197 protein-coding genes and 4 tRNA genes (2 of these 201 only partly in view) are annotated in these 230686 nt (G+C 57.1%); 71 read left to right on the top strand and 130 right to left on the bottom strand.

Translation table 11 applies throughout. From position 1 onward, the window contains the following. On the top strand, positions 1-600 hold the 3' portion of the coding sequence (locus SELIN_RS09150) for a hypothetical protein (RefSeq protein ID WP_013506382.1). 462 nt of this gene lie to the left of the window's left edge; only the last 600 of its 1062 coding nucleotides appear in the window; its start codon lies off the left edge, out of view; the stop codon is at positions 598-600. Here SELIN_RS09150 and SELIN_RS09155 read toward each other — a convergent pair. The 8 genes from SELIN_RS09155 to SELIN_RS09195 all read right to left on the bottom strand — a co-directional run bounded on the left by SELIN_RS09155 (position 572) and on the right by SELIN_RS09195 (position 7855). After that, positions 572-1648, bottom strand: coding sequence for a permease (locus SELIN_RS09155; RefSeq protein ID WP_013506383.1), 1077 nt, complete (start codon positions 1646-1648; stop codon positions 572-574). The two genes, SELIN_RS09150 and SELIN_RS09155, sit on opposite strands and share 29 nt — an antisense overlap. A gap of 367 nt (positions 1649-2015) precedes the next feature. Beyond that, positions 2016-2960, bottom strand: coding sequence for a Ppx/GppA phosphatase family protein (locus SELIN_RS09160; RefSeq protein ID WP_013506384.1), 945 nt, complete (start codon positions 2958-2960; stop codon positions 2016-2018). Further along, a complete protein-coding gene (locus SELIN_RS09165; protein WP_013506385.1) occupies positions 2950-3474 on the bottom strand; it encodes a gamma carbonic anhydrase family protein in 525 nt (174 codons plus the stop codon). Before SELIN_RS09165 ends, SELIN_RS09160 begins: the two co-directional genes overlap by 11 nt. Beyond that, entirely contained in the window at positions 3471-4328 is an 858-nt protein-coding gene (gene hflC, locus SELIN_RS09170) for a protease modulator HflC (RefSeq protein WP_013506386.1), read from the bottom strand. The genes SELIN_RS09165 and hflC overlap by 4 nt, the downstream gene beginning before the upstream one ends. Before the next feature lie 12 nt (positions 4329-4340). Further along, complete coding sequence (hflK, locus tag SELIN_RS09175; protein ID WP_013506387.1) at positions 4341-5447, bottom strand: FtsH protease activity modulator HflK; 1107 nt, start codon at positions 5445-5447, stop codon at positions 4341-4343. Next, positions 5440-5946 (bottom strand): NUDIX hydrolase, encoded by a 507-nt coding sequence (locus SELIN_RS14090; protein WP_049871124.1) that lies wholly within the window; start codon positions 5944-5946, stop codon positions 5440-5442. The genes hflK and SELIN_RS14090 overlap by 8 nt, the downstream gene beginning before the upstream one ends. A 107-nt stretch (positions 5947-6053) precedes the next feature. Then, positions 6054-7064 carry a DctP family TRAP transporter solute-binding subunit gene (locus SELIN_RS09190; protein WP_198007079.1) on the bottom strand — a complete coding sequence of 337 codons (1011 nt, stop codon included), beginning with the start codon at positions 7062-7064 and terminating at the stop codon, positions 6054-6056. A gap of 38 nt (positions 7065-7102) precedes the next feature. Further along, on the bottom strand, positions 7103-7855 hold the full coding sequence (locus tag SELIN_RS09195) for a LytR/AlgR family response regulator transcription factor (protein WP_013506390.1): 753 nt from the start codon (positions 7853-7855) through the stop codon (positions 7103-7105). 816 nt (positions 7856-8671) lie between these two features. On the opposite strand from SELIN_RS09195, the gene SELIN_RS09200 reads away from it, so the two are divergent. From SELIN_RS09200 to purL, 5 genes are all read left to right on the top strand, one after another. Further along, positions 8672-9616, top strand: coding sequence for a mechanosensitive ion channel family protein (locus SELIN_RS09200; RefSeq protein ID WP_013506391.1), 945 nt, complete (start codon positions 8672-8674; stop codon positions 9614-9616). Between the two features lie 145 nt (positions 9617-9761). Then, on the top strand, positions 9762-10478 hold the full coding sequence (gene purC, locus SELIN_RS09205) for a phosphoribosylaminoimidazolesuccinocarboxamide synthase (RefSeq protein WP_013506392.1): 717 nt from the start codon (positions 9762-9764) through the stop codon (positions 10476-10478). Then, the gene (purS, locus tag SELIN_RS09210; protein ID WP_013506393.1) at positions 10478-10726 is read left to right on the top strand and encodes a phosphoribosylformylglycinamidine synthase subunit PurS; all 249 of its coding nucleotides are present in this window, start codon (positions 10478-10480) and stop codon (positions 10724-10726) included. The genes purC and purS overlap by 1 nt, the downstream gene beginning before the upstream one ends. Then, complete coding sequence (gene purQ / locus SELIN_RS09215; RefSeq protein ID WP_013506394.1) at positions 10723-11388, top strand: phosphoribosylformylglycinamidine synthase subunit PurQ; 666 nt, start codon at positions 10723-10725, stop codon at positions 11386-11388. The genes purS and purQ overlap by 4 nt, the downstream gene beginning before the upstream one ends. Next, positions 11385-13613 carry a phosphoribosylformylglycinamidine synthase subunit PurL gene (gene purL / locus SELIN_RS09220; protein ID WP_013506395.1) on the top strand — a complete coding sequence of 743 codons (2229 nt, stop codon included), beginning with the start codon at positions 11385-11387 and terminating at the stop codon, positions 13611-13613. Before purQ ends, purL begins: the two co-directional genes overlap by 4 nt. On the opposite strand, the gene SELIN_RS15125 is transcribed toward purL, so the two are convergent. Next, positions 13610-13786, bottom strand: coding sequence for a hypothetical protein (locus SELIN_RS15125; protein ID WP_156788054.1), 177 nt, complete (start codon positions 13784-13786; stop codon positions 13610-13612). The genes purL and SELIN_RS15125 overlap by 4 nt on opposite strands. 128 nt (positions 13787-13914) lie before the next feature. On the opposite strand from SELIN_RS15125, the gene SELIN_RS09225 reads away from it, so the two are divergent. From SELIN_RS09225 to SELIN_RS09245, 5 genes are all read left to right on the top strand, one after another. Then, positions 13915-14613, top strand: a complete 699-nt coding sequence (locus SELIN_RS09225) for a cobalamin B12-binding domain-containing protein (protein ID WP_198007080.1) — start codon at positions 13915-13917, stop codon at positions 14611-14613. After that, on the top strand, positions 14610-15746 hold the full coding sequence (locus tag SELIN_RS09230; protein ID WP_013506397.1) for a sensor histidine kinase: 1137 nt from the start codon (positions 14610-14612) through the stop codon (positions 15744-15746). The genes SELIN_RS09225 and SELIN_RS09230 overlap by 4 nt, the downstream gene beginning before the upstream one ends. Positions 15747-15811: 65 nt before the next feature. Further along, positions 15812-16303: a hypothetical protein gene (locus SELIN_RS09235; protein WP_013506398.1), complete on the top strand. Its 492-nt coding sequence runs from the start codon at positions 15812-15814 to the stop codon at positions 16301-16303. 81 nt (positions 16304-16384) lie between these two features. Beyond that, positions 16385-17833 carry a response regulator gene (locus SELIN_RS14095; protein WP_013506399.1) on the top strand — a complete coding sequence of 483 codons (1449 nt, stop codon included), beginning with the start codon at positions 16385-16387 and terminating at the stop codon, positions 17831-17833. A gap of 473 nt (positions 17834-18306) precedes the next feature. Continuing rightward, the gene (locus tag SELIN_RS09245; RefSeq protein WP_013506400.1) at positions 18307-18738 is read left to right on the top strand and encodes a rhodanese-like domain-containing protein; all 432 of its coding nucleotides are present in this window, start codon (positions 18307-18309) and stop codon (positions 18736-18738) included. A 107-nt stretch (positions 18739-18845) separates the two neighbouring features. Here SELIN_RS09245 and SELIN_RS09250 read toward each other — a convergent pair whose 3' ends face one another. Beyond that, complete coding sequence (locus SELIN_RS09250; protein ID WP_013506401.1) at positions 18846-21461, bottom strand: PKD domain-containing protein; 2616 nt, start codon at positions 21459-21461, stop codon at positions 18846-18848. Between the two features lie 237 nt (positions 21462-21698). On the opposite strand from SELIN_RS09250, the gene SELIN_RS09255 reads away from it, so the two are divergent. Further along, positions 21699-22535 (top strand): IS5 family transposase, encoded by an 837-nt coding sequence (locus SELIN_RS09255; RefSeq protein WP_013506402.1) that lies wholly within the window; start codon positions 21699-21701, stop codon positions 22533-22535. Here the strand turns inward: SELIN_RS09255 and SELIN_RS09260 are convergent. Further along, complete coding sequence (locus tag SELIN_RS09260; RefSeq protein ID WP_013506403.1) at positions 22526-25231, bottom strand: TonB-dependent receptor; 2706 nt, start codon at positions 25229-25231, stop codon at positions 22526-22528. The two genes, SELIN_RS09255 and SELIN_RS09260, sit on opposite strands and share 10 nt — an antisense overlap. A gap of 472 nt (positions 25232-25703) precedes the next feature. Here SELIN_RS09260 and SELIN_RS09265 point away from each other — a divergent pair, with 472 nt between their 5' ends. Continuing rightward, a complete protein-coding gene (locus tag SELIN_RS09265; RefSeq protein ID WP_013506404.1) occupies positions 25704-26219 on the top strand; it encodes an RNA polymerase sigma factor in 516 nt (171 codons plus the stop codon). Next, a complete protein-coding gene (locus SELIN_RS09270; protein ID WP_013506405.1) occupies positions 26216-27232 on the top strand; it encodes a FecR family protein in 1017 nt (338 codons plus the stop codon). Before SELIN_RS09265 ends, SELIN_RS09270 begins: the two co-directional genes overlap by 4 nt. 105 nt (positions 27233-27337) lie before the next feature. On the opposite strand, the gene SELIN_RS09275 is transcribed toward SELIN_RS09270, so the two are convergent. After that, the gene (locus tag SELIN_RS09275) at positions 27338-28255 is read right to left on the bottom strand and encodes a YdcF family protein (protein WP_013506406.1); all 918 of its coding nucleotides are present in this window, start codon (positions 28253-28255) and stop codon (positions 27338-27340) included. A gap of 465 nt (positions 28256-28720) precedes the next feature. Here SELIN_RS09275 and SELIN_RS09280 point away from each other — a divergent pair, with 465 nt between their 5' ends. From SELIN_RS09280 to SELIN_RS09290, 3 genes are all read left to right on the top strand, one after another. Continuing rightward, entirely contained in the window at positions 28721-29488 is a 768-nt protein-coding gene (locus SELIN_RS09280; RefSeq protein WP_198007081.1) for an Hpt domain-containing protein, read from the top strand. A 162-nt stretch (positions 29489-29650) separates the two neighbouring features. Beyond that, positions 29651-29968 (top strand): hypothetical protein, encoded by a 318-nt coding sequence (locus SELIN_RS09285; RefSeq protein ID WP_013506409.1) that lies wholly within the window; start codon positions 29651-29653, stop codon positions 29966-29968. A 9-nt stretch (positions 29969-29977) separates the two neighbouring features. After that, positions 29978-30487, top strand: a complete 510-nt coding sequence (locus tag SELIN_RS09290) for an SRPBCC family protein (RefSeq protein WP_013506410.1) — start codon at positions 29978-29980, stop codon at positions 30485-30487. On the opposite strand, the gene SELIN_RS14100 is transcribed toward SELIN_RS09290, so the two are convergent. Next, positions 30484-31689: an EAL domain-containing protein gene (locus tag SELIN_RS14100; protein WP_013506411.1), complete on the bottom strand. Its 1206-nt coding sequence runs from the start codon at positions 31687-31689 to the stop codon at positions 30484-30486. The two genes, SELIN_RS09290 and SELIN_RS14100, sit on opposite strands and share 4 nt — an antisense overlap. A gap of 374 nt (positions 31690-32063) precedes the next feature. On the opposite strand from SELIN_RS14100, the gene SELIN_RS09300 reads away from it, so the two are divergent. Together SELIN_RS09300 and SELIN_RS14105 are read left to right on the top strand one after the other, a co-directional pair. Continuing rightward, complete coding sequence (locus SELIN_RS09300; protein WP_013506412.1) at positions 32064-32441, top strand: response regulator; 378 nt, start codon at positions 32064-32066, stop codon at positions 32439-32441. A 16-nt stretch (positions 32442-32457) separates the two neighbouring features. After that, the gene (locus SELIN_RS14105; protein WP_013506413.1) at positions 32458-33996 is read left to right on the top strand and encodes a c-type heme family protein; all 1539 of its coding nucleotides are present in this window, start codon (positions 32458-32460) and stop codon (positions 33994-33996) included. Between the two features lie 349 nt (positions 33997-34345). On the opposite strand, the gene SELIN_RS09310 is transcribed toward SELIN_RS14105, so the two are convergent. The 7 genes from SELIN_RS09310 to SELIN_RS09340 all read right to left on the bottom strand — a co-directional run bounded on the left by SELIN_RS09310 (position 34346) and on the right by SELIN_RS09340 (position 40816). Then, positions 34346-36160 (bottom strand): putative Na+/H+ antiporter, encoded by a 1815-nt coding sequence (locus SELIN_RS09310; RefSeq protein ID WP_013506414.1) that lies wholly within the window; start codon positions 36158-36160, stop codon positions 34346-34348. A gap of 974 nt (positions 36161-37134) precedes the next feature. Continuing rightward, positions 37135-37209, bottom strand: a tRNA-His gene (locus tag SELIN_RS09315). Between the two features lie 89 nt (positions 37210-37298). Then, a tRNA-Arg gene (locus SELIN_RS09320) sits at positions 37299-37375 on the bottom strand. A gap of 8 nt (positions 37376-37383) precedes the next feature. Further along, a tRNA-Pro gene (locus SELIN_RS09325) sits at positions 37384-37461 on the bottom strand. Between the two features lie 87 nt (positions 37462-37548). Further along, entirely contained in the window at positions 37549-38499 is a 951-nt protein-coding gene (locus tag SELIN_RS09330; RefSeq protein WP_013506415.1) for an alpha-L-glutamate ligase-like protein, read from the bottom strand. Further along, positions 38496-40013, bottom strand: a complete 1518-nt coding sequence (locus SELIN_RS09335) for an inactive transglutaminase family protein (protein WP_013506416.1) — start codon at positions 40011-40013, stop codon at positions 38496-38498. Before SELIN_RS09335 ends, SELIN_RS09330 begins: the two co-directional genes overlap by 4 nt. Continuing rightward, entirely contained in the window at positions 40010-40816 is an 807-nt protein-coding gene (locus SELIN_RS09340; RefSeq protein ID WP_013506417.1) for an ATP-dependent zinc protease family protein, read from the bottom strand. Before SELIN_RS09340 ends, SELIN_RS09335 begins: the two co-directional genes overlap by 4 nt. A 366-nt stretch (positions 40817-41182) precedes the next feature. On the opposite strand from SELIN_RS09340, the gene ppk1 reads away from it, so the two are divergent. From ppk1 to SELIN_RS09365, 5 genes are all read left to right on the top strand, one after another. Beyond that, positions 41183-43252 carry a polyphosphate kinase 1 gene (gene ppk1, locus SELIN_RS09345; protein ID WP_013506418.1) on the top strand — a complete coding sequence of 690 codons (2070 nt, stop codon included), beginning with the start codon at positions 41183-41185 and terminating at the stop codon, positions 43250-43252. Beyond that, positions 43249-44136, top strand: coding sequence for a Ppx/GppA phosphatase family protein (locus SELIN_RS09350; protein WP_013506419.1), 888 nt, complete (start codon positions 43249-43251; stop codon positions 44134-44136). The genes ppk1 and SELIN_RS09350 overlap by 4 nt, the downstream gene beginning before the upstream one ends. A 149-nt stretch (positions 44137-44285) precedes the next feature. Continuing rightward, on the top strand, positions 44286-44948 hold the full coding sequence (locus SELIN_RS09355) for a TetR/AcrR family transcriptional regulator (RefSeq protein WP_013506420.1): 663 nt from the start codon (positions 44286-44288) through the stop codon (positions 44946-44948). A gap of 18 nt (positions 44949-44966) precedes the next feature. Next, entirely contained in the window at positions 44967-46298 is a 1332-nt protein-coding gene (locus SELIN_RS09360; protein ID WP_013506421.1) for an efflux RND transporter periplasmic adaptor subunit, read from the top strand. Further along, positions 46295-49375: an efflux RND transporter permease subunit gene (locus SELIN_RS09365; protein WP_013506422.1), complete on the top strand. Its 3081-nt coding sequence runs from the start codon at positions 46295-46297 to the stop codon at positions 49373-49375. The genes SELIN_RS09360 and SELIN_RS09365 overlap by 4 nt, the downstream gene beginning before the upstream one ends. A 9-nt stretch (positions 49376-49384) precedes the next feature. Here SELIN_RS09365 and SELIN_RS09370 read toward each other — a convergent pair whose 3' ends face one another. The 10 genes from SELIN_RS09370 to SELIN_RS09415 form a co-directional block, all read right to left on the bottom strand. After that, the gene (locus SELIN_RS09370; protein WP_013506423.1) at positions 49385-50170 is read right to left on the bottom strand and encodes a PhzF family phenazine biosynthesis protein; all 786 of its coding nucleotides are present in this window, start codon (positions 50168-50170) and stop codon (positions 49385-49387) included. Positions 50171-50207: 37 nt separating this feature from the next. Beyond that, on the bottom strand, positions 50208-51446 hold the full coding sequence (locus tag SELIN_RS09375; RefSeq protein WP_013506424.1) for a CinA family nicotinamide mononucleotide deamidase-related protein: 1239 nt from the start codon (positions 51444-51446) through the stop codon (positions 50208-50210). A gap of 36 nt (positions 51447-51482) precedes the next feature. Then, positions 51483-51941, bottom strand: coding sequence for a phosphatidylglycerophosphatase A family protein (locus tag SELIN_RS09380; RefSeq protein ID WP_013506425.1), 459 nt, complete (start codon positions 51939-51941; stop codon positions 51483-51485). Continuing rightward, positions 51938-52591, bottom strand: a complete 654-nt coding sequence (locus SELIN_RS14110; protein ID WP_013506426.1) for a lysophospholipid acyltransferase family protein — start codon at positions 52589-52591, stop codon at positions 51938-51940. Before SELIN_RS14110 ends, SELIN_RS09380 begins: the two co-directional genes overlap by 4 nt. Continuing rightward, entirely contained in the window at positions 52591-52980 is a 390-nt protein-coding gene (locus tag SELIN_RS09390; protein ID WP_013506427.1) for a flagellar basal body rod C-terminal domain-containing protein, read from the bottom strand. The genes SELIN_RS14110 and SELIN_RS09390 overlap by 1 nt, the downstream gene beginning before the upstream one ends. 63 nt (positions 52981-53043) lie before the next feature. Further along, complete coding sequence (locus SELIN_RS09395; RefSeq protein WP_013506428.1) at positions 53044-53676, bottom strand: outer membrane protein assembly factor BamD; 633 nt, start codon at positions 53674-53676, stop codon at positions 53044-53046. Between the two features lie 157 nt (positions 53677-53833). Further along, entirely contained in the window at positions 53834-54829 is a 996-nt protein-coding gene (locus SELIN_RS09400; protein ID WP_013506429.1) for an NAD(P)H-dependent glycerol-3-phosphate dehydrogenase, read from the bottom strand. Continuing rightward, complete coding sequence (locus SELIN_RS09405; RefSeq protein ID WP_013506430.1) at positions 54826-55632, bottom strand: alpha/beta hydrolase; 807 nt, start codon at positions 55630-55632, stop codon at positions 54826-54828. Before SELIN_RS09405 ends, SELIN_RS09400 begins: the two co-directional genes overlap by 4 nt. Continuing rightward, complete coding sequence (locus SELIN_RS14115) at positions 55607-57985, bottom strand: HD family phosphohydrolase (protein WP_013506431.1); 2379 nt, start codon at positions 57983-57985, stop codon at positions 55607-55609. Before SELIN_RS14115 ends, SELIN_RS09405 begins: the two co-directional genes overlap by 26 nt. Then, entirely contained in the window at positions 57982-58905 is a 924-nt protein-coding gene (locus SELIN_RS09415; protein WP_013506432.1) for a PhoH family protein, read from the bottom strand. The genes SELIN_RS14115 and SELIN_RS09415 overlap by 4 nt, the downstream gene beginning before the upstream one ends. Before the next feature lie 302 nt (positions 58906-59207). Here SELIN_RS09415 and gatC point away from each other — a divergent pair, with 302 nt between their 5' ends. Genes gatC through nikR form a run of 4 tightly spaced genes read left to right on the top strand, consistent with a single transcriptional unit; the run spans position 59208 to position 63445 of the window. After that, positions 59208-59495 (top strand): Asp-tRNA(Asn)/Glu-tRNA(Gln) amidotransferase subunit GatC, encoded by a 288-nt coding sequence (gatC, locus tag SELIN_RS09420; RefSeq protein WP_013506433.1) that lies wholly within the window; start codon positions 59208-59210, stop codon positions 59493-59495. Positions 59496-59540: 45 nt separating this feature from the next. Then, on the top strand, positions 59541-60983 hold the full coding sequence (gatA, locus tag SELIN_RS09425; protein ID WP_013506434.1) for an Asp-tRNA(Asn)/Glu-tRNA(Gln) amidotransferase subunit GatA: 1443 nt from the start codon (positions 59541-59543) through the stop codon (positions 60981-60983). A 36-nt stretch (positions 60984-61019) separates the two neighbouring features. Further along, a complete protein-coding gene (locus SELIN_RS09430; protein WP_013506435.1) occupies positions 61020-63020 on the top strand; it encodes a PAS domain S-box protein in 2001 nt (666 codons plus the stop codon). Continuing rightward, entirely contained in the window at positions 63017-63445 is a 429-nt protein-coding gene (nikR, locus tag SELIN_RS09435; protein WP_013506436.1) for a nickel-responsive transcriptional regulator NikR, read from the top strand. Before SELIN_RS09430 ends, nikR begins: the two co-directional genes overlap by 4 nt. Before the next feature lie 203 nt (positions 63446-63648). On the opposite strand, the gene SELIN_RS09440 is transcribed toward nikR, so the two are convergent. Together SELIN_RS09440 and SELIN_RS09445 are read right to left on the bottom strand one after the other, a co-directional pair. Beyond that, complete coding sequence (locus tag SELIN_RS09440; protein WP_013506437.1) at positions 63649-64719, bottom strand: LptF/LptG family permease; 1071 nt, start codon at positions 64717-64719, stop codon at positions 63649-63651. Continuing rightward, entirely contained in the window at positions 64716-65744 is a 1029-nt protein-coding gene (locus SELIN_RS09445) for an LptF/LptG family permease (RefSeq protein ID WP_013506438.1), read from the bottom strand. Before SELIN_RS09445 ends, SELIN_RS09440 begins: the two co-directional genes overlap by 4 nt. A 118-nt stretch (positions 65745-65862) precedes the next feature. On the opposite strand from SELIN_RS09445, the gene aroC reads away from it, so the two are divergent. The 5 genes from aroC to aroQ are packed head-to-tail and all read left to right on the top strand — an operon-like array spanning position 65863 to position 70741. After that, positions 65863-67032: a chorismate synthase gene (gene aroC / locus SELIN_RS09450; protein ID WP_013506439.1), complete on the top strand. Its 1170-nt coding sequence runs from the start codon at positions 65863-65865 to the stop codon at positions 67030-67032. A 44-nt stretch (positions 67033-67076) separates the two neighbouring features. Continuing rightward, the gene (locus SELIN_RS09455) at positions 67077-67583 is read left to right on the top strand and encodes a shikimate kinase (protein WP_013506440.1); all 507 of its coding nucleotides are present in this window, start codon (positions 67077-67079) and stop codon (positions 67581-67583) included. Then, positions 67580-68644 (top strand): 3-dehydroquinate synthase, encoded by a 1065-nt coding sequence (gene aroB, locus SELIN_RS09460; RefSeq protein ID WP_013506441.1) that lies wholly within the window; start codon positions 67580-67582, stop codon positions 68642-68644. Before SELIN_RS09455 ends, aroB begins: the two co-directional genes overlap by 4 nt. After that, on the top strand, positions 68637-70304 hold the full coding sequence (locus tag SELIN_RS09465) for a tetratricopeptide repeat protein (protein ID WP_013506442.1): 1668 nt from the start codon (positions 68637-68639) through the stop codon (positions 70302-70304). Before aroB ends, SELIN_RS09465 begins: the two co-directional genes overlap by 8 nt. A gap of 2 nt (positions 70305-70306) precedes the next feature. Beyond that, positions 70307-70741 carry a type II 3-dehydroquinate dehydratase gene (aroQ, locus tag SELIN_RS09470; RefSeq protein WP_013506443.1) on the top strand — a complete coding sequence of 145 codons (435 nt, stop codon included), beginning with the start codon at positions 70307-70309 and terminating at the stop codon, positions 70739-70741. Positions 70742-70793: 52 nt separating this feature from the next. Here the strand turns inward: aroQ and mqnC are convergent, their stop codons facing one another. After that, positions 70794-71885 (bottom strand): cyclic dehypoxanthinyl futalosine synthase, encoded by a 1092-nt coding sequence (mqnC, locus tag SELIN_RS09475; protein WP_013506444.1) that lies wholly within the window; start codon positions 71883-71885, stop codon positions 70794-70796. A gap of 174 nt (positions 71886-72059) precedes the next feature. On the opposite strand from mqnC, the gene SELIN_RS09480 reads away from it, so the two are divergent. From SELIN_RS09480 to SELIN_RS09490, 3 genes are all read left to right on the top strand, one after another. Continuing rightward, positions 72060-72233: a (2Fe-2S)-binding protein gene (locus SELIN_RS09480; protein ID WP_013506445.1), complete on the top strand. Its 174-nt coding sequence runs from the start codon at positions 72060-72062 to the stop codon at positions 72231-72233. Positions 72234-72306: 73 nt separating this feature from the next. Further along, a complete protein-coding gene (locus tag SELIN_RS09485) occupies positions 72307-73623 on the top strand; it encodes a putative DNA modification/repair radical SAM protein (protein WP_013506446.1) in 1317 nt (438 codons plus the stop codon). Beyond that, positions 73620-74375, top strand: a complete 756-nt coding sequence (locus SELIN_RS09490) for a TIGR03915 family putative DNA repair protein (protein WP_013506447.1) — start codon at positions 73620-73622, stop codon at positions 74373-74375. Before SELIN_RS09485 ends, SELIN_RS09490 begins: the two co-directional genes overlap by 4 nt. Before the next feature lie 127 nt (positions 74376-74502). On the opposite strand, the gene SELIN_RS09495 is transcribed toward SELIN_RS09490, so the two are convergent. From SELIN_RS09495 to aroF, 4 genes are all read right to left on the bottom strand, one after another. Beyond that, positions 74503-74949, bottom strand: coding sequence for a universal stress protein (locus tag SELIN_RS09495; RefSeq protein ID WP_013506448.1), 447 nt, complete (start codon positions 74947-74949; stop codon positions 74503-74505). 48 nt (positions 74950-74997) lie between these two features. Then, entirely contained in the window at positions 74998-76410 is a 1413-nt protein-coding gene (locus SELIN_RS09500) for a sensor domain-containing diguanylate cyclase (protein ID WP_013506449.1), read from the bottom strand. Positions 76411-76413: 3 nt separating this feature from the next. Next, the gene (locus tag SELIN_RS09505; protein ID WP_013506450.1) at positions 76414-79866 is read right to left on the bottom strand and encodes an AAA family ATPase; all 3453 of its coding nucleotides are present in this window, start codon (positions 79864-79866) and stop codon (positions 76414-76416) included. A 237-nt stretch (positions 79867-80103) separates the two neighbouring features. Next, positions 80104-81114: a 3-deoxy-7-phosphoheptulonate synthase gene (aroF, locus tag SELIN_RS09510; protein ID WP_013506451.1), complete on the bottom strand. Its 1011-nt coding sequence runs from the start codon at positions 81112-81114 to the stop codon at positions 80104-80106. A 316-nt stretch (positions 81115-81430) separates the two neighbouring features. Here aroF and hemB point away from each other — a divergent pair, with 316 nt between their 5' ends. From hemB to SELIN_RS09545, 5 genes are all read left to right on the top strand, one after another. Next, positions 81431-82408 carry a porphobilinogen synthase gene (hemB, locus tag SELIN_RS09515; RefSeq protein WP_013506452.1) on the top strand — a complete coding sequence of 326 codons (978 nt, stop codon included), beginning with the start codon at positions 81431-81433 and terminating at the stop codon, positions 82406-82408. A gap of 6 nt (positions 82409-82414) precedes the next feature. Further along, the gene (locus SELIN_RS09520) at positions 82415-84073 is read left to right on the top strand and encodes a putative manganese-dependent inorganic diphosphatase (protein WP_013506453.1); all 1659 of its coding nucleotides are present in this window, start codon (positions 82415-82417) and stop codon (positions 84071-84073) included. Positions 84074-84075: 2 nt separating this feature from the next. Beyond that, positions 84076-84567 (top strand): GNAT family N-acetyltransferase, encoded by a 492-nt coding sequence (locus SELIN_RS09525; protein ID WP_013506454.1) that lies wholly within the window; start codon positions 84076-84078, stop codon positions 84565-84567. Between the two features lie 1095 nt (positions 84568-85662). Continuing rightward, positions 85663-86772, top strand: coding sequence for a M20 family metallopeptidase (locus tag SELIN_RS09540; RefSeq protein ID WP_013506456.1), 1110 nt, complete (start codon positions 85663-85665; stop codon positions 86770-86772). A 3-nt stretch (positions 86773-86775) separates the two neighbouring features. After that, a complete protein-coding gene (locus SELIN_RS09545; RefSeq protein ID WP_013506457.1) occupies positions 86776-87354 on the top strand; it encodes an NAD(P)H-dependent oxidoreductase in 579 nt (192 codons plus the stop codon). A gap of 33 nt (positions 87355-87387) precedes the next feature. On the opposite strand, the gene SELIN_RS09550 is transcribed toward SELIN_RS09545, so the two are convergent. The 8 genes from SELIN_RS09550 to SELIN_RS09585 form a co-directional block, all read right to left on the bottom strand. After that, the gene (locus SELIN_RS09550; RefSeq protein ID WP_013506458.1) at positions 87388-88266 is read right to left on the bottom strand and encodes an ABC transporter ATP-binding protein; all 879 of its coding nucleotides are present in this window, start codon (positions 88264-88266) and stop codon (positions 87388-87390) included. Next, complete coding sequence (gene modB, locus SELIN_RS09555; protein WP_013506459.1) at positions 88263-88943, bottom strand: molybdate ABC transporter permease subunit; 681 nt, start codon at positions 88941-88943, stop codon at positions 88263-88265. Before modB ends, SELIN_RS09550 begins: the two co-directional genes overlap by 4 nt. A gap of 377 nt (positions 88944-89320) precedes the next feature. Next, positions 89321-89722, bottom strand: coding sequence for a TOBE domain-containing protein (locus SELIN_RS14120; protein ID WP_013506460.1), 402 nt, complete (start codon positions 89720-89722; stop codon positions 89321-89323). Further along, complete coding sequence (modA, locus tag SELIN_RS09565; protein ID WP_013506461.1) at positions 89722-90468, bottom strand: molybdate ABC transporter substrate-binding protein; 747 nt, start codon at positions 90466-90468, stop codon at positions 89722-89724. The genes SELIN_RS14120 and modA overlap by 1 nt, the downstream gene beginning before the upstream one ends. Positions 90469-90550: 82 nt before the next feature. Further along, positions 90551-91315 carry a TOBE domain-containing protein gene (locus tag SELIN_RS09570; protein ID WP_013506462.1) on the bottom strand — a complete coding sequence of 255 codons (765 nt, stop codon included), beginning with the start codon at positions 91313-91315 and terminating at the stop codon, positions 90551-90553. A gap of 185 nt (positions 91316-91500) precedes the next feature. Further along, entirely contained in the window at positions 91501-92574 is a 1074-nt protein-coding gene (gene rsgA / locus SELIN_RS09575; RefSeq protein WP_013506463.1) for a ribosome small subunit-dependent GTPase A, read from the bottom strand. Beyond that, positions 92564-93943: a CoA activase gene (locus SELIN_RS09580; protein ID WP_013506464.1), complete on the bottom strand. Its 1380-nt coding sequence runs from the start codon at positions 93941-93943 to the stop codon at positions 92564-92566. The genes rsgA and SELIN_RS09580 overlap by 11 nt, the downstream gene beginning before the upstream one ends. 35 nt (positions 93944-93978) lie before the next feature. After that, entirely contained in the window at positions 93979-96993 is a 3015-nt protein-coding gene (locus tag SELIN_RS09585; RefSeq protein ID WP_013506465.1) for an acyl-CoA dehydratase activase, read from the bottom strand. 246 nt (positions 96994-97239) lie between these two features. On the opposite strand from SELIN_RS09585, the gene SELIN_RS09590 reads away from it, so the two are divergent. The 5 genes from SELIN_RS09590 (at position 97240) to SELIN_RS09610 (ending at position 102771) form a co-directional block, all read left to right on the top strand. Then, entirely contained in the window at positions 97240-98532 is a 1293-nt protein-coding gene (locus tag SELIN_RS09590; RefSeq protein ID WP_013506466.1) for an O-acetylhomoserine aminocarboxypropyltransferase/cysteine synthase family protein, read from the top strand. A 115-nt stretch (positions 98533-98647) separates the two neighbouring features. Next, positions 98648-100096: a cache domain-containing protein gene (locus SELIN_RS09595; RefSeq protein ID WP_013506467.1), complete on the top strand. Its 1449-nt coding sequence runs from the start codon at positions 98648-98650 to the stop codon at positions 100094-100096. Further along, positions 100033-101181, top strand: a complete 1149-nt coding sequence (locus SELIN_RS09600) for a DUF294 nucleotidyltransferase-like domain-containing protein (protein ID WP_041726028.1) — start codon at positions 100033-100035, stop codon at positions 101179-101181. The genes SELIN_RS09595 and SELIN_RS09600 overlap by 64 nt, the downstream gene beginning before the upstream one ends. Next, the gene (locus SELIN_RS09605; protein WP_013506469.1) at positions 101181-101993 is read left to right on the top strand and encodes a metallophosphoesterase; all 813 of its coding nucleotides are present in this window, start codon (positions 101181-101183) and stop codon (positions 101991-101993) included. Before SELIN_RS09600 ends, SELIN_RS09605 begins: the two co-directional genes overlap by 1 nt. 190 nt (positions 101994-102183) lie before the next feature. Then, the gene (locus SELIN_RS09610; protein ID WP_156788120.1) at positions 102184-102771 is read left to right on the top strand and encodes an acetate uptake transporter; all 588 of its coding nucleotides are present in this window, start codon (positions 102184-102186) and stop codon (positions 102769-102771) included. 66 nt (positions 102772-102837) lie between these two features. On the opposite strand, the gene SELIN_RS09615 is transcribed toward SELIN_RS09610, so the two are convergent. The 14 genes from SELIN_RS09615 to SELIN_RS09685 all read right to left on the bottom strand — a co-directional run bounded on the left by SELIN_RS09615 (position 102838) and on the right by SELIN_RS09685 (position 118144). Then, positions 102838-104553, bottom strand: coding sequence for a complex I subunit 5 family protein (locus SELIN_RS09615; RefSeq protein WP_013506471.1), 1716 nt, complete (start codon positions 104551-104553; stop codon positions 102838-102840). Between the two features lies 1 nt (position 104554). Then, the gene (locus tag SELIN_RS09620) at positions 104555-106048 is read right to left on the bottom strand and encodes a proton-conducting transporter transmembrane domain-containing protein (RefSeq protein ID WP_013506472.1); all 1494 of its coding nucleotides are present in this window, start codon (positions 106046-106048) and stop codon (positions 104555-104557) included. Further along, on the bottom strand, positions 106045-107544 hold the full coding sequence (locus SELIN_RS09625) for a complex I subunit 5 family protein (protein ID WP_013506473.1): 1500 nt from the start codon (positions 107542-107544) through the stop codon (positions 106045-106047). Before SELIN_RS09625 ends, SELIN_RS09620 begins: the two co-directional genes overlap by 4 nt. After that, a complete protein-coding gene (locus SELIN_RS09630; protein WP_013506474.1) occupies positions 107541-107888 on the bottom strand; it encodes an NADH-quinone oxidoreductase subunit K in 348 nt (115 codons plus the stop codon). Before SELIN_RS09630 ends, SELIN_RS09625 begins: the two co-directional genes overlap by 4 nt. Next, positions 107885-108847, bottom strand: a complete 963-nt coding sequence (locus SELIN_RS09635) for a hydrogenase subunit MbhD domain-containing protein (protein ID WP_013506475.1) — start codon at positions 108845-108847, stop codon at positions 107885-107887. Before SELIN_RS09635 ends, SELIN_RS09630 begins: the two co-directional genes overlap by 4 nt. Beyond that, entirely contained in the window at positions 108844-109152 is a 309-nt protein-coding gene (mnhG, locus tag SELIN_RS09640; RefSeq protein WP_013506476.1) for a monovalent cation/H(+) antiporter subunit G, read from the bottom strand. The genes SELIN_RS09635 and mnhG overlap by 4 nt, the downstream gene beginning before the upstream one ends. Positions 109153-109266: 114 nt before the next feature. Beyond that, positions 109267-109527, bottom strand: a complete 261-nt coding sequence (locus tag SELIN_RS09645) for an MrpF/PhaF family protein (protein ID WP_013506477.1) — start codon at positions 109525-109527, stop codon at positions 109267-109269. Further along, positions 109524-110066, bottom strand: coding sequence for a Na+/H+ antiporter subunit E (locus SELIN_RS14125; protein ID WP_013506478.1), 543 nt, complete (start codon positions 110064-110066; stop codon positions 109524-109526). Before SELIN_RS14125 ends, SELIN_RS09645 begins: the two co-directional genes overlap by 4 nt. A 10-nt stretch (positions 110067-110076) precedes the next feature. Further along, the gene (locus tag SELIN_RS09655; protein ID WP_013506479.1) at positions 110077-111060 is read right to left on the bottom strand and encodes an NAD(P)-dependent oxidoreductase; all 984 of its coding nucleotides are present in this window, start codon (positions 111058-111060) and stop codon (positions 110077-110079) included. A gap of 76 nt (positions 111061-111136) precedes the next feature. After that, positions 111137-113236: an EAL domain-containing protein gene (locus SELIN_RS09660; RefSeq protein WP_013506480.1), complete on the bottom strand. Its 2100-nt coding sequence runs from the start codon at positions 113234-113236 to the stop codon at positions 111137-111139. Positions 113237-114527: 1291 nt separating this feature from the next. Next, positions 114528-115253, bottom strand: coding sequence for a 1-(5-phosphoribosyl)-5-[(5-phosphoribosylamino)methylideneamino]imidazole-4-carboxamide isomerase (hisA, locus tag SELIN_RS09670; RefSeq protein WP_013506482.1), 726 nt, complete (start codon positions 115251-115253; stop codon positions 114528-114530). A gap of 6 nt (positions 115254-115259) precedes the next feature. Further along, positions 115260-115889 (bottom strand): imidazole glycerol phosphate synthase subunit HisH, encoded by a 630-nt coding sequence (hisH, locus tag SELIN_RS09675; protein ID WP_013506483.1) that lies wholly within the window; start codon positions 115887-115889, stop codon positions 115260-115262. Beyond that, a complete protein-coding gene (gene hisB, locus SELIN_RS09680; protein WP_013506484.1) occupies positions 115889-116473 on the bottom strand; it encodes an imidazoleglycerol-phosphate dehydratase HisB in 585 nt (194 codons plus the stop codon). The genes hisH and hisB overlap by 1 nt, the downstream gene beginning before the upstream one ends. Positions 116474-116521: 48 nt before the next feature. Further along, positions 116522-118144: a UbiD family decarboxylase gene (locus SELIN_RS09685; protein WP_198007083.1), complete on the bottom strand. Its 1623-nt coding sequence runs from the start codon at positions 118142-118144 to the stop codon at positions 116522-116524. A gap of 150 nt (positions 118145-118294) precedes the next feature. Here SELIN_RS09685 and SELIN_RS09690 point away from each other — a divergent pair, with 150 nt between their 5' ends. Continuing rightward, positions 118295-118771, top strand: a complete 477-nt coding sequence (locus SELIN_RS09690; RefSeq protein WP_013506486.1) for a chemotaxis protein CheD — start codon at positions 118295-118297, stop codon at positions 118769-118771. Continuing rightward, entirely contained in the window at positions 118768-119622 is an 855-nt protein-coding gene (locus SELIN_RS09695; protein ID WP_013506487.1) for an HDOD domain-containing protein, read from the top strand. The genes SELIN_RS09690 and SELIN_RS09695 overlap by 4 nt, the downstream gene beginning before the upstream one ends. Positions 119623-119669: 47 nt before the next feature. On the opposite strand, the gene SELIN_RS09700 is transcribed toward SELIN_RS09695, so the two are convergent. Genes SELIN_RS09700 through lgt form a run of 3 tightly spaced genes read right to left on the bottom strand, consistent with a single transcriptional unit; the run spans position 119670 to position 121977 of the window. Next, complete coding sequence (locus SELIN_RS09700; protein ID WP_013506488.1) at positions 119670-120134, bottom strand: bacteriohemerythrin; 465 nt, start codon at positions 120132-120134, stop codon at positions 119670-119672. Between the two features lie 57 nt (positions 120135-120191). Beyond that, entirely contained in the window at positions 120192-121220 is a 1029-nt protein-coding gene (locus SELIN_RS14130) for a GGDEF domain-containing protein (protein WP_013506489.1), read from the bottom strand. Beyond that, entirely contained in the window at positions 121213-121977 is a 765-nt protein-coding gene (gene lgt, locus SELIN_RS09710) for a prolipoprotein diacylglyceryl transferase (RefSeq protein WP_013506490.1), read from the bottom strand. Before lgt ends, SELIN_RS14130 begins: the two co-directional genes overlap by 8 nt. Positions 121978-122181: 204 nt before the next feature. On the opposite strand from lgt, the gene SELIN_RS09715 reads away from it, so the two are divergent. From SELIN_RS09715 to SELIN_RS09810, 20 genes are all read left to right on the top strand, one after another. Further along, on the top strand, positions 122182-122817 hold the full coding sequence (locus SELIN_RS09715) for an MBL fold metallo-hydrolase (protein WP_041726031.1): 636 nt from the start codon (positions 122182-122184) through the stop codon (positions 122815-122817). An 18-nt stretch (positions 122818-122835) separates the two neighbouring features. Next, positions 122836-124554, top strand: a complete 1719-nt coding sequence (locus SELIN_RS09720; protein WP_013506492.1) for a proline--tRNA ligase — start codon at positions 122836-122838, stop codon at positions 124552-124554. Continuing rightward, entirely contained in the window at positions 124551-124892 is a 342-nt protein-coding gene (locus tag SELIN_RS09725; RefSeq protein ID WP_013506493.1) for a lipopolysaccharide assembly protein LapA domain-containing protein, read from the top strand. The genes SELIN_RS09720 and SELIN_RS09725 overlap by 4 nt, the downstream gene beginning before the upstream one ends. Then, positions 124870-125967 carry a tetratricopeptide repeat protein gene (locus SELIN_RS09730; protein WP_013506494.1) on the top strand — a complete coding sequence of 366 codons (1098 nt, stop codon included), beginning with the start codon at positions 124870-124872 and terminating at the stop codon, positions 125965-125967. Before SELIN_RS09725 ends, SELIN_RS09730 begins: the two co-directional genes overlap by 23 nt. 61 nt (positions 125968-126028) lie before the next feature. Continuing rightward, a complete protein-coding gene (gene ndk / locus SELIN_RS09735; RefSeq protein WP_013506495.1) occupies positions 126029-126442 on the top strand; it encodes a nucleoside-diphosphate kinase in 414 nt (137 codons plus the stop codon). Positions 126443-126457: 15 nt separating this feature from the next. Next, positions 126458-127087, top strand: coding sequence for a hypothetical protein (locus SELIN_RS09740; protein WP_013506496.1), 630 nt, complete (start codon positions 126458-126460; stop codon positions 127085-127087). Beyond that, positions 127084-128220, top strand: a complete 1137-nt coding sequence (gene metK / locus SELIN_RS09745) for a methionine adenosyltransferase (protein ID WP_013506497.1) — start codon at positions 127084-127086, stop codon at positions 128218-128220. Before SELIN_RS09740 ends, metK begins: the two co-directional genes overlap by 4 nt. 115 nt (positions 128221-128335) lie before the next feature. Then, complete coding sequence (gene hprK / locus SELIN_RS09750) at positions 128336-129292, top strand: HPr(Ser) kinase/phosphatase (RefSeq protein ID WP_013506498.1); 957 nt, start codon at positions 128336-128338, stop codon at positions 129290-129292. A gap of 2 nt (positions 129293-129294) precedes the next feature. After that, on the top strand, positions 129295-130146 hold the full coding sequence (gene rapZ, locus SELIN_RS09755; protein WP_013506499.1) for an RNase adapter RapZ: 852 nt from the start codon (positions 129295-129297) through the stop codon (positions 130144-130146). A 26-nt stretch (positions 130147-130172) separates the two neighbouring features. Next, positions 130173-130589, top strand: coding sequence for a PTS sugar transporter subunit IIA (locus SELIN_RS09760; RefSeq protein WP_013506500.1), 417 nt, complete (start codon positions 130173-130175; stop codon positions 130587-130589). Next, positions 130576-131025, top strand: a complete 450-nt coding sequence (locus SELIN_RS14135) for a PTS sugar transporter subunit IIB (protein ID WP_013506501.1) — start codon at positions 130576-130578, stop codon at positions 131023-131025. Before SELIN_RS09760 ends, SELIN_RS14135 begins: the two co-directional genes overlap by 14 nt. Before the next feature lie 14 nt (positions 131026-131039). Then, on the top strand, positions 131040-131711 hold the full coding sequence (locus tag SELIN_RS09770) for a PTS sugar transporter subunit IIC (RefSeq protein ID WP_226509085.1): 672 nt from the start codon (positions 131040-131042) through the stop codon (positions 131709-131711). After that, entirely contained in the window at positions 131708-132427 is a 720-nt protein-coding gene (locus SELIN_RS14140) for a PTS system mannose/fructose/sorbose family transporter subunit IID (protein WP_013506503.1), read from the top strand. The genes SELIN_RS09770 and SELIN_RS14140 overlap by 4 nt, the downstream gene beginning before the upstream one ends. Then, the gene (locus SELIN_RS09780; RefSeq protein WP_013506504.1) at positions 132424-132699 is read left to right on the top strand and encodes an HPr family phosphocarrier protein; all 276 of its coding nucleotides are present in this window, start codon (positions 132424-132426) and stop codon (positions 132697-132699) included. The genes SELIN_RS14140 and SELIN_RS09780 overlap by 4 nt, the downstream gene beginning before the upstream one ends. A 3-nt stretch (positions 132700-132702) precedes the next feature. Then, positions 132703-134472 (top strand): phosphoenolpyruvate--protein phosphotransferase, encoded by a 1770-nt coding sequence (ptsP, locus tag SELIN_RS09785; RefSeq protein ID WP_013506505.1) that lies wholly within the window; start codon positions 132703-132705, stop codon positions 134470-134472. Next, positions 134466-135629: an aspartate aminotransferase family protein gene (locus SELIN_RS09790; protein ID WP_013506506.1), complete on the top strand. Its 1164-nt coding sequence runs from the start codon at positions 134466-134468 to the stop codon at positions 135627-135629. Before ptsP ends, SELIN_RS09790 begins: the two co-directional genes overlap by 7 nt. Beyond that, complete coding sequence (gene argF, locus SELIN_RS09795) at positions 135626-136546, top strand: ornithine carbamoyltransferase (protein ID WP_013506507.1); 921 nt, start codon at positions 135626-135628, stop codon at positions 136544-136546. Before SELIN_RS09790 ends, argF begins: the two co-directional genes overlap by 4 nt. 80 nt (positions 136547-136626) lie before the next feature. Further along, positions 136627-137850: an argininosuccinate synthase gene (locus tag SELIN_RS09800; RefSeq protein WP_013506508.1), complete on the top strand. Its 1224-nt coding sequence runs from the start codon at positions 136627-136629 to the stop codon at positions 137848-137850. 1 nt (position 137851) lies between these two features. Further along, on the top strand, positions 137852-138403 hold the full coding sequence (gene amrA, locus SELIN_RS09805) for an AmmeMemoRadiSam system protein A (RefSeq protein WP_013506509.1): 552 nt from the start codon (positions 137852-137854) through the stop codon (positions 138401-138403). A gap of 34 nt (positions 138404-138437) precedes the next feature. Continuing rightward, positions 138438-140504 (top strand): sodium-translocating pyrophosphatase, encoded by a 2067-nt coding sequence (locus tag SELIN_RS09810; protein ID WP_013506510.1) that lies wholly within the window; start codon positions 138438-138440, stop codon positions 140502-140504. 208 nt (positions 140505-140712) lie between these two features. On the opposite strand, the gene SELIN_RS09815 is transcribed toward SELIN_RS09810, so the two are convergent. After that, positions 140713-141765: a L,D-transpeptidase gene (locus tag SELIN_RS09815; protein ID WP_013506511.1), complete on the bottom strand. Its 1053-nt coding sequence runs from the start codon at positions 141763-141765 to the stop codon at positions 140713-140715. Between the two features lie 132 nt (positions 141766-141897). Here SELIN_RS09815 and hflX point away from each other — a divergent pair, with 132 nt between their 5' ends. After that, positions 141898-143169, top strand: a complete 1272-nt coding sequence (gene hflX, locus SELIN_RS09820; RefSeq protein WP_041726863.1) for a ribosome rescue GTPase HflX — start codon at positions 141898-141900, stop codon at positions 143167-143169. Next, positions 143163-143912 carry a YdcF family protein gene (locus tag SELIN_RS09825; RefSeq protein WP_013506513.1) on the top strand — a complete coding sequence of 250 codons (750 nt, stop codon included), beginning with the start codon at positions 143163-143165 and terminating at the stop codon, positions 143910-143912. The genes hflX and SELIN_RS09825 overlap by 7 nt, the downstream gene beginning before the upstream one ends. Here the strand turns inward: SELIN_RS09825 and dmeF are convergent. The 62 genes from dmeF to SELIN_RS14155 form a co-directional block, all read right to left on the bottom strand. Continuing rightward, positions 143888-144901 (bottom strand): CDF family Co(II)/Ni(II) efflux transporter DmeF, encoded by a 1014-nt coding sequence (gene dmeF / locus SELIN_RS09830; RefSeq protein ID WP_013506514.1) that lies wholly within the window; start codon positions 144899-144901, stop codon positions 143888-143890. The genes SELIN_RS09825 and dmeF overlap by 25 nt on opposite strands. Positions 144902-145044: 143 nt before the next feature. After that, positions 145045-145686 carry a DUF6796 family protein gene (locus SELIN_RS14145; protein ID WP_013506515.1) on the bottom strand — a complete coding sequence of 214 codons (642 nt, stop codon included), beginning with the start codon at positions 145684-145686 and terminating at the stop codon, positions 145045-145047. Between the two features lie 36 nt (positions 145687-145722). Beyond that, complete coding sequence (locus SELIN_RS09840; RefSeq protein WP_013506516.1) at positions 145723-146898, bottom strand: MFS transporter; 1176 nt, start codon at positions 146896-146898, stop codon at positions 145723-145725. After that, the gene (locus SELIN_RS09845; protein WP_013506517.1) at positions 146891-148702 is read right to left on the bottom strand and encodes an ABC transporter ATP-binding protein; all 1812 of its coding nucleotides are present in this window, start codon (positions 148700-148702) and stop codon (positions 146891-146893) included. Before SELIN_RS09845 ends, SELIN_RS09840 begins: the two co-directional genes overlap by 8 nt. Further along, the gene (locus SELIN_RS09850) at positions 148689-150482 is read right to left on the bottom strand and encodes an ABC transporter ATP-binding protein (RefSeq protein WP_013506518.1); all 1794 of its coding nucleotides are present in this window, start codon (positions 150480-150482) and stop codon (positions 148689-148691) included. Before SELIN_RS09850 ends, SELIN_RS09845 begins: the two co-directional genes overlap by 14 nt. Positions 150483-150507: 25 nt before the next feature. Beyond that, a complete protein-coding gene (locus SELIN_RS09855; RefSeq protein ID WP_013506519.1) occupies positions 150508-153888 on the bottom strand; it encodes an ABC transporter permease family protein in 3381 nt (1126 codons plus the stop codon). Next, the gene (locus SELIN_RS09860) at positions 153885-154772 is read right to left on the bottom strand and encodes an ABC transporter ATP-binding protein (RefSeq protein WP_013506520.1); all 888 of its coding nucleotides are present in this window, start codon (positions 154770-154772) and stop codon (positions 153885-153887) included. Before SELIN_RS09860 ends, SELIN_RS09855 begins: the two co-directional genes overlap by 4 nt. Positions 154773-154987: 215 nt before the next feature. Continuing rightward, complete coding sequence (locus SELIN_RS09865) at positions 154988-157165, bottom strand: TonB-dependent receptor (RefSeq protein ID WP_013506521.1); 2178 nt, start codon at positions 157163-157165, stop codon at positions 154988-154990. A gap of 284 nt (positions 157166-157449) precedes the next feature. After that, positions 157450-158451, bottom strand: a complete 1002-nt coding sequence (locus SELIN_RS09870) for a helix-turn-helix transcriptional regulator (RefSeq protein WP_013506522.1) — start codon at positions 158449-158451, stop codon at positions 157450-157452. Positions 158452-158776: 325 nt separating this feature from the next. Next, a complete protein-coding gene (locus tag SELIN_RS09875) occupies positions 158777-159541 on the bottom strand; it encodes a DUF4198 domain-containing protein (RefSeq protein ID WP_013506523.1) in 765 nt (254 codons plus the stop codon). Between the two features lie 17 nt (positions 159542-159558). Beyond that, positions 159559-161640, bottom strand: a complete 2082-nt coding sequence (locus tag SELIN_RS09880; protein WP_049871126.1) for a TonB-dependent siderophore receptor — start codon at positions 161638-161640, stop codon at positions 159559-159561. Between the two features lie 610 nt (positions 161641-162250). Beyond that, entirely contained in the window at positions 162251-163657 is a 1407-nt protein-coding gene (locus SELIN_RS09885; RefSeq protein ID WP_013506525.1) for an efflux transporter outer membrane subunit, read from the bottom strand. Positions 163658-163927: 270 nt separating this feature from the next. Continuing rightward, complete coding sequence (locus tag SELIN_RS09890; RefSeq protein ID WP_013506526.1) at positions 163928-165865, bottom strand: MacB family efflux pump subunit; 1938 nt, start codon at positions 165863-165865, stop codon at positions 163928-163930. Continuing rightward, the gene (locus tag SELIN_RS09895; protein ID WP_013506527.1) at positions 165865-167211 is read right to left on the bottom strand and encodes an efflux RND transporter periplasmic adaptor subunit; all 1347 of its coding nucleotides are present in this window, start codon (positions 167209-167211) and stop codon (positions 165865-165867) included. Before SELIN_RS09895 ends, SELIN_RS09890 begins: the two co-directional genes overlap by 1 nt. A gap of 63 nt (positions 167212-167274) precedes the next feature. Then, the gene (locus tag SELIN_RS09900) at positions 167275-169023 is read right to left on the bottom strand and encodes a PepSY domain-containing protein (RefSeq protein WP_013506528.1); all 1749 of its coding nucleotides are present in this window, start codon (positions 169021-169023) and stop codon (positions 167275-167277) included. A gap of 88 nt (positions 169024-169111) precedes the next feature. Then, the gene (locus SELIN_RS09905) at positions 169112-169750 is read right to left on the bottom strand and encodes a DUF4198 domain-containing protein (protein ID WP_013506529.1); all 639 of its coding nucleotides are present in this window, start codon (positions 169748-169750) and stop codon (positions 169112-169114) included. A 64-nt stretch (positions 169751-169814) separates the two neighbouring features. Continuing rightward, positions 169815-172160 carry a TonB-dependent receptor domain-containing protein gene (locus tag SELIN_RS09910; RefSeq protein WP_013506530.1) on the bottom strand — a complete coding sequence of 782 codons (2346 nt, stop codon included), beginning with the start codon at positions 172158-172160 and terminating at the stop codon, positions 169815-169817. 230 nt (positions 172161-172390) lie between these two features. Next, the gene (locus SELIN_RS09915; RefSeq protein WP_013506531.1) at positions 172391-172768 is read right to left on the bottom strand and encodes a GxxExxY protein; all 378 of its coding nucleotides are present in this window, start codon (positions 172766-172768) and stop codon (positions 172391-172393) included. Positions 172769-172835: 67 nt separating this feature from the next. Next, on the bottom strand, positions 172836-174038 hold the full coding sequence (locus SELIN_RS09920) for a tetratricopeptide repeat protein (protein ID WP_013506532.1): 1203 nt from the start codon (positions 174036-174038) through the stop codon (positions 172836-172838). Positions 174039-174048: 10 nt separating this feature from the next. Continuing rightward, positions 174049-174705: an energy transducer TonB gene (locus SELIN_RS09925; RefSeq protein ID WP_013506533.1), complete on the bottom strand. Its 657-nt coding sequence runs from the start codon at positions 174703-174705 to the stop codon at positions 174049-174051. Continuing rightward, the gene (locus tag SELIN_RS09930) at positions 174702-175109 is read right to left on the bottom strand and encodes an ExbD/TolR family protein (RefSeq protein ID WP_013506534.1); all 408 of its coding nucleotides are present in this window, start codon (positions 175107-175109) and stop codon (positions 174702-174704) included. The genes SELIN_RS09925 and SELIN_RS09930 overlap by 4 nt, the downstream gene beginning before the upstream one ends. Further along, positions 175106-175732 carry a MotA/TolQ/ExbB proton channel family protein gene (locus SELIN_RS09935; RefSeq protein WP_013506535.1) on the bottom strand — a complete coding sequence of 209 codons (627 nt, stop codon included), beginning with the start codon at positions 175730-175732 and terminating at the stop codon, positions 175106-175108. The genes SELIN_RS09930 and SELIN_RS09935 overlap by 4 nt, the downstream gene beginning before the upstream one ends. Beyond that, positions 175725-177092, bottom strand: a complete 1368-nt coding sequence (locus SELIN_RS09940) for a MotA/TolQ/ExbB proton channel family protein (protein WP_013506536.1) — start codon at positions 177090-177092, stop codon at positions 175725-175727. The genes SELIN_RS09935 and SELIN_RS09940 overlap by 8 nt, the downstream gene beginning before the upstream one ends. Beyond that, on the bottom strand, positions 177089-177832 hold the full coding sequence (locus SELIN_RS09945) for a DUF3450 domain-containing protein (protein ID WP_156788058.1): 744 nt from the start codon (positions 177830-177832) through the stop codon (positions 177089-177091). The genes SELIN_RS09940 and SELIN_RS09945 overlap by 4 nt, the downstream gene beginning before the upstream one ends. Before the next feature lie 202 nt (positions 177833-178034). Beyond that, the gene (locus SELIN_RS15515) at positions 178035-178226 is read right to left on the bottom strand and encodes a Com family DNA-binding transcriptional regulator (RefSeq protein ID WP_013506538.1); all 192 of its coding nucleotides are present in this window, start codon (positions 178224-178226) and stop codon (positions 178035-178037) included. Positions 178227-178374: 148 nt separating this feature from the next. Continuing rightward, on the bottom strand, positions 178375-179655 hold the full coding sequence (locus SELIN_RS09950; protein ID WP_013506539.1) for a Y-family DNA polymerase: 1281 nt from the start codon (positions 179653-179655) through the stop codon (positions 178375-178377). Continuing rightward, the gene (gene umuD, locus SELIN_RS09955) at positions 179652-180080 is read right to left on the bottom strand and encodes a translesion error-prone DNA polymerase V autoproteolytic subunit (protein WP_041726036.1); all 429 of its coding nucleotides are present in this window, start codon (positions 180078-180080) and stop codon (positions 179652-179654) included. Before umuD ends, SELIN_RS09950 begins: the two co-directional genes overlap by 4 nt. Positions 180081-181047: 967 nt before the next feature. Next, positions 181048-181470, bottom strand: a complete 423-nt coding sequence (locus SELIN_RS09965) for an Hsp20/alpha crystallin family protein (protein ID WP_013506541.1) — start codon at positions 181468-181470, stop codon at positions 181048-181050. 9 nt (positions 181471-181479) lie between these two features. Beyond that, on the bottom strand, positions 181480-181926 hold the full coding sequence (locus SELIN_RS09970; protein WP_013506542.1) for an Hsp20/alpha crystallin family protein: 447 nt from the start codon (positions 181924-181926) through the stop codon (positions 181480-181482). Positions 181927-182103: 177 nt separating this feature from the next. Then, the gene (locus SELIN_RS09975; RefSeq protein ID WP_013506543.1) at positions 182104-184314 is read right to left on the bottom strand and encodes a thiamine pyrophosphate-dependent enzyme; all 2211 of its coding nucleotides are present in this window, start codon (positions 184312-184314) and stop codon (positions 182104-182106) included. Between the two features lie 26 nt (positions 184315-184340). Further along, complete coding sequence (locus SELIN_RS09980) at positions 184341-185321, bottom strand: 2-oxoacid:acceptor oxidoreductase family protein (RefSeq protein ID WP_013506544.1); 981 nt, start codon at positions 185319-185321, stop codon at positions 184341-184343. A gap of 119 nt (positions 185322-185440) precedes the next feature. Then, on the bottom strand, positions 185441-186067 hold the full coding sequence (locus SELIN_RS09985; RefSeq protein WP_013506545.1) for a recombination mediator RecR: 627 nt from the start codon (positions 186065-186067) through the stop codon (positions 185441-185443). Between the two features lie 5 nt (positions 186068-186072). After that, positions 186073-186402 carry a YbaB/EbfC family nucleoid-associated protein gene (locus tag SELIN_RS09990; protein WP_013506546.1) on the bottom strand — a complete coding sequence of 110 codons (330 nt, stop codon included), beginning with the start codon at positions 186400-186402 and terminating at the stop codon, positions 186073-186075. Positions 186403-186428: 26 nt separating this feature from the next. Further along, a complete protein-coding gene (gene dnaX / locus SELIN_RS09995; RefSeq protein ID WP_013506547.1) occupies positions 186429-188075 on the bottom strand; it encodes a DNA polymerase III subunit gamma/tau in 1647 nt (548 codons plus the stop codon). Positions 188076-188174: 99 nt separating this feature from the next. After that, positions 188175-189092, bottom strand: a complete 918-nt coding sequence (locus SELIN_RS10000) for a formyltetrahydrofolate deformylase (protein WP_013506548.1) — start codon at positions 189090-189092, stop codon at positions 188175-188177. 138 nt (positions 189093-189230) lie between these two features. Beyond that, positions 189231-193286: a DNA-directed RNA polymerase subunit beta' gene (gene rpoC / locus SELIN_RS10005; RefSeq protein WP_049871128.1), complete on the bottom strand. Its 4056-nt coding sequence runs from the start codon at positions 193284-193286 to the stop codon at positions 189231-189233. Between the two features lie 52 nt (positions 193287-193338). Next, positions 193339-197382: a DNA-directed RNA polymerase subunit beta gene (gene rpoB, locus SELIN_RS10010; protein WP_013506550.1), complete on the bottom strand. Its 4044-nt coding sequence runs from the start codon at positions 197380-197382 to the stop codon at positions 193339-193341. Positions 197383-197578: 196 nt separating this feature from the next. Further along, on the bottom strand, positions 197579-197959 hold the full coding sequence (gene rplL / locus SELIN_RS10015; RefSeq protein WP_013506551.1) for a 50S ribosomal protein L7/L12: 381 nt from the start codon (positions 197957-197959) through the stop codon (positions 197579-197581). A 75-nt stretch (positions 197960-198034) separates the two neighbouring features. Then, the gene (gene rplJ / locus SELIN_RS10020) at positions 198035-198562 is read right to left on the bottom strand and encodes a 50S ribosomal protein L10 (protein WP_013506552.1); all 528 of its coding nucleotides are present in this window, start codon (positions 198560-198562) and stop codon (positions 198035-198037) included. A gap of 123 nt (positions 198563-198685) precedes the next feature. Then, complete coding sequence (gene rplA, locus SELIN_RS10025; RefSeq protein ID WP_013506553.1) at positions 198686-199378, bottom strand: 50S ribosomal protein L1; 693 nt, start codon at positions 199376-199378, stop codon at positions 198686-198688. A gap of 3 nt (positions 199379-199381) precedes the next feature. After that, positions 199382-199807, bottom strand: a complete 426-nt coding sequence (rplK, locus tag SELIN_RS10030) for a 50S ribosomal protein L11 (protein ID WP_013506554.1) — start codon at positions 199805-199807, stop codon at positions 199382-199384. Positions 199808-199851: 44 nt separating this feature from the next. After that, a complete protein-coding gene (nusG, locus tag SELIN_RS10035) occupies positions 199852-200370 on the bottom strand; it encodes a transcription termination/antitermination protein NusG (protein ID WP_013506555.1) in 519 nt (172 codons plus the stop codon). 21 nt (positions 200371-200391) lie between these two features. Then, a complete protein-coding gene (gene secE / locus SELIN_RS10040) occupies positions 200392-200571 on the bottom strand; it encodes a preprotein translocase subunit SecE (protein ID WP_013506556.1) in 180 nt (59 codons plus the stop codon). Between the two features lie 37 nt (positions 200572-200608). After that, on the bottom strand, positions 200609-200758 hold the full coding sequence (gene rpmG, locus SELIN_RS10045; RefSeq protein ID WP_013506557.1) for a 50S ribosomal protein L33: 150 nt from the start codon (positions 200756-200758) through the stop codon (positions 200609-200611). 81 nt (positions 200759-200839) lie between these two features. Beyond that, a complete protein-coding gene (tuf, locus tag SELIN_RS10050; protein ID WP_013506558.1) occupies positions 200840-202027 on the bottom strand; it encodes an elongation factor Tu in 1188 nt (395 codons plus the stop codon). Positions 202028-202097: 70 nt separating this feature from the next. After that, positions 202098-202174, bottom strand: a tRNA-Thr gene (locus tag SELIN_RS10055). A gap of 147 nt (positions 202175-202321) precedes the next feature. Beyond that, the gene (locus SELIN_RS10060) at positions 202322-204166 is read right to left on the bottom strand and encodes a UbiD family decarboxylase (protein ID WP_013506559.1); all 1845 of its coding nucleotides are present in this window, start codon (positions 204164-204166) and stop codon (positions 202322-202324) included. 20 nt (positions 204167-204186) lie between these two features. Next, the gene (locus tag SELIN_RS10065) at positions 204187-206364 is read right to left on the bottom strand and encodes an adenosylcobalamin-dependent ribonucleoside-diphosphate reductase (RefSeq protein WP_013506560.1); all 2178 of its coding nucleotides are present in this window, start codon (positions 206362-206364) and stop codon (positions 204187-204189) included. Positions 206365-206630: 266 nt separating this feature from the next. Continuing rightward, positions 206631-207560, bottom strand: a complete 930-nt coding sequence (gene mnmL / locus SELIN_RS10070) for a tRNA modification radical SAM protein MnmL/YtqA (RefSeq protein WP_013506561.1) — start codon at positions 207558-207560, stop codon at positions 206631-206633. After that, a complete protein-coding gene (hisF, locus tag SELIN_RS10075; RefSeq protein WP_013506562.1) occupies positions 207548-208321 on the bottom strand; it encodes an imidazole glycerol phosphate synthase subunit HisF in 774 nt (257 codons plus the stop codon). Before hisF ends, mnmL begins: the two co-directional genes overlap by 13 nt. Before the next feature lie 265 nt (positions 208322-208586). Continuing rightward, the gene (locus SELIN_RS10080) at positions 208587-209930 is read right to left on the bottom strand and encodes a TrpB-like pyridoxal phosphate-dependent enzyme (protein WP_013506563.1); all 1344 of its coding nucleotides are present in this window, start codon (positions 209928-209930) and stop codon (positions 208587-208589) included. Positions 209931-210066: 136 nt separating this feature from the next. Further along, a complete protein-coding gene (locus SELIN_RS10085) occupies positions 210067-211431 on the bottom strand; it encodes a sigma-54-dependent transcriptional regulator (protein WP_013506564.1) in 1365 nt (454 codons plus the stop codon). After that, a complete protein-coding gene (locus SELIN_RS10090) occupies positions 211421-213574 on the bottom strand; it encodes a sensor histidine kinase (protein ID WP_013506565.1) in 2154 nt (717 codons plus the stop codon). The genes SELIN_RS10085 and SELIN_RS10090 overlap by 11 nt, the downstream gene beginning before the upstream one ends. Continuing rightward, positions 213571-214125 carry a DUF4390 domain-containing protein gene (locus SELIN_RS10095; RefSeq protein WP_013506566.1) on the bottom strand — a complete coding sequence of 185 codons (555 nt, stop codon included), beginning with the start codon at positions 214123-214125 and terminating at the stop codon, positions 213571-213573. The genes SELIN_RS10090 and SELIN_RS10095 overlap by 4 nt, the downstream gene beginning before the upstream one ends. Next, a complete protein-coding gene (locus SELIN_RS14150; RefSeq protein WP_013506567.1) occupies positions 214122-214844 on the bottom strand; it encodes a 7-carboxy-7-deazaguanine synthase QueE in 723 nt (240 codons plus the stop codon). Before SELIN_RS14150 ends, SELIN_RS10095 begins: the two co-directional genes overlap by 4 nt. Beyond that, entirely contained in the window at positions 214841-215398 is a 558-nt protein-coding gene (locus SELIN_RS10105; protein WP_013506568.1) for a DUF366 family protein, read from the bottom strand. The genes SELIN_RS14150 and SELIN_RS10105 overlap by 4 nt, the downstream gene beginning before the upstream one ends. 21 nt (positions 215399-215419) lie before the next feature. Continuing rightward, positions 215420-215878: a ribonuclease HI gene (gene rnhA / locus SELIN_RS10110; RefSeq protein ID WP_013506569.1), complete on the bottom strand. Its 459-nt coding sequence runs from the start codon at positions 215876-215878 to the stop codon at positions 215420-215422. 115 nt (positions 215879-215993) lie between these two features. Continuing rightward, entirely contained in the window at positions 215994-220523 is a 4530-nt protein-coding gene (locus SELIN_RS10115; RefSeq protein ID WP_013506570.1) for a flagellin N-terminal helical domain-containing protein, read from the bottom strand. A 34-nt stretch (positions 220524-220557) separates the two neighbouring features. Then, positions 220558-222267 carry a flagellar hook-associated protein FlgK gene (gene flgK, locus SELIN_RS10120; protein WP_013506571.1) on the bottom strand — a complete coding sequence of 570 codons (1710 nt, stop codon included), beginning with the start codon at positions 222265-222267 and terminating at the stop codon, positions 220558-220560. Positions 222268-222332: 65 nt separating this feature from the next. After that, complete coding sequence (flgN, locus tag SELIN_RS10125; RefSeq protein ID WP_013506572.1) at positions 222333-222815, bottom strand: flagellar export chaperone FlgN; 483 nt, start codon at positions 222813-222815, stop codon at positions 222333-222335. Between the two features lie 34 nt (positions 222816-222849). Beyond that, positions 222850-223152: a flagellar biosynthesis anti-sigma factor FlgM gene (flgM, locus tag SELIN_RS10130; protein ID WP_013506573.1), complete on the bottom strand. Its 303-nt coding sequence runs from the start codon at positions 223150-223152 to the stop codon at positions 222850-222852. A gap of 201 nt (positions 223153-223353) precedes the next feature. Further along, positions 223354-223809, bottom strand: coding sequence for a rod-binding protein (locus tag SELIN_RS14155; RefSeq protein WP_013506574.1), 456 nt, complete (start codon positions 223807-223809; stop codon positions 223354-223356). 59 nt (positions 223810-223868) lie between these two features. Between SELIN_RS14155 and SELIN_RS10140 the strand changes: the two genes are divergently transcribed. Next, a complete protein-coding gene (locus SELIN_RS10140) occupies positions 223869-224204 on the top strand; it encodes a hypothetical protein (RefSeq protein WP_013506575.1) in 336 nt (111 codons plus the stop codon). Between the two features lie 140 nt (positions 224205-224344). Here SELIN_RS10140 and SELIN_RS10145 read toward each other — a convergent pair whose 3' ends face one another. From SELIN_RS10145 to SELIN_RS10165, 5 genes are all read right to left on the bottom strand, one after another. Next, positions 224345-225946 (bottom strand): glycoside hydrolase family 57 protein, encoded by a 1602-nt coding sequence (locus tag SELIN_RS10145; protein WP_013506576.1) that lies wholly within the window; start codon positions 225944-225946, stop codon positions 224345-224347. Beyond that, complete coding sequence (locus SELIN_RS10150) at positions 225933-226649, bottom strand: DUF4912 domain-containing protein (protein WP_013506577.1); 717 nt, start codon at positions 226647-226649, stop codon at positions 225933-225935. Before SELIN_RS10150 ends, SELIN_RS10145 begins: the two co-directional genes overlap by 14 nt. 62 nt (positions 226650-226711) lie before the next feature. Then, positions 226712-227743 carry a galactose-1-phosphate uridylyltransferase gene (locus SELIN_RS10155; protein WP_013506578.1) on the bottom strand — a complete coding sequence of 344 codons (1032 nt, stop codon included), beginning with the start codon at positions 227741-227743 and terminating at the stop codon, positions 226712-226714. 4 nt (positions 227744-227747) lie between these two features. Beyond that, a complete protein-coding gene (locus tag SELIN_RS10160; protein ID WP_013506579.1) occupies positions 227748-229841 on the bottom strand; it encodes an alpha-amylase/4-alpha-glucanotransferase domain-containing protein in 2094 nt (697 codons plus the stop codon). Between the two features lie 67 nt (positions 229842-229908). Beyond that, positions 229909-230686: the final stretch of an NFACT family protein gene (locus tag SELIN_RS10165; protein WP_013506580.1), read on the bottom strand. The gene runs 848 nt beyond the window's last position; the window shows 778 of its 1626 coding nt (coding positions 849-1626); the start codon falls outside the window, past its right edge — the gene reads right to left on this strand; its stop codon occupies positions 229909-229911.

Here is a 230686-nt window from a genome sequence, read left to right on the forward strand (position 1 = left end):
TACGTTCTCCTGGCCCTCTCCTTTCCCATGTCGCTTCTGCTCTTCTCGCGCTACGTGGATATGCTGAATATCTCCACGCCGCTGGTGAACCTGACCATTGCCACACTGGTGGGAGGAGTGCTGAGCATGTTCTTCGGTATGCTCCTGCAGTGGTACTGGGTGGAGAAAATCAGTGCCGGGGTACTTCTCCTGCTTATAAGCCTCTATCTGATCCGTGCTTTCAGACTTGGCAATATCGCCCTGATCGTCGCCTTCACTGGCCTGTTACTCACAGGGCTCAGTGGTGTCTGGTACGTTCTGGTTGCCGAAAGCGGCACGGTCGCCATGGATGTTCTGCGCACCCACGCCCACCTGGCGCACTTCGCCTGGGCCACATTCGGCATCTATCTCCTGCTGATGCTCCGGCACTCATTTTCCAGCATGCAGCAGGCCCTCTTCCTCAGCCTGCTGCTGCTCTCCCTGACAGCGCTGGTCCCTCACTTGCTCTTCGATGTTCCCATACTGCTGCATATCAGCACGACACTCTTCCTGGCAGCGGGCCTGTGCCTGCCCCTTGCCCTCTGGCACCAGATCAGGCACAACCTCGGGATTGCCGACTGAAACAGGCCAGGAATCTGCCGACCCACAGATACAGGCACAGTGCAATCAACACAAACGAAAACAGCCGTGGCAGCCATCTCACTGGTGACTGCTCTGCCGATGGCAACAGCTGCAGGGGAATCTCAATCGCCATGCCATCAATTACGGCGGCAAAGACAATACTTCCCACAGCCAGACAGGCGAGGAAAATCAACAAATTGCGCAATCCCACCACACGCAGCAGTACACTCAGACTGACCATACTGACTGCCGGTGCCGCTGTCAGAAAGATAAAGGCCGCACCCAGGGAGAACCCGGCAGCATAGAGGGAGATGGCCACGGGAATCACAGAAATAGAGCAGACGTACAGGGGCAGGCCCAGCAGAAGTGCAAGACCATAGGAGAGCAGAACATGCTGACTGACAAAGTCGCCATACTGCTCCGGCCAGACGCTCAACAGCAGAGCTGCCAGTACCAGCCCAATGACAAGGGGCTTGGCAATATCACCCATCAGATCCAGAAAGTTCTGCCCAAAGGCCTGTGACTTCGGGGGATTTTGCCGCGAAGACTCAGCTGCCGCCGTGCACTGACAGCCACCGGAACAGGCTCCAACAGAAGCTTCCGATGGCTGGACTAAAACCCTTTCCCCCCGCAGGCGTTCAACAAAACCCACAATGATACCGGCAAGCAATCCAATGATCAGCGATACCAGCACCCGCAAGACGGTAATCAGTCCACCAAAGACCCCGTACGTGGGGATAATGGAGTCAACTCCGGTCATGGGCGTTGTGCTCAGAAAACTCACTACCGGGCCATTTCCCGCACCGCTTTTCTTCAGGGAGGTGGCTATGGGCAAAACACTGCAGGAGCAAAGGGGGAGTGGCAAGCCCAGCAAGGACGCTTTCAGCACAGCGCCAAGGGTGTTCCCTCCCATGTGACTGACAATAAAGCGATCGGAGATGTATATCCTCAGAATACTCGCAATCACCAGCCCCAGAAGCATATACATTGCAATAGCGTCAAGCAGCACCCAGAAATGGTGCCAGAATTCCAGACCATAGGCCATCATCACTCACTCCTCTGCGTATAAAGCATCATGAAACTGAAGTTCCGTACCCTGCCACCATGGCCAAAAGCGTTTAGATTCTGCATATTTGACGCACTTGCCATTGTAAATTTCGTTTGCGCATATTGATCCTTTCTGACGATGCATTGCACCGGGAATCGGAAAACATCATACAGAAAAAAGCACCTAAGAGAAATCGAATTATCTAACAAAAAGACTTTCTCAAATTGCGCGCCTTCACGGCCGTTCTATGCAGAGAACAGCGCCCGGTGCTCTTTCTGAAAAGAGCAGCCGGGCGCTTTGATGAATCCGCAGCGGGAAGAAACAGTGACGGAGCACAAAACCTGGGGTGGGAATTCCGTGAAAGGTTTCAGCGGCTGGCTGCGTCGATAAGGGCCCCTTCACGCAGCCCATAATCGCTGACCATAAAGTGGTCCTGACAGAAGCAGGAGTTGATATTCAACGCAAGACAGAGCCCGGCAATAATGAGATCCTCGCGCCCTTTTTCTATGGGAAAAGCTTCGAGGCGCTGAGCCAGGGTCATATCCGAGAGCTTATCCAGGAACATCTTCGTGTCCTTGACAGTACAGGTCATGCCATTGATAAGCCTGGGACTGTACTCCTGCTGCCCGGAAAGCACATGGGCTGCCGTGGTGTAGGTGCCAGCAGTACCGACGATCTTCAGGTGGGTCAGGTCAAAGCGGGCAAACTCCTCATGGACGGTATCGAGCTTCTCCAGGACGAACTCCTGCATATTCAGGTACTCCTCTATACTTAAAGGAGCACGGGTAATAAACTTCTCCGTCAAACGCACGACACCCATTTCCACAGACCGACTGTGGAGCAGGTTGGTGTCACGATCCACCAGAATAAACTCAACACTACCGCCACCGATATCCACGATCAGCTTATTGCCGGCTGCCTTCACGGCGGCGCAGACACCCAGGGCCGCCAGGCGGGCTTCTTCAGCACCATCAACCACCCGCACTTCCAGGCCGGTGTCCTGCTGCACCGTTTCAATGAACTCAAGGCGATTGCTGGCACTGCGTACCGCACTGGTGGCAATGATATTCAAGTGCTGCGAAGGCAGGGCAAAGTCATCAAAGCACCGCTTGTATTCGGCCAGAACTTCAACACTGCGCTGAATGGCCTCGGGCAGGAGGAAACCATTTTCCATCTGCTTGCCAAGGCGTGTAACATGACGCCTGGAGTCGTGAATAACGAGTCCCCTGGCGGGGGAGTATTCACCAATGAGCATGCGAATGGTGTTACTGCCAATATCGACAGCTCCCCGCAAGCGGCTTTCAACTGTCATGGAGATATTCCTCAGCCAGATCCGTATAGGTTTTCGACGATTTCAGCAAAAATGCCCGTTCCTGCTCTGAAAGCTGGCGTTTGATAACTGCAGGATTGCCCACCACCATGGAGCCAGCGGGTATATCCATACCCTGCTTCACCACGGCTCCCGCACCGATGACGCAGTCATCGCCAATGGTCGCTCCATTGAGCACTATAGCTCCCATGCCCACCAGCACACGGTCACCAATATGGCACCCGTGCAGGGTCACATTATGCCCCACCGTCACGTCTTCACCGATGACAGTCGGGTGGGATGGGTTTCCATTGACATGGACAACGGCACCATCCTGGATATTGGTACGCGCGCCGACGCGAATGAAGTTCACATCGGCGCGAAGAATGGCCCCATACCAGATACTGGCCTGGGGAGCCAGCACCAGGTCACCGATCAGCACTGCCGTGGGCGCCACAAAACAGCTCTCATGAACGGTGGGCGTAACGCCACGGTATGGGCGGGAGAGAAAACTCATCGTTTGTCCATCAGGCTGCGGAAGAATTCTGACTCCTCGTTAAGAATGATAGTGCTGTTTTCTTTCAGTGACGCGCGATAGAGATCCAGCTCACGCATGAAGCGATAGAACTGGGGATTTCTACTGAGGGCTTCCGCATAGATGTTGGCAGCTTCCGCATCACCTTCACCGCGCAGCTGTTCCTGCTCGCGGTAGGCTTCCGCCAGGATGATGGCACGCTGACGATCACTGTCTGCACGGATGCGGGCAGCTGCTTCCTCACCCTCCGAGCGATACTGGGTGGCGATCTTTTCACGCTCCGTGGCCATACGGTCAAATACCGCCCGCTCGTTTTCCGTGGGCAGATCGGCCCGCTTGATACGCATATCGACTATTTCAATTCCAAGGGGCTGAGCCTTCTCATTGGCACTGCTGGTGATGCTGCGCATGATTTCCAGACGGTTGTAGTTGATGACGTCGATGAAATCAAAGGAACCAATTTCCAGGCGCGCCTCTGCATAGATCAGATCGGCAATGCGGCGACGGGCGCCCTCTTCGTTGTGTACAGAAGTCATGAAGAGCAGGGGGTCAGTGATACGCCACTGTACGAAGTTATCCACCACCAGGGTCTTCTTGTCACGGGAGAGCATTTCAAAAGTGGAACCATCGTAGGTGAGCAGTCGGCGATCAAAATAGAATACCTCCTGAATGAAGGGAATCTTGACGTACAGCCCTGGCTCCATGATGGTACGCACCGGTTTGCCCAGCTGGGTAACCACGGCGCTCTGGGTAAAGGTAACTATATACAGAGACATATAGGCCAGCAGGCCAAAAACGATGATAATGGGGAATATGAAAAATTTTACAGGTTTCACGCCATGGCCTCCTTAATTGCGTGCCGATGGAGTGCGAACTCCATCAAGTGGCAGATAGGGCAGAACTCCGCTGCCGGCATCGCTGTCGATCAGGAAGAGCTTCGTCTTGGGAAGCGTCTCCTGCAGCGTGTCGAACATGAGGCGGTCGCGGGTTACCGCGGGGGCCAGCCTGTATTCACTTTCCATAGCCAGGAAACGGGCCACGTCACCACGGGCGCGCAGAATGCGCTCTTCACGGTAGGCGCTGGCAGCTTCCATAATCTGAGCGGCTTCACCACGCGCCTGGGGCAGGATCTGGTTGCGGTACCCCTGGGCCTGGTTGATAAACCGTTCGCGATCCTCACGGGCGCTGACAACTTCGCGGAAGGCGCCAGCAACCTGCTGGGGCGGCTGAACGTCATAGAGTTCAACGGACAGAATCTCCAGGCCAGCGCGATACTCATTCAGGGCCTTTTGCAGCTGCTCGCGAATATTCATCTGTATTTCAAATTTCCCCACGGTCAGGGCGTTGTCTATGGATTCACCACCCATAACTTCACGCACTGAGGAGGCTGCCGTGTTCTGCAGCGTCTGCAGGGAGTCGCGCACTTCAAACATATAGTCAATGATATCGCGGATGCGGAACTGAACAATGACTTTGACATCGAGAATATTTTCATCGCCAGTCAGCATCAGGGACTCCTGCCCCACCGAAATAATGCGATCATCGCGCTGGCTGGCTGCGCTGCGGAAACCGATTTCCAGGCGCTGCACCGTGGTGACACTGGCCACATAGCGCCGCTCTATGGGATAGGGCAGGGTAATGTGAGGACCGGGACCCAGAGTACGGTCATACTTTCCGAAGCGCAAAATCGCCGCCTGCTCCTCGGGCTTGAGTATCAGAATGCCTGTGGAAAGCCAGGCCAGCAGGATAACCACCAGCAGAATCACGGGCACTTTTTTGTCAAAATTGCCGGGAAACTTAAAGTCTTTGGGAAGGTTTACCTTGAAATTCCCGGGATTGAAACCTCCACCTCCGCCACCAGGGCCGGAGCCGCCGCCACCAAAGGGCGACTTGCGGTGCTTTTCCCACGGGTTGTTGTATTGGGAAAATACTTTTGAAAGAGCGAATTTAGACATGTTTCTCCTCAATGGTGTTATTCACTTCCGTCAGGAAGGTGGCCATCATTCTGGCCGTCGCGCCCCAAATGCGCTCCGAGCGGTACTGGAACACAGGGGAAATGATGCATTCAGAACCGTGCTCGAAATATTCCACAGGTACAGTATCAAGGTACAGGAAAAAATTCAATGGAACCCGGATAATGTACTCCACTTCTCGTGGATTCGGAGCAAAAGTCAGCGGTTCCTCCACAACGGCGAGATAGCAGTTGATGCGCGAGCAGGAGACATGGGCGAAGCCGATATCCACCAGGCCAGCCACACTGTCCTGGGGCACCGCGGCACCCATTTCCTCTTCGAACTCGCGCAACGCGCACTGCAGCGGGTCCTCACCCGGCTCCAGGCGTCCTCCGGGAAAGGATATCTGCCGTGAGTGGTGATAGCCGTCAGCGGCGCGACGGATGAAAAGGACCTCGGAGGAAGTTCCATGGGCCAGCACGGGCAGAATGACCGATGCCACATTGCACTCCGGACTGTAAAAGCGGGGGCGCAATGGTCTGTTTTGTATTTTTCTCTGCAGGCGACTCAAAAGCGGTTTTTCGGAATATGCGCTAACGCAGGGAATATTCACGGATTGTACCCTGCCTCAAGAATATGCCGGTAGGCACGGGAATAGTGTCTTTGCAGGGCTGGCGTGGTTTTCAGCTGAATATTCTTGCGCCACAGATCCCGCACCCCCGGCGGGAGCGTGACTATCTGCACCCGTTCGTCCTGCTTGAGCAGAGAGACAAAGCGCTGCTCACGGGTGCCCACCAGGTAGTTGATATACTCAGTGGTTCTGGCTGCTGCCACATCAATGGCCTCCTGCATTTCCGGTGAGAGTGACTGGTAGTAGGATTCGCTCATGAGGAAGGTGTAGATCATCAGGCTGTGATAGCTGAGGGTCAGGTACGGCTGAATACCCATCAGATTTTCATCGTAATAATTAATAACGGTATTCTCAGCACCATTCACCACGCCAAGACGCAGCATCTGGGGCATCTGTAAAAAAGAGATCACCTTGGGATGAGCACCGAAATGCTCGTAGAGCAGCCCGGTGTTTTCCCCCGACATGACCCGGATGGAAAGGCCTTTGAGATCTTCTGGATAAACCACTTCGCGGATAGCGTTGGAAAAATGACGAAAGCCGTTGTCCCAGAATGCCAGCAGCCGCAGATCGTGCTCGCGCAGCTTCTCCCGCACATAATCGCCATAGGGGCCTTCCAGCAGGCGATAATAGGATTCGCGGTCCTCAAAGAGGAAAGGAAAATCCAGCACCGCCAGTTCCGGCACAAAGACGGAGAGCTTGGATGTGGTGGGCGCGATGAAGTGTATGGCATCGCGATTCAGCGCCTCAATTGCCTCCACATCGATATAGCGCGTCGACGAAGGATAGATTTCAATATTCACATCCTCGCCACCAGCGGTCTCACGCAACATCTGAGCGAAATAGGTGAAAGCTTCACCCTTGGGCGACTCCGGGTGCAGCACATGGGAGATGATCATGGGATACTTGCGGCTCTGCGCAGAAGGCTGGGGAGCGATAAACAGCCACATGAACAGCAGCATCAGGCACAGCGCCACCAGCGGCGTGCCCATGCGAGTGATCGGCTTCTGGCCGGAAAAAAGGGGCATATCTAATAATTGAGTATGTTTTTCAGGATTTTGACTTTGTCACGCCCTACCGCCAGGTTGGTCTTGGCCTTGTCGTCCATGCCCACCTGGAAGGAGCCGCTGAACCAGGGAATCAGCTCACGTACCCGATTGAGATTGATGATATGGGAGCGGTGAATGCGCAGGAAAAGCTTGTCGTCCAGAATTTTCTCGAGATTCTGCAGGGTGTGATTTGAGTAGTACATCTCCTCATGGGTATGGAACTCCGTCTTACCTACGGAAGCGCCGATCCAGTAAATTTCCTCCTGATCGATGACCTTGAGCTTGCCGCGGGACTCCACCACGATTTTGCGAATGCGGTTACCCGTCAGTTCACTCATGGCGCTGCGCAGCTGCTCGTGATAGATTTTTTTCTCCTCAAGGCGCCCCTTGGCGCGCTCCAGCGCCTGAAGGATACGCTCGTCATTATAGGGCTTCAGGATGTAATCAACGGCATTTACCTCAAAGGCTTTAATGGCATATTCGTCGTAGGCGGTGCAGAAAATGATCAGGGGGCGGTGAGCGTACTCCAGCAGCTCGGTAGCCACCTCAAAACCATTCATATCCGGAAGCTCTATGTCCAGAAAGACCACATCGGGTTTAAGCTTTTTGATGACATCAAGGCTTTTGAGACCATTCTGAACATCCGCCACCACCTCGACATTCTCGGCCTGCCGCAGGATATATTTAAGCTCGTCAACTGCGGGAGCTTCATCCTCCACTATAACCACTCTCATAGGAGACTCCTTTGCCAAAGCAATAGAATATGGATTTAAAAAAACTTATAACTCAAGTTTCGCATCTTGTTGTCTTAGGTTAAGGTGTTATTATTCTGACATTTATCGCGCGGAAACTGTATTGATTTTGCATGCTTGATTTATCTGGTATTCCACTTTTTGTTTCCGGATATTGCCCTTTTTGACCGCGCAAAAAGGGCGCAAAAACGCGCCCCCCGAACGCCCGTTTTTCCGGTTCGTTAGCTCGCCTGTTCTGGAGATCCGACAGACACTGCTTCCCTGCAGTGCTGCCGGACCACTCACTTCCTGTGAGTGTCCCTTCGGGTCTTGCCAGCCAGGCGTCGCACTCACCGGACGGGCTCAGGGGGGAACGGCCTGTTTCTGCCTCTCCCCCGTGTGCTGGCCCAGCCAGGACGCGAAGACTGGAACGCTATGGACCCGCAGGGTTGACGCCACGACGGCGGCAACCGCAAACCAAAAGCCATGGAGGGCGGTTGTTTGCGGTCCCCAGTTCCAGGCGAGCGGACGGCTGAAAAGGACAGCACTGGGGGTCGCTTTTGCGCCACTTTTGGCGACCCAAAAGTGGCAAAAGAAACTCATAAACAGGGTGAGGGCAATGTCAAGCGACGCAGTCTGTGCAGAACCATTTCCTCCATTTCAGCATGGCATGTGGGTCGGCGCCGACAACCTGCCGTTTCGGGGGTGCGAAACTTCAATTATAATATATATCAACTTTCCTCTTTTCAAGTTTCAATTCCATTTTTCTCCCCCTACGCCAGGATTCCTTTTTCCACTGAATGTGTTACACTGTCCCCCATGAGCTACTATTTCCTCACCTATCTTGGCGTCGTCGGCCTCAGCGGTGCCATTATCCTGTGGTGGGTTCGCAGTCGTGTACGCGCCATTGAAGATCAGCGCGCCACCCGCGTCGAAGACTTCCACCGTTTTGACGCCGTGCGCACCACCTCCCCCCATAAAAACCCTGTGCAGAAGGCGCGCAGCCGCGCCCTGGAAAGCATCGCCAACCGCTTTACCATCATCCGGCGCGTCCTGGTCGTCGGTATCTTCCTGGTATGGATCCTGGCGCTCATACTCCCCTTCCTGGGGCTGGTACCCGCCGCGGTTGTCTCCACCTTTGCCGCCGCCTTTGCCGTCATCCTTGGTATCGCCGCCAAGACCTTCGTGCAGAACTTCATCGCCGGCGTCGTCATCTCCTTTTCCAACCAGCTGCGCATCGGTGACACCGTCATCATGGACGGCAACTACGGCACCGTGGAAGATATCTCCATCACCCACACCGTCGTCAAAATCTGGGACTGGCGCCGCTACATTATCCCCAACAGCCGCATGCTGGAAAAAGAGTTCATCAACTACACCATCACCGACAGCTATATCTGGGCCCACATTGAATTCTGGGTCTCCTACGAAGCCGACCTGGAAGTGGTGGAAAAGGTGGCCCTGGAAATCGCCGAGCACAACCCCTACTCCTGCAAGGTGGAGCCGCCGAGTTTCTGGTATATGGGGCTCGACAAAGAGGGCGTCAAGTGCTGGCTGGCGGCCTGGGCCTCCCACCCTTCCGACGCCTGGAACCTGCGCTCCAACATGCGCTCTCAGCTGAAAAAAGAGCTGGAAGTTCTGGGTATTCACACCCACTTCCACCGTCACATGTGGGTGCCGGATGCCGGCCCGCAAACTGATCCCGCAGGCCAGCCGCATGGCAGTTCTGCATCAGTGGAAAAACCTATAATTTACACGGGATAGCCAGAGTTCATGCCATGGGCAAAACCCAGTGAACCTCCAGCGAAATCCATTGAGCCCGTGAGAGTTTCGTGGTAAAAATCCCTCTTCATTCCATCACCAGGATTTCCCGGAATAACCGTACAGTACATCAAATGGAGACAGCACCATGGAAAAGCGCGAAAAGCTCTACGAAGGCAAAGCCAAGATTCTCTACGCCACCGATGACCCCAACCTGATCATCCAGTACTTCAAGGATGACGCCACCGCATTCAATGCCGAAAAAAAGGGCACCATCATCAACAAGGGAATCATGAACAACCGCACCAGTGAAATCATCTTCAATTTCCTGGAGAACCATGGCGTCCCCACCCATTTTGTCAAAAAGCTCAACGACCGCGAAATGCTCTGCAAGAAGGTGCAGATCATCCCTGTGGAAGTCATCACCCGTAATATCGTGGCCGGTTCCCTGGCCAAGCGCCTGGGAAGCGAAGAGGGCGTTCCCCTGGCCAAGCCCGTGGTGGAACACTGCTACAAGAGCGACGCCCTGGGCGACCCCTTCATCAACATCTACCACATCGACGCCATGGGCTGGGCCACCCGCGAACAGATGGCCACTATTGACGAGCTGTCCCTGAAAATCAACGCTCTGCTGGTCAACTACTACCGCGATATCAATATTAAGCTGGTGGACATGAAGCTGGAGTTTGGCGTGCACAAAGGCCAGATCATCCTGGCTGACGAAATGTGCCCCGACACCAGTCGCCTGTGGGACGCCACCACCAACGAGAAGATGGATAAAGACCGCTTTCGCCGCGACCTGGGTAAAATCGAGGAATCCTACGCTGAAGTGGTGCGCCGCATCGAAAGCCGGGGTAACAAGTAATGCTGGCTCGCGTCTATGTTACCCTGAAAAATGGCGTCCTGGATCCCCAGGGCAAGGCTATTCTCGGCTCCCTGCAGGATCTGGGATTTGAAGATGCCTCCGACGTGCGCGTCGGCAAATACATCGAAGTCCAGGTGGACGCCACCAGCGCCAGCGCCGCCAAAGAGCGGGTGGCCCAGATGTGCCAGAAGCTGCTGGCCAACACCGTCATTGAAAACTACCGCATTGAAGTGACGGAGGAATCATGAATGTTGGCGTAGTGGTCTTCCCCGGCTCCAACTGCGACCACGACTGTGACTATGCCGCCACCCTGGCCGGTGCCAATACCCGCTTTATCTGGCACAAGGAAGGCTCGGTGGGCAACGTGGACGCCATCATCCTGCCCGGTGGCTTCAGCTACGGCGACTACCTGCGCTGTGGCGCCATTGCCAAGAACAGCCCCGTCATGGCCGACGTCATCCGCTTCGCCTCGGAAGGACGCCCCGTCATCGGCATCTGCAACGGTTTCCAGATTCTGCTGGAAAGTGGCCTGCTGCCCGGAGCCCTCATGTGCAACAACACCCTCAGATTTCTTTGCAGAAATACCAGCCTGCGAGTGGAAACCACGCGCACCCCCTTCACCCGCAAGTACCGCCAGAGCCAGGTGATCAACGTGCCCGTGGCCCATCACGACGGCAGCTACTACGCCGATGAGCATACCCTGCAGTACCTGGACGCCCACGACATGGTGGTCTTCCGCTACCAGGACAATCCCAACGGCTCCCTGGGCGACATCGCCGGCATCTGCAACGAAAAGGGCAATGTGCTGGGCATGATGCCCCACCCCGAGCGCGTCGTCTCCCCCGAGCTGGGCGGCACCGATGGCGCGCCCCTCTTTGAATCCCTCCTTGAATATGTGGTGAGCCTATGAGTGCCCAGGAAAAAACCGTCAGCGTTGAGCTGGCCATGGAATTCGGCCTGAGCCGCGAAGAGTACGACAAGATACTCCAGATCATGGGACGCACGCCCACCCTCACCGAGCTGGGTATCTTCAGCGTCATGTGGAGCGAGCACTGCTCCTATAAATCCAGCCGCATCCACCTCAAGGGCTTCCCCACCGAAGCTCCCTGGGTGGTACAGGGCCCCGGCGAAAACGCCGGCGTCATTGACATCGGCGACGACGAGTGCGTGGCCTTCAAAATCGAGTCCCACAACCATCCCTCGTTCATCGAACCCCTGCAGGGCGCAGCCACCGGCGTGGGCGGCATTCTGCGCGACGTCTTCACCATGGGTGCGCGCCCCATCGCCGCCATGAACTCCCTGCGCTTTGGCGAGCTGGATAACCCCAAAAACCGTTACCTCTTCAGCGGCGTGGTCAAGGGTATCGGCTGGTACGGCAACTGTTTCGGCGTTCCCACTGTGGGCGGCGAAGTGTACTTTGACGACCAGTACAGCACCAACCCCCTGGTCAACGCCTTTGCCCTGGGGTACGTGAAAAAGGACAAAATCTTCCTGGGCCGCGCCGACGGCGTGGGCAACCCCGTCATGTACGTGGGCGCCAAAACCGGTCGCGATGGCATCCATGGCGCCACCATGGCCTCCGCCGACTTTGACGAGAACTCCGAGGAGAAGCGCCCCACGGTTCAGGTGGGTGACCCCTTCACGGAAAAACTCCTGCTGGAAGCCTGCCTGGAGCTGATGCAGACCGATCATATTATCGGCATCCAGGACATGGGCGCCGCCGGACTCACCTCCAGCTCCTTTGAAATGGCCGACCGCGCCGGTATGGGCATTGAAATGTGGCTCGACAACATCCCCTGCCGCGAAGAGGGTATGACCCCCTACGAGATGATGCTCTCCGAGTCCCAGGAGCGCATGCTCATGGTGGTGCGCCAGGGCAGCGAAGACGCCGTCAAGGCCATCTTCGCCAAGTGGGATCTGGACGCCGAAGTGGTGGGCCGCGTCACCGACGATGGCCGCATGCGCATCATCTGGCAGGGCCAGACCATGGCCGACCTGGAAATCAAACCCCTGGTGGAAGCTGCCCCCATCTACGACCGCCCCTACAAGCGCGGGGCCTATCTGGATGAGGTGCAGAGCTTCGACTTTAACACCATCCACGCTCCCGCTGACCTCTCCGATACCCTGCTGCGCCTGCTGGGCTCTCCCACCATCGCCTCCAAGGAGTGGGTCTACCAGCAGTACGACCACCAGGTTCGCACCAACACCGTCATTCTGCCCGGCTCCGATGCCGCCCTCGTGCGCATCAAGGGCGGCAAGAAGGGCGTAGCCATGACCACCGACTGCAACAGCCGCTTCTGCTACCTCAACCCCTATGAGGGCGGCAAGGCCACGGTCGCCGAAGGCGCGCGCAATATCGCCTGCTCCGGTGCCAAACCACTGGCCATCTCCGACTGCCTCAACTTCGGCAACCCCCAAAAGCCCGAAACCATGTACCAGTTTGTGGAGTGCGTGCGGGGCATCAAGGACGCCTGCCGCGAGCTGAACATTCCCGTCATCAGCGGCAACGTCTCCCTCTACAACGAAACTTCCGGAAAGGGAGCCGTCTACCCCACCCCCACCGTCTCCACCGTAGGACTGATCGAAGACATTGACCTGCGCCTTACCCAGGACTTCAAACAGGCCGGTGACCACATCTTCCTGCTGGGAGCCACCCGCGAGGAGCTGGGCGGCAGCGAATACCTGAAGGTCATCCACGGCCTTATCACCGGTGACGCACCCCATGTGGACCTGAAAGAAGCCCGCGCCCTGGTGGAAGTGCTGCAGCAGCTGGCCAGGCTTCGACTCCTGCAAAGCGCCCACGACTGCAGCGAGGGTGGACTGGCCGTAGCCCTGGCGGAGTGTTCCCTGAGCTCCCGGCAGCGCATTGGCTTCAGCGCCAGCCTGAGCCCCAGCATGCGCACTGACGCCCTGCTCTTCGGGGAAAGCCACTCCCGCGCCGTCGTCAGCGTCAGCCCTGAAAAACTCACCGCCTTCCGCGAAACCGTGGGCAAGCAGATTGCGTGCGTCCATATCGGCGTCGTTGGCGGCGACTCCATGAATATCCGCGTCGGCGAAGTTCCCATGATAAGTGTTCCCATGGAAAAAGCCTTGTACGCTTACAAGTACGCCATCCGCGATCTGATGGAGCATTAAAAACGTTCCATTGCGCATAACATCCACAGCACCTCCCGGGTAATCGCGGGAGGTGCTGTTTTTTTTGCCACGTTCTCCTTTAACCCCTTGATGGGGGAAGCCGATTTGAGTTGAGAAAATTTCATTCCCTTGCGATAATGGCACAAAGGTAACACTGCGCTGGTATCAATCATGTTGTCACTCATTAGCCTGTTTTCAGGAGAGATCTTCGACAATACCGCCTGAATCCTACAGAGCAAGAGTTTGCAATGCGCTTTTCCTCCCTCCGACAGCCCTTTACACGGAGACGCCTGGTGCTGCTATGAATCCTCAAAACAACCCACACTCACCCATATCGCGTCAACCTGACGCCGTGATAATCCCGGAGACCAACTACCAGGCTTTCCTGAAAGTTTTGCTACAGGGGGATCGCTCTTCCTGCCACACCCAGGTAGAGAGCATGCTGAGACAGGACACACCTATACGAGCCATCTATGTTGAGCTCTTTCAGCGTGCGCTTTATGAGGTCGGTGCCCTGTGGGAAACCAACCGCATTTCCGTTGCCGTTGAGCATCTGGCTACTGCAATTGTGGAAAGCCTTCTCGGCACCATATACCCACGCCTCTTCGCAGCAGAGCGCACCGGCAGAAAAGCCGTCGTTTCCTGCGTAGCTGGCGAATATCATCAAATCGGCGGGCGCATGGTTGCAGATACCTTTGAAATGTGTGGATGGGATGGATACTTCCTTGGAGCCAACACCCCCATGGAGGAGCTCTGCCACATCCTTCTTGAAAAAAAACCAAACATGCTGGCACTCTCCCTGAGTGTCTTCTTCAACCTGCATCACCTGCACACGGCCATTGCGAGGATCCGCACAGACATGCCCGAAATCCCCATCATTGTCGGCGGCCAGGCATTTCGCTGGGGCGGACGGGATATCGGGAGCACCTATTCCGGAGTGCGCTATATTCCCACCCTGCAGCATCTCGAAAGAGTACTGCACCAGGAGTACGCCCCATGAAACATGACATAGGCACCCCGCTGCTCCATCACATCATGGAGCGCAGCGCCATGGCAGTGCTGGTACTGGACCGCGAAGGACGTATTCTGGAAACAAATAGCTACGCGAAAAGCCTAGTAGGCCGTGACATCCTTCGCCTCTTCCTCTCGGAAGTCATACTGGACTTCTCCAGCACCTTCTGCCTGAAAAGCTGCCTCCAGAACAGTAAAGATTCTTACCTCCTCAACCTTCCTTCAATAGACGGTTTGGCCCACACTCTGTACTTTCGCTTTTACGAAGAAGCTGAATACATTCTTGCCATAGGTGAGCAGCATCACGAAGAAATCAACCTGCTGCGCAAAAACATGATTGACCTGAACCACGAGCTCGGCAATGCCAACCGGGACCTGCAAAAAAAACACGCTGAACTGGAAAAGCTCAATGAGTTAAAAAATCAGTTCCTCGGCATGGCGGCTCACGACTTGCGCAACCCCATCGGCACCATCATGACCTTGAGCGATTTTCTGTTGGAAGAGGCCTTTGAGCATCTGAGCAGCGAGCACATCCATTTCCTGACGATGATTCGTTCCTCAAGCGGCTTTATGCTGAATCTCCTCAATGACCTTCTTGACATAGCAAAGATTGAAGCAGGCAGGATGGGACTGAATATCACGCCCGTCAACCTGGAGACCCTTATTGAAAAAACCCTGGCTTTCCAGCGATTTCAGGCCCGTAAGAAGCGTGTCGAACTGGTTTTTTCCTGCTACGAACAGCACCCCATGGTACTCGCCGACAGCCTCAAGATTGAGCAGGTACTCCAGAATCTGCTGACCAACGCCATCAAGTTTTCTCCCCCGGAAGGGAAGGTCACCGTCAATCTCTTTGGCAGCCAGGGACACCTGACGGTTGCAGTAACAGACCAAGGGCCAGGAATACCCGCAGATCAACTATCCAATATATTCAAGCCTTTTTCCCGCGATGTCCCCCCCGCTCCTGAAGGAGAAAAGGGTACGGGACTTGGACTCTCGATAGTACAGAAAATTATCCTGGCGCATCGGGGCAGTATCTGGGTGGAAAGCAAACCGGGAGAAGGAACGTCATTCCTTTTCGCACTGCAGGCGCAACCACACGAAGATGCCCCGACAACCCAATAGCCTGCTTGCCGGAATACCCTCCAGCAGCTGGCTCAAAATCAATTACCGCCGCATACGAGGTCATTGTGAAAAACCAGATGAACGCGCACGACTTACTGCAAGCAGCCAGACATATTCCGCCCCCATCGCAAGCCAGCGCTGAAGAGTACGCCAGTCTCTGCGAGATTCTTTCAGCCAGCGTGACCCGCTCCATGCTGAACTCTCCTCACATCGCGGAGCTGATCGGAGGCTCGGCACATCAGGATATGATGGCTGAAAACCATCGCAATCATGGGCTGTTTCTCTGTGTTCTCTTACGCCACTATCAGGCAGAGTACCTGGTAGACACTGTACTCTGGGTATACCGCGCTTATATGAGCCATGGATTCCAGCGCCTCTACTGGCAGGTGCAGCTGGAAACCTGGCAGAACATCCTACAGGAACACCTCAGCGACAAGGCATATCGAGAGATTTCCCCCATATACCAGTTCCTGCTGCATCACCAGGACGATTTCGCCCGACTGAGCCAGGAAGTGCATCAGGAAAGTACCAACTTCCACCGGGAGTTTCCAATCTGACACCCTCCTGTCTACCACCCCAGGGTGAATTGTCACTGCCTGGGCAAACACGCAACCATGAACACTCAAGGAGTACACCTGATGCCCGCAATACCTGAACCCGGAGACAGCACACTGCCTGCACTGTTCTCCATACTGTACGTGGAAGACGACCCATCCATTACCGTTCTCTATGAGCGCATGCTTCAGCACCTGGGCTTTCAGCGCATCCTGAGCGCGGCAGATGGAGAAGCCGGTCTGCACCTCTTTGAGCAGGCACGCCCCGATATTGTGCTTTCCGATATCATGATGCCCAAGATGGACGGCCTCGACATGGTGCAGCGCATCAAACACATCAGCCCTGAAACTCCCATCATCATGGCCACTGCCTTTAGTGAAAAAAACTTCCTTATGCGCTCCATTGAAATCGGCGTCGATCGCTATATCGTCAAGCCCATTGACCGTAAACAATTCGACTCCACCCTCCTGGGCGTATGCCGCACGCTTTATCAACAACGCGAAGCGGAAGAGTACGCGAAACGCAAGATTCAGATGCGTATCAACAAAGCCACCGCAAACACCCTGAGCGAAGTGGCGAATATCTTCCCCAACCCCACCATCATCTACGGAAGCAACGGTGAAATACACTTCATCAACGACGCCTTCACCATGATGTTCGAAAACACTGATCTGGAAATGCTGAGCAGCCGAAAAACAACCCTCGACCAGTTATTCCTGAAACGCCCTGGCTTCCTGAACAGCCTTGAAAGCTTCCACCCCGAAGATACCCTTGCGAATCGCGTCCTGGTGCGAAAAAATCACATAAACACCATTTACCAGGTCAACCGTCGTACCATCGTTCTGGGCGAAAACCAGGAGCACTGCCAGGTATTCAGTTTCACCAATGTCACCCGCCTTGAGTATGAAAAACATAAAAGCCAGAACCTGGCCCGCCTGCTGCGAGAGGCCATTAAAGTCCGCATGCCCGCCCAGAAGACCACCGCCACAGAAACCACACCCGCCAGCTCTGCCACACCCCTGCTCAGCAACGCTGAACTGGCGGTCCTGCGACGCAGCCACCTGCATAAAACCCCTGCCAGTGAATACATCAACGGCCTTGATGAAATTGTCATTGGTCAAGTGGAAGAGCTGGCGGAAGTAGACTTTGAATTAGAGGAGCACCTTATTGAGCTGGCGCGAACCCCCAATCGAGAATACCGGGAACTGATCGCAGCAGATATGGAAAAGTACGCCCGGGCCATGCGGCAGCTTGTGGACTTCAACGACCTGGCCTTCGCCCTTGAGCAACTGGGAGAACTCATTCGCTCCATTGCCCCCCAAGCCATCAACATCAACAAGTTTATCGTCCTTATGGACAGCGTCCGTAAAGATCTTGCCGACTGGCGACAGATGATCTTCATCACCCGTGAAGCCCTGGATATCCACTACCTTGACAGTTCGCTTTTCAGCTCCTGCCTGCAGATTCAACTGGATTTCGCGCCAGGTGACAGCGATGGCAATGACGGAACCGGCGACCTGGAGCTTTTTTAGCAGCATACGGAAATCATCGCCCTGACAGTACAGCTGCCTTCCCCTTGACGAAAAAATATTTACGGGTACTATCAGAGCAGTAGCCCAGGCGGTCAGAATGCACTTCCCTGCAACGGACCTCCCTTAGTGGCTGCGCCAATCACGTTCCCGGAGATGAGAAATTGCATGTCTGTTCATTTCACCAAGAGCCCCGCAAAGTGAATACGATTTAAAATGAGCAGATGGAGATGATCAAATAGATACAACCATGATAATCGTGCTTGTCATGGCCATTATATGGTTTGACAGCATTGCCTCTTTGGTGGCCAGACACCTTTTTCGCCGCAACAACCGGAAAAAAGAAGACAAATAGGAATAAAGCGGCGGGAAGAACCCGCCGCTTTTTCTTTGGAGACACTGAGATCATTGACAGGGGCGACCGATTCCCCTAACTTCAGGCATGGCCAATCAAGCATATACCACAAGGAGAGCCTATGCCTCGCGTCCTTCTCATTTTCCTGACCATGGGTCTGTTTCTGCTCGCCAGTGCTGCCAGCGCCATGGCGCAGAACATACCTGAGCTCAACGCAGACGACATAAGAAAACGCCTTGGCGAGCCCGGTTTTGTCGTGGTGGACACCCGCACCAACCAGGAGTACCTCCGCGGACACATCACCGGAGCCATCAACATCAGCTCCCAGGAATCCCGCATGTACCGCGATATCGCCCGTTTCCTGCCCCAGGACAAAAACACGAGCCTCGTCTTCTACTGCCGTGGCGAAACCTGCAGCCTGGCACCCGACGCTGCCATGGCCGCCTTTCGCGCAGGTTACCGCCACGTCTACACCTATCGCGGCGGCTACCCCGACTGGCAGAGCAAAGGGTATCCGGTCAGCACCGCTGACAACAACACGATCCGCAACTGAAGTTTTCTTGCGTGGAGAGGCCACCTTCGACCCCTGATGGAGACTCGAAGGTGGCATTCAGTTTGCGCGCGTCAATAGCTCCTGGAATCAGCCAGACCGTTCAGCACTCAATCCCTCCACGCGCTTGCTCTAATGAGGCAGCTGTCAATAAACTGCCCCGTTTCCACAATGCGAAATGACAAATCAAAGTTATAGTTGTTTGGGTAAGAGGTACTAACATATGACGCATACTGGTCACCCTCCGGCAGGGCGGGAATCCAGAAGCGCACAGCTGTGCCGGCCTCGGTGATGGTGTCGCCATTCTGGATACCCAGAATGCTCGGAGACGGGATAACCGCTGCCAGCTCTTCGTTCCTCGCCACCAGCTGCAGGTCTGCGATGGTATAAGCCTGGCCCTGGCCGGCGGTCAAGCGGATATGCTCATCAATCGTCCAACCGCCTGCCTGATTCATCTCGATCAGGGTTGGAGTATTCTCTCTGCTCTGCCTTGCACAGGTGCCGCTGGTAGCACTTCCAATCGTTCCCTCGGGCAGGCTGCGGTCGTTCCATTGGTCATCTGCCAGTCGTAATACTATCTGCTCCCCATCAGCTTCTATTCTTTCCATCAGAACGCCAGGCCAGTTACCGTCCTCACGACTGTGAACGGTAAAGCTGAGGTACTGAGGCAAAGCTTCCTCCAGGCCATCGCTGGCCTCAACCTTGATGCGATACAAACCTGGTTGGTTAATGTTCTCCAAAGCCGCCGCAGAATCGGGTTCAGTTCCTGATTCCAGTCTGCCCCACAAACTCAGCTCCGCGGTACTGTCCGCAGGCTGTTCCTCAAGGGTCCAGTTGTAGTACAGCCGGTCACCATCCGGATCAAAGCCCCCCGCCAGCATGTTCACCGCCGGGAGAATCTTTCCCTCGGCAAGCACCACGGGTGAATAGAGGCCCTGCTGACGAACTCGCCCCAATTGATGTAATCGGACACCACCACTGTGTGTAAAGCCAGGATTCAGCACGGGCGCATGGTTCTGTTCTTTCGCCAGAATCGTGGCGGTCTTCAATGAGGTGGCGTGATTCTGACGGCTTACCTGCCAGGGAACCGAGACGGCACCCTGGCTGTCGGTCACTGACAAGGCGGCAATGTAGGCACCGGGCACATCCGGGATAAATTCCGCCCGCGACATGGTGGCCGTACCATCAAGAAAGTCGGTGTTGCTGCCTACCGGCCTTTCAATCCAGCTCCACTGCCAGAAAATCTGGTCATCATCGGGGTCATAGGATTTGGTACCATCAAGCAGGACAACCTGTCCGGTCAAAGCAGTCGAAACGGGCACCACGACCTCTGCAACGGGCCTGGTATTTGCCAGACCGCCCACTGACGCCTGGAGGGTGATTTCCAGAGGTTCGCTGTCCTCGTGACCATCGTTGGCAACGATGCTGACCGTATAGGTACCAGGCGCCGCAATGATAATGCCCTGAGGGTTCCAGTTTAAGGGATCCGTATTGCCAGAAGGTTTTTCCAGCCAGGTGTAGGTGAAGGTCAGAGTATCGCCGTCGATATCATAGGCATCAAACCAGTCCACGAGGCGATGGATAACGTTTGCTTCCACATAAGTCGGTTTCGTATTGGCGACGAGAACTGGTCTGGTGTTGGGCGCATCCTCTGGCTTCGTGACAATGACCTTGGCAGTGGCTGGCTGGGAACGGGAGAGGCCATCATGGACGTGCAGTTCAACATACCAGGTTCCAGCCATATCGGGAATAAAACTCGGAGTGGCGCTGCGAGCGTCGGTCAGTTCCATGACCTGCGACCCGGTTGGCACAATAGGAAAAGTCTCATATTCACCGACAAAGCGCCAGGAGTACGCAAGGTCGTCACCGTCGGCATCGGTACTGCCCGTGCCATCCAGGGTGACGGTTTCACCGCGATTGACACGATATACACGATCACTGCCTTCCTGTGTACCGCCCACATCGGCGACCGGGATAGCATTCACTGCGGATATGTCTATCTCGACATGTGCTGGCGCACTGTAGGTATCGCCATGCCGTACAACCAGCGAAACGGTATAGGTGCCTTCGGCATCGGCCAGAAAGCGGGGGTTGACTGCGGTAAAATTATCCAGACTGGTGTCACTGGCAGCAGGCACTGTCAGGCTCCACGCATAGGTTAATTCGGCGGCATCACCGTCGGTAGGCGCTGCGCTGTGGCTGCCGTCCAGCTGCACCCAACCCAGGTAAGCGGTGGACGGAACCGGGGTGATGACCGCAACCGGTTCGGTATTCGTCGCATTGATGGTCTGGCGGGCATGGGTGCTGGCTCTGCTGTCCGCAACCTGTACATTGACCTCATAGGCTCCAGGCAGATCGGTGTACAGTTTGCGTATGGCATCATTCATACAGTCTGCACTTTCGGCAGGCTGTTGCTCTTCTTCTCCTTCGCCGTCTTGCGATTCCTGCGCACTGTGCAGCTCAGACTCTTCGCACACCAGGGTGACGGTGCTGCCAACAGGCTGACTGAGCAGGGTCCAACTGTAGCTCAGGCTGTTGCCAACACCTGGCGTGCTGCCGCTGGCATCAAACAGGACGCTTTCGCCCATGGGCAGACTGGTGCGGTCGCTTGAGAGCACGGCGACAGGGTCTTCAGGAGTACTGCTGCTACTGCTGCCACAGGCACTCAGGAGCAGCAGACACAGGGTGGTGAGTACTATAAGGCCGGCAGACGCAGAATGATTCATGACATTGTCCTTTTTCGTTGGGGTTATCAATAAACAGGAGCGGCTGGCTAAAAATGCAGGGTCATGCTCAGGCGGGCGGTGCGGCCTGGAGCAGGCACCAGACCCAGGCTGAGAGCATCGAGGTAATACTGGTCGGTGAGGTTGTCTATATTGAGAGCTTGTCCATAAATAATTATTGACCATTATGATAGTTTGCTATAGAATGATTCAGTGAGAGATCATTCATGGCGGTGATTTATGTCTAAAGTGCAATCATGGGAAGTCTCAGATGCTTTCTGGCAAAGAGTTGAGCCTTTGCTGCCAATCCAGCAAAGAGATCCTGACAAGACCTACAAACGCAAGCCTGGTGGCGGACGGAAGCGACTTGACCCCAGAATGGCGTTTTCCGGCATTGTCTATGTGCTGCGCACCGGTTGCCAGTGGAAAGCCATACCCAAGGAGCAGTTTGGTTGCGCCAGTGCCGTGCACAAGTACTTCATTGAGTGGAGTAAGGCCGGTGTATTCGAAGCTATTTGGCGTCAAGGGCTGGCTGAGTATGACGAGATGGAGGGAATTGCCTGGGAGTGGCAAAGCATAGATGGCGGAATGTACAAAGCACCAATGGCTCTTGAAACCGTAGGGAAGAACCCGACGGATCGGGGAAAAAACGGGAGCAAGCGTCATGTCCTGGTGGACGGTCGTGGCGTCCCGTTGTCCATCGTCGTAACCGGAGCGAACCGGCATGATGTGAGCCAGCTTGAAGCTGTTCTTGATGGCGTAGTCTTCGAGAAGCCTGCAGAGCAGGAGCAGCATCTTTGCGCAGATTGTGGCTACAAGGGAAAGCAGGCGCTCAGCAGCATTCTTCAGCGCGGATACATACCCCATGTAAAGCAGCGAAAAGAAGAGATCGAGGACAAGAAGCGTGACCCATCAAAGAAGGCGAGGCGCTGGATAGTGGAAGCATCTATTTCCTGGTTCAACCGTTTCAGGAAGATTCATGTGCGCTTTGAGAAGCTTGAGGTCACTCACTACGGGTTGACGTGTCTTGCGGCAGCCATAATCACATACAGGAAAATCGGCGTAATTTATGGATAAGTTCTGAAATCCAGCGTTACCCACTCATTGGGCTGATAACTGGCGAACAGGTCGTATACCTGATAGCTGTGCCACTGCACGGGGGGGGCAAACACCCCTCGAGTATCATTGTTATACAGCGGCTCCTGGTTGCGCTTTCCCATGAAGGTGCCACGCGCACCCAACTCCAGCTTTTCTGCAAACAGCCGAACTCCAAGCTCGGCGCTGGCATTGTGATTCGGGGGGATCATATTGTTGACATAGCTGGCACCAAGGCCATAGTCGGTGCACTTTTCGCGGCGACCTGTGCCCTCATGGCAGAGCTCGATTTCGGTATACCGGGTGGCGCTTACACCAGCAAAAAGCCATCTCAGATCGTATTTTGCCGATACCTCAAAACCATGAAAGCTCGCACTCTCGATATTGCGCAAACGGAACTCTTCACTCAGAGCGTATGGATTGCCCTCCCCGGCATTAATCATGGTGCGGGTAATGTAATCTTTCGTTGTGTTCTGAAAAGCGGCAAACTTCAGACGCACTCTATCTGAGCCGACGAAAACCCCGTCACGCAGCAGATTCACCCCCAGTTCCCTGCTTTCGGTTCGCTCAGGCTTGATGGGAATATCCATTGCGGGCTGCACAGAGAAGCCGAGGCTGCTTTCAAACAGGCTGGGCATTCGCACACCACGGGCATAGCGCCCATAAAGCTGCAGGCCTGTGACAGGCTCCCAGGTCAGGCTGGTAAGTGGTGCTGTACCATGGTGGCTGTTCTCGAACTGGATATAGGTGGTCTCCGGATTGGACCTCTCCAGACACACTCCGTCTTCGTCAAACTCCAGACAGGTCACATTATCCCTGTAATGGCCGTCCCCCACATGGGTCGCCAGAAGATTGCGGTCTTTGGATGTGAATGCGATGGAGCGAATTCCGGCATCAAGGGTCAGTGTTGGTGCAAACTGCCATTTGGTGGCGACAAAGGCACTGTACTCTTCGCGCCTGGCATCGCGCCCGTAGCGCACGTCCTCACTCTGCCAGGCACCGCCATAGCGCAACTGAAGATCATTCGCGCCATAAAAATCCATCGTGTTGGTGATATCAGCACCCCAGCGCTGGTACTCTTCAGGAATAGCCCAGCTTGTCAACGTCTCACCGATACTGCCCATCTCGTCATCTTCAAACTGATAGAGGCGATTGAGTGTCTCGGATCTGGTGAGCCAGATATTCAGCTTCATGTTGAGCCAGTCATGGTCGGGATCCCAGTGATAGCGACTGCTGTAGGTATCCGTTGTGACAACCGAGCCAACGGTCTGACGCACCGTGCCGAGCAATTGTGATGGCATGATTTCCCCGTGCGCACTCTCGTAACGCATGTAGCCAAGCTCCCAGCTTTGCGTTTCATCGATATGAAACAGGGCTTTGAAAAGCCAGGTCTGGTTTTCGAAGTTACTGTTCACGATCAGTTCTTCGCCCCGAAAACGTGTCAAGCCATGAACCTCTGCCTTTACCTCGGTTTCAAATGGATAACGGACGCTTGAAGTTTCCACCCAGGGAACAGGACCGTGCTTGCCAGCATAATAGTTTCCCTGGCTGCGCTCGGCATAGGCTGCCACAAGGCTGCCCCAGTCAAAACGTCGGGCCAGGGCGACACTGCCGGCCAGACTGCGCAGGTCCAGCAAATCAGGGCGATTCATGCTTTCATCACTGGCAAAACTGTCACGCAGCTCCTGAATGCTGCCTGCACAGTCCGAGGTGTCACATTCATTGTTTTTGAGTGTAAACTCCCCTGAACCCACAAAATACCCTGATGGTGTACCCAGCTTTGCCGGGCTGCCAGAATTGTTTCCCAGCAGACTACCGCGCAGGCGAATGCCCCACACATTCCCGGGCTTGATAATGTCAGTCGCGTCAATGGTTCGCATGGTGACCATGCCACCAGTGGTCCCAGCACCCTGAGCATCCATGGTGGGTCCTTTATCAATGCGAATGCCTCCGATAAGATCAGGGTCCACATAACTGCGGCTGGAAACGCCAGCATAACCACGATAGACGGTGGTTTCCTGGCGCGCACCATCGACGATAACCGGAACGCGCCCCTGTCCCTGCATGCCGCGAATGTTGACGTCCAGCCCCCCGCTGTTACGGTTCTCCCCGATAAGCACGCCGGTTTCTCCCTGGAAGATGTCACCGACAGAGGTGCCACGAAAGCGCTCAATATCGCGTCTGGTAATCACACTGACCGATGCCGGGGTGAGGTATACCGCATCTTCCTCACGGGTGCCGCGCACATGCACCGGCTCCAGAGCGAAGCTTTCACGGTTGGGTGGCGACTGCAGCATGTCCGGTGTCGAAAGGACTTCATCAAAGGGAACTGCCGGAACCACAGGCTCAGCGGCAAACTCGAGGGTGACGACATTGCCGCCGTTGAGGCGCCAGTACAGCCCCGTCCCATCCAGCAGCTGCTCCAGAGCTTCACCGGCAGTGTGCAATCCACTGACTCCAGGTGAACGAAGACCCTCGACCATGCCGTCTTCCATGAAAATATCCATGCCCGTCGCCAGGGAGTACTGCAAAAGAGCGCTGCCCAGGGGCTGGGCAGCTATGGAGAAATGGAGGAAGGAGTCAAGGGGACTGTCCTGGGACCAGACGACGGTATTCAGGGTGATACCGATCAGGGCAATGACGCACATGCGCCGGATCACTGGTTGTAAAAAATGCATCTGCAGTTCTCTCCTGTCTGTTCGCTCACAGCTTGCTGAAATACCTCGAAAGATGCAGGCAATTGAAAAGTACTCAGATCCACAGCGCTCACGAAGCGCGGAATAAAGCGTACTCCCCGTACGTTGCCACCGCAGGTATCGCAGCAGGTGAGGGGTTTCAAGAGCCTGGAAAAGGGCACCGAACTGTCCCCTCTACCTGGTAAGACGGATGAGTGCCGTGGAAGCATTACAGGCATGGAAAATTTATTTATTTTTCCTCATTAATTTATATAGACCAAACAATCAGCTGACTCGACGCCAATCGCCTTTTGCAACACATATTGCACCGATCCGGCATCAGCGACACCCCAAGCTACCAGCTGAAACTCATGCACCCTTGACAAGAAATCACAAGAGTGCAATAAAGTTCACCAGACCTAACTCCATTGAAATGCAGCCAGACTGTGTCACTACCAGAACCCAGGGAAATTTAATGTCAGACCAGAGCCCCCAGGGGCTTTTCCGCGATTATCAGAAAGAGGTGTTCCGCTATTTCAACCTACGGGTTCGTGCAGCCGGAATCGCCGACGACCTTACCCAGGAAACCTTCCTGCGGCTGCTGCGCAGTTCCATACGAATTCTCAATCCCCAGGCGTATCTTCTGAAAATCGCCCGTAATGTTCTCATTGACTATTACCGGTCCAGCCGTACTCTTTCCCAGGAGGACATCAGCGAGGAGGAATGGGAGAATGCTGTGGGCAAAGCCCCCTCACCAGAGGAAGCCTATCTGACCCGCGAGGAACTGGAGATGGTGCTGCAGGCTATTGAGGAACTCCCACCCCGTGGGAAGCAGATTTTCGAGATGCATCGCCTGCAGGGGCTGAGCTACCAGGAAATAGCCCTGAGAACCGGCATTTCGCGCAATACCGTCATGGTCCATATCACCCGTGCCCTGGCACACTGCAAAAAACGACTGAACGCATACCGATCGCAGCGGGAGGAATCTTGAGAAACAGCACCTACTCTGAATCGCGGCTGACGCCGCACTCCCCGGCCATGGACTTTAGTGACACCGCCCATGGGCGTGAGGCGCTGGATGAAGAGGCCATTGCCTGGTTTGTACGACTGCGGGATGAAGGCACCACACATGAGGAGATCGTGGCCTGGAAATCCTGGATGAAAGAAGACCCCCGCCACGTGCGGGCGTGGCAGGAGACACTGCAGCTCTGGCAGGGCCTGGAGCCCGGGCACATCAGCCGTGGCACCCCGCTTTCCACGAACAGGCGGCGGTGGCAGGCGCGGAAACTTCTGCTGAGCGCCGCCGCCATCCTCATCCTCCTGACAGGCACAACATGTATCAGCCTGCTGCACCACCCCGGAGGGCTGGGATGCCTGACGGCAAGCCACTGTACCAGTGCCGGCGAAACTCGACAGGTACAGCTGGAGGATGGCTCCCTGGTGACCCTGGGCGCCGCCTCCGCCCTCAGGGTGCACTATGACTCCGGTAAACGCCTGGTACACCTGCGCCACGGCGAAGCCTACTTCGATGTTCAGCACGACCCGTTGCGACCTTTTGAGGTTCAGGCGTCACAGGGGAGCGTCCGTGTCGTGGGAACCAGCTTCAACCTTCGGCTCAAGCCACAGGGAGCCCAGGTCAGTGTTGCCAGCGGAAAGGTTGAGCTGAGTACCCACGGGCAGCAACTTGAGCTCACAACAGGACAGAGCGCCCAGTACACGGGCGCCCATCTGAGCAGGCTGCCCGAGAGTGATCCGGCCACCATCGGCCTGTGGCGTCAGGAACGACTGCTGTTCCAGAGTACCCCGCTGGGGGAAGTACTGCGCGACCTGGATCGCTATCACCCAGCTCGTATCCTGGTTGATCCTGCAGTGGCATCCATGCCCGTCAGCGGGATCTTCAGCACCCGCAACCCCGAAGCCGCGCTGGAAACTATCATCAACTCGCTTGCCCTGCGCGAAACCCGTTTTGGGAACCTGATTATCCGCATCGCACCAGCGGGATAATTCAGCGTTGCACGGAAAGGAAAGTGCAGGACACTGCGCCGAAAAAGCAAAAAAACATGCTGATGCCAGCAGAGTGCGGGCAAGGAAGCGGTTGATTTTCCGGGATCAGATGGCTCGCATTATCAACTGAGCCAGAAGCAGCAGAATCAGCAGCAGGAAGATAATGTCCACCGTTCTTTGAATGCTCATATTGCTGCCAGGAAAACGCGTTCGGTGGTGCGTCGATGAGATTCCCGGCACTTCATAGAGCCGTTCGATGGCAGAGAGTACGCGCCTTGCGGCTGCGGCCGTATTCGCCAGACGCTTATAGAGATACCAGAACAGCACCACCAGCACGACACTGACAAGGGTGCTGACGTACCCGAAGCCACCGCTTTGCGGAAAGCTCCCGAGAGCCAGATAGCCGAACAGAAAAAAGGCGCCCGCGATGGCCAGGTAAGAGATGTTATCGTAGTGCCGCAACTCATACCCAAGGCCCTCATACGAAGCAGTGGGGAAATTCCCAAGATCGAAATTCGCAACATCGACCCACTCGCGTCGAATTTTCTCAAGGGCCTTTTTTTCGTGGGCCTGTAACCTGACACGTTTTGCGGAATCAGTCGGATCACAGGCTTCCTGGTAGCTCAGCTCGTAGTCCTGGAGCACTCTGCCAAAGATAAACCTGGTCCTTGGCATATGAAATGCGGACGTGATGATGTGCACCCTTTCAATACCAGCAAGTGAAGTGAGGGCCCGGAGCACTCCGAAGGCATCCTCAAGGGTATTGGAGGATTTTGTGGAAGGCAGGATTCTGTCCGGGCTGACCCCCTGCCCGAGAAGGTACAGCGCCAGCAGCTTTCCATGGGGTGTTGCCGAGGTGTTGAAATGATCGCCAAATGCCCCTGTGGGAAGAACCAGGCAGTCAGCATGCGCTTTTACGTACTCTGCAGCTGCCTGGGCACGCAGAATCGCTGTTTCAGACAGCTCTCCCGCCTCATCATTTTCATTGCCCAGGAGTACCACAAGGGTTCGGAACTTTTCCATGACAGCGCCTCTTCAATGTTTTCTCTCTGAACCTGAGGTCTACTCGGTCGTCACGCGTAAAAGAAGTATGAAATCGGCAATCAGAGCCGCGCGCAGCCATGATCGCATACGACGGTGAGAAATCATGGCGTTCAGGGTCCAGACCACCATGGCTCCTGTGATGGTTACCAGAAGACTCTCAGCAAGCGGCATGGCTCCCCCTGCCACATCAAAGCGCGTTCACATGCGACGCAATACCCTGAGATTAATGATGTTATCAGAAAATACCGGCACGTCCTGCAGACGTCAAGGGGTTTCCGGGGAGTCGCCACTTTCCTGTGGTATTACCCTCTGCCCGCGTGAGCACGAACACCCCCAGGCTCCCTCGGACGTACATCTGGGACTTGTGTCTTATCCCTTTTCTGTGTCATGGTAAGAGCCAGCAAGGCAAAGCACCTGGTGCTGAAGAAATACCGTGGGACCACTATGAACGAAGAATATGGTTCATCCAGTGAATTCATACAGCATCTCCGCGAGGAGTTTCTCCAGGAGCTTCCAGAGCGGCTTCTCGTCATGGAGCAGCTGGCACTGCAGCTGGAAAAACAACCTGACGACCAGCAGAGCTTCACGGAACTCTACCGGCAGGTGCATAGCCTCAAGGGCATCGGAGCCACCCTCTACATTTCCCTGATGACAGCGGCCTGCCATCAGTGGGAAACCCTTTTCCAGGAAGGCGAAAGATACCGGGACAACGCTTTTGCTGACCTGGCGTTCCGGTATATTGATGTGCTCGCGCAGATCGGTCAGGCGGTGCAGGAAGGTCTGTTTGAATGCCCAGGCTGCCAGAGCCAACTGGAGCAGTTGCGCCAGTTCCATCTACAGGAGCGCTACGCAGTTCTGATCGCCGACTCATCCCGGATGATGAGGAGCCTCTACCGCATGACTCTGGAGCCTTTTCCTCTACAGATCACCACGGCAGACAATGGGCTTGAGGCCTTGGAGAAGCTGCTCCATAATCCCTTTCACATGGCGATTCTGGGCGGAGAGCTCAAGGAGCTGTGCGCCCAGTCCATCATAGCGGCGCTGCGTCTGAACCCAGGACGCAACCGACGCATTCCGATTTTCCTGGTCACCAGCAGCGAAAAACCCTTCTTCGAAAAGATCACCATTGACCAGGTTCTCCGGCGCGACAAAGACCTGCAGGAAAACCTGACGAAGGCGATAGAGTCCATTCTCCACCAGCGTGACGGGTAACTCTGCGCGACGCATTGAACGGCTGAAAAACACCTTGCGCAAAGCTCTCACGACACCGGAGACTGTAAGTCCGCCCCCAGGATCACCTCAGCATTTTGTCACAAACCGAGTGAACAGCGGGCAAAGGGGTGCTGGCCAAACGCAGATCATGAAAGGAATCCCATGTCCTGCTCACAGTGCACAACAACCCCAAAACTGCCAATCGGACCCCAGATACAGTATATCAATGCTGCTCATCGGTATATTCTGGAAAAAATTAATTCCCCGTTACACACAAGCGGCATAACCCCAGAACTCTTTGATGCACAACTGGCAGCCAATACCGACGATTTTGCCGCCACCATCCAGATGCTCGGCAGCAGCGCATCACTGACCGAGCTTGAGTGTCAGCACATCAACATACTCCCCCTGGCCCCCGGCGAACCCATGGACTTCGGCAAACCCTCCGCTGAACCGCTGCGCCAGCTCCCAGGCAGCTGAGGAGGAAACATGCACGAGCTTTATCGCGAAATTGAACTGGACGCCCCCTGTGAAGCTATCTGGGACTTTATTGCCACGCCCCGTAACCTCAATGCGCTCACACCACCAGAGCTGCAGTTCAGGATTATCACGGATCTGCCAGATACCATGCACAACGGGCTGACCATCCTCTACCACATCCAGGTCCCCATTTTCGGTTCCCATCGCTGGCTGACAGAAATTAAGCATATCCGCGAGGGAATATCCTTTGTCGATGAACAGCGACAAGGGCCTTACCGTTTCTGGTACCATTACCACGAAATACAGCGCCTGGGGCCAAGGCGCTGTCGCATGGTGGATCGAGTCACTTATGCCCTGCCATTGGGTCCACTGGGAACATTCGTCCATCGCCTGATTGTCAGAAACATGCTGGGCACGATCTTCGACTACCGACATCAGAAACTGCTGGAGCTGTATCCACCGACAGATGAGTCGGCGCCAGAGCAGCCTCCCGTCATAGCTGCAGCCAGAGATGGTTAGAGAACCTGAGGCTGCGGCGCTCCCAGGTAATACCCTTGGGCGTAATGTATTCCCAGTTTGCGAACGGTTTCGAATACTTCTTGTGAGTGGACGAATTCTGCCACGGTGTAAATCCCAAGCCTGCGTGCCATAAGCGCAATACTCTCGACTGCAGCCGCATGTACCGGATTGGTATGAACATCGCGGATGAGCGATCCGTCGATTTTAATACACTCTGGCCGAATTCCGATGATGTGGTCAAAGTTGGAGAATCCACTGCCAAAGTCGTCAATAGCGATAGTGGCACCATGACCTCGAGCCGCTTCTGCAAATGACTCCAGCATAGCCCTGTCCCGCATGTGCTCAGACTCCACAAGCTCAAGGATGATTTGACCGCTGAAAGGAGCAAAGAGGCGCAACTGCTCCAGAATATACTCACGCTGTGAGCGATCCAGGATATCTTCGTAGTCAAGGTTAATGGCAAAGCGATGCGCAGTTGCGCGAAACCGATTGAAAGCAGCATCAATCAGACTACGCGAGAGGGAGAGATAGGTGCGATAGCGCTTCGCGATATCGAGAAAGCCCATGGGTGAGAGAATTCCTGCGACGGGATGATCTATGCGCATAAGGCACTCGTAGTGGCTGACTTCCAGGCTTTCGGTATGGAAAATCGGCTGAAGCCAGGGGAGTACGCGCTGCTCGCGCATGCCATCGCGAATCAGCTGGATGGTTGTCAGAACATTGGTCTCATCATGTTTATTGTAGCTGCTGGTCAGGATATCCAGATTGATGTCGATGATTTTTTCTGCGGCGTCCATCAGATCAAAAAGGCCTTCTTGCATAAGCAGATTGCGGACATAGCGCCGCACATAACTCATACCCACGTTCACATAGTGGTTTGGCAAGCCAATGCGCACGTGGGCGTCACTGATCTCATCAAGATAATTACCATATCCGTCGTCGTAAACGCCATTAAACAGAGCTACAAACCATTCTCCCATTTTACTGTGGTGGATTGATACCTGTGATTCATTTTCGATAAAGGCACGGGCGTGGGCAAAAGTGAAGATGAACTCGTGGAAGTCGTGCGCAAACCGATCCCTGTTAAGTTTTGCCAAATCCCGCAGCTCAACAAGCGAGGCCTGCTCCCCACGGCTGAAGTTATAGTGCTCAAAGGTATCCTGAATATTCCTCACTGGCAGTTGCTCCCTGGCATAGTTCATGTGCTTCTCACTATCCGACAGAGGAGGAGGTTGTGTCAACGTATGCTTTCTGCGCCAGGAGCTCCCGATCGCCTCATCCACTATCCACTGTCGCTTGAACACTTTCTTGAGCTTTTCATGATTATTTCCCGATAAAAAATGCCTATTTTGCCATATAATTACAAGTGAGTACGCATGCCCCTGGTGTTGCGCACCCTGCCACGAGAACTCAAGAGTTGCCATGTAAACATTTGCCCCACGGGGGGCTATTGATACTACATGATCGGCACACCTGGTATTGACATGTGCTCGAATCGAAAGGCTGGCGCCAACAACCTGCCGTCTTGGGTGGGGGAGAGAAATCTGCGCTATGATGCCTGCCACAGGAGCGATTTATGGGTCGTTTACGAATTCCCTCCATACTCATCGTGGAAGATGATCTTCTCGCCTCTGAACTGCTGAGCTGCATTTTGAGCAGCCTGGCGGAGACAGTGTATGTTGCCAATGATGGTGAGCAGGGATTGGCTGTCTTCCAGATGCATCGTCCAAGCCTGATCATTACCGACCTGCACATGCCCGTGATGACAGGCAAGGAGATGATTCAAAAAATTCGCCAATACGATTCCGAGGTGCCTATCGTTGTCATATCTGCCTATGCGGACACATCAAACGTGGTTGAACAAGCCAGTGCAACCATGACCAAACCAGTACGCAAAGAGGCTATCCAGGAAGTTGTCCGACAACTTTTCCCCTGCCCTTCGTACAAAGCATAGGGAAATGGAGGTGAAAATGGCTGAGACGATACGTGAGCAGCACCCTGTTGAGGTGTCCCGCCCTGTCACGGCTACCCCCTTTCCCCTGATTGCCGTCTTCTGGACTCTGACTATCTTCGCGATGGCAGGCTGGTCATTCTTTGAGACATACCGATCAGCTCTGTCCAATGCGGCATCAGCGGCTCGTATCGGTTTTTCCAAAGATGTACACTATCGCCAGTGGAATACCCGGCATGGCTCCGTCTATGTACCCATCAGTGAATATGGCACTCCCAACCCCTATCTGGCCCATCTCCAAGAGCGGGATGTCATGACCAGTGATGGTCTCCCATTAACCCTTATCAACCCTGGCTATATGACCCGCCAGGCCCATGAAATCACCGACGCCATTACGGGTATACGCAGCAATATAACCAGCCTGAAGACACTACGGCCGGAAAATGCCCCGGACAACTGGGAGCAAAGGGCACTGCGCGCTTTTGAACTGGGGGTGCCTGAATACAGTTCCCTGGATAGTATAGAAGGGAAAGCATATCTGCGCCTGATGCAACCGTTATTGGTCGATAACAGCTGTCTGCGCTGCCATGCCCATCAGGGATACCAGATCGGCGATGTTCGTGGGGGTATCAGTGTTTCTATCCCCTGGGTACCGTATCGAGAGAGTATCCTGTCAAAACTTCCTTTTTTTATAATCAGCTTTGGCGGCATATGGGTAGTGGGTTTGGCAGCGGCACGCTATGGCTTTGATCGCATGCAACTGCAGATCCAGCGAGAACACCACCTGGAGCGAAAGCGTTTTGAAACATTGCTTCATGCTGAGCAGGATCGCAAAAATGCCCAGATACGCCTATTGGTTGACCTGGCCCACCAATGGCGGCAGCCGCTGAATGTGATCGGACTCTCCATGCAGAATCTCGAAATGATTGCCCTGGATGCAAAAGCTGACAAAGCCAAAATCCCTGAAATAGTTGGCAGCGCCATGGAGCGCCTGGAAGGCCTCTCGCACACCATTACCCGGATGACGGGACTTTACGAGTCAGCAGATACCATTGCTCCGGTATCCATCGCTGAGGCCTGCGACACGGCCAGCAGTCAGATACGCTCGCAGTGTGGAGCGCCTGGCCTGACTGTTTCCAACTGTATTCCACCCAACCTCACCCAGCTCGCCTCAAGCTTTGACCTGGTGGAAATGTTCATCAGCCTGTTTTCCAATGTGCTCACCATCGCCGAAAAACGGAATACCACCCCGACTCTGACCATTAAAGCAAGGGATATCAGTAAAGGAAAGGTTGAGGTGAGCGTGTGCGATAATGTTGGAGGCATTGAGGATTCTCAACTGAGTGATCTCTTCAGCCCTTACACCACAAGCCATTTTCGCAGTGAAGGTAAGGGACTGGGACTTTACTTTCTCTCACGGAAGGTGGAGGAAATCTACCAAGGCAATGTGCAAGCGCGAAACTGTGGCAGCGGAGCCTGTATAGTCATCATTCTTGGTGCCCATAAAGACGCTGACCACCCTGCTCTGATGAAGTCGAGTGGCGGGGCTCACTCATGATATGCTGACGAGCTCCATTGTGCTTCGTATTAACCGCGATCAAGCACATTTATGAGATACGAGCAGCTGAAGTTTCGCGTATTATCGCCTTGACTTAAGGCACTTTCCATTGACGCTTACCACACTGGAACAGTATTGATTTTACCTGCTTGACTCATCACAGAATGGACACAAAAGCGCGCTCCGAACGCCCGTTCTTCCGGGTCGTCGGCTCGCCTGTTCCAGAGATCCGGCAGCAGGCTGCTCAAAGAGCTCCATCTGCTGCGTACAGGGAGTCTGCCTCACTCGCGCCTTGCACCTGAGAACTTTTCAATTGCCTGCCTGATTTGAAAATATCTCCAGCAATCCGCTAAAACCTTAAAAGCATGAAGCATAATCCCATAATCACCGTTGGGACGAGAGCCGCCTTCAGCAAACCTAAGGGCGAAACAGCACCGTGCTTGAAATGTCTCCCAAGTATTGACTGACCTGCAGGGTTCGGAGCATTGGCAATGACCGTTAAGCCACCACCCGTTACAGCGCCGGCAACCACGGCGTATTTCATCGTATCGGTAATGCCGGGCACAAACGTGCTCAGATACGTTATTGCGGCATTATCGTTAAACGCGGTTAAAAGAGTCGCTCCAAGCATCAACGGAGTCTCAGTCAGGCTCCCGAGCACGGGAGCAATCCACCAGGCCTGAACTCCCCCATGGATGACAAGACCCGCCAGGAAAAAACCAACCAGTAAGGCCGGCTTTAAGTCAATTCGATTCTGATAAGGCGTTGTCACCTGAACAAAACCAAGCAGAAATAAAAATCCCGCGATAAAAAGGGCTGGATAATGGGCTGTGGCAACGGTCCAGACCAGGAAAAGCATATGCACCACCATAATCCAGGCAGGCACCCAGTCTTCGCGATTATCCCAATAGGGGTCACGATAGGGCGGTTGCTTATCGGCCGGCAACAGACCGGGCAGTTTCTGGCGCATCACTTTGAGCTTAATATCGTAGAAGCGAACATCAAAAGCTTCTTCAACACTCGCCTTGTCAACCGACTGGCTGGCAACTCGCTCCATGAGCTCCTTTTTTAATCGACTTCGTATCTCATCACATCTTTCGTCAAAAATTCTGATAAAACCCAGATCATCGGTAACATCGTACTTAATCTTGGCAAATTCGTCTTCCAGCTGTTCACGCTTTACATATTTCCTTTCGATCTCCCGCTTCATACGAACGAGAGCATATCTTTTTTCCAGTTCGCGCATTTCATTGCGATGCAGATAGAAATAGAGCGCATTTGCAATGACAATACCGATAACAGCTTTCCAGCCGAAGTTGAGAAACATAAACCCAAATCCCCAATCCCAGGTGGAGGCAACCATCAGTACAGGTGGGGCAGCAAAGTGTGATAAGGTTCCGCCTACGGAAATATTGACAAACAACAAACCTATGGTGGCGTACTTGAATGATTCACTCGGCTTTAAATTGTAAAATTTCGTCGACAGCAACAGAGCCGAAATCGTCATGGCTGCCGGCTCCGTTATAAAGGAGCCGAGTAACGGACCAATTGTCAAAATAGTGAGCCACCAGGCCGAAAGGGTACCGCCGAGAAAGTTGGCGACTTTCCACATCATCAGCTCAGAAAACTTCAGAATAGGTCGCGTTGCTGCCAGCGTCATAATAATAACGACAAACAATGGCTCGGTATAGTCAACCTTCTGACCAATATAATAGACGAAGGTGCCAAAGTCATAGAAGACCCCTATGGCTACCGCTAAAGCGATTGCCCATATACCAAAAACAGCCTCAACTTCGCCCAGAAAGTGGAAGACCCCTGCGCCGAAATGAATAGAATTCCTGGGAACCTTCCCGGCCTGTTTTTTGTGTTCATGCTCATGTTCCCACTTATGGGCAACAGCAAGGAATTTGCTCGTCATAAACGTATGGATAATGGCGCAGAGAAATATCAGCGTAGCGACAAGATTAAAGGGCTCTTGAGCGATACGGCCCGCCAGAACGGCCAGAACGCTGGAATTGTCCGCATCACCATAACTCTCAAGGCTGCGAGGAAAAACGAGAGGTTCAGCAGGGCTGCTGCTCGCAGCACTGGCAACCACCACCAGGCCCACAACGCTCAGGAGAATAAAAAACATTTTTGCATGTGATTTGCTGAACCTCGTCATGCCGATCACCTCGAGCAATTTTCAGGAACCGTGAAACTCTCTCCAGCTTTTAACGCCTACGCTGAAAGAAACACTGAAGTTTCGCACCCCGAAACGGCAGGTTGTCGGCGCCGACCCACATGCCATGCTGAAATGGAGGGAATGGTTCTGCACAGACTGCGTCGCTTGACATTCCCTCACCCTGTTTATGAGTTTCTTTTGCCACTTTTTACCCGCAAAAAGTGGCGCAAAAGCGGCCCCCAGTGCTGCCCTTTTCAGCCGTCCGCTTGCCTGGAACTGGGGACCGCAAACAACCGCCCTCCGTGGCTTTTGGTTTGCGGTTGCCGCCCTCGTGGCGGCAACCCTGCGGGTCCATAGCGTTCCAGTCTGCACGTCCTGGCTGGGCCAGCCCACGGGGGAAAGACAGAAGCAGGCCGTTCCCCCCCTGAGCCCGTCCGTTGAGTGCGAAGCCTGGCTGGCAAGACCCGAACGGGACACTCACAGGAAGTGAGTGGTCCGGCAGCACTGCAGGGAGGCAGTGTCTGCCGGATCTCCAGAACAGGCGAGCCAACGAACCGGAAAAACGGGCGTTCGGGGGGCGCGTTTTTGCGTCCTTTTTGCGCGGTCAAAAAGGACAATATCCGGAAACAAAAAGCGGAATACCAGATACGTCAAGCATTCAAAATCAATACAGTTTCCGCACGATAAATGTCAGAATAATAACACCTCAACCTAAGACAACAAGATGCGAAGCTTGAGTTTATACTCTTTACATGAAAAGAAAAGGGGAAAAAGGGCACCATATGGCTTCACGAATTCCGCACCCTTGAACCATGTGCAGAAAACCCCATTGGCCCTGCTTCCCATCGGATGCGCGAGTGTTGCAAGGTACGGAGAGTACGCTTTTTCTCCGCTTCGCCAGGCGGTTACAGGTTGCCGTGTTTGCCAAAAAAAATCCGCACTCCCTGCTGGAAGTGCGGATGTACTCGTAAAAGTGGGGTGGCTGACGGGACTCGAACCCGCAACACCAGGAGCCACAATCCTGTGCTCTACCGTTGAACTACAGCCACCATAATGCCAATTTGCTGAAAAATGCCCACCTGCTGCCGTATACGCATTTTTCAACAAACTGTGAATATGTAAAAATTCCGATTCCCATTGGCGCGCCTGAGAGGATTCGAACCTCTGACCTACTGATTAGAAGTCAGTTGCTCTATCCAGCTGAGCTACAGGCGCCCCGTGAATGGTCGGGGTGAGAGGATTCGAACCTCCGACCCCCTGTTCCCAAGACAGGTACGCTAACCAAGCTGCGCTACACCCCGCGACCAATTACGAAGTTGGCTTTATACAAAAAAGGAGCGCCGGTGTCAACGGGAGATTCGCTTTTCCGGCATGTCCGCAGAAAATAATCAGGCCCCGCCAAAGGTCTCCATGGTGTAACTCACCCGCTCACTGACGGTTTTATGGTGACGGGCCATGCTCTCTATCCTGCGCAGCCGAGGGAGAATTCCGCTGCCATTGGCCACCTGAATGGACAGGCCGGGCCGGGCGTTGAGCTCCAGCAACAGCGGGCCGCGATATTTGTCCAGCACAATATCAGTACCGATATAGCCCAGGCCGGTAATATCGTGGCAGCGGGCTGCCAGGTGGAGCATTGCGGGCCAGCCGGGGATACTGATATCCTGAAAGTGTCTGCCGGTATCGGGGTGGGTTTCGATGGGCATGGAGTGCTGCACCGCCTGCAGGCACCGGCCAGTGGCGATGTCCAGCCCCACACCCACGGCTCCCTGGTGCAGGTTGGCTTTCCCATCGGACTCATGGGTCGCCAGGCGCAGCATGGCCATAACAGGATAGCCCTGAAAGACAATAATGCGGATGTCGGGTACGCCTTCGTGGGAGTAGCCTTCAAAGAGATCATCAAAGTGGATCAGCTCCTCGACAATTACGGCATCAGGGGTGCCGGCCAGGGAGTAGAGGCCCGCCAGGATATTGGACATGTGGCGTTTAACATCGCGAATGCCGAGTACCGCTCCCGAGGACTTCACAAAAGCACCCCGCTCGCGTCCGGTTATCACCAGTATACCTTTGCCGCCGGAGCCTTTGGCGGGCTTGACAGCAAAGCCCGACAGTTCCCTGAGCTGCTGGTCAATCCGGTTGATTTTGTACTGTTCACGAACCATGAAGCACAGTCGTGGAACGGGGATATCGTGACGCTGGGCCAGGTATTTGGTCTTGAGTTTATCGTCCACCAGGGGATAGAGATGACGGGGATTATAGCGTCCGATGAAGTCGATATTACGGCAGTTCATGCCGAGAATGCCCATGCAGCGCAGCTCACCAGCGCTGACAAACCACCTCATGGCCGCCACTTCAGGCGCATGGCCCGGAACCGGCGCAACTCCAGAAGTTTGTAGCCGGTATAGTTCCCCATCATCAGGATCAGCGCCACGAGAATCAGATTGATTTCGGGGAAATGAAAACTCAGGTGCTCCATGAGCGGCCACTGCATGAGCAGAAAGGCCAGGATAGCTACCAGCAGGCTGCCACCGCCCTGCATGAGCACTTCGCGGGGACCTTCATCCTCCCAGAGGATGGACATGCGCTCAATGGTCCAGGCGATGATGATGATGGGGAAGAAGGCAACGGTCATACCGGTATTGAAGCCCAACTGATAGCCAAAGAGACTGGAGAAGATGATGATGAAAATGACGATGACGACAATGGTGGCAATGCGCGCCACCAGCAGGAGGTTCAGGTAAGAGAGGTAGCTGCGCAGGAGCAGGCCGATGGCGACAATGGCGATAAAGCTGATCAGGCCGGGCAACAGAGTGGTCTGCAGAAACGACAGGGCAATGAGTATGGGCATGAAAGTACCTGATGTCTGCACGCCCACCATAATGCGCATGAACACCACCACCAGGGCACCAAGAGGCAGCAGAAGCAGCATTTTGAGCATACTCTGCTCCTCCACCGGCAGCTTGTGCACCCCGAAGAAGGAAAAGCCGGAGTCATCCATGGTCAGCCGTGCCAGCTGCACAGCGGAAATACTCTGGCGCATCATGGCAAAACGCACCTGTGAACCATGGCCTCCACTGACGTCCAGCAACGAGAGACTGTCCTGGCTCCACAGGAGAAAGTCTTCGGGAATACCCTGCTGCGCCGTACGGGGGTTGAAGAGCACCCAGCGATCGCGGGCAAATATTTCCAGCATGGGTATGAGCTGCTGGTTGCGGCGCCCGTCCTCCAGCTGCAGGCCCATAACCACGCGGGAGGGAATCTGGGCGTAGTTGAGCAGCTTTTCCAGCAGGGGAATCAGGGGCGTGGAAGAGAGCAGCAGCGCGGCGTTCTGCCCAGGTGTAGGAGTTGCCAGCAGCTTGATAAGCTCGCGGGTCATGCTCTCAGGAGTGCTGGACATGGCCCGTGCCGTTTCCAGAATCTGGCGGGCAGCCAGTGCCTCGGACTCATCCCAGTGCACACTGGCAATGGATGGCGCACTGGCAGGCGCTTCGGATCCAGCACCCTGTCCGGGTATGACCTGTGCCTTGTAGTAGAGGGTCTGCGCTCCGCTGACAGCGCGAACAGACCATTCTCCACGGCGATTGCCATTATTTTCCAGGATGGAAAATCCATACCCAGGCGAGGCAGTTTGCTCAGAAAAGAGGGCAAAGCCCGGCGGGCTGTCGGGGATATCCAGACTTACCGTCACCGGCCCGCCAGTGGCAGTAAAATCAATACGAGCCTCAACGAGCCACACGGGAGTCTGGGCTCCCGGCAGAAAGGGAATCCCCATATGTTCGTGACGCAGCCAGGCAATGCTGAGGCCCGTCACTATAAGGGCGGCGACGATGAGGTACAGGGAGATGCGCGAAATCATGGAGCTTCGCCAGGCACAGTGAGCTCAACGGGGAGCACAGGTGGAGCTATATTGGTCTGGGCAACATCCACCACCATGATATCCATCAGAATATTGCGCCCGATGAGAATGGGGAACTCCAGATGCTGACGGTCTGAAAGGGTAAACTGGGCTGTCTGGGTGGTTTTGCCAACGGTCACCCCCAGCTCAACGACGGGTCGCCGCTCGGCCTCATCCTGGATGGCCTGTATGATGCGCACATTGCGCACAATCTTGCGCTCAAGGACGATTTCACTGTCATCATCAGGGTTGACAATCGTAAAACGAACCCAACGTTCTCCATTGCGCTCAAAACGCTGAACATGGCGAGCATCCAGGGACGATGTGGTGGCTCCGGTGTCAATGCGGGCAGGGAGCACAATGCCTGGTGGGGCCAGATACACGTTTTCAATGGAGCCGACAACCTGTTTGTCGGCATTGACGGTGGCAAATGGCTCCAGCTGCACTTCAAACAGCTCCGTGTTCTCACTGTCCTTGACCTGCAGCCGAGTGGAGCGAATGAAACTTTCCCACTCCCGCTGACGCGTATAGAGCTCAGCCTGTTGAGTGGAAACAGCCTGCAGCGCGCGCAGCACTTCCTCCTGCGACGCCAGTAACGCGCTTTGCATGGACGCCTGTTCATTCGCCAGCAGTTCCATACGCTGCTCCTGCTCATCGATCCGCTGCTCCAGAGCCTGCAGATCACCCTCTCGAACCATCAGGTGACCAGGCGCGCAACCGCTCAGGAAAAAGGCAAATGTCATCATAGATGCAAATACTCTCACAGCAGATCTCCAGTATTTGTTTACGGCAGGGTTAACTTTCCGGCTCACTGTATTGCGATGCCACTGGAGTGTCAAGACACCGTGCAGCCTTTTCGCGGTGCGACACCGGTTGCGGTTGAACAATTCAGCGCAACACAGTAAAGTACTTTCAGAGTTCTGTACCCTTGGAAAGCAGACGGCTGACGCCTCCCTGCCTTTTTGCCGGAGAGTTTCAGCGGGATTTCCAAGAGCGGTGGCACGTGTCGGGCAACGCCGCATATGCCATTCTCTGAGCAGCTGATTACAGAAATATTACAGGAATTTTACCATCGAAATTCCTCCAATACCCTATGATAGTGCCTTTCCACCTCACCAAGGAGCACTTGCATGCGTAATGATCCCGTATTCCCTTATATCAACCGCGAAATCAGCTGGCTCTCCTTCAACGCCAGGGTACTGCAGGAAGCTACCAATCCGGAAGTTCCCCTGCTGGAGCGGCTGAAATTCCTGGGAATCTTCTCTTCCAACATGGATGAGTACTTTCGGGTGCGGGTTGCGACCATCAAGCGCTTCATTGATATCGGCGAAAAAGCCCTGGATATTCTTGGCGACGATCCGCGCAAAATTCTACTGGCCATCAAGCGCATGGTGGCCACACAGCAGGACGCCTTCGAACAGGCCTATACCCGTATCCGCCACGAGCTGGAGCTTGAGAGTATTTTCATCATCGATGAAACCCAGCTTGACGAGCGCCAGGCGGCTTTCGTGGAGAGCTATTTCCACAACCGGGTGCGGCCCGCCCTCTTCCCCATCATGCTCGACCACATCAAGAGCTTCCCCAACCTCTATGACGGCAATGTCTACTTCGCCATCGAGATGAGTCGCAGCGATGACCCCAGCCAGGAGAAACACGCCCTGCTGAAAATTCCCTCGGACGTCATGTCCCGCTTCCTGACCCTGCCACCCCAGGGGAAAAATCAGTACATCATCCTCCTTGACGACGTGATCCGCCACTGCCTCAAGGATATTTTCAGTATCTTCGACTTTGACGTCTTCCGCGCCTTCACCATCAAGGTCACCCGCGATGCCGAACTGGATATTGAAGACAATATGATCGAAAGCTACATCGACGCGGTCAGCCGCAGCCTGAAAAAACGCAAACAGGGCCGCCCGGTGCGCATGGTCTTTGATCGCACTATATCCGCAGATCTTTTGCAGTTTCTGACCCGCCGACTGCGCCTGAGTCGCCAGGACTCACTCATCGCCGCTGGTCGCTATCATAACTTCAAAGACTTCATGAACTTCCCCGACGTGGGGCCACTGAGCTTCCGCTACGAGCCCCTGCCGCCGCTGCCCCATCCGGTACTGGCCGGACAGAAGCGCCTGCTGAGCATCATCCGCCAGCAGGACATCCTGCTGCACTTCCCCTACCAGTCCTTCCACTATATCCTCGACCTGCTGCGGGAAGCGGCCATCGACCCTGACGTCATCAGCATCAACATGACCCTCTACCGTCTGGCCCAGAACTCCATGGTTATCAACGCCCTGAAAAATGCCGTCCGCAACGGCAAGAGTGTCACAGTGGTCATTGAGTTGCAGGCGCGCTTTGACGAAAAAGCCAACATCTACTGGGCCCAGAAGCTGGAAGAAAACCGCGTGCGGGTCATTTACGGCGTACCCGGCCTGAAGGTTCACTCCAAGCTCTGCCATATCACGCGGCGCGAGGAAGGGAAACTGGTGCACTACTGCACCATAGGTACCGGCAACTTCAACGAGTCCACTGCCCGGATTTACTGCGACGATACCCTGCTGACAGCCGACCCACGCATTACCCGCGATGTGGACAAGGTCTTCGCCTTCCTCAAGGACAACAGCCGGGTGCCCCGCTTCAAGCACCTGCTGGTAGCCCCCTTCCAGATGCGCCAGCACTTCGAACAGATGCTTGACCGGGAAATTGAAGCGGCGCGAGCCGGCCAGGAGGCATGGATATTCATCAAGGTCAACAGCCTGGTGGACCGGGCCATTATCGCCAAACTCTATGACGCAAGCAGGGCGGGGGTGAAAATCCGCATGATCATCCGGGGAATCTGCTCCCTGGTCAAACGCAAGGACTTCAGTGACAATATCGAGATTATCAGCATTGTAGACCGCTTTTTGGAGCATTCACGGATATTCTTTTTCCACAATGGCGGCAAGCGACTATGCTTCATGGGCTCGGCGGACTGGATGCGCCGCAACCTCAGCAACCGGGTGGAGGTCATTACGCCCGTTTACAGTGAAGCGCTGCAGCAGGAACTGTGGGATATGCTGAGTATTCAGTGGCAGGATAACTGCCGTGCCCGGATCATCGACAGTCGCCAGAGCAATCCCATGCGTACCCCCGGAGCCACGTCTCCCAGAATTCGAGCCCAATACGAAATCTATGACTACCTGCAAAGGAGTGTGACCCCATCATGATGAAACTGGCCGCCATTGATATCGGATCAAACGCCGTGCGACTCCTGATATCCCATGTATATGAAAATGGCGACAGCAGCCCCCTCATCAAAAAAGCATCCCTTTACCGCGTCCCCGTACGCCTTGGCGAAGACGCCTTTACCAGGGGCCATATTTCCGAGAAAAAAGCACAGCATCTCGTCAAGACCATGGTCGCCTTCAGAAACCTGCTGGACGTCATAGAACCAGCAGCCTGCATGGCCTGCGCCACTTCAGCCATGCGCGAAGCCGACAATGGCCAGGAAGTCATGGAGCGCGTCCTCAATCAAAGCGGCATTCAGATCCACATCATCGATGGTGGCATGGAAGCCGATATGATCTGCTCCAACGCCATCGCCGAAAAACTCAACCACTCCAAATCCTACCTCTATATCGACATCGGTGGCGGCAGCACCGAACTGAGCTTTTTCTCCGGCGGTAAGCGCCTGGAATCACGCTCCTTTGACATTGGCACCATCCGGATTCTGGAGGGGCTGGTGAGCAGCGAACGCTGGAAGGAGATGGGCAGCTGGATCAAAAGTACCACCAAGGGGCACAGCCCCATCCTCGGCATTGGCTCCGGCGGCAATATCAATAAAATCGCCAAAATCGCCGAAAAGGACTCCACCTCGCCCCTCAGCCTCGCCAGAATGCAGAAAGTTCATCAGCATATTCAATCGCACACCTATGAAGAACGCATGCGCAAACTCGGCCTCCGCCCGGACCGAGCTGATGTCATCGTGCCCGCTGGCGAAATCATCCTCTTTGTGATGGAAGCCGCTCGCATGAGCAAGCTGCTGGTACCCAAAATCGGACTCTCAGACGGCATCATTCACCACCTCTACCAGCAGCAGAAAACTTCCTGACCGCTTTCTGGCAACCATACGCCACAATACCCTATTCACTAGCGGCACCACGAAAAGCAAACAGCAAAGCTGATAGCTTTCGCGTCCATATTTCCCTTGAAATTAATTAATCGATCATTTAATATCTGACCACCATTCAGGAGCACCCCATGCACAAGCAGTTGAACAGAAAACCTGGCAGGCCAAAGGGAACCAATACCGAGCAGCGCGAGCAGTTACTCGACATCACCGTGGAGCACTGCGCTCGTCACGGCATTGGCGCAACCAGCCTGCGCGCCATTGCCAATGCAGGTGGAGTCACCCCTGCCATGATCAGCTACTACTTCGGCTCCAAGGATCAACTGCTGGACGCCGTTATCAATGAGCGTCTGATACCTGCCTTTGACGGGCTGCGCCAGGAGCTGCTGTCGGCTGGCGACAATACGCGTACACTCGTGCGCACTTTTGTGACAGCCGTCCACGCCATGGTGCGGCGCCATCCATGGCTGCCGGGTCTCTGGATACGGGAAGTTGTCAATGAAGATGGTGCCCTGCGCCAGTTTCTGCTGAGTTATGTGGTCAAGAACCTGAAGCTCCCCAGTAAACTGGCCCAAGCCTTCCAGAACGCTCGGGAGCAGGGCAGTGTGAATCCCCATGTGGAACCACACCTGTTGCCCGTCTCCCTCATAGGCCTGACAATGTTTCCCCTGGCAACCACCTCCCTCTGGCAGCAGCACTTTGGCCCTGAAACGCTGAACATCAGCCAGGAACGTTTGCAAGATCACACCATCGCCCTGCTGGAACACGGACTCTTTCCCGCTGCAGACAACTGATAACAAAAGGAGCCTCCCATGCCATCCGTCCGCCGGAAACTCGCAATCTTTCTCCCCATGGCTTCAGGCATTCTCCTGGTCGTCATCCTGGTTGCCAGTCGCAGTGGCCCACAGCACAACGCCCAGGGAACAGAAATTCCAGTGGTCTCCACCATTCAGGTGAAGGAGGTTGACTTCCTCCCCAGAGTCCGCGCCACAGGTACGGTTACTGCCGGGCGCAGCTGGCGGGCTGTGGCCGAGGTCGGAGGACGGGTTGAACTGGTCACAGATCTGCTGCAAACGGGCAAGGCAGTAGAGGGCAACCGTCTGCTGCTGCGCATAGAGTCCACCGACTACGACAATGCCCTGGCCGATGCCCACGCGGTCTGGCTGGCGGCGAAAGCCCAGGTTGCCGAGCTGGAGAGTCGCCGGGAAAGCATGAAAGCATCACTTCTGCTGGAAGCGCGGGCTCTGGAGCTGGCGGAACGTGAATTGACCCGACAGCAGGGTCTGGCAGCCACGGGAACCATCTCCCAGACACAACTGGAGCGTGAGGAGCGCAGTTTCCTGCAGCAGCGCCAGAGCGTGCAGCAGTTGCGCAATACGCTGAATCAACTCCCCCACGAACGTGAACGGCTGCTGGCCCAGCAGGAAAGCGCCCGCGCCCGCATGGAGCGCGCCAGGCGCGATGTGGAACGCACCAGGGTGCAATCCCCCTATGCCGTCGTTATCGGGCCGGTACATGTGAATACGGGGCAGGTCGTGTCCCCGGGAACCCTATTATTCGAAGCCCATGACCACCAATCCATGGAGGTTGTGGCCCACCTGCCCCTTGGTCGTCTTGCGTCGCTCACCAGCAGCACGCCCACGGAGAGTTCTCTGCCTCCACGCCAGGATTTTACCAATCTCGGTGCCCGTCTTCTGCTGCCCGGCATCCCTGAACCCGTATCCGCTGAAGTGCTGCGTTTTACCGACGCCCTGGATCAGCACACTCGCACTCTGGGTGTCGTCCTGCGCATCAACGCCTGGCAATGGCAACAATCCTTTCCAGCGCGCCCCTTCCCCTTACTTCCCGGTATGTTTGTCGAGGTGGAACTGACAGGTGTTCCACGTTCTGCGGCTATCCTGCTGCCCCGCTCCAGTGTTCGCCAGGATAGCGTGGTGCTGGTTGTCGACAGCGAGCAGCGCCTAGAGCGCCGCCAGGTTTCCATCGGCCATAGGTACGGTGAACTGGTGCAGGTTCTGGATGGAGTAAAGCCAGGCGAGACGGTCGTGGCGGGCGACCTGATGCCCGCCATTGAGGGCCGCACGGTCGAGCCCCGCTTCAGTGCAGCTTCCCAGCAGCTCATTGAAGGTGCGGGTGCGCCATGATCCGCTACTTTGCCGAGCATCCCACAGCAGCCAACATTCTGGCTATCATCTTGCTGCTGGCCGGCGTACTTTCCATTGGCTCATTGCTGCGGGAGACTTTTCCCGACTTTCGCCCCGTGGAAGCTTCCGTCGAGGTGGAGTATCGGGGTGCCAGTGCCCACGAGGTGGAAGAAGCGATTTGCCAGCGCCTGGAAGATGCGGTTGACGGCATTACTGACCTGGCGGAGTTTCGCTGTGATGCCCGCGAAAATTTCGCGCTGGCCATTGCCAAGATGTCGGGAAACGGCGACGCCCAGCGTTTTCTGAGCACCATAGCCACCGAAGTAGACGCCATCGACGACCTCCCCGCCCAGGCAGGCAAACCCATTGTGCGCGAACTGCATCGCACCGATCTGGTGGCAGCCCTGGCCATAACGGGGCCCATGGATGAAACCGATCTGAAGGTCTATGCCGAAAAGCTGCGGGAGCGTCTGCTGCGCAACCCGCATATTGCCCAGGTCAACCTGAAAGGATTCTCTGAACGCCAGATACAGGTGGAAATCGCGGCTGATGTGCTGCATCAGCACGGGGTCAGCGTGAACGCCATTGCCGCCATTTTGGCCCGCCAGAATATCGAATTGCCCGCCGGAACCCTGGAAAGCCCCCTGGGCGATACGGTGATCCGCTTCACCGATGAACGCAAAGCACCTCAGGCCTTTGAAGATATTATCATCATTGGCACAGCCGATGGCCACGAGTTGCGACTGGGCGACCTGGCCACCATCATTGACACCTTTCGCCTGCCCGAGGTGCGCACCGAGCTGGATGGTACACGGGCCGCCGTACTGGAAGTGTATAAAGGACGAGATCATGACAGTCTGGACGTATATGCCGATCTGCAGGAATTCATCACAAACGAACGCCTGCGCGCGCCGGAGTCGGTGCAACTGGTACTGACCCAGGATATCACCTCCATCCTGCAGGATCGCCTGCAAATGCTGACGCGCAATGGCATTCAGGGATTGTTTCTGGTGGTGGCAGCCATCTGGCTCTTCTTCAGCCTGCGCACTTCGCTGCTGGTGGGGCTGGGCCTGCCCATCTCCTTTCTGGGTGCCTTTGCCCTCATGGCCATGCTGGGCGTCTCCATTAACATGGTCTCCATGGTTGCCCTGATGCTGGCCATCGGTCTGATGATGGACAGCGCCATCGTCATTGCTGAAAATATCGCCGCCCACAGCGAGCGGGGAAAAAATCCCCTCTCAGCCGCCGTGGAAGGCGTACGTGAAGTGGCACCCGCCATCCTGTCCTCATTCCTGACCACCGCTGCTATCTTTGTGCCCCTGGCCTTTATCTCCGGCGACATTGGCAAAGTGCTGCGCGTCATGCCCTTTGCCGCCCTGCTGACCCTGATCGTCAGCCTCGTGCACGCCTATCTGATCCTGCCCCACCACATGTGCCACAGTACCCGCAGACTGCAGAATCGTACTCCGAACCGCTTTCGCCAGCGCTTCGAGCACGGCTTTGCCACCCTGCGGGACGAGTACCTGAACCGGGCAGTGCACTGGGCCGTACACCAGCGCTCCCTGTTTGCGGGCCTGTTGATTTTCTTCTTTCTCTCCACCATTGGCCTGCTGGCGGGTGGTCTGGTGAAGTTCGAAGCCTTTCCCGATCTGGAGGGTGACGTGGTGGAAGCGCGCCTGATCATGCCCCAGGGGACACCCCTGGAGCGTACCCGCCAGGTGGTGGAACAAGTGGTGAGCGCCCTTGAGCAGGCCAATGCCGAACTCAGCCCCCAGCAGCCGGGTCAGCAACCACTGGTGCGGCATATTCTGGTGCGCTATGGCGAAAACGCCGACGCCTTTGAGCGTGGCCCACACGTCGCCACCATAACTGCCGATCTGCTGACGGCAGAGAGGCGCTCCACTCGACTGGATGAACTCTTCTCCCTGTGGCGCGAGCACACGGGGTCGCCAGCCGATGTACTCAGCCTGAACCTGAAAGAGCCGGTTATTGGCCCGGCGGGAAAGGCCCTGGAGATCCGCTTGAAAGGTGAAGACCTGCACACCCTGGAAGCGGCCGCCTACGACCTCTCCCAGTGGCTGAAAGGCTATACCGGTGCCACTGATATACTCAGCGACCTGCGCACCGGCAAACCCGAATACCACCTGCAGCTGAAAGCCGGAGCCGCCAGCCTGGGAGTAGACGCAGCCGAAATCGCCCGCCAGCTGCGCGCAGCCTGGCTGGGGGAAACTGTCAGTCAGATTCAGGTGGGAAGGGAGACATTTGAAATCATGGTGCGGCAGCGCGACCGCCACAGCCTGCTGGAGCTGGAGCGCTTTCTGGTCACTCTGCCCGACGGCACCCTGATTCCCCTGAGTGAAGTGGCTTCCATGGAGCCTGCCCGTGGATGGGGCCGCATATTGCGCATTGATCGGCAGCGCACGGTCACGGTGAGCGGCGACGTGGATACCCGCATCGCCAACGCCATGGAGATAATCACCGATCTGCAAAAGCGTTTCCTGCCCGAACTGCAGGCCCGCTATCCTGAAGTGCAGGTCCACTTTGAAGGGCAAATTGCCGAATCCCGCCAAACGGGCGCATCCATGCGCAACGCCCTGCTGCTTGGCCTGCTGGGGATCTTCTGCATCCTCAGCTACCAGTTCCGCAGCTTCATCGAACCCGCCGTCGTCATGGTCGCCATCCCCCTCGCCTTCATGGGGGCCGTGTGGGGACACCTGATTACCGGATACAACCTCTCCATGCCCTCGGTCATTGGCGCCGCATCCCTGGCCGGAATCGTGGTCAATAATTCCATCCTGCTGGTCGCCTTTGTCAAGATGCACGCCTCAGGCGGAGCCACTATTCTGCAGGCTGCTCTCAGTGCCAGCCGGGATCGCTTTCGCGCCCTCACCATCACGACGATCACCACCGCCCTGGGCCTTATGCCCCTCATGCTGGAGCGCAGCCTTCAGGCCCAGTTTCTCAAACCGCTGGTCATCAGCATCATCTTTGGCCTGATCACATCAGCTATCCTGGTACTGCTGGCCATACCCTGCCTCTACAGTTTCCTGGATGACTGGCGAAGAAAACCTCAATAGTCAAAGCCTTCAAAGGGTAATCATCCCCTGGGAGAAAAATACGCAGTGTCCCCCGATCAGAACGCGGTCGATGAGATTTTCGCAGAAGAGCTCACCGCTGCGGGGCGATATCTGCCGGGCATGTAACGTTGTGCGGCCAAGGCGATCGGCCCAGAAGGGGATAAGGGTGCTGTGGGCGGAGCCGGTCACCGGATCTTCGGCGATGCCGGCTCCGGGAGCGAAGAAACGGGAGACAAAGTCCACGGTATTTCCAGGCGCCGTGACGATAAAGCCCAGAGTATCGGGAATGCGCTTGAGGGCATCAAAATCCGGCTGCAGGCTGCGGATAGTCTCTTCGTCTTCAAAGAGCAGCAAATAGTCCCGGGACTTCCAGGTCTCCCGTGGTTCTCTGCCCAGGGCCTGTCCAAGCAGAGGTGAGAGGGCGGCCGGATGGGGCCTGCGCGAGGGAAAATCCATCACCAGCAGCGTACCGCGGCGCTCCACCTTCAGCACACCGCTGGCAGTTTCAAAGGTGATCCGGTCAAGCTGTGGCGCCATGCTGGAAAAAATCACAAAGGCACTGGCCAGGGTGGCATGGCCGCACAGGTCCACCTCAACCTGGGGAGTGAACCAGCGCAACTGGTAGTGTCCGGGAGCCGTGGCAACAAAAAAAGCGGTTTCAGAGAGGTTGTGCTCGGCGGCGATGGCCTGCATGGTTTCCACGCTCAGCCAGGATTCCAGAGGGCAGACGGCAGCGGGATTGCCGCCGAAAACCTGCTGAGTAAAGGCATCGACGTGATAGACAGGGAACTTCATGGCATCCTCCCATGGGCGGGATGAAAAATCACGGATATTATCTGCGCACCATTCGCAGCAGCTGAAAAAGCCCTGCCTGGACGGCGCGTTGCCGGATCAGTTCACGGTTGCCGCTGTGCAGGTAGCGTTGCACCTCCACGCAATCCTTCACCCGCGTGCCAATATACACTGTGCCCACCGGTTTCTCTTCAGTCCCCCCTTCGGGACCGGCAATACCGGTGACGGAGATTCCGCAGTGGGTACGGGCAATGCGACAGACACCATCGACCATTTCACGGGCTGTGGGTTCACTGACAGCGCCGTGATCCACGAGGGTCTGCTCCGCGACCCCAAGCAGCTCCACCTTGGACTGGTTGGAGTAGAAGACGCCGCCGAAGAGCAGGGTGGCTGAAGCGCCGGGAACGGCGATAAGCTGATCGGCAATCTTTCCGCCGGTGCAGGATTCCGCCAGAGCCAGGCTCAGCTGCTGGCGCTGAAGCTCTTTGAGCAGGACGACTTCCAGCACTTCGTTTTCCATGGAGAAGATATCCTCCGGCGCGAAACAGGGCAGAATCAGCTCCATAACCGACGCAGCAATGCGGTCAGCTTCCTGCTGGCCTGCGCGCGTTCGGCTGGCCACGCGGATGCGTACAGCAGCATCATTGGGCAGCAGGCCGATGCGGTAGTCCTCGCCCTCCAGCAGGTGGGCGATGCGGCGGGCCACTTCTGACTCGGGGATACCGCAGAGGGAGATGATGGCCTGGCCATTATAGAAGCGTTCCTGGGGATACTGCAGGAAATGCTCCATGAAGTTGCCACTGACGGCGCGCATCTCCGCCGGCACACCAGGCATACAGAGAAACTGGCAACCGCTGAGCATAAAGGTGAAACCATCGGCGGCACCCACGGGGTTAGGTACAACGGTGGCACCGACAGGAAAAGTCGCCATGCGCTTATGTATGTCTTTCATGGGACGCTTGCGCCGAGTGAAAAACTCCTGCAGGCGACTGAGTGATGCCTCATCGATGCGCGATTCCACTCCCAGGGCGCGGGCGCTTGCCTCCTGGGTCTTGTCATCGTGGGTCGGCCCAAGGCCGCCAGTGACCAGTACGAGCTGATTGTCGGCGGCCAGCTCATGGTAGGCTGTGACAATGTCATCTGTTTCGTCACCCACCGTCAGGTGAGTACGCACATCGAAACCCTGTTGGGTCAGCATCTGGGCCAGGTAGCGGGCGTTGGAATTGAGGATAAAGCCACTGAGCAGCTCATCGCCGATACTGAGAAGTGATGCGCGCATATGTCTTCCTTTGCGTGAAAAGTGGAAGGGCACAGATCAGAGCAGCAGGCTCACCGCCACAAGCACCAGCGCGGCGGCGGCACCGGCCGCCATATCATCTGCCATGACACCCCAGCCGTCGCTCAGGGTTTCCAGTCGGCGGATAGGCCAGGGTTTGAGAATATCAAAAAAGCGGAAAAGTACAAAGACTGCCAGCAGCATGGGCCAGCTGACCGCAAACCACATGCCGGCAAAGAACACACCGGCAATCTCGTCGATCACTACACAGGAGGGGTCCTTGCGACCATAGAGTTCCTGGGCGCGATGGCACACCAGCACTCCGCCATAAAACAGCAGCGCGGCAATGAGCAGCTTGCTCCACAGGGGAAAATCTGCCACCAGCCACAACAGCGCTATGCCGGGCAGGGTTCCCCAGGTGCCAGGGGCAAAGGGTATCTTGCCGAAATAGAGTCCAGTGGCAATAAAATCAAGAGGAATACGCTGAGCCGCTCTCATGTGCGCTTCCCGGCGGCCATGGCCTGGTCCGCTCTGCGGGTGGCGCTCATCAGGAGCTCCCCCAGCAGGCGATTGCCTTCATCCAGATCAGCATACTGATCTGGATAGAGGGGTTTTTCCACCACAAAGTGCATGCGGCCAAAGGGCAGGGGAAAGACAAAGGAGTCCCAGCTGGAGAGAATTTTCACTGGCCTACAGCTATAGGAAACTGCCAGTACAGCTGTACCTGTGGCCTTGGCGGCACCGACCGCACCTGGTTTGACTACCAGAGGTGGGCCCTTGGGGCCATCGGGGGTGATGGCAACGTCATGCCCCTGGCGAAGTTTCCCGATGACCTGTCGCAGCGCTGCAATTGCGCCACGGGTGGAGGAACCACGTACGGCATCATGACCGAAGTAACGCAGTATCCGGCCAAATATTTCCGCATCTTTATGCTGGCTGAGCAAAGCATAGATATTGCCGCGACCATAAAGCCAGAGCGGCGCAACAAGTCGACCATGCCAGGAGGCTATTGTGTAGGGTTTGGGGTCATCTTCCACCGCCTGCAGGATCTCCCGCCCTTCATAGGTCTTACGGCAGGTCAGGAAGCAGATTTTCAGATACATCTGGGCGATAAAGGGCAGGATCCGGAACAGGAGCAGAGATTTCATCAGGAGACGATATCAAGCAGTGTCCCTATCATTTCGTCCTGGGAGCGGATCACTCCGGTATTGGCGCTGACAGAGTACTGGTTTACGGAGCTGTTGACGATCTCGCGGGTGATATCGGTGTTGGATCCTTCCACAAGGCCCGCCATGGCAATGGCGTCGGCACTGAAGGACACCGTGTCCGCCGGAAATTCGCTGGGCCGGAAAGGACCGTGGCTCTTGTCGATGCTGACGCCGGTGGGGCGCACTCCTCCAGAGACACCTTCTGCAGTATCCACCCGCTGGGACTTGAAGCCATCGGTGTTGACATTGGCCACATTGTGGGCCGATGCGGATTGTCGAAAGCCATAGGTTTTTATGGCGGAAGCGGCATTATAGAATGCATCTACCATGGGGCTGACTCCTTACATCCTGTTCCGGGATCCTTCCCGTTCTTTCCTATCGGCAAAGAAGCGTCACTTCTGAAGTTCTTTTAAACGTCGATACTGCTGCTGAATCACCGGTGTGGCAAAAAAATCGGGATCATCCCGCTCTATGCGCTCAAGCCGCGTCTTCGCTGCGGTAATTTTTTTCGTCCGCAGGTAAAAATCGAGAATATACGCCTCGTGTTCGGCAATAATTTCAAAGGCCTGCTGCTCCATTACCTGAACCTCACCGGTGCGTGGCGAACTCTGATATTCGCGGTAGAAGCGGTGGGCCAGAGAGTACGCCTTGCGGGCTGGATTCACATCGCGATCAATGGTGCGAATCTGCTCCATGTACATTTCCATCAGGCGGATCATGGTATCGTCGGCAGCGGAATGGTCGGGAAAGCGCAGCAGATAGTGTTCATACTCAATGGACGCGTCCAGCCACTCGCCTTCCTTCTCGTAGGTGTGGGCGATATAGAGCATGATCCGGGCGACGGCTTCTGAATTATCCGCCAGGTTCATCACACCACGGTACTCCTGGCGCGCCTCATCGTACTGCCCGCGTTCTGCCAGCCGGTGGGCGGTTTCCAGATCCGGAACGCGGTCGGGATCCGCTTTCTTGGCGCATCCGGCGCTCAAAATGAGAAGTGCCAGCAGAAGAAGTATATATCTATGCATGAATATCCTTTGCCTCTGAGAATTGTATCGCTTCCCGCCATCGGCTTATGCGACGGCGATTACCAGTTTCAGGCAAAAATACTACCTGAGAAGCGGTCCTTTGTAAATGTGGTTTTGCGCTGATTTTGTTTCCCGGGGCGAATTCCCCCCCCACGACTCAGCTCCAGTGCTCTGCCTTGAGGTCGCGGTTCATGAGATCGCGAATTCCCTGACAGACGTCCTTATCCTCAAAGAGAATGCGGTAAACTTCCGCTGTTATGGGCATATCAACACCCTTCTGCAGTGCCAGCTCATGGGTTGACTGGCAGGTCTGAACGCCCTCAGCCACCATGTTCATACCCGCCGTGATATCGCCAAGGGTTTCCCCCCTGGCCAGCCGCTCTCCCACAGTGCGATTGCGACTGAGGCCACCGGTACAGGTGAGCACCAGATCGCCCACTCCGGCAAGGCCGCTGGCAGTCTGACTGTGGCCTCCGCACTTGACCACCAGGCGGGTGATTTCGGCCAGACCACGGGTAATCAGGGCGGCAGTGGCGTTGTGGCCAAGCCCGAGGCCATGGCAGATACCGCTGGCAATGGCGATGACGTTTTTCACGGCGGCGCAGATCTCCACGCCCATGACATCCTTGGTGGTATAGGCACGGAAGGACGTGTTACTGAAAATATCCTGCAGGCCGCTTCCGGTGCGAGTCTTCGGACTGGCAATGGTCACTGCCGTCGGCACCCCCTGCACCACCTCGCGGGCAAAGGAAGGCCCCGAAAGCGTGGATACGTTGGCGTGGGGCCCCAGGATATCGGCAAAAATCTGGTGGGGCAGAAGCAGGGTCTCGTTTTCGATGCCCTTGCTGGCATTGACGATGGGCGTGCCAAGTTCCAGGTACGATCCGATATCCTGGAGCAGCCGGCGGGACTTCTGCACAGGCACCGCCCACAGGTAGAGCTCATAGGGACTGAACAGCCGCCCGTAGTCCGTGGTGGCTTCCATGGCATGCAGTTCCATGTCCGGCAGGTAAAGACTGTTGCGGCGCGAGCCGTTGATCTCCTCTGCCACTTCCTCCTCACGGGCAAATATCAATACTTCCCGACCAGTGGAAGCGAGGTGATGGGCCAGGGCGGTGCCCCAGCTGCCGGCACCGATGACCGCGCATTTCATTGTATTTCCTCCTGTATGGTGCTCAGTACAGCCGGCGAGTGCACACAGTCGGCCACCGCATCGGCGTTCCTGCTGCTCAGGGGCAGCAGGTGCCCGGCAATATCCCGGATAATTTCATCTATATCTCCCATCAGGGAGTGATCGCCCGCTTCATAGAGCTTCAGGGTTGCGAGGGGTTGCTCGGATGCCATGGCGACCGACTGTTCAAAACTGACCGTCTCATCACGTTTGCCGTGTATCAGCAGAAAGGGCAACCGTGTCCGCAGCCGATAGGGCATATAGCTTTCCACATCTTCCAGAAATGCAGTTCCCAGTTGAATGGTGTCATTGACCCCGTAATGGTAGAACAGGGCGAACCCTTTCTCCTTCCACACCTGCAGTCCATCTGCCCCCATGCCCTCCAGCCGGTTGGCGTAAAAATCAAAAGAGCCCGCCAGGGTCGTCAGGGATGCCACCGCCGGCGAAGCTCCTTGCTCGCAGTAGCGGGCAAGCACCATGGCGCCAAGGGACGAGCCGATCAGGTGAATGCGCTCATAGGCTCCCGCCAGGGTATCCACGATGCGTCGAAGCTGATCCACCATCTTCGGCACCGTGAGGTGAAAGAAGCGATCCGCCTGCATATCGTCAAAGGTGAAGCGCAAAAAAGAGTAGCCACGCTGGAAAAGTGCGTCCTCAATGGCACACGCCTTGGCCGAGAGCATGGATGATCCGAAACCATGAAGATAGACCACAATGTGTTGAGGATTGTTGTGGCGCAGACTCCAGTGGCGGGGAAGCTCAGAAATACTGAGGGTTGCTGCCATTTTTCTCTCCCTTGTCTTTGGCGTCAGCTTCCGGTGTGCCCGGAATATCCACATCCTGGTGGGTGAAGTGGCGTATGGAGGCGGGAACTTTCTTCGTGGGAATAGGCGGGTTGCCACTGCCGGGGCGGGAGCGGGTATCCAGCTCAGCGTCAGGAGCTTTCTCAGGCTTCTCTTTGGGAACCTGAACTTCCTTCTTGTCCTCTGGGTATTCGATGCGCTGGTGATAGATTCCCGTCAGGGTCTTGGTGAAGCTGGCAGCAATCATGCCGATATCCTTCAGGGTCAACTCACACTCATCCAGCTGCCCATCCACGAAGATATTATTGATGATCTTCTGCACCAGGTTCTGAATGCGCGTATGCGATGGCTCCGAAAGGGCCCGGGTCGCGGCCTCGCAGCTGTCTCCCAGCATAACCAGTGCGGCGGCGCGGGTCTGTGGTTTGGGGCCGGCATAGCGGAATTTCTCGTCATCAACCTTCTCGCCACCCTCCAGCGCTTTCTTGTAGAAGTACTGGATGAGCGTCCGGCCATGGTGCTGCTGAATAATCTCCCGTATGGATTTGGGCAAACTGTACTCTTCGGCCAGCTCCATGCCGTGTTTGACGTGGTTGGTGATTACCAGGCTGGACATGGCGGGCGACAGGGTATCGTGGCGGTTGATCCCCCGCTGATTCTCAATGAAGTACTCGGGCTTCTTCATCTTTCCGATATCGTGATAGTAAGCCCCTACCCTTGCCAGCAGGGGATTGACGCCAATTTCTTCGGCCGCTGCCTCAACCAGGCTGCCCACGATGATGCTGTGGTGATAGGTACCGGGCGCCCGCAGAATCAGCTGCTTCAGCAGAGGATGTCCCATATTGCTCAGTTCCAGCAGCCGCAGGTCACTGGTGACATGGAATCCCGACTCAAAGATGGGCAGCAGGCCCATCACCAGCAGCATGGATATCTGCCCGGAGATAAAGACAAAGGCAAAGGCCCAGAGGGCGCCCCAGGAAAAGAGATCGCCGTTGAAGAGCAGGATGGAGACCATGACCAAAGCGCCTGCGGCACTGGACCACAGGGCGGCGAAGGTCAGATCCATGCGGTTGCGGAACGAGAAACTGCTGTAGGCCGCCACAAGCCCGCTGACGAAGGTATAGAGGGCGAAGCTGATATCGTGACCCACCATCACGCCACAGATGATGGAAAAGACCGTGGTGTAGATCATGGCGATGTGCAGATCCAGCAGGATCGCCACCAGCATGGCCCCGGCCGCGATAGGCACAGCGTAGATCAGGTAGTCATAACTCACGTAGGGCAGGTTGAAGGAGAGCCCGGCAGCAATAATGGAGAACAGCTTCACCAGGGCAATGGAGCCAAGCAGGATCGTGAAGAAAATATAGAGGCGGTCACTGCTGTTGAAAATCTTCTTGCGCGCCTTTTCGAAATATTTCCAGGGAATCAGAATCAGAATACTGGCCATGATCAGGGTGGCCATAAAGGAGAACCAGTGCTCCAGGGGGCTTTTAACCCGTAACAGGGTATTCAGTTTCTGACGGGTCATGGCGTCGACAATTTCGCCTTCCCGCACGATCATCTCACCCTGGCGCACCACAATGTAGACTGGCTTGACCTGCTGGGAGAGCTCCTCACGCCGGGTGATGGTTGCCCGCTCGTTGAAAGTGATATCGGGGGAGAGGTTGGCCATGGTGAACATGACCACGGCAGACTCCTGACAGTGCTGATCGATGACCGCGGCCACCTCGGAGGGAGTGCGGGGAGGGCGCTCGGGTACAATACGCTGAACACCGCCGGTGCTGATATCCCGCACAAAGGCGTTGTCAAAGACATGGGAGCGGCTCCCGGGCAAGTAAACTCCCTGGCCGTAGGCCGTGCCGACACACTGCTTGATGCGCTGCTCCAAAGCTTCCGAGAACTGACGTTCCTGAAAGTGTGCCAACACCTCCGGCTGCAGATGAAAGCGCCCCAGCATCGCCTCAAGCTCTTTGACTTCACCGGAGCCTTCCGGCGCCGAAGCAGCGCGCCGCGCTGCCTGAAAAGTCTCTTCGATGGCAATGACAAAGCTGCGCTCCACTGAGCGGTCATGGTCGAAGAGCAGCCCGGCGTGTTCATGGGCCTCCCGCCGTTTCTGTATGGTGGCGGCTTCGTCAATGACCAGCAGTTCCCGATCAGATTTGATATTGCGACTGGCAATATCTCCGACCTCATAAATATCTCCGGTGAACCGTTCTTCGGGGATGGCAAAAAAGGCGACCAGAACCACGGTGACCATGGCGATCACCTTGACCCCCAGAGGCTGATTGATGGTGTGGGCCAGAAAGTACTGGTGCCAGCGACCGATGAGATTGCTCATTGCTTGTTTCCTGATTCATAGTGCTCGTAAGCCTGAACGATAGCGCTGACCAGCGGATGGCGCACCACGTCGGCATTGGAAAAAAAGGTCATGCCCACTTCGGGAATGTGGCGCAGGATATCGATGGCCTGCTGCAGGCCCTGGGAGACACCAGCGGGAAGGTCCGTCTGCGTAGGATCGCCGTTGATCGCCATGGTCGAACCGTTGCCGAGGCGGGTAAGAAACATCTTCATCTGGGACGGCGTGGCATTCTGCGCTTCGTCCAGGAGAATAAAGGCACTGGAAAGGGTACGGCCACGCATGAAGGCGATGGGCGCAACTTCGATGGTTTTTTTCTCCATCAGCTTCTCCACTTTCTCGACACCGAGAAAGTCGTGCAGGGCATCGTAAATCGGTCGCAGGTAAGGATCGACTTTTTCCTCAAGGTCGCCGGGTAGAAAACCCAGCTTTTCGCCGGCTTCAACAGCGGGCCGGGTGATGATGATCCTGTCGACCACGCCGCGCTGAAGGCGTTCCACGGCGCAGGCAACCGCCATATAGGTCTTGCCGGTTCCCGCAGGGCCAATGCCGAACGTCAGCTCCCGCTCCTGCAGGTTGCGCACGTAGGACTGCTGGGAAGCGTTGCGGGGCCGCACAAATTTGCGACCGGCACGCACGACATCCCCGTCGGCATCACTGCGAAAACTGGGGATTTCACGGGGCACAAAGGTTTCCCCGTGACGCACGCGCTGATTCACCTGCTGCAGAAGCTCCACCGCCTGCTCCACCTGCCGGTCAGAGCCGCCACGAACGAGGAGCCGGTTCCCACTGCCGGAGATTGTGACATCACAGACACGCTCCACCTCGCGAAGGTTTCCGTCACCTATGCCCATAACCTGGGCCAGGGTATCAACATCAAGCTCTATTTCCTGTGTATGCAACTATGTACTCCAGAATTGCGGTTTTGCGATCTGCCACCGATTCTTCAGCAGCCTGTCGGAAATATATCACACTTTGCCGCGGCAGATGCAAGGGAAGAGGGGAGATTGCAGCCGAAGGCGCACGGGAAAAGCATCTGCACACTGGCCACACTGGCCCCACCCTCCCCTGGCGGGTCGGCGGACAAACCTGCGGCAACGACATCGCAAAAGCCCGCACCAGTGCTTGTTTCCACGAAAATTCCCGGTTGACTGAAATACTCCATGCGCTATACTTGCAGAAAATTTCTGCGGAGTCACCTGTCATGAAAATACAACAAGTGGAAGTCCTGCACATTGCCCGACTCTCCAGGCTCTCCCTGAGTGAGGCCGAAGTGGAACAATACGGCGAGGATCTCAACAGCATCCTGGGCTACATGGATGCCCTCAACGCCCTGAACACCGATGACATCCCCCCCACTTCCCACGCCGTCACCAATGGAACCGTCATGCGCGATGACGCGGTACTTCCCTCCCTGCCCCTTGAGCTGGTCATGGCCAATGCGCCGGATCACGACATGGATCACTTCCGGGTTCCACCGGTTATCGAGTAGGCCGTCGCACATTCTGCCTCAACACTCTCTTCGCCAGGAGCATTCATGCCGCTGCATAAAACACTGACCCAACTGCAACACGCCCTCGCCACTTCGGAGATCACCAGCCAGCAACTGGTGGAAGCCTGCCTGGAAAACATCCGCACCAAAGATGATCAGCTTCAGGTTTTCAACCAGGTCAATGAACAGGCCCTGGCAGAAGCCACCAGCGCCGACAAACGCCGCAGCCTGGGCGAAAAACTGCCCCTGCTGGGCATTCCCATTGCCGTCAAGGACAACATCAACGTCAAGGGCCTTGCCACCACCTGCTCATCGCGCATGCTCGCCAACTATACCGCCATCTATGACGCCACCGTGGCCACCCGCCTGCGCGAAGCCGGCGCCATCGTCATCGGCAAGGCCTCCATGGACGAATTCGCCATGGGCTCTTCAAACCAGACCGCCTTCCAGAAGCAGACCCGCAACCCCTGGGATCCTACCCGCGTTCCGGGCGGCTCCTCCGGTGGCAGCGCCGCTGCCGTCGCCGCGCGCATGGCCCCCGCCGCCCTGGGAAGCGACACCGGCGGTTCCATCCGCCAGCCGGCAGCCTTCTGCGGCGTCGTTGGACTGAAGCCAACCTATGGCACCGTCTCCCGCTTCGGCCTGGTGGCCTTTGCCTCCAGCCTCGACCAGATCGGTCCCATCACCCACAGCGTAGCGGACGCTGCGCTGATGCTGAACGTCATCGCCGGACACGACCACAACGACTCCACCAGCCTCGCCTTCGACAAGCCCGACTACACCTCCTGCGTGGGCAAAGATATCGCCGGGCTGCGCGTTGGACTGCCCCGTGAGTATTTCATCGAAGGCCTGAATCCGACCATCCGTCGCCAGGTCATGGCCGGGGTCGAAGCGCTCAAGGAGCAGGGAGCCATTGTCAAGGAGATATCCCTGCCCCATACCGACTACGCGGTGGCCACCTATTACATCATCGCCACTGCCGAAGCCAGCTCCAACCTGGCTCGCTACGATGGCGTACGCTATACCCATCGCAGCGAAGGAGCAACGGATCTGATCGACATGTACACCACGACCCGCAGCCAGGGCTTCGGCCCCGAGGTGAAACGGCGCATCATGCTGGGAACCTATGTGCTCTCCAGCGGCTACTACGACGCCTATTACCGCAAGGCCCAGAAGGTGCGCACCCTGATCGCCCGCGATTTCCAGCAGGCTTTCAGCGATGTGGATGTCATCGTCACGCCAACCACACCAAGCACCGCTTTTGCCTGCGGAGAGAAAAATACCAGCCCCCTGGACATGTACCTGGAGGACATCTTCACCCTCTCCTGCAACCTGGCAGGTATCCCCGGCATGAGCATCCCCTGCGGGCTGGATGAAAAGGGACTGCCCATCGGACTGCAGCTTTATGGCCGGCACTTCGGTGAAGGTGACCTGATCCGCGCCGGATCTGCCATTGAACATTCCATCGGATTTCAGGGTCTCAGCTGAGCGCGTCAGCCTCCTGAGGCTCCACAAAGGAGCTCCATGCACATACTGCTGGTCGATGACTCCAGGACCATAATCGCCATTATCGAGGAGATGGTCAGCGAACTCGGTGAACCCACGGTGTTTCACGGGCACCTGGATCCCCTTGAGGCGCTTCAGTGGTGCCAGAACCATGACGTGGATCTGCTGCTGGTGGATTACATGATGCCCGCTATGAATGGCCTGGAGTTCCTGCGCCATTTTCGCCAGCTGCCTGCCAAGGAGCAGATTCCCGCACTGATGATTACGGCCAATCTCGACCCGCAGGTGCGCTATGAAGCGCTGCAGGACGGCGTAAACGACTTCCTCAACAAGCCCCTGGATGAGATAGAGTTCAAGGCCCGCATCCGCAACATGCTGCAGCTGCGACGCCACCAGATATTCATGGCCGATCAGCAGGAGAAGGAGATCCGACGTGAGCGCGAACGTCTGCGGGTTGCACAGCGGGTCGCCCAGCTTGGAAGCTGGGAGATGGATGCCTCCAGCGGTGACATCTGGCTCAGCGCCGAACACGGTCACCTTCTGGGACACTGCGACTGCCAGAGCAGTGGCTGCTCCATGCCCCTGAACGATTACATTGATCGCTACGTAGACCCCCTTGACCAGAGCATGGTCCGCGAAACCTGCCGCAACGCCCTGAGCCAGCTCTCCTGCCAGAGCCTCTCCAGCCTATCCTTTGAGTTCCGCGTCAACACGGCCAATGATACCAGGCGTACTTTCTGGCTCTATGCCACACCAATGGAGCAGCAGGAAGGCGAAAACCTCACCCGCCTCTTCGGCATTGTCCAGGACATCAGCCAGCGCAAAGAACGCGAATCCCAGCTGCGCAAACTCTCCCTGGCAGTGGAGCAGAGTGCCAGCACGGTGATGATCACCGACACCGATGGTAACATTGAATATGTCAACCCCCGCTTCACCGAGGCCACTGGGTATACCTTTGCCGAAGTGCAGGGCAAAAATCCACGACTGCTCAAACCTGAGGGCGTGTGCAGCAGCCACTACAAAGCCCTGTGGGAGAACATCACCGCCGGCCGTCAGTGGCTTGGCGAGCTGCGCAACCGCTGCAAAGACGGCAGCTGTTACTGGCAGCTGGCCTCGATTTTCCCTCTGCTGGACGATAATGGAACCATAACCCACTATGTTGGCATCGGCGAAGATATCACTGCCCAGAAGTCCCTGGAGGAAAGCCTGCGTGCCCTGAACCGCGACCTGGAGGAAAAGGTTCAGGAAGAGACCCGGAAGCGCCTGCAGCAACAGGCACTGCTCCTGCAGGAGTCCCGGGTTCTGGCCATGGGGGAAATGATCGGCGCCATTGCCCACCACTGGCGACAGCCCCTGAATACCGTCGGCCTGATGGTTCAGAAGATGCAGATCGACTACGAGTCCAGCGAACTCAGCTCCGAAACCATGGCAAGATTCGTACGGGAGACCATGATGACCCTCCAGACCATGTCGCGGGTCATTGATGAGTTTCGCGATATTTTTGAACCCGACTGCTCCCTGGAGCAGTTCTCACTTGAAAGCACTCTGTCAAGCGCCCTGAAAGTGGTTCGGGCCCAGATGGACAACAACCACATTCAGGTGGGCGTGGACAAACCCTCCCAGGACATCTGGATCAGAGGTTATCCCAAAGAGTTTCAGCAGGTGCTGCTGAGTGTGCTTGGGAACGCCAAGGATGCCATTGTCCTCTCAGGAGCCACCAGGGGTCGCATCCACATCCAGGTAAACCTGCAGAATCAGCAGGTGGTGCTGTCGATCCACGATAATGGTGGCGGCATTAACCCCGCCATCATGGACAGAATTTTTGAGCCCTACTTCACCACCAAGGAGCGGGGACGTGGCAGCGGTATCATTACCGGTACCGGCATCGGCCTGTTCATGTCAAAAATGATCATCGAAGAGAAAATGCAGGGAAAACTCAGCGCATCCAACATCGACGGCGGCGCCTGTTTTGAGATTGTCCTTCCCCTACCGACACCACCTCGCGAGGAGCACACATGAGCAATCTGGTACGCTTTGGCATCTCCCTGGATCGTGACCTGCTGGAAACCTTTGACGAACGCATCCGCAAGAAAAAATACACCAATCGATCCGAAGCGATCCGGGATCTCATCCGCGAAGACCTGCTGCGCCAGGACTGGCGGGAAGGTGAAACCGTAGCCGCCGCCATCACCATGGTGTACGATCACCACCAGCGAGGCCTGGTCGCCAGCCTCATGGACATTCAGCACGACTACCACCACGCCATCATCTCCAGCCAGCATGTTCACCTCGACCACCACAACTGCCTGGAAATTATCGTCGCCAAAGGCACCGCGGAAGTTCTGGAAGAGCTCCATGGACGCCTGAAAGCGCAAAAGGGCGTTTTCCACGTGGGGCTGGCCATCGCTTCTGCCATGGACGACGAAGGCGAGCATCACCACTGACCACAGCCCTTGCCCTGTTTGCCCTGCGGGGGAATGGGCGGCTCTCGCTTCGGTTCTGCAATACAGCAAGCTTTGCGTAAGATCCTGCCTTGCTCTTTTCCCCTTCACTTTCGTGTTTTTGATGCGTTTTGTGGTCTTCGCTCTTCCTGCATTGTCTTGGACTCTTGCACGGCCTGCCTGTTGCGCCTACCGTCAGCAGCCGCTCAGACAATATTGCGGTGGCGGCTGTAAAGAAAGACAAAGAGTCCCAGGAAGACGCCGTTGGCGATAAACGGTGCGATGTAGGGAGAGATGGCATCGCCTTTGCCGAGGGTCATGGCCAGTGAATCCACTATGAAGTACACCATGGCCACCAGCAGGCCCACGGTCACCGAAAAGATCTTGCCCGACTTGCGTTCGCCCGTGACGCCCAGGGGTATGGCCACCAGGCTCAGGACAATGATGGCCAGTGAGTAGGAGACCCGCCGCAGCAATTCTGAGACATAGAGATGGGAGGGGTGACCGGCTTCGCGCAGGATGGCAATATCGCTGGCCAGCTCACGGGAGCTGTACTCCTCCAGGGGCTTGATGGATGCCTTGGTGCTCTCCATGATACCGGTAAACTCAACCTGATGCTCCGGCAGGCGGCTCACCTGCTGGGTCATGAAGTTGCGTATCACCACACCCTCCAGATGAATGCGCCCCTCCTGCAGGCTGCCGTGGTCGGCACTGACATACTCCTGAATCATCCCTTCCCGCACCGTGTAAATCTCCACCCCCAGCAGCAGGTTGTTCTCCATGTTAAAACGGCGGATGCGCGCAAAACTCGTTCCGTCATAGTTGCGTACCCACAGGTTCCCGGCAATGATCGCCGAGGGAGGTCTCTGCTGGCGCGCTTCGTACTTCTGCAGGGCGTCCACTTCCGGCTTGATATGCTGGAAGACCTGTTCGCCCAGCAGAAAATGCGCGCCAGCAGCGCAGGAGACAAAGACGAGAACCGGCAGTGAGATTTTCTTCAGGGAAATCCCTGCCGAAAGCATGATTTTCATCTCGTTATTCACGCCAATGGTGGTGATATACATGACCGTGGCAATCAGCATGATTGCCGGCGTGAGGTGATACAGGCCTATCAGCAGCGTCGCCCCCACGTAGTAAGCAATCTGCAGGCTTGAAAGGTGCGCAAAATCATCAAGGTTACCGATGATATCCACCACACCGTACAGAGCCACCAGCACCGCCATGGCCAGAAAGATGATGTGCAGGTACTGGCGGAAGGTATAGAGAAGCAGGGTCACAGGATATTCCTCCGGAAACGGAAATAGACGAAAACGGTAACGGCTGCCATGACCCCCGGGCCGATCCACTCTACCTGCTGGGGCGCGATCAGGCCGGCATCCATACTGTGTACGCCAATGGCCCGGATAAGGTAAAAGGCCAGCACCACCATGAGGCTGGTCAGTACGCTGGCTCCCTTGCCGGAGCGCCCTCCGCGTGCTCCCAGCATGAACCCGAGGACACCGAACAGCAGGGTGGACACTGAGAGCGCGTAGCGTTTGTGTATTTCCAGGATGGCTTTGGAACCCTTGAGCTGGCGCAGCTGCTCCACCGACATCATGGAGTAGCTCAGGCGCAGCGAGTCCACTGCGGTTTCCAGTGGAATTTCGTGTACGGCGAAGCGAGTGAAACTCTGGCCCTGACGCGCATCGACAATGGTACCATCGCGCAGCAGCAGCACCATGGACTCATCCCCCTGCACCAGCGAGCCACTGCGGGCACTGAGCACCAGGTCGCCCTGGGCAACCATGACGTCGTGGAATCCCTCACGGCCAAGGTGATAATAGAAGAGTGTCGTGTCCCCCAGCTTGTTAAAGACACCGGGCAGAATCACGCGGTAGGAGACATTCTCCGCCATATCCGCATAGACATGCTGAATCTGTTTGGAGGCCAGAGGGGCCAGAACAAAGCTGTTGGCTATGGCGATTCCGGTGATGACGGTCGAGGCGAAGAGGATCACCTTCATGATGCCAAAAGGGGAGATGCCCGCTGAATAGAGAATCACCATCTCATTGGAGCGGTTCAGGGCCGAGGAGAGGGCCATGGCGGCGATCAGTGCGCTGACCGGAATGGTAATAAAAGCAGTGGAAGGCAGGGAGAGAAGAGTCAGCTGCGCCAGGCTCATCAGGCTGATACCCTTTTCCAGGGTGGAGCTTCCCATACGGATAAGGGAGTTGGAAGCCATGATCAGGGAGAGCGAGGCCAGAGCGGCAAAAAAGTAAAAAAAACACTCCCGCAGGAGGTAACGCTGCCAGGTGGAAAGCATAGGGTTCAGTATGTCCTGTGTCGGGATTTCCGTGTTCCGGTCAAAGGATATTTGCGTTGCCCGAAACCGCGCCTTATGTAAAAATAGAGAAAAACCGAGCAAATGAGAAGGAAAATCTATGCGCTATATCACCGCCGGCGAATCCCATGGTCGCGGCCTCTTTGCCATCGTGGAGAATTTCCCCGCAGGGCTTTCCATCGACGCCGAATATATCAACACGGACCTCAGAAGACGCCAGATGGGATACGGGCGCGGTGGTCGCATGAAAATCGAAACCGATGCCGTGGAGTTTCTCAGTGGCGTCCGCTGGGGAAAAACCTTCGGATCTCCCATTACCATGGCTGTCTGGAACCGTGACAACAAGAACTGGCAATCCATGATGTCTCCACTGGCCTCCGAAGAGAACCCCGAAGCCAGAGTACGCCATCCGCGCCCTGGCCACGCCGATCTTGGTGGCTGCCTCAAGCGCAACATGCACGACGTACGCAATATCCTGGAGCGCTCCAGTGCCCGTGAAACCGCCATCCGGGTTGCCCTGGGCGGACTGTGCCGCAGACTGCTGGAACACTTCGGCGTCAGCATCCAGAGCCATGTATGCTCCATCGGCGCCATTGAGTCACAGGTGAAGGCCACGGATATCGACGACCTCACCAGCATCAGCGCCCGCGCCGATCAGAGCATCGTTCGCTTCCTCCACACCTCCCAGGATGACGAAGCCCGCGAATACATCGACACCATCCGCCGCCAGGGCAACACCCTGGGTGGCGTCATCGAAATCATTGTCACCGGAGTGGTTCCCGGCCTGGGCGACTATGCCTCCTATGGCGACAAGCTGGATGGACGCATCGGACAGGCCCTGCTGGGCATGCAGGCCATCAAGGGCGTGGAAATCGGCATCGGCTTCGAGGCAGCCCGCCGTCCGGGCTCGGAAGTCCATGACGAAATTTTTTTCGATCAACAGCAGCACCGCTTCTATCGCGGCACCAATCGCGCCGGGGGCATTGAAGGGGGGATGAGTAACGGAATGCCCATGGTCATCCGCGTGGCCAAAAAACCCATTCCCACCCTCTATACGCCCCTGAAAAGCGTTGACATTGACACAAAAGAGCCCTACGAAGCTACCATTGAACGTTCTGACACCACGGCAGTGCCGGCGGCTTCTGTCATCACCGAAGCGATCTGCGCCACCGTCATTGCCCAGGCGTATATGGAAAAATTCGGCCACGACAGCCTGGAGGAGATGCTGCGCAACTTCCACGGCTACCAGGAACAGCTTCGCCACTTTTAGCAGACAACAGACGAGGGCTTTTGAGGCCTGCCAGAGGAGCATTGATGCAGCGACATATCATTCTCAGCGGCTTTATGGGTTCGGGCAAGAGCACCGTGGGACGTATCCTCTCGCGCAGACTTTCCCTGCCATTTCATGACGTTGATGATGTGATCGAAAAGCAAACGGGCATGAAAATCATGGACATTTTCAGCCAGCACTCCGAAGCCTACTTCCGTGAGCTGGAGACCCGCGTACTCCGGGATATCCTGGCCACGCCTCCCTCGGTAATCGCCACGGGAGGAGGGACGCTGATGGAACCGGAAAACCTCACCCTCTCCAAGCAGCAGGGCGTGCTCTTCTACCTCAGCGCTTCCGCAAAAACCCTCCATGAACGGGTACGTCACTCCCAGCACCGCCCGCTGGTGAAAAAGCACTCCTCCCTTGAAGCGTTCGCCCGCCTGCTGGAAGCCCGCATCCCCTTCTACAAGAAGTGCGACTACATCATTGATGCCGACAACATGAGCCCCGATGAAGTGGCCACCTACATCCAGGAGATACTGACCCCATGAAGCAGATCACGCTGCAGGTCCCCATCGGCGCCACTGCGGCCACCTCCTATCCCATTCGCATTGATGACCGATTCTGTCTGCCCGAGGGCATCGGCAAGCGCCGCACCTACATCATCACGCAGCCACGGATACTGGAGCTCTGGGGCAATCAGCTGCTTGAACACAGCGGTCTGCAGCCCACAGCCACCTACTGTATGGGCGACGGCGAAGAGCACAAATCCCTGGACACCTTCGCAGCCATCCAGGAGTGGCTGCTGGAAAACGGTGCCAATCGCTCATCGCTGCTTATCGCCTTCGGCGGCGGTGTGGTGGGCGATATGACCGGCTTTGTGGCAGCCACCTTCATGCGTGGCATCGACTTCATCCAGATACCCACAACGCTGCTCAGTCAGGTGGACTCCAGTGTCGGCGGCAAAACCGGTGTCAACCTGACAAGGGGAAAGAACATGGTAGGGGCCTTCCACCAGCCCGTCCATGTCGCTATCAACACCGACACTCTCACCACCCTCGACAGCCGCAACTACGCTGCCGGCATAGCCGAAGTGATCAAGTACGGCTTCGCCATGGATGCAGAACTCTTTGACACCCTGTGCCGCCAGCGAGCTGCCCTGAAGGCACGCGATCCGGAAGTGCTCTCAGAAATCATCCGTCACTGCTGCCTCATAAAATCCCACATCGTCTCACAGGATGAACGGGAATCTGGCCTGCGGGCGGTTCTCAACTTTGGCCATACCATCGGCCATATTGTGGAAAAGTGGGGCAAATATCAAAGCCATCTCCACGGCGAAGCCGTCGCCATCGGCATGGTGGCCGCCGCCCGCCTGTCGGAGCAACTCCTTGGGCTTGACCCCGAAAGCACCCGTCGTCTGGTGGAACTGCTGGACTTTTTTGACCTGCCCGTATCACTGCCCTTGCCTTTTGATATTATAAATCAGTACATTGGTTCCGATAAGAAAAGCACCGACACCGCAATACGGTTTGTTCTCGTGCCCGCCACCGGGCAATGGGAATTCGTGGACATCCCTCTGCCCTTCGCCCTCCAGGAGTACATCAGTGAGTGAAAAGCCAAAAAAAAAGCAGCTGGAAGAAAAGGTAAGAATTCTCACCAAGGCTCTCTCCAAAGATCCCAAGTCGCGGCTCTTTGTGCCCCTGGCGGTCGCGTACCTTGACCTGGAAAGGCCGAAGGAAGCGGAAGAAGTCTGCCGCGAAGGCATCAACCACTATCGGGACTACTACCAGGCCTATACCGTCCTGGCCCTGTCACTGATTCGGCAGAACCGTAACGAAGAGGCAAAAAAGGCTTTACAGGAGACAGTGGGACACACCCGCGGCAATATCAAGGCCACCCGGCTGCTCTCTTCGCTCTACGAAGAAGAAGGCGACTACGACCAGGCCATTGAGTGCCTGCAGCAGATTTTACCGTACTGCACCGCTGAAGAGCGCACAAAACTTGAAGATAAAATTCGTCTGATGAAGACCAACCGGGAACAGCAGAAAAACGCTGCTGCCGAAGCGGAGGCGGAAGCCGACGACGTCCTGGACTTCCTGGAGTCAGATGACGAGCCCGGCGCCGGGGAACCCGCAGACGAAGATTCCGCGGCAGAAACAGCCCAGGCATTCAACGAAGAGACTCCGGAAGAAGCGCCCGCCTACAGCGCTGACGAGGCTTCCCGGGAGGAATATGAAAACCTCGGCGACCAGATCACCGATGCGGAACTGGAGCGACAGGAACGCGAAGCCGAGGCAGAGGGCAACACCATCGTCCTCGAAGATGAGGACAGTGACTTCTCATCGGCCTTTGGCGCAGACGCCCTCATGGGCGACATGGATGCCCCCGTGGAAGACGAGGAGGAGACCGACGAAGACCTCGAGGATATCCTGGGCGATCTGGACAGCGATTCCGTCCAGCCAACCCTGCCCACGGAGCCAGTCGAAGTCGAAGTCCCCGAGCCCGCTGAACCCACCGGCAGCCTGGAAGAGGAGCTGAGCGCCCTGGACACGGAAGAAATCAGCGCGACTGAAAGCCCTGACGATGAACCTGAAAGCTTTGAACTGGACGAAGAGGTGCCCCTCACAGGTGACGACTTCGACGTTGAGGGAGAAGATCTTGAGGATATTCTCTCCCTGCAGCCTGAACAGGAGGCAGTGGAGGAGCACCAGCCTGACATACCTGCATCTGAGCCAGAGCCGGAACCCGAGTCCATGGCACCCCACAGCAGCATGCCGATTCCACCGGCCACTCCCCCCGCTGAAGGCGTTGAAAAGTATCTGGGCATTCCCGACGACATCTGGAACAGTTCCCTGGAAGAAGTTGCCCGGGATATGGATGATATTATCGACCTGGGACGGGAAGTCCTCGATGTCAAGGATATTCGGGCCGATGAGCAGCTCTACAAGGAGTACGCCCAATCACTGGGTCTCGACGAGGAAACAGACACTCAGCAGGCCAGGCAGCACGGCGAGCATATCACCATCGATGGTGTTGACTACATGCCCACGGCTACCCTGGCGCGGGTTTTTGAAGGGCAGGGCTTTCCCGAGAAGGCGCTGCAGGTCTACCGCCACATGGATGCCGATCAGTACGCCGAGGAAATTGCCGCCCTGGAACAGCTGATCGCCAGAAATGAGAATGACCTCAAGCGCTACGACCTGCATCGCTCCATGGAAGCCATCCAGGCTTTCCGAAAAAAACTGCAGGTGCTGGAACAGGAAGGAAAGTGACCATGCATATCGCCGTGATCCATGGCCCGAATCTGAATATGCTCGGAATCCGTGAGCCGCAGACCTACGGAACCATGACCATCGCCGACATCAACGCCATGATCGCCACCAAAGCCAGCGAGCTCGGCATCAGTACCCAGTGCTTCCAGAGCAACCACGAAGGGGAGCTGATCGATTTCATTCACCGCCAGCATGGCACCGCTGACGCCATTATCATCAATCCCGGCGGGCTGACCCACACCTCTGTCGCGTTGCGGGACGCCCTGCTCAGCGTCAGCATTCCCTATGTGGAAGTCCACCTCTCCAACGTCTACAGCCGGGAGCCCTTCCGCCACCACTCCTACCTCAGCGACAAGGCCAAAGCCGTCATCAGTGGAGCTGGCCATCGCGGCTACCTCTACGCCCTGGACGCTCTTTCAGCGACACAGAGCAGCTGAACGGCACCTCAACACTGCCACCCTTACACTGCCAGAGGTACTCCCGGGTATTTTACACAGTGTGCCGACGCAGTGGCTCGTAGAAAACATTACGCTCCAGCGCCACATAACCGGCGCTGCTGATGGTATGCACCAGCTCCTCCAGGCTCATGCGGAAGGAGACGCCCGCACTCTTGACCACATTCTCCTCCAGCATCAGGCTGCCGAAGTCATTGGCCCCGAAGCGCAGGGCCACCTGGGCCACCTTGGCACCCTGGGTCACCCAGCTCACCTGCAGATTGTCAAAATTATCAAGGTAAATACGGCACAGAGCCAGCACCCGAAGGTAGTCATAGCTGGTCAGTTTCCTGAGGCTGGCCCCCTGGGTACGGGCCAGCTCGGTGTGATCCGGCTGATATGTCCATGGAATAAAAGCGGTGAAACCACCCGTCTCATCCTGGGCTTCCCGCAACATATCCAGGTGCTCGACCAACTCCTCGGGGCTCTCGCCGGCACCGAACATCATGGTGGCGGTGGTACGCAGCCCCTCGCGGTGAGCCTCTTTCATGATATCAATCCACTGCCTGCCGCGTATCTTGTTGGGAGAGATGCGCTGGCGCACGCGATCGGCCAGAATTTCCGCACCACCACCGGGAATGGAACCAAGGCCGGCGCCAATCAGGCGCCGCAGGCACTCCCGCACACTGAGAGCGCTGAGGGAGGCAATATGGTGGATTTCGGGAGCGCCAAAGGCATGGATATTGACTTCGGGGAAGTCCTCCTTGATCTGCCGCAGCATCAGTTCATAATCTTCGATGGTCTTCGAGGGATGCAGCCCTCCCTGCAGCAGGATCTGCCGCCCCCCCACCTCGACCGTCTGGCGGATCTTCTCCCGGAAGGCTTCACGGTCAAGCCAGTAGGCATCCGCGCTGTCCTCATCGCGGTAGAAGGCGCAGAAGGTGCACTTGCAGGTGCAGATATTGGAGTAGTTGATATTGCGGTCGATGATAAAGGTCACGACGCCGGGATCGGTCTTGCGGTTGCGCAGACTGTTGGCGACGGCTCCCAGCTTCAGCAGATCGCCATGCTGGAGAAGCTCCAGGGCCTCAGTGCGGCTGACGCGCTGTCCATTCAATACGTTGGCATATATGGCATCCAGTGACATGGGGAATTCCTCGGAGTAATGTTCCGGCGAAGCGCCGACGCTTATGCTACTGGGAATACGTCGGGAATTCAAGCCAATGACTGCCACTGGTGCTTTTTCATCAACATTTCTTGACACGGCAACGCGAATCATTGTATGCAGCACCTGTGAAACCTCAGTAACAAGGAGCGCACTATGTCTGAAACCATTTGCCACTGCATGGACGTTGATCGTGATACCATCGTCGAAGCCATCAAGAGCCAGAGCCTGAGCACTGTTGAAGATGTCCAGGAAGCCACATCGGCCGGAACAGGCTGCGGAGGCTGCATTCCTGAAATCGAAGCCATTCTGGATGAAATCAACGGCTAAACATGTACAGGTCGGCAAGGCTGGTTTATTATAAACCAGCCTTTTTTTTATTGTTTCCTCTGGCAGGTGAGTGGTGGATCTGACACGCAAACTGGAAGTTCTCAGTAACTCGGCGAAGTATGACGCCTCCTGCTCATCCAGTGGCAGCTCGCGGCAGTCACCCCGCCATGGCACCGGCGCCGCCGTGCCCAGCGGCGTCTGCCACTCCTGGAGTGCCGATGGGCGCTGCGTTTCCCTGCTCAAGGTTCTCTACACCAATCTGTGCATCTACGACTGCGCCTACTGCCTGAGCCGTCGCAGCAACGACATTGAGCGCGCCTCCTTTACCCCCAATGAGCTGGCCCGCCTCACCATGGATTTCTACCGCCGCAACTTTATCGAGGGCCTCTTCCTCAGTTCGGCGGTTGCCGTCAGCCCCGATCACACTATGGAGCGCATGCTGCGTGTCCTGGAACTGCTGCGCTGGCGACACCACTTCGGAGGCTACATCCACCTCAAACTCATCCCCGGAGCCAGTGAGACCCTGATACAGAAGGCCTCACTGCTGGCCGACCGCCTCAGCTCCAATATCGAACTGCCCAGCAGCGGAAGCCTGGCCCGCCTGGCTCCCCAGAAAGACAAGGCACGACTTCTCGCTCCCATGCGTCAGGTGAAACAGCTGGTTCAGCAGGGGCAGGACGAAGCCCGACACCTGCGCCATGCCCCCCGGCACCACCGCGCCGGCATGACCACCCAGATGATCGTAGGTGCCAGCGATGACTCCGACCACACCATTCTGACCCTTTCCGAAAACCTCTATGACTCCATGGGCCTCAAGCGGGTTTACTACTCCGCCTATGTGCCACTCAACCAGGACAGCCTCCTGCCTCCCCTCACCCAGGAGCCACCCCTGCTGCGTGAACACCGCCTCTATCAGGCCGACTGGCTGCTGCGCTTCTACGGGTTCCGCGCGGCTGAACTCCTCTCCAGGGACCTCCCCAATCTGGACACCCGCTTTGATCCTAAACTCTTCTGGGCTCTGCATCACCTGGAATCCTTTCCACTGCATGTGGAGAGCGCCAGCTACGAGGAGCTGCTGCGAGTGCCGGGAATCGGCGTGCGCGGCGCCAGACAGCTGGTAACCGCCCGACGACAGTGCCGGCTGCGCGAGGAGGATTTAAAGAAGCTGGGGATTGTGATGAAGCGCGCGCGCTTCTTCCTCTGCCTTGGCGGGCGTTACCTGGGAAACAGTGCCGACCTGACCCGCGAATCCCTGCTGGAAAGTCTGCTGAGCCGGAAACAGCAGCGCACACGGGCAAAGTTCGCCGGCGCTCCAGCCCTCTTTGATGAACCGGATCTGTTCGACCCGTCCACGGACATTCGCCTCAGCGCCCTGAGTGGTGAGCTGTGAATATACTGCAGTATGATGGCACCTTTGAAGGGCTGCTGAGTATAGTGGCTGCGAGTATGGAAGAAAGCGATGCGCCCGACGCCATTGAGGCCCGACGCCCCTGGCAGGCAGAAGCTGCGCCCGTGCTTTTCGGTGAAGTACGGTACGTGGAAACCGATGATGAACGAGCGCAAAACCTCATCGGACAGCTGCGCCTGCAGCCGGACGGTTTGCTGCGCTCCATCGGCTGCGCCTTTCTCAGCGAAGATGATGGTATAGAACTGAGCATACTGCGCCTGATCCGACAGTGCCTCTTCCAGGCAAAGGCGCCAGCTCACCGGCTGCGAGACCCCGACCTGGCCGCCATCGAAGAGAGCGCCCGCCGTACCATACGCGAGCGCCACCGCATGCTGGGGCTGGTACGCTTTCAAAAACTCAGGAATGGAATCTTCTGGAGCCGGATCAGGCCGCGTCACAACATCCTGCCCCTGCTGGGGGAGCACTTTCGAAGGCGCATGGGTAATGACGAATGGGTAATTACCGATCAGCAGCGCACCAGCGCGCTGTGGTTTCAGCAGGGCAGGCTGGAGTATGCTCCGCTCACGGAGCTGGAGCACCTTCCGCAGATGCACCGTGAAGAGGAATTCATTCAGGATCTGTGGCGTCGATACTTCGACCAGATAGCCATCGCCGAACGGGCCAACCCCAGCCTGCAGCGCTCCTTCCTGCCCCGGCGTTACCGCAGCGCCCTCGTGGAGCTGGGATTCACGTGACCGTCTGGCCAGTGTTCTCGTCAAACCATCTGCTACCACACCATGGGAAGTTCCATTTCAAAAAGAGATGCCTTGTCCCTTTTGAGCAGCAGTAAGTCCCCCAAAATGCTCACGGAAAAGTCCGGGATTACTCGCTGGTGAACTTCAGGGTCAGCACCGGGCAGGTGGCCTTGCGCACGACTTTTTCCGTCACGCTGCCGATAAGGATGCTGTCCAGGCCACTGTAGCCGTGGGAAGCCATGATGATCAGATCTATATGCTTCTTTTTGGCGTACTCGCAGATAGCCAGGTAGGGATTGCCCTCTTCCACCACGGTCTTGATGGTGACAGGGGACTGGTCGTACTTCTGGACCACTTCCCTGAGGTTTTTCTCCACCTGCTGGTGCACGGAGTCCACGATGTTCTCCAGATCCAGCACGTTCATATAGGTATTGGTATAGAAGGAGCCATTGACGACGCTGAGGACCGTCAGTTCGGCGCCGTACTTCTGGGCCATCTCCACTGCGTAGTCCAGTGCCTGCAGGGAAAAGTCACTCATGTCCACGGGGGCGAGAATGCGCTTGAAATCTACCATGGGGTCCTCCAGTTACAGTATTCTTTCAGTATCACAGCGGGTATGCCCTCAGGAGAGTTCGCCGTTTCTCACGGCGTGCCCCTTGCCCGCATGCAGTTTGCCCTGGGCGTAGGCCAGCACGGAAGGAGCGTCCACTCCCGTGCTGCCCCGGGCGATGGTCATGCGGAAGAAGACCTGAAACTTCTTGCCATCTGCCTCCAGGGCCTCATCGGAAAGCTGTTCCGCAACGCCATCCATATACTGTTGGGCCTCTACGGTGGAGTATTCGGTGGGAATAAGCACACCGAAGTGCCCCGGAGTAAAGGCGGCGACGATCATGCCCGGCCCGGCAATACGCTCCAGGCAGGAGGCCACTTTGCGCAGCAGTTTTTCAATGGTGGCAAAGCCAAACTTGTTCATGAGCTTATCCACCCGCTCCAGCTCAATATAGACAATGTAGGCCTCGCCGGCCTTTTTGACAATACTGTCGTAGGTCTGCACGAAAAAGCGCTCGTTGTAGAGCCTGGTCAGGGGGTCTATCTCGCTGAACTTGTGGCGCAGAATCATGCATTCGCGGGTAATGGCCAGGTAATTGACCAGCAGCTGAAAAATCGCCTGGTCATTGGCGGCAAAGAACTCCTCGCGCTCGCTGAGCAGGGCGATAACCGCCACCACATTTCCCTCGCTGATGATGGGATAGCCCAGAAAAGAGCGGAATTGGAAGGGTTCATTGAAGGAGTAGGCGCAGGTGTTGCCGCCATCCTTGCGCACATTTCCCAGGATAAGCGGCTTTTTGTTATAGCAGATCCAGCCCATGAGGCCCGTGCCAAAGTCCGCCGCCGGGCGCTCGGAGCTGCGAAAGGTCTGCCCGGTGACAAACTGGATGCGGTACTTCTTCTGGGTCGGATCCACCGTAGCCATCAGGCCTGTATCCACATGCAGGCGCGCGCACAGAAGTTTCACCATCTGACAGAGGATGATATTGAACTCGTAGCCTTCCTGGATGATGCGGTTGAAGCCATGCACGATATCCAGGTAACCGGCCTTCTCCTCGTAGTATTTGTAGTGCTGATAGGTGTTGAGGATCGTCTTGATCTGCAGGGAGAACATGCTGAGGATCTTCTTGTCGCGGTCATTGAAACCAAACTGGCGCTTGGTATCGACCACCAGAATACCCTGCCCCTCGATGGGAACCCCGATGAAGGACTTGATGTCCTCGTCCTTGGCGTAGTAGGGAAAATTGTGGATCTCCCGCTCGGTGCGGGAGACGTCGTAGACCTTACCGTGCTTGTAGATAACCCCGAGCAGGGAGTTCTCCAGGGGGACACTGAAGTCCTCGACGATATTGCGACTCAAGGTCTGGCAGGCCACCAGCTTCAGGCTGGTGTGGGAAGAGTTCAGAATGAAAAACGCGGCAGTGAATGCGTCGGTCACCGAGGCCACCAGTTGCATCAGATTCTGCAGATCCCTGTTGATATCCATACTCTATCCTTTGGCGGGGGCGTATTGGGTGTGCTGCTCCACATGGGCCAGGTCAACGCCGACAATCTTGCTGACTCCCGGCTCCTGCATGGTAATGCCGTAGAGGCGGTCGGCCGACTCCATGGTGCGCTGGTTGTGGGTGATGATGATAAACTGGGTATCCTGGGCCAGCTCTTTGATCATGGAGCTGAAGCGTACCACGTTTGAGTCGTCCAGGGGAGCGTCCACTTCATCCATGAAGCAAAAAGGGCTCGGTTTGACCAGGAAAATGGCGAAAATCAACGCCGCTGCGGTCAGGGTCTTCTGGCCCCCGCTGAGCAGGTTGAGGGTCTTGGGACGGGCACCGGGAGGCTCGGCGATGATTTCCAGCCCCGCTTCCAGGGGGTCGGAGTCCGTAAGCTTCAGGTAGGCCGTGCCCCCCTGAAAGAGACGGGGGAAGACCAGCTGGAACTTCTCGTTGACCTGATTGAAGGTCTCCATGAAGCGCGTCTTGGTGGTCTGGTCTATCTTGTCAATACCGGCGCGGATGGAATCCACACTCTTCTGCAGGTCTTCCTGCTGCTGGCTGAGAAACTCATAGCGCTCCCGTACCTCTTCATAGGTATCTATGGCTTCCATATTCACACTGCCAAGGGCGCTGAGGGAAGCCCGCAACATCTTGAGCTGATCCAGGACTTCCTGTTCATCCATGAGCAGCGCTGAGCCTGAAGGATTTTTCAGGCTGGCCAGTTCGATATTTTTCTCATCGGCCTGCCTGGTCACGTTTTCCATGGTCAGCTTATTCTTTTCGATGACCAGGTAGAGGTTTTTTTCCTTTTCTTCCAGCTTTTCAATGGAATCGCGGTAGCTGGCCAGCCTGTCCTTGAACTGCCGAGCCTCGCCGCCCATCTCATCGAGCTCGCGGCTGGTGCGGGCAATAATCTCCTCGTTTTCAATGGCCTGGGTGTCAATCTCCTCCAGGCGCTTCTCAATACTCTGCAGTTCGGTCTTCGAGGTGCTCTCACGCTGGCGGTGTTCCTCCAGGCGCTGCAGCATATCCTGGCTGCGCTGTTTCACCTCCGCCAGTTTCCGGTGCTTTTCCTCCAGCACATTGCGGTCGGACTGCAGTACCTCTTCGGCCCGCGCCAGGCGCACCCGTTCCTCACCCAGGGCAGCCTGGTCATCTTCCAGCTGCGGTTCCAGGTGCTCAATACTGTGGGTCAGGTCTTCAATTTCCTCTTCCAGATCCTGCTTGCGGTTACCATGCTCCTTGAGCTCCTCGTTCAGCGACTGGATCTGCTGACGCGACTCTTCCTGGCGCTGCTCTATGCGCTGGCGCTCGCGATTCATCAGTTCCAGGTGCTTCTCCACCCGGGAGATAATGGCCTTCTGCTCCTGTATGGCGGCGGCTTTGGCTTCCACCAGTGGAGCCAGGCGCGCGCACTCGGCCTGCTGTTCCTGCACAGCGGCAAAGACCTGCTGCATCTGCTCCTGGGAGAGATCCAGCCGACGGGTCAGGTCATCCTCCTGCTTCAGCAGCGCCTGCTCCTGCTCCTCCAGGTGCGCGATATTGTCCAGCACGTCCAGGGCCTGGGCAGCGGAGAGGTCGGCACTGCCAATGCAGCAGCTGTCGCGGTACACGGTGCCACTGGCGTCGGCAAAAATCTGCCCCGGATAACGGCGGCAAAGCTCAGACGCCTGCTCTGCGTAGTAGAGATTGCCGGGCAGAGCGATGTGGTGTCCCGGTGCGGCCTGGCAAAGCTGCGCCACCGGCACGGCCCCCTCAATGGGACTTGCTGGCTGCTGCCGGGTGAGAATCTGAGGAGTGGTTCCGTCAAACTTCTCCACCAGGTACCCCAGGGCCAGAGTGCCCAGCAGGCTCAGGACGGGAACGCGAAAAGCGGGATCGGGAATGTGCAGCGCCTCAATCATGCGCTCCTGAAAATCTGCCGGCGGGTTGGCCTGCAGGGACTGCAGAATTTTGCGGGCACTCTCGATCTGATAGGCGACTTCATACTTTCTGCCGCGCACCTCGCCAAGCTCCTTGCGCAGGCCATCCATGGTGCTCTCCAGCTCCTGCTTGCGCTCCTGGGCTTCCTGCAGGCGCTGACGCGCCACTTCCTGCCGCGCCACCAGAGCGTCGTACTCGCCATGCACCACACTGTGCTGATGCTGGGCAGTGCCCAGTTCCTGCTCCAGCTCCTGCTGATCACGACGGCAGTTCTCCAGCTCCTGCTGAGCCTCCTTGATATTGTTTTCCATATCGATGAGGCGATTGCGGCAGTTGGTGATGCGGGTCAGGGTTTCAAAGGAGTCCTGACGGGCCAGTTCCAGCTCTTCTTTATAGCTCTCGATTTTTTCCTTTTTGCGCTGCAGGGCCTCCGAGGCCTCGGCGATGGTTGCCCTGAGCTGCTCCATGCGGTTGGTGGCACTGTCGATGCGGGAGCTGAAGTGACGGACTTCGTCCTGCAGGGCGTCCTGCAGGCGTGAAAGCTCGGTGAGCTCCCCCGCTTCGCGGGAAGAAAAGTCCTCAAACTGGCGCATGGACTCCTGAATCGACTGCTGCTTCTGCTCCAGCAGGGCTTTTTCCTGCAGAAAGCTCTCCCGCTGGCGAGTGTGATAGGTCAGCTTGGCTTCCATCTGGGCGATATGCTGATGCTCACGCTGCAGCTGCTCCTGCAGCTCAGCCATATGCTTCTTCTGTTCCTCCAGCTGCTCCTGAACATGACGGGACTGCTCCAGCGCCTCGGTCAGCAGATTGCTGGCCTCGAAGTACTGCTTGGAGAGCACCTGCACCTCCAGCTCGTAAATCCTGCTGGTGAGCTCCCGGTGCTGCAGTGCCTTGGCGGCCTGCTTCTTCAGGTAGTGGTACTGCTTCTCCACTTCCTGGGTGACATCCTGCACCCGCAGCAGGTTATTGTTGACATCCTCCAGCTTGGCCAGAGCCTCTTTCTTGCTCTCCTTGAACTTGTTGATGCCGGCGGCCTCCTCAATGACCCCCCGGCGGTCTTCGGGTCTGGAGGTAACGATCTGGTGAATTTTCCCCTGCTCGATGATACTCATGGCGCGGGTGCCCACGCCAGAGTCCATGAAGAGACCGCGCACATCCTTGAGGCGGCTGGCGGCCCCATTGATGCGGTATTCGGAAACGCCGTTCATGGTGAGGCGGCGGATGACTTCAACTTCGTGAAATTCTGAATAGGGGTAGGGGAAGCTGTCGGACTCCAGCTTCAGCTTGACTTCGGCCATCTGGGCCGGAGAGCGGCGCTGGGTCCCGGCAAAGATCACGTCGGCCATACTGGCACCGCGCAGATCCTTGGCCCGCTGCTCGCCCATCACCCAGCGAATGGCGTCACTGATGTTGCTCTTGCCGCATCCGTTGGGGCCCACGATGGCGGTGATGCCATCGCGGAAATCCAGGACGCTGCGCTCGCTAAAGGACTTGAAGCCTGATATCTCAAGGCGCTTGAATTTCAAAAAAACACCATTTCCCGTGAAACGAACCGCGATAAGGTCGTTTTCCGTAAAGCATTGGTATATATGAACTGAAGCGCCATAACATAGCATAAGGTGACAATGAAAAAAAGCGGAAAAAATCGTCTGAATGGGCATGGGAAAAAGATCAGGCAGAACAGCGCGCACCGAAAACAGTTGCGTCGTCAAGAAAGCACCACTTTCCTGACGACGCAACACGGAGAGAACCAGGAGAAGATATTACCCTCGCAGCGAAGCCTGCAGACGATCCAGGCGAACCATCAGCTCGGCGAACTGGGGCGGATTCAAACTCTGGGGACCGTCACACAGCGCCATATCGGGATTGGGGTGAACCTCGATCATCAGGCCGTCAGCTCCAGCCGCCATGGCCGCCAGGGAGAGACTGGGAACCAGGGAAGCGAATCCCGTGGCGTGACTGGGGTCAATGATAATGGGCAAGTGGGTGCGCTGGTGCAGCACGGGAATAGCGCTGATATCCAGGGTGTTACGGGTGGCTGTCTCAAAGGTGCGGATACCCCGCTCGCACAGAATAACATCGCGATTACCCTCGCTGAGAATGTACTCAGCGCTCATGAGAAATTCCTCAATGGTGGTGCTCATGCCGCGCTTCAGCAGTACCGGCTTGCGGGTTTCGCCCACCAGCTTGAGTAGCGAGAAGTTCTGAATATTGCGGGCACCGATCTGCAGTACATCGGCGTAGCGCTCCACCAGATCAAGATCACGGGGATTCATGACCTCGGTCACGATGGGCAGCCCCACCTCATCGCCAGCAGCGCGCAACCACTTCAGGCCATCTTCACCCATGCCCTGGAAAGAGTAGGGGCTGGTGCGCGGCTTGAAGGCACCGCCACGCAACGCCTTCGCACCGGCCTGCTTGACAGCGACGGCAGCTTCCAGAACCTGCTCAGGAGTCTCCACGCTGCACGGTCCCGCGATAACCGAGGTGTAACCTCCACCAAAGCGGGCCGGGCCAACTTCCACAATGGTCGGAGTGGGTTTGGTTTCCAGACTGGCCAGTTTGTAGGGTTTCTGAATGGGGACCACCGAGTCCACACACGCGATTTTGTGCAGATCCAGCAGGCTTTCGCGATTTCCACCGACGCCCACCGCGCCGATAATGGTCCGCTCTTCTCCCACGATCACATGGGGACGAAAGCCGAAAGCCACCACCCGTTCACAGACATGTTCGCGATCTTCCTCTGTTGCCGTTGCCTTGAGTACGATAACCATAGTGTTCTCCTTCAGTACTGAGGTTGTTGCTGGTGAATAAAAAAAAGCCGCCGGAAAAGGGGGTCTCCCTTCTCCTGCGGCCTTTGGCTTCTGAATATAGACAAAAGACCGCAAACAGAACCATGTCCTGCTTGCGGTCCGTTGTGTCGGTTACCCAAACAGGCAGCTACCTAAAAAAGTAATACTGCCAAAAATATACTGTCTGAAGCGTTTGCACGGTATTGACATCCTTATGATGCGGTTGTTTTCAGCTGGAATTTATGCATAATATGGACCTCTGTTACCCGTGTCAATAAAAAAATCTGGAGCATACCGCATGCAGGAACTCATCCGCCGCCCCCGAAGACTTCGCACCTCGCCAACGCTGCGCCGCATGGTGCAGGAAACCACCCTGACCCCCAGCGACTTTGTCATGCCGCTGTTCATCTGCCATGGTGAAAAGATCAGTCAGCCCGTGGGCTCCATGCCCGGCGTGAACCGCGTCAGCATTGACGTGGCCGTGGCCGAATGTCGCGAGCTGCAGCAGCTGGGCATTCCAGCCGTGATCCTCTTCGGCATACCCGCAGCCAAGGACCCCCTCGGCAAGGAAGGCTATGACGACAACGGCATCATTCAGCAGGCCGTGCGCGCCATCAAGCAGGCGGTGCCCGAGCTGCTGGTCATCACCGATGTCTGCCTGTGCGAATACACGGATCACGGCCACTGCGGCGTTATCGTCGACGGCGACGTCCATAACGACACCACCGTTGAGCTGCTGGTGAAGGAAGCGATCTCACACGCCCGCGCGGGTGCCGATATCGTGGCCCCTTCTGACATGATGGATGGCCGCATCGGCTCCATCCGCGAAGGCCTTGACGAAGCGGGTTTCAGCCAGATCCCCGTCATGAGCTACTCCGTGAAATACTGCTCGGCATTCTATGGGCCCTTCCGCGACGCGGCCGACTCCACCCCCCAGTTCGGCGACCGCAAAACCTATCAGATGGATCCCGCCAACAGCCGCGAAGCCATCGTGGAGGCCTCCCTCGACGTGGAAGAGGGCGCGGACTTCCTGATGGTGAAACCCGCCCTGCCCTACCTGGACATCATCGCCTCCCTCAAGGAGAACTTCTCCCTGCCCCTGGCGGCCTATCACGTCAGCGGTGAATACGCCATGATCAAGGCAGCAGGCCGCAACGGCTGGCTGGACGAAGCCAAGGCCATGGAGGAGTCGCTGCTCTCCATCAAGCGCGCCGGCGCCGACATCATCATATCCTACTACGCCAAAGAGTTCGCTCAGCGCTATCAGGGGAAATAACGACCCATGCAGGATACCATCGTCATCGGCCACAAAAATCCCGATACGGATTCCATCTGCTCGGCCATCGCCTACGCGCAGCTGAAGTCGCAGCTTGCTCCGGACACCAGCTTCGTGGCCGGGCGCTGTGGGCAGCTCAACAAGCAGACCCGCTACATTCTTGAGCGCTTCGGCGTTGCCGCTCCCCGCTTTCTGCGCGACGTGCATCCCCGGGTGCGCGACGCCCTGCAGGAGGAGGCCGTCTGGGCCCACTGCAACACGCCCATTTTTCAGGTCATGCGCAATATCGATGAAAAACGCATTCGCATAACCCCCATAGTGGACGACCACGGCATCTTCAATGGAGTCGTCAGTATTCTGGAGGTGGCGGAATTCTTCCTGGAGAAAGACACTGTCCACCACCCCAACTTCCTGATCCGCCCGGAGAACTTTCCCGCCGTGCTCCCCGGAACCTTCCACCGTGAGGGGGAGCTGGAGGAATTCCCCGCGCGTATCTTTGCCGCAGCCATGCCTTCCGAACGCGCAGTGGAGCGTTTTGAGCGCATGCAGAGTGATGACATCCTGCTCATCACCGGCAAGCGCCGCGACATTCTCGAATACGCGATCCGTAAACAGTTCCCCGCCATTATCCTCACTGGCATTGAAGGCCCCGATGACCTGGATATCGACTTCAGCAACTATCGCGGCTGGGTCTACATCTCCCAGTGGGACACAGCGGAAACCCTGCGCCGCTGTACCCTGGCCGTTCCCTGCAAATCCATCATGAACCGGGATGTGCCGGTGGCAACCCCAGAGATGCTCTTTGAAGAGGCCCGGGACATCGTGGCCAGCTCTGAGCATAAAGGGCTGCCGGTTCTGGACGAACAGCGGCGGCTGCTGGGTATGGTGACGCGCACCAACTTCCTGCATCGCCCACAGCCCCGACTGGTGCTCATGGATCACAATGAGCTGGCCCAGGCCGTGGATGGCGCGGAAAATGCCCGCATCGTCGAGATCGTGGATCACCACCGGCTCGGTTCCCTCAAAACCACCCACCCGATCCACGTTCTGGCCAAACCCGTGGGCAGCACCTGCACCCTGGTTTACCAGCAGTACCGCTTCCACGGCATCACCCCTGACCCGGTGACGGCAGGCCTGCTGCTGTGCGGCATTCTCAGCGATACCGTCATCACCAAGTCCCCCACCACCACCGTGGAGGACACCGATGCCCTGGAACGCCTGGCCACCCTCGCGGGAGTTGACTCCCAGAAGCTCGGCCTGGAAATATTCTCAGCTTCCGACAGCCTGGCCAATGCGGAACCCCGTGCCGTAGTGAACGGTGACCTGAAGATCTACAGCGAATTCGGCGTCAGCGTCGGTATTGCCCAGGTGGAAGTGGTGACCCTCTCCGAACCAGCCGAGATCTATCAGCAGCTGCAGGCGGCCCTGGATGACCTGCGTTCCAGCCGCAAGCTGGACTGGACTATGCTGCTGATCACCGATATTATCAAGGAAGAGAGCATTCTACTCACCAGCGCCTACCCCTGCGGTGAGCAACGACTCAGTTATGGGCGCCGCGATGACCATGTGTACCACCTGCCTGGAGTGCTCTCCCGCAAGAAGCAACTGCTGCCGGAAATACTGCGCATACTCGAAGAGTGTGGCAACGAAACCCTGAGGAAATAATCATGGCTGCCAAGAATGATGCCGCCCGCCCCAACCGCATCACCATCCGCAACCCCAACATCGACGATCTGGCCCCCGTCTTTCACCTGGGCGAGAAGATCTTCACCTACCGCATGTCCCCAACCCTCTACCGTACCTGGGACGAATTCGAAGTGGTGGAATTCTTCCTCAGCAGCCAGGAATGCTGTTTTGTGGCGGAAAGTGATGAGGAGATTGTCGGCTTCCTGCTCGGCTACATTATCGACCGCAAAAACGCCACCCGCAAGGTGGGTTACCTGACCTGGATCGGCGTTGATCCTGACTTTGAGAGTAAAGGATTGGCAGGAAAACTCTTTGCCAAATTCCGCAGGGTCATGCATGAAAATGAAGTGGAGCTGCTGCTGGTGGACACCGAAGCCAATAACCACCGCGCCCTGAATTTCTTTCAGCGGGTAGGCTTCAAATCCCCGCGTGACCACCTCTACCTGACCCTGAAGATGGATGAGGAAGAGTGATCCGCGCAAAACTGCACGCTGAGAGCTTACTGAAAGGGAACTCTTTACGGTGTGTTGGTACTCGCGCCAGCATTCCTCCCAGAGACGCTCACTTTCGTCCGAGGACCTCCGTCTCTGCCGCTCGCCATCCGGGCTCGCTCTCGGAATACTGGCGCTCCTGCTGAAAAAAACGTTGGGGAGCCGTGAATGGTTACGCTGAAAGTACATTCTCAAGTTTCGCATCTTGTAGTCTTGACTTAAGGCATTGTTGTCCTGATGTATACCATGCGGAAACCGTATTGATTTTGCATGCTTGATTCATCTGGAGTCTTTTTTCGTTTCCGGATATTGTCCTTTTTGACCGCGCAAAAAGGACGTAAAAACGCGCCGCCCGAAAGCCCGTTTTTCCGGATCGCCTGCTCGCCTGTTCTGGAGATCCGACAGCAGGCTGATCAAAGAGGCCCATCTGCTGCGTTGCCGGGCATCGCTCGTCACTGCGACGTACAGGGAGTACGCCTCGCTCCTCGCTTTGCCCGCGCCTTGCACCTGGGCCTCTTTGCGTTGCCTGACCCCTGCCTCCCTGCAGTGCTGCCGGACCACTCACTTCCTGTGAGTGTCCCTTCGGGTCTTGCCAGCCAGGCGTCGCACTCACCGGACGGGCTCAGGGGGGAACTGTCTGCTTCTGTCTCTCCCCCGTGTGCTGTCCCAGCCAGGACGCGAAGACTGGAACGCTATGGACCCGCAGGGTTGCCGCCACGAGGGCGGCAACCGCAAACCAAAAGCCATGGAGGGCGGTTGTTTGCGGTCCCCAGTTCCAGGCAAGCGGATGGCTGAAAAGGACAGCACTGGGGGCCGCTTCCCAGCCACTTTGGGCGGGTCCAAAGTGGCAAAGGAAACTCATAAACAAGTTGAGGGCAATGTGAAGCGACACAGTCTGTACAGAACCATTTCGGCCATTACAGCATGGCATAAGAGTCGGCACCGACAAACTCCCTCTCCGGGGGTGCGAAAGTTGAGTACATTGAATGAATCGGGCAATGGAAAAATCCTCGGACGCAAGGCGCCTGCCGCCGTTCGTCACAGGTGTTTTTTCAGCAGCCTGCCAAAGGAAGTCCTATGATCAACTCCGCCCGCCTGCGCCAGCTTCTGCTGGACATGATTGACATCTACAGCCCTTCCGGCAAGGAAGAGGAGGTCGTCAGCTATCTGGAAGCTCACCTTACCCGCATGGGTCTGCCCTTTGTGCGTCAGGAGGTGGAGGAGGGCCGCTTCAACCTGATCGTAATGCCCGACGATGCCGAACCGGAAGTGGTCTTCGTGGGCCATGTGGACACCGTGGTGCCCGCCCACATCGACGCCTACCGCCCTGAGGAGGACGGCGACACCATCTACGGCCTCGGATCAGCGGATATGAAAGGCGGGGTTGCCGCCATGGTGGAAGCGTTCGCGGCCTACCTGCAGCAGCACGGTACACTTCCCCATGCCGCCCTGGCCCTGGTGGTGGGAGAAGAGGCCGCCCAGGACGGGGCCGCCAGACTGGTGGACGAATACTCCTTCGACTGGGCCATTGTGGGGGAACCCACCCACCTTGACCCCTGCTTCTCCCACTACGGCTACCTGGAAATGGAACTGGCCACCACCGGGCGGCGGGTGCATGCCTCCATGGCCGGCATGCAGACCCACGCCGTCAAGGATATGCTGCAGGTGCTGCTGGGATTCGGCAACTTCATGGATGCCCGCTACCCGGAAATCGTCTATAACATCCGCGACCTCAACAGCACCCGCTGCGGCTTCGCCGCGCCCGAACGTTGTGAAACCGCCATAGACATGCACTTTCCGCCGCGCTTTCCCGCCGGGGAACTCATGGCGGAAATCGAAGAACAGCTGGCCCGCCATGAGGGTGTGGAAATGGAGCTGTCCTTCATCACCGTGCGACCCGGCTACGACATTCCCGTCAAGGGCAGTTTTCCAGGGATTCTGCAAAGCGTCTACGAGCAGCTGGCCCTCCCCTGGAACCCCAAGGCCTTTGTCAGCGACTCCGACGCCGCCATTTTGTGGCGCGAAGGCATCCGCCCCGTGGTACTCGGCCCTGGCAGGCTCGAAGAGGCCCATACCCAGGACGAATCGGTAAGCTTTAACTCCGTGGCCCAGGCTGCCGCCATCTACCTGTGCATGCTCGGGGAGCTTGGGGCCACACAAGGCCCCGGGAAAGACCAGGGGACATAACCCATGGCCCGGAAGATCACCATTATCCTCGGACACCCCGATGCAGCAAGTTTCTGCAGTGCCCTCGCCGAGGCCTACGCCGCTTCGGCCACCGCAGCCGGCCACGAGATCCGGCTCTTCCGACTTGGCGAAATCGACTTCGACCCCGTACTGCGCCATGGCTACCAAAGGGACCAGGAGCTGGAACCAGGGCTGCGGGAGATACAGGAAGCCATCACCTGGGCATCACACCTGGTACTGGTATACCCCAACTGGTGGGGAGCCCTGCCCGCTCTGCTCAAAGGCATGTTCGACCGCATATTCCTGCCCGGCTACGCCTTTCGCTACCGTGAAGACGCCCCCTTCTGGGATCGACTGCTGACCGGACGCAGCGCCCAGGTCATCGTCACCATGGACACCCCTCCCTGGTATTACCGCCTGGCCTATACCATGCCGGGCCACCATCAGATCCGCAAAACCATCCTGGAGTTCTGCGGTATCCGCCCGGTGAAGATCACCTCCTTCGGCCCGGTGCGCAGCGCGACAGCACAGAAGCGCGAGCTGTGGCTGCAGAAGGTGCGCGAGCTGGCGCAGTCCCTCTGACACCCGGTTCCTGTGCGACACAGGCTGCCCTGCCTACTCCGCCAGGGGTATTATCAGCGGATTAAACGCTTTGGAGGCAATCATCACCCGCTTGCCCACCTGCAGCTCCCGACACTCCTGCCCGCTGGCCACCACCTGCACAATGTCACTGCCCACCAGGATATGCACAATACTCACCACGCCGCTGGGCACCATGTGGACCACCTCGCCTGTGAAGCGGAACTTGTTGCTGATGCCGGAGCTGGCAAAGACCTCCGCCGGGCTGCCGCTGCGGGCCACCTGACCCCGCTCCAGTACAAAGACCCGGCTGCTGAGGCGAAAGACTTCGCTCATATCGTGGCTGACCAGCAACGTGGTGGGCTGGTAGCGCCTGTGCAGACTCAATAGCTCCTCCTGCAGCTTCAGGCGCATCTGCAGATCCAGCGCACTCAGAGGCTCATCCAGCAGCAGCAGGCTTGGCCGCAGGGCCAGGGCGCGGGCCAGGGCCACCCGCTGGCGCTGGCCACCGGAGAGCTGATCGGGCTTCCGACTGGCCAGCTCCTGCAGGCCCGCCACTTCCAGCAGTTCGCGTACCACACTGTGTCGCTTTGCTCTGGGCAGAGCAGCGCCGATATTCTGGGCCACGCTCATATGGGGAAAGAGGGCGTAGTCCTGAAAGACCATGCCGATGGAGCGCTGACGGGGACTCAGGTTGATCCGTCGATTGGAATCAAACCAGGTCTGGCCGTTGACCTCGATCGTCCCTTGATCGGGAGCCGTCAATCCCGCCACCATGCGCAGCAGGGTCGTCTTGCCCGCCCCCGAGGGACCGAAGAGGGTGACAAACTGTCCATCTTCCACCGTGGCCCGAAACTCCAGCTCCATGGGGCCATCGGCAGTGTGCAGGCGCTTGGTGACGTTTATGCTGATCATGACAGCTCCATACGGGCAAAGCGCCGGTTCACCACATAGACAATCAGCAGAATGGCAAAGGTGATGGCAAAGAGCACAAAGGCGTACTGGTGGGCCGTGGCGTAATCCAGGGCCTCCACCCGGTCATAGATGGCGATGGAAGCCATGCGGGTTTCACCGGAAATATTGCCCCCCACCATCAGCACCACCCCGAACTCCCCCACCGTGTGGGCAAAGCTCAGGATGCACCCGGCCAGAATCCCCGGCTTCATGTTGGGCAGCAGGATGGTGAACAGGGTTCTGTTACGGGAGATGCCCAAGGTGGCCGCCGCCTCCCGCAGATTGGCCGGAATAGCGGTAAAAGCACTCTGCAGCGGATGGATCATAAAGGGCAGGCTGAAGAGCACCGAACCCACAATCACCCCCTCAAAGCTGAACACCAGCCGCAGATTGAACCAGGAATCCAGGAAGCCACCCACCGGATTGACCGGACTGAAAAAGACCAGCAGATAGAAACCCAGCACCGTGGGCGGCAGCACCAGCGGCATGCTCACCAGCGTCTCCACCACCGACTTTGCCCGACTGCGGGTATAGGCCAGCCAGTACGCCAGGGGAATCCCCAGCACCAGCAGGATGATGGTGGTGATGAGCGCCACCTGGAAGGTGAGGGTCATGGTCTGGATGAAATCGGGATTCATGTACAACTCCTCGAAAATGGCGTTCTCTATCTCTCAGGAAAAAGGTCTCACACCAAGTCCACAAAGGCACAAAGAACGGCAGACTGTCTGGTGGATGCGCTGCGCTTATCCACCCTGCGTACTGAAATACTTCATGAGCTCTTTACAGTGTAACAGCACTCGCGCCCGCATTCCTCCCAGAGACGCTCACTTTCATCCATGGCTCGAGTCTCTGCCGCTCGCCATCCGGGCTCGCTCTCGGAACGCTGGCGCTCCTGCTGAAAGTTCGCCGCGCAGTCGTGAATGGCGATTCCTTCACAAATGAAGCGTACTCCCCGTACGCTGCTGTGACGCGCGACGGCGAGCAACGCAGCAGATGAGGGTTTTTCAGAAGCCTGTTAGCCTGAAAGTGAGATTTCATTGGCCTTCACAAGCCACTCCACACCATCCCCCACCTTCAACTCCATACGCCTGGCCGAGCGGCTGGTGATGATGGAGACGATCTGCTGACCAGCAAAGTCCAGGCTGATTTCCGCCAGCATCCCTTCGCTGCGCACGGCGGTGACGGTGGCGCTCAGGCGGTTGCGCAGGCTGATTTGACCTCGCAGTTCCTTGGCAATGGAGACCTCCGTCTCCTTGAACAGCACCCGCACATTGTTGCCCTGGCGCAGCCAGGGGCACTGTTCAGGGGTTTCCACCACCAGGGCGCTCATGGTGTGCGTGCCGGCTACAGCTATATCCACCAGGCTGAGGCTGCCGTCGCTGTCAATGGCGTTGATAATTCCGGTCAGGGTGTTCATCAGAATCCATACCGCGCGAGAACTTCCTTGCCTTCTGGCCCCACAATAAACGCGGCAAAATCCTGGGCCAGGGCGTTGCCTTCGGCCCTTTTTAAGATCACAAATCCCAGAGGCATGGGGCTATGCATGGACTCATCTATCAAGACGAATTCGCCAATGCGCTGCATGTCATCAGAAAGAGCCAGGGAGTAGGCAATAATACCTGCCTGAGCGGCTCCACTGGCAGCAAAGTGTGATGCCTGGGAGATATTCTCTCCCATGACCAAACGACGCGACAACTTTTCCCATAAACCCGCCGTTTCCAGCGCTTCCTGTGCGGCAAAACCATAGGGTGCCAGCTCGGGATTCGCAATGGCAAGACGGCGTACGGCGGGGGTATCCAGTCCAGCTATTCCCTTGTTCAGGTCCACTGCCCCCCCTTTACGCTGCCACAACACAATGCGGCCAACAGCGTACTCATGGGCTTCGCCCATGGTATATCCTTCCCTGTGCAGCGTCTGGGGATAGTGCATATCAGCTGAAAAGAACATGTCAAACGGAGCGCCATTGATAATCTGGGCATAAGCTTTACCACTGGAACTATAGACGACTTCCACGGAACTGCCCGGATGTGCCCTTTCAAAGCTCCTGGCAGCATCCTCCATGGCAAAGCGCATGCTGGCAGCTGCAACCACGGTCAGGGATTGAGCCAGAGCACTGCTTATACAAATTGAAACCAGAATCATAACCAACAGAAAACGCCTCATCATCTCTCTCCTTTGGCAGAACCTTTGATACTGCTAAAATCTTTCGCTATATACATAACTATATAGCGGTTGCGAAAAAAATTTACACCCCGAGTATCACGCTGGAAGCCTTGAACACAGCCCAGGCGGGCTGTCCGGCCTTCAATTCCATGCGCTCCAGGGATTCGCGGGTGATGACTGCGGCCAAACGCGCCTGGCCGGGCAGCTCAAGGACCACTTCGGCGTTCACTTCGCCCCCGGTCACTCGCTCCACTGTACCGCCCAGCACATTGCGGGCACTGATGTTCTCCGGCTTCTGCGTCGCCAGCAAAATTGAGCTGGCTTTCACGAGGGCGTACACTTCCCTGCCCTCGGCCAGTTCCATGGCTTCGGCGCTGTCGCGGGTGACGATGGCCGTGATCTCGTCGCCACCACTGAGGCCTACCACCACCTCGTCATTAACGGCTCCACGGCGCAGCCTTGATACCCGCCCACTGAACTGATTTCTGGCACTGGTCTTCATGCCGATCCTCCGGAAAAAATTCTCCATACTCTGGGCAGAGCCTCCGTGGCGGGCAATTTCCTCCAGAAAACGACGCTGTGCTTCGGCGTAGAGGTCGTACATGCGCAGCACCCGCTTCCCTTCCTCGGTAAGAAGGCTGCCACCGCCGCCACGACCACCACTGATGCGCTCCACCAGAACCTTCTCGGCAAGGTTGTTGATGGCGTCAACGGCGTCCCAGGCTCCCTTGTAACTCATGCCCGCCGCCTTGGCGGCAGCGCTGAGGGAACCGCAGCGGTCGATCTGGCGCAAGAGCTCAATGCGCTTTTCGCTCAGGGCAAAAGGCTGATTGCCGGTCATTCCCATGACACCCTCCTGAAAACACTTCTCGTCGCTATATAGTGCACTATATAGCGATAGTCAAGTAGCAAAGTGCGTGCCACTTCCCTGGATCTGCCCGCAATGAGGGCACGGGAAGAGGCAGCACAGAAAATGTCATGTTTATGCCCATCATATTTCTGTCAAGTGAAGGAAAACCGACAGGAAAAATCTCAGCGCCGCCCCTTGTCTGCCAGGTGCTTGCGCAGGGCCTTGCTGCTGGATTTTTCCCGCTGCTTGCGCTCGGTGATGCCCCGCAGAGTGCGGCGCTGCTGCAGCTCCCGGGTCTGTTCCACCAGCTTCAGATAGGCTTCATAGCGATTGGCATCCAGAGTTTCGTCATCCACAGCGGCCAGTACAGCGCAGCCTGGTTCCGCGGTATGGGTACAGTCACCAAAACGGCACTGGGCTGCCAGCTCCTCAAGGTCATCAAAGGCCAGGCTCACCTGGCTTTCGTCCATGATCCAGGGGGCAAACTCGCGCATGCCTGGTGTATCAATCACCGTGATGCCACCGGGCAGAAAGAGCATCTGGCGCATGGTGGTAGTATGGCGGCCCTTGCCATCCCAGTGGCGGTTGTGGGAAGTGGCCATGACCTCTTCACCGGCCAGGGCGTTTACCAGGCTCGACTTGCCGACACCCGACGAACCGATGAAGCATATGGTCTGGCCGCTGGTGGCATAGGCGCCAAGACCGTCCATACCACGGCCCGTATGGGCACTGACAGCATGAATGGGGACATTACCGAGGATACCGCGTATCTCTTCCAGCAGCTCATCGATTTCGGCGGATTCCACCAGGTCGGCCTTGTTGATGAGAATCGTGCATTCAATGCCACAGGCCCGCACGGCCAGCACATAGCGTTCCAGCCGTCGCAGGTTGAAATCGGGGCCAAAACAGGTGATGACAAAAACCACGTCCACATTGGCGGCAATGGCCTGAGCCTGCAGATCCTTGACAACGGATTTGCGCAGCAGAATATTCCTGCGGGGCAGAACCTCCACCACCATGGTCTTTTCGCCGCGACTATCGGCCAGTACCATATCACCCACCACGGGCAGGTCGATGGCTTCGCGGGCGCTGTGCTGCAGGGCTCCCGCCACCACGGCATCCAGCTCCGTGTCGGGACGCACCAGGGTCAGCAGGTTTTTGGCCATAACGCAGCTGACACGGGCCATCACCATGCCGGGTTCCGCTGGCTCAAGGTGGTGGTACGCGGCAAACAGGGAGGCGTGTTCACTGTGCATTGGCGGAGTTTCCTTGTGTCTGTTGAAGCTGGCGGGCGTGATGCTGGCGGGCCTGGTACATGAAGGTCTGCAGGGCGACTTCCCGACCAGGGGGCGTGGAGTCGTCGCAGCTGATATCCAGGTAGGGAACATGGCGATCGTGCAGCATGGGTTTGAGGATGGAGGAGGCCACGGTGCTGGGCATACAGGTGAAGGGATAGAGGTTCACGACACCGTTGAAGCCTGCGGCGATATACTCCAGCGCCCCACCGATGCTCAGGGGCGCTTCGGTGCCTATGGCAAAGTCAAAGAGCCCCTGACCTTCCACCAGGTGACGCACTTCATCCACGGAGTGATCGCGCTGGATGTCCAGGTGTTGCAGGGCACTGGCATACAGCTGGTGCTGGCGACGCGCCAGGTAGCGTTTTTCCACTTCGCCCAGCAGCCACCGTTTCAGGTACCGGGGTACCTGGGAAAGCCTGCGGGTCTTCCAGCTGTCCCTGAGGGATTTGCGATGGTTCAGGGTGGTCTCATAGGAGACAAACTGCACCCACTCCCCCAAAGAGGCGTTGACCACTTCCGCCCCGAAATACTCCAGCTGGGCGATGACATCGCGGTTGGATTCAGGGTGGCTGCGGATATAGATTTCACCGACTATACCAATGCGTGGCCGCCGCTCCAGCGTTCGATCCATCAGTTCAGCGGCACCACGGGCGATGCGGGCCACTTCCTGGCGCAACGCGTCCAGATCGAGATCAGCACCGCGCTGTTCAATCAGCTGTTCCATGGACTGCAGCCCCCGGGTGATCCAGGTGTTCACGCTGCCGGGCTCCTGCTCGTAAGGCCGGGTGCGCCAGGTGATGCGTCCCAGAATATCGGCGATGATGGTCGCCATGTAGGCCAGCTTGCGAAAGCTCTTTGTCCTGCCGTCCGGCAGAATGCCCGAGGAAGAGTAACCATCCTTGGTGGAGAGATAGAGAATGGGTACATCCCGGAAATGGGGAAAACGATCCAGCACCAGGCGCTGCATTTTATTGTACATGCCGAAGCGGCAGGGACCATCGGCCTCCGGCATGAAGTAGACGTACTCTTCGGCGCGAAAGTCCTCCCCAAGGCGTTTGCGCTCACCTTCCAGGTGGTGGAGCACATCCCCCAGGGTCACCTGACAGGGAAAGCACTCCTTGCCCGAGGTGAACTCCTTACCGAGGGCCAGGCCGGTGTAGGTTTCCATCACGCGGGCGTTGACGCCAAAGGCGCGGAAGGAGGCCGCCAGCAGGCGGGCACCGAAGGGTTCCATATCGGGAATCAGCAGGGTCTTGGCCGATACATCAAAACGCGCCACACTGCGCAGGTTATCAAAAAAAACACGGGGTTCTGGTTGTTGCTCCATTTGATCCTTTCCTGTGATCGGGGAAGCGTGCGTCATCAGCCGGAAGTGGTCGCGCGCTGACGCATCATAATATTATTCACGACATTACGGAAGGCCTCCACCCTGGTCAGGGTTCCGGCCACGCCGCTGTGTTCATCCAGCTCCAGCATCAGCGACGGTTTTTCCTGGAGAATATGCTGGTAAAAATGCTCCAGGAAGGAGTCAGCACCACAGGAGAAGTTGCTGATATGCAGACCGAACCAGTTGGGGTGGCGGGCAATGGCCTTGGCCGTCTTCAGGATGCGTCCGCCCAGGCCCCAGTACATGCCGGGAAAGTCACTGAGGTCTTCGCCATCCAGGTGGAGGAAGTCCATGGGCAGCGCGGCTATGCCAAGCTTTGACAGATGTTTGCCAATCTGCAGATTCAGTCCTTCGTCATAGAGATTATAGGGACGGCCCGTCACCACCCACAAGGGTTCGTCAGGGTCAGCGTCACGCAGAATCTCCTCGCCCCGCTGCCTGATGGCGCGGGTGAACTCCTGCTGGACCTGCCAGGCGCTTTCCACGGCACGGCGGAAGGTCTTGCGATCGGCGCGCAGTACTGCCGGAAAACCCTCCCACAGGGCCTCTGTCACCAGTTGCACACCATCCTTGAGGTGCACGGTGGGGCTGATCACCTGCTGCTCTTTCAGCCGCAGGGCCGCTTTGGTCATAAAATGGGAGCTTTCCACCAGGGGACACAGATACCCCCGTTCATCGGATTCCGCGATGGGCACATTGATGACATTGGGCAGGAAGAGCCACTCCACCTGATCCACAAGGGCCGCCACATGGCCATGGAACACCTTGACGGGATAGCAGGTTTCGGCAGTCATGGACTCGGTGCCAAGCAGGGCAAGCGCCCCGTTGGTAGGTGGTGTCAGGACCACCTGGAGTCCAAGGCCGGACAGAAAGTGAGTCCAGAATATACCCCAGTCAAGGACATGCAGGGAAGCCGGCAGCCCAACGGTGCCGGGCTGCCGGGACAGGGATGGTGTGGCGAAAATGACCGGCTGCCGCTCCAGGTACTCTCGGAAGAGCTGCTGACGCTCCAGGAAATAGTTGGACGCGGCTCTGCCTTCGTGGTGGGAGACTTCAAAACGTCCGCAGTCGCCACCCCAGATGCTTTTGCGCTGGCCGAACTGGTAGATCTTCAGCTTACACTCATTGTGACAGTCTTTCTCCGCCCGGCAAATGCTTTCGCGGGCCTCCACAGTGGCCTCGCACAACTGGGAGAGGTCGCGCTGGCGCACACTCAGGCCCTGGTTACGAGAGGAGCGCATCAGAGTCAGAGCCGCGCCAAAGGCTCCCATGACCTCGCGGTGCTTCGGCACCAGCACCGGCCGGTCCAACACCCGTTCGAATGCCGCCACAATACCCTTGTTGAGGGAGGGGCCACCCAGGAACATGACCTTCTTGCCAATGGGGCGATTCTCCACCACGCGATGCAGGTAGTTATGCACAATGGCGTAACACAGCCCGGCGATCAGTTCGTCGCGGCCGGCGCCCTTCTGTGCGTAACCGGCCATATCCGACTCCATAAAGACCGTACAGCGTTCCGCCAGGTGTACCGGTGCCGGCGACGAGAGGGCGATCTCCTGAAACTCGCCAAATATATTGATCTTCATCTTGTTGGCCAGCTCATGAATAAAGCTGCCGGTACCCGCCGCACAGACCTTGTTCATGACAAAGTCCACTGGATAGGCACCATCGATGGCGATATATTTGGAATCCTGACCACCGATTTCAAAGATGGTGTCGATGGAGGGATCAACGGCGACTGCCCCGGTGGCATGGGCGGTGATCTCGTCGAGAATCAGGTCGGCGCTGACAAAATCCCCCACCACATTGCGCCCCGAGCCGGTGGTGGCAATACCCAGCAGCTCCACCTGCGGCCCGGAGTGTTCCAGCATGTGGCGCAGCAGCTTCTGGCTGACCTCAATGGGCTTGCCCTGGGTGGGACGGTAGCACTTGCCGATCAGAGTGCCCTGTTCATCGATGAGGGCGTATTTGGTGGAAGTGGAGCCGATGTCGATCCCCAGAAACGCCCTGACCGGTTTATCGGGGGCAAAGGGTTTCAGGGAGTTATCGGTCTCAAAATGAGTATAGCGCAGCTCCAGTGGAGCCGTGCGGGGAAAATCACTGCTGTGCTGATGGTTCTGGCGCAGGGCATCCATATCAATACCGGCGGTCCCGTCGCCACGGTTGCGAACGCGCAGGGCCGCGCCCAGAGCGCCCAGTGAGGTATGGTGCAAGGGCACCTGCAGGTCGGGGAAATAACGGCGGAAAGCCTCCACCTGCAACGCATTGGAAGCCATGCCGCCAATGAAAATCACCGGGGAAAGCACTTCGCGATTGGCCACGATGGTACTCATGTAATTTGCGGCGTTGCCGCTGTGCAGGCCGGCAATGATATTACTCAGGGACTCGCCCTTGTTCTGCAGGTGAATCATGTCGGATTTGGTGAAGACGGTGCAGCGGCAGGCCACCGCCGCTGGCGACGTGCTCTGCTGGCCCAGATTGATAAAGTCCTGCAGCAGGCTGTCCAGGCGTTCGTGGCTGAGCTGAAAGTCATCGCCATAGAGGGCGCAGGCCAGACGCTCAGCCTGCTGGTCGATAAAGGAGCCCGTCCCTGAGGCGCAGGGCCCGTTCATGTGAAAGGCGTCCAGATACCAGGAGCCGTCCCCGTTGTGTCCGATCTGGAACAGCGACGCATCCTGTCCGCCCATACTGATGATGGAGCGCGTCGACGGGGCAATGTGCAGCGCACCGGCAACCTGGGCGATGGTCTCCACCTCAAAGGGAGCGCCCACCACGGAAGCCACGCGCTGTCCCTGGATTCCCGTAAAGCAGATGCCACCAATCTCATTGGTGGCAAAGCGCTCCAGGACACCCTGCAGGGTGGTGGCAACATCCTCGTTTACCAGGCCGAAGTGCCGACGGTAAGGTTCCTCGTGAACAATATGGCCGTGGCTGTCGATAACAACCGCGTTAATACTGACAGAGCCTACATCAAGGCCAATAAAATACACAGGCAGCTCCTCAACACCGGCAATGCTCACTGGCAACCGCAGTAACGGTAACAATTGCCAACCAGTGTTTGAATTTTACCACTTTGTAACTATTGCTACAACGAAAAGGCGCCACCACTGCCGTGAAAATACCCCTACGCACCGAACTGCTGCGGCCGCAGAATTTGCCATATAAAAGAATTCCAATTGACATTGTCATCTTTAGCGGGCAGGATATCACCACTATAATCCACAGGAGAGTGATCTATGGCAAAGAAACCCTATCGCTTTGAAACCCTGGCCCTGCACGGCGGACAAGAGCCCGACCCGGTCACCCTCTCCCGTGGGGTGCCCGTATACCGCACCAGTTCCTATGTTTTCAAGAACACCGAACATGCCGCCAACCTCTTCGGCCTCAAGGAACTTGGCAACATCTACTCGCGACTGATGAACCCCACCAATGACATGCTGGAGCAGCGGGTCAGCCTGCTGGAAGGCGGAGCAGCCTCGGTCGCCCTGGCTTCCGGCACCAGCGCCATCCACTATACCGTCATCAACATCGCCCGTGCCGGGGATGAAATCGTCGCCGCCAACAACCTCTACGGTGGCACCTACACTATGTTTGACGCCATTCTGCCCCAGCTTGGCATCAACACGAAATTCGTCGACGCAAAAAATCCGGCTGCCTTCGCCGAAGCCATTACCGACAAGACGCGGCTCATCTTCATTGAAACCATCGGCAACCCGGTTCTCGACTTCACCGACATTGCCGCCATAGCGAAAATCGCCCGCGAACACCAGCTGCCCCTGGTGGTGGACGGCACCTTCACCACCCCCTACCTCCTGCGGGCCATCGACCACGGCGCCGACATTGTCATCAACTCCCTCACCAAGTGGATGGGGGGCCACGGCAATGCCATCGGCGGCATGGTGACCGATTCGGGCACATTCAACTGGCAGAACCCGCGCTTCGCTCTTTTCAATGAACCGGACCCCAACTACCACGGCCTGCGCTGGGCCCATGATCTGCCCGAAGCCCTGGCCCCCATCGCCTTTGCCCTGCGCCTGCGCACCGTTCCCCTGCGCAACCTGGGCGCCTGCCTCTCCCCCGACAACGCCTGGATGTTCCTGCAGGGCATTGAAACCCTGCCCTTCCGCATGGATAGACACTGCGAGAACGCCGTGGCCGTAGCACAGTTCCTGAAAAAGCACCCCAAGGTGGAGTGGGTTCGCTACCCGGGACTGGAAAGCGATCGCACCTACCCCATCGCCAGCAGGTATCTGAAAAACGGCTTTGGCGCCATGGTGGTCTTCGGTGTGCAAGGTGGCGCGCAAGCCGGAGCGCGCTTTATCGACAACCTGCAGCTCTTCTCCCACCTGGCCAATGTGGGTGACGCCAAATCCCTGGCGCTGCATCCCGCCAGCACCTCCCACTCTCAGCTGAACCCTGAGCAGCAGAAGGCCAGTGGACTCACCCCTGAGCTGGTGCGCCTCTCTGTTGGACTGGAGCACATTGACGACATCCTGGAAGACATCGACCAGGCCCTGCTGAAGGCCTGACCAGCAGCATCACGACTCCCCCCCTGGCAACAATTCACCAGTTCACTGTTGAGGAGTTCCGCTTTCTATTGTACTATCCCCCACGGTTCCAATTCGGAAACGTGGGGGTGTTTTCATGAAGCAGAGCCGAAAAAGCTGGCAGCTCTTCTTTCTCAGGATTGCCTTTCCTGCTGCCATCGCCATCCTTCTTTTCCTTTTCAGCATTCTCTTCCTGGTCATTCCCGCTACCGAAAACGCCCTGATCAGCGAGCGCCAGGAGACGACGCGCCAGCTGACCGAAACCGCCTGGAGTGTGCTCAAGGACATGCACATGGAGTACGAAAGGGGGGCTGTCAGTGAAGCGTCGGCCAAAGAGATTGCCAGTAACGTCATACGAACCATGCGCTATGGCGAGGATGGCAAGGATTACTTCTGGCTGCTGGATCAGCAGCCGCGCATGCTGGCCCACCCCCACCGCCCCGATCTGGAAGGTCAGGATGTCAGCGACTTCGAGGACTGCCAGGGCAAACGGCTTTTTGCAGAGTTTGCCGAGCTGACCCGCAGCCAGCACAGCGGTTTTGTGGACTACCACTGGCAGACACGGGATCAGGATGGCATCGCCCCAAAGATCTCTTATGTCAAACTCTTCGAACCCTGGGGCTGGATCGTGGGAACGGGCATCTATGTGGATGATGTGCGCCATGACATTCAGAAAATGACCGAAAACACCCTGCTGATCTCCCTGGGAATCACCTTCGTCATCGCGGGCATCGTGCTCTTTGTCGTGGTCCAGGGCATCACCATCGAACGCGCCCGACAGCGCGCCGAAACTGACCTGGCCCATTCCAAGGAGAAATACCACGCCCTGGTGGAAGCCTCCACCGACGGCTTCATCCTGCTGCTTGGCAACTGGGATATGGTTACCAACAGGAGCCTGGCACTGATGCTGGGATATACCGATGAAGAACTCAGGCTCCTGAGCATTTTCGACCTCTTCGCCAGAGCCGATGTCAATCAGCATCCGGCACTGGAACACATCAAGGCGCTCATGGCCGGCCACAAGGCCGCCGAAAAGTTCGAAGCCCAGCTGCTGACGCGCACAGGAGCAGCCCTGGATGCGCTTATAACCTGCTCGGCCATCGAAGTTGCCGGTCAGCGCGCCCTGACCCTGATCATCCGGGACATCAGCGCCATATCGCGCATGGAGAACCGCCGCGCCGAAGAGGAGCGCGACGCCCTGGTGGCAGAACTGCAGGCGGCACTGCAGTTCTTTCATCACGGCATCAAGGACTTTATCCGGCCCCTGCTCTCCTGCGACATGAACACCAGCATCCGACGCGCCGCCAGACTCATGGGCCAGAAAGGTACCGGCGCCCTCATGGTCACCAGCGACCGCGACCAGTACCTGGGCATCCTCACCGATTACGATATCCGTGAGCGGGTCGTCGCCCGCAAAGTCGACCCGGAGCTTCCGGTGCTCAGCATCATGACCGCGCCCTCGTCTTTGAGGCGGCGCTGGTCATGCAGGATGAGGATATCCCCTGGCTGGCGGTGGAAGACAGCAATGGCGTGCTGTGCGGAATGATCAACCGCGCCGACCTGCTGAAAATCCAGGGCTACTCCGCCGTATCGCTGGTGCAGTCCATCCAGAGCGCCGAATCCCCCGAAGAGATCCGCCAGCGCCGCGAAAAACTCCCCATGCTCATCAAGGCGGTTCTCGACAGCGGAACCCGCCCCCGCAACGTCACCCGCATCATCTCCAATCTCTCCGACGCCATCATCCGCAAGCTGCTGCACTTTGCCATGGCCGAACTGGGCGACCCACCCACCCGCTTTGCCTTTATCACCCTGGGCAGCGTTGGACGCGAAGAACAGACCCTGTGTACGGATCAGGACAACGCCATTCTCTTTGATGACACGGTTCCTGAGTCACAGATGGACGAGGTGCGCCAGTACTTCCTGGCCATGGCCGAGAAGGTCTGCGCCTGGCTGGACGACATCGGCTACAGCTACTGCCCGGGAAAAATCATGGCCCAGAACCCCGACTGGTGCCAGCCCCTGAGTACATGGAAGCGCTATTTCACCACCTGGGTCCACACCGCTGAACCCCAGGATATGCTGGAAATCAATATTTTCTTCGACTTCCGCTGTGTGTACGGCGAACGGAGCATGGTGGAAGAGCTTCGCGAGCACATCCAGGGCGAATGGCAGCAGAATCCGCTGTTTATCTACCTGCTTGCGGAGAATGCCTTCCGCTACAAACCGCCCATCGGACTCTTCGGCAACATCATGACCAGCTCCCCCAAAGACGAGCAGCAGGGCAGCTTTGACATCAAGGACGCCATGATGCCCGTGGTGAACATCGCCCGCGCCCAGGCACTGCGCTATGGTGTCGGCGAAACCCACACCCTCGACCGCATCCAGCGACTGCACGAACGGGGCATCTTCAAGGAAAGCGAGTACAGTGAGATGCTGCTGGTGTACGACTTCCTGATGCAGCTGCGCCTGAAATATCAGGCCCTGGAAGCCAAAGAGGGTCTGCCCATCGACAACCTGATTCAGCTGAAATCTCTGACCCATATCGAACAGATGACGCTGAAGAATGTCTTCAACAAGATCAACGATTTCCTGGCAAAACTCCGACAGGATTTCACCGGGAGGACCCAGTGATGGTTCCGTCATCCTGGGCCGGCACCGGAGCGGCCACTCGGCGAACGCTGCAGGCGCAGGTTCTTTCCGATCTGCATTTCGAATGCGGCACTCCCTTCGATGTCCCCGCAGCACAGGCAGATATCCTCATTCTGGCCGGCGACATCCACGAAGGGCTCAGGGGTGTGGAGTGGGCCATTGCCCAAGCCAGGCGGCTGGAGATTCCGGTACTCTACGTCTTCGGTAACCATGAATTCTACGGCCAGCGCTTCCCCTCGCTCTTTACCGAGGCGCGTCTGCGCTGCCACGGCAGCGGCGTCCACATCCTGGAGCGTGACACCTTCACCTTCGGTGACGTGCGCTTCCTGGGCTGCACCCTCTGGAGTGACTTTCAGCTCTATGGCGCCGGTCACGCCGACTTCTGCCGTGAGTACGCGCGAGTACACATGCCCGATTACGAAGCCATCCTGACTCGGGACGGCCGCCCCCTGCAGCCCGAAGACACCACCTGGGTTTTCCAGCAGTCTCTGCAGTGGCTTGAACAGCAGCTGAAGAGCCCGTGGAAGGGACGAACCGTTGTCATCACCCACCACGCGCCCATTTACTACGCCAGTGAGCCGGAAAACGACAACAGCCCACTGGCAGCAGCCATGATCAGCAACCACCCCTCCCTTCTGCAAAACACCTGCGTTGATACCTGGATCCACGGACACACTCATCACAACATCAATGCCCGCATTCTGAATACCCATGTCATAAGCCACCAGCAGGGCTACCCCCATGAAGAGGTCTGTGGTGAGCCCTTTGCTCCCGAGCGCACCTTCGCCCTCTGAAAAGCCGCGACAACGCCCCCATATCGTAAACCGGGAATCACGCACACCCCTATCAGTAAACCAAAACATGGTTTTACATTTCATTTGACCGGGAAACATATACCCATTACAATATTCGCATCTGCACAAAAGACCATGTTTCACAAAGGAGAGCATTATGGCTAAAGCCCCGGAATTTCAGCAACCACACATGCCCCATCCCGTCATCAACCGTCCCTACACGGCCAAGGACCTTCCCTCGGTCAACTTCGGCCCCCTGGGACTCATGGCATTTGGCATGACGACCATTCTGCTGAATATTCACAATGCCGGATTTTACCCCGTCAGCGTCATGATTATCGCCATGGGGATTTTCTATGGCGGTCTCGCCCAGATCGTAGCGGGCATTCTCGGTTCACGAACCGGGAACACCTTTGCCACCACCGCATTTATTTCCTATGGTTTTTTCTGGCTGTCCCTGTCGGCTATCTGGATTTTTCCCGAAATGGGAATCGCGGAGAAGACACCCGCGGGATACCTGGGCTGGTACCTCTTCATGTGGGGGCTTTTCTCATTCTTCATGTTTGTGGGCACCCTCAAGGCCAACCGGGTCCTGCAGCTCATCTTCTTCCTGCTCTTTATCCTCTTTTTCCTGCTGGCCGTACGGGACTGGACAGGCTCGGAACTCATCGGGAAAATCGCCGGCTGGGAAGGCATCCTCTGCGGTGCCTGCGCCTTTTACCTGGCCATAGCTGAGATCCTGAACGAGCAGTTCGGGCGCGATGTCCTGCCCATCTAAACAGGGCGCCTGATACATTCAGATGCAAGCATTATCGGGGCAAGGCCATTCCGGCTTCGCCCCGTTTCAGTTTCCGGCTACGAAAAGCGCCACCAGGCCAAGCAGCAGGAGCAACACCGCGATTCCAACCAGCGGGGTGCGGCACAGGTACGCCTCAAGGCGAATCAGGGGCTTTTCCAGGGGCATGGGGCCGGATTGCGGCAGAGATTTCTCTTTGGGAAAGAGCCACTGACTGCGTTCCAGAATCAGCCAGAAGAGCAGCCGATTGAGCCATCCGGTCACCGGATTCAGCAGATCCCCTTCGCGAATACGCGCCCAGCGAGGCAGCGTGCCAACAAAACGCCACAGCAGCCAGGCAAAGGCAGCGGCGGCCAGAATCGTAAGGGCGCCCTCCAGCAGGGAACCGAGGGGGAACTGGCTGAGCACCGGCCTGCTGACAAAGTGAGCAGCGAAAAAAGGCAGCAGGAGCAGCAGCCAGATATTCAGAAGCCAGGGCAGGGTGCACCAGCGCAAAAGCGATGCCTGAAATGTGCCGGTTCTCGCGCGCTCAGGCCAGGCCAGAAAGACAAAGCGCGCCAGCAGAAGCGTGGTCAGAACCGTGCTCAGGCTGAGCAGCACTGGTCCGTACAGGCTGATGGCTTCATGGGGCAGGGCAGAGACCACCTCCTTGAAGCCACCCTTTGCCAGGAATCCGCTGGTGAAGGGGAAACCCGCCAGAGCCAGGGCGGGAATCAACAGCAGGGGGCCGCTGTATCTGGCATGATGGCTGGTCATACCGACCCCCAGGAAGAGGGCCGATTTGGCCAGGCCATGGTGCAGGATAAAGATGAGAAGAACGGCGAATATGATCTCCCAGGAGTGGGGAAAGAGCAGTCCCAGGCCGACCAGGCACGTCACCAGGCCCATCTGACTGATACTGGAGTAGGCCAGCACCGTCTTTGGCTTGCGCTGCACCATGCCCACCACCGCCCCGAAGAGGGCAGACACCACCCCCATGATCACCATGGCGACCCCCAGTCCATCCATAACCAGAAAGGTGCCGAGGGGCAAAAAGCGCAGCCAGCCCAGCAGACCCGTCTTGATGATAATACCACTGAGCACCGCGCTGGCGGGCACGGGGGCGCTGGGGTGCGCCAGCGCAAGCCAGACATGCACGGGCACCGCGCCCATTTTCACGGCAAAACCCGCCATCAGCAGACCAGCAGTCACGGTGGGGTTGGCGAGCTGATCATACACCAAGGGCAGCTGCTGCAGATCCACATTGCCAAGCTGACGCCCGATGGTGAACATGCCGGCCAGCAGCAGCGCTTCTCCCATGATGGCCAGCACCAGATACACCTTTCCCGCCCGCAGGGAGCTGTCACGGCCATCCTGAATAATCATGCCGTAGGCGCAGAAGGTCATCATGGCGAAGAACGTGTAAAAACTCACCAGATCCAGAGCCAGTATGGCTCCGAGGTTCCCCGCCATACTCAGCAGAAAAAACAGATAGAAGCGCTTGAGATTCACCTTGTCGGCCATATAACCACGGGCGAAGAGCGCACTGATGCTCCACAGAACCCCAGCCAGCAGCAAAAAGACCACATTGACCGCGTCGGTACCAATACGACTCCCCAGCAGCAGCCAGGGCATTGAAAGCTGCTGATAGGGCAGCAGGGCCACCCCAATGGCCACCAGGGCGCTGGCGGGAATCAGCAGCAGCACGTAGCGCCGGGCTTTGGTTCCCAGCAGGAGCGCTACAGCCAGGGGAAAGACGATGGTGAGCCACAGCAGCGCATCCATATCACATCACCAGGCCGCGCACGATAAACTCCACCCAGCTTTTCGGACTGTAGGCCACGCCGGCGAAAAGTCCGGCGCTCAAAGCCAGGAGAGCCGTAATCAGAGTCGGAATCAACAGGCCAAGATGCGTCTCATGGCGAAACCCCAGCTCCGAAGGACGGGGCCATTCAATGGTGGGCTGCCTGAACCAGGCGCGATAGATCAGGGGCAGGAAGTAGGCGGCATTGAGGATGGTGCTGGCCAGTAGCACAGCGATAACCCAGTAGTGGCGGGACTCCACCGCGCCAAGCCCCAGGTACCACTTGCTGATGAAGCCAGCCATGGGCGGAATGCCGATCATGGCCAGTGCCGCCAGGCTGAAGGCGCCCATGGTCCAGGGCATGCGCCGGGCGATGCCGTTCATCTGATCAACACGACTGATGTCATACGTCTCCGCCAGATTTCCGGCACAGAAGAAGAGGGTGATTTTCATCAGTCCCTGGTGCATCAGGTGCACAATCCCCCCCATGGCCGCCAGTGGGCTGCCCATGGCGATACCCAGGGTAATATAGGAGACCTGACTGACCGTGGAGTAGGCCAGCCGTTTCTTGATATCCGTCTGCATCAGGGCGCGCACCGAGCCGTAGACAATGGTCGCGGCGGCAAAGATCAGCAGGATCTGCGCCATACCCAGAAGTTTGACCAGGGGCACCCCGAAGACATCGTGGACGATGCGCACAATGCCGAAGGCTCCCGCTTTCACCACCGCAACCGCATGCAGCAGGGCGCTGACCGGCGCGGGGGCCACCATGGCTTCAGGCAGCCAGCCATGGAAGGGAATCAGAGCGGACTTGACCCCCACACCGATGATCATGAGCACGAATATCGCCTGTAGCTGCCAGCGATATTCCGCCAGCAGAAACCCGATGGTCCCCCCCTCCACAAAGTGCTGTCCGCCACCCAGGCTCTGCAACCAGACCATGCCCAGCAGCAGCAGCGCTCCGCCGCCAAGGGTATAGGCCAGGTAGACTTTCCCGCCACGCAGTGCCTTGGCTGTGCCGCGATGCACAACCAGCGGATAGGTGGACAGGGTGAGCAGTTCGTAGAAGATGAAGAAGGTGAACATGTTGGCCGCCGTGGCAATCCCCATGGTGGCTGCCATGCACAGGCTGAAGAAGCCGAAGAAACGGCAGCGGTTCGGGGCGTGTTCCAGGTAGGCAATGGCGTAGATAGTGGTAATCAGCCACAGCAGCGCTGAGAGCACCAGAAAGAGCATGGTGAAGCCATCGGCGAAGAACGCCAGAGAGATGCCCGGCACCACCTCAAAGGTGAGGCCAAAGAAGTGACCACGCTCCACCCCCCAGAGCATGATCCCCACCAGCACCATCTTGAGCACCGCTGCCAGGATATTGACCACGATCCGCAGGAACTGGCGTTCTTCCCCAAGGGCAAATATAATCAGGGCTGCCGTCAGGGGCGTCAGGAGAATCCACAGGGGCAGCAGGCTGTAGATCATGGCGCACCTCCCGGCGTATCCACCGGAAAAGACGCCGTCAGCATATCAAAGACCGGCATTCCCAGAAAACCCATGGCTATGGCCCCCAGAGCCAGAATCAGTGGAGCCGCGTTCATGGCAAAGGGTATTCGCGCAACAGGCGTGGCCGTGGAGCGGGATATGGCGCTGCCATCGGCTTCCCGCATAAAAATGGCACGCAGAACCTTAAAGAGGTAAGCCGCCGCCAGCAGTCCTCCCACCAGGGCAACCAGGGCCCACCACCACTGGCCCAGGTTCATGGCTGCCCGCAGCAGCAGCCATTTGGCCAGAAAGCCGCCGCTGGGTGGCAGGCCCATAATACTGATGGCCCCCAGTGCAAAGGCAAAGAGGCTCACCGCCAGGTGGGAGTGGGGCATACGCAGCCCCTCCAGGCGATCATGGCCGTTGACGAGGATCACATTGCCCGCCGCCAGAAAGAGCGCCGACTTGGCCAGGCCATGGGCCAGCAGCTGGTACATGGCTCCGTGCCATGCCACAAGGGTTGCCAGGGGAAACAGCAGCAGCATATAGCCAAGCTGGGCTACCGTGGAATAGGCGATAATCAGCTTCAGACGCTCCTGTCGCAAGGCCTGCAGCGAGCCGTAGAGGATGGCACAGGATCCCAGCAGACCGATCAACTGCCCGGTCAGAACCGAGTTCAACTCAGCAAAAGGCCAGAACCACAGTCGTATCAGCAGGTACAACGAGCCCTTCACCACCAGAGCCGAGAGCAGGGCGCTCACCGGTGCCGGCGCGCTGGAGTGGGCAGGGGGAAGCCAGAAATGCAGCGGAAAGAGGGCGGATTTGATGAACAGTCCGCAGGACATGAGTCCCAGCGCCGCAAAGGCGTAGGGTTGCGACATATCCAGATTCTGACCCAGGGCATACAGGTTGAGGGTTCCCGCGCCCGCATAGGCCAGCGCCACCCCCAGCAGGTAGACAAGAGACCCTACCATGGCGGCAATCAGATAGCGCATACTGGCATGAAAGGCCGGAGTGGTAGCCGCCAATGTGATCAGGGCAATGGAGGCGAAGGTGAGCAGCTCCAGGGTGATATAGAGATTAAAAATATCCGCCGACAGGTAGAGGGCGTTCAGTGCCGCGATCAACACGAAAAACGCACTCCAGAAAAGGTGTTGCCGCGCCGTGCGCTCCCGCCAGTAGCCAAGAGCGTACAGGCCGATGCAGACACCGCAGAACCAGGTCAGCCACAGCAGCAGCAGGCTGAAGCCATCGGCGGCGAAAGCAATGCCCAGGGGCGGCTCCCACCCTCCCATGGCGTAGTGCACCACTCTGGTCCGGGCAACCCCGCTGCTGAGCTGCAACAGCGCCAGCAGAAGCGATGAAAAAACCGCCAGCCACAGTATCCACAACGAGGAGCGCAGACTGGCCAGAAAGCAGAACATCGCCCCCAGCAGGGGAACAAAAACCAGCAAAACCATGGACGAAGCGGCATCCAGAGACAGGAAGGCACTCATGTCTCCTCCCCGGTTTTGGTCACCGCGCGCGCGTCGGCTTCGGGCTCGACACAGACATCCAGATAGGGCGGAATCTGACGACGATTCAGGCGGCGCAGCAGCGACAGGCCGAAGGCGGTGGCACTGACGGAAACCACGATCCCCGTCAGCACCATGGCGTGGGGAACCGGGTCCGCCAGCTCGGGATTGCGCTGGGCAATGGTGATCAGCAGCAGGAAAACCGATACGGCCATGATATTGGCGGCCAGAATCTTGCGAAAGAGATGGGGACGCGTGAATATGCCATACAGCCCCATGGCAAAGAGGATAATGGACGTGGTTCCGAAAATGGCAAACTGACTCATCGTCGCCTCATCCCCGCTGCGTTGTTGAAGAGCAGCACCAGGATCAAGGCAATGGAGATCATCAGGGAGAACTCTATGGTGAGAATCAGCGCGCCGGCCCAGGCATGGGGAAAATCCAGAAAGCCTTCGTGGAAGATCATGGTACCAAAGCCAACCCCGATAAAGACCAGCAGCCCGAGAATGATGAAGAAGCGAACTCCCGGCGTCGATTCCGCCGCCGGTGCCAGATTTCCGGTCAGGCTGAAGATAATGCCGATGGAAGCCAGGATAACCCCCGCCTGAAAGGCGCCGCCAGGCCCGTGGGCCCCTACCCAGAGCAGGTATCCGGAAACGATAATAATCAGGGGAACCAGGCGGTGCACCAGTGCCACCACCAGCTCGGAGTAGTCCAGGGGAAGCTGACGGCCATCATCGATGGGAGAGAGGACGTGGAAACTCCAGACGCCGATAATAGCCAGAAACAACACCACGATTTCCAGCAGGGTATCGTAGCCGCGAAAGTTCAGCAGAACCGCCGTTACCGGATGGGAAGCGCCGCTGTGGGCAAGGTTCTGCTGCACCGCGCCGGCAATCAGCAGCTCCGAGTCGGGCAGACGCCACAGACTCCAGCCCAGCAGGGCCAGCAGCACCAGGGCACCCGCCGAAAGAAACAATGTGGAAGGATTGAGGCGGGAAGCCTCCAGCTCATCATGCAGCTCGCTCCAGTGGCCCGGCTTCCCCTTTTCCAGATCGCGATAGGTATTGAGGAGCATGGCTCCGGTCAGGCCCGCCCCCACCGCCGCTTCCACCAGGGCCAGGTCGGGCGCCTGGAGGCGGGCCCAGGAGATCGCCATCACCAGGCCAAAGACCACGAAGAACACCAGTGAGCGAAAGAGCTGGGGATGCACCAGCGTCCGCCAGGCCAGCCACAGCAGGCCGATTGCCAGCAGCAGATCGAACAGGGAACCAAGGGTCGTCATGACCCACCATCCCGCTTCTCACCACCGCGCAGCATGCTGTAGAGGCCATAGCGAGCCAGCAGATAACAGGAAACCGTGGAAGCGAAGAGGGCCAGCAGCCAGATCAGAAAAATTTTGAGGGCAACCCAGATGGAAGCCGCATTGACCACCAGGCCCAGGCATACAAAACCCAGTCCCACGTTGTCGGCTTTGGTCAGGGCATGCAGGCGAGTGAAGACGTCAGGAAAGCGCAGCAGGCCCACCGTGCCAGCGAAAAAAAAGATGCAGCCGATGATGATCAGGATGATGGACAGAATTTCCAGCACAGCATGCACCTCCTCAGGGTTCGCAAAAGCATACCAAAAGATGGCTCCTGCACCAAGCACACAAAGATCTCTCTGGAAGGGAAACGCCTCTCGGCACACAGGGGCAGAGGCCGCTCAGCGGAAGAACTTCCCGGTACCCCGCACAAAGGCGATGGTGGCCACCACTGCCAGCAGTACCAGCAGCAAGGCCACGTCCAGCAGGGCGGTCATATCCATGGCGTAGGCCAGCAGCAGGAGCATGGCAACCGTAGTGGTACCGAAGAGCTCCACCGAGAGCATGCGGTCGGCATGGGTGGGGCCGCGAAAGACACGCAGCAGCCCCGCGAAGAGGTTCAGCAATAAAAAGAGAGCTGCTCCCAGATACCAGGCGCTCATAGGCCATACTCCTGTTCTATGGATTGCTGATCGGCGTCAAGCTTCTCACCGAAAGTTGCGGCCACATGCTCCTCAAGGTCAAAAAGTTGTTTCGCGAGGCGCTCGCGGGTGGCAGTACTGTCGGCCCCCACGGTGTGGATACGCACGAAATCCTCTTCCATGTCGGCGCTGAGCGTTCCCGGCAGCAGACTGATGATGGCCACAAAGAGGGTACGGGCCGGCCCTGGCGGCAGGTGAAAGCGGTAACGCATCCAGAACGGGTAGAGGGGCAGCGCGGGATGGAAGGCGATACGCGCGACGGAAATACCACTTTGCAGGGAATTGGTGACAAAATAGAAAAAGAAACCCAGAGCCTTGCGGGGATGAAAGTTCAGCAGGGGAACCGGGAACAGGGTGACGCTTACCATGGCACCGGCAATGGCAATCAGGCCGATACCCCAGCCCTGGTTACCGGAGACAATCGCCCACAGGAAGCAGAAGAACAGCAGGTAGTAGACATAGAGCAGCAGGCGCAGACGTGGCGAACGAAACAGGGGCACAGCCGCCTCCTTAACCCGGCCCGTGCTGACTGGGCACCGGCCACAGGAAAGCACCGTGCAGCAGGAAGTGCTCCACCTGCTCCACACTCTGGCGGGATTTGCGCTGCACCGATTCGGTGGTATTGAAGGCATTATGGGGCGTCAGGATGACATTCTGCCGCTTCGCCAGTTCCATGGTCCAGCGGGCACTGTCACTGGCGGCACTACCGCCTTCGCGCAGGCTGACGGCCAGCTCCTTTTCCTCCTCATACACATCCAGCGCGACACCGGAGAGCACGCCCATATCCAGCGCCTCAACCAGATCAATGGCCGGCGAGAGCTCGCCCCTGGCGATATTGACAAACACCGCACCCCGTTTGGCCTGCTGAAAGCGAGTGGAGTTGAAGTAGTGGCGGTTGCCGTGGTTAAGGGACATGGAACAGACGATCACATCAGCCCGGCCGATGGCCTCATCGGGGCCCAGGTAGTAGACATCGCGGTGACGCTCATCGATATCGACACCGATCACCTCCATGTCCAGGCCGCGACCGATGCGACAGACCTCGTAGCCGATATTGCCGACGCCCGCCACCATGAGGGTGCGCCCCGCCGCCTCACAACCCGTGATGCCGTCGCGGTGAAACCTGTTGAACTGATCCATCTGCTGGGGCAGACGGCGCAGCAGAGCCATCCACAGGAGCATGGCCTGCTCCGCGACGGAGCGATGACAGTAGAGGGGCAGGTAGCCGGCATGCACCGAGTGGCCGGTTTCCCAACGATAGCGCTGAATATGATCAAAGCCCGTACTGCGGCTGAGTACTCCTTTGAGCGCCGTTGCCCAGTGTCCGGGAATCGCCGACTGAGTACGGATGCTGATGATATCCGCGGGAGGGTGAACGTGGCGTTCCTCCTGAATGGTATGGGCAGTGAACCCGGCCCGAATCCCGGCAGGCAGGAAACGGCGCAGCGCCTCGGCTTCTTCTTCAAAGGCTTCATAGAAAAAAACGTCCAGCATAGACTCTCCTCACGAAGGGCAGGTTTTGATCCCACCGCGTCATTTTTGTACCACAGCAGCGGCTGGCTGAAAATAATCATTCACCCAGGGGACGGCTCCCGTTCCCACACTCAAATGGCGGCTGAAGCAGAAGCTCCGGCTCTGGCCTGCCGATGGCATACCCCTGGGCATAGGCGATACCCAGACGCCGGACTATTTCCACCAGCTCCTGTTCGCTGACAAACTCGGCCACGATGTGAATGCCCACCTTCCCGGCGAAAAAGACAATACTTTCCACTATATGGAGATTCCTGGGGTCGTCGCGCAGACCATGCACCAGTGAGCCATCGAGCTTGATATAGTCAACCTGCAGCTTCATGATGTGTTCAAAGTTGGAGTATCCGCTGCCGAAATCGTCAATGGCAACCTTGCACCCCAGCTCCTTGACCTGCTGAATAAAGCGCGAAACCTCCCCGTAGTTGTCGATACCTTCTGACTCCAGGATCTCAAAAATCACGCGAGCTGCGTTGTGAGGCGTCAGCAGATCCATGATGGACTGGCGGATATCCTCGTTGACGATGTCGGCGTAGGAGAGATTGATGCTGAACATGTAATGGTTGTTGGCAAAGGCTGCAAAGGATTTGCGCAGCATGATCCCCACCAGGCGCGGGTAGAGTTTGGAGCGCTGAGCCACACTGAGAAACTCTCCGGGACTCAGGACCTCGTCGCCATGGCGGATGCGCATCAGACACTCATACTTGGTAATCTCGCAGCTCTGCAGGTCGCAGATAGGCTGAAACACCGGAAAGACACTATCCTCATCAATCGCCTGCCGGATCTTCTGCGTGATGGCAATATTCTGGCGATAGCGCTGCACCGCGTTAAACTCCTCGGAATAGCACAAGGTATTGCGGCGCTGCGCCTTGGCGTGATGCATGGTCATCTCCAGGCGTCCAAGGGGATTGGAAGCCTCGTTGGTGCCCACTACCGTCACATTGAACTGCACATCGGCAATAGCGGGAGGTGTGTGGGAATTATCCACCAGGCAGTCGTGGAGAGTTTCCAGGTAGCGGCTCAGTGCTGAATCCTCAACCCGGGGACAGAGAACCACAAAGTTGTCGCCGGAAAAACGGTAGACCACCCCGCCCTCACAGCACTCCTGAATGCGGCGAGCCAGCTCCTGCAGCAGAATATCGCCACTGCTGATGCCGAATATTTCGTTAATCTCCCGAAAACCATCCACATCCACCAGGCAGAAGGTACGTGGACTGCGCACAAAAGCCAGATCCCTGGCCAGACGAGCGCGATTGCCCATGCCCGTCAGCGCATCCACCAGATACTGACGCTCCAGCTCGACAGCCGCCTGGTCCACCCGGTTCTGCAGACTGTTATTCAGGGCAACCAGCTTCTCTTCGCGATCCTGGATCTGCTTGCGCAGACTCCTCAGCAGGGACATCAGGTTCAGATTATAATTCCAGGCAAAGTACAGCGCCGCCACAATAAAGACCGCCGTGATCAGCACCGAGAAGACAAAGCTGGCCAGCAGACGCTGGCGCTGCTGGTGGGTATGGGAGGCAATAACCTCTTCAATGTCATCAAGATAGAGACCTGCACCAATAATCCAGTCCAGCTCAGGCAGAAGCACCAGATAACTGGTCTTTTCGCTGACGGTTCGCTCGGCATCCGGCTTTTCGTACCAGTAGGTAACCCGCGCCGTACCCGTTTCCCGCAGCTGCTGCAGATAGACTTCGCGGTAGGCAAAACCATGCTTGTCCTGCAATGACGAGTCCATGGGGACACCGACCTGGGAAGGATCTATCGGCAACAGCAGATGCCGGGCAAAATCCGGGCCGCCACGCATACTCCTCACCTCCAGGGCAAAGAAGTAGCCATTGAGCCTCGGACCGATGCGATGCTGGCGCAGGCGCTCCAGAGTCATGGCAGGATCAAACGTGCCCTGGAGCAGCTCTGAGCGAATTATCGTCACCTCGCGCTGCAGGTGCTCGCGCAGAAGAGCAAACTGGCTGTCGATATAGGAATCTTTAAAATCGCTGCTGTACTGCTTCAGAAGCTGAAGCTGCTGATAGGAGTAAAATCCGCTGAGACCGAAAGCCAGAAAGGCAATCAGCAGAACAAACCCCCTCAGAATACGCCTGAAAAGACGCCGCTCGGTTCTGGCCAAAAATTCCGCAGGCATAGGACACCACCTGTGTCTGTATGGAAACGGTTATTGGAGAAAGCGGTACTGACGCATCGTCTGATACACAGGCATGTCAGAAAAATCCTGTCCATGGGAACCACTCTCTTATACCACACCCGACCAGTTCCCACGATACCCTTCTTTGATCCAGGGGAAAACAATCAAAGACAGCACCTCGCACACAGCCCTCAAAGCATCGGGGGAAGAGAGCAACAGCCAGGTTTACCGCAAACGGACACGGAGAAACGCGCAGAGAAAGACAACTGCAGAAAGGCAATTTCTCACACCAAGCTCACAAAGACGCCAAGGAAAGGCAAGGGGATTAACCACGGAAGGCAGGGCAGTTACCGCAAATGGACGCAAATACCCGCGAATGAGGAAATGTCATACAAGGTCTATGGGAAGAGAAGGCGGTACTGTCCGCAGATGGACGCAGATTTGCGCAGATAAATGCAGTGGAACATGAAGACAGGTTTCTCGCGGAGCACGCAGAGACGCAGTGAAAAGGCAGGGAAAGATTTGACCACGGAAAACACGGAGGGCACGGAAAAAGAGGGGAAGACATACCTCTCGCCGCAAAGCTCGCTAAGGAAAGCGCGGAAGTAACCGCGAATGGGAAAGCACATGGAGTGCAAACGACAACGGCAACACCGCAGATGGGGGGAGTAGCTTGTTAAGTCGATCTAAACGCAGAGCATTTCCATGAGCCGATTCAGGAGCAAAATCACATATCTGTCATTTTCATGGATGTTAACAGTGTCCCGTAACATTTACCATGATATCATGCAGACTGAATCGACTGGCGCGACAATGCTTCGCTTCAGAAGTACGCTTTTTCAAATTGCATGTTTAATGGAGAAACTGGCTCAGGTGAAAGCCTGATTTCATTCGCGTTTATTCGCGTCCATTCGCGGTTGTCATCGGCTGTTCCGTTTTTCCACATCCGTCTTTATCCGAGTCCATCCGTGGTTACAAACGGCTGCTAGGATTTCCCCTGGCGTCTTTGCGCCTTGGCGTGAGAAACTGCCTTTCTCTATTTGCCTTTATCTACGAAATCTGCCTCTCCTCTTTCCGTGCCCTCTGTGTATTCCGTGGTTAATCTCACCGCCTTTCCTTCGCGTCCCTGCGTGCTCCGTGAGAAACCTGTCTTCACCACCCTGCATTTATCTGCAAATCTGCGTCCATCTGCGGATAATATCTCTTGTTTTTGCAGCTCCCCATTCGCGTTTATTCGCGTCCATTCGCGGTTGTCATCGGCTGTTCTGTACCCGTGTCCATCCGGGTTTCTTCACTCCCCTGCCAACGCTATTGCCTCGTGCAGGTCGATGGCCCCGGTATAGATCGCTTTGCCCGCGATGACTCCGCAGATGCCTTCATGTTCATGCTCTTTAAGGCGACGGATGTCGTCCAGGGAGGTCAGGCCGCCGCTGGCGATGACGGGGATGCTGATGCTGCGGGCCAGGTTGGCGCACTCTTCCACGTTCATGCCCTGCATCAGGCCATCGCGGGAGATGTCGGTGTAGATGATGGCTTCCACTCCGGCGTCTTCCAGGGATTTGGCCAGTTCGGTGGCGCGTACGTCAGTGATTTCGGCCCAACCGTTGACGGCAACCATGCCGTTCTGGGCGTCTATGCCCACGCGAACGCGGCCGGGGTAGGCGGCGCAGGCCTGGCGCACGAATTCGGGGTCGGAGACGGCCACGGTGCCCAGGATGGGGTTGGTAATGCCGAGCTCCATGACGGTGTGCAGGGTTTCCATGTTGCGGATGCCGCCGCCCAGCTCTGTTGGTATATTGATGGCCGAGACTATCTGCTTGATGGCTTCCTGGTTGACGGGTTTGCGGGCGAAGGCGCCGTTGAGGTCGACGATGTGGAGCATGGCGGCTCCGGCGCTGGCCCAGCGGGTGGCCATTGCAGCGGGGTTGTCGCCAAATACGGTTGCCTGCTGCATGTCGCCCTGTACGAGGCGTACGCAATTTCCGTCTTTAAGGTCTATGGCGGGTATTACCATCATGGGGATTTATCCTTTTTCTGCGAAATTTTTGAGTATCTGGAGTCCGGCGGCGGAGGATTTTTCGGGGTGGAACTGGGTGCCGTAGAGGCGGCCTTTCTGCAGGGCGGTGCAGTAGGTGATGCCGTATTCGGTCTGGCCCAGGATGGCTCCGGGTTCCTGCACGTCGCAGTAGAAGGAGTGGACGAAGTAGAAGTGCTCCTGCTCTGCCAGACCCTGGGTCAGGACACTGGGCTGCAGAAAACGCACGGTGTTCCAGCCCATCTGGGGGATTTTCAGTTCGGCGGAGACGGCGCCGCGAAAGGGTTTGACTTCGCCTTTGATGACTCCCAGCCCTTGGTGGGTGCCAAATTCGTGGGAGCGCTCCAGCAGCATCTGAAAACCGACGCAGATGCCGAGCAGGGGCTTGCCGTCGGCGATCCACTGCTCAGCCAGGGGGCGCAGGCCGGAGGCTTCCAGGCCCTTCATGCAGTCGCCGAAGGCGCCGACTCCGGGCAGCACCAGTTTGTCGCACTGCTGCAGCTGTTCGGCGGTGGTGTAGAGGTGGGCTTCGACGCCCTGAACTTCAAAGGCTTTCTGGACGCTGCGCAGGTTGCCGATGCCGTAGTCGAAGATGCCAACGCGGGGGGTGCTGCCCATCAGAGGACTCCCTTAGTGGAGAGCACACCGTCGCGGTTGCGGGCCAGGGCCTGCCGGCAGGCGTGGGCAAAGGCTTTGAAGCAGGCTTCGATGATGTGGTGCTTGTTGGTGCCATAACGCACGTTGATGTGCAGGTTCATGTCGGCACTGGCGGCCACGGCGGCGAAGAATTCGCGCACCAGCTCCACGTCAAAGCTGCCCACCTTGCCGGTGATTTCAAAGCCGTTCATGACGAAGCAGGGGCGTCCGCCAAAGTCCACACTCACTTCCACCAGGCTTTCGTCCATGGGGATGACGGCCCAGCCAAAGCGGGCCATGCCCGACTTGTCAGCGGCGGCTTCCTGAAAGGCCTGGCCGAGGCAGATGCCCGTGTCTTCCACGCTGTGGTGGTCGTCCACGTGCACATCCCCTTCAACGCTGAGTGTGAGGCCAAAGCCGGAGTGTTTGGCAAAGGCTTCCATCATATGGGTGAAAAAGCCGACGGGGGTGCGAATTGACGCGGCTTCAGGCGTGGTATCAAGATCCAGCTGCAGGTGGATTTCCGTTTCGCGGGTCTTTCTTGCAATGGACGCGGTGCGTGTCATGGGAACTCCTTCAAGGGGTGCGGTTTCATACAGGCGGCAGTTCCCCGTCTACCACAGGGGAATGGGTTGCCTGGGAGGCTGCGTGTCGAGGGCATTGAGCATCAGGGTGTCGCCAACCCGGCACAGCCCCTGGGACAGCTCGACGTTATTCAGGGCTCGCCAGAAGAGGGTCGTATCGTCACCGCCACGGTGGTGCGGACTGAGTACCACCACCACATCGGGTGCCAGTGGGGAGCTGTCTTCCACGGCTTGCCTGGCATCGGCAAAAGATGACGCAAAGCAGAAGGCGATCCGCCTCTGCTGCCCGTGCCAGGCAAAGGCGAATTCTACACTTTTTTGTCGCATTTGCTCAAGGAGCTTTTGCCTCTGCGTGGACAAAGCCCGCCCATTGCTGGCAGAACCGGTGGCATTCACCACCAGACACCCGTCATGCAGAGAAATTCCCCGCTGACAGTCCAGACCGGCAAGCGCCGTCTGCCATGGTGGCCAATGAAGACCGTCATGGCTGACCACAAAGACCAGCAGCCGCGAGCGGACGAAGGGCTTCAGCCTGCGCAGCAGGGGAAGGATATCCGCGACATCGGTGCCGGGTTTCAGCAGGATCAGGGCGGCACCGTGGTACATGCCCCACGGGAGAAAGCGAAAATCCACAATGCCTGGCAGCCTGTGATTCAGCAGCGGTGCAAGCATGCGCTCCACCACGCCGCCCAGCACATGGCTCTCGGTGGGCGGCCTGCCGGTGACAATGCCCTGACACACGGGCCGCGCCTTCAGCCACATGCGTTCCAGGTGAAAAACCGGGCAGGGTCGGGGTTCGGTATAGTAGCCGGTATGGTTTCCGAAGGGGCTTTCCCGTTGCTGTTCGGTGGGATGAAGAAAGCCGCTGAGCACGATCTGCGCATCGGCGGGAATCTCTGCTCCTGCCATGGAGACCAGGGGCAAGGGACCACCCAGCCACTGGGCGAAGCTGATCTCATCCAACTGGGGTGGCAGGGGAGCGGCGGCGGCCACCAGCAGGGATGCCGGCACCCCCAGGGCAATATGCACGGGCAGGGGCTCTTCGCGCTGGCGATACCGCTGAAAGATCCGCTCGCCATCGCTGCCGGGCAGGAAATGCACCGTGGCCGTTCGCGGGCCGAGAATACCAATCCGGTAGATGCCGGCGTGGGTGATGCCATTGGCCTCGTCGCGGGCGAAGAGCACTGCGGCGGTCAGGAAGCTGCCCGTCTCGGCGGGGAAATTGCGCTGGGCGGGCAGCAGCGCCAGGGAGGCGGATTGATCAAGGCTATGGGGAAATGCGGCACTCCTGTCCTGATACTGTCGCCGGGGCTCCTGCAGGGCGCTCCAGGCGGTACGCCAATCCGCTGACGGCTGGAGCAGGGTATCCAGGGCCTGACGCACCCTGCGGCTCAGGTCATCGGCGCAACCGATGCCCAGCGCCCTGAGCAGGCGCGCTTCGGTGGAGTAGGTGTTGAGCACCAGTGAGATGGGCAGCGCGGCTGAAGCTGGCGCATGCAGCTGCAAGGCGCAGCCCTGGTCGCCGAGGCGCAGCTGCTCCAGGGCCATCCGGGCTGCCAGCGTCGGGGCGTACTCACCCTGGACAGCGTGTATGATTTTGTGTTCTGAATCCAGGCGCGTGAGGTAGTCGTCCAGTCGCAAAAGGTTCTCCATAGGTATCATCGGGTGAGGGTTCTGAAATTTTTTTTTGAGGAAACAGCATTTTATAGTATGGTGAGTTCGTTTTCCAGGCAACAATACTGCCTTTGCACAGACATGAACCTGGAGCTTGAAGCAGACTTTTGGGGCAGGTTGTAGAAAAAAATGCGTGAACACATTGTGGATATTGGCTCTTATCTCCTCTCCAGCCATCTGGACGATGTATTGGCAACACGCTCACTGGTGTCCAATGTGGCCATCTGCGTTCACGACCAGCAACGACGCCTCGGTGGCCTCTTTCACTTTGCCCTGCCTGAATGCACCATCTCCGACAACAACCCATATCTCTACGGAATTCCTGGGCTGGCCCTCTTTTTTGAAGCCTGTTATGGCGCCGGCATGGATCCTGGAAGAATCCGCATCGGCCTTGCCGGTGGCGGCGGACTGCCGGGAAACCCGGTTTCATCGGGACTGGGAAGCCATAACCGTCGGGTACTGCTGGATTTTCTGAAAAAAGAGCGACTCCCCATAGCCGCCGCCAGCCTCGGTCAGGCCGCTGATGCCTGCTCCCTGCGCCTGCATATCGGTACGGGAAAAATCATGACCTTTCGCATTGGATGTTCTGAGGAGGAACCCCTATGAAGCCCTTGACCCTGGAAGAGTTACTGCAGAATATCAACACCCTTCCTCCCATCCCCAGCCTGGTCATCCATGTGCTTGAGCTGCTGGACGACAAAAACTCCGACACGCGGCTTATTTCCGACCAGCTGGCCTGCGACCCGGCGCTGACGGCGTCCATCCTGGCGGTGTGCAATTCCGGCTACTACTCCGTGCGCCAGGAGATTACCAGCATCCAGATGGCCATCTCCTACCTGGGACGCAATACCATCAAGCGGATTCTCATCACTTCACTGGTCAGTCGTTACTATCAGAATCTGCCCAAAGGATACGAGGCATATCCCGGCCAGCTCTGGGAGCACTGCATCGCGGTGGCGATTTTCGCCGAACTGCTGGGCGAGCACTCAGCTCAGCTCAACCGCGACACGCTCTTCACCGTGGGTCTGCTCCACGATGTGGGGAAAATCGTCCTCAACAGCCTGCTCCATGAGGAGTATCAGAAAGTTCTGGAAATAACCCGGCAGAACTCACGGCCCTTTGAGGAGGTGGAAAGGGAATTGTTCGGATTCACCCACGGCGAAGCGGGTGCCTACCTGCTGGAAAAGTGGAAAATGCCTTCGGTTTTTATCGATGTGGCGCGTCACCACTGCTCGCCAGCGCCATCACACGCCCCCGAGGTGCACGTGGTGGCAGCCGCCAACACCATGGCACGTTCCATGGGCCTTGGCACCGATATATATATCGTCGAGTGCGCACCCGATCACCCGCTGCTGGACAAAATCTCCCAGCAAGAAGGGCTGATGGAAGATCTCATCGCCCGCTTCCAGCAATCGTTCCAGCGTACCAGCGAGCTCTATCGCAACGCGGTGAAATAACCCTGGAGCACTGCGTGCAACGCCGCAGATAAGGGCTTCCCAGCCTGTCAGAGGTGACGGGGAGACGGTTTGTGCGCAACCCCGGACTGACTCCAGCTGGCAATGCGCCGATCATCATACTTGATGTGATTCACCAGCCACTCCACGATCTCCCGGTGAAAGACTTCAGCGAGCCCTTCATTGAAGCCTTCCTGTTTAAAGCGGTTCTTGAATTCCACCAGACGCGTGATGTAGTAGCTGTGAGCTATGCGGTGGGAGAGGAAATCGGGAAAATCACTCTCAATCATAATGCGCTCTTCATGGGAAAAGTGCGCAATCACGTAATCCAGCAAAAACACCACAAGATCCAGAATTTCCAGCTCTTCTTCAAAGGAAAACTCGTGGGGCGCGTTCAGGGAGGCAATGCACTGCCCCATCCGCTTCACCAGTTCCCGGTGCTGCGCGTCAATACTCTCATTGTGGGTCAGCAGCTCATCGCTCCACTGACATTCGGGGATATTCCATCGTGCCATAATAACTCCTTGTCTGGGTTCGCGCGCATGCGCGTGTCGTGAGAAAACTTCAGCTGGTTACGGGTGTTCCGGATGCGCGGCAATGGTGGTGCGATTCCTGCCAGCGCGTTTTGAGGCATACATGGCCTGGTCGGCCCGGGCCAGGAGAGATTCGTGGCTCTCGCCGGCAACATGACTCGCGGCGCCAAAACTGGCTGTCAGGCGCAGTGAGATGTCAGCGCTGAGCTGACCGCCTGCTTCCAAGTGGAAGACATGCTCCGCAATATGACGGCGAATGTGCTCGGCAAGCTGATAGGTCGCCGCCAGGTTGGTCTGCGGCAGGATGACGATAAATTCCTCGCCCCCGAAGCGGAATACCAGGTCATCACGACGCACGTATTCGCCGAGTTTCCGGGCAAAGAGCTTCAGGACACTGTCCCCACAGAGGTGCCCGTAGGTATCGTTGATCTCCTTGAAGTTGTCTATATCCATGGCTACCAGACCCAGGGGATGACGGTGCTCTCCAAGGCAGATCTCCTGAAGCATCTCCTCCAGCACCTGGCGGTTGAGCAGGCCCGTCAGGAAATCCCGTCTGGCACGCTGTCCCAGTTCCTCATAGCGTTGTCGCAGGGCTTCCATACGGTGTAATGACTCCTGCAGGGAGCTGCGCATCTTGCCGTACTCCCGGGCCACGGCGCCGATCTCATCGCCCAGGATGTGAACAGCTGTTTCCAGGCTGACATGACCCTGGCTGACCTGTTCCTTCAGTGATTCCAGCTTCTGCTGGCGATCGTCACCAAACTGGTCAAGGGTGGCGGAAAGGCGCTCGAGTATGAGCGCCACCATCTTCTGGCTCTCCTCCTGGAGTTTGAGACTCTGCCCATCGACGGCGGGAAAGTGCCGCTGGTACAGAACATCCAGCGAAGTCTCGTCGATGGATTCCAGCGCGTGAATATCGCGGGAAAGCGCAGGGTTCACCCCGGCATAATGCTCGAAAAAAATCTGAAAGTAGTCGGGGGTAGCAGGCAGACCCTCTTCGCGCAGACGGGTCAGTGCCTGGCGCGAAAGGCCGGATATCTCCCCTTTCAGGTGGGCATACTTACCCATAGTACGCCTTTCTGCGCACCCAGATAATCCAGGCGCCGAGGACAAACATAATGGCACTGGCGAGGTAGGGCACAGCAATGCCGGCCAGCAGCAGATCGTCGGCGCGGAATGTGGAGGTGAAGCTGCGAATCAGCGCGTAGCTGATCAGGTACCAGCCAAACAGCTCGCCCTTGACCAAATGGCGACGCAGGGCAAAGAGCACCGTGAAGACAAAGAGGTTGAGCAGCATCTCATAGAGCATGACGGGATGAATGGGGATGCCGGGGAATTCGTTACCGGCGATGGAACCAGGGGGGAATACCACTCCCCATGGCATGGCAGTGGGAATGCCGTGGGCATCGCCGTTCATGAAATTGCCAAAGCGTCCGAAGGCCTGGCCCAGCAGCACGCACAGGCCGGCGATATCGGCAATATGCCACAGGTCAAACTTCTGGCGTTTGCCGTACCACCAGGCAGCCATGGCGCCACCGATCAGACCGCCGTGAATCGCCAGCCCACCCTGCCATACAGCCACCATGGCCAGCAGGTCGCCAGCATAGTACTCCCAGTTGAATGCCACATAGTAGACGCGGGATCCGATAATGCCACCGATAAACGCAAAGGAGACCATATCGAGGATCTTCTCGGTGGGAATTCCCAGCTGCCGCTCCCGGACAAGCTTCTTCATGATCAGAAAGCCACTGAAGGCGGCAAGAATATACATGAGGCTGTAGTAGCGCAGCGAAAAGCCGAATATTTCCACAATAACTGGTTGCATGGGTACTCCGTTGAAGTGCCTTTGAAATGTATGCAGAAGAGGTTTCGAAAGTTCCGTCAAGGCAAGCCGAGTATATGTTTTCCATTGGTTTTTATCAACGGATTAATGTATATACTAAGGTTCGCCAACTGGCGTCCGCAGACGGATGCGATCCTCGGAAAACACCTGTTTTCCCGGATTTCCCGTCCCATCAGGGAGGTTTTTTTGCAGTATCATGTTTTTGCCGTTGGTCCGCTTGAAGCAAACTGTGCCGTTCTCTTCGAAAGCCCTTCCGGGGATGCCGTTGTCATTGACCCCGGCGGCGATGCCAACACCATAACCCGCTTTCTTGACGAACACCACCTCACCCCCCGCTACTTTCTCCATACCCATGGCCACTTTGACCATGTCGGCGCCCTGAGCGCTCTGAAAAAGAAGTATCCCGACGCCACCTACCTGATCCACCAGCAGGACGAGACGCTGGCCATGCACGCCGACAAGACCGCGCAGCTCTACGGGCTGCAGGCCCTGCCCGCCACGGCGGCCGACGCCTACCTCTCTGCGGAGACATCGCTGCAGCTGGGAGCCAGTCAGATCACCGTCATTGAAACCCCCGGCCACACCCCCGGCGGCGTCTGTTTCTACCTCAACGAGGAAAATCTGCTGTTCTCCGGCGACACGCTCTTCCAGGGCAGCATCGGGCGCACTGACCTGCCCGGCGGAAACTACGACCAGCTGATCCACTCCATCAGAACCAAGCTCTTTGGGCTGCCCGATGAGGTAGTGGTGATCCCCGGCCACGGCCCCCGCACCTCCATCGGCGCGGAAAAGAAGCATAACCCTTTTTTCCGATACATGTAATACGGCACAGGAGGAATTGTGCGCTACTCACAAGCATTTCTGTTTACAGCCAAGGAGACCCCATCCGACGCCGAAGTCATCAGCCACCAGCTCATGCTGCGCGGCGGCTACATAAAGAAGACGGCCGCCGGCATCTACTCCTACCTGCCCCTTGCCTGGCGGGTGCTGCGCAAGATAGAAAACATCATCCGCGAGGAGATGACACGGGAAGGCGCTGAAGAGCTGATGATGCCCGCCGCCCTGCCCGCCGAGCTGTGGATGGAAAGCGGGCGCTGGCAAAAATACGGGCCAGAGCTGCTGCGCTTTCAGGATCGCCACGGCCGCGACTTCTGCATCGGCCCGACCCACGAGGAGGCCATTACCGACATCGTGCGCCACGCCGTCAGCTCCTACCGCCACCTGCCCAAAAACCTCTACCAGATCCAGACCAAATTCCGTGACGAGATACGTCCACGCTTCGGCCTGATGCGCGGGCGCGAGTTCATCATGAAAGACGGATACAGCTTTGATGTGGACGATGAGGCTTCCGCCACTACCTACGAAAAGATGTACCGCGCCTACTCCAGTATCTTCCGGCGCTGCGGTCTCTCCTTCAAGGCCGTCGAAGCTGACTCGGGGCAGATCGGCGGCTCATTCTCCCATGAGTTCATGGTGCTGGCCAACTCGGGCGAAGACGGCATCGCCAGCTGCAGCAAGTGTTCGTACGCTGCCAACCTGGAAAAAGCCTTCAATGGCAATACCTATCAGTGCACTCCCCGTGGCAGCACCACCGGAGAAAGAGTCTCCACGCCGGGCCTGAGCTCCATGGAGCAGCTCTCAGAGTTCTTCGGCCTGCCAGCGGCAGCCCTGGTGAAGTCCGTCGCTTTCATGGACGAGGAGGGTACGCTCTGCCTCGGCTTTGTACGCGGCGACCGCGAGGTCAACCAGGTGAAGCTGGAGCGGCTCAGCGGCAAGGCCCTCCATGCCGCCGATGGCGAAGCCCTGGCCAAAGCCGGCGTCGTGGCTGGTTACATGGGGCCCATCAATCTGCCCGCCGATACCCGCTACTGGCTTGACCCGAGCCTGCGCTCACTGGATGAGATCATCTGCGGCGCTGGCGAAGCGGATTTCCATCTGCGCGGCCTCAGCCCCGCTGTCCTGGACGAAAAGCGCTTTGCCGATATCAGTACCGTCATCGAAGGCGACTGCTGCCCGCGCTGCCACAGCGAACTCAATATCCTGCGCGGCATCGAAGTCGGCCATGTTTTCCGCCTCGGCACGGTCTACTCCCAGTCCATGAAGGCTACCTACCTGGATCGCAACGGCAAGGAGCAACCCATGGTGATGGGCTGCTATGGCATCGGCGTCGGTCGCACGGCCGCAGCCGCCATTGAACAGAATCACGACGACAAGGGCATCATCTGGCCCATGTCCATTGCCCCCTATCAGGTGGTCATATGCACAGTGAACCCCTCCCGCGATGAACAGAGCCGCGCCACGGCCGACAGCCTGTACGAGCGTCTGGCAGCCACCTGCGATGTGCTCTATGATGACCGCGACGAGCGGCCAGGCGTGAAGTTCATCGACAGTGAGCTCATCGGCATCCCCCTGCGCCTGACCATCAGCCAGAAAACCCTGGAGCAGTCCAGCGTTGAAATCACCATCCGCAAAAGTGGCGAAAAATACCTGCACCCCCTGGAAACCATCAGCGAGGAAGTGGCTCGACTGATCCAGCAACAGATGGAGGCATGCCTGTGAGTATTCTCAAAAACCTTGTGCGCTTTGCGTTACTGGCGTACCTGATCGTTTTCGCCTACCTGAACAGCGGCTCCGTGCTCATCGCCCTCTACCCCGGCGAAGAGCGTGACGTACCTGCCGTGCTGCTGGTCATTGCCGCTATTGCCATCGGAGCGGCGGTTATGTATCTTACCATGATCATAGACCAGCTCCACCTGAAGGCCGAAATCAAGAGGAAGCAAAAACGCCTGCACCAACTGGAAGACGAGAACCGCAAACTCAAAGAAGTCACCGTTGAAAAAATTCCTGTGGAAATACCAAAAGGACATTCGGAGCATGCTGACACGACTCAAGACTAAAGGCTCCTCCAGTGACGAGAGTCACCGCAAGGACTATGTCTTTGAGGGCATCCAGAAGGCCCTCAGCCTGAACAGCGAGGACAAGTACGCCTACCTGGCGCTTGGCCAGCTCCTGCGCGAGCGCGGCGAACTGGAACAGGCCATCAAAATCCACAAGACCCTCCAGATCAGCGCGGATCAGGATATCTTCATGCGTTCCCTGCTGGAGCTGGCCAAGGACTACAAGGCCGCCGGCCTGCACGATCGCGCCAAGGAATCCCTCAAGGAGTTCCTCTCCCTGAAAGACTCCATCGAAGGCTATGCGCTGCTCATCGAAGTGTGCATCCAGCTGGTTGAATACGAAGCGGTGGTTGACGCCTACAAGAAGCTCTCCCGCCTGACCGGAGAGAACTATCAGTACGAGATCTCCCTCTTCCTCTACCTCCTCTACGAGCAGACAGAAGACCAGAGCTTCCTGAAATCGTCCCACAAGCAGTACCAGCGCAACTTCTTTTCGAACCTGGCCTTTGCCCGCGAACATCGCGACAGGCCCGAAAAGGGGCTGCCCTACCTGGATGTGGCCCTGGAGGCCCCCCACGCCGTGGGGAGCATGATCTACCCGTTCATGGAGAGCGCCTACCAGGACTACCTGGGCAAGGATGGCATCCGCCAGCGCTACCAGAAGCGCCTGGACACTTTCGGATTCGAGGTCTCCACGGTGCAGCACTTCAGCCACTACCTGTATATCAGCGGCTACAAGCAGGACGCCTTTGATCTGCTGGAAGAGGTCATCGCCCGCGGTGAAACCTCGGTGCACATCTTTCACATGCTGGCCATGCTGCACTACCAGGAGGGCAACACCGAAGAAGCCAGTCGCGTCTTCATCCACCGCTACCCGCTGAACCAGGAAAGTTTCCGCTGCTCTCACTGCGGTTTCGTCTCCCGCAAGTACCAGCTGCTCTGCCCAGGCTGCTCCTCCATCGGAACCATGGACGAACAGTTCTCCCACTTTACCCTGGCAGCACTGACCCAGAGCCTGCAGGAGAAGACATTCCTGAAGCTCTTCCCCCTCAAGCGCCGGGAAGACAGCACCTGAACATGACCCCAAAGCTTCCATGCTTTACTATACGGGAACAAAATTGTCTCAAGGAGTACACATGTCCAGAACCTTTGCCATGATTAAACCCGATGCCGTAGAACGCGCCATTTCCGGGAAAATTATCGCGAAAATTGAAGAAGCCGGCTTTAACATCGTCGCCATGAAAAAAGTTCAGCTGAGTCTTGCGGACGCCCAGGCGTTCTATGCCGTCCATAAAGAGCGTCCCTTCTTCGGTGAACTGACCGAGTTCATGAGCCGCTCTCCCATCATCGCCCTGGCGATGGAAAAACCCGACGCTGTCGCCGCCTGGCGCAAGCTCATGGGAGCCACAAACCCCGCTGAAGCGGAACCCGGCACCATTCGTAAGGAGTTCGCCCTCAGCATTGGCGAAAACGCGGTGCATGGTTCTGACAGCGATGAAAACGCCGCCATAGAGATCAGTTTCTTCTTCAACCACTTCGAACAGGTGTAAGGTCTGCGCAACCCGATGAAAAAAACCGCACTGCTTGTCATTCTGTGCATAACCTCAGCAGCACTTCTGGCCTCACCGGCCGCCGCGCTGACCATTGAGGCGCGGGGAGTCACCCTGCCAAGCCAGCAGGTCAACTACAAGACCCAGGCCATTGACCGCAGCCGCGCCAAAGCCATACTGCGAATGGTAGCCACGGCCTCCGAAGGCGTCGGCGAACAGTACCTCACCGGCATAACCGCCAAGGAGGCGCTGGCCGCGTCCCAAAGCTTTGTGCGGGGCTACACGATACTGGAAGTGGCTGAGCGCGATCTGCTCTACCAGGTGAACATCGCCTGGGATATCGATATGGATGCACTGGAAGCCCTGCTCTTCTCACGCCTGCTGGATGAGGCCATCACCTGCACGGTACTGCTCTATCAGGTCAAGGAGAGCCACAGCCTCTGGGATACCCTGGATACCCTGGGGTCCCAGGATCATGTACACCTGGACAAGATCCTGCTGATGGATGACAACAAGGCACTTTTCTCTTTGCGCACACAGGTGAACCCCTCTCAGATGCTGGCTCCTCTGCTTGCCACCTACCAGGTGAGTCAGGACGAGAACTGCTATATCATCATTGAGGCCAAGAAAGAGGAAGAATCATGAGCATAAAACTATTCACATCTGAGTCGGTTACCGAGGGACACCCCGACAAGATTTCCGATCAGATATCCGACGCCATCCTCGATGGCATCCTCTCCCAGGACAGCCATGGCCGGGTTGCCTGTGAAACCATGGTCTCCACAGGACTGGTGATCGTGGCCGGGGAAATCACCACCAGCTGCTATGTGGATGTTCCCGAGGTAGTCCGCCAGACGATCCGCGAGATTGGTTACACACGTGCCAAATACGGGTTCGACTATGAAACCTGCGGCGTCATCAGCGCCATCAACAAGCAATCCCCCGATATCGCCATGGGCGTTGATGTGGGTGGCGCCGGTGACCAGGGCATGATGTTCGGCTTTGCCTGCCGGGAAACCGAAGAGCTCATGCCTCTGCCCATCACCCTGGCCCACAAGCTGACCATGCGCCTGGCAGCGGTACGCAAAAACGGGACCCTGAGCTACCTGCGCCCCGACGGCAAAGCCCAGGTGACGATCGCCTACGAGGGCAATCGCCCGGTATATGTGGACACGGTGGTCGTCTCGACCCAGCACTCGGAGTCCGTAACCCAGGACATCATCCATCATGACATCATCGAGCAGGTGATTAAGCCGATTATCCCCGCCGAACTCTTTGACGAAAGCAGGATCACCTACCATATCAATCCCACTGGAAAGTTCGTCATCGGCGGGCCCATGGGAGACTGCGGCCTGACAGGACGCAAAATCATCGTCGACACGTACGGGGGCATGGGCCGCCACGGCGGCGGCGCTTTCAGTGGCAAGGATCCCTCCAAAGTGGATCGTTCCGCTGCCTATGCCGCCCGCTGGGTTGCCAAGAACGTCGTCGCCGCAGGCTATGCCGACCGCTGCGAAGTCCAGCTGGCCTACGCCATCGGCGTGGTTAAACCTGTTTCCATCAACGTCAACACCTACGGGACAGCCACCGTTGATGAGGATCGCATTGCCCGTGCCATCCAGGAAGTGTTCGACCTGACGCCCAAGGGTATTATCACCAGCCTTGACCTGTTGCGTCCCATTTACCGGCCCACTGCCGCGTATGGACACTTCGGACGGGGCGAATTCTCCTGGGAGCAGACGAACCGCGTGGACATGCTGCGCACCCAGCTGGGATAAGCTTCCCCCGCATCTGAGCATCCGGCGGCATGGATATCCATGCCGCCGTTTCTTATCGGATCCAACTCCCCCGCCGCAAAGCGCTCCATCGCTCCCTGCGCCATAAGAGGCCAACATGCTGACGGTAGCCGACTTCTATGAACATAACCGCAATATCCTGGGTCTCAGGATTCTGGTGGCAGCGAATTTTTCCGCCACGATACTCCAGCCACGTATCCAGAAAAGCGGCCTGGCACTGACCGGGTACACCGAATTCGTTCACGAAGACCGCATCCAGATCTTCGGCCAGACCGAGATGGGCTACCTGGGCTCAATAGGCCGCGCCGAAGCGACCCGCAAACTGGAGTCCTTCCTGACCTTCCCCTTTCCGGCGGTGCTCATCACACACCATCCCCAGCCTATCGAACCCTGGATGCTGGAACTTTTCACCAGACATGGAGTCGCCCTGCTGCAGACCGTGCAGACCTCCAGTCACGTCATCGCCACGGTCACTCGCTATCTTGAGTTTGAGCTGGCGGAGCAGACAACCCTCCACGGTGGCATGATGGATATATTCGGCGTCGGAATGCTGATTACCGGGGAGAGCGGCATCGGCAAAAGCGAATGCTGCCTGGACCTGATCACCAGTGGTCACCGCCTGGTGGCCGACGATGTGGTTCTGGTAAAAAATATCTCCGGCGAACTGGTGGCCTTTTCCAACAATGAGCTGGAGCACCATATGGAGGTTCGTGGACTGGGCATCATCAATATCAAGGATATTTTCGGCGCGGCCAGCGTGCGTCGGCGCAAAAAAGTGGAGCTGATCATTGAGCTGCAAAGCTGGGAGCGCCAGAATGCCGCTCAACTGGAGCGACTGGGAGATACCAGGAGTTTTCGCCATGTTCTCGACATCGACATTCCCGTGGTCTGCCTTCCGGTGACTCCGGGAAGGAACATCGCCAAAATTCTTGAGGTGCTGGCACGGAACACCATTCTGCAAAACATGGGATATCAGACGGTTGAAACTTTCATGAGCAAACTGCATAATCGAATCCAGTCCAAAACCGCAGACGGCAGTACGGGAGGCGCGTAGCCATGGAGCTTGTATTTATTGCCGGACAGAGTGGCGCGGGGAAAACCGCTGCCGCCGCTGTCCTTGAGGATCTGGGGTACTACCGTGTCGACAATATTCCCCTGACCATGGTGGAAGCCCTCATCGATGAGCTGCGCAAGAGCTCCTTCGAACGGATCTGCGTTGTCATCGGCGGCTACCAGCTCACTTCACGCCAGCTGGATCTGCAGCAGTACTTCATGGAGCTCTCCCGCAAAGGCATCCGCGTCCGCTCGCTCTTCCTGTGTGCCGACGACGAGGAACTGATTCGCCGCTTCAACATCACCAGACGCGCCCACCCCTTTTCCGGAGAGCTGGCCAGTGCTTTGAAGGAGGAAAAGGACAGCATTTACCGCTGGTCAGAGTTCTTTGAACTGGTCATCGACACCACCAGCCTGAGCATTCACCAACTTAAGGAGAAGCTCGTGGTGCTCTTTGCCAAAGGGCAAACCCCGCGGCGCCTGACCATATCCTTTGTTTCCTTTGGTTTTAAATATGGTATATACAAAGGAGCTGATAATGTGGTGGACGTCCGTTTTCTTCCCAACCCGCACTTTGTGGCGGCACTCAAAGAAAAAACGGGCCTGCAGCAGGATGTCTACGACTACGTCATGGAGGCGCCCCTGACCGGAGAGTTCCTGACCCTCTGGCAACAGGTCTTTGACTCTCTTTTCCGCTGGTATATCCAGGAAGGAAAGTCCTACGCCACCATCGCCTTTGGCTGTACCGGCGGCAAACACCGCAGTGTTTCCCTGGCCCGCTACTGGTCGGAGTACTACCAGCAGCGCGACGATTACCATGTTTTCGTTTACCACAGGGATATTTCTCACCCCTGAAACTCTCTCCCATTGAGGCACAGCGCATGATAGGTATTATTCTCGCCACCCACGGCAACCTGGCCCACGAGCTCCTGGAAACGGCCCAGTCAATCATCGGCCCCCAGGAGCATGTCAAGCTCCTGAGCATTGACTTCCAGCACGATGTAGACACCATTTTCACCCAGTACGAAGATTGCCTCAAAGATGTCAATCAGGGTGAAGGCGTCCTGATACTCACGGACATGTTTGGCGGCACTCCATCCAATATATCTCTTTCGTATCTGAATACTGCCAATATTGAAGTGCTGACCGGAGTGAATCTGCCCATGCTGATCAAGGTTCTCACCTCCCGCGCCGAGGCTCCCACCCCTACCGCCCTGGCAAAGATGGCAAAAACCGATGCCATCGACGGCATTGTCATTGCGTCGGAAGTCATGAGGCAAAAAGTTGAAGAAATCTAGTTTTATCCGCCTTGATGAACGGCTGGTCCATGGCCAGGTCGTACACGGCTGGCTGAGGCACCTGAAAGCCCGCACTATTGTCGTCGTGGACAGCCGGGTTGCGGTGGATCCTCTGCGACAGCAGATTTACCGCAGCGCGGTACCACGGGGCATTGACGTACAGTTCATGACACCGCCGCAGTGCGAAGAGGTCATCGACACCCTCGACGAAACCCTCTTTCTCTTCTCTTCCGTGGAGCAGATGGAAGAAGTGCTGCAGCAACACCCCGTCCAGGAAATAAATATCGGCTGCATGCAGAAGAAGAGCAGCCGTCAACAGGAGTTTAACTCCATCTATATCTCGGACGACGAACTCGACCGTCTGCGCAACCTCAAGGCAACGGGCGCGGTGATTGTCTTCCAGAAAGTTCCAGGAGAGAAAAAATTTATACTCTGAGCCAGCTCCTTCTGCTGACAGGCGCCTTCGCCCTTATAGAATCAGACCGCTATGCCTTCGGACAGTTTGGCATATGCCAGCCCCTGATCGCCTGCACCCTTACCGGCTGGATCATGGGCGACTGGGCCACCGGGCTGCTGTTGGGTGCCGCCTTTCAGCTCCTGTGGATAACCTTTATCCCCGTGGGCGCCAGCATGTACACCAACGAGTCCGTGGTGACAGCGGCCATCGCTGCTTTTGCAGCCTCCGTGGGAGAGGTGCGGCCAGAGGTACTGATGATCCTCTTTCTCCTGTGCATTCCCGTTACCGTAGTTGCCATGAAAATGGACTACCTGGCCCGCAGCGCCAATGGAGTCTTTGCCAACTACGCCAAGCAGGGAATCCTCAGCGCCCACTACTCCATGGCCCAACGCTTTCACCTGGTGGGAATCCCCCTGAACTGGCTCAACGGAATTCTGATTGGCTGGACTGTTTTGATCGGCCTGTCCCTGATCCACGATATGGCGGGACACCTGCTCCTGAAGCATGGCCTGGAAAGCGGATTGGCCCTGCAGTGGAAGCTGCTGCCACTGATCGGCATTCTCTTCCTGGCCCATGACAGCTTCCGCGACTACCGCTCCTATATCTACTTCCTGGCCGGCTGCCTCATCGGCGGCGGCATCATCGCCCTGGGGCTGATGGCATGAAGGCGCTGTCACTGCTGCGGGTTGCCTGGCGCCTGCTCTTCATCCAGAGCTCGTGGAATTTCAATAACATGCAGGGCATCGGGGTTTTCTACGCCGCCTACCCTGAGCTTTCACGTCTGAAAATGCCCGTCAAGGGCATGCGCCACTTCGCCCGCTACTTCAATACCAACCCGTACATGGCAGGGGTCGTCATCGGCGTGGCGCTGAACTACGAAATCCAGCGCGGCGAACACCTCAGCAGTGAGTACAAAAACACCCTGGCCAGCTTCTTCGGCGCCATTGGAGACGCCTTTTTCTGGGCCACCTTCCGCCCGGCCGTCTTTGCCCTGGGGGTCACCATGTACTTCATTGAGCCCCTGCGCCCCCTCTGCCTGTGGGTTCCCATAATTCTCTACCTGGCGGTAACACTCACCGCCCGCTTCTACGGTTTTTACCTGGGCTATGTCCACGGCATGTCCGTGGTGCAGAAAATCCAGCCAGGCCTGCTGCATCTCTGTATCGACGGACTCAAGAACAGTCATTATATCCTTGCCGGAATCCTGTTCACGCTCATCATGTACCAGGTGTTTCTGCACTTTGCACCCTTCTACATGGGAATTGCCATAGTGTTTCTTATCTGCAATCTGATTTTTTTTCACTTCATGCGGGTAAATGTTTTTATTATTCTGATTTCCATTTTTATGTTTATAATCGAATTTTTCAGGCAGAGCGTATGAGTATGCAAGCAAAAAAGACACTGAAAATCCAGAACCGGCTGGGTCTGCACGCTCGTGCGGCCGCCAAACTGGTGCGAGTCACAACCGCTTATGAGTGCAGCATCAATCTGACCTACCAGGACAAGAGCGTAAACGCCAAAAGTATCCTCGGCCTTCTTATGCTGGCGGCGCCCTTGGGCAGCGAAGTGCTCATCGAAGCTGACGGAAGCGATGCTCACCAGGCGGTGGATGCTCTGGAGGACCTCTTTACAAGACGATTCGACGAGGAGTAACTGGTGGAGACCTACTACGGCCACAGCGTCAGCAGCGGCATTGCCCTGGGGCGGCTGGTGCGGCTGCACGAGACGGACAACCGCATCAAGTCCATCTATATCGCTTCTGCTGACCAGCAGGGCGAGTGGCAGCGTTTTGAACAGGCGCGCCATCTGGCCCGGGCGGAACTGCAGCACAGCGCCGAAGTGATCAGCGATCTGCTGGGGGAAGCTCAGCGCCTGATCATTGAGCCCCAGATCATGATGCTTGATGACAACTCCTTCGTGACATCGGTCAGACAATCCATCTTCCAGGAAAGTTACTCCCTGGAATACGCCGTGGAGAAATTCAGACAGGAGGTCTCAGCCTCCTTTGCCAGTGTGGAAGACACCTATCTGCGTGAGCGCATGAATGACATTTTCACCGTCACCCGCCTTGTGGTGAAATACGCCCAGCAGCAAAACAGCAACCCCAAAGAGCCCGAGGACTTCTCCTACGGCAGTGAAATCCAGGGAGCTATCGTCTACGCCAACGACATCACCCCCAGTGAAATCACCCTGCTGATCTCATCGGGCATTGTCGGCGCCGTCACGGCCAAGACATCGGCCCTCAGCCATACGGCCATTCTCTGCAAGAGCATGGAAATTCCCATGCTCACCGGCATTGAGTTCGGCGAAGTGCAGGACTGCCCCGTTATCATCGACTCCTACCGGGGACAGTTCATCGTCAATCCCACGCCAGAGGTGGAAGATGACTTTCGCCAGCGGCAGCTGCGCATTATCCAGTACAAAACCATCATGGTCTCTTCGTCCTTTCAGCGTAAAGACACCGACGTGCAGATTTACGGAAACGTGGAGATCCCGGCTGAAGCCATCCACCTCGCCCAGTATCAGGCCCACGGAATCGGCCTGCTGCGCAGCGAGTTCATGATCCTCCAGATGGAGCGCTTTCCCCGCTTTGAGGAGCAGCTGGCCTTTTATCAGTCCATCCTGGAAAAGTGCAACTACCTCCCCACCACCGTGCGTACCGTGGACATAGGGTCTGATAAGGTCGCCTCATTCCTGCATATGGAGCACGAAGACAACCCGGCCATGGGCCGTCGCGGTATCCGCTACAGCCTCAGCAGGCCCGAGGAATTCGCCACCCACCTCAGGGCGATTCTCTCGCTGGCCCAGTGGACTGACCTCAGAGTCATGTTCCCCATGGTCACCATCCCCGATGAAGTCATCCGCGCACGGGCCCTGACAGAACAGGTGCTGGCGGAACTGCGCCGGGAGAATCCCGCCCTGCCCGCCTCCGTGCCCATCGGCATCATGGTGGAGACCCCCGCCAGCGCCATGAGCATTGGTGCCTTTGTCAAGTACATCGACTTTATCAGCGTCGGCACCAACGACCTCACCCAGTATGTCATGGCCAGCGATCGCACCAGCAAAGGGGTGGGGCACCTGTGCAATCCCTACCACCCCCCCATACTGCGGGTGCTGCACCACATTGCCCAGACCGCAAAAAAATTCAACATACCCGTCAACATTTGCGGCGAAACCGCTTCTGATATATTTTACTTGCCTATTCTCCACGGAATGGGGTACAGGTCTTTCAGCGTTCGCACCCCCTCTATTCCCGAAGTGCGTGTCGTGCTTTCGGATCTCGATCCCGCCCGCAGCGAGCACCTGGCGACCCGTGTCATGGAGAGCTGGAACGTGGAACAGGTCACTGAACAATGTGTTGAATTTATTCAGGATATACTGCCAACAGAACTTCTCGAATACGTCATGGTGAACAAAACATGCTAGAAACTCATCTCATCAACAACTACAAGCGTATGGACATTGCCTTTGAACAGGGAAGCAATTACACCCTCACGGACACCAGCGGTAAGTCCTATATCGACCTGCTGGCCGGCATTGCTGTTGTCAACGTAGGTCACAGCAACCCCCACGTCATACGCAGCGTCCAGGAACAGCTTCCACGACTGGTACACACCTCCAATATATTCAGGATTCCCCTCCAGGAAGCCCTGGCTACACGCATCACCGAGCTGAGCTTCCCCTGCAAGGGTTTTTTCTGCAACTCCGGCGCCGAGGCCAATGAGGCAGCCGTCAAGCTGGCGCGCCTGTACTCCTTCAACAAGCGCGGAGCTGATAACTTCAAGATCATCACCCTGCTGCGCTCTTTTCACGGCCGCACCATGGCAGGCATCTCGGCCACGGGCCAGGAAAAGGTCAAACTGGGATTCAACCCTCTGCTCAACGGCTTTGAACACGTGGAGCCCAACGACATGGAAGCCATGGCCAAAGCGGCTCGTGGTGCCGCCGCCATACTGGTGGAACTGGTGCAGGGTGAAAGCGGAGTCCACCCCCTCGACAGAGGCTATGTTCGAGAGCTGCGCCAGTTCTGCTCTGATAATGATATCCTGCTGATGCTCGACGAAGTGCAGACCGGCATCGGTCGTACCGGAAAAATGTTTGCTTTTCAGAACTACGACATCGAACCCGATGTCTTCACCATCGCCAAAGGCCTTGGCAATGGCTTTCCCATCGGCGCCATGTTTGCCAAAGAACCCTTTGCCTCCCACATGGTTCCCGGAACCCACGGCTCCACCTTCGGCGGCAATCCCCTGTGCTGCAGCGCTGCCATGGGAGTGCTGGACGCCTTTGAAACCGACGGCATTCTGGAGCATGTGCAGCACATGGAAGCCCACCTGCGCGAACTTTGCGAAGCCATGCTCGGACGCGGCACCATTATGTCCTATCGCGGCCTCGGCCTGATGTACGCCCTGGAACTGCCCGGCGAAATGCCTGATCTGGTCAAGGCATGCCTGCAAAACGGCCTGATCATCAACCAGACCTCACCCTCCACCATCCGACTGCTGCCCCCCCTGACCATTGACCGGCAAGGTCTTTCCCAGGGGCTTGAAATCCTGGAAAACACCATAAGGAACCTTACATGAAGCACTTTCTGGCACTGCGGGACTACCACAAGGATGAGCTCACCCATATTCTCAACCTGGCCTTCACCCTGAAACGCGAGCTGAAGCAGAATATTGCCCACCCGAAGCTTGCAGGGAAAACCCTGGCCATGATCTTTGAGAAGTCCTCCACCCGCACCAGAGTGTCCTTTGAAACCGGCATATTCCAGTTGGGAGGCGTTGGGCTCTTCCTGAGCTCCAATGACCTGCAGATGGGACGCGGCGAACCGATCCGCGATACCGCTGCGGTGCTTTCGCGCTATGTGGATGGCATCATGATCCGCACCTTTGCCCACTCCACGGTGGAAGAGCTGGCCAGACACTCGAGCGTCCCCGTCATAAACGGTCTCAGTGACCTCCTGCACCCCTGCCAGGCCATGGCCGATGTCATGACCATGCTGGAACACAGTGACAAGCCCCTCGAGGAAATCAAACTGGCCTATGTCGGCGACGGCAACAACGTCGCCAACTCTCTTATTTACGGTGCCGCCAGTTTGGGTTACAGTATCAGCATCGCCTCACCAAAAGGCTACGAAGTGGCTGATCATGTGGCACAGCAAGCCAGCACCATTGCCCGGTCAACGGGAGCGCCCATACACTATACCCACGATCCGGCTGAAGCGATCCGAGGTGCTGACTTCGTCTACACCGACGTGTGGGCCAGCATGGGACAGGAGGACCAACAGCAGGAGCGTCTGCGCGCCTTTGAAGGCTTCACGGTCACGGAAAAGCTCATGCAGCTTGGCACCCCCAACTGCAAGTTTCTCCACTGCCTGCCCGCCTATCGCGACAAGGAAGTCAGCGCCGAAGTCTGTGACGGACCCCGCAGCATTATCTATGACCAGGCGGAAAATCGACTCCACGCCCAGAAAGCCATCATGGTTCACCTGATGGCCTAGCAGGCGTTCCGGACTGGGCTGACCGCCATTCCAAGCTCGTTCTTTCTTAACGATATGCCTTTAACTCCCTGGAGGAACCTATGTCGAAAAAAACCAGCGTGAACAAAGTTGTCCTGGCATACAGCGGCGGCCTTGACACCAGTGTCATTCTCAAATGGCTCATCAAGGAATACGACTGCGAGGTCATCGCCTTTACCGCCGACCTCGGCCAGGAAGAGGAGCTGGACTCCGTCAAACCCAAGGCCCTGAAGACAGGCGCGTCCAAGGTGTACATCGAAGACCTGCGCGACGAGTTCGCCCGCGACTTCATCTACCCCATGATGCGCTCCAGCTGTGTCTATGAAGGCCGCTATCTGCTGGGAACATCCATCGCCCGTCCCCTGATCACCAAGGGCATGATGGATATTGTCGCCCGCGAAAGCGCCGATGCCATCAGCCATGGCGCCACCGGCAAGGGCAATGACCAGGTACGCTTCGAGCTGGCCGCCTACCACTACGACCCGTCCATCAAGGTCATCGCCCCCTGGCGCGAATGGGATCTCAACTCCCGCGACGCCCTGGTGAAATTCGCCAAAGACAATGATATCGAAATACCACCAGCCAAGAAATCCCCCTACTCGCGGGACCGCAACCTGATGCATATCTCCCACGAGGGTAATAATCTGGAAGATCCATGGTGGGAACCCGACGAGGATGTCTACGTCCTGACCGTCTCCCCGGAAAAAGCCCCTGACAAGCCAACCTGGCTGGAGATTGACTTCCAGCACGGCAACGCGGTGGCCATTAACGGCAAAGCCATGTCACCCCTGGAGATATTCCAGTACCTCAACAAAGTCGGCGGCGCCAACGGTGTGGGACGGCTGGATCTGCTGGAAAACCGCTATGTGGGCATGAAGTCCCGTGGCGTCTATGAAACTCCCGGCGGCACCATCTACCACGCAGCCCATCGCGGCATGGAAGAACTCACCATGGACCGCGAAGTCATGAACCTGCGCGACTCCCTGATCCCCCGCTATGCCGCCATGGTCTATAACGGCTACTGGTTCTCCCCCGAGCGCGAAGCGCTGCAGGCGCTCATCGACGAGACCCAGAAGACCGTCAACGGCACCGTCCGCATGAAAATCTATAAGGGCAACGTCAGCGTCACCGGCCGCAAGTCGGCCACAGACTCCCTGTTTGACGCCAACATCTCCACCTTCGAAGAAGACCATCAGGTCTACAATCAGGCTGACGCGGAGGGCTTTATCAAGCTCAACGCCCTGCGCCTGAAAATCCGCAGCAAGCTGTACGGGAAAAAGAAGTAATATGTCTTCACACCTCGGCAGTCTGCCCCACCACCAGCAGCAGGAGATGCTGCAGCTGGTGCGCGACACCATCGGCCAGGAGCTCAAACTCGTGAGCCCAAAGGCACACTATGATATCCCGGCCATGGAAAGCGGTCTCTTCGTGACCCTCACCCTGGAGGGTCAGCTGCGCGGCTGCATAGGTACTTTTTTGCCACAGCCACTGCGAGAGAACCTCACCTCCATGGCCTGCGCGGCGGCTTTCGGCGACTATCGCTTCAAGCCGCTCCAGGCCACGGAATTTGAGATGATCGCCATTGAAGTAACGGTTCTGGCTCCACCAAAGCCCGTAGGCATTGATGACATCGTTGTCGGTCGCCACGGCCTCATGGTATCCCTTGGCTCTCAGCGCGGGGTTCTGCTGCCCCAGGTCGCCATAGAGCACCAGTGGAGCCGTGAGGAGTTCCTCAGCTTTACCTGCATCAAGGCTGGACTGCCCAAGGAGGCCTACCGCAGTCCCGACTGCACCATTGAAGCCGTTGAAGCCTTTATTATAAAGGATGTAACGGGGTGATACCCCGCAGAATACACATTGAAGGAGAACCCTCATGACGTCTGTGTTATTTGCCTTGGTCTGTTCAATCCTGGGAATTGCGATGGGACTGGTGTTTACCAGAAAAATTTCCGCCATGCCCGCTGGTGACGAGAAAATGACCTCCATCGCTGCCGCGATTCAGGAAGGCGCATCGGCCTATCTGACGCGCCAGTACAAGGCAATCGCCATTGTCGGCATCATTGTAACTATCGCTATTTTCGTATTTATCGGACTGGTTGAAGACTTTGCCCATGGCGCCTTCCAGGCCATCGGCTTTATCATTGGTGCCGTGCTCAGCGCCCTGGCTGGTTTTATCGGCATGAACGTCAGCGTCCGTGCCAACGTTCGCGTAGCGGCCGCGGCCCGCGAGGGACTGCAAAGCGCCCACAAGGTTGCCTTCATGGGTGGCGCCGTTACTGGTCTGCTGGTTGTGGGCCTGGGTCTGCTGGGTGTTGCCGGTTACTATTTCATCCTGACCCTTGTCATGCCTGCCAGCAGCCACGGCCATGAAGCCGCTGTCATCTCCCTGATCGGCCTGGCTTTCGGTTCCAGCCTTATCTCCATGTTCGCCCGCCTTGGCGGTGGTATTTACACCAAAGCTGCCGATGTTGGCGCTGACCTGGTGGGAAAAGTGGAAGCAGGCATTCCTGAAGACGATCCCCGCAACCCGGCCGTCATTGCCGACAACGTGGGCGACAACGTGGGCGACTGCGCCGGTATGGCGGCTGACCTCTTCGAAACCTATGCCGTAACCGCCATCGCGGCCATGCTGATTGCCGCCTTCATGGTAAGCGACAGCTTCAGCGTCGTCACCTACCCCCTGGTTCTCGGCGGTATCAGCATCCTGGGCTCCATCATCGGCAGCTTCTACACCAAACTCACCAATGACAATGTCATGGGCTCCCTCTATAAATCACTGGCCATCAGCGCCATCATCAGCGCCATCCTCTTTTATCCCGCCACCACCATGATGCTGGAAGGCTTTGTGGAGAACCCGCTGAATGTCTTCTTCTGTGCCATCATCGGCCTGGCGGTCACCGGACTGATCTTCTACATCACGGAATACTATACCTCCACAGCCTATGGCCCCGTGAAGAAAATTGCCGCCGCCAGTGAATCCGGCAGCGCCACCAACATCATCGCCGGACTGGCCATTGGATTGCAATCCACAGCGCCCGTGGTCATGGTCATCGTCATGGGCATCATCTTCTCCTACATGCTGGCTGGCGTCTTCGGAGTGGCCATTGCCGCCATGAGTCTGCTGTCCATGGCCGGCATGATCGTCACCCTCGACGCCTACGGCCCCATCACCGACAATGCCGGTGGTATCGCTGAAATGAGCGAGCTGGACGCCAACGTGCGCAATGTCACCGATAAACTGGACGCCGTGGGCAACACCACCAAAGCCGTAACCAAAGGCTACGCTATCGGCTCCGCCGGACTGGCCAGTATCGTACTTTTCTCCGCCTACAAAGTCGACCTGGAGCGCATCAAGGGCATTACCATGGAGTTCCTGCTCTCTGATCCCTTCGTCATCGCTGGTCTCTTCATCGGTGGTATGGTCCCCTTCCTCGTAGGCGCTTACGCCATGGAAGCCGTTGGCAAAGCTGCCGGCGCCGTTATCGAAGAAGTCCGCCGTCAGTTCCGCAACAATCCGAAAATCATGCAAGGCACCGAAAAGCCCGACTACTACCAGTGCGTGAATATCGTTACCGGTGAAGCCATCAAGCAGATGATCATTCCCGCTCTGCTGCCCGTGCTGGTGCCTATCCTGGCGGTTATTATCGGAACAATGATCGCGCCCGACGCTGCCCCCAAGATTCTCGCTGGCGTCCTCATCGGCTGCATCGTAACTGGTATCTTTGTGGCGGTCTCCCTGTGCAACAGTGGTGGCGCCTGGGATAACGCCAAGAAGTACATTGAAGACGGCCACCATGGAGGCAAAGGCTCCGAAGCCCACAAAGCTGCGGTAACCGGCGACACCGTCGGTGACCCCTACAAGGACACCGCCGGCCCCGCCATCAATCCCGTCATCAAAGTTATCAACGTCGTGGCCCTGCTGCTGATTCCCTTCCTCTGATCGCCAGCACAGTACGCACATAAACAGCCGCCCCGCTCACACACGTGAGCGGGGCGTTTTCTGTACAGAACAAATCCAAAACCCTGTCAAGCAGAAGAGATCCTCTCACCCGTTGCTGCGCCTGCGCAGATACTGTCTGAAAAGGTTCAAGTTCTCCCATTCGCGCTTATTGGCGTTCATTTGCGGCTAATGCTCAGCCTTTTGCCCGTCAGGAATCTCCCTCCTGAATCACCACCCGATCCCCTTCACGCATAAGCTTGTACAGCTGCTCAGCCACATCATTATGGGTGCGGATGCAACCGCTGCTCATGCGTTGGCCGATGCTGTCCAGATTGCGAGTGCCGTGGATTGCGTAAGTCTTGCCGATATTGAGGGCAAAATTGCCCAGCACGCCGGGAAAACAGCGTTGTCCAGCGGCAATATCCGCCGCATAACGCTCCTCCTTTTCCATGGAGGGAGGAATGCACCATTCGATGCCATCGGGCTCATAGATCTTCCAGCGAACGGCATACTCACCGGGCTCGGTGAAGTAGCAGTTGCCCCCCTGCTCCCGTGGCATGCACTCATCGCGCCCAAGCCCAACGAGCGCGGTATAGATGATGCGCTCCTGTCCCCGTGAGTCCACTTCATGGACATTGAGCAGAAAACTCTCCTTGTTGATGACAATATACCGGCTGTGCCCCGGCTTCAATGGAACCAGCGGTACCGTCGGGCGGGTGATATCCCGCACTCCGCTGCGGTGTACCCACCAGGATTCACGATTGGGAGTCCAGGCATCACCGGGAAAATAGCCGGTAACGCGAATCCAGTCACCGGCCTGCCGGTTGGAGGTAAAGCGACTGCCCACCTCCCATGTGTCCAGAACCGTCTCTCCCCCGGCCTCATCACGCACATAGAGCAGTTGCACCGCCTCATAGGTGCGCGCTTCCACGCTTCGTTCCTGTGGAATATCCTGGAAGACATGTTCCTTGTGCACCCACCAGATCCCGGGCGCGGCCTTCCAGCTCCCTTCAGGGAAATATCCGGTTATGCGCAGCCACGGGCCAGACTCCTCATTGGACGTAAAGGGCGTACCCGCGTACCAGGTTCCGATGGCGTCTCCATCGGGGCGGTTAAAAATCGGCGCGTCGGCAGTAATCGTCAGGGCGCTGGTGCCCGCAGAGGCAACCACCACACGGGAGTCGGGCTGGGAAAGAGCGGAAAGGGGAGAAAGCAGGAGGAAAAGGCACAGCAGCATACGGGAAGAATATTTCGTGAACATGGTCGTGTTGTTTCTCGCTTTTGATGATAAAATGCATTTTCCTGTGAAGGGTTTTATAGAAATACGTGGCATATTGCACTGCTGTCAAGATCTTTCCGGTAAATGTACCAGGAAGAGCTGAAAGGATACTTCTTGTTTGACCGATATCAACGTGGCGAGCAGGCCATCATCGTCCATGTCAACTTCTCCCGACAGACCATGGATGCAGAAGATCTCAATGAGTGCATGGAGCTGGCGCAATCCGCCGGCGCTTCAGTACTCAGCGTGTTTCAGTGCAACCGCGACGAGCCCGACTCGCGCCTGTACATCGGCAGCGGCAAAGCCCAGGAGATCGCCCAATACGTGGAAGAGCAGGCCGTTGAAATCGCCATCTTCAACCATACCCTCAGCCCCACCCAGGAGCGCAACCTGGAGAAACTGTTTCAGTGCCGGGTCATCGACCGTACCGGCCTGATCCTCGATATTTTCGCCCAGCGCGCCCGCACCTTTGAGGGCAAACTCCAGGTGGAGCTTGCCCAGCTGCGCTATATGTCCACCCGCCTGGTACGGGGCTGGACACACCTGGAACGCCAGAAGGGCGGCATCGGCATGCGTGGCCCCGGTGAAACCCAGCTGGAAACAGACCGTCGCCTGATCCGCAAACGCATCGAGTATATTCAGCAGCGGCTGGAAAAAGTCACCCGCCAGCGCCAGCAGGTCCGGCAGCACCGCACCCGCCACGAGAAGGCCACCATCTCGCTGGTCGGCTACACCAACGCTGGCAAATCCACCCTCTTCAACGCCCTGACCACCTCCACCGTCTATGCCCACGATCAGCTCTTCGCCACCCTGGACCCCACCATCCGCTCCCTCAGCCTGCCCGGCATGCCCGACGCCTTCCTGGCCGATACCGTGGGATTCATCCGCCACCTGCCGCACACCCTGGTGGCCGCCTTTCGCTCCACCCTGCAGGAGACCCGTGAAAGCACACTGCTGCTCCACGTCATGGACGCCTCCCACGAAGAGCTGGAACGCAACCGGGAATCCGTGCTGAAAGTTCTGGAAGATATTGAAGCCATCGAAGTGGCACAGCTGGAGGTGATGAACAAGATCGACCGCATCCCCGAAGGCATTGAGCCCCATATCGACTACGACGACGAAGGAAAGCCCCGGCGGGTATGGATCAGCGCCCTGCGGGGACAGGGACTTGATCTGCTGCGCCAGGCCGTCGCCCAGCTTTTGGAACCACAGCTGAAAAGAAGCCACATCGTCCTTGGCCCCGCCCAGGGAAAACTGCGCGCGCTGCTCTACGAACGCAACGCCATTGTCAACGAAACCCTCGACGATGAAGGCAACTGGATACTTGAGGTCTTCCTCGCCCGGGAGCACCTCGAGCGCCTGCTGGAGAGCCATCCCCCGTGCTGAATCTGCTGAAGTACCTGGTACTGCCTCCCGTCATCAATGCCCTGCTCATCGCAGTCGGCAGCCTGCTGTGCATAAGGAGCCACCGTCGTCTGGGCATAACACTGTGGAGCATCGGCCTCCTGAGCCTGCTGCTGCTCAGCCTGCCCGTCACCAGTGCCTGGCTGCACAGTGGCCTGCAGCAGCACCCCCCACCCACCGGGAAAGACATACGCCGCGCCCAGGCTATCGTCATCCTGGGCGGTGGACGCGATTACGGCGCACCGGAATTTGGCGCGGAAGACGCCCCCGGCAACGCCACCTGGCGACGCCTGGCCTATGGAGCACACCTGGCCAGACAAAGTGGTCTGCCCATCCTGGTCAGCGGCGGACGGGTACACGGCGAACTCCACAGTGAAGCCTGGCTGATGGATCAGGCCCTGCGACACTCCTTTGGTCTCGAAGCCCAGTGGAGAGAAGAGCACAGCCGCACCACCAGAGAAAACGCTCGCTACAGCGCCCCCATCCTCCAAAACGCAGACATCACGCATATTCTGCTGGTCACCCAGGCCTGGCACCTGCCCCGCGCCCTGCCTGAATTTCGCCGCCAGGGCCTTGAAGTCATCCCCGCTCCCACCGACTTCGCCAGCCCGCCACCAGGAGGCATTATCGCCTGGATACCTCGCGCCCATCATCTCGAGCGCAGCACCCAGGCCATCCACGAGTGGCTCGGCAAAGCCGTTTACCGCCTCCTCGGCAGCTCCTGACACTCCTCACAGTAGTACACTTCGATAATCGGATGATGGATGCCCGCCATATCCGCCAACTGCTCCTTGTACACCTCCGGAGAAACCGGATGGTGACTGACCACCGAAGCCATCAGCGTCCACGCCCCCTGGCCCACCGACCACAGGTGCAGATCCGTCACACGGCTGTCGGCAACCCCCTCCAGACGGCTGCGAATCCGGTTACGCAGCTGCTTCGGCCCCTCGGCATCCAGCAGTACCGCACTGGTCTGGCGCAGCAAGCCAAAAGACCAGCGCAGAATCACCAGCGAAGCCACCAGGGCAATCACCGGATCTAGCCAGTTCCAACCCCAGAGCCAGGCCGCCAGCAAGCCGACAATAGCCGCCACCGAGGTCACCGCGTCGGCGATGACATGCACCAGCGCCGCCCGCAGATTATTATCCTGATGGTGATGGTGAGATTCATGGGAGTCCCCATGATGATGGTCGTGATCGTGATCATGGCTGTGATGGTGATCGTGACTTCCCGCCAGCAGCCAAGCGGAAACCAGATTGACCAGCAAGCCGATCACCGCCACCATCAGAGCCTCCATGGCATAAAGCGACTGGGGATTGAGCAGACGGTTCACCGACTCGTACACCAGCCAGAGAATGGAAGCTCCCAGGAAAAGGGCGCTGGTGTAGGCCGCCAGATCTGCAATCTTGCCACTGCCCAGACTCAAGCGGCGATCATGGGCGTGGCGCCGCGCCAGGTAGTACGCCAGCGTCGCCAGCCCCAGCGCCACCGTGTGACCACCCATGTGAATTCCGTCCGCCAGCAGGGCCATTGACCCCGTCAGCCAGCCACCGGCAATCTCGCCAATCATGGTCACCAGCGTCAGTATGGTGACGATCAGCGTGCGCCGTTCCGCGCTGCGCTTCGTCCCCTGACCGAAATCGTGTTCACTGTTTATGCGCGCCACCAGGGTACAGGTGTCCATGGATGGCGCAGAAGAAGCGTGTGTTGCCATACAAAGTGCTCCCAAAGAGAATATCCGGCCAGCACGACCGGTGAGCGTTCAGGCCCATTCATCAGAAGAAGCATGATAGACCCGGCTAACCGGAAAATCAACTGGGCGCGTACTTCATTGGCAGCGGATTATGAAAATGTCTTTCACGAAGACAACCTGTTTCGGTACAGAACCACAGCAGAAGCAGCAAAAAACAGGGCAAACATGATGTTAAACCTGCCACCTTCCAGGAGAACCAGCAGGGGTGATGGCAGGTACACAAAAAATGAAGTCCACAGCCACACCACCAGGGGATGAAAAAACAGTATCCATTTTGGAAACGGCGTACGCCCACGCAGAACCAGAACCATCAGATACAGCAATCCAGCGGCCATAAAAAACGCATAGAAATAAAACATGGAAAACGCCGTGACCATGAGTTGCTCCAGAAGAACCGCATGGTCATCCGTACGCGAGACAAAACCAAAGGGCGCAAACATCGCGTGAAATACAGCGCCAAAAACAATAGCCGCCGCCAGCATGACAAAAATCACTGTTCCGCTGAGCGGAGCCGTTTTTGCCAGTGCCCTTTTGATGTGGTAGAAACCCGCTATGTAAAAAACCGTGGCCAGTGGCCCACACAGTGCTCCCAGGTGAAGGCGCCAGTCAGAAACACCGGACATGATCCGGAAAATATCCTCTTCAAGGCTGGTTACAGGGGTGGGCGTGTAGTAAAAAAGCATATCCCCGGCATACATAATCACCGCCCCCAATAACCCCAGGAGTGCATAAACCCATGTTCGCATATGTCAGTGCTCCTTTGCATTTTTGACATCAACCACTTATCCAGAAAACCTGCGCCGCATCGCCAGCCCGCCAGAGAGGGCCAGAACCAGCAGCAGCACCGCACACACGCCATAGGGAAGTGTTGGGTTCATGCCGTACAGCGCCGCACTGGCCAGTGGCGCAATCACGATGGCGAGCCCCTGGACGGCTGAAACCGAACCAGCCGCATGGCCCTGTTCCGTGGCGCTCACCGCATTGGCTGCCAGGGCCTGAAACGCCGGAAAAACCAGTCCCATGCCCGCCGCAGCAATACCGTAACTCACGATCAGACCCAAAGACGCGGATACCTGGGTTACCGCACCAAAACCTGTAGCCGCAACCAGAGCTCCGCTGGTGAGCCATACTTCAGGTGCAACGGAACGAAACCGCATGACGGCAACCTGAACCGCTATCAACATGACCCCGACACAAGCCATGGCAGAGCCCGCTACTCTGGCCGCACTGGCTCCGTCGAGATTCAGGCGGTCAAGGGCAAAAAAACCGATACACGTCTGAGCGGTCACCACGGTACCCATGGCAAGCAGGGCACTCGCCAGTGGCAGGCGCAGACGCGGATCGAAAAGTCGCGGCGGAGCCGCTGAAGCGGCACTACGAGGTTCCGTAGCGGGCAGAAAACGCCACAGCAGCACCACCGCCAGCAGCGGCAGCACCGCCGCCATATACAGTGGCAACGTCAGGCTCCAGCTGGCCAGCATACCTCCGAGGAGCGGACCCAGCACCATGCCGATGGCATTGGCGGCGCCCAGGGACGCCATGGCTGAGGTCCGGGTTTCACGGGGAAAACGATCGGCGATCAAGGCCGCGCTGGCAGGGGGAACAGCCGCATAGAAGGCTCCGATCAGGCTGCGGCTCAGTGACAGGAGGGTCACGGTTACGACGACGCCCAGGGAGAGGTACAGGGCGATATCCAGCACCACCGCCAGCAGCAGATAGGCCAGGGCAAATCCGCCCATGCTCAGCAGCAGTATCGGCTTGCGTCCATACCTGTCGCTGGCCCTTCCCCAGGGGCGGGCCAGCAGCATCCACAATACGCCAGCCAGGGTGACTGCCAGCCCGCCATGCCACTCCGCCAATCCCAGAGCCCGTACCAGCGGGCCGACCACCGCGACAAAAGCCATCATCGCCGATACGCACAGGGCGTTGGCAATCAGCAGCGGGCGCAGTTCAGTCACGGGAGTCACCTCCCGCAGCCACGGCCAGATGCCAGCTTTTGGCGCTCTGCTGGGCATTCCACATGGCCCGGTAGCGTCCACCGGCATCCAGCAGATGTTCATGGGTTCCCTGCTCCACCAGTTTCCCGTCTTCAAGAACCAGGATGCGTTCAGCCCCCACGATGGTGGAAAGCCGATGGGCTATGACAATAACGGTACGATCCTGCACCAGCGTATCAATAGCCTGCTGGACAGAAAGCTCACTTTCGGTATCCAGCGCTGCCGTTGGCTCATCCAGCATGACAATGGGCGCATCCTTGAGGAGAGCGCGGGCAATACTGATGCGTTGCCGCTCACCTCCCGAGAGGCTGCCACCGATATCGCCAACCCGGGTCTGATACCCAAGGGGCAGGCGGCTGATGAATTCATGGCAGCAGGCTGCCCGGGCAGCGGCTTCCACTTCAGCATCCGTGGCACTGCAACGGCCCATGCGGATGTTGGCGAGAATGGTATCGTCAAAGAGGTACACATCCTGGAAAACCACGGAAATACAGGCCATAAGCTCTTCGGGCTCCATGGCCCGGATATCGTTTCCTCCGATCATGATGCGACCCTGCTGGGGATCAGCATAGCGCATCAGCAGGCGCGTGATCGTCGTCTTGCCGGAACCCGACGGTCCCACCAGCGCGGTCAGGGATCGCTCCGGCAGATGGAGATCAAGGCCACTGAGCACTGCGCCCTCCGTACCGGCATACTGGAAGCTCACCCCTTCAAAGCGCACGTCAAAACGCGTGGGCAGTGAAGAGGGCTGCAGGCATGGCAGCGGTTTCACCGCCAGCAGCTTTTCCACCTGTTCAAAACCCGCCTCCATATAGTCAAAAACCGCCGACAGGTTCGTCATGATCGCCAGGGGCTCGGAAATTCGCACCGTAATAATCAGCAGCGCCGCCAGCATGGCAATGGAAAGGCTGCCACCAGCGACCAGGACAACTCCCAGTGCCAGGATCAGGATAAGCCCGCCCTCAATCAGGGTCCATATAACCAGACTCGGCCAGAGGCCGGACCACTGGTTTCTGGCCTGGACATCCTGCAGATGCACCAGGGACTCCTGCAGGCGACGAGCCTTCACTCCTGTGGCATTGGCAGAGCGCAGCACCGCCAGGCCCTGGGTATACTCGATAATTTCAGCCGAAGTACGGGCATGGGCAGCCGCCAGCGTGCGCATGCTTCCCCCCGAGAGACGCTTGCGCCACCGATAGAGGGGCACCGTCACCGGAAACAGCAGGAGCATGGCCAGAGCCAGGCGCCATTCAATCAGAGCCGTCGTCAGGACCACTACCAGTGGAACCAGGGCACTGCGCAAAAAGGTATCGGCCAGCATGCCCATGGGGGTGACCACTTCGTCCACATTGCCCGCAATCACGGCGGAAAGCTCTCCGGTCCGGCTCTGATAGAGTTCTTCCAGGGGCATGAGACGCAGCTGGTTCCCCAGGCGCACCCGAATGGCATGGGTAACGTCAGCCAGACAGCGGGAGTACCCGAAGGTGTGTCCGTGCCAGCGCAACACCCAGTCGAGCAGCGCAAAAAGCAGCATCATTCCACCGGGAACCCACAGGGCATGAACATCAAAAGGCTCACGCAGCACCGCTGACAGAATCGGATACAGGCACGCCAGGGCCAGACCCTGAAAAATAGCCGAGAGCGCGGAACTGATCAACGATGAACGCAGCTGGGGTGCCCGTTCATCGGCTATCTGGATCATGCGCCCATAGGTTTGCCAGAGCGTGGGTATGCCAATGCGCGGCATGGCGTCAGTGGGTGTCATGGGTGCCTCCTGTGGGCCGGATTTTTTGCAGGGACCAGCCCTGAGCCTGCTCATAGGTATTCCAGAGCCGCCGATAGAGGCCCTTAAGAGCCAGGAGCTCTCCGTGACAGCCCCGCTCGACGACACAGCCACCCTCAAGGACGAGAATCTGATCGGCATCCTGGACCGTGGGCAGGCGATGGGCGATAAGGATAACCGTCCGTCCGCGCATCAGGTGTGCCAGAGCGCTGACCAGGGCTACTTCATTTTCGGGGTCCGCAAAAGCCGTAGCCTCGTCGAGCACCACGATGGGACGATCCTGCAAGATGGCACGGGCAATGGTGATACGCTGACGCTGCCCACCGGAAAGGCGACCACCACGGTCTCCCGCCCTGGTTTCATAGCCTTCCGGCAGCTGCACAATGAAATCATGGGCCTGAGCGGCCCGAGCCGCCCGTTCCACTTCGGCCATGGTAGCGTCGGGACGGCCCAGGCGAATATTGTCGGCAATGGTATCGTGAAACAGGAACGTATCCTGGAAGACAAATGCCACATGGGACATCAGGGTCTGGGCGCTCATGTGGCGCACATCCACACCACCAATCCTGATCGCACCCGCGCGCACATCCCAGAAGCGTGGCAGAAGACGCGCCACGGTGCTCTTGCCGGAGCCCGAAGGGCCCACCAGCGCCGTCACCGTGCCGGCAGGCACACAAAAACTCACCTCGTGCAGAACATCACCGGATCGCTCTCCATAGGCGAAGCTCACCGAATCAAAGACAATATCGCTGCCCACAGGCTGCTGCGCGGACAGCGGCTCCGGCAGAGGCGGCTCGGATCGCAGCGACTGAATACGCAAGGCACTGCCATTGGCTTTGCGGATAAAACCACTCAGCCACATCAACGGAATCAGCGCCTCCGCCATACCTGTACCGATCAGCAGCACCCCCACCCAGACCGCAAAACTCAGACTGCCGGAAGCGAAGAGCAGGCTGCCTGCCACCAGCAGGGCTATGAGTGTGGGCAGCGGACTCAGCACGATCATGGCAAGACGTCCGCTGGTGCTTGACGCCTCCACCCAGTGCGCCAGGACACCATGGAAGGCGCTCAAGGCCTGATGATAGCGTCGAAACGAGGTACTGCCGTCATCGAACGTCCTCACCACCGGCATGGCCTGCACAAACTCGATAACCGCCCCGTTGATGCGTTCCCGTTCCGCGTCATAGCGTTCGGAAAGCTCTCTGTGATCCCGCATGGCCAGGCGCAGCACCAGGACACCAGCCAGCAGCACCCCCAGCGCCACCAGAGCCAGCCGCCAGTCGATGACCAACAGCACCACCAGGGTGACAACGGGAGCGGTAACCGAGCGCCCCAGCAGAGGGGTGCTGTCTGCCACGAAACCATGCAGGTCTTTCACATCATCCTGAATGACTTTGGTCAAAGCACCGGAGCCGCTGGAGAGAAGAAATCCCAGTGGAACACGGGCCAGGTGCTCCGCCAGCTCAGTGCGCAGCATTGTCTCCAGCCGGAATGCCACCAGGTGAGACAGGGTAAAGCTCGCCCCGCGCAGGATGAGCGCCACCGCCGTCAGTAGCAGCGCCAGCACCATCCACCGTGCCGGCTGGGGATCACTCTGCAGCAGTTCATGCACCACCAGCGCCAGGACCACGACAGCACCGATGGTTGCCATGGAACCGAGCGCCGCCAGGGCCATGGCACCGCGAATTCCCCCCATGACGGGTGCCATCACTCCCCAGATACCGGGTTTGCTCAGCATTCCATGGGCCAAAGGCGATTTCATATCAGACCTCCGGACAGCAGCCGCATCAGCGACACTCCGGTGACGATGCGCGCCACAGATTATCAACGGGAGCCCGCTCATAGGCGAAGCGTCCATCCAGGTACAGGGCGTCACAGGCATCAGTGGCATGGCTCTCCAGGCCACTCACCGGTTCCCCCCGGAGCTTTCCGTCCCGAATCACATAGCGCCAGGGCTCCAGAGGCGTCTCTTCCGTCTGCCAGCCACCCGCATGCCATATCCAGCGTTCTCCGGTAATCTGAAGTTCACTGCCACCACCCAGGCGCACATCCGAAGCCAGCGGGGGACCAAGCAGCCGTTCCGCGCTGGACGCTCCCACCTTCGCCCGCAGTGCGCTGACCGCATCGCCCTGGCGTACATCTGCCAGCAGAGCGTTCAGCTCACCGGAAGATTGAGTTACTACCAGATTCAGAAGCGCCAGCGGCGCATAGTCCACCGCCCAGCCCGATTCCGTCGGAGCACTCCGCAGCGTCGTCACCGGTATGGTGCTGGCTGCCAGGGAACGCGCCACCTGATCCGTGCCGTGAGAGAGCAGGGCCGACAGGGCACTGAGGCCATCTGCTTCCGCCACACATGCCAGGCCAAGGGCACCGGAGAGTCCGGGATTCAGCCACAGGGAACCCTCACCTTCGCGCACATCGCCGTCATCCAGAATCACCCGTTCCGCCAGGGCCCGGGCAATGGCCGAACGTCGCAGCCATCGCCCCACGCCACTCTCCTGGACATCCCAGTGGGGCGCTTCGGCCAGCAGCAGCCTCTCGCCCGACAGGCGGGTCTCGCCCAGTTCACGGGGCCACTGGAGAATGTGGGAAACTGGCGGAACGCGTCCCATGCGTTGACCAATACAGGCTCCCATGGCGTCAAGATCCTCGACCACCGACGCCGCCATGCCCCTGCGGCTGCGATCATGCAGCAGCGTTACCGCACCATGATCATGCTCCTCCAGACCAGCCACCCAGGCATCGGTAAAATCCAGCAGGCCATGGGTCGCTCCGCGCTGGACATGAACGATCTCCTGCCCCCGGTGTACCTGTACCTCCCAACTCCAATCACCCGCCGCAGCCGCGGCACCAGCGGCCAGCGTGGAGGCGTAGGGAGGCAGAACCACGGGGTTCGGCAGGCCAAAGTGCTCCCGTTCTGCGGGAGTACGCAGCACATGGTTGGCATCAAAGCCCAGCCGAGGCATCAGGTCCGGCGCGTGCAGCCAGTATGCATCGGCGACCAGCCAGGGTGGCCGATGCTCAGGGTCCCAGCCCCGCGCCGACAGTGTCCACTCCAGAGTCACCTGGCAACCCGTGGGAGGACAGTTCTCCAAAGGCACAGCCACATGGTGATGACGCACCTCGGCAACGACTTCGCGTCCCTCCACCATCGCTTTCTGAAAACGCAGCAGATCGGGCAGTGCAGCGTGCAGGTGTCCATTGTCGGAGCTGACCCCTTCCATGCGCCACTGCCCTGCAAGCTGCCGCTGCTGCGGATATACCTGCAGCAGCACATGCCCGCCAGCCACCGTGAAAGGAGCGGCCTGTCCAAGCCAGTGACGCTCCCAGGCGGCATCGTGGGCAAGCTCCGTGGCACGGCTCTCGTAATGACCCTGCGCCACATAGCGCTCAAACATCACCACACTGAACAGGGCCAGGCAGATTGTCGCCGCCAGGGCACCAATACCAGCCCGGCCACGCAGAGAGCGGCGAAATGTTTTCCAGCGCACTTTCCAGTGGTCATCGGTGCCCCGTACGACCAGCATGGCACTCAGGGCCAGCAGCAGGGCTGCCAGAGCCAGTTTGAAACCGCCGCTGACCAGCAGTTTCTCCATCCAGGGGCCAAGTCCCGTCAGCCCGGAAATATGCACGGGTATCTGCAATCCTATTTCCAGGGGTGGATAGGTCACCAGGTGGGCCTCATGGTTCACGATCATAATAAACACCGCCAGGATAGAGGCGGCATAGGCCGGCCCCGGACGGCGGATCAGAATGTGCAGTAACAGGGTGAACGCGCAGATTTCCAGTAACGCGGGCAGAAGCACGAAGAACTGGTGCGCAAAGGGAAAGACCAGGCGCACACTTTCCGGTGCCACGAACAACGCCGTGAGAAGGCTGGCCAGAGCCGGAACCATGACCAGGACCAGGGCAATGCCTGCCATACCGGCAACCAGTCCGGCCAGGCGCACAGAGTTCGGCGCCGGTGCCGCGTCCAGCATCTGCTCAATACCACCCCGGCCATCCCGGCGGATGGCGAGGCCCACCAGGCCAGCCAGCATAAACACGATGATGAGATAGAAATTTCTGGAGAGCAGAGGGGTGACCAGCTCGGGGCGAGGCACCATGGGACCGTAGGCGTGCTGCACGCCATGGACAAACCCAGCCGCAAACCCCAGCAGCACCAGCATGCCCAGGGTCAGCCACATCCAGCGACGGTTGAGCACCTGGCGCACCTGCCACCAGGATTCACTGGCTGCGGCACGGCTCCACGAAACCGCCCCGCCGACAGGCCCCGGCAACACCTGTGGCCCTGGCCCCAGCTCATTACCCGACGCAACCGCCATGACTGCGCGTCCGCGCTCCAGCACCAGCCACTCCCGACGGACGCGCAGCAGGGAAACCGCCAGCAGCAGTGGTGGCAGACCGCACCAGATCAGACGATTCCAGATCAGGCCAGGGGTCAGGGCCAGCAGAGCCGTGCTTTTCTGGTGGGGTGTCCAGTTGTCGACAACCTGATACTCCGTCTCGGCAAAGCCGGAAGGATCGAGAATCGCAAAATAAAAGGGGTCCACATACCCGTCCTTGAGGATGATCATGGAGACCATCCAGAAACCCATCAGGGCAGCCGCCACCGCGAAAGGCGCGCCGAGACTGCGGCCGCGCAGGGCGGCCACGAAATACAGAGAACCGCTTCCCAGGGCCAGGGGAATAATAAACAGCAGCATTCCCCAACCAAAGGCAAGCCAGGGGGTCGGAGCAAAGGAATTCTCCGGCACAGCGCCCATCCACTCCAGAACGGGTGCAATGGCAAAGCCGACAACCTGGGAACTGCCGATCACAATGGCAACGGCCAGGGCTCCCACAAAGCGCGCCCCCAGCAGCTGGCGCAGGGAAACAGGAGAAGCCAGCACCACCTCATGCAGGCCAGCGGCCTGATCACGCAGAATAGGCTGAGCGAACACCCAGGCCCAGATAAAGAAGAGGAAAAACGACATCCCCGAAGACATGAGATAGACCAGAGCCGGCGCATTGCGGGGTACGTCCACCGCCCCCATATCGCGCAGATAATCAGCGTTACTGAGCACCAGCAGGAGATACCCCACCAGCACCAGATAGACCAGAATCACGACACCGCTGCTCATGCCAAAACGAAATTCATGCCAGGCTTCCTTCAGAAAGAACTTCATTCCTCTGCCCCCGTCAGACCTGCCTGGGCCAGCGCCAGGTGGTAGACATCTTCCAGACAGGCAGTGTGACGCCGGAAGCCCTTCCCCGGCGAAGCCTCTGCCTGCACCACAGCCAGGGTGCCATCGGGTACCGCACTGTAATGGAGGGCTTCGGGTAATTCGTCGCCCCGTGGCACCACCCGTGACCACAGGCGATTTTCCAGACTGCCGATCAGTTCAGAAGGCGAGCCCTCCATCAGGATGCGGCCGTGGGCCAGAATGGCCAGGCGACCGCACAGGCTCTCCACATCCTCCACGATATGGGTTGAAAGCAGAACCACCGCATCGGCCGCCACATCAGCCAGAACCCGGTGGAAGCGATTGCGCTCGGCCGGATCAAGCCCAGCAGTGGGTTCATCCACTATCAGCAGGCGCGGCGAACCGATCAGGGCCATGGCAATACCGAAGCGGCGCAGCATGCCACCGGAATAGGTGAAGACAGCGCGATGGGCAGCTTCGTTAAGATTCACCCGCTCCAGGAGGATACTCACCTCAGCCTGACGCTCCCGGCGATCCGTGCGACCCTTGAGCCAGGCAAAGCGAGTCAGCAGGTCACGCCCGCTGACACCAGGATAGGCCCCGATATGCTGGGGCAGATACCCGAGCCGCTTTCGCAGGTGATCAGGCTGCGCCAGCACATCTATTTCATCCAGATAAATCTCACCCGCATCCGGGGCCTGCAGGGTCGCCAGTGTCCGCATAAGGGTGCTCTTGCCCGCCCCGTTGGGGCCCAGCAGTCCATACAGGCCGGGCCCCACTTCGAGATCCACGCCATCAAGGGCGCAGACACCGTTGGCGTAGGTTTTTTTCAGCCCCTGTACTCTCAGACTCGTCTCTTTTCGCATCGTAATGTGCTCCTGCGGGAAGGCTTCCCGCGATATTTTTTCAGCCGATATCTTCGGACACCGGCAGTGCCTGGGGTGACAGTATTGTCCCTCCGGCATGGTTTTCAGGGTGCTCTGCCCGGCTGATGTACTCAGCCGGGCAGAGCGGAAAAAGGAGTGAAGAAAGGAAAGAGTATGCCTAACACAGCCTCAGGATGAGGACTGCGGGAGGACCATCAGAAGACATAGCGCGCTCCGACGCCAAAGGTGCGGGGGTCGCCATAGGCAATAACGCGCATACCCGAGTACATGCTGATATATTTTTCATCGGTAAGGTTACGTCCGTAAAGATAGAAGTCCCAGTCAGCAACCCGATACCCGAACTTCGCATCTGCGAGGGTATAGGCGTCCTGTTTCGGAAATGGCTCAAGGGCAGTTGCATCATCGTAGAAGTAATGTCTGCCTGTGCTGGACACATCAATACGCCCATAGAACCCGTGAGGATGTGTATAGGCAACGCCTGCCCTTACACTGTGTGCAGGGGTCTGCTCAATGGTCTGCCCGTCAAAATTGCCACCACCCCAGTCATAATCGCGATATTTTGCCTTCACGAGCCCCACTGAAGAGTTCATCTCCAGCCCATGCACAGGGCGGAAGGTCACCTCGACTTCTGCACCCTGAGAGTAGGCTTTTTTTGCATTATCCGTGACGTACATCGCGCCGATGGATTTAGATATATGGATATCTTCTATATCCATATAAAATAACGATGCCGCAATGGAGCCCTGCCCGAAGTTACCCTTCACGCCCAACTCATAGTTTGTAGAGGTCTGAGGTTCAAACCGATTATCATCGGCGCTGCCTGCCATGGCGAAATAGTTAAACCCTCCAGGCATATACCCCTTTGACCACAGCGCATATGTGTTCCATGCATCCGCAAACTGCCAGGATATGGCTGCCTTCGGCAGAAATGCGTTCCAGGTCTTTTCCGCCTCCAGCTCATACATGGCTGGACCTGGCACGCCCACGGGCAAGTAGTACATGGAGAGGTCAATTTCTTTTGTAATACGCTGGTAACGTCCACCAAAGGTCAACTCAAACTGTTCTGCAAAAGGGATAATTACCTGACCAAAGGCAGCAAGAGTGTCTGAATCGGTTCGTGAGACGGCACTCATCTCCGAGTTTCCAAGGTATGCGTAACTTACCGGGTCAAAATCGGGGAATTGCATGCCCATACGCCCTTGTTTGTGACGCTCGGCTTCAAAATAGAAACCACCCACCCAACGCAAACCCTGTCCAGCGTTGCTTGACAAGCGCAATTCCTGAGTCCAGCTGTCCACATCAAAATCACTGAACTGAACCAGACCTGCGTATAGCGGATCATTGCCAAAATCCGAGTCGTACTCACCATTGAACTGAACCGTTTTATTGGTCGTCACCGCATTCAGGGACACGGCATCAAATTCATAGGTCAAACCCATGCTTTGGGCATTACTTTCCGTGACCTGTTTGGTCGGCATATCCACTTCCTGTTTCTTGGCATCATCTCTGGAAAAATCGCCAATAACAGCGCTGCCGGGTATGCCGATACCATTGATCCCATACTGCTGCGTGTATTCATTCGTCAACGAAAGCCTCGCGGTGAAACGATCAGTAGGAGTCATGGTCAGGTTAAGGTTCAGTCGCCGATCATTTTCCTTATTGAAATCACTGTCCATGCCGGCGGCTGTATTTTCGATCCATCCGTCATCCTGCCGGTACTGGACATTCAAGCCCAGAAAAAGCCTGTCATCGATCAGCGCACCCCCTGCGTTCAGGGCGCTTCGCATTGAGTTGAAACTGCCGTATTCGGTCTCCACCTTCCCTTGCCAGGTATTTGATGGTCTTTTGGTCACAATATTGATGACCCCGCCAATGGCATCTTTACCGTAAAGAGTACCTTGAGGCCCCCGCAGCACTTCGACCCGCTCGGCATTCATGAGCGACGCATCAAACCCTTCGATCCCACTGTGAGCAACCCCATCAATATAGATCACCACAGGATTGTTGTTCGTGAATATAGAGGGATTCAGGCCCCGAAAATTTACCGCACTGGCCATCGGACCTGAGCTGGCCTTCATATTCGGAATCTCCCTGATAACGTCAGCCACGGATTTGATGCCTTTATCCTCAAGCATTATCTCGTTGATAACAGTAATGCTCTGAGGGACATCAATGATGTCCTCTTCAATTTTATTGGCCGTCACCGTGATAGTCTGCAGGACGCTTACCTGCCCGGACGCTTCAGCATCCCCTTCGTTCGCCCAGGCAGCCCCTCCACTGAACCACACTACCAGTGCCAGAACCATGGGGACCTGACCCCATTTTCCGCTCCGCAATTGATTCGCACACCACACCTGCACATCATGTCTCATCCACAACCTCCATGAAGTCTCCGGGAAGAAAATACGTTACAGCTAACTCTTTTCCCACAGCTCATAGAAGTCTGCTACTCGACACGGGAAAACGACTGCTCCAATCGGGAAACCTTTCAGCCTGCGACGGCAATGTCCTTCCATTCCGACTCTCTATGACAGCGGAAAAAGAATACAGGGAAGTGAAAGAGCATGGATGAGTGATCTACTCAAGGCATTACCAGGAGAGGAAAACGGGGGAGGGGGAACCTGAACTCTCATTAGACACAGAGCAGGGAAGAGCGCTACCTGATGCAGTTGGAGGGAAGCCGGCCATGGAACTGTCTGAAGGCACCGCTGAAATGCCCCGGACAGGAGTATCCCACCATCAGGGCCACCTCCAGCACCGAGTGCTCACCGGTCTCCAGCAATTCCAGGGCCTTCTGCATGCGCAGCTTGCGCACATACTCGCCAATGGTCATGCCAAGGCGCTGGCGGAAGCCGGTTTTCAGGTAACATTCATTGAGGGCAACCCGGCGGGCAAGGGCCGCGATGGTTGGCGGATCAACCCATTCGCTGCACAGGATATCCACCGCCTCGTCAATGGCGACACTGCGACGACTGCCACCACAGTGACGGCGGGTTTCTTCCGCAGAGATATCAAGCCCCAGAAAGACGGCCAGGATATCCAGAGCCTGGGACTCAAGACGCAATTCGTCACAAACATCACTGCAGGATTGTGCAAGCAGACGAGTGGCCAACCGGCTGATGGTCGGACGATGGTGTGTCAGGCGCATGCAGACGGCAGGATCACGGGAAAGCAAGGCGTCCAGGTTGCGACTGAAACGCTGCGGAAGCTGCTCACGCCATTGATCAAGCACATGAACAGGTATATCCAGTGAGAGCCCGCGCATGGTAGTGTGAGGCTGGTGGCGGTAACGGACTTCCTCAACACGGCCACTGCACAGCCACAGGTCACCAGCCTGCACCTGTTCTGAGAGCCCAAGCTCGGGGATACCCAGCTGAAAGCCGCCACAGAGCAGCATATTAAAACCAAGGTTGCAGCTGAAATTTGGATAGCTGTACTCATGAGGAGAGTGGATGACGCAATCACAACGCCCAAGGGAAATCCCATCACGCAGCTCACGTATATCCATCCAGCCACGCCCGACTTGGGGCGACACGCCAGCGCGCAGACAGGTACCCCGAGACTCCCGTCGATCGTGCTGCACCACAAAAAAACCCCGATCTTCGTAGAGTGTTCGGCATTGGTCCAGAATCGTCACATCCGGCGGGTCTTTTTCCACAACGGCCCTCCTGTACTCAGGGTTCATCGAAGTCTACGCGTATTCACGCTGACATGGGGTGCTGACAGCATCAGCCTCCACAGAACATCCCGAAGTGGTGGCGCACTGCCAGCACCCCATGACACCATCGAATTTACTCTTACCGCGATAAAGCTAAAGAGGCAACACAAAAATAGCAGGAACTAAGTTCAACTTCACCCTTCCCGGAATATCCCGGTACCGCAAGTACACTGAAAAGCCTCGAATCCCAGGCGCGCATGAAACCAGAAATGCCCCGCCGCTCAACACGAGTCGGTGGAGCATCTGGGCTCAGATTCGATGGCAATCAGGGGATACTGAAGGTAAGGGTGGCGGCGTAGGTATGATAATCACAGACCCGCTTATCGGGATAATCCTCTTGATGGCTGACTTTGATGAGAAATTCTCCGGCACTCCCCGGGACAAGAGCCAACCGGCCCGACGGATCGGCTTTGATTTTACGGGATTCCAGTTCGCCTTCACCCTTGCGAAAAAAGATTTCGGCTTCCGCTGCCGCCAGGGGCTCGCCATTGAAGAGGACCACAATCTCAATGGACTGGTCAGAGCTATACGAAACGGCGGTATGGGGTATCAGTTCAAGCTGGTGCCCTACGGGAGAGGTCATCTGCGTTTCATCCAGCACGGCATCGCCCGCAATCAGCAGTCGCTTGCCGAACATCTGGGCCTGTGAGCAGTAAAGAGCGCCCAGTACATCACGTTTTGTGGCCTGACGCCATCCAGCCGGGTTTCGCGTCCAGTAGGTCGGGCGATAGGTGGCAGCCACATAGTAGGTTCCCGGCGCCACACCCTCAGGGAGCACGTAGCGATAGTTTTCCCCTTCCTGAATCATCTCCACGCTTTCCCCACTGCCGAAAACCTTCATGGGCGGGAAAATATGGACCCGGTCCTCCGCGATGGCCTCCGCCACGGGGAAGTCGTGACCATAGCCCAGTTCCGCCGTGAGTGATGTGCCGGACTCGCTGGCATTGACCCACAGATCATGGGCACAGACTCCGGTAGCAAGCAGGCCCGCCAGCAGTACGGGTGCCGTAAATGTGTTCAGCAGACGCATAAGAACTCCTTATTGATTCAGAATTGGTAGGTTACCTGAAGGGTATAGTTACGCGGCGCTCCCGGGGTAACCCAGTGCTCCCAGTAGGAGGCCGTGTAATACTCCTTGTCCAGGAGGTTGTCGATGATAAAGGCGACTTCCATATCAGGTCGCGGTTTATAGGCGGCGCGAACGTGCACCGTGGAATACGAGGGCAGAGTAAAGTCGGTATTGCTCTGGTTGCCCACCCGCGAATCCACATACACAATACCACCGCCGATGCTGGCATCCCTGTCGGCCAGTTTCCATCCGTAATTGGTCAGCAGACTGGCCTGGTTGCGGGGCACATTATTCAGGCGGGTATCCTGGCTGAAGGTAACCCCGTCAGCCACTATATGGGCATCGGTATAGCTGTAGCTGAAGCTGGCACTGAGGCTTTCGGTGATTTTCCCGTTCACATCCAGCTCAATTCCCCTGCTTCTGACCTCGCCAGCGGTCACCGAGAAGGCGGCGTCAACGGGGTCGCGGGTAAGCACGTTCTCTTTGGTAATCTGAAAGAGACTGGCGTCCAGGGAGAGTCCACCGGGCAGTGTGGTCTTCAGGCCAATGTCGTAGGAAGTGGAGGTTTCGGGATCAAACTGGTCGCCATGACGATCCGCACCAGAGTTGGGATTGAATGCCCGTGATGCATTGGCAAAAACCGTCACCAGGGAGGTGAGATCGTGACTGACACCGACTCGCGGATTGACGGCATTGTCCCTTTGGGATGCCTTCACCCCCGTCTGGAGATTTTTCGTCTCCTGCTCAAAGCGGTCGAAGCGTCCGCCCACCAGCACACGGGTCGCATAGTTCACATGAATGAGATCCTGCACGTAGAAGGCGAGGGTATCCTCAGCATCCTCGCGCTGATTGGTCCGCGAATCGTCGAAGGGTATGGGCCCGCTACCGTAAACCGGATTGTAAATATTGAACGCGTAGGGATCAGACGCGTTGGCCTGCGTGCGGGCACTGCGCCGCATGAGAAAGTCCTGTTCGTATCGGCTCAGCTCGGCCCCCAGCAGCAGGTCATGGCGCAGTCCGGAAAGCTCCACACTGCCACGGATCTCCGCTGAAGCCACCAGATCATCGCTCTCATAATCGCGGTGACGCCGTTCGCGAATCAGGTAGCCATCGCTTTGGCCCATGGCCTCAGTGGAATCGCCCTTCATCGTGCTGTGCATATGGGCCAGAGTCAGTTGGCTGGACCAGTTCTCGCTGAGATCAGCCTGAAAACGCAGACGATTTGCCTGGGTCCTGAGAGTGATGTCGCCATCATCGGGCTCATTGAGAAAGCGCGTCACCGGTACCACACCGAGCCTGTTATCCACCGCCATGACCCCACGGTCAAGGGGGCGCTTCTGTTGGGAAAATTCGCCATCATAGTGCACACGCGCGTTGTCGGAAAGAATCCATGAGAAAGCTGGTGCCACCACAAAGCGATTTTCACTGACATGATCCCGGAAGGTATCGCCATCCTCAACCGCCACACTGATCCGGCCGGCAATGGAATCACTCAGAGGCCCAGTGTAATCGAAGGTCGCCCGATGGGGCTTATCACTGGAGGCAGCCAGCGTTACCTCGCCGGATGACTCAAAGCTGGGGCGCTTGGTCACAATATTCACCGCTCCACCGGGATCAGCTCTGCCGATCAATGCCGAAGACGACCCCCGCAGAATTTCAATACGCTCAAGGTTGACAGCATCCTGTTTGCCTGTATACCCGCGGTTAGCCCGTACACCATCCCGCAGAAAAACCGGCCCCCGGTTGATATCACCTTCGAAACCCCGGATGGAATAGTTGTCCCACATTCCGCCGAAATCGTTTTGAGAAGACACCCCGCTGACAAAGGGCAAAGCATCGCCCATGCGCGTGGCACCCAGGTGTTCAAGCATCTGTGGCGTCACGATAGTCACCGCCTGGGGCACCAGTGTCGGATCAATGGGCATGCCGGTCGCCCCACTCACTTCACTGGCCCGGTATCCGGTACTTTCATGCGCCGTTCCGGTAACGCGCACAGGCTCAAGCTGTACTGATACCTTGGGATCATCCGCCTGTGCCGCCGTCACGGCAAGCAATGCCACTGCGAAGCCTGCCCTCCAACCTTCCAAGAACCTTCTTAACATAACCACTCCTCATGAAATACGACGAAGCTCACTCCAGGTGGCACAATTTACATATTCGTAGCACGATCGTCAAGACCCAATTCTGACTGGAATGAGCAACGACAGAGCGGAACTCTGCTGTAAGTACGGTGCGAGATCATCATCTACGAGGAGGTGAGGAAGTGTTCAACTGCAGGAAGGTGGGCGTGGGGAAGCGCTTTTCAGTACCTCGACGGTGCATATGTCAGCAGATGGATCAATGCCGACCTGAAAGTTCATGACAGTCTCACAATAGAGGACATAGAAACCACCCGAGTCGCCATCATGAAAGCCATAGGGGGAAACTCAGGTTTCGCACCCCCGAAATAACGGGTTCTCGGCGTTTCTCCTTATGGCATGCAGAAATATGACACTCTGACATGTTTCGTGGCAATCGTGGAAAATTGTCGGGATTTATGGCTACGTCCTGAGTGCTTTTCTCCCCGTTGTAAATAGACATACTGCGATAGCGGCAGTATTCCCTTGGCCACACTGGGCAAGGCACTCCACACCGCTATCGCAGTACAAGCATCTCAGTTCAAAACGCTTCTCACATCCCGGCGTACTGCCACCCACCCCCCAGAACTTTATACAGTTCCAGCGCACCATTCAGGCGGGTCAGCTGCAGCTGCACCATCTGATCCTGGGCACTGAAGAGGCTGCGCTGGGCATCCAGCACGCTGAGCAGGTCATCGGCTCCTTCGCGGTAGCGCAGTTCCGCCAGCTGCAGGCTCCTTCTGGTTTCCGCCAGGATGTCTGTCTGCAGCTGTTCCTGCTGCGAGCTGAAGTGGACCGTGTTCAGGGCGTCCTCCACTTCCTTGAGGGCGGTCAGAATGGCCTTGCGGTAGGTTTCCAACAGCTCACGCTGGCGGGATTCGGCACTGGCAATCTGACTCTGGCGGCGCCCGCCATCAAAGATGCTCTGGGTGATGGAGGCACCCAGGCTCAGGGTGCTGGTAGGGCTTGAGAGGGAGAGAAGCCCGCTGCTGGCGGCTCCCGCCGAAGCCGACAGGGAGATGGAGGGGAAGAGGGCAGTACGGGCCGCCACAATGCTGGCGTCGGCGGCAACGAGCTGGGCTTCGGCCCGCGCCAGATCGGGTCGCCGCAAGAGCAGGTCTGAAGGCATTCCGGGGTCGACGGTGGGAACGCGCAACTGGCTGAAGGGCTCAGGGTTGATGGCAAATTCCTGGGGCGCGACGCCCAGGAGAATGGCCAGGGCCGAGCGGGTCTGGCGCTGCTGCTGTTCCAGGCTCAGCAGGGTGGAGCGCTGGCTGAGCACGGTGGACTGCTGACGGGCCAGGTCAAGCGCAGAGGCGGTGCCGTGGCGCTGGCGCGCCTCGACGATGCCCAACACCCGTTCACTGATGGCGAGGTTTTCGCGGGAATAGGCCAGGCGTTCCTCCAGGGCCAGCAGCTGAAAATAGCCGCTGGCTACGCCGGCGATCAGGCTCAGGCGCACACTTTCATAGTCAAAGTGGCTGGCCGCGAGATTGGCTTCGGAGGCCCGCACATCCGCCGCAATGCGTCCCCACACATCCACTTCGTAGCTGGCTCCCAGGGAGAGGTTGGTGGATTCGCTGCTGGTGCTGCTGCCACCGGAAACGCTGCGGCGTTGGGCGGATGTTCCGCCACTGAGGTTCACGGCGGGAAAGAGGGAAGAGCCCGTACTGCGCAGCTGAGCTTCTGCCTGAATCACTCTTTCCACCGCGCCGGCAAGGTCGGGACTGCCTTCCATGCCCATGAGCACCAGCTCCTCAAGACGCGGGGAGCCAAAACGCTGCCACCAGTCGCCTTCGGGTACCTGGGCTTCAGCGGGCAGCTGGGCCTGCCAGGCTTCGGGCAGCACGGGTTCGGGACGCGCGGGAGGGGCAAACTGGCTGGCACAGCCACTGAGGACAATACAGCAGCAGCCGATGAACAGCCGCTGCAGAGGCCATATGGGAAACGGTATTTTCATAGAACACTTCCATTCAGGCCCTTATCAAGGCCGTAAATCTGCATTGCAATGCGATTGCACAAGACAAAAACCGGGTTCACACCACGGGAATCAAGCCGCCAAGAGGGGAGGCCTTTATAGTAAAGAGGATAAACCACGGAATACACGGAAAGTCCGGACAAACAGCCAGGAGTGGGAAAGAGTTTTTTGGAAAAAAAATATCCTCTCGTTCCGTGTTCTCCGTGCCTTCCGTGGTTTCTTTCTTCTGCCTTGCCCCTTATGGCTTTTGCCTCATTCCGACGCCAGCGCCACCACCGGGTCCAGCCGCGCCGCTTTGCGGGCGGGCAGATAGCCGAACACCAGCCCTGTGGCAAAGGCGCAGCCAAAGGCCAGCACCACCGGAGTCAGAGAGTAGTGGATGGCGGTTCCCAGGGAACCGACGATGGCGGCAACGCTGAGGCCCACCGCCACACCGATCAGCCCGCCCATGGCGGAGACCACCAGCGCTTCAATGAGAAACTGCTGGAGAATATTGCGCATGCGCGCTCCAGTGGCCATGCGGATGCCGATTTCACGGGTGCGTTCGGTGACGCTGACCAGCATGATGTTCATGACGCCAATGCCACCCACCAGCAGGGAGATGGCGGCGATGGAACCCAGCAGGATGGTCATGGTGTTCTGAGTTTCGGTCACATTGTCAATCAGGGCGGCCATATTGCGGATCTGGAAATCTTCCACACCGCCGTGCCGCATGAGCAGCAGGGCGTGCACCTCTTCCTGGGTCTGGTCAATCTGCCGTACGTCCTCGACGGCAATAATCATATTGCGCAGGAAGCGCTGTCCGGTCAGGCGCAGGCTGCTGGTGGTAAAGGGCACCAGGACCACATCATCCTGATCCTGCCCCCCCAGTCCGGCGCCCCGTTCGTCCATGATGCCGATTATCTGAAAGGGAATATTGTTGATGAGAATAAATTGTCCCAGGGCATCACCAGAGGGAAAGAGCGCACTGGAAACCGTTTGACCCACGACGGCCACGGTGGCGTAGCTGCGTTCATCGTCAGCGCTGAAGAAGGTTCCCTCCGCCGGATGCCAGGCCCGCGCCACGGGGAAATCGGCAGAAGTGCCGTTGACTTCGGTGCGATGGTCAAAGTTGCCAAAGCGCACCGTAACCGAGCTGCTCTGCTCCGGCACAGCTGCCAGCACATTGGAGAGCTCCCGCACGGCCACCACGTCATCGGGCACCAGGGTGGCAATTCCACCCCGCCCCCGCATATTGGGGGCTCCCGGCCGCACCGTCAGCAGGTTACTGCCCAGGGAGCTGATGCGCTCCACCACCTCCTGCTTGGCGCCATCGCCAATGGCCAGCATGGTGATAACCGATGCCACACCGATGACAATCCCCAGCAGAGTCAGGATCGTGCGGAAAATATTGCTGCGCAGGGCGCGTACCGCCGTGCGGGTCGCCTCCAGCAGCTCACCGAAGAAAGAGTCCTTCTGATGCTGAGCATCAAAACCCTCTTTTCCCGAAGACACTGGCTGCGGTCCGGGGTCGGAAAGGATATCTCCATCGCGGATCTCGATAACGCGGCTGGCGTGCTCAGCCACCTCCCGCTCATGGGTAATCAGAATGATCGTGTGGCCGCGGGCGGAGAGTTCGCGCAGCAGCCGCATGACTTCGGCACCACTCTTGCTGTCCAGGGCGCCCGTGGGTTCGTCGGCCAGAATGATACGACCGCCATTCATCAGGGCTCGAGCTATGGACACCCGCTGCTGCTGCCCACCGGAGAGCTGCCCCGGACGATGGGTCAGGCGATCTTCCAGGCCCAGCTCAGCCAGCAGGGCATGGGCACGTTCGCGTCGCATGGCAGGAATCATACCGGCATAGACCGCTGGCACCTCCACATTTTCCACCGCCGTAGCCACACTGATGAGGTTGTAGCTCTGGAAGACAAAACCGAACTCTTCCCGGCGCAGGCGAGCCAGTTCATCGCGCTCCAGATCCGAGACATCCTGTCCCATGAACAGGTACTGCCCTGAAGTGGGCCGATCCAGGCAACCAAGGATATTCATGAGTGTCGACTTGCCGGAACCGGAAGCGCCCATGATGGCCACAAATTCGCCGGGGTAGATTTTCAGGTCGACACCGTGGAGTACCTCCACGGAGAGCTCACCATTAAAATAGGTCTTGGTGACCTGCCGCAGTTCAATAAGGGGTTGGGATGCTGCCATCAGCGCACCCTGGGCATGCCCGTGCCCGGACCCCCAGCAGCCAGAGGGCTGCCGGCAGTCGCAGTGCGCGCCGCGCCGGAATTGCCCGCCTGGGCAACGCCCACGGCAACCCGTTCACCTTCCACCAGGCCGGAAAGCACCTGCGCCTGAATGCGGTTGCTGACTCCAACCTCAACTTCGCGGGGTTCCAGGGTGCCATCGGCCAGAACGACCTGAACGGTGGCGCGGGAAGTGGCACTGGCAGTAGCGGCTGCGCGACTGCGCTCACCGGATTCACCACCGGGCATGCGCGCGCGATCGCCCGATTCTGCCCCCGCAGGCCGTTCACGGCGCTGCGCGGTATTCGTGTTCGTTGCGGAGCTCATGCTCAGGGCTGCCACCGGCACCAGCAAAGCGTCGCGGGCCGAGGACACCACAAAGAAGACCTGGGCGGTCATCTGGGGCAGCAGTTCGCGATTGGCATTGGTGACATCGAACAGGGCATTATAGAGCACCACGTTGTTTTCCACGGTGGGTGTGGGTTCCACCCGGTGGAGCCTGCCGTACCAGCGCCGGCCCTGACTGCCCAAGGTGGTAAAGTACGCTTCCATATCCATGCGCAGTTTACTGACATCGGCTTCGGAAACCTGGGTCTGCACGGTCATGGTGGAAAGATCGGCAATGCGCAGAATGGTCGGCGCCTGCTGGCTGGCATTGATGGTCTGCCCCTGGCGCACGCTGACGGAAACCACCGTGCCGTCCATGGGAGCATAGATCATGGCGTAGTTGAGGCTGGCTTCATCGGAGCGCAGGGTCGATTCCGTCTGGTCGATCTGTGCCCTGAGCATTTCGATCTGAGCCCTGGCAGAAAGCAGCGATGCTTCGGCATTCTGAACATTTTCCTCGGTGGTGGCATCTTCCGCCAGCAGATTTTTCTGCCGCCGGTAATGGTTTTCCGCCAGGATCAGCTGCGCCTCGCGATCGCGTAGCTGGGCCAGCTGGTAACGCAGCTGGGCCCGCGTGGCATCCACTTTGGCCACAAAGAGCGTCGGGTCGATCTCCGCCAGCAGTTCACCCTGCTGCACCTGGGTGCCCACCTCCACATGGATCTTCTGCATCTGGCCCGACACCTGGGCTCCCACATCCACGTAATTGCGTGGCTGCAGGGTACCCGTGGCCGTTACCAGGTTTTCGATATTGCCTTTCTGGACCTGGGCAATGCTCCAGGCCTGCTGGCCTTTCTGGTTGCTGAACATATGCTGCCAGCTGAAATAGCCTGCCCCGGCCAGCAGCACAAGCCCTGGCAACACAAGAAACAGTGCGCGCCTTGAGGGACGCCATCGACGTGATTGCATTTCGCGATTCATGATTCCATCCTGTCCTGAAGATTCTTAAAGGCAGCACACACATCACACAAGTGCCTTTACGCATCAAACAAGGGCAGAACCTGCAACGGGAAAACTGGCCAGCTGCTGCTGCCAGCGGGCAATGGCCTCGGGATCACCGTTATCCACCTCTACCATGGGGTACAGGGACACGGCGCCGTGGTCACGCAGCCAGGCATCCAGTTCATGGCCAAATTTGCAGTACAGCTCGTACTGGCGGTCTCCAACCGCCAGCAGGGCATATTCAAAACCATTCAGGGCAAGATCTCCCTCCGCCATCAGCCGCACAAAGGGGCGGGCGCTGACCGGGGGCTCACCGTCACCGAATGTTGATACCAGAAACAGCGCGCGGGAATAACTGCCAAGATCGGAAGCGCTCAGGCTGCCAAGTTCCTTCACACTGATATTGTAACCGTGTTTCTGGAGTGTCGCCGCACTCTGCCAGGCCAGGCTTTCACTATAGCCGGTCTGGCTGGCATAGGCAATCAGCAGCGGTTCGGCATTTTCGTCAGCATCTGCCTGCCGGGCCTCGGAAGCGATTGCCAGGGCGGCTTTTTTATGGCGACGGCGCTCAAAGTAGAGCATGAAACCAGTAATGGTGAACAATGGCATGAGGATACTGGCCACCATGAAGATGATCTTGCCCGGCAGGCCCCAGTAACTTCCCGCGTGCAGCGGCAGCATGCTGCCCATGAGACGGACATTGAGGGGCCGGTCGGCGTACCGGTCATGCAGGGTGACTTCACCCGACACGGGGTGAATGGTCATACGATTATTGGCCCGCTCATGCTGCGGTCTGGCATCCTGATAGGTAACGCTGACCTCCTGGCCATTGCCCTGGGGAATACGCAGCTGAACCTGGCTGAAGTTGCCCTGGGAAGCTTCCTGAAACGACGTCCATACCACGCCCAGTTCGCGGGCGATGGCAGCGCTGGATGGCGCAGCAGATTCTCTTCCCGCGCCGCTGCCTCGCTCGCCGGATCGCCCTTCGGGCCGTGTCCGCTCGGAGCCTTCACCACCACGCTGGGCTGGTGCAACTCCTTCCGGTGTCGCTTCAGGTGCCGCCGGAGGAGGCATGACCCGGGCAGCCGGGCGCGGCACTCCGCTGATATCAAAAAGCATATTGCGATACCAGCCATAGGACCAGTACAGCCCGGTCAGTGACATGATCAGAAAGGGTATGAGTACCCAGGTTCCCAGCACCGCGTGCATATCCCAGACAAAGCCGCGTCCGCGACGCTTCAGGTCAAAGGTCAACCACACCTTCAGGCTGCTCACCTGGCGGGGCCAGCGCAGGTAGATCCCCGTAATGCTGAGCAGGATACACAGCACCGTGGAGGCTCCCACGATCTGTTTGCCAAGGGTGCGGTTATGAAAAAATTCATCGGTCAGCAGCCAGCGGTGCAGGCGCATGGTCGCGGAGAAGAAGCTCTGCCCCTTCACCTCTCCCAGCAGTTCACCGGTGTAAGGATTGACATAGCGCGTCTCACCCCGCCGCATCCTGGGATCAGCACTGGCCAGATTTACCGACGCCGAGCGATTGGCTCCGGTATGGAGCGTCAGGGAGTTGACGGTACGATCCGGGAACTCCCGCTGAAGCTTGCGCAGAAGCTCCGTTGGGTCGAGCTTTTCAGCACCCGCAGGAACCGTGACCGTCAGCACACCGGGATTCATGAGGCGCAGAATCTCCGACTGAAACGAAAGCATACCGCCGGTAACCCCGACGATAATCAGGATAACCCCGGCGGTAATGCCAAAGAACCAGTGAAGCTGAAACCAGATATTTCGAAACATCAATAAACTCCTTTATGGAAGAGAGCGGACTCACGCGAACGTGTGCGTTCCTGGCGAACTGACGCCTTAAAAAGCCAGCGCCATCACTTCATGGATTGCTGAACGTGAGCGTCAGGCCGTAGCGGGTTCGGTCATAATGCTCACCCTCAGCGGTTTCGCCAGGCTGCTCATGGGTATGGGAAGCTCGCACCAGATACTGCCCCGCCTTGAGAGTGAGAATCTGCACCTGCCCCAGGGCATTGGTAGTCAGCTTCTGTTCCTGGCGATCCGGGTCGTAAACGGTAATCTCGGTGTCGGCCAGGGGACTGCCCTGAAACTGCAGGGCAAAGCGGTTTCCGTCGGGGACCATGGGCACGAGATCCAGATCCACCAGGGAGTTGGCCTGGGAGCGTCCGGCACGGGCCAGCGCCACTGCGCGGGTCACTTCCGTGCCGATACGGGCGCGGCGCAGTCCGGTTTCTTCCACCAGCGCCACATCGCCAGGAGCCTTGATGGTGATCTCGATATGATCGTCGCGGCGGTAACTGGCTCCCGCAATATCTGCGGGAAGAATCCCGGTGGCCTTGATATCGTCAAGCTTGTCACCGGTCTTTTCGTGAATACCGCGATGCCAGTAACCGAAGTAGGCCCTGGCAGAAGTTTCATCAGCACGTTCAAGCCAGATATAGTGAGCGCTGGCGGAACTTATCAGCACAGCGATCAAAAGCAATGTCAGCAGGGTACGCATGGGATCTCCTGAAAAGAGCCCTGCAGGCTCATGACGAACCTGCAGGGCGTGAAGTGGTCAGCGATTAAAAGACAACGTTCACGCCAACCCAGAAGTTGCGGGCTTTGTCTTTGTTGTTATAGTCGTCGGTAAAGGTCGCATTGTAGGTACCGTCATTATTGTCGGTAAAGCTGGTCTGATAACTGGTGAAGTCTTCATCCAGCAGGTTATTGATGCGCGCGTTAATCGTGACAGCATCGCTCAGCTTAAAGGATGTCCCAAGATGCAACACTTCGTAGCTCTTATAGTAGCGAGCCTTATCCGCATCACTATCCCAGCCCCGGTAGCGATCAGACTCCGCCTGCATGGTCAGAAAGAGGTTAAGGCGCTGCGTGACGCCCCAGTCAAGGGTGGCATTCATCATATGCTCAGCGGTATTGTTGAGGGGACGCCCCTTGTTAGCGCCACTCTTCTGCTCCGAGTCCGTATAGGTGTAGTTGGCGCGCAGAGAGAGATTGTGCAGAATCTGGTAGCGGCCAGCCATTTCATACCCTCTGATCTCTACCTTATCGATATTGATGTTCTGACTGTACGTATCAAAGCCCAGTTGCTCATAAGCGCCCAGATTGACGCAGGGGCGTTGACCACCAGTGGCGACACAAGTCTGGGTCGCTTCACCACGGGCGATCTTGTCTTTGAAGTCGTTCTGGAAGTAGGTGAAATTGAAACTGTGTCGATCAGGGTGGCTCCAGTACACCGCAACCTCTGTGTTCACACTGGTTTCGGGCTCAAGATCCGGATTCCCTGCCCAGGGGCTGGTGCCCTGTCCACCAAATCCGACAATACCATCGTAGAGATCAGTGGTTTTTGGTGTCTTATAGCCCGTGCTTACACCACCCTTGATGGTCCATTGGCTGTCCAGGGCATAGACCGCATAGAGGCGCGGTGAAACCTGACTGCCGAACATATCGTGGTCGTCAAAGCGCGCACCACCAGTAATGGTCAAGGGGTCAACGGGGCTCCAGTTGTCCTCGACAAACAGGGAGTACATTTTGTGCTCCTGGACGGCGCTGGTCTTATTGTCCTCCATACCGAAAACGCCATCTTCAAGCTCCCCGTCAATCACCTGTCCACCCACTACCAGCATATGGTTCCCGGCCATATCGTAGAGAGGGATATCCAGACGCGCGTCCAGCGTGTACTGGCTGCTTTCCAGGGTACGGCGCGGACGCGGCAGAAACGTTTCTTCAGCCAATGCCCTGCGCTCTGCCTCTGTCATTCCCGCATAGGCACCGGTGCCATCATACATTTCCTGCAGTAACTGTCGCTCTGCCACCGTAAAGGGCATGCTGCGACCTTTGTTATTGGTGGCAATGTGGGAAAGCGCCACCATGCTGCGGCCAAAGTCCCACTGCCCCTCATGGGCCAGGCTCCACTGGTCGCGGGTGAATTCCTGCTCCGTGGAGTAGCCAACGCGGGGAGCCACCTGTCCCCCCTGCTGGCGCCAGATGGAATCAATGCCATCCAGCGTTCCCAGAGGGTAGGAGACTGACTGGGTAGCTACGTTATAGGTGGGGGTATTGTCATAAACCTGCTTGGAGGTGTCATAGTCAAAGCTGATCCTCTGACGATCGTCGGGAGTCCAGTCAAGACTGAAGCCAAAGCTTTCATTGGCATTATTCACCGTTTTGCCACCACCACCAAAGCCAAGGCCACGGGTATGAAGCTCCCCTGCAGGGTCTCTTACCGGCGCATATTCGGGATTTGAAGCCAGCCGATTATACATGCTGCCGCGAACAGACATGCCCAGAACGCCGGGAATCAACGGGCCCATGATGTTAAAATCGGTGGTGATATCATTGCCAAAGTCATCATTGGTCTGATAGGTGCGCCCGTGGGAAATAGAACCACTCCAGGTGTCCATGCCCTTACGGGTGATGATGTTGATAACCCCACCCATGGCGTCGGCACCGTAGAGGGTTGAAGCCGGGCCGCGGATAATCTCGATGCGCTCAATGGCGTCCAGGGGGGGGATATGGTTGAACTGATTCCCGCCGAAGTTGTTGGGATAGATATCCCCGTGGTTACTCTGACGACGGCCATTAATCAGGACCAGGGTATAATCCGAACCCATGCCCCGCATACTGATGGTACGCTGACCGGTTTTGTCCGACGTTTCACCCACATCCACACCTTCGACATCGCGCACCGCGTCAATCAGGGTGGTGTAAGGCCGCCGCATGAGCTCTTCACGGGTAATCACCGTGATACTGGCCGGAGCGTCGGTGATCTTCTGTTCAAAACCGGCAGCGGTGACAACCATGGGAGCAAGCTCCTGGGCGTTTTCGGCTGCCTGAGCCACCAGACTGGCCGTCAGCATGGCCATGGCGCTGAAGCCAAGGCGACGTGAGAGTTCCTTTCCTTTCCTCATTCCTTCCTCCAAAAAAAATTTTCGGACCTCTCACGGGTCTCTCTGTATGTGAACTCCGAATGGAGTTGCACGCAGAAGATGTTCAACCACGGAACACACGGAAAGGCACGGAAGAAAGCCAGAAACATCAAAACAATTTCTCCCAAAATGCTTATTCATCTCTATGTCACCTTTCCGTGTCCTTCCGCGTATTCCGTGGTTGTGAGTGAAGCTGTCTTAAAGGCAGGGGGTTAACGCACAAAACGCTCAACCTGCACTTTAGGTGAACTTCCAAAGTTCACCAGCAGCCCCAGCCGCAGGTTTGTTGCCTGTAAATAATTTATGATCTGAGCTTTGTGCTCTGACAAAACTTCCTTGACGGCTTTGAGTTCAAGAACAATCTGTTCATAACAGATAAAATCCGGTTTATAGACCTGCCGCAAAAGCTGGCCTTTGTAATGCAACCGCAATTCTGGCTGAGCGGTAAAGGGAATGCCTCTTGCGCTCAACTCCGTTTCCAGACACTCCTGATACACGGTTTCTAGAAAACCGCAGCCCATTTCGCGGTAAACCTCGAAAACAGCACCACGTATGGCATATGACTCTTCTTCAAGAAGCAGATCGTTCATCTCCCTTCCCCTTTCCGTGTCCTTCCGCGTATTCCGTGGTTGTGAGTGAAGCTGTCTTACTCAAGGGTCAGCCTGGATGCTTCAGATACTCCAGCCAGTTCTCTGCCTGCCTGCGCACTTCCTCATAGGCTCGCGCTTCGACAAAGGCGTGCTGGGCTTCCTCCACGGCGCCATGCGAGTAGGCGGCCATACCCAGGAGCAGCAGTGCTTCCGCCCGGGTGCGGCCCTTGTCACTTTTCGCGGCGGTTTTGAGGTGGGGCAGGGCCGCGTGGTGGTCCTCGTTCTGCAGCAGCAGGCGGCCCAGGCGCAGGCTTACATCGTGGTCTGCACCGGCTTTCAACGCCTGTTCGTAGGTATGAATGGCCAGCCCGATCTCCCGGGAGCGCAGCCAGATTTCCGCCAGCATTTCGTAGTGACGGGCAGTGTCTTCCACGGTGCCCTTGTGCATGGCTTCGCGCAGAACCCGCGCCGCCTTGTGGGGAACGCCGGCGTGCAGGAAGAGCTGGGCCATGTAGGTCAGGTCGCTGGAGTCCTCCAGCAGTCCGTTATGGTAGGCAGCGGCCAGGGTGGCTGTGGCGCGACGGTGCCGCTCCTGCTGCAGGTGGACAGAGGCCAGCTGCATCCAGAAGGTCTTCTGTTCGGGGTAGTCTTTGATGGCGCGGGGCAGCCACTGTTCCAGGGCACGGAAGTCATCGGTGGCCTGCAGGGCCGCCACCAGTATCTGATACCAGCTCTGCTGTGGCTCATCCACGCGGGAAATGGCGCCCTGCATAAGGGTGGCGGCATCGCGATGGTGCCCGGCACTCAGGTAGATCCAGGCAGCTTGTACCTGCTGTGTCGGCGTGGGGTCGGCATACTCGGCAAGCCACTTTCCAATGCGTTCCACCGCCTCGCTGGAGCGCTCCAGCACCAGCAGCAGCTGGGCGGTGTTATAGAGCACCTGCTGGCTGCTCTCGGCGTCCAGGGCTTCGGTGTCCAGGGCCTTCTCGTAGGCATGCAGGGCTTTATCATGCTGATCCAGTTCACTGAAGACATAGCCGCGCATCTGCCAGGCGGTGGCCTGGGCATAGGGTTCACGGCCAAAACGCTGGATCATGCGATCCAGGCGCTCACCGGCTTCCAGCCACTGGGACTCCTGCAGCAGCTCATGGACTTCGGTAAGGGCTTCATAGGCCATGGGAGAAATGGTGCTGGCCTGCACCGGCAACACACTGGCCAGTGTCAGCAGCAGGCACGCCAGAAGGCTCTGGGAGATTTTCCGTCTGCACATACTCATCACCTCACTGATCGAGACTGAAGTTAATGGTTATGGTGGCGTGGGCGGCCACGGCTTCACCGGCTATGGTCTGGGGAGCAAAGCGCCAGCGGCTCAGGGCCCGCCGGGCTTCGTGATCAAAAATGCCCCGGCGCGGGCTGGCCTCCAGCACCTGAATATCACGCACACTGCCGTCAGGATTGATGACAAAGCTCAGTCGAACCCAGCCGGAGATGCCCTCCATCAGGGCGCGGCGCGGATACATGGGCTGCACCTGGGAGAGGGGGGTCATGGGCTGGGAGTAGGCCACCAGTCCGTCCATGCCGGTGGCCATCACGGGGATGCCGGTCATGGAGAGATTGGGGCGAAAATCCGGGGTGGGGGTCTTCATCTGTGGTGCGCGCAGCATCGGCGATGGTGCCTGCATGGACTCCATGCGCGGGGTGGGCTTCGGCGGCTCCGGCGGTCGCGGGCGACGGCGCTCCCGTTGCTGCACCGGGGTCGGGGCTTCGTCAATCCGGATGAAGTTCATCACCATGCGCTGACGGGCAGCATCCAGTTCACCGGCACTGCCACTGATCATGGCGTTCATGAGCCAGAACAGCCCAAGGGCCACGGCACCACCACAGGCAATGGCTACCAGATGCCGTACCAGCGCGGGACTCATGAAAAAATGGCTCATGGACGGCTCGCTGCTATGGCGACGTCAAGGACTCCGGCCAGGCGAACCTGATCCATCACTTCCACCAGAATACCGGTGCGGGAGGATGCATCGGCCTGAATCACCACGGCCCCTTCGGGATTTTCGGCCCGCAGGCGCTCCACATTGGCGCGTACGGCCCGCAGATCCACCTGGCGCTGATCAATCCAGATATCTCCGTTTTCAGAGACGGCGATCATGATATTGGCCCGTTCCTGGCGCTCTGCGGTGGCGGCGGCGGGACGGCTTACCTCAATGCCGGCTTCCTTGACAAAGGAGGTGGTCACGATAAAGAAGATGAGCATGATGAAGACCACATCCATCATGGAAGTCATATCGATTTCGGCTGAACTGTTTTCGGTTATCCGCTGTCGGCGTCGTCTCATGGTGTTTCCTGCTCCGGCAGCCCGGCAGCTGCCTTGCGTGTTTTCCATCGGTTCCAGAGGGTGGTTATCCAGTGGGGCTGAAGATCGGGCATGGCGCAGGTACGCCCGAGGCAGCGTGAAAGCACGTCGGCGGCCTGGCGGGCCCGGGATTCACTGCTGCGTCCCAGGTCAATGCTGAAAAAGAGCCCGGAGAGCGCCACCACCAATCCACTCATGGTGGGCAGCGTTGCCATGGAAACCCCGGTGGCAATGGCCCGGGGGTTGCCGGTGCCGCTGTATTCCAGGACTTCAAAGACCTGAATCATGCCAACAACCGTGCCAAGCAGCCCCAGCAAGGGGCACATGGCAATAAAGGTGCGGATGAGGAACAGCGAGGCACCCAACTGCTGGCGCAGGCGCGAGATCTCCATCTGCTGAAGCTTCCTGGCCAGCCAGAGATCGCTGACCGGCGGGTGCTCCCAGCGCTGCAGCAGGGTGGCGAACTCACGGGGGAAAACCCGCCAGTGGTACCAGTAGCGCTCAATGATGAGCGCCCACATGGCAATGGCAACGATGAGTATGGCCCAGAGCACCTGACCTCCGGCGTGGAAGAAATTGCCGATATCGTAAAGGATCTCAGGCATGGGCCTCTCCGCGACCTCTGGCCATATGCATGGCCAGAAGTCCGGCACCCTGTTCTTCCATGGTGTTGATCAGGGCGCGGCTTTTGGCCGTGGCCAGGTTATGCAGGAAGAGCAGGGGTATCGCCACCACCAGGCCAAGGGCGGTGGTCACCAGGGCCTGGGAGATGCCACCGGCCATCAGCTGGGGATCGCCCGTACCGAAGAGGGTGATGGCCTGGAAGGTCTCAATCATGCCCACCACGGTACCCAGCAGCCCCAGAAGCGGGGCAACGGCCGCGAGGATTTTGATGGTGGTCAGCCCCCACTCCAGGCGGGGTACTTCCCGCAGAATCTCCTCGTCCAGGCGCAGTTCCATGGTTTCCACGTCGGTTTCACGGTTCTCTTCATAGAGGGCCAGAATGCGGCCCAGGGGATTGTTGGGATGGATATCGTTGCGGTGTTCCATCTGGTGGCTGATGCGTCGTCCCATGATGTGCAGCCAGGTATAACGCAGCGCGAACATACCCAGGCCGAAAGCGCCCAGTACGAGGATGATCACCCCGATAGCCCGACCCTGGCGAACGCGTTCGGTCAGGGAGGGTGACTGCACCAGCTGGGAGAGGATGGCCCCCCGGGAAGGGTCAACGGCAAAGGCGAAGGTCTGGCCGGGCTGGCCGTTTTCCAGGCGGCTGGCCATGCGAAGGTAACGGTTCTGTGGCTGACGGGGCAGCTCCACAAACTGGTTCCGCCCCTCCACATGGGTCAGGTACCTGCCATTGGCAATGGCGTTAAAGGCACCAACACGCAGTACTTCGCCGGGCTGACGATGACCGTCGGGACTGACGATTTCGCTGGCAAAGGAGACCACTTTGCCGGAGTCGGCCATCTCCTGCAGCATCAGCAGCCACATGCGCTCTATCTGGGCGATGGAGGGCAGGGTACGGCTGTTGCTCAGGCGTCGCAGATACTCCAGATCATCGTGACGATTGGCCATGGCCAGGGACGAGAGGAACTGAGCGTGGAAATCGCCAGCATTCTGGCGCACCACACCGAAGATCTCACCCAGATTCCCCTGCTGCTCCCGCAGCGCTTCTTCCAGGGTGATCAGCCGGGCTTCATTGGCGTCATACACGCTTGCCAAGCGCTCCTGTCGTTGCTGTTCACGCGCCAGGCGTTCCCTGGCCTGGGCCACCTGCTGCCGGGCAGCGTTCAGATCGCGGGAGAATTCCTGCTCGCGCTCGCGGTTGATGTCTCGTTCAGAAAGGGACTGCTGCTGCACCTGGCGCAGAAAGTCATCGATACTGGTACGCACAGCAGCTTCCTCAGCGCTGGATACGCCCATGAGCAGCATCACGATGAGCACAAGTATTCCATACCTCATGGCTGCACCTCGCTCAACAGAACTGGCAGCTCAATGAGCTGGGGAGCGCTCTGACGGCTGGCCATACGGATGCCCTGGCGGATGGCGCGATGGTAGTCGCGGTCCAGCGGCACCCATTCATGGCGCTGGGGGTGCCAATAGCCGCTTTCGCGCCGGTCGATGGTCTGATAGACCAGGGCCAGACGGCCAACACGCAGAAATTCTACGCTGCGCACAGACCCATCAAGCTCCAGTTCTCCCTGATAGCTTTCAATGGTACGCCCGTACTCGGACTCTTTCTGGTAGGCTTCCATGATCTGACGGAATTTGGAGGGAGTCTCCACATTGGCGCGCTTCATGAGGGCGTGCAGCCCCAGCACCCGCTCGCGGCGCTCCGCCAGCAGAAAGGGGAGATCGCGCTCCACATAGCCATCAAGCGCGTCAAGCATGCGCAGCATGAGGGGCACAATCTCCCGCTGGGTCACCTGTATGTCTTCAATCTGACGCTCCAGGGAGGCAATCTCCTCCTCCTGGGAGCTAATCATCTGCTCAAGGTTCTCATTATAGGCCTGCAGGCTGTCGGCCTGACGCTGCAGGTCGCGATACTCCCGCAGAAGACGGGTTGCCTCGTCATCCATGGCTTCAACACGCACCTGGGATTCCTGGCCCTGCTGCAGGCTCCGCTCCTCGACTTCCACGACGGAGTCGGCAGCCAACAGGGGCAACGACAGCAGCAACACGGGAAAACAGACTCTGATCATCTGGGAAATGCTTTTTTGATGACTCCGGACAACTTGCTGGAATGACACACTCAATCCCTTCCTCTTCCAGAAATGCGAAAAATCCGAACTCACGTGACCACCTCACGGCAGCACAGTCCGGTTCCGCAGATATTCGGTGTTACAGGTCAGGGATTTGAAATCCTCGCAAAAAAAGGCGCTTGAAGCGCTCGGAGCCCAGGGACTACTTACTGTCGGCAGCGTTTATGGAGTAATCGAAATACTGTACTGATCGGCACTTCGGACACTTCACCTCGACAGAGATAACACTGCCTTTAAAGAGCAGGCGATTACAACGCTTACAGCGTACTTCATGCAAAGCCTGCCCTTCCCGACAACAGGACGGAACAACATCAGCTGGTGCTGCTTTACTCATGGGAACCCCACAGACAATGCGGTAAGCGATAATAAAGATTCTTAAAATGCCCTGATTTTTACTGTACCTTCGCAAAGATGTCAAGAATTAACTTACTTCAGCCTAACTCTTATCTTGCAGGTTAACAATAGGAGGTCGGCACGGAAGGCTACTTGGCCTGGGCTTTCGGAATGTCAGCCCAGCGGGTGGTGCTGGCGGGAGAGACGTGTTCGCGACGCATGTGCCGATCCATGCCCGCACCCTTGGCGGCAAACCAGATATGCTCGCCGCGACGGTTGATGTGATCCAGGGCTGCCATGAGCGACTGGCTTCTGCTGCGCGCCTCGGCATCTTCAAAGAGGCCGTGCTGATAGCTTGCCTGGGGTTGTAGTTCCGCCAGCCACACCCCGGCTTTCACATACTGGTACCTGTCTTTCCAGATGGCACGCAGCAGCGCCAGCGAACGCTCAAGGATATGACGGGTATCAGCGGTGGGATGGAGCAGCTCTCCTGTAGCGCTGTTACTGTACTGGGGTACGTGTGAATTATGCTGATTGGTGCGAACGAATACACTGACAACGCCAGCCAGCAGCCCCTCTTCCCGCAACTTTTCTGCGGCGCGACTGGCGTATTCCGACACAGCCAGCTCCAGCGACTCCAGATTGGTCACCGGTGAACCAAATGATCGCGAACAGAGTACCTGCCTGCGGGTAGCGCGAACATCGGTCAGCTCGTAGCAGCTGACACCATTGAGTTCATGAACCGCGCGGGAAACCGTAATGGAAAAGCGTTTACGCATCTGGACGGGATCGGCACAGGCCAGCTGCCAGGCTGTCTCTATTCCCGTCACTTCCAGTTTGCGGCTGGTACGCCGTCCCACGTTCCACACATCCGAGGCCGCTACCAGTTTCAGCAGTTTATGTTGACGCTCAGGATCGCGCAGGTCGACTACTCCACCAGTCGCCGGATACTTCTTGGCGGCAAGGTTAGCCAGCTTGGCAAGGGTTTTCGTGGGCGCGATACCGATACTGACCTGAATACCCGTATGCCTGGCAACCGTCTGCTGAATATGCCGGGCAAACGCTTCGCCCCGGGCGCCTGCGCCCATGGAGGAAAAGTCGAGAAACGCTTCGTCGATGGAGTAGATCTCCATGGCATCGGCAAAGGACTCAAGTGTCGCCATCACCCGTGAGGAGATATCGGCATAGAGGGTGTAGTTCGAGGAGAAAACCACCACATTTTCCCGCTCGATAATGTGGCGGATCTGATAGGCAGGCACGGCCATGCCTATGCCCAGCGCCTTGGCCTCGGCACTGCGGGAAACCACACAGCCATCATTGTTGGAGAGAACAATCACCGGTCGCTGCCGCAGATCAGGGCGAAAGAGGCGCTCGCAGCTGACATAGAAGTTATTGCAGTCGACAAGGGCAAAGGTGTGGGGAGCCGTCATCGGAAACAGCGGATGGAGTGAATGACCACGCCGAAAACCTCCAGCTCCGACTCGTCATGCAGCTCCAGGGGAGGGTAATCGGGATTCATGGCTTCCAGGCGGACCTGACCCTGCAGGCGCAGTCTCTTGACCAGAAGCTCACCGTGCAGGCAGGCGATGATGATATCGCCATCCGCCGCTTCCAGGGATCGGTCAACAATGAGAATATCGCCGGAAAAAATCCCCGCACCAATCATGGAATCGCCATCGGCCCGTACAAAATAGGTGGCGGCAGGGTGACGAATACACAGTTCGTTGAGATCCAGGCTGCGATCCACATAGTCACGGGCCGGGGAGGGGAAGCCGGCAGAAACCCCTTCGACAAACAAAGGGATGGGAGGCGGAGCACCTCGTTCCGGGCACGCGCCGAGCACGGTAACTGACATGGGTTCCTTCCTTGCAAACAGGCATAGAGAGGCAGCATCGTACCACATTCTTCCATATCCGGCACCCATACGAAAACTCCTGCCAGTTTTCGATACAAGTCACTCAACTTTCGCATCTTGTTGTCTTGAGTTAAGCTGTTATTATAATGGCATTTATCTCGCGGAAACTATATTGATTTTGCATGCTTGACTTATCGGTACTCCACTTTTTGTCTCCGGATATTGTCCTTTTTGACCGCACAAAAAGGACACAAAAACGCGCCCCCCGAACGCCCGTTTTTCCGGCTCGTTGGCTCGCCTGTTCTGGAGATCCGACAGCAGGCTGATCAAAGAGGCCCATCTGCTGCGTTGCCGGGCATCGCTCGTCACTGCGACGTACAGGGAGTACGCCTCCCTCCTCGCTTTGCCCGCGCCTTGCACCTGGGTCTCTTTGCGTTGCCTGACCCCTGCCTCCCTGCAGTGCTGCCGGACCACTCACTTCCTGTGAGTGTCCCGTTCGGGTCTTGCCAGCCAGGCGTCGCACTCACCGGACGGGCTCAGGGGGGACGGCCTGCTTCTGCCTCTCCCCCGTGTGCTGGCCCAGCCAGAACGCGCCGACTGGAACGCTATGGACCCGCAGGGTTGACGCCACGACGGCGGCAACCGCAAACCAAAAGCCATGGAGGGCGGTTGTTTGCGGTCCCCAGTTCCAGGCAAGCGGGCGGCTGATAAGGACAGCACTGGGGGTCGCTTCCCAGCCACTTTTTGCGGGTAAAAAGTGGCAAAAGAAACTCGAATATATGGTGAGGATAATGTCAAGCGACGCAGTCTGTGTAGAACCATTTCGGCCATTGCAGCGTGACATCAGGGTCAGCGCTGACAACCTGCCGTTTCGGGGATGCGAAACTTCAGAAGTCACTTATCGGACAAAGCGTATCCGGAAAGCCTGCTCTCCGGATACGCTTGCAAAATACCATAGCGACATGTGTCAGCTGATATCAATACGGCGGGGAAGTTTGTTCTGATCCACCGGGATGCTGATCCTGAGAACCCCATTCTCAAGGGAAGCGCTCAGTTTCTCCTCATCCACCTCGGGTGGCAGCACAAAGCTGCGCTGAATCTGGCCAAAGTAACTTTCCATGCGGTAGTAGTCCTTCTCCAGATGCTCACGGCTCATGGAGCGCTCTGCCTTGAGCAGGAGCACTCCGCTGTCGACGCTCAGGGTAATGTCGTCTTTCCTGACTCCGGGCAGATCAACACTGATGGTGTAGGCTGCCTGGTCTTCGCGGGTATTTGCCGGCGGCGTATGCCCCAGAAAAGAGCTCACCGCCGGGCGTATTTTCTGCATGCCTTTGCGAACAAAGTCCTCAACGCGGGTTTCCAGTTCGCGGGCTTTTTCAATCCATCCCATGGCGACTCCTCACTGAATGGGTACCTGTCTGGGTTGACTGCTCCCGGTCAGGGCGCGTTTCGGAATAGTGACATTCAGCACTCCGTCATGGTAGCTGGCCTGCACGTTCTCCACATCAATGTCACCGGGAAGGGTGAAGCTGCGCTGAAACTTCCCGAAGGAGCTTTCCTGATGGATGTACCCTTCAGATTCCTCGCGCTTCTCTTCACGGCGTTCACCGCTGATGCGCAGCACATTTCCCGCCACATCGATGGTGACATCTTCTTTGGGAACTCCCGGCAGGTCTACCTCTACGACGTAACCCTGCTCATCCTCACGGGTGTTGACAGACGGGGCAAAGAATGGTGATTCTTTGCTGCCTGAACCGGCTTTCCCCGAAAAGCGATCCAGGAGCTCACCAAACTGCCGTTCAAACTCGCGCAGGGGGCGCAGGGGATCAAGTGGTGATGGCAACATGGTTCACACCTCCTCTTGCACTATGGTTGATCTAAGAGCTTGCTCAAATACCTCACAACACGCAGGCAAAGGTAAGTATAAGCGCCCACCCCTGAAATTCAAGGGCCACCTGGTGTCAAAAAAAATCCCGGTTCTGCCAGAGCAGAACCGGGATAAAAAGGGAATTTCCCATAAGGATCAGAGCAGTGGATGCTCGTTCATGGCAATCAGGCGCTCCCAGCGACGATCAACTTCCTTCTGAACCTCTTCAACAACCGGCTTGGCCTCCGGTTTATTGAGGTGGCTGGTGGCTTTCCCCATCAGTTTGAGGGCGTCGCCAACGGGGATCTTTTTGTCCTTGGGATCGTAGTTGAGCTTGGTTATCCCATGGTCAATTTCATAGAGGGGGAAGAGGCAACTGTCCAGCATGGCCTGGGTAATGGCAGGTCCGCTGTCATCAGCAGTAACCCAGTTCAGGGGGCATACGGAGAATGCCTTGATAAAGGCCATTCCGCCATCGCGAACCGTTTGCTGTGCCTTGCGGGCCTTCTGGACGGCATCGACGGGGTTGGTTTCCGCGATGGTCGCCATGTAAGGCATATGGGTACCGCGCATGATTTCGACGATGTCCTTGTGGTGAAACTGCTTGCCAATATACTTTTTACCCACCTGGGAAGTGGTGGAGAGCATACCCTTGAAGCCGGTGTAGCACATCTGGGCACCGGTGTTGGCGTATACCTTGTTATCATACTCGATGTAGATAAAGGGCGTGTTGCGCAGAGCCGCGCCCAGGATCTGGTCCATACCGATGTCGGAAGCTCCGTCACCACCAACGGCGATAACCGTGATTTCACGATCCTGCAGACCTTTTTCCTTGAGCCAGCGGTAGTGCTCAACAATACCGGTTGCCGTGGATGCCGCGTTGTGGAAGAGAGAGTGGACATAGGGAACCTTGAAGGAGGTACCGGGATAGCCGGTGGTAACAACCATGCCGCAGCCGGTGGCAAAGGTCAGGATCACGGCGCCGTCAATGCCCTTGAGGAACATCTCCAGGTTGGTGAATATACCGCAGCCAGGGCAGCTGGACATCTTCTCGATACGGGTAGGCATATCGGAGGCCAGCTTCTTCAGGGTGTTGATATCAACTTTTTCGTATTTTTCATTCTGGGTGTACTGCTCCAGAGCGGGCAGTTTCACCTTTTCCGCTGCAGGAGGTGTGGCTTCGCCATCCCAGTGCTGGTAGTAGTCAAACACGGGAACGCTGGCGTCACCGGCATTGGCTTTTTCCAGCTGATCCATAACCGCCAGGGCGTCACGGTGAATGAAATTCAAGCCGCCCAATCCGAAAACGCGGTTGAGGATTTTCACCTGATTGCCCGCCTGCTGAGCAGTGGCGGCAACTTCTGTGGCCAGGTAGGACATGGTGGCGCCGTACATATGGGCGCGCTCTGCAACCAGCAGGGTTTTGATGTTCTTCAGGGCTCCGACCACTTCCTTCACGGGGAAGGGGCGCAGAACGTTGAAGCTGATCAGACCGATGTTTTCCTTGCCCTCTTTCTTGCGCAGTTCAATGGCGTCCTTGGTGGACTCAGCGGCGCTGTTGAGGAGCATCATGGCGCTGTCGGCCTTTTCCAGGCCCATGGTGTCCAGGAAGCCGTACTTGCGGCCAAACTTGGCTTCAAACTCGGCGAAGAGGCCGGGAAGCGCTTCGTAGGCTTCCTGCATGGCCAGGTGCAGCTGGTATTTGTTGTTGATGATGTCGTCGTTCATGTAAGGACCGAAGGTGCGGGGCTCTTCCACGTCCAGACAGGTGGGGCGCTTGGGCTTGGGACCGATGAAGCTGGTGACATCCTTTTTGTCCTTGGCAATCAGCACGCGACGGTTGCCGTGGGAAGTGTGGAAGCCGTCATAGGCAACGCACACAGGCAGGTTGACTTTTTCAGCCAGTTTCAGGGCTATGATGTTCATGTCATAGACTTCCTGAACGTTCTTGGCCATCAGGATCAGCCAGCCCATGCCCAGCATGGTGGCCAGGTCAGTGTGGTCGTTCTTGATGTTCAGCGGGCCGGATACACAACGAGTGGACAGGTTCAGAACCATGGGAGTACGCGTACCGGAGATAACGGGAATCTGCTCAAGCTTCAGCAGAAGACCATTGGCCGAAGTGACATCAACGGTGCGGGCGCCAGCCAGGGCCGCGCCGTAGCAGATGCCGATGGCGGCAAGCTCTGAGGTGCCGACAACAAAGGAAAGATCCGCTTCACCATTGGCCAGGCGCGTATTGACTTCCTGTCCGGCGTCAGATGAAGGAGTGATGGGATAGTAGCCTTCGAATTCGTATCCGATATGAATAATGGCTTCGGCGACGGCTTCGTTGCCGTTAATTACCTTGGAGATTTGTTCTATCATGCTGTCATTTCCTCCTTAATTTCCGCTCAGAACCAGGTGTGCTTGGTAACGAGATCATGGTGCTCAGCTTCCATACCCTTACTGAGGGCTTTGCCCTTCTTATGGGTAGGACATACCTCAACGCAGCGCAGGCAGCCTTTGCAGTGAGCATAGTTGTAACCAACCATCTTGCTGTCCTTAAAGATGATAGATCCGGGGTCGGCACAGGTGTAGAAGCACTTGGCGCAGTGGATACAGGCCTCGGCGTTGAAGAGGGGAATCAGGCCCTGACGGGTGATCTTCATGTCTTTGCCGTGCAGGGAGAACAGGCGGGTTTCCATGTAGCCACCCTTGTTCTGGTTGCGCCAGCCAATGGGGGTCTCATAGGTCCACTTGCCAGGAACCAGCGGGAATTTGCCGTCAGCGGGGAAGTGCTCTTCCTGCTTGTTGCCCAGAGTCTGCTCGAACGCTTCGATGTTGGACTTCTGAACCTCAGGCTTGGGCCAGGTTTCCTTGATGGTTTTCTCGAAAATATCTTCAGGCAGCTTCAGGGCGTATACCAGTGCGGAGAGCAGTGGCATGTTCAGGCGTGAGCGGGTTTTGGACGCAATGTCCAGCGCGTCGACACAGATGATGGTTCCGCTGTGCAGCTTGAGCTCTTCACGGATCTGGGCGGGGGTGCGCTCCGTGTTGACGATCACGATGGCATTTTCCTGCACACCCTGTATCAGGTTCAGAGGACCGATGAGGTCTTCACGGAATATTACCAGAACGTGAGGACTGTCCGTAGGTCCGGTTTGACGGATGGGAATGCCACGCTCACACAGCTTGACGCTGACGTCCGTGGGTGTTCCTTTTTTCTCGGAGCCGTATTTGGCGTCAAAAGCGCCGTCCAGCCCCATGTACTCAAGGGCGATTTTAAACAGCATTTTTCCGGCCATATTGGCGCCATCGCCCCCAACTGCCGACATCTTGATGTTACAAAAACCCAATTCGTCGGAATAAGGGAGTGTGAAGTCTTGGCTCATGGTCAGCCCTCCTTAACTTTGTAAATTCACAATGCCATCGTATACGAAGAAATTGTGTTTTGAAACGGATTCCCTTTCACAAGTCGTTTTTCCCCCCTGAACGGAAAAACTCTCCTTTTTTACATGGCATTCAATTGATCGTCAATGGCATTTTTTCTGGCATGAAATGCTTTTTTCAGGATATCAACTGCACAAATGCTCAGTGGAGCGCCTACCGGCAACAGTGAGGAGAAAAAAGTGACCTGCGTGTTTGTTTTTGCACTCAGCACACTTCTTTTCACAAGCTCCATGGTGATGCGGGACTCCGGGGTGTGGGAGGCGGCAATAATCACTTCCGCGACACCCAGCTCCCGAATGCGCTGCGGAAGTGTCTGCAGAAAAAGGTCCTGGGGAGAGCAGTGGGCTACGGGGGACACTTTGCCACCCAGGACGTGGTAGAGGCCTTCATAGACGCCGGCATTCTCAATGGCCACGAGATCGTGGAAGGTCTCCACCACACACAGCTGCCGTCGGTTGCGGGAAGTGTTCCGACAGAGCGGGCAGGGCGAGCTCTCGGCCAGGGTATGACACTCATCACATGCTATCAGACGGTTTTCCAGTTCTTCAAAAGCCCGGACAATGGCCTGTCGCTTCGCGGGGGCCATGGCGGCCACCTCAAGGGCAAATCGCTCAGCGGTCTTCTGACCAATACCCGGAATCTGCGCCAGCCCCTGCGCCAGCAACTCTACACTGGGAAGTGCGTACATGGCGCTTACATGAAGCCGGGCAGCTTCATTCCTCCGGTTACCTTGGACATCTGCTCCTGGGTGTGGGCCGCTGCCTTTTCCTGGGCTTCATTGACTGCGGAGATAATAATATCCTGCAGCATTTCGGGATCCGAGGGATCGATGATATCCGGCGAAATTTCCATGGAGATGATCTTTCCCTTGCCATTGGCGACTACCCGCACCACATCTCCACCAACAGAGACCTCCACGGTCTGCTGTTCCACTTCTTCCTGCAGTTTCATGATCTTCTCCTGCATGGCCTGAGCCTGCTTCATCATGGCCTGCATATTCATACCGCCGCCAAAACCTTTCATGTGATTCTCCTGTGTATCATAGGTATTCAAGTACCTTCGCCGTGAAGGTCCGCTTGCGAGTCGTTCTCATCTTCAATATCCGGTGGCGTGGCGTCATCCAGAACCCGCAGGTCCATGAGTGATCCCTGAAAGCGCTCCACCAGGCCCTGGTAGATTTCATCGCCCATCAGCTCCCGCCGGAAGTGCTCCTGCAGATCGGTACGCTGGCGCTCTTCCTGCCTGGCAAGCGTATCCGGAGCGGCTTCAACCTGAACTTCCAGCTGACAGGGCCTGCCCAGCAACTGCGCAATATGCTGTGCCAGCAGTCCGCGTTTGTCCTGCCCCATGAGGTCGTGGTTACATGGAGCCGTTTTCAGAATATAGGTGTCGGGCTGTGAGCCCTTCTGTTCCAGACGACTGTGGCGCAGAAAAGCAGCCACATGAGGATGGGTTTCATCAAGAATCCCGACAAGCTCACGGTGCAGTGCTTCCGTGGTCTGCGGGGGTTGCTGAGCTGGTTTTAGAGTTTTTTTTTCCGTGGAAGGTGCGGCCGGGGCTGGCACCACTGATGGTTCAGGAGCCTGCAGAGCGCCGATCAGCCGCTCAACCTCCACACTGGGCAGCAGGCGCGCACTCTTGAGCAGACAGAATTCCAGATCGTACTGAGGAAAAGGAGAGTGGGTGATCTCCACAAAACATTCGCGCAGCATGGAGTAGATGGCATCGAGCTGCAAGGTATCAAAGGCTTTCCCCAGCTGCTGCAGCTGCTCCACCGACTCCTCATCACTCACGGGTATAATGCCCTGGGTCGCCAGGTAGACGAGGCGGGTTGTCTCCAGCAGCTGCCGACAAAGCTGGCGCATATCGGCGCCGGTCTCATTGGCCTGTTCAATCAGCGTCAGTATGCGTGGCAGGTCGCCAGCGGCAATGGCCTGGAAGACTCCAAACACCATGCCATGGGTCGCAATGCCGACCAGCTCCATGACATCGGCGGCGCTGATACGTTCACCACAGTAACTGACGACGCGATCAAGGATGGATTCCGCGTCGCGCATGCAGCCCTCGCTGGTGGTGGCGATGATCTGCAGGGCGTCGGTCTCAAATGCAATACCCTCGTTACCCAGGATGTGGGCCAGAGCCTGAACCATCTCATCCCGTGGTATGCGCCGGAAATCGTGACGCTGGCAGCGTGAGAGTATGGTGGGATTAACCTTGTGCAGATCCGTGGTCGCCAGCACAAACACGGTATGGGGGGGCGGCTCTTCGAGGGTTTTCAGAAAAGCGTTGAAAGCCTCACGGGTGAGCATGTGAAATTCGTCGATGATATAGACCTTGACCTGCCCCATGGCGGGGGCATAGTCGACCTCTTCAATGAGGGTCTTCATGGAATCAATGCCGCGATTGGAAGCGGCATCAATCTCCACCACGTCAAGAAAGGCTCCCTGATCAATGGCGACGCAGTTTTCACACGTGCCGCAGGGCTCCCCCTCAACCGGTGCCATGCAGTTGAGACTCTTGGCCAGAATGCGCGCCATGGAGGTCTTCCCCACACCACGGGGACCGTTGAAAATCAGCGCATGGGCCAGCCGCCCGCCGCGAATGGAGTTGAGCAGGGTGCGAGAGATATGCTGCTGACCGACAACTTCAGCGAAGGTGCGCGGCCGGTATTTTCTGGCATACACTAAATAAGACAAGAACTCAGCTCCTTGCGCGCGTCATGCGCGTAGCGCAATTTTCCTGCAGTTGTGAGGATACCACACTCTGTGGCTGCCGCCAAACAGCCGGCACTTCTGTCAGGAAATCGAAGGAAGATGCCCGACTTCCGGACAGGTACCGTCGTTGTAGGGGGATTTGCGCCAGTAGACTTTGCCCCAGTGCATATAGAGTTCCTCATCCACAAACATGCGCACAGCCCGTGACAGAATGCGCTTCTCCAGATCCTGGCCGCGACGCACCACATCCTGGAGCGTATCGCTGGACTTATCGATGTAGAAGGCCTCCTGGTAGATGATCGGACCACGATCGAGATCCATGGTCACAAAGTGGGCGGTGGCTCCGGCCACCGTTGAGCCATTGTCATAGGCCTGACGGTACGCACGGGCTCCTGGATAGGCGGGCAGCAGCGAGGGGTGAATATTGATGATTTTCCCTTCATAGCGGAAGGTGAACTCCGGCGAGAGAATTTGCATATAGCGGGCCAGCACGATCAGATCCACGTTGTATTCGGGCTGTCGCAGCAGCTCGATAATGTTGTGCTCGTTCTCTTCCTTGATCTTGGAGCTGAAGCAGAAGAAAGGGATTCCCTCGCGCTCGGCGAGCGGTCGCAGCTCTTCGCGGTTGCCGATCATCACGGCCACTTCCGCCTGGATGCGCCCTGCCTTGATTTCCGCGAGAATGGCTTCGGGAGCATGGGCTTCCTTGGTGACCATCAGCGCCATGCGCTTGATGCCGGAGGACTGCCGGGTGTTGAGGGACACTTCCATGTCCAGCTTTTTGGCTGCCTCGCTCAGGAGCCCTTCGAGGCCGGTCAGACTGACCGTCAGACCGCTGATATCGCCCTTGACACGCATCAGGAAGAAGTCTTCCCGTACCGTCTGTTCAAGGTCTTCAATATTGACGCCACAGTCAAAAAGCAGCGATGTGAAGGTGGCGATAACGCCCTTTTTATCCTTACCGATTACTGATACTTCAACAATTTTCTTCGGTGTCACACGTAACCTCTCTCAACGGTATTCTGGGCATGGCGCCTGCCTTTGACACTGCGCGCCTCTGGTCGAAAAAACAAGCGGGCATCTCCCGAAAGGAGAGCCCGCTGTTTTCCTTGTCAACCACAGACCCGTCAGCAGGACTTAGGATGTTTTACTGTACGTAAACCGTTTATTTGATTTCACCCCGGTGCCAGCTGGAATCAGTCGTCCCATGATGACGTTTTCCTTCAGGCCGTTGAGGTGGTCGATCTTACCGGAGATACTGGCCTCTGTCAGAACCCGCGTCGTCTCCTGGAAGGAAGCTGCCGAGATAAACGACTCCGTGGACAGACTGGCTTTGGTTATGCCCAGCAGCATGCGATCGTACTTGGCCGGCAGCTTTCCGGCAAGCTCAAGCTCGCGGTTCTTGTTCTCAACGTTCAACCACTCAAGCTCTTCGTCAACCATGAAGTCGGAATCACCGGAATCGGTAATGCGCACCTTCTTGAGCATCTGACGGATAATCACTTCGATGTGCTTGTCATTGATGCCAACGCCCTGGGATCGGTACACTTCCTGGATCTCGTTGGTCAGGTACTCCTGCACCGCGTCGACGCCCTTGATACTCAGAATGTCATGGGGATCCATGGCACCGTCAACGATCATGTCACCGGCGCGGACCATATCACCGTCAAGGTAGTTGATATAACGATTACGGGGGATGGAGTAGGTCTTCAGTTCGCCGGTATCATCGTTGCGAACCGTGACCTTGCGCATGCCGCGCACCAGTCCACCAATATTCAGAATACCGTCTATTTCGCTGACGATCGCCTGATCCTTGGGCTTGCGGGCTTCAAAGAGCTCGGCAACCCGTGGCAGACCACCCGTGATGTCCTTGGCCTTGGTGGCCGCTTTCGGAATCTTGGCGATAATATCACCGGGAAGCACTTCCGTGCCTTCAGCCACCTGAATGGTACTGCCACCGGGCAGGAAGTAACGACGCAGCGTCTCATCTCCGCTGCCCTTGACGGACACCCGGGGCTGGCGTCGCTCTTCGGAGTGTTCAAGTACGGTACGGCGGCTGATGCCCGTCACCGCATCCACATCTTCCTTAACGGTCTGACCATCGACGATGTCACCGAATTTGGCAATACCGCTGACTTCGGTGATAATCACCGCAGCAAATGGATCCCATTCCAGCAGCTTTTCCCCCTGGGATACTGCGGCACCGTCAGCAACGAGTACGTGGGCACCGTAGGTCACCTTGTGGGAGTCAATTTCATTGCCGCCTTCATCCAGGATCAGCATAAGTCCGTTACGGCTCATGGCCACTGTCTTGCCAGCGCGATTGGTCACGGTCATCAGGTCAATGTATTTTACGGTACCGGAAGCCTTGGCGTGAGCCATGGATTCTTCGGCCTTCTGACTGGTAGCACCACCAACGTGGAACGTACGCATGGTCAGCTGCGTACCGGGTTCACCGATGGATTGGCCTGCCACTACGCCGACAGCCTCGCCGATGCTGACCAGGCTGCCACGGGAAAGGTCACGGCCATAGCACTGGGCACATACGCCGGACTGGGCCTGGCAGTTCATGACAGAGCGCACGCGGATTTTCTCAATCCCGGCCTCCTCAATACGCTGCACACCATCTTCGTCAATCAGGTGGCCCTTGGGCAGGATGACATCGCCATGGATATCCACCACCTCGTCGAGGGTGACCCGCCCGAGCACTCGCTCGCCAATGCTTTCGATAATGGTGCTGCCTTCCATGAAGGCGGTGATCACCATGCCACGGTTGCTGCCACAATCGGCTTCGGTGATGATGACATCCTGGGCCACATCCACCAGACGACGGGTCAGATAACCGGAGTTGGCTGTCTTCAGAGCCGTATCCGCCAGACCCTTCCGGGCGCCGTGGGTGGAGATGAAGTATTCCAGAACGCTCAACCCTTCGCGGAAGTTCGCCATGATGGGCGTCTCGATAATGGAGCCATCCGGCTTGGCCATCAGACCACGCATTCCGGCCAGCTGACGCATCTGCTGTCTGGAGCCACGGGCACCGGAGTCAGCCATCACGTAGATGGAGTTGAAGTTGCGCTCACGGGGGTTGGCTGAGGAGGCATCCCCACCTTCGCTGCCCAGAGCCTTCATCATCTCGTCTGCGATTTTCTCGGTGATATCGGACCAGATACCAATGGTGCGGTTGTACTTCTCGCCGAAGGTACTGATACCCTCCTGGTACTTGATGTTGGCTTCGGCAACTTCATTGATGCCCTTTTCCACCAGGGCCTGCTTGTTATCGGGAATACGCATGTCGTCAAGGCAGACAGAAATACCGGCCTTGGTGGCATAGCGGTAGCCCATTTCCTTGAGGCGATCAAGGAAGAGAACAGTCTGAGCATTGCCGTTTTCACGGTAGCAACGCTCGACGATGGCAAGCAGTACCTTCTTGTTGAGGGTTTTGTTGATCAGTTCAAAGCCCATGTTCTCCGGCAGGCACTGGGAAAAGAGAACGCGCCCGACGGTGGTTTCAAAGCGACCGCCATTCAGACGGCAGGTAATCTTGGCGTGCAGATCAATCTTGTTCAGGGAGTACGCGGTTTCCACTTCCTCCACAGAACCAAAGGCCATGCCTTCGCCACGGGCATTGCGCTTTTCACGGGTCATGTAATAGCACCCCAGAACAATGTCCTGTGTGGGTACGGTAATCGGTTTGCCGCTCGCCGGAGACAGGATGTTGTTGGAGGCGAGCATCAGAATGCGCGCTTCAAGGATCGCCTCGGTGGAGAGGGGCACGTGAACCGCCATCTGGTCACCGTCAAAGTCGGCGTTGAAGGCGGTACATACCAGCGGGTGCAGCTGGATGGCCTTGCCCTCGATCAGCACCGGCTCAAAAGCCTGGATACCAAGGCGGTGCAGGGTTGGTGCACGGTTGAGCATCACGGGATGCTCGCGGATAACCTCTTCCAGGATATCCCATACTTCGGGGCGATTCTTTTCCACCATCTTCTTGGCACTTTTGATGGTAGCGGCATAGCCTTTCTGCTCCAGCTTCTGGAAGATAAATGGCTTGAAAAGCTCCAACGCCATCTTCTTGGGCAGACCGCACTGCCACATCTTCAGCTCGGGGCCGGCAACGATAACGGAGCGGCCCGAGTAGTCAACCCGCTTACCCAGAAGGTTCTGACGGAAACGACCCTGCTTGCCCTTGAGCATATCGGACAGAGATTTCAGGGGACGCTTGTTGGGGCCGCGCAGAACGCGTCCACGCTTGCCATTGTCAAAGAGGGCGTCTACCGCTTCCTGCAGCATGCGCTTTTCGTTGCGGATAATGATATCCGGTGCCTGCAGCTCCATCAGGCGCTTGAGGCGGTTGTTACGATTGATGACGCGCCGGTAGAGATCGTTCAGATCACTGGTGGCAAAACGTCCGCCATCCAGGGGAACCAGGGGGCGCAGCTCGGGGGGGATGACCGGAATGACTTCCAGGATCATCCACTCGGGCTTGTTGCCGCTTTTGCGGAATGCCTCCACCACTTTCAGGCGCTTGGTCAGTTTTTTGATTTTCTGCACGGACGTGGCATCCTGCAGATCCTGGCGCAGCTCAATGGCCAGCAGGTCCAGATCCAGCTTGCGCAGCATCTCGCGAATGGCCTCCGCTCCCATGTCGGCGACAAAGGAACCATAGCCGAACTCTTCGACGGCATTGTAGTAGGCCTCTTCCGAGAGGAGCTGTTTCTCTTCGAGGGGTGTCTGCATGGGATCGAGGACAATGTACTCCTCAAAGTACAGAACCTTTTCCAGATCGCGCAGGGTCATATCCAGGATGGTACCAATACGGCTGGGCAAGCCCTTGAAAAGCCATACGTGGCTGACTGGGCACGCCAGCTCAATATGGCCGAGGCGCTCGCGACGAACTTTGGACTGGATTACTTCCACGCCACACTTTTCGCACACAATGCCACGGTGCTTCATACGCTTGTATTTTCCGCAGTTACACTCCCAGTCCTTCACAGGGCCGAAGATTTTCGCACAGAAAAGGCCATCCTTCTCCGGCTTGAACGTGCGGTAGTTGATCGTCTCAGGCTTGGTCACCTCACCGTGGGACCAGGAGCGTATCTTCTCCGGCGATGCCAGGCGTATCTGTATGGCATCGAAAAAGGGCAAGGCTTTCTTTTCATTCATGGCTCGGATATCCAAGGTTTCCTCCAGCATATCCTGGTTCGGCGTCGTTACGCCAACCGCTGTATAAGGTCTTCAAAAGGACTTACTCGCCTGACTCTTCCGTCAGCACTTCACTGCTTTCGCCGGCTTCAACTTCCACCGCCTCGTCCGTGGAGATAAGCTCCACATCAAGGCACAGAGACTGCAGTTCCTTCACCAGTACGTTAAAGGACTCAGGCAGGCCAGGTGTCAGGGTGTTTTCCCCTTTGACGATAGCCTCGTACATCTTGGTACGTCCGTTGACATCATCCGACTTCACGGTGAGCAGCTCCTGCAGACAGTGGGAGGCTCCATAGGCCTCAAGGGCCCAGACTTCCATTTCCCCGAATCGCTGTCCGCCGAACTGCGCCTTACCGCCCAGGGGCTGCTGGGTAACCAGCGAGTACGGCCCTGTGCTGCGGGCGTGAATTTTGGTGTCAACCAGGTGGTGCAGCTTCAGCATGTAGATGACGCCCACGGTCACCGGCTGGTCAAATTTCTCGCCGGTACGTCCGTCGTAGAGATCGGTCTGACCGGTGTCATTGCCATCATAGGCCTTGCGCAGGAGTTCCTTGATATCGCCTTCATTGGCGCCATCGAACACGTTGGTGGCAACGTGCATACCCAGGGCCTTGGCGGCCCAGCCCAGGTGGGTTTCAAGAATCTGCCCCACGTTCATACGGGAGGGAACGCCCAGGGGGTTGAGCACGATGTCAACGGGGGTTCCGTCTGGCAGATAGGGCAAGTCTTCCTGGGGCAGGATGCGGGAAACAACACCCTTGTTGCCGTGGCGCCCGGCCATCTTGTCGCCGACTTTCAGCTTACGCTTGACGGCAACATAGACCTTGACCATTTTAAAGACCCCGGGAGGCAGATCGTCGCCCATGTTGACACGGGATTTTTTCTCCGTGTACATCTCGTGGGTTTTTTCCAGCTGCTCTTCCATAATTTCACGGATGGACTCGGCCTTGCGGATAAATCCTTCGCTGTCTTCAACGGGGGTTTCCAGCAGTTCGTTGAGGGTGAGCTTTTCCACCATTTCCATGGTGATGGCTTCCCCTTCGCGTCCAAGTATCTTGCCACGCAGCACCAGGTCGTCTGCGAGCTTTTTGCCGACCAGCAGGCGACGTATCTTGTTGAGGCGCTCCTTGCGGATAAGGGTGCACTCATCCTGATAGTCGACTTCCAGCTTCTTGATTTCTTCTTCCTCGATATCCTTGACGCGGTCGTCTTTTTCCGTACCGCGACGGGTGAAGACCTTCACGTCGACGATGGTCCCCTCAATACCGGGGGGTACGGTCAGGGATGCGTCGCGGAACTCACCGGCCTTCTCGCCGAAGATCGCCCGCAGGAGCTTTTCTTCAGGTGTTGGCTGCGTCTCCCCCTTGGGAGTCACTTTCCCCACCATGATATCGCCGGCTTTCACTTCCGCGCCTATGCGGATGATACCGGAGTCATCGATATCCTTGAGGGCGTCCTCACCCACGTTGGGAATATCGCGGGTGATATCTTCCGGACCCAGTTTGGTGTCACGGGCTTCCACGTCAAATTCCTCGATATGAATGGAAGTATAGACATCTTCCAGCACCACGCGTTCGGAGATGAGGATGGAGTCCTCGAAGTTGTAGCCCATCCAAGGCATGAAGGCGACAACCACGTTCTTGCCAAGGGCCAGATCACCAGACTCGGTGGCCGGACCATCGGCGATGACATCGCCCGCCTTGACCTGATCGCCCGGGAATACGATGGGCGTCTGGTTGATGCAGGTATTCTGGTTGGAGCGTCGGAACTTGATGAGGTTGTAGATATCAACGCGACCTTCGCCGGGAGCGATTTCGCTCTCATTGACGTGGACAATGATCTTGTCCGCTTCAACGCTGACAATGGTACCGCCACGGGTAGCCGTTATGGCAGCGCCGCTGTCAACAGCCACCTTGCGCTCAAGGCCGGTTCCGACCAGAGGCGACTGGGTGCGCAGCAGGGGAACTGCCTGACGCTGCATGTTTGATCCCATCAGAGCGCGGTTGGCGTCATCGTTCTCCAGGAAGGGAATCAGGCCGGCGGCCACAGACACCATCTGTACCGGTGCAACGTCCATGTAAGTGATATTCTCCGCTTCGGTCATAACGAATTCACCCTCATCACGGGCGGAAACCAGCTCGTTGACAAAGCAGTTGCCCTTGTCGAGGGGCTCGTTGGCCTGGGCGATGATCTGACCATACTCGTCAATGGCGCTGAGATAATCGATCTGCGTGGTTACCTTTTTCTTCTCAACCTTCCGGTAAGGCGTTTCGATAAACCCATACTCGTTGATACGTCCATGGGTTGCCAAAGAGGTTATCAGACCGATGTTCGGGCCTTCCGGAGTTTCGATGGGGCAGATACGTCCATAGTGCGTGGTGTGAACGTCACGCACCTCAAAACCCGCCCGCTCACGGGTCAGACCACCAGGACCAAGGGCCGAGAGCCGGCGCTTGTGCGTGATTTCGGCCAGGGGATTTGTCTGATCCATAAACTGACTGAGCTGGGAAGAACCGAAAAATTCCTTAATGGAAGCCACGATGGGCTTGGAGTTCAGGAGTTCCTGGGGCGAAAGCTCCGAAAGATCCTGAATGCTCATGCGCTCCTTCACCGTGCGCTCCATGCGGACCAGGCCGATGCGGAACTGGTTTTCCAGCAGCTCGCCCACGCTGCGGATGCGTCGGTTGCTGAGGTGGTCGATATCGTCGACGGAACCTTTTCCGTTCTTGATATCGGAGAGGGTCTTGACGACCTGCAGAATATCCTCACGGGTCAGGGTAGTGACATCCATGGGAACTTCAAGACCGAGGCGACGGTTGATTTTCAGACGCCCGACGCGGCTGAGATCATACCGCTTGGCGACAAAGAACAGGTTGTCAAACAGCTGTGTAGCCGCTTCTACCGTGGGAGGCTCACCTGGACGCATCTTGCGGAATATCTCGATAAGAGCTTCTTCCGCCGAAGTCACCTTGCTGTCAGCCGCCAGGGTGTCGCGTATGGAGGTATCACTTTTGATATTGTCGATAAAGAGAATGGCGAATTCGCGCACCCCTCGTTCAAGCAGCAGGTCGTAGATATCATCGGTGACAGGCTGGTTAATGGAGGCAAGCAGTTCGCCACTGGAGGGATCGTAAATATCTTCGGCGAAGTAGGACGTGTCACGCACTACCTCCATGCGATCGAGCCGGATACTCTGCACATTGGCGTTGGTGAGCTTACGAATATTGCCGCGGGTTATCTTGTGTCCAGCCTTTACCAGCACCTCACCACTTTCAGGGTGAAGGATATCCTGCATCAGTTTCTGATTATAAAGATTTGCCAGGTCGGTCAGTTTCTCAACCGAACCATCCTCACTGACGCGGATGGTTTCATTGGTGTAGAAGTGGCTGAGAATATCGCGTTCGCTGTACCCCAGTGCCTTGAGCACAACCGTGGCCGGAAACTTGCGTTTCTTGTCGATGCGGACATAGAGGATATCCTTGGCATCAAATTCAAAATCCATCCAGGAGCCACGATAGGGTATGATACGCGCAGAGTAGATCACCTTGGCATTGGCACCGCCCTTGCCACCATCGTCTTCAAAAAAGACACCAGGTGAACGGTGAAGCTGGCTGACAATAACCCGCTCAATGCCGTTGATAATAAAGGTCCCCTTGTCGGTCATCAGGGGGAGTTCTCCCAGATAGACTTCCTGCTCCTTGACATCCTTGACCGGACGCTCGCCGGGCGCAGCTGACCCTTCCCGCTCAAAGAGTACCAGGCGGACCTTGATCCTGACAGGAGCCGCGAAGGTGGCACCACGATCCTGACACTCATTGACATTATATTTCGGCTCTCCCAGGGAGTAGCTGATATATTCCAACTGGGCGGTTTCATTGTAGTCCTGAATAGGGAACACGCTGCGAAAGACCGCCTCGAGACCCATGTCACTGCGCTGCTGGAAATCCTTGCCCATTTGAAGAAATTTTACATATGATTCTTTTTGAATGGCATTCAGATCCGGTATATCCAGAATATTGGGGATACGGGAAAAGTTGTGCCGTTTCCGAAAGGTCACTTTGCGATTTTGCTGTTGAGCAAACGCCATGGTAACTCCCTGCTGTTACGGTATGGGGTTGGGGGAATCACATCAGGAACAACGTTCCCTGTCACATTATGCGCCAACCTGTGAGTATGAACAGTTTGGGCAAATTTTACAAGCACAAACAAGCACAGGGGGAGCGACGGCTTCCGCCGCATCCCCTGTGCCGCATAAGGCATTCAACTTAAAAGTGCAGTAACACTTATTTTACTTCTACCTTGGCACCGGCTTCTTCAAGTTTCGCCTTCAGTTCGTTGGCCTGATCCTTGCTCACGCCTTCTTTAACTGCCTTGGGAGCGCCTTCTACCAGATCCTTGGCTTCTTTGAGGCCCAGACCGGTTACTTCGCGTACAACTTTGATGACGTTAATTTTCTTCTCACCGGCGTTGACCAGGATAACGTCGAACTCAGTCTTTTCCTCTTCTGCAGCAGCAGGTCCGGCAGCAGGTCCGGCAGCAGCGACAGCCACAGGAGCAGCAGCGGAAACACCGAACTTCTCTTCAAGTTCCTTTACCAGTTCAGCCAGCTCCAGAACGCTCATGTTTTCGAGGTAAGAAATGAAATCTTCTTTGCTGATAGCCATGAATATCCTCCAGGGTATATTATCTTATCAATAAACGCTTATGCAGCGATTAAGGCATTTGACTCACAGAATCGTTTATTCCTGCTCTTTTTTCTCTTTGACCGCGTTAAGCGCATAGAGAAACTTGCGAGGCACGCCAGCCAGAACGCCGACGAAGTTTGTGATAGGCGCGTTGAGCGTTCCGAGCAGTTTTGCCAGCAGCACTTCGCGGGAGGGAAGCTTACTGATAGCGACGACATCAGCCTGGCTGAGCACCGCGCCATCCATCACACCACACTTGATGGTAATAACTTCCTTGGACTTGGTGGAAAACTCGCTGACGTACTTGGCAGCAGCGGCAAAGTCGTCACCGGTATACACCACGCCAGTGGTCCCATGCAGATGCTCATCGAGTCCTTCCACATCCGGCAGCGCCCGACGCAGCATGGTATTTTTCACAACACCGTAGCCAGCACCCAGCTTGCGCAGCTCACTCCGAAATTCATCAGCACCCTTAACGGTCAATCCGGAATAATTACACAGAATAACACCAGCGCTCTGCTCAATTTTCTGAGCCACAAGGCTGACGACGTTCTGCTTCTTTTCCAAAGTTTCTGTTTTCAAGTAACACACTCCATAAGAAATGCCTCCTATGCATACGCATGGAGGCATCAATGTTATATTGATGACATCTCCCCAGGCAGCTTACGCTATTAAGAACTGCGCACCTGGTTCTGCGATATCAGATTATCGATTCTGGAGCACCGCGTTCACATCAAGCCGGATCCCTGGACCCATGGTGCTTGAAAGGGTGATCCCGCGAACATAGGTTCCTTTCGCGGTAGCGGGCTTCGCCTTAATCAAGGCATCCACAATAGCTAACACGTTTTCACGCAGCATGTCAAGCTCAAAGCTCACTTTCCCGACAGGAGCATGGATAATTCCAGCTTTATCGGTGCGATACTCGATCATACCACTTTTCAGGTCTTTGACGGCCTTCGCCACGTCAAAGGTAACCGTTCCCAGCTTGGGGTTCGGCATCAGGCTGCGCGGCCCCAGGATACGACCCAGTTTCCCCACAAGACCCATCAGGTCAGGCGTGGCCACTGCCTTGTCAAACTCCAGCCAGCCACCCGTGATCTTCTGGGCCAGGTCATCAGAACCCACGTAATCCGCTCCGGCATCACGCGCTTCCTTTTCTTTTTCCCCTTTGGCAAAAACCAGAACGCGAACGTCCTTGCCGGTGCCGTGGGGCAGGCTCACGCTGCCGCGAACAATCTGATCGGCGTGACGGGGATTGACCCCAAGGTTAACTGCCACATCCACGCTCTCGGAAAACCCGGCAAATGCCAGCGACTTACAGAGCTCCAGTGCTTCTTCCAGGGTATAGCGCTTGTCTTTATCTACTTTCGCAACAGCTGCGTTAAATTTCTTTCCCATTGATTACTCCTCCACCACCAGGCCCATGCTACGCGCTGAGCCTTCGATTGTTGCGATTGCCGCTTCAAGCGTGTGAGCGTTCAGGTCAGGCATCTTCAGCTGAGCGATTTCCTGTACCTGAGCCTTGGTCACCTTGCCAACCTTGTTCTTGTTGGGCTCCGCTGAACCCTTGTCAAGTCCGGCAGCCTTCATGAGCAGAATCGCGGCGGGAGGAGTCTTGGTGATAAAGGTGAATGAGCGATCTTCAAAAACCGTGATGACAACGGGGATAATCATCCCCTTCTGGCTTTCTGTCTTGGCGTTGAACTCCTTACAGAATGCCATGATGTTCACGCCCTTCTGACCGAGGGCGGGACCTACGGGAGGGGCAGGATTTGCTCCACCGGCAGGAATTTGCAGCTTGATTTCGCCAATTACTTTTTTGGCCATAATTTTGCCTCCGTGTAGCCCCCTGGGACTACCTGTATGTCAATTTATATCTTCTGAATTTGCGTGTACTCGAACTCAACGGGGGTTTCGCGGCCAAATATGCTCACGTTCACCTTCACCCGCTTGCGCTCGTGATCGACGTGAGTAACCACGCCATTAAACCCGTGGAATGGCCCTTCGACCACTTCCACTGGATCCCGTTCAACAAACTCCACCTTCGGTTCCACCAGTCGCTTGTCAGACTCAATCAGCTTCTGCACTTCAGAGTCGTGAATAGCCACAGGCTTGTTCCCGCCAATAAAGCCGGTCACCTTGGGAATGTTTTTCACCACGTGCCAGGTGGTCTTGTCCATCTCCATCTGCACATACACGTACCCGGGGTATCGCTTGCGGGTGACAATTTTCTTCTTGCCCCCCTTGTACTCGGCAACATTTTCCGTGGGAATCAGGATCTGAGTGATCTTATCCTGAAGCCCAAGGCTGCTGACCCGCTCCTCGAGAGCTTCCTGTACCTTGTTCTCGTACCCGGAATATGCATGTATCACGTACCAAGAAAGTGCCATTGAGCGTGTCTCCTTGAGGAATTATCCGATAAGCAGTGAAATCATCCGGGAAAACACGGCATCCAGCGCACCGAAGTACACTGTCATAAAGGCCACCAGCACCAGTACCACCAGTGTCATGCCCTTGACTTCATCCTTCTTCGGCCAGACAACTTTCCCGAACTCACTTTTGACGCTTTTGAGAAATTCCACTGTTTTCATTGTACCGCTCTTTTCCACTTCATAAAAAACAGATCAATTACTTCGTTTCACGATGCAGCGTATGCTTCCGGTCAAACTTGCAGTACTTCTTGAGTTCCAGCTTGTCTGTCATGGTACGCTTGTTTTTGGTGGTTGTGTAGTTGCGGTTCTTGCAGACTTCACAAGCCAGGGTAATAATATCTCGCATGGTGTTTTCTCCACAAAAAGAAGGAGTGCGTTCTCCACGGAGCACCGCACCCCTGTTATCGGAATAGTTTATCCGTCAGGTTTACTTGAGGATCTTGGTTACAACACCGGCACCAACTGTTCTTCCGCCTTCACGGATAGCGAAGCGCAGGCCTTCTTCCATCGCGATGGGGTTGATCAGCTCACCAGTAACCTTGAGGTTATCACCGGGCATAACCATCTCAGTACCTTCAGGCAGTGTTACGATACCAGTGATGTCAGTGGTTCTGAAGTAGAACTGAGGACGGTATCCACTGAAGAACGGAGTGTGACGTCCGCCTTCTTCCTTGGTCAGAACGTAGATTTCGCCTTCAAACTGGGTGTGAGGAGTAATGGAACCTGGCTTGGCGATAACCTGACCACGTTCAACATCGTCACGCTTCACGCCGCGCAGCAGGATACCAACGTTATCGCCGGCCTGACCCTGATCCAGCAGCTTGCGGAACATTTCTACGCCCGTAACAACGGTCTTCTGGGTGTCGCGGATACCAACGATTTCGATCTCCTCGCCAACCTTGACAATACCGCGCTCAATACGACCGGTAACAACGGTACCACGGCCGGAAATGGAGAACACGTCTTCCACAGGCATCAGCAGGGGCTTGTCAGTTTCACGCTCAGGAGTCGGGATGTATTCGTCAACAGAAGCCATCAGCTCAAGGATTTTCTGAGCCCAGTCGCCCTCAGGGTCTTCCAGGGCACGCAGAGCAGAACCCGTAACGATAGGAGTATCGTCACCGGGGAAATCGTACTCGGTGAGGAGTTCGCGAACTTCCATCTCAACCAGCTCAAGCAGCTCCTCGTCATCGACCATGTCAGCCTTGTTCAGGAAGACAACGATCTTGGGAACGCCAACCTGACGGGCCAGCAGGATGTGCTCACGAGTCTGAGGCATGGGGCCATCAGCTGCGGAAACAACCAGAATAGCGCCGTCCATCTGAGCGGCACCGGTGATCATGTTCTTTACGTAGTCGGCGTGACCGGGGCAGTCAACGTGGGCATAGTGACGGTTTGCCGTCTCATACTCAACGTGTGACGTGGAAATTGTGATACCGCGCTCTTTTTCCTCAGGAGCTTTGTCAATCTGGTCATAAGCTATGGCCTGAGCACCGCCAGCTTTAGCCAAGACCGTTGTAATCGCAGCAGTGAGCGTGGTCTTTCCGTGGTCAACGTGTCCGATGGTACCTATGTTGACGTGCGGTTTTGTGCGCTCAAACTTTGCTTTTGCCATCTGTAAATCCTCCTCGAATGTTCAAGTACATAATCGTTCCATATATCGCGAATCTGATATAGCAGCGTTGTGGAGCCCAAGAGCGGATTCGAACCGCCGACCTCGTCCTTACCAAGGACGTACTCTAACCTACTGAGCTACTTGGGCCCAAAAACAAAACAGACAAGGTATATACCAGGGAGTTTCCCGCTGTCAATCCTTTTTTGGAACCTGCGCAGCCTTTCATACCCCGCCCCGTTCAGGCTGGTGCAACACGGTCTGCACTGTTATCCAACAACTTGCCCAAAGTGTCAACTAAATTACCTGAAATAAAGGGCCACCTTGTGCCGCCAGCTCTTCAACCCGTCTGGTCACAGCAGGGTCTTCCTCCAGGCCAGGCGCATGTCCCGCCTTGGTACGCGCGTCAATAATCAATGGGCCGGTGCATCCCCAGTGCTTGCTCTCAGTAAAGGCGCCCACTCCATAGATATCCGTGGCCGGATTTGAGCGGGTAAAGGTAACCCAGAGGAAATTCTCTTCGGTACGGGCGGCAAACTCACTGTCATCAACCACGACAACCATGGCGCAGGCTTCGGGCAGCGGGTGCTCCCGCAGCACGCGGCAGAGCTCCTTGATATCAGGATCACCTCCCTGCTTCTTTCGAGCAGCGCAGGCAGGCCCACTGATCACGAGAATGCCTGGCATGGCCACGGTAGGGCGCCTGAACCCTGCCGGAAGCTCCATCTGGGCGGGCAGCGTGCCCTCAAGGCTGCGCCGTGGCGCTCCGGCAGCCGCGATAACCACCTTTGAACCGCGATTGAGTCCGTGACCGGTATAGTCGAGGGTATCTATAGTCGTCATGGTCTGGAAGTGCACGTCCCGACGCCAGTCAACGCGCTCCAGGACATGGGTGAAGTACTCGCGGATATTGTGGGTATCAAGGTCGGCATTATCCTCGCGGGCAGCGATAAACAGAAACTTCGCCAGCGACAGCTGGCCATGGCCGAGAATGGCATTAGCCTGCGTGAGCAGCTCCTGGGGTTCACTCAGGGGATTATAGGGAGTATAGCGCTCGCTGCCTATGGCCAGCAGCAGCGGATGTACTCCCGCCGCGTCAACGGCATGGACCTCGCAGATACCCGGGAGCACCGTCGGGATCAACTCACCGGTGAGTTCGTGGATAAAGGTACCAAAGGAGGTGTCCTCCTGGGGAGGGCGCCCCACCGTCGTAAAGGGCCAGATGGCATCGCGACGACAGAAGATCTCCTTGATATCAAGAACCGGAAAGTCGTGCACAAGGCTGTAGTAGCCCAGGTGGTCGCCAAAGGGGCCTTCGGGCTTTACCTTGGCCGGATCAATGGTCCCTCGGATCACAAAATCCGCCTGGGCGGGAAAGGGCAGGCCTCCAGCCCGTGTAACCATTGGTACGCGGTGGCCACCGAGCAGCCCGGCAAAGGAGAGTTCCGGCATACCTTCCGGAAGAGGCATAACCGCAGCCATGGTCATGGAAGGCGCTCCCCCCACGAATATATTGACCGGCAGAGGCACACCCCGCTCTACGGCTTCACGGTGGTGCACTCCGATACCGCGGTGTATCTGGTAGTGCACTCCCATTTCACGATCGGGGGAATACTCATTGCCGGAGATCTGCACCCGGTACATCCCCAGGTTGCCACCCCGCAGGCCAGGGCTCTGCAGGCTCTCCGAGTAGACCTGGGGCAGCGTGATAAACGCTCCGCCATCACGGGGCCAGGAAACCAGCTGCGGCAGCTCGGAAGAGGAAATGATGCAATCAAGCACCGGCCCCCCGGATACACGGCGGGGCAGAAGATGCAGCGCCCCCATGGGCGCGCCACGAAATTTCAGCGGATGCCGCAGAGCCTCCATGGGGTGAAGCTTCAACCGCACCAGGCTCTCTATGACATCCAGCGTATCCCGAAAAATCCAGCGGGTACGCTCCAGGGTACCAAAGAGGTTGCCCAGCAGGGGAAACGCCGTCTCCTTTACATTGGTGAAAAGCAAGGCCGGACCGCCAGCGGCATAGACCCGACGCTGCACAGCACCAACCTCCATATTCAGGCTGAGAGGCTCATCAATGCGAATCAGCATTCCATGGCGTTCCAGATCCGCCACACACGACTGGAGATTTTTATACCCCATGGCTCATCCACCGGAGCCCATCAGGAGCACTTGCTGTAGCCACAGCTGTGGCAGGTTTCGCAGCCCTCTTCAAAGGCCAGCATGCCGCCGCAATCGGCGCACTTGCTGTGGAAACCATTCTGGGTTCCCGCCATAAACGACTTCAGCAGCTTGCCCAGCTGAGCAGGCAGATCCAGCATATGACCGCTGGAGCGGTCCAGCTGCTTGATGATCTCTTCCATGGGAATGTTGTAGCGCAGCGCCAGGGAGACCAGGCGGCAGGTGGTGGTCCACATGGTGGACTTGTCCTTGAGGTCAATGCGATTCTCAAAGGGGAACTTGGCGAAGACCTCCATGGGCTTCTCGTTCTCATCGAAGCATATAATAATGTAGACATTATTATGGTCGGGGTCCTTGAGGCGGTAGCGCTTGGCGCTCAGTTCATCAGGCAGGCCCTGCTTGCCGATAAGGCCCTGGGAGTTGACCATGGCCTCCTTCTGGGACGCCTCCGAAGCGGACTTCGTATTGAGCACCTGCCCATCGCGCGAGCCATCACGATACACCGTCAGGCCCTTACAGCCCATTTCATAGCCCATGAGGTACGCCAGGCGCACATCTTCCTTGGTGGCCGTGTTGGGCATATTGATGGTCTTGCTGATGGAGCTGTCCACTCCGCTCTGCTGCAGGATTCCCTGCATCTGAATGTGATCGGAAGGCGTGATATCCTGGGCCGTGCAGAAGATCTCCTGCCACTTCACCGGAATCTCTTCATGCCCCACCACGGTGCCACTGTCGGCCACGCGGGCCATGAGCTCGGTGGAGTAGAAGCCCTCCGCGCGGGCAATTTCCTCAAAATGCTTGTTGACCATCAACAGCTTGTCGCCATCCATAACGTGCTTGACCATGACAATGGAGAAGTAAGGCTCGCAGCCACTGGCGCAGTCAGCGATCATGGAAACCGTTCCCGTAGGCTGAATGGACGTAAGGGCGGCATTGCGTCGGGGCGTATAGGTATTGATTGCCGGGTCGAATGCCGGAAAGGGCCCCTTGACCTTGGCCAGCTCAATGGAAGTCTCCTCGGAGATGGTGCGAATATACTTCATCACCTCGGCGCACAGCTTGCGCCCTTCATTGGAAGCATAGGAAAGCCCCATCTGAATCAGCATATCGTGCATGCCCATGATACCCAGGCCGATCTTGCGGGTCTTCATGGTCATCTCTTTGATCTCGGGAATCGGGAAGACATTGCAGTCAATCACATTATCCAGGAAGCGCGTCGCCAGACGGGTTGTCCTGGCCAGGCGATCGTAGTCAACACGGCCACCCTCCACGAAGTTCCCCAGGTTGATGGAGCCCAGGTTACAGCTCTCATAGGGCAGCAGCCACTGCTCGCCACAGGGGTTGGTGGCCTCAAACTCGCCCAGCTGGGGAGTCGGGTTGGCACGGTTGGCCGCATCGATGAAGAGTACCCCCGGCTCACCATTGTGCCAGGCCAGGTCTACAATCTTGTCGAAGACCGTGCGGGCATTGAGGGAACTGACGATCTCCTTGGTGACCGGATCAACCAGCGCGTACTCCCGCTCGTCATAGAGGGCCTGCATGAACTCATCAGTAATGGCCACACTGAAATTGAAGTTATTAAAGCGCGTCTGATCTTCCTTGGCGCAGATAAAATCCATGATATCGGGATGGTCAACGCGCATGACCCCCATGTTGGCACCACGGCGCTTGCCACCCTGCTTGATGGTTTCCGTCGCCACGTCAAACACCGCCGCGAAGCTCAGGGGACCGCTGGCCACACCCTGGGTGGAGCTGACTGTGGCGTTCCTGGGGCGCAGACGCGAGAAGGAGTAGCCAGTGCCACCACCGGTTTTGTGCACGAGAGCGCCGTTCTTGACCGCCGTAAAAATCCCCTCCATGGAATCTTCCACAGGCAGAACAAAGCAGGCCGAGAGCTGGCCAATGCCGGTTCCGGCATTCATCAGGCACGGAGAGTTGGGCAGAAAATCCAGACTGTATATAAGGGAGAAGAAATGATCGCGAACTTCCTCGTAATCATCCAGTTCGCGATCAGGCAGCGCTACCGCGTTGGCCACCCGGCGGCAGAGTTTTTCCCAGTTTTCCACGGGATGACCCTGGGCATCCTTGAGGTAATAGCGTCGCTGCAGAACTGTTTCCGCCGTCTCCGTCAGTGATACTTTCCGCGTCTCTACCGTCATGACTTCTCTCCTCCGTGGTGAATTCCCTGCCCAGTAGCAGAAGATAAGGTAAATAAAGGGGCAAGCCCATCGGCCTGCCCCTTGTTCCCTCAAAGGAAGGAAATACTATCATCTTGCCTGCTACCGGACAACCAAAAAAAACGCCACATTCCGTGGCCAAGAATCCATGGGGATTTGCGAAGAACGGAAGTATAACCCATTGAAATACTGGCAGTTATGGAGAGTTGAAAGTCTCAGGCGCGTCTCAAAATCACACCACATTACCACTACAACAGACAATCGCCCTGCGATATTCCTTTGCGGGCCATGGAGTTGTCGATGGCGTCAAGCACCCGCTGTTTTTTTTCAATCCAGGCTGGAGCCACCAGTTGCTCCCGCGACGAAGCATCACCCGTCAGACGGTGGAGAATGCAGCCCGAAGGCAGAGCACCGATAGCCTGCGCAACCGCATCGGCATACTCCTCAAGAGTCGGCAAGAGAAAAGGATGCTGACGATACATACGGGCCAGCTCCGTACCCTCCATAATATGCAGCATGTGGATCTTGATTCCGTCGATGCCCAGCTCTCCCAGCCGCCTCACCCCCTCGACACTCTCCAGCAGGCTCTCCGTGGGCAGGCCGAAGATCACATGAGCACACACCTTGATTCCCCGCCGGCGGGTCGCCTCGATAGCCCGCAGAGCCGTATCCACATCGTGGCCCCGGCGAATAAACTCCAGGGACTCCTCCTTCAGGCTCTGCACCCCGTACTCCACCCACAGCTCGCAGCCCCGGCGCTGGTAGGACTCCAGCAGATCAAGGCGCTCATGGTCCATGCAGTCGGGACGGGTACCGATGGACAGGCCGATGAAGTCCTCGCTCAGAGACAGCACCCGGTCATAGAGCAGGCGCAGCTCATCCACCGGCGCGTGAGTATTGGAATAAGCCTGAAAGTAGGCCAGGAATTTGCGCGCCTTGTGGCGGCGACGCAGAGAGGCAATGGACCGCTGCACCTGTTCGGTGATGGAATCATGCTCGGCAGCAATGGCCGCCGCACTGCCGGAAGGGGAACAGTAGACACAGCCGCCCTGCTGACGACTTTTGCGATTGGGACAGGAAAAACCCGCATCCACCGGCACCTTGTAGACCCTGGTGCCGAAGTGGAAACGGAAGTATTCATTCAGGCCAATGTAGCGCTTGCCCTCTATGCGCCACATGGACGGGGCAGACGCACGGGAATGCCACGGCGATCAAGATACTCCTTGGCCTCGCCGATGGTGTACATGCCGAAGTGGAAGATGGAAGCCGCCAGGGCCGCATCGGCCTTGCCCTCCACAAAACCATCATAGATATGCTCCAGGTTACCCACGCCACCACTGGCAATGACGGGAATGCCCACCGCCGTGGAAACCGCCCGGGTAAACTCCAGGTCGTAGCCATTCTTGGTGCCGTCACAGTCCATGCTGGTCAGCAGAATCTCGCCGCAACCGTAGGATTCCATGCGCTGACACCACTCCACCGCGTCGATACCCGTGGCATTGCGCCCACCGTGGGTAAAAATCTCCCAGTGGTCTCCCACCCGCTTGCCATCGACAGCCACCACAATACACTGACTGCCGAAACGCTCACTGGCAGCGCGCACGAATTCGGGATTTTTCACCGCCGCCGTGTTGATACTCACCTTGTCGGCACCGGCGTTGAGCAGCTGGCGGATATCCTCCAGCTCCCGCACGCCACCACCCACCGTCAAAGGGATGAAGACCTGATCCGCCGTGCGGCGCACCACATCCAGCAGAATGCCACGGGCATCGCTGGAAGCCGTGATATCGAGAAACGTCACCTCATCAGCCCCCGCCAGATCGTAGCGACGGGCCACCTCCACCGGATCACCGGCATCCACCAGGTTGACGAAGTTTATACCCTTGACCACCCGCCCCTTGTCCACATCGAGGCAGGGGATGATTCGTTTGGTTAACATGGAGTTCCTTTCAACGGAGCGTTGAGCTTTTATAATGAGATATTTCACTCTTCAAAAAGTACTTTGCACCTTTTGACCCGCCAAAAGGTGCGCAAAAGCGGCCCCCGGTGAGCGCAGCGAACGGGCGAGAGGTTTCTTCCACTCTTCTGAATTTGTGTTCATTCGTGTTTATTCGCGGTCAACAGACCCTTTTCTCCCTGCTTTTTCTTGGTGCCTTGGTGGGCTTGGCGTGAGAATACTCTTCTCTTCCCTGAATCTTCAGCCCTTATCTCCCCAGCGACTTGGCAATCTCGGCTTCGGGGTGTTCGTAGGCGATCAGCTCGCCCTGGAAGTACTTCTCATAGGAGGCGATGTCAAAGTGTCCATGGCCGCTGAGGTTGAAGAGGATGGTTTTCGAGGTGCCTTCTTCTTTGGCTTTGAGGGCCTGGACGATGGCGGCTTTGATGGCGTGGCTGGATTCGGGGGCGGGCAGGATGCCTTCGGTGCGCACGAACATGGCGGCGGCTTCAAAGCACTCCAGCTGGTTATAGGCTTCGGCTTTCATGTAGCCTTCGTGGTAGAGCTGGCTGACCAGGGGGCTCATGCCGTGGTAGCGCAGTCCTCCGGCGTGGATGCCGGCGGGCATGAATTTGGAGCCGAGGGTGTACATTTTCAGCTGGGGGGTGAGCTGGGCCACATCGCCAAAGTCGTAGGTGTAGGTGCCTTTGGTCAGGGTGGGGCAGGCGGTGGGTTCAACGGCGATGATTTCGGTTTTCCTGGCGCTGAGCATATTCTCGCGGATATAGGGGAAGGCGATGCCCGCCAGGTTGGAGCCACCACCGGCACAGCCAATGACGATGTCAGGGTAGTCGCCGGCTTTTTCCATCTGCTTGATGGACTCTTCGCCCACGATGGTCTGGTGCAGGGCCACGTGGTTGAGCACGCTGCCGAGGCAGTAACGGGTGTCCTCGCGGGAGAGGGTGTCTTCCAGGGCTTCGGAGATGGCGCCTCCCAGGCTGCCGTTGGAGTCGGGGTCTTCTGCCAGCATGGCCCGGCCACAGGCGGTGGTGGTTGAGGGCGAGGGGATCACCTTGCCGCCCCACATTTCCATCATGGCCTTGCGGTAGGGTTTCTGCTCATAGCTGACTTTCACCATGTAAATGATGGACTCCAGGCCGAAGCGCTGGGTGGCAAAGGCGATGGAGGTGCCCCACTGGCCCGCTCCGGTTTCGGTGGCGATGCGCTTGATGCCGTTGAGCTTATTGTAATAGACCTGGGGAATGGCGGTATTGGGTTTATGGGAGCCGGCTGGCGATACGCCTTCGTATTTGTAGTAAATTTTGGCGGGGGTATCCAGCAGTTTTTCCAGCTCGGTGGCACGGATCAGGGGTGCTGGACGCCAGATGCGGTAGGTGTCGAAGACTTCTTCAGGAATCTCAATGTACGCGCCGCCTTGCCCCATTTCCTGCTCCAGCAGCTGGGGGGCAAAAATCCGTGCCAGTTTTTCGGGAGCCGCTGGCTGACCGGTGGAGGGGTCCATGGGAGGTGCCGGCTGATTGGGCATGTGGGCAATGATGTTGTACCAATGGCGGGGCATTTCCGATTCGCTGAGCAGTATCTTCTTTTCCATACGCGGCTTCTCCTTGACAGTATCTTCATCCGGTCTTTTGAACGCGGGCATTATCATTATATATTTCCCATAATTTGACAAGCCGAGATTGGCCTGCAGCAGGGGACCCAAAGCCGGTACCTGCTCATCCGCTGGCTTATTTTATGCCGTACTGCTTGATTTTCTTGTGCAGGTGGACCCGGTCGATTTCCATCAGTTCCGCTGCCTTGGTGACGTTGCCTTCACACTCGCGCAGTTTCGCGGCGATAAAGAGTTTCTCGAAATCCTCCCTGGCCTGGCGGAAGTTGTCGATCCCTTCGACGGCTCCGGTCAGGCTGCCCGCAGAGCGATCGCCTTCGGTCTGCCGATACTCTTCGGGCAGGTCGCCAATGTCGATGGTGCTGTCCTGAACCATGATGACCAGGCGTTCCACCAGGTTCTTGAGCTCGCGCACGTTGCCGGGCCAGGGGTAGCGCAGCAGCACTTCGATGGCCTGGGAACTTACGGTTTTGCGTGGCACTCCTTCGTCGGCACAGATGACTTCCAGGAAGTGGTTGAGCAGAAACTCTATGTCCTCATGGCGTTCGCGCAGGGGCGGAATCTCGATGGGGATGACGTTGAGCCGGTAATAGAGGTCCTCGCGAAACTCCCCCCGCTGCACCAGTTCGGTCAGCTTCTTGTTGGAAGCGCTGATGATGCGTACGTCAACGGGGAACACTTCGCTGCCGCCAAGGCGCACTACCATCTGGTCTTCCAGCACCCGCAGTACTTTGGCCTGGGTGTTCAGTGACATATCGGCAATTTCATCCAGGAAAAGGGTGCCGCCATCGGCCAGCTCAAACTTGCCCTGCCTTTTCTGGGCCGCTCCGGTGAATGCGCCTTTTTCGTGGCCAAAGAGTTCGCTTTCTATGAGATTCTCCGGAATCGCGGCGCAGTTGACCGCCACAAAGGGGCCGGCGGCTCGGCGACTGCCGAAGTGAATATTGCGGGCGATCAGTTCCTTGCCGGTGCCGTTTTCTCCCTGAATGAGCACCCGTCCATTGGAGGGGGCGGCCCGTTTGATAACTTCCTGCATCTGCCGTATCGCCGGACTGCTGCCCACAATACGGTACTTGCTGTTGAAGGTTTTGCGCAGAGAGGCATTTTCGTTGAGGGTATGGCGGTACTGCAGGAAATTTTTAACGCTGATGAGCACTTTCTCCATGGCGAATGGCTTTTCCACAAAGTCATAGGCGCCTTCGCGGGTGGCTTTGACGGCGGTGTGAATGGTGCCGTGCCCGCTCATCATGATCACGCCCAGGGTGTTGTCCATGGCCCGCAGTTTCTGCAGGGTGGTGATGCCGTCAATCCCGCCCAGCCACACATCCAGCAGCACCACATCGGGCGTGAACAGGGGAAAAAGCTCCAGGGCCTCTTCGCCGCTCTGGCAGGCGCGCACCTGGTAGCCTTCGTCGGCCAGGATATCGCTGAGGACTTCACAGATGGAGACTTCGTCATCCACGATCAGTACTTTATACTTCAAGGCCCTGCTCCTGTTCTGATGATGAAATGGGGAACTCGATGGTAAAGCAGGCTCCCCCCTGGGGTTCGTTGCTGACGCTGATGACTCCGGAATGGTCTTCCACAATGCGCTGTACGATGGCGAGCCCCAGTCCACTGCCCTTGGGGTTGGTGGAGAAGGTGGGTGAGAATATCTTCTCCGCCACTCCTTCGGGTATCCCGCCACCGGAATCGCATACCTTGAGTTCCACGGCATACTTCCGGCGTTCGATGAGAATATCTACCTGGCCGTTGTCAGCGGTGGCAAAGACGGCGTTTTCCAGCAGGTTCACCATAACCCGTGACACCTGCTCCTTGTCCAGCATCAGCAGCGGTATCTCACCATGGATGGTGAGTTTGAAGGTCATGGCGGGATGGGAATTGCGGTAGAGTTCGATGGAGCGCTCCACAATGGGCACTATGGATTCAGGTTTCCGGCTGGCCCTGGGCATGCGCGCGTACTGGGAGAACTCGTCCACCAGCATGCGCAGCGTATCCACCTGGTCGATAATGGCACCACAGCTTCGTTCCAGCACCTGGTGGAATTCGCCGGGATCCATGGTGTCGTACTTCTTCAGCAGCCGCTCGGCGTTGAGCTTAATGGGGGTCAGGGGGTTGCGGATCTCATGGGCAATGCGCTTGGCCACATCCCGCCAGGCCATGGCCTTCTGGGAGCGCACCACCGCGCTCATGTCGTCGAAGACGATAACTTCACCGATATAGCGTTTCTCTTCGGTGGTATAGAGGGCGATGGATTCGAAGATCAGGTTGCGCTTTTTTTCGTTGACCATGATTTCCACTTCCCCTTTGATGGAGGGTTCACCCTGGGTCTTCATGATGTCAACGGCACTGAGGAGCAGGTAGAGCGGGTAGTTCTCCTGCAGGATATCGTCGGCTATCTCCTCTTCCTTGTTGATGCCGAGCATCTGGCGGGCGGTGTCGTTGATGAAGGATATTTCCCCTTTGCCATCGATGGAGACAACACCGGTGGAGATGCTTTTCAGCAGCACGTCCTGAAAGCGACGCACCTCTTCCAGCACAATGTTGGTCTTGATCAGTTCGCGGTTATTGCTCTCCATGGCTTCCTTGTAGCGGCGCAGATCGCGGATCATGCGATTGAAGGAGTCCACCAGCACGGAAATTTCATCCTCGGCCCGTACGTTGATCTGGACGTTCATGTTGCCTTCGGCCACCTGGCGGGTTGCTTCCGCCAGCTCCTGAATCGGTACGGTAATACGGCGCGCGATAAACATGCCCGCCCACATGGAGCCAAAGAGCACCAGCATGGAAAAGAGTGCCAGGGCAAAGTAGTATCCCACTTTCATGGGATTTTTGTAGATAGTGAGTTCTTTGTAGTTCTTCAGGGTCTCCTGCAGGGCGAACCCCTGGCGCGAAAGCTCCTCAGGAGCGCGCATGGATGTCAGCAGAAACAGCGGGTGTTCAAGTCCGGGCAGCAGCAGACGGCGCACCGCGAATACCTCGGAAGCTCCTTCACTGGTAAAGGTATAGGGGTAGATCTCCTGGCTCCAGAAGTTGGGAATCTTGGCCAGGGGGTCTCCCATGAAGGTGATCATATCCCCCTGCCAGTTAAACAGCACCACGGAGGAGAGCCCCTCGCGAAAAATCGCCTGACGGAACTGTCCATCCAGCCTGGACAGTTCCTCCAGGGCAGTCGCGTCCACATATCCCTCCACCTGCTGGCTCTTGGCAAGCACTTCGTCCTCCAGTCGATCGTAGTACATCTGCACCACACTGATCCCGTATTCCAGGCTCTGCTCGACATTTTCGTTGATCAGCTTTTCGATGGAGGTGGAAACGATACCGCTGGACAGAAAAAAGAGAAAAACGGTGGGGAAGAGGGGCAATGCCGTGAATATAAGAACCAGGCGTGTCTGAAAACGGGCACCGAAGTAGCGGCTGCGACGCTCGATCAGCAGCTTCACAAAGTTGCGGAAGACCAGAAACGCCAGAACCAGGCAGAGAAAGAAGTTCACATACAGAAAGCTGAGAAAGGAGATGCTGGGAGTACTGCCCCGTTCACCCAGCACAAAAAAGGCATTGAATACCACCAGGGAAATCAGCAGCAGTCCTGTCAGCGTAAAAAAGGCAATGGTGCGCTTCTTCATCTTTGTCCCTGCCCTTGCGTATTCTGGATGGTGAGTGTGCCGGTGCTGAACTCCCAGTCGGCAAAGGTCCGCACGATCAGATTCAGGGGAAACCAGTGGGAAAACTCTTTCAGAAAGGCACGAGCCACAAGGAAGTGATTGGCGGTAAAGCCGTCAACACTGACCATGGAACTGTTCTGAAAGTAGCTGAACGCCCGCTGCTGATCGCGATACTCCCGTACATCCTCCATCCCGCTTTTGGCCGTGGTCACCGTGTACACCCGGCGCAGGGCGTCATAGGAAATGCCCTTGCGCACGGTCACCGTGCGTTCAGTAGCGTTGAACCACAGGGTGCGACGCCGGTGCAGCTGGATTTCAAACTGATAGTGCACCGGCAGCCCGGCCGTAATGGCGTCCACGATATCCTGGGTGAACAGGTGATCGACCCGCAGTTGCACGTAGGCCACTTCGTTTTCCACCCGGAAGGACTCCTGTACCAGTTCCCGGGACATGCCCGCCGCGACAGTGGCCCACAGCAGGATGAAAGCAGCGCAGAGAAACAGTTTCTTCATTGTACCCCCAGCAGGTGGTGCATCTGGGGAATAAGCCAGATGCGCAGTCCACGTTCGGTATAGGTTCTGACCAGCTTCATGGACTCTTCGACGCCTCGACAGCTTCCATCGGCTGCCGTCAGAGGCTGCAGCACCACGGGAAAGCGCGCTCCCCGCTCCACCATATGATCAAGCCAGTGGGAAGCACAGGCGAGAAAAGCGTCATCGCAGATGATCTTGCAGGAGTCCTGGCAGCTTTGCTGGCGGGATTGCAGAAAGTCCAGCAACTCGCCGGCGGTGTCCCTGTGCTGCTGCGCCCAGGGGAATTTCAGATCCGCGGAAACCAGCGAAAAGCTGTCGGTGTTTTCCTTCAGCCAGCCAGGAAAAGTCCCATTGGTTTCCAGGAGCACCTCCATGGCCATATCCTGGCACAGCCAACGGCCAAAAGCCGCCACAAAATCCCCCTGGCACAGGGGCTCACCGCCAGTGATGCTGACACTTTCCACAAAGGGGAGCTCCGGGGCAACCAGGGTCTGGAGAAACTCCAGGGGCACCGGATTGGGCACCGTCCTGCCATGCCAGGGGAAAGACTGCGGAGCCCGTGGGATCAGAGAAGCCGGAGTATCACAGTAGGAGCAGGTGAGATTACAGCCATGCAGGCGCACAAAGAGCTGAGGGCGCCCGCACCGGGGCCCCTCACCCTGCACCGACCAGAACATCTCCTGGATCATGGCGTTCATGAGACCCCCCATACCTTGCAGCGAGCCTCCCAGCAGCTGCGCACCTCCCGGCTGAAGCGATCCAGAACATGCCGGGCGAATTCCCAGGGCTCTATGGCCAGATCGCCCAGGGCCACGGTGGGCAGCGGTGTGTTGCGGGATGAGATGTTCATTCCCACATGGATCAGTGTCGATACCCGCGAAGCCGTTGCAATGGAGACGGAGAATTTCCGGTGGTCAACAAAGATATCGTCACCGCGCCTGAGCGCCGGGACACCACGCCCAAGCAACTCTTCCAGCACACAGACCATGAACAGGCGCTGCAGGTAGACGGTCGCCAGCAGATCGACGGAAAAGAACTCCATGATCACATGCAGCATATCATCGGAATGGATGGGCTGCTGTGCCAGGGCATCGGCACTGTCCACCAGGTGGGCCACATCCACATGACACGCCCCGCGAAAGACGATGGCGCTGTCCCCTGCGGGGCACCCCATGGTGCGGGCAAAGAGCTCCCGCAGCTGCGTGCCGTCGTAATCCAGCTGATTCTGGTGAAAAAGGCAGTGAATATCCACACATATCTCCGGGCGTTCTGGTTACATCTGGTCTTTCATCTGCTGGGCCTGCTGGCGCGCAATGTCATCGCATCGCTCGTTCATTTCATGCCCGCTGTGTCCTTTGACCCAATGCCATTGGATCTGGTGCTGCGCTATCAGGGAGTCCAGTTCTTCCCACAGCTCCCGGTTGGCAACCGGCTTCCTGCCCGCCGTCTTCCAGCCATTGCGCTTCCACTGGAATATCCAGGCCGTGATCCCCTGGCGCACATAGTTTGAGTCCGTATAAATATCGACGCGGCATGGGGATTTCAGGGCGCGAAGCCCTTCGATTACCGCCATCAGTTCCATCTGATTATTAGTCGTATGCTCTGCAGATCCACAAATGATGCGCTCGTGTTCAGCACCGCGATTATCCTGATAGTGGAGAATAGCGGCATAGCCTCCCGGGCCTGGATTCCCCAGACAGGAGCCGTCAGTATACATGGTAACGTGCTTCAACGGAATTCCTTCATTTTTGCTGGGTTTCTATGTAGCGGAAAAGAAAAAGCGGGGCAAGGAAATCCTCGCCCCGCGAAAAGGTTGGCTACCCACCTGAGCCTCTGCAAAGAGAAAATCAGATATAGTTCAGCAGGCTCAAACGCGAAGTGTTGCCATGCACTGCCAGAGCCGATTCATAGGCAATCCGATTCTGTTCCAGCTTCGTGGCCACGGCGACCATGTCTTCCATGGTGCCGCCCAGAGCCTTGGTAGTGAATTCCTTCTGCATGACATTGGTATTTTCATAACGCTGATCCAGCAGCTCAATACGGTGAGAGGTTGAGCCCACCGAAGCCAGCGAGTCCAGCACCTGATCCAGAGCCCGCTCCAGCTGGCCCACTTCACTGGCAGCGCCGGTCCCCATGGCCACCGTAAACTTGTCCTTGGCCACCAGGCTCCCTTCGGACAAGGAGAGGCTCACACCATCGCGCACAAAGACTTCGTCGTGCGCCGTGTTCACCGTGATGCGCCGCACATGGTCGCCCTTGAAGTCATATACGGTCATTTCCGCTGCGGCACCCGGCCTTCGCTTGCCGAACAGGTCCAGATGGGTATCGTCAAGGCCCTGCAGCGGCACTCCCCCATGATCAAGCTGCAGACTGAAGGGGTCGGCATTGGTGCCCAGGCCCACTATCGAAGCTTCGATGGGGGATTTGCCTTCACCCCCAAAGTGTTCATCCAGCGCCATCTGCAGTGACGTGGCGATGGCGGCCTGAATCTCCGCTGTGGTGCGCATGGTGCCATCTTCATTGCGGGTGAAGTCCAGCTTCAGGGTGGCGGCAGCGGAAGAGGATTTGGTGTAGTCCTCCATGGCAATGCTGATCACTTCATCGCCAAAGGGAATACGCATGGTCCGCTGGTCCACCTCGAAGCCGTTGAAATTCAGCTCAAAATCAAATTTCGACGCAGTTCCCCCCGCCGAAGCGTAGGAGCCACCAAAAAGACCATTGTCGTAGCCCAGGGTACCATAGGCGGAAGCCGGTGAGCTGGTCGTCACACCCTGGATATTCGTATTCCCGTTCCCGGTCACACTGAACATGACATTATCGCCGGCCTGCGACCCCTTGAAGCTCACCTGGATATTATTGGCAACCGCCGTGGAGTCCTTTTTGAGTTCGGAATTGATATAGTCCTCTATCTCCTGGAGGGAAGAGAATATCCCCCCCGAAGGACTGCTTGAGAGGTGAACCTGGGTCGTCACATAATTGCCGCCCCCATTTGCCGAGGGAGGATTGTAGTAGGTGATCTGCAGCGAACCCATGGCACTCAGGTGGTAACGGCCGGTGGTGCTGTCAAAGGCGCTGATAGTGCCATCGGCACTGGAGAGATCAGAGCGCCTGGTGTATTCCATCTGGCGTTTGATATCTTCGGTGCTCTCGCTGCTGGCGTAGATCTTGTCAATATCGAACGTCCACTGGGTATTATAGTTCCCCGTGAAGTCCCCCATCATGGCCGGCACCGTCGTGGAGCCAAACGCCCATTCCGAAGGAGCCTTGATGCCGGGCTGACCGATATCCAGGTTCAGGGCGTCCTCAAGATTCGTCAGGCTGCGGAAGATATCCACCCCATAGCCTTCATGGGTGGTAGCCGAGGAGCCAAATGCCAGGGAGCCATTGCCTTTGAGGGCTATCTCACTGGTGGTCAGGCCCTCTGTCACCGCCGTCCCCATGGGGATGCGAATATTCAGACCATTGGCCACACTGATCGGTTGCCCGTAGTAGGTACTGGGGTCAAGGGAATAGTTTTCCAGCAGTTTATTGCCATACTTGTCTTCAATGGTCAGCAGAATGCCTTCATCCATACCCACTATACCAGCGGTTCCCGCGCCACTTGCCATATGCAGGCTGATATTCCAGCGATTGTCATCGCGGGCGGTATAGTTTCCGCTAATATAGTAGTCGTTGAACTGGCCTCCCAGGGGATTCAGTCGTGTCAGCGGAGTCACATGGCGCACACCTTCGTTATTGGTGCTCACATTGACCTCAAGGCGACTCGGACCAGCGTGCAGATCCACAAAAGCCAGCTTGCCGTTTTCCGTGATGTAGGCGTCTATGGTGTTACCATAGAGGTTTTCCACAAAGCGCAGCATATCCTCAACGGGCTTTTCCGGATCGATGACGTATTTGATATTCGCCCCTTGCGCCGTAATGACGTTCTGGTCAAGCCCCAGCTTCGACATGGGGTCAGCGAAGATACTCATGGTGATATCCTCGCCCACATCAAGGCTTTCAAAGAGGATATTGCTGCCATCGGAGCGTACATTCACCATATCCTGGGGAAGCACATTAAAGCTCAGGGTCTGGCCAATCTCAAAGACCGAATTCGGGTCAAAGGATATCTGTACCCCATTGCTGAGGCTGGTGCGGCCATCACCGGAGATATAGACCGTCTCCTTGACATTGCCGAAGTTGTCCATCACATCGAAGAACCCACCACCCAGGTTGAAGTCAATAGTCCCGGCCGCAGAGTAGTTGCCCGGCTGGAAGGTGCCGCCCGAGGTGACCGCCGAACGGGCGCGCAGAATCAGCGTCTCGCCATCGCCGGTATAACCGCTGATATTGAGATTGGGACTGAGGGTGCGGGTGTTGTCGAAGACGTAAGTCGCCGTGGCACCGCCACTGAAGCTGAAGTTCCCCACCGACTGATCCAGACGGATAGTGGCCCCGGTACCGGGGATCTCCACCGGATATTGATACACATCGGGACCGAGGGTCAGCGAACCCGAATAGGTTCCCGTATCGGTGGTAATAAAGTAGTTCAGGTTCCCGCCCGGAGGGATATCCAGATCGCCGGCGCTGCTGAAGACGATATCCTGAATAGCCGAACCATTGTAGCGCAGGTTGTCGTAACTGAGCAGCAGGCCATCGAGGTTGCCGCCACCGCCCGTGTAGGCGAAGCTGTCAACGGCTGGCTCCGTGGCTGCCGCAAAGTCAAAGGTCATGCCGGCACTGATTGTCTGCCCGCCCAGAAAGCCGATATTCAGACCAAAATCCGTGCCACTGACAATGCCATCATCCTTGATGCTGTACTTGAAGCCTACCTGGGGGTTGTCGATGGTCATCTCCCCCAGGAAGCTGGCAGACGCAGAGTTCAGGGCACCAGTATCCGTATACTGGGTCTTCTCGTCAAAGCCGAAGATCTGGAAAGTGACCGGGCCGCCTGTGCCGATATCGGCATCGTTGACGGCTTTGATGGTGATCTGCTTGTACTGGTCGTAGGCGATATTGCCCGTCGTGAAAAGCCGGTTATTGACCGTGCCGAGGCCATCATCATAGAGCGGCCCAACGGCAGCTCCTGCCGCGTTCATGCCACCGCTGAAGTACACGGGATGGTTGTTCTGGGACGCAATGGCTTCATTGATGGCGGTCTGCATGGCAAACGCCAGGCGATCGGTGCTGGCGTAGCCGTTCTGAGGTATGGTGATGTTCTTGGTTACACCATCAAGCTGATTGTTGCCGTAGTATAAGGAAAAGCTGCGTTCTGCTGCGGTCGTCTTGGTGTGGTCAAGCAAAGCGGCTTTGGGTGACATGATGCGGGCAGCACCAATGCGGTTGCCCGAATGGTCAAAGCCGTTAAAGGAGATGGTGTCGCCCTTCTGCACGTTGGCGTTATCGATATCCTTAAAAAGAGTGATGTTCTTGATGGGCGCGCCATTGGCAAAGTTCACAAAGGTGGTCTCTATCTGTTTGGCGGTCTGGGAAAAGATATTATTGCCCGGAACATTGAGGTTCACCTGGTCGTTGACCCCCACCTGTGCCTTCATCAGGCCATCATCACCCAGATAGGAGAGGCTGTCACCGGGGCTGTAGCTGAACTGGATACGCTGCCCACCCGTGAAACCCTTGGGTATTTCGATGGCAACTCCCCGACCGGTATCGATAAAATCACCCGGATTCACCTGGTAACGGGAAACCGTGGTCAGATTATTCATCTTGCCGTTGCCGCTGTTGTCCGAACCATTGGAATCCAGAGAAACCGCGCGCCCCTGGGAGTCAGTCATGGACACGGTCGCTACCTTGGAGTTCTCGTCATAGCTGATCAGGATTTCATAGTCGCCCTTGGGGAGCTCAGGCAGATCAGAGAAAACCCCCTTGGTATATAACCCAGCGCCAGCGGTTCCAATATAGGAACCCTGGCGGATGATTTCGATTTCCTGTTTGCGCTCCTGGAATGGCTCATCGCGCGTCTGATAGCCGCCAAAGATATAGCGATCCAGGTGCTTGGTATTGCCAAGGCTGATCAGTTCGTTGCGCATGGCTTCCACATCATTGGCCAGCGCCTTGCGGGCATCGGGGGACATGGAGTCTGAGGCCCCAGCCAGGGCGTAGTTGTTCTTGGCCATCTGCAGGATGGAGCTCATGGACTGCAGGCTGCCATCGGAAAGATTCAGCCACGTCTGGGCATTGGAGATATTGCGCTGGTACTGGGTAAAGAGATCAATGCTGTTCTGGAAGGAGAGAGCCTGGCTGATGCGCACCGGATCATTGTTGGGAGCCAGCAATGTGCGGTTTTTGGCGATCTGCTGATTATTCTCCAGCATCCGGTTCAGGCTCTGGTTTATCCCCCCCAGAAAATTGAGGGAGAGCATATTACTGGTGACTCGCATGTTTTCCCCTTTACCCGTTCTCTTTCACGGGTTTCTATACGCCCATTCGATTGACGATATTGTCAAGCAGGCGGTCAATGGTGGTAATAAAGCGTGATGATGCCTCAAAGGAGCGTTGAAATTTCAGCATATTGGTCAGTTCTTCGTTTTCATTGACGCCGGAGATACTTTCGCGTTTCACCTCGATCTGGAAGCGAATCAGCTGGGTGGTCTCGAGTGAGTCAATATTGATTCGCACGTCCATGCCGATCTTGCTGACAAAATGATTATAGTTTTCGCCAATGGTCATGCCACCCATGACCTTGGCATTCCGTAACTCGGCAATCAGATTGGCATTGCGGTTGTCACCCGGCTCACCACTGAAGCTGGTGGCAAGGCGAGTCGTATCCTCTGCCACATAGCTGTTGACCCCGATGCTCTTGGCGTCGTGCCCCTTGAAGAAGGTGTTCAGCCCAATAGCTGTCAGCGCGTTGCTGGTGTCGTTGTACAGGACAAAGGTATTCCCGTTGTTACCACGGATTTCCAGCTGATTATCAGCATTAATGCTGGCACTGAAGAGCCCGCCTTCCGCCACCCCGTCGGCCTGATCCAGCTTCATGGCAATCTGGCGCAGGGAGTCGCCCTCGTTGATGCGGATCTCAAAGGTCTGCAGTTCGCCCCCCGCAGGGTCAAAGACCTTGAGCTGAAAACTGCCATTCTGAATCTGAAAGGGCGTATTGTCATTGAGCGGAGTGCGACTGTTCTCAACGCTGTACTGGGAAGATACCGCACCGAAAGGCTTGGTCACCATGCCATTGGCGTGAACCTTGTTGACCTCCTCGATAATCGTACGCGAAAGATCATCAAGTTTTTCGATGTAGCCAGGAATTGTCTTATCGCGCATTTCCATATACGCGCCGATCTGACCATTATTGGAAAAGTTCGTTATCTTGCTGGTGTGGCCGGAGGTGCTTTCGAACAGCAGTTCGCTGCTGAACTCACCGGTACGCTTATTGATCAGTTTCGCAGCATAGTCACGATCCACAAGTGTCTTGCCGTCAAAGAAGACCGTCGCCTGCCCCTGGGGATCAATGTCCACTTTGATATCAATATATTCCGCCAGCTTGTTCAGGATCATATCCCGTTGATCCAGCAGATCATGGGCCGGATTACCGTGAGCTGAAGTTTTGGCTATTTGTGTGTTGAGAGTTGCCAGCGACTGCAATTGCGAGTTGACATCGTTGACCATACTGTCAACCCGGCCAGTGTACTGGGCCTGCAGGTCGTTGAGCTGCTGGTAGGTGCCCTGGATGGTGTTGATCAGAAAATTGGCTGACTCTATAACCGTGGAGCGTTTGGAGGCGGCTTCCTGGGAGGTGTCCGTGGGCGCATTGGCCAGGTCGTGCCATGAGTCCCAGAACTGGGTCAGAGAATATCCAAGTCCCATGCCTTCGGTCTCGTTGAAGAGCATTTCAATTTCGTTATAGGCCATGTAGTTGGCTTCGTACTGCCCGCCCTTGGTGATAGCGGTCCGCAGGGACTGCTGCACATACTCATCGTGGACCCGCTGCACCTGGTTGAGATTGACTCCCTGTCCGTACTGCAGATTTGCAATACGCAGTGGCTGGTTGGCCTGCAGCACAACTCTCTGTCGACTGAAGCCTTCGGTGTTCATATTACTGAGGTTGTGACCAACGGTCATCAGGGCGCTCTGGCTGGCGAGCACACCGGAAAGACCAACATTCAGGGACTGAAAGGTTCCCATAACCAGCTCCTTATACACAAAACCGCAGGCTGTAATCCTTCACGCAAAGGATCAGCAGCCCACGGTCATACTTTTTGGCTCATGAAAAGTGATTGACGCTTCTGTGTCACTGCGCCATCGGACGCATACTGCTTCGACGATTTCAACTCGTTATCCACAAGGGAGAGAAAGTGTCCATTGACCTTCAAGGCACTGTGCAGAATCTGACGATTCATGTACGTCTGACGGTCAACATCCTTGACCAGCTCGCTCAGGCGAACCAGCTCATCGGTGAAATCTCCACCCTCCGGCTCCATGTGGGCCGCTATCGCCAGCAGCTTGCACTCCACATCGTGGGTTGAAGCGTAGTCCTTCATAAAGCTGTCAAGGGTATCCTCCAGCAGGCGGATTTTCAGCACCAGGGTCTCCATCAGGTTACTTACCCGATCAACGCCCTGCACATCCCCCTTGACAATATGCTCACGGTTTTCCTGCAGCATATCGCGCAATTGCGCATAATAGGTATAGAGCTCCGCCAGTGTAGCCGAGCCAGTCTTGTGCGTACTCAAAGGTCACCTCCATATCGGTTATACCTTTTACCCGCTACTTTTTGCCAAGTACCTCTGCCAGTTTCGCCGCCAGCATATCGAGATTATAGCGATAGTCTCCACGTTGAATGGCTGCCTTCAGGGTCTCAACCCGCTCATCACGCACCTCTGGTGCATCTGAAGCGACTTTGGTTGCCTTGGCGACATCCATATACGTGCCGGAAAAGTGAATTTTATCGGCATTTCCCCCAGCGCCTTCCTTACCCTGAACTGCCTCGTCCCCACGGGATTTCCCCTGGGTGCGATTGTTTTTCAGGTAGGCGTCAATAGAAGAAGAGCCGTAGCCATTGACTTTCATTGTGTGCCTCCTTTGTTGTATTCCTGCCTGTCTCTCTTATCGGAAGCCAGATAAAAAACTTTACCTGTTTTTTCAAAAAAATTCACTTCCGGAAAATCCGACAAACACAACACATCAAAAGCCAGCGGAATTCTTTTCCGGCTGACACACACAATTTGTTTTCAATGACCTGCCACCCAGGCGCGGGGTTCAGGGAAAACCTCAACGAGCGAGGTAGAAGTCCTCCAGCATCTTCTGGTTCACCTTCAGGGGCTGGGACGCCCCAAAGCGCTCAGGCGCGCCGGAGAGGCCAAAACTCAGCCGCGAGTCAAACTGACTCACATCCCCCAGGGAAGGCGCGTGTTTCAGGGGTTCACCCGTCAGCTGCTCGTACATCATTCCCGCAAGCCCCATTCCTCCAGTAGTGCTGGTACTGGCTGTCTTGGAGAATTCGGTGTCCAGAAACGAGGTGAAGATCTCCTCAGCGTTGGACTTTTCAATCAGTCCACCATCTGCTATGGTCTTCCTCATCGTCGTGAACATGATGTTCACAAGCAGTGACTCAAAATGCTGAGCAGATCGCAGGATCTGTCCCCGCTCCTCGTCGGTCAGGTTCTCGTTTTTCTTGCTGTGGTGCGGCGAGACCACGGACATATCATTGACAGTAGCCGGTATCATGGTATCAACTCCTCCGGTTGTCAGAACATGCCCCTCACAGGTGCAAAACAGAGGCCAACATGAACAGGCAGCAGGTAATCCAGGACACCCTTAAAGCCATTGGTCAGAAAAACAAAGAGTTACAAAAAAAACGAGGCACCTATATCCGGGAAAAGTACCGCCATGTCCCCCTGCTGCTGAAACTGCTCTCCGATAAAAAAAGCCTTGAGCGCCCGGAACTGGCTGAGCTGGCCAAACACCGCTATATCATCATATCCCACGGCCAGATCATCCCCAGCATGAAAGGCTACCGCCATCTCTACGCCTACCTGATGTACCTTGAGTCCACAGGCGCCTCTTCCGGCAGTGACTACGGTCGCCTCATCTCAAGCCTCTTCGGCGTGGAACCAGGTTGAATCACCCTGCTTTCCGGAGCCCACCAGCAGAAATATTTTCAATCCATGGAAAGGTTTTCTGAGTCGCCCATAAGAAGAATGAAAAAACCCGCCCCCGGATGAGATACCGAAGGCGGGTTACAGGGTGGTCTGATCTCCACTCAGGGACAATACAGGCGAAAATCCATATCCTGGCTGAAAATCGAATTTTTGTACTCCAGCTCTTCCAGGGCATCCATTTCCACCTGCCCGCCCTCAAGCATGTCCGCCAGGCGACGAAAATTTTCAATGTGCTCTACGGTACGCTTGGAAGCGTATTCGGCAGCAGTGCGGGTCGTCATCAGGAAAGCCCAGTCGCTGGCCTCTGCCAGCACCAGTTCACGGGCCATCTGATTGAGCAGACGGACCTGTGTCTGGTCAGAACTGTACTGGTACTTGTTGGCCAGTTCACTCAGGCGAATGCTGATATCATGCAGATACTTGTAAATCCAGTCGTTACTGTTATTGAGCCAGACTTCATTATAGCCCTTGTCGCCCCAAGTGGAGGCCGCCGGCTGCACCACCTGATGCTCAGGATACCTGTCCAGATAACCTGACAGGGTAATCGGCGCGATGGCATCCTGGTCGTAGTGGGCTTTTTTCAGCAGGTAGTAGATGAAATCAATACCCTCGTACCACCAGTGACCGAAAAGCTCGGCGTCATAGGGACAGACCACCAGAGGTTCCTTGCGCAGCACATCGTGCAGGTAGTTCACCTGAGCCCCGCGATTGAAAAGGAAGTTGCCAGCGTGCTCAGCCACCGCCTCCATGGCTTCAACGCGCACATAGGGTTCTTTGTGGTCGCCTTCACCAGTGATGCGATAATACTTGAGCCCAACGAATATGCGCTGTCCGTCAGGGTTGATGTAAGGCTTGATATACTCGTAGGGCAGATCCCAGCCCACATCCCGGTAAAACTCGCGATAGCGGAAATCGCCGGGATATCCTTCCTTGCTGGACCACACCTGGCGGCTGGACTCCTGATCCCGTCCAAAGGCCGCAACGCCATTGGGCGTATACACGGGCGCGTAGTTTCCGTAAATACTGCGGGGCCGCGAAAACAGCACGCCATGGGTATCCATGAGAAAGTACTCGAGACCGTGCTCCTTCAGAACCTCTTCCAGGCCTTCGTAGTAGGCGCACTCCGGCAGCCAGATTCCCCTGGGGTGAACGCCGAAAATACGCTTGTGGGACTTGACCCCAAGGGCAATCTGAGCCTGAACGCTGCGCGGTGTCATGCGCAGATTCGGCAGAAAACCGTGGGTCGCCGCACAGGTTATGATCTCAATGGCACCCGTAGCCTGAAAGTGGCGGTAGCCATTGAGGATATTGCCCGCTAGATCGTGACGGTAGTAGTCGAGAATCGACTGAAAACGCTCACGGTAGAAGCGGACAACGTCCGACATTGCCGGGTCGTTAACCGTACGCAGACGCTCTTTTTCCAGCAGCTCGAGCATGAGCAGCATATGCTTTTCATAGCGACTGTTCAACAGCGGATCTTCCAGCATATTGGCAAGGGGTGGTGTCACTGAAAGGGTTATGGCCGTATGCACCCCATCGCGTTCCAGCCTGGCAAGGGCCATCAGCAGGGGAATATAGGTTTCCGTCATGGCCTCATAGAGCCAGTTCTCTTCAAGAAACCGCTCATGTTCGGGATGTTTCACAAAGGGCAGATGGGAGTGCAGCACCAGTCCAAGGTAGCCACGGTGGTTATTGGTTGCCATGTTCGCTCCCGTCGTCTTCAGCCCGTGAACTGAAGTTCATTGATGAGCCGGGAAAGCGCCGGTGGATAGCAATGGAGCTGTCATGGTAAAAGCCAAGTTCTGCGCCAACACCCACAGAGGCGCCATCACTGTCAACAATCTGTCGCGATCCGGTCTTACGGTTATAGAAGACCACCTGCTCCGCGTCATCGGAAAAGCCAACCGCCGGCATCTTGATGATATTGGAACGCACGAGCTCAAGAAAATCGCCATTGGTGAACGTGACACCCACCACCGCGTAAAACTCACGTTCCGGCGCATTGAGGTTCAGATACCAGCGCCCGACGCGCTCCACCTCGCCAATCTGCACGTGCTCCTGCCGGGTATGGTTGTCCATGATTTTCAGGGTGAAACTGTAGGAGTCGCCATCGGGTAGAATATCCCGAGTCATTTCCCAGTAGACATAGGCCCACAGTGGGTCACGATAGAGCAGACAGGCACGGTTACGGCCAATCTCCATGGGGAGATATATATTGTTGTATTCCACCCGCAGGTGGCTGTCATCAGAGCGGTGAAGAAAAAACGATGAAACGCCAACGTCCAGGGAAAGCCGATAAATGGCCTCGGCCAGCTCGCGGTTTGACATACGTGAACGCCCCGCGATGCTCAATCCCCTGGCTATCCTGATCAGATCCTCCCGCGGCAACTCCAGCAATTTATCCACATCACCCTCCTCAGCTCTCGAGGTAAACCCGGTACAACAATCCGTGAAACAGAACCAACAGTTTATCCAATGCCATTGTCATCGATCTGGTCATCAAAACCCTGGGCAGGGCGGCTCCCAGCCACCTTGACCACCTCCTCAGGAGTAACCGGATTCATATAGATTCCCGTCCCCTCCTGCAGCGCCGTCGCCGCAAACACCCGGGGCAGAATTTCCATGTGCCAGTGAAACCGGCTCCCCTCAGCAGGGACCGGACGATTGAACAGTATCATATGAAATGGCGGCTCAGCCAGTACTCTCTGCAACTTTTGCATAAGATCAGCTATGATGCGGCTGAACAGCACCTGCTCCTCAGGACTCATGGACTCGAAAAAACCCTGATGCCGGCGGGGGTAGACATGCATTTCGAAGGGATGGCGCGAAGCATAGGGAGCCATGGCCACAAAGGACTCATTTTCCGCAAGGATGCGTTTGCGCGCCGAGGTTTCGTGGTGCACGATATCGCACGCCAGGCATCGCCCCTTGTGCTCCTGATGGCGGTGAAAGGCCCGCAGCTTCTGCTGCACCTCCGGCGGCACCAGTGGCAGCGCCAGAATCTGGCTGTGGGGATGGGAGAGGGCGGCACCCGCCTGAACACCGAAATTGCGAAAAAAACTGACATACTGAAAGCGGCTGTCCTGGCGCAGATCCGTCAGACGGCGCGCTGTCATGGTAAAAATGTCGCACCACTGCGCCTGGGTAAAGGCAAAGGGCGTGAGCCCGTGTTCTGGACTTTCGATGATGACCTCATGGGCACCGGCACCACCATTGATATCATAGATACCGTCGGGGAAAGCCTCTTCGCCACCTTCAACGGAAAAAAACGGCAGGCGATTGGGAATCACCCGCAGCTTCCAGTCTTTTTTCTCCCCGAACTGATCAATGGAAAACTGGCAGTAGCGCTCATTTCCAGGACAAAAAGGACAGGCCACGCTCTGCTCCCCGCCATCCGCACTGCCGTTACCAGGCCCTGAAAGCAGCGGCAGCCGGGCAAGACCAGGCTCGTAGACTACCGCAAAGCGTCCCATGGGATCCTGTCTGAGCTTGGTCGTCATCGCTTCACCCTCCGAAGCTGAGCAGAAAGCTCATTTTCTGGCGCTCTCCGGCGCGCAGTGTCAGGGGACGGCACCATAAGAAGGAGGTGCCCTGGTAGGTGGCATCGTACCCGGCTTCCGACTGTGACACCGTCATCACCGGAAAGCCCAACAGACGCTGGGCCGTGCAGGCATGCACCCTCAGGGGAGTGTGAAACAGCCCGTCCTCCAGGCAAAAATCCCGCACATCATTAAAGGTAAAAGTATGGTCTTTCGGGAATCTATTTCCATGAATTTCTATATGGCTTTGCTCAACACCAGAAGGAATATGGAAGTTCAACTCACAGCCGTAGAACGTCTCAATATCACGATCCGATTCCACACACACATCCACCTGAACGCTCTGGCTGAGAAACTGGTAGCGTTTTTCAACAGTGATGCCCGCCAGTTTTTCCGCCCAGCGATAGAGGCCTCCAGAGCGCCGCAGCAGCACGTCACCACTATTCTGGTGAATTACGGCAAAAGGCTGGTTGGCAAAGTCCCCCTGCTCCTTCAGATCAGCTGCCACAAAGGATTCATCCGTGGGCAGTTCCGCCATGAAGTGGTCCACAAAGGAGTACTTCTGATGCCAGTCATAGTGCAGCGGCGGCAGCTCCATCTGTTCATCGGCAACCAGGTCATGGATGGAGGCGATACCATCGGCATCTTCCACCGTCTCCGGCACCTCACCGGCTGCCGGCTTGCCCAGCTTGTGGTGGTAGGCCTCATGGCGGCGGGTCAGGGTGTTGAGCACGTTCACCAGTGAACGCATGCAGCTCAGTTCGTAAAGCTGAGCGCCTTCGCGGCTGGAAAGAGACGCGAAGTATGCCTGGGTGCGTGCCAGCACCTCCGGGTAGCCATCACAGTTGAAGTCGCCCACGAAGACACCGGATCGCCCCGCCAGGCGCTCGCAGCGATTGAGCGCCTCATAGGCGTTGAATCGCAGGTTGGGCAGGTAGAGGCCGCCAAAGACCCCATGCCACATGACATCGTTGCACTGCCCCTGATAGAGCGCTTCGCGGGCCTCCAGCCCCAGGGGCAGGGATGCCAGACGCAGCATTTTCTTGTGAATATTATTGGACTCGGGATACTTCACCAGGAAGTTCTTCCAGATACTCCCCTTGACGAAGGCCGTAGCCGTGGCCTCGTCCTCTTTTTTCACCCTGTGGTAAAACTCATCAAAGCGACTCGCCAGACGCGATGGCAATGTCCAGGCTCCCATCTCGTAATAGGAGCACACCGGCAGGTAGGCGATACCCCGTGGACGCTGATCAGACACATAGTCGGCAAAGCTTTCCAGCCGAACGCGAGGATGGTCAAGAACAGTCTCGATGAACTCCTCCAGCCAGCGCCGCTCGCCGAAAACCCACTCATTGGTCTGGGGCCAGACACCAAACTTCTCGCCATCATCAAAGAAGGTCAGGGCCGATGAACCGTCCTCACGGGCGTGCTCCAGCAAGTGATCTATGGTCTGTCCGGGATTCTTGAAGGGAATGGTGTAGCGCAGTTTTTCACTGATGGGGAAAAGCTTGAGGCAGCGCCCCCCTTCCTCCGTCACATAGTGACCGTCCAGGGCACCCGGTTCAAAACCGGCGCTGATAAAATGATAGTCATCGACAATGGCATACTCCACACCAGCCTGCACCACTGCTGGCACAATGGAACTATCCCAGATACGCTCCGTCAGCCACAGGCCCTTGGGCGTCTGGCCGAAATTGCTCTGGATATAGCTGCTGAGCATCTCTATCTGACCCACCTGATCCTTGTGGGGAATGGAGGCGAGAATCGGCTCAAAAAAGCCCCCGGTGAATATCTCCACCTGCCCACGGGATGCCATCTCACCGATCAGGTCAAAGACCGCAGGTCGATTGGTCTGAATCCACTGCAGCAGCCAGCCGCTGTAGTGCAGGGCAAAGCGGAAATCGGGATAGCGCAGGCAGGTCTGCAGGAAGGGTTCATAGCTTTTGGTACAGGCATCTTCGAGAACCCAGGAAAAATTCTGGTAGGGCTGGTGGCAGTGAATGCCCATCAGGAGGCGTACGGGGGGAGCAGAAGAAAGGTGCGAAGCTGTTTGTTCCATATAACGCCCTTCAGGTTGATGTGTTTCAATTGTATCGTGTTTTACCAGAATGATCACCAATCGACAATCAGCTCACCGTTTCGCTGGATGATTCCAGAAACCTGCGGGCCGCGTCCATCTGTTCCCGCCCCACCAGCAGTGTCTTGAAGTGGGTATAGTACACCGTTCCCGGCGGTGTGCCCGCTGGTTTGCGCACGTGTTTGCGCTGGGTGTAATCGACGGAAACCTTATCCTCAGAACTGTTTCGACAGAAAAAGGCCGCCAGCGCCGCTGCCATGGCCATACTCTCCTCGTCGGGAGCAGGGCGGTTGTGACACGCCAGCACCACATGGGCACCGGGAATATCCTTGGCATGAAACCACCAGTCGTCGGGACGGGCACCAAAGGTCACCTTTTCGTTGGCCGCGCTGGAAAGCCCTACATATAACAGGTATCCACGAAAATCCAGTTTTTTTACCCGTTCACGTTCACGACTGACGGAACGCTTCCCCGGACGCTCGGTGACTCCCCGGCGGGGAAACAGCTCCCGCTCCTTGTGCAGCACTTCTTCCAGGCTCTGAAGATAGGATGCATAGTAACGCTCCTGCTCCAGATAGGTGACACTGTTTTTACATTTTTCCAACTGACGCTGCAGATGGGGCAGCGAAAGGTGATATTTGCGGATACGCCGGAAGAGCTTTTCCATATAGACGCGGGGCAGGATATCGCGGGGCAGCTCCAGCTCGACATCGGTATTGTGCACGTAGTCATGGCAGCGTACCCGGCCACCACCCCGCAGGCGGTGCAGGTTATCCTTAATCAGCTGCGCCTCCCGCTGCAGCGCGCCAGTGTCACCATGCTGCTCC

Origin of the sequence: Desulfurispirillum indicum S5 (assembly GCF_000177635.2) — a bacterium.
Taxonomy (GTDB): Bacteria; Chrysiogenota; Chrysiogenetes; order Chrysiogenales; family Chrysiogenaceae; genus Desulfurispirillum; species Desulfurispirillum indicum.

Bases quoted from the DNA above. Each gene is read 5' to 3' on its own strand.
- SELIN_RS09655 (WP_013506479.1), bottom strand. From the start codon at position 111,060: ATGCTGGACGTTTTTTTCTATGAAGCCTTTGAAGAAGAAGCCGAGGCG.
- SELIN_RS09370 (WP_013506423.1), bottom strand. From the start codon at position 50,170: ATGAAGTTCCCTGTCTATCACGTCGATGCCTTTACTCAGCAGGTTTTC.
- hisF (WP_013506562.1), bottom strand. From the start codon at position 208,321: ATGTTAACCAAACGAATCATCCCCTGCCTCGATGTGGACAAGGGGCGG.
- SELIN_RS09920 (WP_013506532.1), bottom strand. From the start codon at position 174,038: ATGTGCAGACGGAAAATCTCCCAGAGCCTTCTGGCGTGCCTGCTGCTG.
- SELIN_RS09365 (WP_013506422.1), top strand. From the start codon at position 46,295: ATGATCCGCTACTTTGCCGAGCATCCCACAGCAGCCAACATTCTGGCT.
- SELIN_RS09925 (WP_013506533.1), bottom strand. From the start codon at position 174,705: ATGAGCCATTTTTTCATGAGTCCCGCGCTGGTACGGCATCTGGTAGCC.
- SELIN_RS09445 (WP_013506438.1), bottom strand. From the start codon at position 65,744: ATGCTTTCCACCTGGCAGCGTTACCTCCTGCGGGAGTGTTTTTTTTAC.
- SELIN_RS10145 (WP_013506576.1), bottom strand. From the start codon at position 225,946: ATGGCAACCAATAACCACCGTGGCTACCTTGGACTGGTGCTGCACTCC.
- SELIN_RS14155 (WP_013506574.1), bottom strand. From the start codon at position 223,809: ATGATACCGGCTACTGTCAATGATATGTCCGTGGTCTCGCCGCACCAC.
- SELIN_RS09645 (WP_013506477.1), bottom strand. From the start codon at position 109,527: ATGAGCGCCTGGTATCTGGGAGCAGCTCTCTTTTTATTGCTGAACCTC.
- SELIN_RS09335 (WP_013506416.1), bottom strand. From the start codon at position 40,013: ATGATTTCGCGCATCTCCCTGTACCTCATCGTCGCCGCCCTTATAGTG.
- argF (WP_013506507.1), top strand. From the start codon at position 135,626: ATGAAGCACTTTCTGGCACTGCGGGACTACCACAAGGATGAGCTCACC.
- rsgA (WP_013506463.1), bottom strand. From the start codon at position 92,574: ATGCACAGTGAACACGCCTCCCTGTTTGCCGCGTACCACCACCTTGAG.
- SELIN_RS14140 (WP_013506503.1), top strand. From the start codon at position 131,708: ATGAAGGCGCTGTCACTGCTGCGGGTTGCCTGGCGCCTGCTCTTCATC.
- SELIN_RS09610 (WP_156788120.1), top strand. From the start codon at position 102,184: ATGCCCCATCCCGTCATCAACCGTCCCTACACGGCCAAGGACCTTCCC.
- tuf (WP_013506558.1), bottom strand. From the start codon at position 202,027: ATGGCAAAAGCAAAGTTTGAGCGCACAAAACCGCACGTCAACATAGGT.
- hemB (WP_013506452.1), top strand. From the start codon at position 81,431: ATGCAGGAACTCATCCGCCGCCCCCGAAGACTTCGCACCTCGCCAACG.
- SELIN_RS09395 (WP_013506428.1), bottom strand. From the start codon at position 53,676: ATGCATAGATATATACTTCTTCTGCTGGCACTTCTCATTTTGAGCGCC.
- SELIN_RS09975 (WP_013506543.1), bottom strand. From the start codon at position 184,314: ATGATAGAACAAATCTCCAAGGTAATTAACGGCAACGAAGCCGTCGCC.
- flgK (WP_013506571.1), bottom strand. From the start codon at position 222,267: ATGGGAACCTTTCAGTCCCTGAATGTTGGTCTTTCCGGTGTGCTCGCC.
- modB (WP_013506459.1), bottom strand. From the start codon at position 88,943: ATGAATCCCGATTTCATCCAGACCATGACCCTCACCTTCCAGGTGGCG.
- gatA (WP_013506434.1), top strand. From the start codon at position 59,541: ATGCCGCTGCATAAAACACTGACCCAACTGCAACACGCCCTCGCCACT.
- SELIN_RS09300 (WP_013506412.1), top strand. From the start codon at position 32,064: ATGGGTCGTTTACGAATTCCCTCCATACTCATCGTGGAAGATGATCTT.
- rplA (WP_013506553.1), bottom strand. From the start codon at position 199,378: ATGGGAAAGAAATTTAACGCAGCTGTTGCGAAAGTAGATAAAGACAAG.
- gatC (WP_013506433.1), top strand. From the start codon at position 59,208: ATGAAAATACAACAAGTGGAAGTCCTGCACATTGCCCGACTCTCCAGG.
- SELIN_RS09310 (WP_013506414.1), bottom strand. From the start codon at position 36,160: ATGACGAGGTTCAGCAAATCACATGCAAAAATGTTTTTTATTCTCCTG.
- mqnC (WP_013506444.1), bottom strand. From the start codon at position 71,885: ATGTCACTGGATGCCATATATGCCAACGTATTGAATGGACAGCGCGTC.
- SELIN_RS09860 (WP_013506520.1), bottom strand. From the start codon at position 154,772: ATGCGAAAAGAGACGAGTCTGAGAGTACAGGGGCTGAAAAAAACCTAC.
- hisB (WP_013506484.1), bottom strand. From the start codon at position 116,473: ATGACACGCACCGCGTCCATTGCAAGAAAGACCCGCGAAACGGAAATC.
- SELIN_RS09260 (WP_013506403.1), bottom strand. From the start codon at position 25,231: ATGCATTTTTTACAACCAGTGATCCGGCGCATGTGCGTCATTGCCCTG.
- SELIN_RS09280 (WP_198007081.1), top strand. From the start codon at position 28,721: ATGAACGAAGAATATGGTTCATCCAGTGAATTCATACAGCATCTCCGC.
- SELIN_RS09400 (WP_013506429.1), bottom strand. From the start codon at position 54,829: ATGAAATGCGCGGTCATCGGTGCCGGCAGCTGGGGCACCGCCCTGGCC.
- SELIN_RS14110 (WP_013506426.1), bottom strand. From the start codon at position 52,591: ATGAAATCTCTGCTCCTGTTCCGGATCCTGCCCTTTATCGCCCAGATG.
- SELIN_RS09800 (WP_013506508.1), top strand. From the start codon at position 136,627: ATGTCGAAAAAAACCAGCGTGAACAAAGTTGTCCTGGCATACAGCGGC.
- SELIN_RS09550 (WP_013506458.1), bottom strand. From the start codon at position 88,266: ATGATCAGCATAAACGTCACCAAGCGCCTGCACACTGCCGATGGCCCC.
- modA (WP_013506461.1), bottom strand. From the start codon at position 90,468: ATGAGGCGTTTTCTGTTGGTTATGATTCTGGTTTCAATTTGTATAAGC.
- SELIN_RS09495 (WP_013506448.1), bottom strand. From the start codon at position 74,949: ATGGTAGATTTCAAGCGCATTCTCGCCCCCGTGGACATGAGTGACTTT.
- SELIN_RS09900 (WP_013506528.1), bottom strand. From the start codon at position 169,023: ATGTTTCGAAATATCTGGTTTCAGCTTCACTGGTTCTTTGGCATTACC.
- SELIN_RS14100 (WP_013506411.1), bottom strand. From the start codon at position 31,689: ATGAACTATGCCAGGGAGCAACTGCCAGTGAGGAATATTCAGGATACC.
- hisH (WP_013506483.1), bottom strand. From the start codon at position 115,889: ATGGGCAGCACCCCCCGCGTTGGCATCTTCGACTACGGCATCGGCAAC.
- SELIN_RS10080 (WP_013506563.1), bottom strand. From the start codon at position 209,930: ATGGAAAAGAAGATACTGCTCAGCGAATCGGAAATGCCCCGCCATTGG.
- SELIN_RS09865 (WP_013506521.1), bottom strand. From the start codon at position 157,165: ATGAGACATGATGTGCAGGTGTGGTGTGCGAATCAATTGCGGAGCGGA.
- SELIN_RS09625 (WP_013506473.1), bottom strand. From the start codon at position 107,544: ATGAGTGCCTTCCTGTCTCTGGATGCCGCTTCGTCCATGGTTTTGCTG.
- SELIN_RS09255 (WP_013506402.1), top strand. From the start codon at position 21,699: ATGTCTAAAGTGCAATCATGGGAAGTCTCAGATGCTTTCTGGCAAAGA.
- SELIN_RS09430 (WP_013506435.1), top strand. From the start codon at position 61,020: ATGCACATACTGCTGGTCGATGACTCCAGGACCATAATCGCCATTATC.
- hisA (WP_013506482.1), bottom strand. From the start codon at position 115,253: ATGATGGTAATACCCGCCATAGACCTTAAAGACGGAAATTGCGTACGC.
- hflK (WP_013506387.1), bottom strand. From the start codon at position 5,447: ATGTCTAAATTCGCTCTTTCAAAAGTATTTTCCCAATACAACAACCCG.
- SELIN_RS09695 (WP_013506487.1), top strand. From the start codon at position 118,768: ATGAAGCCCTTGACCCTGGAAGAGTTACTGCAGAATATCAACACCCTT.
- SELIN_RS09760 (WP_013506500.1), top strand. From the start codon at position 130,173: ATGATAGGTATTATTCTCGCCACCCACGGCAACCTGGCCCACGAGCTC.
- SELIN_RS09160 (WP_013506384.1), bottom strand. From the start codon at position 2,960: ATGACAGTTGAAAGCCGCTTGCGGGGAGCTGTCGATATTGGCAGTAAC.
- mnmL (WP_013506561.1), bottom strand. From the start codon at position 207,560: ATGTGGCGCATAGAGGGCAAGCGCTACATTGGCCTGAATGAATACTTC.
- SELIN_RS09540 (WP_013506456.1), top strand. From the start codon at position 85,663: ATGATCAACTCCGCCCGCCTGCGCCAGCTTCTGCTGGACATGATTGAC.
- SELIN_RS09275 (WP_013506406.1), bottom strand. From the start codon at position 28,255: ATGGAAAAGTTCCGAACCCTTGTGGTACTCCTGGGCAATGAAAATGAT.
- SELIN_RS14145 (WP_013506515.1), bottom strand. From the start codon at position 145,686: ATGCGAACATGGGTTTATGCACTCCTGGGGTTATTGGGGGCGGTGATT.
- SELIN_RS14105 (WP_013506413.1), top strand. From the start codon at position 32,458: ATGGCTGAGACGATACGTGAGCAGCACCCTGTTGAGGTGTCCCGCCCT.
- SELIN_RS09250 (WP_013506401.1), bottom strand. From the start codon at position 21,461: ATGAATCATTCTGCGTCTGCCGGCCTTATAGTACTCACCACCCTGTGT.
- rplL (WP_013506551.1), bottom strand. From the start codon at position 197,959: ATGGCTATCAGCAAAGAAGATTTCATTTCTTACCTCGAAAACATGAGC.
- rpoB (WP_013506550.1), bottom strand. From the start codon at position 197,382: ATGGCGTTTGCTCAACAGCAAAATCGCAAAGTGACCTTTCGGAAACGG.
- SELIN_RS09405 (WP_013506430.1), bottom strand. From the start codon at position 55,632: ATGGCAGCAACCCTCAGTATTTCTGAGCTTCCCCGCCACTGGAGTCTG.
- SELIN_RS09155 (WP_013506383.1), bottom strand. From the start codon at position 1,648: ATGATGGCCTATGGTCTGGAATTCTGGCACCATTTCTGGGTGCTGCTT.
- purL (WP_013506395.1), top strand. From the start codon at position 11,385: ATGAGTGCCCAGGAAAAAACCGTCAGCGTTGAGCTGGCCATGGAATTC.
- SELIN_RS09685 (WP_198007083.1), bottom strand. From the start codon at position 118,144: ATGGAGAACCTTTTGCGACTGGACGACTACCTCACGCGCCTGGATTCA.
- SELIN_RS09885 (WP_013506525.1), bottom strand. From the start codon at position 163,657: ATGAAAATACCGTTTCCCATATGGCCTCTGCAGCGGCTGTTCATCGGC.
- ndk (WP_013506495.1), top strand. From the start codon at position 126,029: ATGTCCAGAACCTTTGCCATGATTAAACCCGATGCCGTAGAACGCGCC.
- SELIN_RS09905 (WP_013506529.1), bottom strand. From the start codon at position 169,750: ATGCGTACCCTGCTGACATTGCTTTTGATCGCTGTGCTGATAAGTTCC.
- SELIN_RS09570 (WP_013506462.1), bottom strand. From the start codon at position 91,315: ATGGGAATGACCGGCAATCAGCCTTTTGCCCTGAGCGAAAAGCGCATT.
- metK (WP_013506497.1), top strand. From the start codon at position 127,084: ATGAGCATAAAACTATTCACATCTGAGTCGGTTACCGAGGGACACCCC.
- SELIN_RS15125 (WP_156788054.1), bottom strand. From the start codon at position 13,786: ATGATTGATACCAGCGCAGTGTTACCTTTGTGCCATTATCGCAAGGGA.
- purC (WP_013506392.1), top strand. From the start codon at position 9,762: ATGGAAAAGCGCGAAAAGCTCTACGAAGGCAAAGCCAAGATTCTCTAC.
- SELIN_RS09590 (WP_013506466.1), top strand. From the start codon at position 97,240: ATGGCAAAGAAACCCTATCGCTTTGAAACCCTGGCCCTGCACGGCGGA.
- SELIN_RS09165 (WP_013506385.1), bottom strand. From the start codon at position 3,474: ATGAGTTTTCTCTCCCGCCCATACCGTGGCGTTACGCCCACCGTTCAT.
- SELIN_RS09915 (WP_013506531.1), bottom strand. From the start codon at position 172,768: ATGAACGATCTGCTTCTTGAAGAAGAGTCATATGCCATACGTGGTGCT.
- SELIN_RS09930 (WP_013506534.1), bottom strand. From the start codon at position 175,109: ATGAGACGACGCCGACAGCGGATAACCGAAAACAGTTCAGCCGAAATC.
- rpmG (WP_013506557.1), bottom strand. From the start codon at position 200,758: ATGCGAGATATTATTACCCTGGCTTGTGAAGTCTGCAAGAACCGCAAC.
- SELIN_RS09350 (WP_013506419.1), top strand. From the start codon at position 43,249: ATGATGAAACTGGCCGCCATTGATATCGGATCAAACGCCGTGCGACTC.
- SELIN_RS09985 (WP_013506545.1), bottom strand. From the start codon at position 186,067: ATGTACGCACTTCCCAGTGTAGAGTTGCTGGCGCAGGGGCTGGCGCAG.
- SELIN_RS09790 (WP_013506506.1), top strand. From the start codon at position 134,466: ATGCTAGAAACTCATCTCATCAACAACTACAAGCGTATGGACATTGCC.
- SELIN_RS09480 (WP_013506445.1), top strand. From the start codon at position 72,060: ATGTCTGAAACCATTTGCCACTGCATGGACGTTGATCGTGATACCATC.
- SELIN_RS09970 (WP_013506542.1), bottom strand. From the start codon at position 181,926: ATGTTGCCATCACCACTTGATCCCCTGCGCCCCCTGCGCGAGTTTGAA.
- secE (WP_013506556.1), bottom strand. From the start codon at position 200,571: ATGAAAACAGTGGAATTTCTCAAAAGCGTCAAAAGTGAGTTCGGGAAA.
- flgM (WP_013506573.1), bottom strand. From the start codon at position 223,152: ATGAAAGTCAATGGCTACGGCTCTTCTTCTATTGACGCCTACCTGAAA.
- SELIN_RS09700 (WP_013506488.1), bottom strand. From the start codon at position 120,134: ATGGCACGATGGAATATCCCCGAATGTCAGTGGAGCGATGAGCTGCTG.
- SELIN_RS09265 (WP_013506404.1), top strand. From the start codon at position 25,704: ATGTCAGACCAGAGCCCCCAGGGGCTTTTCCGCGATTATCAGAAAGAG.
- SELIN_RS10160 (WP_013506579.1), bottom strand. From the start codon at position 229,841: ATGGAACAAACAGCTTCGCACCTTTCTTCTGCTCCCCCCGTACGCCTC.
- SELIN_RS09890 (WP_013506526.1), bottom strand. From the start codon at position 165,865: ATGGCAGCATCCCAACCCCTTATTGAACTGCGGCAGGTCACCAAGACC.
- SELIN_RS09845 (WP_013506517.1), bottom strand. From the start codon at position 148,702: ATGACACCCACTGACGCCATGCCGCGCATTGGCATACCCACGCTCTGG.
- purS (WP_013506393.1), top strand. From the start codon at position 10,478: ATGCTGGCTCGCGTCTATGTTACCCTGAAAAATGGCGTCCTGGATCCC.
- hprK (WP_013506498.1), top strand. From the start codon at position 128,336: ATGCTGACGGTAGCCGACTTCTATGAACATAACCGCAATATCCTGGGT.
- purQ (WP_013506394.1), top strand. From the start codon at position 10,723: ATGAATGTTGGCGTAGTGGTCTTCCCCGGCTCCAACTGCGACCACGAC.
- amrA (WP_013506509.1), top strand. From the start codon at position 137,852: ATGTCTTCACACCTCGGCAGTCTGCCCCACCACCAGCAGCAGGAGATG.
- SELIN_RS09520 (WP_013506453.1), top strand. From the start codon at position 82,415: ATGCAGGATACCATCGTCATCGGCCACAAAAATCCCGATACGGATTCC.
- SELIN_RS09330 (WP_013506415.1), bottom strand. From the start codon at position 38,499: ATGAGGTGGTTTGTCAGCGCTGGTGAGCTGCGCTGCATGGGCATTCTC.
- SELIN_RS09595 (WP_013506467.1), top strand. From the start codon at position 98,648: ATGAAGCAGAGCCGAAAAAGCTGGCAGCTCTTCTTTCTCAGGATTGCC.
- SELIN_RS14095 (WP_013506399.1), top strand. From the start codon at position 16,385: ATGCCCGCAATACCTGAACCCGGAGACAGCACACTGCCTGCACTGTTC.
- SELIN_RS14150 (WP_013506567.1), bottom strand. From the start codon at position 214,844: ATGAACGCCATGATCCAGGAGATGTTCTGGTCGGTGCAGGGTGAGGGG.
- SELIN_RS09245 (WP_013506400.1), top strand. From the start codon at position 18,307: ATGCCTCGCGTCCTTCTCATTTTCCTGACCATGGGTCTGTTTCTGCTC.
- SELIN_RS09500 (WP_013506449.1), bottom strand. From the start codon at position 76,410: ATGGATATCAACAGGGATCTGCAGAATCTGATGCAACTGGTGGCCTCG.
- rapZ (WP_013506499.1), top strand. From the start codon at position 129,295: ATGGAGCTTGTATTTATTGCCGGACAGAGTGGCGCGGGGAAAACCGCT.
- SELIN_RS09690 (WP_013506486.1), top strand. From the start codon at position 118,295: ATGCGTGAACACATTGTGGATATTGGCTCTTATCTCCTCTCCAGCCAT.
- SELIN_RS10115 (WP_013506570.1), bottom strand. From the start codon at position 220,523: ATGCGAGTCACCAGTAATATGCTCTCCCTCAATTTTCTGGGGGGGATA.
- SELIN_RS09600 (WP_041726028.1), top strand. From the start codon at position 100,033: ATGCAGGATGAGGATATCCCCTGGCTGGCGGTGGAAGACAGCAATGGC.
- SELIN_RS09780 (WP_013506504.1), top strand. From the start codon at position 132,424: ATGAGTATGCAAGCAAAAAAGACACTGAAAATCCAGAACCGGCTGGGT.
- SELIN_RS09615 (WP_013506471.1), bottom strand. From the start codon at position 104,553: ATGGATGCGCTGCTGTGGCTCACCATCGTCTTTCCCCTGGCTGTAGCG.
- rplK (WP_013506554.1), bottom strand. From the start codon at position 199,807: ATGGCCAAAAAAGTAATTGGCGAAATCAAGCTGCAAATTCCTGCCGGT.
- nikR (WP_013506436.1), top strand. From the start codon at position 63,017: ATGAGCAATCTGGTACGCTTTGGCATCTCCCTGGATCGTGACCTGCTG.
- SELIN_RS09945 (WP_156788058.1), bottom strand. From the start codon at position 177,832: ATGATCAGAGTCTGTTTTCCCGTGTTGCTGCTGTCGTTGCCCCTGTTG.
- SELIN_RS09355 (WP_013506420.1), top strand. From the start codon at position 44,286: ATGCACAAGCAGTTGAACAGAAAACCTGGCAGGCCAAAGGGAACCAAT.
- umuD (WP_041726036.1), bottom strand. From the start codon at position 180,080: ATGTCAGTTACCGTGCTCGGCGCGTGCCCGGAACGAGGTGCTCCGCCT.
- SELIN_RS09620 (WP_013506472.1), bottom strand. From the start codon at position 106,048: ATGATCTACAGCCTGCTGCCCCTGTGGATTCTCCTGACGCCCCTGACG.
- SELIN_RS14130 (WP_013506489.1), bottom strand. From the start codon at position 121,220: ATGGGTAAGTATGCCCACCTGAAAGGGGAGATATCCGGCCTTTCGCGC.
- rpoC (WP_049871128.1), bottom strand. From the start codon at position 193,286: ATGCTGGAGGAAACCTTGGATATCCGAGCCATGAATGAAAAGAAAGCC.
- SELIN_RS14115 (WP_013506431.1), bottom strand. From the start codon at position 57,985: ATGAGCAATCTCATCGGTCGCTGGCACCAGTACTTTCTGGCCCACACC.
- SELIN_RS09545 (WP_013506457.1), top strand. From the start codon at position 86,776: ATGGCCCGGAAGATCACCATTATCCTCGGACACCCCGATGCAGCAAGT.
- SELIN_RS10155 (WP_013506578.1), bottom strand. From the start codon at position 227,743: ATGACGACCAAGCTCAGACAGGATCCCATGGGACGCTTTGCGGTAGTC.
- SELIN_RS09455 (WP_013506440.1), top strand. From the start codon at position 67,077: ATGCAGCGACATATCATTCTCAGCGGCTTTATGGGTTCGGGCAAGAGC.
- SELIN_RS10095 (WP_013506566.1), bottom strand. From the start codon at position 214,125: ATGAAGAAACTGTTTCTCTGCGCTGCTTTCATCCTGCTGTGGGCCACT.
- SELIN_RS09200 (WP_013506391.1), top strand. From the start codon at position 8,672: ATGAGCTACTATTTCCTCACCTATCTTGGCGTCGTCGGCCTCAGCGGT.
- SELIN_RS09910 (WP_013506530.1), bottom strand. From the start codon at position 172,160: ATGAGGAAAGGAAAGGAACTCTCACGTCGCCTTGGCTTCAGCGCCATG.
- SELIN_RS09390 (WP_013506427.1), bottom strand. From the start codon at position 52,980: ATGGTAGATGCATTCTATAATGCCGCTTCCGCCATAAAAACCTATGGC.
- SELIN_RS09290 (WP_013506410.1), top strand. From the start codon at position 29,978: ATGCACGAGCTTTATCGCGAAATTGAACTGGACGCCCCCTGTGAAGCT.
- SELIN_RS09285 (WP_013506409.1), top strand. From the start codon at position 29,651: ATGTCCTGCTCACAGTGCACAACAACCCCAAAACTGCCAATCGGACCC.
- SELIN_RS09660 (WP_013506480.1), bottom strand. From the start codon at position 113,236: ATGCCTGCGGAATTTTTGGCCAGAACCGAGCGGCGTCTTTTCAGGCGT.
- SELIN_RS15515 (WP_013506538.1), bottom strand. From the start codon at position 178,226: ATGAGTAAAGCAGCACCAGCTGATGTTGTTCCGTCCTGTTGTCGGGAA.
- SELIN_RS09740 (WP_013506496.1), top strand. From the start codon at position 126,458: ATGAAAAAAACCGCACTGCTTGTCATTCTGTGCATAACCTCAGCAGCA.
- SELIN_RS09230 (WP_013506397.1), top strand. From the start codon at position 14,610: ATGAAACATGACATAGGCACCCCGCTGCTCCATCACATCATGGAGCGC.
- ppk1 (WP_013506418.1), top strand. From the start codon at position 41,183: ATGCGTAATGATCCCGTATTCCCTTATATCAACCGCGAAATCAGCTGG.
- SELIN_RS09850 (WP_013506518.1), bottom strand. From the start codon at position 150,482: ATGAAATCGCCTTTGGCCCATGGAATGCTGAGCAAACCCGGTATCTGG.
- lgt (WP_013506490.1), bottom strand. From the start codon at position 121,977: ATGCAACCAGTTATTGTGGAAATATTCGGCTTTTCGCTGCGCTACTAC.
- SELIN_RS09875 (WP_013506523.1), bottom strand. From the start codon at position 159,541: ATGCGTCTGCTGAACACATTTACGGCACCCGTACTGCTGGCGGGCCTG.
- SELIN_RS09980 (WP_013506544.1), bottom strand. From the start codon at position 185,321: ATGAGCCAAGACTTCACACTCCCTTATTCCGACGAATTGGGTTTTTGT.
- SELIN_RS09195 (WP_013506390.1), bottom strand. From the start codon at position 7,855: ATGAGAGTGGTTATAGTGGAGGATGAAGCTCCCGCAGTTGACGAGCTT.
- SELIN_RS09965 (WP_013506541.1), bottom strand. From the start codon at position 181,470: ATGGGATGGATTGAAAAAGCCCGCGAACTGGAAACCCGCGTTGAGGAC.
- SELIN_RS09950 (WP_013506539.1), bottom strand. From the start codon at position 179,655: ATGACGGCTCCCCACACCTTTGCCCTTGTCGACTGCAATAACTTCTAT.
- SELIN_RS09895 (WP_013506527.1), bottom strand. From the start codon at position 167,211: ATGAATCGCGAAATGCAATCACGTCGATGGCGTCCCTCAAGGCGCGCA.
- dmeF (WP_013506514.1), bottom strand. From the start codon at position 144,901: ATGGCAACACACGCTTCTTCTGCGCCATCCATGGACACCTGTACCCTG.
- SELIN_RS09225 (WP_198007080.1), top strand. From the start codon at position 13,915: ATGAATCCTCAAAACAACCCACACTCACCCATATCGCGTCAACCTGAC.
- SELIN_RS09525 (WP_013506454.1), top strand. From the start codon at position 84,076: ATGGCTGCCAAGAATGATGCCGCCCGCCCCAACCGCATCACCATCCGC.
- SELIN_RS09360 (WP_013506421.1), top strand. From the start codon at position 44,967: ATGCCATCCGTCCGCCGGAAACTCGCAATCTTTCTCCCCATGGCTTCA.
- SELIN_RS10065 (WP_013506560.1), bottom strand. From the start codon at position 206,364: ATGACGGTAGAGACGCGGAAAGTATCACTGACGGAGACGGCGGAAACA.
- SELIN_RS09855 (WP_013506519.1), bottom strand. From the start codon at position 153,888: ATGAAGTTCTTTCTGAAGGAAGCCTGGCATGAATTTCGTTTTGGCATG.
- SELIN_RS09580 (WP_013506464.1), bottom strand. From the start codon at position 93,943: ATGGAGCAACAACCAGAACCCCGTGTTTTTTTTGATAACCTGCGCAGT.
- SELIN_RS14120 (WP_013506460.1), bottom strand. From the start codon at position 89,722: ATGAACACCCTGACCGGAATTATCAACGCCATTGACAGCGACGGCAGC.
- SELIN_RS09990 (WP_013506546.1), bottom strand. From the start codon at position 186,402: ATGAAAGGTTTTGGCGGCGGTATGAATATGCAGGCCATGATGAAGCAG.
- aroQ (WP_013506443.1), top strand. From the start codon at position 70,307: ATGCATATCGCCGTGATCCATGGCCCGAATCTGAATATGCTCGGAATC.
- SELIN_RS09815 (WP_013506511.1), bottom strand. From the start codon at position 141,765: ATGTTCACGAAATATTCTTCCCGTATGCTGCTGTGCCTTTTCCTCCTG.
- nusG (WP_013506555.1), bottom strand. From the start codon at position 200,370: ATGGCACTTTCTTGGTACGTGATACATGCATATTCCGGGTACGAGAAC.
- SELIN_RS09375 (WP_013506424.1), bottom strand. From the start codon at position 51,446: ATGCGCGCATCACTTCTCAGTATCGGCGATGAGCTGCTCAGTGGCTTT.
- aroF (WP_013506451.1), bottom strand. From the start codon at position 81,114: ATGGTTATCGTACTCAAGGCAACGGCAACAGAGGAAGATCGCGAACAT.
- aroB (WP_013506441.1), top strand. From the start codon at position 67,580: ATGAAGCAGATCACGCTGCAGGTCCCCATCGGCGCCACTGCGGCCACC.
- SELIN_RS09935 (WP_013506535.1), bottom strand. From the start codon at position 175,732: ATGCCTGAGATCCTTTACGATATCGGCAATTTCTTCCACGCCGGAGGT.
- SELIN_RS09730 (WP_013506494.1), top strand. From the start codon at position 124,870: ATGCTGACACGACTCAAGACTAAAGGCTCCTCCAGTGACGAGAGTCAC.
- SELIN_RS09635 (WP_013506475.1), bottom strand. From the start codon at position 108,847: ATGACGACCCTTGGTTCCCTGTTCGATCTGCTGCTGGCAATCGGCCTG.
- SELIN_RS10090 (WP_013506565.1), bottom strand. From the start codon at position 213,574: ATGAAGAAGCGCACCATTGCCTTTTTTACGCTGACAGGACTGCTGCTG.
- SELIN_RS09380 (WP_013506425.1), bottom strand. From the start codon at position 51,941: ATGAGAGCGGCTCAGCGTATTCCTCTTGATTTTATTGCCACTGGACTC.
- SELIN_RS10140 (WP_013506575.1), top strand. From the start codon at position 223,869: ATGAACAGGCAGCAGGTAATCCAGGACACCCTTAAAGCCATTGGTCAG.
- SELIN_RS09810 (WP_013506510.1), top strand. From the start codon at position 138,438: ATGACGTCTGTGTTATTTGCCTTGGTCTGTTCAATCCTGGGAATTGCG.
- SELIN_RS09630 (WP_013506474.1), bottom strand. From the start codon at position 107,888: ATGAGTCAGTTTGCCATTTTCGGAACCACGTCCATTATCCTCTTTGCC.
- SELIN_RS09190 (WP_198007079.1), bottom strand. From the start codon at position 7,064: ATGGGCACGCCGCTGGTGGCGCTGTGCCTGATGCTGCTGTTCATGTGG.
- SELIN_RS09940 (WP_013506536.1), bottom strand. From the start codon at position 177,092: ATGAGGTATGGAATACTTGTGCTCATCGTGATGCTGCTCATGGGCGTA.
- SELIN_RS10060 (WP_013506559.1), bottom strand. From the start codon at position 204,166: ATGGGGTATAAAAATCTCCAGTCGTGTGTGGCGGATCTGGAACGCCAT.
- aroC (WP_013506439.1), top strand. From the start codon at position 65,863: ATGCGCTATATCACCGCCGGCGAATCCCATGGTCGCGGCCTCTTTGCC.
- SELIN_RS09605 (WP_013506469.1), top strand. From the start codon at position 101,181: ATGGTTCCGTCATCCTGGGCCGGCACCGGAGCGGCCACTCGGCGAACG.